The 230,686-nt window shown below is 56.2% G+C and carries 207 protein-coding genes and 1 pseudogene (2 of these 208 only partly in view); 35 read left to right on the top strand and 173 right to left on the bottom strand.

What is annotated here, in order from left to right; all coding sequences use genetic code 11:
* The 4 genes from PD282_RS06635 to PD282_RS06620 form a co-directional block, all read right to left on the bottom strand.
* Positions 1–183 carry the start of a type 2 periplasmic-binding domain-containing protein gene (locus PD282_RS06635; RefSeq protein ID WP_274649561.1) on the bottom strand. It extends 1,515 nt beyond the left edge of the window, so 183 of the gene's 1,698 nt are visible here — the first part of the coding sequence; it begins with the start codon at positions 181–183; the stop codon falls past the left edge of the window.
* A 114-nt stretch (positions 184–297) separates the two neighbouring features.
* Positions 298–1,725 (bottom strand): response regulator, encoded by a 1,428-nt coding sequence (locus PD282_RS06630; RefSeq protein ID WP_274649560.1) that lies wholly within the window; start codon positions 1,723–1,725, stop codon positions 298–300.
* A gap of 7 nt (positions 1,726–1,732) precedes the next feature.
* On the bottom strand, positions 1,733–3,433 hold the full coding sequence (locus PD282_RS06625) for a sensor histidine kinase (protein ID WP_274649559.1): 1,701 nt from the start codon (positions 3,431–3,433) through the stop codon (positions 1,733–1,735).
* 781 nt (positions 3,434–4,214) lie between these two features.
* Positions 4,215–5,618 carry a mercuric reductase gene (locus PD282_RS06620; RefSeq protein WP_274649558.1) on the bottom strand — a complete coding sequence of 468 codons (1,404 nt, stop codon included), beginning with the start codon at positions 5,616–5,618 and terminating at the stop codon, positions 4,215–4,217.
* Positions 5,619–5,825: 207 nt separating this feature from the next.
* Here PD282_RS06620 and PD282_RS06615 point away from each other — a divergent pair, with 207 nt between their 5' ends.
* On the top strand, positions 5,826–6,743 hold the full coding sequence (locus tag PD282_RS06615) for an AraC family transcriptional regulator (RefSeq protein ID WP_274649557.1): 918 nt from the start codon (positions 5,826–5,828) through the stop codon (positions 6,741–6,743).
* Here PD282_RS06615 and PD282_RS06610 read toward each other — a convergent pair.
* Positions 6,740–7,516, bottom strand: a complete 777-nt coding sequence (locus PD282_RS06610) for a sugar phosphate isomerase/epimerase family protein (protein ID WP_274649556.1) — start codon at positions 7,514–7,516, stop codon at positions 6,740–6,742. The genes PD282_RS06615 and PD282_RS06610 overlap by 4 nt on opposite strands.
* 289 nt (positions 7,517–7,805) lie before the next feature.
* Between PD282_RS06610 and PD282_RS06605 the strand changes: the two genes are divergently transcribed.
* Positions 7,806–8,819 (top strand): phosphatidylinositol-specific phospholipase C/glycerophosphodiester phosphodiesterase family protein, encoded by a 1,014-nt coding sequence (locus tag PD282_RS06605; protein WP_274649555.1) that lies wholly within the window; start codon positions 7,806–7,808, stop codon positions 8,817–8,819.
* A 175-nt stretch (positions 8,820–8,994) separates the two neighbouring features.
* Here the strand turns inward: PD282_RS06605 and PD282_RS06600 are convergent, their stop codons facing one another.
* The 6 genes from PD282_RS06600 to PD282_RS06575 form a co-directional block, all read right to left on the bottom strand.
* On the bottom strand, positions 8,995–11,307 hold the full coding sequence (locus tag PD282_RS06600) for a glycoside hydrolase family 3 N-terminal domain-containing protein (RefSeq protein ID WP_274649554.1): 2,313 nt from the start codon (positions 11,305–11,307) through the stop codon (positions 8,995–8,997).
* A 25-nt stretch (positions 11,308–11,332) separates the two neighbouring features.
* Positions 11,333–12,217, bottom strand: coding sequence for a carbohydrate ABC transporter permease (locus PD282_RS06595; protein ID WP_274649552.1), 885 nt, complete (start codon positions 12,215–12,217; stop codon positions 11,333–11,335).
* A 14-nt stretch (positions 12,218–12,231) separates the two neighbouring features.
* Positions 12,232–13,134 (bottom strand): ABC transporter permease, encoded by a 903-nt coding sequence (locus tag PD282_RS06590; RefSeq protein ID WP_420832275.1) that lies wholly within the window; start codon positions 13,132–13,134, stop codon positions 12,232–12,234.
* A gap of 79 nt (positions 13,135–13,213) precedes the next feature.
* Positions 13,214–14,911, bottom strand: a complete 1,698-nt coding sequence (locus PD282_RS06585; protein WP_274649551.1) for an extracellular solute-binding protein — start codon at positions 14,909–14,911, stop codon at positions 13,214–13,216.
* 99 nt (positions 14,912–15,010) lie between these two features.
* Entirely contained in the window at positions 15,011–16,675 is a 1,665-nt protein-coding gene (locus PD282_RS06580) for a response regulator (protein WP_274649550.1), read from the bottom strand.
* A complete protein-coding gene (locus tag PD282_RS06575; RefSeq protein ID WP_274649549.1) occupies positions 16,668–18,410 on the bottom strand; it encodes a sensor histidine kinase in 1,743 nt (580 codons plus the stop codon). Before PD282_RS06575 ends, PD282_RS06580 begins: the two co-directional genes overlap by 8 nt.
* A gap of 331 nt (positions 18,411–18,741) precedes the next feature.
* On the opposite strand from PD282_RS06575, the gene PD282_RS06570 reads away from it, so the two are divergent.
* Complete coding sequence (locus PD282_RS06570; protein WP_274649548.1) at positions 18,742–19,701, top strand: FTR1 family iron permease; 960 nt, start codon at positions 18,742–18,744, stop codon at positions 19,699–19,701.
* Positions 19,702–19,723: 22 nt separating this feature from the next.
* Here the strand turns inward: PD282_RS06570 and PD282_RS06565 are convergent, their stop codons facing one another.
* The 7 genes from PD282_RS06565 to PD282_RS06535 all read right to left on the bottom strand — a co-directional run bounded on the left by PD282_RS06565 (position 19,724) and on the right by PD282_RS06535 (position 27,732).
* Positions 19,724–20,890 (bottom strand): Gfo/Idh/MocA family protein, encoded by a 1,167-nt coding sequence (locus tag PD282_RS06565; protein ID WP_274649547.1) that lies wholly within the window; start codon positions 20,888–20,890, stop codon positions 19,724–19,726.
* A 21-nt stretch (positions 20,891–20,911) separates the two neighbouring features.
* Positions 20,912–21,808 carry a sugar phosphate isomerase/epimerase family protein gene (locus PD282_RS06560; RefSeq protein ID WP_274649546.1) on the bottom strand — a complete coding sequence of 299 codons (897 nt, stop codon included), beginning with the start codon at positions 21,806–21,808 and terminating at the stop codon, positions 20,912–20,914.
* Between the two features lie 200 nt (positions 21,809–22,008).
* Positions 22,009–22,998, bottom strand: a complete 990-nt coding sequence (locus PD282_RS06555; protein ID WP_274649545.1) for a Gfo/Idh/MocA family protein — start codon at positions 22,996–22,998, stop codon at positions 22,009–22,011.
* A 79-nt stretch (positions 22,999–23,077) separates the two neighbouring features.
* The gene (locus tag PD282_RS06550) at positions 23,078–23,947 is read right to left on the bottom strand and encodes a sugar phosphate isomerase/epimerase family protein (protein ID WP_274649544.1); all 870 of its coding nucleotides are present in this window, start codon (positions 23,945–23,947) and stop codon (positions 23,078–23,080) included.
* 316 nt (positions 23,948–24,263) lie between these two features.
* The gene (locus PD282_RS06545; protein WP_274649543.1) at positions 24,264–24,740 is read right to left on the bottom strand and encodes a YhjD family protein; all 477 of its coding nucleotides are present in this window, start codon (positions 24,738–24,740) and stop codon (positions 24,264–24,266) included.
* Positions 24,737–25,990 carry a DNA polymerase IV gene (locus PD282_RS06540; protein ID WP_274649542.1) on the bottom strand — a complete coding sequence of 418 codons (1,254 nt, stop codon included), beginning with the start codon at positions 25,988–25,990 and terminating at the stop codon, positions 24,737–24,739. The genes PD282_RS06545 and PD282_RS06540 overlap by 4 nt, the downstream gene beginning before the upstream one ends.
* A 281-nt stretch (positions 25,991–26,271) precedes the next feature.
* Complete coding sequence (locus PD282_RS06535; protein WP_274649541.1) at positions 26,272–27,732, bottom strand: sulfatase family protein; 1,461 nt, start codon at positions 27,730–27,732, stop codon at positions 26,272–26,274.
* Between the two features lie 230 nt (positions 27,733–27,962).
* On the opposite strand from PD282_RS06535, the gene PD282_RS06530 reads away from it, so the two are divergent.
* Positions 27,963–28,766 (top strand): helix-turn-helix domain-containing protein, encoded by an 804-nt coding sequence (locus tag PD282_RS06530; RefSeq protein WP_274649540.1) that lies wholly within the window; start codon positions 27,963–27,965, stop codon positions 28,764–28,766.
* A 101-nt stretch (positions 28,767–28,867) separates the two neighbouring features.
* Here the strand turns inward: PD282_RS06530 and PD282_RS06525 are convergent, their stop codons facing one another.
* From PD282_RS06525 to PD282_RS06470, 12 genes are all read right to left on the bottom strand, one after another.
* On the bottom strand, positions 28,868–29,683 hold the full coding sequence (locus tag PD282_RS06525; RefSeq protein WP_274649539.1) for a CPBP family intramembrane glutamic endopeptidase: 816 nt from the start codon (positions 29,681–29,683) through the stop codon (positions 28,868–28,870).
* A 134-nt stretch (positions 29,684–29,817) separates the two neighbouring features.
* Positions 29,818–30,150 (bottom strand): GNAT family N-acetyltransferase, encoded by a 333-nt coding sequence (locus PD282_RS06520; protein WP_274649538.1) that lies wholly within the window; start codon positions 30,148–30,150, stop codon positions 29,818–29,820.
* Positions 30,151–30,301: 151 nt separating this feature from the next.
* A complete protein-coding gene (locus PD282_RS06515; protein WP_274649537.1) occupies positions 30,302–31,318 on the bottom strand; it encodes a Gfo/Idh/MocA family protein in 1,017 nt (338 codons plus the stop codon).
* 103 nt (positions 31,319–31,421) lie between these two features.
* Positions 31,422–31,961 (bottom strand): cyclase family protein, encoded by a 540-nt coding sequence (locus PD282_RS06510; RefSeq protein WP_274649536.1) that lies wholly within the window; start codon positions 31,959–31,961, stop codon positions 31,422–31,424.
* Positions 31,962–32,051: 90 nt separating this feature from the next.
* The gene (locus PD282_RS06505; protein ID WP_274649535.1) at positions 32,052–32,495 is read right to left on the bottom strand and encodes a hypothetical protein; all 444 of its coding nucleotides are present in this window, start codon (positions 32,493–32,495) and stop codon (positions 32,052–32,054) included.
* Positions 32,496–32,604: 109 nt separating this feature from the next.
* Positions 32,605–33,144: a VanZ family protein gene (locus PD282_RS06500; protein WP_274649534.1), complete on the bottom strand. Its 540-nt coding sequence runs from the start codon at positions 33,142–33,144 to the stop codon at positions 32,605–32,607.
* Positions 33,145–33,416: 272 nt separating this feature from the next.
* Positions 33,417–34,382, bottom strand: coding sequence for a phage baseplate protein (locus tag PD282_RS06495; protein ID WP_274649533.1), 966 nt, complete (start codon positions 34,380–34,382; stop codon positions 33,417–33,419).
* Positions 34,383–34,660: 278 nt separating this feature from the next.
* Positions 34,661–35,047: a hypothetical protein gene (locus PD282_RS06490; protein ID WP_274649532.1), complete on the bottom strand. Its 387-nt coding sequence runs from the start codon at positions 35,045–35,047 to the stop codon at positions 34,661–34,663.
* 49 nt (positions 35,048–35,096) lie between these two features.
* Positions 35,097–35,729, bottom strand: a complete 633-nt coding sequence (locus PD282_RS06485) for a TetR/AcrR family transcriptional regulator (protein WP_274649531.1) — start codon at positions 35,727–35,729, stop codon at positions 35,097–35,099.
* 198 nt (positions 35,730–35,927) lie between these two features.
* Positions 35,928–37,370, bottom strand: coding sequence for an aldehyde dehydrogenase family protein (locus PD282_RS06480; protein ID WP_274649530.1), 1,443 nt, complete (start codon positions 37,368–37,370; stop codon positions 35,928–35,930).
* A 109-nt stretch (positions 37,371–37,479) separates the two neighbouring features.
* Positions 37,480–39,078: an acetolactate synthase large subunit gene (locus PD282_RS06475; RefSeq protein ID WP_274649529.1), complete on the bottom strand. Its 1,599-nt coding sequence runs from the start codon at positions 39,076–39,078 to the stop codon at positions 37,480–37,482.
* A gap of 153 nt (positions 39,079–39,231) precedes the next feature.
* Positions 39,232–40,851, bottom strand: a complete 1,620-nt coding sequence (locus PD282_RS06470) for an FMN-binding glutamate synthase family protein (protein ID WP_274649528.1) — start codon at positions 40,849–40,851, stop codon at positions 39,232–39,234.
* 334 nt (positions 40,852–41,185) lie between these two features.
* On the opposite strand from PD282_RS06470, the gene PD282_RS06465 reads away from it, so the two are divergent.
* Complete coding sequence (locus PD282_RS06465; RefSeq protein ID WP_274649527.1) at positions 41,186–42,280, top strand: GerAB/ArcD/ProY family transporter; 1,095 nt, start codon at positions 41,186–41,188, stop codon at positions 42,278–42,280.
* A 45-nt stretch (positions 42,281–42,325) separates the two neighbouring features.
* Here the strand turns inward: PD282_RS06465 and PD282_RS06460 are convergent, their stop codons facing one another.
* The 29 genes and pseudogenes from PD282_RS06460 to PD282_RS06325 form a co-directional block, all read right to left on the bottom strand.
* Positions 42,326–42,556 (bottom strand): hypothetical protein, encoded by a 231-nt coding sequence (locus PD282_RS06460; RefSeq protein WP_274649526.1) that lies wholly within the window; start codon positions 42,554–42,556, stop codon positions 42,326–42,328.
* On the bottom strand, positions 42,553–43,728 hold the full coding sequence (locus PD282_RS06455) for a Ger(x)C family spore germination protein (protein WP_274649525.1): 1,176 nt from the start codon (positions 43,726–43,728) through the stop codon (positions 42,553–42,555). Before PD282_RS06455 ends, PD282_RS06460 begins: the two co-directional genes overlap by 4 nt.
* Positions 43,729–43,770: 42 nt before the next feature.
* On the bottom strand, positions 43,771–45,345 hold the full coding sequence (locus PD282_RS06450) for a spore germination protein (protein ID WP_274649524.1): 1,575 nt from the start codon (positions 45,343–45,345) through the stop codon (positions 43,771–43,773).
* A gap of 205 nt (positions 45,346–45,550) precedes the next feature.
* On the bottom strand, positions 45,551–46,807 hold the full coding sequence (locus tag PD282_RS06445; protein WP_274649523.1) for a beta/alpha barrel domain-containing protein: 1,257 nt from the start codon (positions 46,805–46,807) through the stop codon (positions 45,551–45,553).
* A gap of 34 nt (positions 46,808–46,841) precedes the next feature.
* Positions 46,842–48,290 (bottom strand): response regulator transcription factor, encoded by a 1,449-nt coding sequence (locus tag PD282_RS06440; protein WP_274649522.1) that lies wholly within the window; start codon positions 48,288–48,290, stop codon positions 46,842–46,844.
* Positions 48,291–48,303: 13 nt separating this feature from the next.
* Positions 48,304–49,593, bottom strand: a complete 1,290-nt coding sequence (locus tag PD282_RS06435; RefSeq protein WP_274649521.1) for a hypothetical protein — start codon at positions 49,591–49,593, stop codon at positions 48,304–48,306.
* Positions 49,594–49,613: 20 nt separating this feature from the next.
* Positions 49,614–51,155: an extracellular solute-binding protein gene (locus tag PD282_RS06430; protein WP_274649520.1), complete on the bottom strand. Its 1,542-nt coding sequence runs from the start codon at positions 51,153–51,155 to the stop codon at positions 49,614–49,616.
* Between the two features lie 39 nt (positions 51,156–51,194).
* Positions 51,195–52,064, bottom strand: a complete 870-nt coding sequence (locus PD282_RS06425) for a carbohydrate ABC transporter permease (protein WP_274649519.1) — start codon at positions 52,062–52,064, stop codon at positions 51,195–51,197.
* Between the two features lie 34 nt (positions 52,065–52,098).
* A complete protein-coding gene (locus PD282_RS06420) occupies positions 52,099–53,055 on the bottom strand; it encodes an ABC transporter permease (protein WP_274649518.1) in 957 nt (318 codons plus the stop codon).
* A gap of 76 nt (positions 53,056–53,131) precedes the next feature.
* Complete coding sequence (locus PD282_RS06415) at positions 53,132–54,955, bottom strand: sensor histidine kinase (protein ID WP_274649517.1); 1,824 nt, start codon at positions 54,953–54,955, stop codon at positions 53,132–53,134.
* A gap of 396 nt (positions 54,956–55,351) precedes the next feature.
* Positions 55,352–55,990 (bottom strand): MBL fold metallo-hydrolase, encoded by a 639-nt coding sequence (locus PD282_RS06410; RefSeq protein ID WP_274649516.1) that lies wholly within the window; start codon positions 55,988–55,990, stop codon positions 55,352–55,354.
* Positions 55,991–56,099: 109 nt separating this feature from the next.
* Positions 56,100–57,371, bottom strand: coding sequence for an MFS transporter (locus tag PD282_RS06405; protein ID WP_274649515.1), 1,272 nt, complete (start codon positions 57,369–57,371; stop codon positions 56,100–56,102).
* A gap of 126 nt (positions 57,372–57,497) precedes the next feature.
* A complete protein-coding gene (locus tag PD282_RS06400) occupies positions 57,498–58,475 on the bottom strand; it encodes a Gfo/Idh/MocA family protein (RefSeq protein ID WP_274649514.1) in 978 nt (325 codons plus the stop codon).
* Between the two features lie 83 nt (positions 58,476–58,558).
* Positions 58,559–59,458, bottom strand: a complete 900-nt coding sequence (locus tag PD282_RS06395) for an aldo/keto reductase (protein ID WP_274649513.1) — start codon at positions 59,456–59,458, stop codon at positions 58,559–58,561.
* Between the two features lie 59 nt (positions 59,459–59,517).
* Positions 59,518–60,438 (bottom strand): dihydrodipicolinate synthase family protein, encoded by a 921-nt coding sequence (locus PD282_RS06390; RefSeq protein ID WP_274649512.1) that lies wholly within the window; start codon positions 60,436–60,438, stop codon positions 59,518–59,520.
* 121 nt (positions 60,439–60,559) lie between these two features.
* Positions 60,560–62,506, bottom strand: a complete 1,947-nt coding sequence (locus PD282_RS06385) for an SUMF1/EgtB/PvdO family nonheme iron enzyme (RefSeq protein ID WP_274649510.1) — start codon at positions 62,504–62,506, stop codon at positions 60,560–60,562.
* A gap of 77 nt (positions 62,507–62,583) precedes the next feature.
* Entirely contained in the window at positions 62,584–63,546 is a 963-nt protein-coding gene (locus PD282_RS06380) for a sialidase family protein (protein WP_274649509.1), read from the bottom strand.
* 45 nt (positions 63,547–63,591) lie between these two features.
* The gene (locus PD282_RS06375) at positions 63,592–65,172 is read right to left on the bottom strand and encodes an extracellular solute-binding protein (protein ID WP_274649508.1); all 1,581 of its coding nucleotides are present in this window, start codon (positions 65,170–65,172) and stop codon (positions 63,592–63,594) included.
* A 64-nt stretch (positions 65,173–65,236) separates the two neighbouring features.
* Positions 65,237–66,109 (bottom strand): carbohydrate ABC transporter permease, encoded by an 873-nt coding sequence (locus PD282_RS06370; protein WP_274649507.1) that lies wholly within the window; start codon positions 66,107–66,109, stop codon positions 65,237–65,239.
* Positions 66,110–66,121: 12 nt separating this feature from the next.
* Positions 66,122–67,075, bottom strand: a complete 954-nt coding sequence (locus PD282_RS06365; protein ID WP_274649506.1) for an ABC transporter permease — start codon at positions 67,073–67,075, stop codon at positions 66,122–66,124.
* A 118-nt stretch (positions 67,076–67,193) separates the two neighbouring features.
* Positions 67,194–69,533: a helix-turn-helix domain-containing protein gene (locus PD282_RS06360; protein ID WP_274649505.1), complete on the bottom strand. Its 2,340-nt coding sequence runs from the start codon at positions 69,531–69,533 to the stop codon at positions 67,194–67,196.
* 863 nt (positions 69,534–70,396) lie between these two features.
* Positions 70,397–71,689, bottom strand: a complete 1,293-nt coding sequence (locus PD282_RS06355) for a glycoside hydrolase family 140 protein (protein WP_274649504.1) — start codon at positions 71,687–71,689, stop codon at positions 70,397–70,399.
* A gap of 156 nt (positions 71,690–71,845) precedes the next feature.
* Positions 71,846–72,532 (bottom strand): YdcF family protein, encoded by a 687-nt coding sequence (locus PD282_RS06350; protein WP_274649503.1) that lies wholly within the window; start codon positions 72,530–72,532, stop codon positions 71,846–71,848.
* A 94-nt stretch (positions 72,533–72,626) separates the two neighbouring features.
* Positions 72,627–73,004: a copper amine oxidase N-terminal domain-containing protein gene (locus PD282_RS06345; RefSeq protein ID WP_274655069.1), complete on the bottom strand. Its 378-nt coding sequence runs from the start codon at positions 73,002–73,004 to the stop codon at positions 72,627–72,629.
* 331 nt (positions 73,005–73,335) lie between these two features.
* Complete coding sequence (locus tag PD282_RS27340; protein WP_338045248.1) at positions 73,336–73,542, bottom strand: FAD-dependent oxidoreductase; 207 nt, start codon at positions 73,540–73,542, stop codon at positions 73,336–73,338.
* Positions 73,543–73,673: 131 nt separating this feature from the next.
* Positions 73,674–73,901: pseudogene (locus PD282_RS27335) on the bottom strand (FAD-dependent oxidoreductase); the annotation flags it as partial.
* Positions 73,902–74,627: 726 nt separating this feature from the next.
* Complete coding sequence (locus PD282_RS06335) at positions 74,628–75,710, bottom strand: GerAB/ArcD/ProY family transporter (protein ID WP_274649502.1); 1,083 nt, start codon at positions 75,708–75,710, stop codon at positions 74,628–74,630.
* Positions 75,711–75,754: 44 nt separating this feature from the next.
* Positions 75,755–76,906, bottom strand: a complete 1,152-nt coding sequence (locus tag PD282_RS06330; protein WP_274649501.1) for a Ger(x)C family spore germination protein — start codon at positions 76,904–76,906, stop codon at positions 75,755–75,757.
* On the bottom strand, positions 76,903–78,354 hold the full coding sequence (locus tag PD282_RS06325; RefSeq protein ID WP_274649500.1) for a spore germination protein: 1,452 nt from the start codon (positions 78,352–78,354) through the stop codon (positions 76,903–76,905). Before PD282_RS06325 ends, PD282_RS06330 begins: the two co-directional genes overlap by 4 nt.
* A gap of 279 nt (positions 78,355–78,633) precedes the next feature.
* Here PD282_RS06325 and PD282_RS06320 point away from each other — a divergent pair, with 279 nt between their 5' ends.
* Positions 78,634–79,632, top strand: coding sequence for a ketoacyl-ACP synthase III (locus tag PD282_RS06320; protein WP_274649499.1), 999 nt, complete (start codon positions 78,634–78,636; stop codon positions 79,630–79,632).
* Positions 79,633–79,745: 113 nt separating this feature from the next.
* On the opposite strand, the gene PD282_RS06315 is transcribed toward PD282_RS06320, so the two are convergent.
* Complete coding sequence (locus PD282_RS06315; protein WP_274649498.1) at positions 79,746–80,867, bottom strand: DegT/DnrJ/EryC1/StrS family aminotransferase; 1,122 nt, start codon at positions 80,865–80,867, stop codon at positions 79,746–79,748.
* A gap of 306 nt (positions 80,868–81,173) precedes the next feature.
* Between PD282_RS06315 and PD282_RS06310 the strand changes: the two genes are divergently transcribed.
* Both PD282_RS06310 and PD282_RS06305 read left to right on the top strand, forming a co-directional pair.
* Positions 81,174–82,136, top strand: a complete 963-nt coding sequence (locus tag PD282_RS06310; protein WP_274649497.1) for an NAD-dependent epimerase/dehydratase family protein — start codon at positions 81,174–81,176, stop codon at positions 82,134–82,136.
* Positions 82,133–83,500 carry a UDP-glucose dehydrogenase family protein gene (locus PD282_RS06305; RefSeq protein ID WP_274649496.1) on the top strand — a complete coding sequence of 456 codons (1,368 nt, stop codon included), beginning with the start codon at positions 82,133–82,135 and terminating at the stop codon, positions 83,498–83,500. Before PD282_RS06310 ends, PD282_RS06305 begins: the two co-directional genes overlap by 4 nt.
* 46 nt (positions 83,501–83,546) lie before the next feature.
* Here the strand turns inward: PD282_RS06305 and PD282_RS06300 are convergent, their stop codons facing one another.
* The 7 genes from PD282_RS06300 to PD282_RS06270 are packed head-to-tail and all read right to left on the bottom strand — an operon-like array spanning position 83,547 to position 89,381.
* Complete coding sequence (locus PD282_RS06300) at positions 83,547–84,503, bottom strand: glycosyltransferase (protein WP_274655067.1); 957 nt, start codon at positions 84,501–84,503, stop codon at positions 83,547–83,549.
* Positions 84,503–85,033, bottom strand: coding sequence for a hypothetical protein (locus tag PD282_RS06295; protein WP_274649495.1), 531 nt, complete (start codon positions 85,031–85,033; stop codon positions 84,503–84,505). Before PD282_RS06295 ends, PD282_RS06300 begins: the two co-directional genes overlap by 1 nt.
* Before the next feature lie 53 nt (positions 85,034–85,086).
* Positions 85,087–86,295: a glycosyltransferase family 2 protein gene (locus tag PD282_RS06290; RefSeq protein WP_274649494.1), complete on the bottom strand. Its 1,209-nt coding sequence runs from the start codon at positions 86,293–86,295 to the stop codon at positions 85,087–85,089.
* Positions 86,295–87,065: a methyltransferase, TIGR04325 family gene (locus tag PD282_RS06285; protein ID WP_274649493.1), complete on the bottom strand. Its 771-nt coding sequence runs from the start codon at positions 87,063–87,065 to the stop codon at positions 86,295–86,297. Before PD282_RS06285 ends, PD282_RS06290 begins: the two co-directional genes overlap by 1 nt.
* A 24-nt stretch (positions 87,066–87,089) precedes the next feature.
* A complete protein-coding gene (locus PD282_RS06280) occupies positions 87,090–88,166 on the bottom strand; it encodes a glycosyltransferase family 4 protein (RefSeq protein WP_274649492.1) in 1,077 nt (358 codons plus the stop codon).
* Complete coding sequence (locus PD282_RS06275; protein WP_274649488.1) at positions 88,163–88,918, bottom strand: class I SAM-dependent DNA methyltransferase; 756 nt, start codon at positions 88,916–88,918, stop codon at positions 88,163–88,165. The genes PD282_RS06280 and PD282_RS06275 overlap by 4 nt, the downstream gene beginning before the upstream one ends.
* A gap of 25 nt (positions 88,919–88,943) precedes the next feature.
* Positions 88,944–89,381 (bottom strand): cupin domain-containing protein, encoded by a 438-nt coding sequence (locus PD282_RS06270; RefSeq protein WP_274649487.1) that lies wholly within the window; start codon positions 89,379–89,381, stop codon positions 88,944–88,946.
* Positions 89,382–89,557: 176 nt separating this feature from the next.
* On the opposite strand from PD282_RS06270, the gene PD282_RS06265 reads away from it, so the two are divergent.
* Entirely contained in the window at positions 89,558–90,043 is a 486-nt protein-coding gene (locus PD282_RS06265; protein WP_274649486.1) for a DUF4214 domain-containing protein, read from the top strand.
* A gap of 100 nt (positions 90,044–90,143) precedes the next feature.
* Here the strand turns inward: PD282_RS06265 and PD282_RS06260 are convergent, their stop codons facing one another.
* On the bottom strand, positions 90,144–90,914 hold the full coding sequence (locus tag PD282_RS06260) for a class I SAM-dependent methyltransferase (RefSeq protein WP_274649485.1): 771 nt from the start codon (positions 90,912–90,914) through the stop codon (positions 90,144–90,146).
* Between the two features lie 13 nt (positions 90,915–90,927).
* Positions 90,928–91,656: a class I SAM-dependent methyltransferase gene (locus PD282_RS06255; protein WP_274649484.1), complete on the bottom strand. Its 729-nt coding sequence runs from the start codon at positions 91,654–91,656 to the stop codon at positions 90,928–90,930.
* A gap of 224 nt (positions 91,657–91,880) precedes the next feature.
* Here PD282_RS06255 and PD282_RS06250 point away from each other — a divergent pair, with 224 nt between their 5' ends.
* Positions 91,881–93,107, top strand: a complete 1,227-nt coding sequence (locus PD282_RS06250; RefSeq protein WP_274649483.1) for a glycosyltransferase — start codon at positions 91,881–91,883, stop codon at positions 93,105–93,107.
* Between the two features lie 14 nt (positions 93,108–93,121).
* A complete protein-coding gene (locus PD282_RS06245) occupies positions 93,122–93,817 on the top strand; it encodes an FkbM family methyltransferase (protein ID WP_274649482.1) in 696 nt (231 codons plus the stop codon).
* 60 nt (positions 93,818–93,877) lie between these two features.
* On the opposite strand, the gene PD282_RS06240 is transcribed toward PD282_RS06245, so the two are convergent.
* The 5 genes from PD282_RS06240 to PD282_RS06220 are packed head-to-tail and all read right to left on the bottom strand — an operon-like array spanning position 93,878 to position 97,947.
* Positions 93,878–94,690, bottom strand: coding sequence for a class I SAM-dependent methyltransferase (locus PD282_RS06240; protein WP_274649481.1), 813 nt, complete (start codon positions 94,688–94,690; stop codon positions 93,878–93,880).
* A 21-nt stretch (positions 94,691–94,711) separates the two neighbouring features.
* Positions 94,712–96,013 (bottom strand): glycosyltransferase family 61 protein, encoded by a 1,302-nt coding sequence (locus PD282_RS06235; protein ID WP_274649480.1) that lies wholly within the window; start codon positions 96,011–96,013, stop codon positions 94,712–94,714.
* Between the two features lie 26 nt (positions 96,014–96,039).
* Positions 96,040–96,252, bottom strand: coding sequence for a DUF4214 domain-containing protein (locus PD282_RS06230; RefSeq protein WP_274649479.1), 213 nt, complete (start codon positions 96,250–96,252; stop codon positions 96,040–96,042).
* A gap of 3 nt (positions 96,253–96,255) precedes the next feature.
* The gene (locus PD282_RS06225) at positions 96,256–97,095 is read right to left on the bottom strand and encodes a hypothetical protein (protein ID WP_274649478.1); all 840 of its coding nucleotides are present in this window, start codon (positions 97,093–97,095) and stop codon (positions 96,256–96,258) included.
* Positions 97,096–97,113: 18 nt separating this feature from the next.
* The gene (locus PD282_RS06220) at positions 97,114–97,947 is read right to left on the bottom strand and encodes a hypothetical protein (RefSeq protein WP_274649477.1); all 834 of its coding nucleotides are present in this window, start codon (positions 97,945–97,947) and stop codon (positions 97,114–97,116) included.
* Between the two features lie 127 nt (positions 97,948–98,074).
* Here PD282_RS06220 and PD282_RS06215 point away from each other — a divergent pair, with 127 nt between their 5' ends.
* On the top strand, positions 98,075–98,563 hold the full coding sequence (locus tag PD282_RS06215; RefSeq protein WP_274649476.1) for a DUF4214 domain-containing protein: 489 nt from the start codon (positions 98,075–98,077) through the stop codon (positions 98,561–98,563).
* A gap of 49 nt (positions 98,564–98,612) precedes the next feature.
* Here PD282_RS06215 and PD282_RS06210 read toward each other — a convergent pair whose 3' ends face one another.
* The 8 genes from PD282_RS06210 to PD282_RS06175 form a co-directional block, all read right to left on the bottom strand.
* On the bottom strand, positions 98,613–99,536 hold the full coding sequence (locus tag PD282_RS06210) for an NAD-dependent epimerase/dehydratase family protein (protein WP_274649475.1): 924 nt from the start codon (positions 99,534–99,536) through the stop codon (positions 98,613–98,615).
* A gap of 70 nt (positions 99,537–99,606) precedes the next feature.
* Positions 99,607–100,848: a glycosyltransferase family 4 protein gene (locus PD282_RS06205; protein ID WP_274649474.1), complete on the bottom strand. Its 1,242-nt coding sequence runs from the start codon at positions 100,846–100,848 to the stop codon at positions 99,607–99,609.
* 111 nt (positions 100,849–100,959) lie between these two features.
* Positions 100,960–101,910: a GDP-mannose 4,6-dehydratase gene (locus tag PD282_RS06200; protein WP_274649473.1), complete on the bottom strand. Its 951-nt coding sequence runs from the start codon at positions 101,908–101,910 to the stop codon at positions 100,960–100,962.
* Between the two features lie 57 nt (positions 101,911–101,967).
* On the bottom strand, positions 101,968–103,398 hold the full coding sequence (locus PD282_RS06195; RefSeq protein ID WP_274649472.1) for a glycosyltransferase family 2 protein: 1,431 nt from the start codon (positions 103,396–103,398) through the stop codon (positions 101,968–101,970).
* A 78-nt stretch (positions 103,399–103,476) separates the two neighbouring features.
* Positions 103,477–104,664, bottom strand: a complete 1,188-nt coding sequence (locus tag PD282_RS06190) for a glycosyltransferase (protein ID WP_274649471.1) — start codon at positions 104,662–104,664, stop codon at positions 103,477–103,479.
* Positions 104,665–104,988: 324 nt separating this feature from the next.
* On the bottom strand, positions 104,989–105,948 hold the full coding sequence (locus PD282_RS06185) for a GDP-L-fucose synthase family protein (protein WP_274649470.1): 960 nt from the start codon (positions 105,946–105,948) through the stop codon (positions 104,989–104,991).
* A 150-nt stretch (positions 105,949–106,098) separates the two neighbouring features.
* Complete coding sequence (locus PD282_RS06180; RefSeq protein ID WP_274649469.1) at positions 106,099–107,133, bottom strand: mannose-1-phosphate guanylyltransferase; 1,035 nt, start codon at positions 107,131–107,133, stop codon at positions 106,099–106,101.
* A 187-nt stretch (positions 107,134–107,320) separates the two neighbouring features.
* A complete protein-coding gene (locus PD282_RS06175) occupies positions 107,321–108,244 on the bottom strand; it encodes an NAD-dependent epimerase/dehydratase family protein (protein ID WP_274649468.1) in 924 nt (307 codons plus the stop codon).
* A 219-nt stretch (positions 108,245–108,463) separates the two neighbouring features.
* Here PD282_RS06175 and PD282_RS06170 point away from each other — a divergent pair, with 219 nt between their 5' ends.
* From PD282_RS06170 to PD282_RS06160, 3 genes are read left to right on the top strand one after another with little or no spacing between them, the layout of a single operon-like run.
* Positions 108,464–109,972 (top strand): spore germination protein, encoded by a 1,509-nt coding sequence (locus tag PD282_RS06170; protein WP_274649467.1) that lies wholly within the window; start codon positions 108,464–108,466, stop codon positions 109,970–109,972.
* A 25-nt stretch (positions 109,973–109,997) separates the two neighbouring features.
* Positions 109,998–111,164: a Ger(x)C family spore germination protein gene (locus PD282_RS06165; protein WP_274649466.1), complete on the top strand. Its 1,167-nt coding sequence runs from the start codon at positions 109,998–110,000 to the stop codon at positions 111,162–111,164.
* Positions 111,164–111,391 (top strand): hypothetical protein, encoded by a 228-nt coding sequence (locus tag PD282_RS06160; RefSeq protein WP_274649465.1) that lies wholly within the window; start codon positions 111,164–111,166, stop codon positions 111,389–111,391. Before PD282_RS06165 ends, PD282_RS06160 begins: the two co-directional genes overlap by 1 nt.
* Here the strand turns inward: PD282_RS06160 and PD282_RS06155 are convergent.
* From PD282_RS06155 to pyrH, 4 genes are all read right to left on the bottom strand, one after another.
* Positions 111,380–112,477 (bottom strand): GerAB/ArcD/ProY family transporter, encoded by a 1,098-nt coding sequence (locus tag PD282_RS06155; protein ID WP_274649464.1) that lies wholly within the window; start codon positions 112,475–112,477, stop codon positions 111,380–111,382. The genes PD282_RS06160 and PD282_RS06155 overlap by 12 nt on opposite strands.
* A 122-nt stretch (positions 112,478–112,599) precedes the next feature.
* Positions 112,600–113,724, bottom strand: a complete 1,125-nt coding sequence (locus PD282_RS06150; protein ID WP_274649463.1) for a CgeB family protein — start codon at positions 113,722–113,724, stop codon at positions 112,600–112,602.
* Between the two features lie 235 nt (positions 113,725–113,959).
* Entirely contained in the window at positions 113,960–114,487 is a 528-nt protein-coding gene (locus PD282_RS06145; protein ID WP_274649462.1) for a YkgB family protein, read from the bottom strand.
* 218 nt (positions 114,488–114,705) lie between these two features.
* Positions 114,706–115,446 (bottom strand): UMP kinase, encoded by a 741-nt coding sequence (gene pyrH / locus PD282_RS06140; protein WP_274649461.1) that lies wholly within the window; start codon positions 115,444–115,446, stop codon positions 114,706–114,708.
* 503 nt (positions 115,447–115,949) lie between these two features.
* Between pyrH and serC the strand changes: the two genes are divergently transcribed.
* The 3 genes from serC (at position 115,950) to thrS (ending at position 120,038) form a co-directional block, all read left to right on the top strand.
* Entirely contained in the window at positions 115,950–117,041 is a 1,092-nt protein-coding gene (gene serC, locus PD282_RS06135; RefSeq protein WP_274649460.1) for a 3-phosphoserine/phosphohydroxythreonine transaminase, read from the top strand.
* Between the two features lie 166 nt (positions 117,042–117,207).
* Entirely contained in the window at positions 117,208–117,735 is a 528-nt protein-coding gene (locus PD282_RS06130) for a DinB family protein (protein ID WP_274649459.1), read from the top strand.
* Between the two features lie 383 nt (positions 117,736–118,118).
* Positions 118,119–120,038 (top strand): threonine--tRNA ligase, encoded by a 1,920-nt coding sequence (gene thrS, locus PD282_RS06125; protein ID WP_274649458.1) that lies wholly within the window; start codon positions 118,119–118,121, stop codon positions 120,036–120,038.
* A 236-nt stretch (positions 120,039–120,274) separates the two neighbouring features.
* On the opposite strand, the gene PD282_RS06120 is transcribed toward thrS, so the two are convergent.
* Positions 120,275–121,114 carry a dienelactone hydrolase family protein gene (locus tag PD282_RS06120; RefSeq protein ID WP_274649457.1) on the bottom strand — a complete coding sequence of 280 codons (840 nt, stop codon included), beginning with the start codon at positions 121,112–121,114 and terminating at the stop codon, positions 120,275–120,277.
* A gap of 142 nt (positions 121,115–121,256) precedes the next feature.
* Positions 121,257–122,168, bottom strand: a complete 912-nt coding sequence (locus tag PD282_RS06115; RefSeq protein WP_274649456.1) for a LysR family transcriptional regulator — start codon at positions 122,166–122,168, stop codon at positions 121,257–121,259.
* Positions 122,169–122,280: 112 nt separating this feature from the next.
* Between PD282_RS06115 and PD282_RS06110 the strand changes: the two genes are divergently transcribed.
* On the top strand, positions 122,281–123,744 hold the full coding sequence (locus tag PD282_RS06110) for an adenylosuccinate synthase (protein ID WP_274649455.1): 1,464 nt from the start codon (positions 122,281–122,283) through the stop codon (positions 123,742–123,744).
* Here the strand turns inward: PD282_RS06110 and map are convergent.
* From map to PD282_RS06030, 16 genes are all read right to left on the bottom strand, one after another.
* Positions 123,676–124,422 (bottom strand): type I methionyl aminopeptidase, encoded by a 747-nt coding sequence (map, locus tag PD282_RS06105; protein WP_274649454.1) that lies wholly within the window; start codon positions 124,420–124,422, stop codon positions 123,676–123,678. The genes PD282_RS06110 and map overlap by 69 nt on opposite strands.
* 87 nt (positions 124,423–124,509) lie before the next feature.
* Entirely contained in the window at positions 124,510–125,193 is a 684-nt protein-coding gene (locus PD282_RS06100) for a GntR family transcriptional regulator (RefSeq protein WP_274649453.1), read from the bottom strand.
* A 461-nt stretch (positions 125,194–125,654) separates the two neighbouring features.
* Positions 125,655–125,885 (bottom strand): hypothetical protein, encoded by a 231-nt coding sequence (locus PD282_RS06095; RefSeq protein ID WP_274649452.1) that lies wholly within the window; start codon positions 125,883–125,885, stop codon positions 125,655–125,657.
* Positions 125,882–126,178: a hypothetical protein gene (locus PD282_RS06090; RefSeq protein ID WP_274649451.1), complete on the bottom strand. Its 297-nt coding sequence runs from the start codon at positions 126,176–126,178 to the stop codon at positions 125,882–125,884. Before PD282_RS06090 ends, PD282_RS06095 begins: the two co-directional genes overlap by 4 nt.
* Positions 126,175–126,510 (bottom strand): alpha-helical endospore appendage domain-containing protein, encoded by a 336-nt coding sequence (locus PD282_RS06085; protein WP_274649450.1) that lies wholly within the window; start codon positions 126,508–126,510, stop codon positions 126,175–126,177. Before PD282_RS06085 ends, PD282_RS06090 begins: the two co-directional genes overlap by 4 nt.
* Positions 126,511–126,530: 20 nt before the next feature.
* Positions 126,531–126,824, bottom strand: coding sequence for a nucleoside-diphosphate sugar epimerase (locus PD282_RS06080; RefSeq protein WP_274649449.1), 294 nt, complete (start codon positions 126,822–126,824; stop codon positions 126,531–126,533).
* A gap of 149 nt (positions 126,825–126,973) precedes the next feature.
* Positions 126,974–128,335, bottom strand: a complete 1,362-nt coding sequence (locus PD282_RS06075; RefSeq protein ID WP_274649448.1) for a glycosyltransferase family 2 protein — start codon at positions 128,333–128,335, stop codon at positions 126,974–126,976.
* A gap of 160 nt (positions 128,336–128,495) precedes the next feature.
* A complete protein-coding gene (locus tag PD282_RS06070; RefSeq protein WP_274649447.1) occupies positions 128,496–129,581 on the bottom strand; it encodes a GT-D fold domain-containing protein in 1,086 nt (361 codons plus the stop codon).
* Positions 129,578–130,300, bottom strand: coding sequence for a sugar phosphate nucleotidyltransferase (locus PD282_RS06065; RefSeq protein WP_274649446.1), 723 nt, complete (start codon positions 130,298–130,300; stop codon positions 129,578–129,580). Before PD282_RS06065 ends, PD282_RS06070 begins: the two co-directional genes overlap by 4 nt.
* A 33-nt stretch (positions 130,301–130,333) precedes the next feature.
* Positions 130,334–131,080, bottom strand: coding sequence for a glycosyltransferase family 2 protein (locus PD282_RS06060; RefSeq protein ID WP_274649445.1), 747 nt, complete (start codon positions 131,078–131,080; stop codon positions 130,334–130,336).
* Positions 131,077–132,405 (bottom strand): hypothetical protein, encoded by a 1,329-nt coding sequence (locus tag PD282_RS06055; protein WP_274649444.1) that lies wholly within the window; start codon positions 132,403–132,405, stop codon positions 131,077–131,079. The genes PD282_RS06060 and PD282_RS06055 overlap by 4 nt, the downstream gene beginning before the upstream one ends.
* Positions 132,406–132,427: 22 nt before the next feature.
* Positions 132,428–133,459 carry a glycosyltransferase family 2 protein gene (locus tag PD282_RS06050; RefSeq protein ID WP_338045164.1) on the bottom strand — a complete coding sequence of 344 codons (1,032 nt, stop codon included), beginning with the start codon at positions 133,457–133,459 and terminating at the stop codon, positions 132,428–132,430.
* 336 nt (positions 133,460–133,795) lie between these two features.
* Positions 133,796–140,416: a WIAG-tail domain gene (locus PD282_RS06045; RefSeq protein WP_274649443.1), complete on the bottom strand. Its 6,621-nt coding sequence runs from the start codon at positions 140,414–140,416 to the stop codon at positions 133,796–133,798.
* 155 nt (positions 140,417–140,571) lie between these two features.
* Positions 140,572–141,267, bottom strand: coding sequence for a hypothetical protein (locus PD282_RS06040; RefSeq protein ID WP_274649442.1), 696 nt, complete (start codon positions 141,265–141,267; stop codon positions 140,572–140,574).
* 468 nt (positions 141,268–141,735) lie between these two features.
* Entirely contained in the window at positions 141,736–142,188 is a 453-nt protein-coding gene (locus PD282_RS06035) for a hypothetical protein (RefSeq protein ID WP_274649441.1), read from the bottom strand.
* 246 nt (positions 142,189–142,434) lie between these two features.
* Positions 142,435–144,729, bottom strand: coding sequence for an O-antigen ligase family protein (locus PD282_RS06030; protein WP_274649440.1), 2,295 nt, complete (start codon positions 144,727–144,729; stop codon positions 142,435–142,437).
* Positions 144,730–144,966: 237 nt separating this feature from the next.
* Between PD282_RS06030 and PD282_RS06025 the strand changes: the two genes are divergently transcribed.
* A complete protein-coding gene (locus PD282_RS06025) occupies positions 144,967–145,680 on the top strand; it encodes an ABC transporter ATP-binding protein (protein WP_274649439.1) in 714 nt (237 codons plus the stop codon).
* Positions 145,677–146,918, top strand: coding sequence for an ABC transporter permease (locus tag PD282_RS06020; RefSeq protein WP_274649438.1), 1,242 nt, complete (start codon positions 145,677–145,679; stop codon positions 146,916–146,918). Before PD282_RS06025 ends, PD282_RS06020 begins: the two co-directional genes overlap by 4 nt.
* Before the next feature lie 222 nt (positions 146,919–147,140).
* Here the strand turns inward: PD282_RS06020 and PD282_RS06015 are convergent, their stop codons facing one another.
* From PD282_RS06015 to PD282_RS05990, 6 genes are all read right to left on the bottom strand, one after another.
* The gene (locus PD282_RS06015) at positions 147,141–147,851 is read right to left on the bottom strand and encodes a PilZ domain-containing protein (protein ID WP_274649437.1); all 711 of its coding nucleotides are present in this window, start codon (positions 147,849–147,851) and stop codon (positions 147,141–147,143) included.
* An 85-nt stretch (positions 147,852–147,936) separates the two neighbouring features.
* Entirely contained in the window at positions 147,937–149,592 is a 1,656-nt protein-coding gene (locus tag PD282_RS06010) for a histidine kinase N-terminal 7TM domain-containing diguanylate cyclase (protein ID WP_274649436.1), read from the bottom strand.
* A 116-nt stretch (positions 149,593–149,708) separates the two neighbouring features.
* Entirely contained in the window at positions 149,709–150,908 is a 1,200-nt protein-coding gene (locus PD282_RS06005) for a class I SAM-dependent methyltransferase (RefSeq protein WP_274649435.1), read from the bottom strand.
* A gap of 17 nt (positions 150,909–150,925) precedes the next feature.
* Complete coding sequence (locus tag PD282_RS06000) at positions 150,926–151,579, bottom strand: DUF6483 family protein (protein WP_274649434.1); 654 nt, start codon at positions 151,577–151,579, stop codon at positions 150,926–150,928.
* 64 nt (positions 151,580–151,643) lie between these two features.
* Positions 151,644–152,477, bottom strand: a complete 834-nt coding sequence (locus tag PD282_RS05995; RefSeq protein WP_274649433.1) for an alpha/beta fold hydrolase — start codon at positions 152,475–152,477, stop codon at positions 151,644–151,646.
* Positions 152,478–152,493: 16 nt separating this feature from the next.
* A complete protein-coding gene (locus PD282_RS05990; protein WP_274649432.1) occupies positions 152,494–153,078 on the bottom strand; it encodes a DUF1256 domain-containing protein in 585 nt (194 codons plus the stop codon).
* A 147-nt stretch (positions 153,079–153,225) separates the two neighbouring features.
* Here PD282_RS05990 and PD282_RS05985 point away from each other — a divergent pair, with 147 nt between their 5' ends.
* Positions 153,226–153,453 carry a DUF1128 domain-containing protein gene (locus PD282_RS05985; protein WP_274649431.1) on the top strand — a complete coding sequence of 76 codons (228 nt, stop codon included), beginning with the start codon at positions 153,226–153,228 and terminating at the stop codon, positions 153,451–153,453.
* A 111-nt stretch (positions 153,454–153,564) separates the two neighbouring features.
* Here the strand turns inward: PD282_RS05985 and PD282_RS05980 are convergent, their stop codons facing one another.
* The 4 genes from PD282_RS05980 to PD282_RS05965 all read right to left on the bottom strand — a co-directional run bounded on the left by PD282_RS05980 (position 153,565) and on the right by PD282_RS05965 (position 158,088).
* On the bottom strand, positions 153,565–154,038 hold the full coding sequence (locus PD282_RS05980) for a hypothetical protein (RefSeq protein ID WP_274649430.1): 474 nt from the start codon (positions 154,036–154,038) through the stop codon (positions 153,565–153,567).
* A gap of 255 nt (positions 154,039–154,293) precedes the next feature.
* Complete coding sequence (locus PD282_RS05975; RefSeq protein WP_274649429.1) at positions 154,294–155,874, bottom strand: UDP-glucose--hexose-1-phosphate uridylyltransferase; 1,581 nt, start codon at positions 155,872–155,874, stop codon at positions 154,294–154,296.
* Between the two features lie 12 nt (positions 155,875–155,886).
* The gene (gene galE, locus PD282_RS05970) at positions 155,887–156,876 is read right to left on the bottom strand and encodes a UDP-glucose 4-epimerase GalE (protein ID WP_274649428.1); all 990 of its coding nucleotides are present in this window, start codon (positions 156,874–156,876) and stop codon (positions 155,887–155,889) included.
* A gap of 36 nt (positions 156,877–156,912) precedes the next feature.
* A complete protein-coding gene (locus tag PD282_RS05965) occupies positions 156,913–158,088 on the bottom strand; it encodes a galactokinase (protein WP_274649427.1) in 1,176 nt (391 codons plus the stop codon).
* Positions 158,089–158,277: 189 nt separating this feature from the next.
* Here PD282_RS05965 and PD282_RS05960 point away from each other — a divergent pair, with 189 nt between their 5' ends.
* A complete protein-coding gene (locus PD282_RS05960) occupies positions 158,278–159,132 on the top strand; it encodes an AraC family transcriptional regulator (protein ID WP_274649426.1) in 855 nt (284 codons plus the stop codon).
* A 6-nt stretch (positions 159,133–159,138) separates the two neighbouring features.
* On the opposite strand, the gene PD282_RS05955 is transcribed toward PD282_RS05960, so the two are convergent.
* The 7 genes from PD282_RS05955 to PD282_RS05925 form a co-directional block, all read right to left on the bottom strand.
* The gene (locus PD282_RS05955) at positions 159,139–160,173 is read right to left on the bottom strand and encodes a potassium channel family protein (protein ID WP_274649425.1); all 1,035 of its coding nucleotides are present in this window, start codon (positions 160,171–160,173) and stop codon (positions 159,139–159,141) included.
* Between the two features lie 84 nt (positions 160,174–160,257).
* Positions 160,258–161,343, bottom strand: coding sequence for an AI-2E family transporter (locus PD282_RS05950; RefSeq protein WP_274649424.1), 1,086 nt, complete (start codon positions 161,341–161,343; stop codon positions 160,258–160,260).
* Between the two features lie 168 nt (positions 161,344–161,511).
* A complete protein-coding gene (locus tag PD282_RS05945; RefSeq protein WP_274649423.1) occupies positions 161,512–161,925 on the bottom strand; it encodes a YflT domain-containing protein in 414 nt (137 codons plus the stop codon).
* Between the two features lie 286 nt (positions 161,926–162,211).
* Positions 162,212–162,373, bottom strand: a complete 162-nt coding sequence (locus PD282_RS05940; RefSeq protein WP_274649422.1) for a DUF1328 domain-containing protein — start codon at positions 162,371–162,373, stop codon at positions 162,212–162,214.
* Between the two features lie 201 nt (positions 162,374–162,574).
* Positions 162,575–163,597, bottom strand: a complete 1,023-nt coding sequence (spoVAD, locus tag PD282_RS05935; protein ID WP_274649421.1) for a stage V sporulation protein AD — start codon at positions 163,595–163,597, stop codon at positions 162,575–162,577.
* 24 nt (positions 163,598–163,621) lie between these two features.
* Positions 163,622–164,095, bottom strand: a complete 474-nt coding sequence (gene spoVAC / locus PD282_RS05930) for a stage V sporulation protein AC (protein WP_274649420.1) — start codon at positions 164,093–164,095, stop codon at positions 163,622–163,624.
* A gap of 11 nt (positions 164,096–164,106) precedes the next feature.
* Positions 164,107–164,961 carry a DUF421 domain-containing protein gene (locus PD282_RS05925; protein ID WP_274649419.1) on the bottom strand — a complete coding sequence of 285 codons (855 nt, stop codon included), beginning with the start codon at positions 164,959–164,961 and terminating at the stop codon, positions 164,107–164,109.
* Between the two features lie 190 nt (positions 164,962–165,151).
* Between PD282_RS05925 and PD282_RS05920 the strand changes: the two genes are divergently transcribed.
* Positions 165,152–165,358 carry a DUF1657 domain-containing protein gene (locus PD282_RS05920; protein ID WP_274649418.1) on the top strand — a complete coding sequence of 69 codons (207 nt, stop codon included), beginning with the start codon at positions 165,152–165,154 and terminating at the stop codon, positions 165,356–165,358.
* Between the two features lie 140 nt (positions 165,359–165,498).
* On the opposite strand, the gene PD282_RS05915 is transcribed toward PD282_RS05920, so the two are convergent.
* Complete coding sequence (locus PD282_RS05915) at positions 165,499–166,614, bottom strand: asparaginase (RefSeq protein WP_274649417.1); 1,116 nt, start codon at positions 166,612–166,614, stop codon at positions 165,499–165,501.
* Between the two features lie 157 nt (positions 166,615–166,771).
* Between PD282_RS05915 and PD282_RS05910 the strand changes: the two genes are divergently transcribed.
* Together PD282_RS05910 and PD282_RS05905 are read left to right on the top strand one after the other, a co-directional pair.
* Positions 166,772–167,149, top strand: coding sequence for a YtxH domain-containing protein (locus tag PD282_RS05910; protein ID WP_274649416.1), 378 nt, complete (start codon positions 166,772–166,774; stop codon positions 167,147–167,149).
* The gene (locus PD282_RS05905; protein WP_274649415.1) at positions 167,106–167,333 is read left to right on the top strand and encodes a hypothetical protein; all 228 of its coding nucleotides are present in this window, start codon (positions 167,106–167,108) and stop codon (positions 167,331–167,333) included. Before PD282_RS05910 ends, PD282_RS05905 begins: the two co-directional genes overlap by 44 nt.
* A gap of 57 nt (positions 167,334–167,390) precedes the next feature.
* Here PD282_RS05905 and cls read toward each other — a convergent pair whose 3' ends face one another.
* From cls to PD282_RS05790, 23 genes are all read right to left on the bottom strand, one after another.
* Positions 167,391–168,818, bottom strand: a complete 1,428-nt coding sequence (gene cls, locus PD282_RS05900; RefSeq protein WP_274649414.1) for a cardiolipin synthase — start codon at positions 168,816–168,818, stop codon at positions 167,391–167,393.
* A gap of 152 nt (positions 168,819–168,970) precedes the next feature.
* On the bottom strand, positions 168,971–169,768 hold the full coding sequence (locus PD282_RS05895; RefSeq protein ID WP_274649413.1) for an ABC transporter permease: 798 nt from the start codon (positions 169,766–169,768) through the stop codon (positions 168,971–168,973).
* Entirely contained in the window at positions 169,761–170,687 is a 927-nt protein-coding gene (locus PD282_RS05890) for an ABC transporter ATP-binding protein (protein ID WP_274649412.1), read from the bottom strand. Before PD282_RS05890 ends, PD282_RS05895 begins: the two co-directional genes overlap by 8 nt.
* A gap of 186 nt (positions 170,688–170,873) precedes the next feature.
* Positions 170,874–171,164 (bottom strand): hypothetical protein, encoded by a 291-nt coding sequence (locus PD282_RS05885; RefSeq protein ID WP_274649411.1) that lies wholly within the window; start codon positions 171,162–171,164, stop codon positions 170,874–170,876.
* Positions 171,165–171,539: 375 nt separating this feature from the next.
* Positions 171,540–172,001 carry a hypothetical protein gene (locus PD282_RS05880; protein WP_274649410.1) on the bottom strand — a complete coding sequence of 154 codons (462 nt, stop codon included), beginning with the start codon at positions 171,999–172,001 and terminating at the stop codon, positions 171,540–171,542.
* Positions 172,002–172,070: 69 nt separating this feature from the next.
* A complete protein-coding gene (locus PD282_RS05875) occupies positions 172,071–172,559 on the bottom strand; it encodes a hypothetical protein (RefSeq protein WP_274649409.1) in 489 nt (162 codons plus the stop codon).
* 77 nt (positions 172,560–172,636) lie between these two features.
* On the bottom strand, positions 172,637–173,575 hold the full coding sequence (locus tag PD282_RS05870; protein WP_274649408.1) for an LCP family glycopolymer transferase: 939 nt from the start codon (positions 173,573–173,575) through the stop codon (positions 172,637–172,639).
* Between the two features lie 37 nt (positions 173,576–173,612).
* The gene (locus tag PD282_RS05865) at positions 173,613–173,774 is read right to left on the bottom strand and encodes a hypothetical protein (protein WP_274649407.1); all 162 of its coding nucleotides are present in this window, start codon (positions 173,772–173,774) and stop codon (positions 173,613–173,615) included.
* A 164-nt stretch (positions 173,775–173,938) separates the two neighbouring features.
* Positions 173,939–174,385 carry a lasso peptide biosynthesis B2 protein gene (locus tag PD282_RS05860; RefSeq protein ID WP_274649406.1) on the bottom strand — a complete coding sequence of 149 codons (447 nt, stop codon included), beginning with the start codon at positions 174,383–174,385 and terminating at the stop codon, positions 173,939–173,941.
* 136 nt (positions 174,386–174,521) lie between these two features.
* Positions 174,522–174,650: a paeninodin family lasso peptide gene (locus tag PD282_RS05855; protein WP_274649405.1), complete on the bottom strand. Its 129-nt coding sequence runs from the start codon at positions 174,648–174,650 to the stop codon at positions 174,522–174,524.
* Positions 174,651–174,710: 60 nt separating this feature from the next.
* A complete protein-coding gene (locus PD282_RS05850; RefSeq protein WP_274649404.1) occupies positions 174,711–176,678 on the bottom strand; it encodes an asparagine synthetase B family protein in 1,968 nt (655 codons plus the stop codon).
* Positions 176,679–176,799: 121 nt separating this feature from the next.
* Positions 176,800–178,011 (bottom strand): nucleotidyltransferase domain-containing protein, encoded by a 1,212-nt coding sequence (locus PD282_RS05845; RefSeq protein ID WP_274649403.1) that lies wholly within the window; start codon positions 178,009–178,011, stop codon positions 176,800–176,802.
* Positions 178,012–178,111: 100 nt separating this feature from the next.
* Positions 178,112–179,437: a UDP-glucose dehydrogenase family protein gene (locus PD282_RS05840; protein WP_274649402.1), complete on the bottom strand. Its 1,326-nt coding sequence runs from the start codon at positions 179,435–179,437 to the stop codon at positions 178,112–178,114.
* Positions 179,438–179,473: 36 nt separating this feature from the next.
* Entirely contained in the window at positions 179,474–179,986 is a 513-nt protein-coding gene (locus PD282_RS05835) for an acyltransferase (RefSeq protein WP_274649401.1), read from the bottom strand.
* A 1-nt stretch (position 179,987) separates the two neighbouring features.
* Positions 179,988–180,500 (bottom strand): PssE/Cps14G family polysaccharide biosynthesis glycosyltransferase, encoded by a 513-nt coding sequence (gene pssE, locus PD282_RS05830; protein WP_274649400.1) that lies wholly within the window; start codon positions 180,498–180,500, stop codon positions 179,988–179,990.
* Complete coding sequence (gene pssD / locus PD282_RS05825) at positions 180,497–180,973, bottom strand: PssD/Cps14F family polysaccharide biosynthesis glycosyltransferase (protein WP_274649399.1); 477 nt, start codon at positions 180,971–180,973, stop codon at positions 180,497–180,499. Before pssD ends, pssE begins: the two co-directional genes overlap by 4 nt.
* Positions 180,974–180,991: 18 nt before the next feature.
* Positions 180,992–182,071, bottom strand: coding sequence for a glycosyltransferase family 4 protein (locus PD282_RS05820; RefSeq protein WP_274649398.1), 1,080 nt, complete (start codon positions 182,069–182,071; stop codon positions 180,992–180,994).
* Positions 182,031–183,404 carry an O-antigen ligase family protein gene (locus PD282_RS05815; RefSeq protein ID WP_274649397.1) on the bottom strand — a complete coding sequence of 458 codons (1,374 nt, stop codon included), beginning with the start codon at positions 183,402–183,404 and terminating at the stop codon, positions 182,031–182,033. The genes PD282_RS05820 and PD282_RS05815 overlap by 41 nt, the downstream gene beginning before the upstream one ends.
* Positions 183,405–183,439: 35 nt before the next feature.
* A complete protein-coding gene (locus PD282_RS05810; protein ID WP_274649396.1) occupies positions 183,440–184,720 on the bottom strand; it encodes an oligosaccharide flippase family protein in 1,281 nt (426 codons plus the stop codon).
* Between the two features lie 70 nt (positions 184,721–184,790).
* Positions 184,791–185,483 carry a sugar transferase gene (locus PD282_RS05805; RefSeq protein ID WP_274649395.1) on the bottom strand — a complete coding sequence of 231 codons (693 nt, stop codon included), beginning with the start codon at positions 185,481–185,483 and terminating at the stop codon, positions 184,791–184,793.
* Positions 185,484–185,494: 11 nt separating this feature from the next.
* Positions 185,495–186,397, bottom strand: coding sequence for a UTP--glucose-1-phosphate uridylyltransferase GalU (gene galU / locus PD282_RS05800; protein ID WP_274649394.1), 903 nt, complete (start codon positions 186,395–186,397; stop codon positions 185,495–185,497).
* Positions 186,398–186,727: 330 nt separating this feature from the next.
* Positions 186,728–187,402, bottom strand: coding sequence for a CpsD/CapB family tyrosine-protein kinase (locus tag PD282_RS05795; RefSeq protein ID WP_274649393.1), 675 nt, complete (start codon positions 187,400–187,402; stop codon positions 186,728–186,730).
* Positions 187,383–188,123, bottom strand: coding sequence for a YveK family protein (locus tag PD282_RS05790; RefSeq protein ID WP_274649392.1), 741 nt, complete (start codon positions 188,121–188,123; stop codon positions 187,383–187,385). Before PD282_RS05790 ends, PD282_RS05795 begins: the two co-directional genes overlap by 20 nt.
* Positions 188,124–188,405: 282 nt before the next feature.
* Between PD282_RS05790 and PD282_RS05785 the strand changes: the two genes are divergently transcribed.
* On the top strand, positions 188,406–188,774 hold the full coding sequence (locus tag PD282_RS05785) for a helix-turn-helix domain-containing protein (protein WP_274649391.1): 369 nt from the start codon (positions 188,406–188,408) through the stop codon (positions 188,772–188,774).
* 317 nt (positions 188,775–189,091) lie between these two features.
* On the opposite strand, the gene PD282_RS05780 is transcribed toward PD282_RS05785, so the two are convergent.
* Together PD282_RS05780 and gltB are read right to left on the bottom strand one after the other, a co-directional pair.
* Positions 189,092–189,244 carry a hypothetical protein gene (locus PD282_RS05780; RefSeq protein WP_274649390.1) on the bottom strand — a complete coding sequence of 51 codons (153 nt, stop codon included), beginning with the start codon at positions 189,242–189,244 and terminating at the stop codon, positions 189,092–189,094.
* Between the two features lie 456 nt (positions 189,245–189,700).
* The gene (gltB, locus tag PD282_RS05775) at positions 189,701–194,305 is read right to left on the bottom strand and encodes a glutamate synthase large subunit (protein ID WP_274649389.1); all 4,605 of its coding nucleotides are present in this window, start codon (positions 194,303–194,305) and stop codon (positions 189,701–189,703) included.
* Positions 194,306–194,635: 330 nt separating this feature from the next.
* On the opposite strand from gltB, the gene PD282_RS05770 reads away from it, so the two are divergent.
* Positions 194,636–195,961, top strand: a complete 1,326-nt coding sequence (locus tag PD282_RS05770; RefSeq protein WP_274649388.1) for an SGNH/GDSL hydrolase family protein — start codon at positions 194,636–194,638, stop codon at positions 195,959–195,961.
* Positions 195,962–196,034: 73 nt separating this feature from the next.
* On the opposite strand, the gene PD282_RS05765 is transcribed toward PD282_RS05770, so the two are convergent.
* Both PD282_RS05765 and kapB read right to left on the bottom strand, forming a co-directional pair.
* Positions 196,035–196,571 (bottom strand): orotate phosphoribosyltransferase, encoded by a 537-nt coding sequence (locus tag PD282_RS05765; RefSeq protein WP_274649387.1) that lies wholly within the window; start codon positions 196,569–196,571, stop codon positions 196,035–196,037.
* A gap of 34 nt (positions 196,572–196,605) precedes the next feature.
* Entirely contained in the window at positions 196,606–196,995 is a 390-nt protein-coding gene (kapB, locus tag PD282_RS05760; RefSeq protein WP_274649386.1) for a kinase-associated lipoprotein KapB, read from the bottom strand.
* A gap of 203 nt (positions 196,996–197,198) precedes the next feature.
* On the opposite strand from kapB, the gene PD282_RS05755 reads away from it, so the two are divergent.
* Positions 197,199–198,317 carry an MGDG synthase family glycosyltransferase gene (locus PD282_RS05755; protein ID WP_274649385.1) on the top strand — a complete coding sequence of 373 codons (1,119 nt, stop codon included), beginning with the start codon at positions 197,199–197,201 and terminating at the stop codon, positions 198,315–198,317.
* An 87-nt stretch (positions 198,318–198,404) separates the two neighbouring features.
* On the top strand, positions 198,405–199,820 hold the full coding sequence (locus PD282_RS05750) for an NAD-dependent malic enzyme (RefSeq protein ID WP_274649384.1): 1,416 nt from the start codon (positions 198,405–198,407) through the stop codon (positions 199,818–199,820).
* Positions 199,821–200,372: 552 nt separating this feature from the next.
* Here the strand turns inward: PD282_RS05750 and PD282_RS05745 are convergent.
* The 17 genes from PD282_RS05745 to PD282_RS05665 all read right to left on the bottom strand — a co-directional run bounded on the left by PD282_RS05745 (position 200,373) and on the right by PD282_RS05665 (position 220,514).
* Positions 200,373–201,374, bottom strand: coding sequence for a C40 family peptidase (locus PD282_RS05745; RefSeq protein WP_274649383.1), 1,002 nt, complete (start codon positions 201,372–201,374; stop codon positions 200,373–200,375).
* Between the two features lie 445 nt (positions 201,375–201,819).
* The gene (locus PD282_RS05740; protein ID WP_274649382.1) at positions 201,820–203,823 is read right to left on the bottom strand and encodes a glycoside hydrolase family 15 protein; all 2,004 of its coding nucleotides are present in this window, start codon (positions 203,821–203,823) and stop codon (positions 201,820–201,822) included.
* Complete coding sequence (locus tag PD282_RS05735) at positions 203,808–204,062, bottom strand: hypothetical protein (protein WP_274649381.1); 255 nt, start codon at positions 204,060–204,062, stop codon at positions 203,808–203,810. The genes PD282_RS05740 and PD282_RS05735 overlap by 16 nt, the downstream gene beginning before the upstream one ends.
* 28 nt (positions 204,063–204,090) lie before the next feature.
* On the bottom strand, positions 204,091–206,493 hold the full coding sequence (locus tag PD282_RS05730; RefSeq protein WP_274649380.1) for a sugar phosphate nucleotidyltransferase: 2,403 nt from the start codon (positions 206,491–206,493) through the stop codon (positions 204,091–204,093).
* Complete coding sequence (locus PD282_RS05725) at positions 206,490–209,378, bottom strand: 1,4-alpha-glucan branching protein domain-containing protein (RefSeq protein WP_274649379.1); 2,889 nt, start codon at positions 209,376–209,378, stop codon at positions 206,490–206,492. The genes PD282_RS05730 and PD282_RS05725 overlap by 4 nt, the downstream gene beginning before the upstream one ends.
* Positions 209,290–209,886, bottom strand: a complete 597-nt coding sequence (locus tag PD282_RS05720; RefSeq protein WP_274649378.1) for a DUF4912 domain-containing protein — start codon at positions 209,884–209,886, stop codon at positions 209,290–209,292. Before PD282_RS05720 ends, PD282_RS05725 begins: the two co-directional genes overlap by 89 nt.
* 172 nt (positions 209,887–210,058) lie before the next feature.
* The gene (locus PD282_RS05715) at positions 210,059–211,009 is read right to left on the bottom strand and encodes a cation diffusion facilitator family transporter (RefSeq protein WP_274649377.1); all 951 of its coding nucleotides are present in this window, start codon (positions 211,007–211,009) and stop codon (positions 210,059–210,061) included.
* A 219-nt stretch (positions 211,010–211,228) separates the two neighbouring features.
* On the bottom strand, positions 211,229–211,753 hold the full coding sequence (locus tag PD282_RS05710; RefSeq protein WP_274649376.1) for a zinc ribbon domain-containing protein: 525 nt from the start codon (positions 211,751–211,753) through the stop codon (positions 211,229–211,231).
* A 158-nt stretch (positions 211,754–211,911) separates the two neighbouring features.
* Positions 211,912–213,438, bottom strand: coding sequence for a PAS domain-containing sensor histidine kinase (locus tag PD282_RS05705; protein WP_274649375.1), 1,527 nt, complete (start codon positions 213,436–213,438; stop codon positions 211,912–211,914).
* Positions 213,439–213,707: 269 nt separating this feature from the next.
* On the bottom strand, positions 213,708–213,953 hold the full coding sequence (locus tag PD282_RS05700) for an aspartyl-phosphate phosphatase Spo0E family protein (RefSeq protein ID WP_420832274.1): 246 nt from the start codon (positions 213,951–213,953) through the stop codon (positions 213,708–213,710).
* Positions 213,954–214,061: 108 nt separating this feature from the next.
* Positions 214,062–215,291 carry an aminotransferase class I/II-fold pyridoxal phosphate-dependent enzyme gene (locus PD282_RS05695; protein WP_274649374.1) on the bottom strand — a complete coding sequence of 410 codons (1,230 nt, stop codon included), beginning with the start codon at positions 215,289–215,291 and terminating at the stop codon, positions 214,062–214,064.
* A 13-nt stretch (positions 215,292–215,304) separates the two neighbouring features.
* Complete coding sequence (locus PD282_RS05690) at positions 215,305–215,796, bottom strand: Lrp/AsnC family transcriptional regulator (RefSeq protein WP_274649373.1); 492 nt, start codon at positions 215,794–215,796, stop codon at positions 215,305–215,307.
* A gap of 251 nt (positions 215,797–216,047) precedes the next feature.
* On the bottom strand, positions 216,048–217,229 hold the full coding sequence (locus PD282_RS05685) for an ATP-binding protein (protein ID WP_274649372.1): 1,182 nt from the start codon (positions 217,227–217,229) through the stop codon (positions 216,048–216,050).
* A gap of 207 nt (positions 217,230–217,436) precedes the next feature.
* Complete coding sequence (locus PD282_RS05680; RefSeq protein ID WP_274649371.1) at positions 217,437–218,102, bottom strand: DUF2642 domain-containing protein; 666 nt, start codon at positions 218,100–218,102, stop codon at positions 217,437–217,439.
* Between the two features lie 16 nt (positions 218,103–218,118).
* Positions 218,119–219,423, bottom strand: a complete 1,305-nt coding sequence (locus tag PD282_RS05675; RefSeq protein WP_274649370.1) for an ArsB/NhaD family transporter — start codon at positions 219,421–219,423, stop codon at positions 218,119–218,121.
* Positions 219,416–219,622, bottom strand: coding sequence for a hypothetical protein (locus PD282_RS05670; RefSeq protein WP_274649369.1), 207 nt, complete (start codon positions 219,620–219,622; stop codon positions 219,416–219,418). Before PD282_RS05670 ends, PD282_RS05675 begins: the two co-directional genes overlap by 8 nt.
* Before the next feature lie 76 nt (positions 219,623–219,698).
* Positions 219,699–220,514, bottom strand: coding sequence for a hypothetical protein (locus PD282_RS05665; protein ID WP_274649367.1), 816 nt, complete (start codon positions 220,512–220,514; stop codon positions 219,699–219,701).
* A gap of 295 nt (positions 220,515–220,809) precedes the next feature.
* On the opposite strand from PD282_RS05665, the gene PD282_RS05660 reads away from it, so the two are divergent.
* Positions 220,810–221,277: a hypothetical protein gene (locus PD282_RS05660; RefSeq protein WP_274649366.1), complete on the top strand. Its 468-nt coding sequence runs from the start codon at positions 220,810–220,812 to the stop codon at positions 221,275–221,277.
* A gap of 154 nt (positions 221,278–221,431) precedes the next feature.
* Positions 221,432–222,520: a CotH kinase family protein gene (locus PD282_RS05655; protein ID WP_274649364.1), complete on the top strand. Its 1,089-nt coding sequence runs from the start codon at positions 221,432–221,434 to the stop codon at positions 222,518–222,520.
* Between the two features lie 7 nt (positions 222,521–222,527).
* Here PD282_RS05655 and PD282_RS05650 read toward each other — a convergent pair whose 3' ends face one another.
* From PD282_RS05650 to PD282_RS05635, 4 genes are all read right to left on the bottom strand, one after another.
* Entirely contained in the window at positions 222,528–223,844 is a 1,317-nt protein-coding gene (locus PD282_RS05650) for an MFS transporter (protein WP_274649363.1), read from the bottom strand.
* 120 nt (positions 223,845–223,964) lie between these two features.
* Entirely contained in the window at positions 223,965–224,501 is a 537-nt protein-coding gene (locus tag PD282_RS05645) for a hypothetical protein (RefSeq protein ID WP_274649362.1), read from the bottom strand.
* A 139-nt stretch (positions 224,502–224,640) separates the two neighbouring features.
* Positions 224,641–225,060, bottom strand: a complete 420-nt coding sequence (locus PD282_RS05640) for a DUF350 domain-containing protein (protein WP_274649361.1) — start codon at positions 225,058–225,060, stop codon at positions 224,641–224,643.
* Positions 225,061–225,086: 26 nt separating this feature from the next.
* On the bottom strand, positions 225,087–227,447 hold the full coding sequence (locus PD282_RS05635; RefSeq protein ID WP_274649360.1) for an endonuclease MutS2: 2,361 nt from the start codon (positions 227,445–227,447) through the stop codon (positions 225,087–225,089).
* 247 nt (positions 227,448–227,694) lie between these two features.
* Here PD282_RS05635 and PD282_RS05630 point away from each other — a divergent pair, with 247 nt between their 5' ends.
* From PD282_RS05630 to PD282_RS05620, 3 genes are all read left to right on the top strand, one after another.
* Complete coding sequence (locus tag PD282_RS05630; RefSeq protein WP_274649359.1) at positions 227,695–228,054, top strand: phage holin family protein; 360 nt, start codon at positions 227,695–227,697, stop codon at positions 228,052–228,054.
* A 205-nt stretch (positions 228,055–228,259) separates the two neighbouring features.
* On the top strand, positions 228,260–228,643 hold the full coding sequence (locus tag PD282_RS05625; protein ID WP_274649358.1) for a cupredoxin domain-containing protein: 384 nt from the start codon (positions 228,260–228,262) through the stop codon (positions 228,641–228,643).
* Positions 228,644–228,794: 151 nt separating this feature from the next.
* The gene (locus tag PD282_RS05620) at positions 228,795–229,472 is read left to right on the top strand and encodes an SDR family NAD(P)-dependent oxidoreductase (RefSeq protein ID WP_274649357.1); all 678 of its coding nucleotides are present in this window, start codon (positions 228,795–228,797) and stop codon (positions 229,470–229,472) included.
* A gap of 145 nt (positions 229,473–229,617) precedes the next feature.
* Here PD282_RS05620 and PD282_RS05615 read toward each other — a convergent pair whose 3' ends face one another.
* The 3 genes in view from PD282_RS05615 to PD282_RS05605 are tightly spaced (at most 54 nt apart) and all read right to left on the bottom strand, a layout consistent with a single transcriptional unit that may run on beyond the window.
* Positions 229,618–230,088, bottom strand: coding sequence for a hypothetical protein (locus PD282_RS05615; protein ID WP_274649356.1), 471 nt, complete (start codon positions 230,086–230,088; stop codon positions 229,618–229,620).
* A gap of 54 nt (positions 230,089–230,142) precedes the next feature.
* Positions 230,143–230,598 (bottom strand): DUF3995 domain-containing protein, encoded by a 456-nt coding sequence (locus PD282_RS05610; protein ID WP_274649355.1) that lies wholly within the window; start codon positions 230,596–230,598, stop codon positions 230,143–230,145.
* Positions 230,595–230,686, bottom strand: the final stretch of a protein-coding gene (locus PD282_RS05605) for an ArsA family ATPase (protein ID WP_274649354.1). The gene runs 1,084 nt beyond the window's last position; the window shows 92 of its 1,176 coding nt (coding positions 1,085–1,176); its start codon lies off the right edge, out of view — the gene reads right to left on this strand; the stop codon is at positions 230,595–230,597. Before PD282_RS05605 ends, PD282_RS05610 begins: the two co-directional genes overlap by 4 nt.

The raw sequence follows: 230,686 nt of genomic DNA, 5'->3' as shown, positions 1-230,686 counted from the left end.
AATCGGCGGGTCGAACTTCTTGTACGGATCGGGCGCTTCGTCCGTCTGTTTCGCCTCCGTTTGATTCGCGGCTTGATCCTTCGCCGCCGTGTCCGGCGCATTCGTGCCGCCGTTGGAGCACGCCGCAGCCGTTGAAACCAAAACGGTTACACCCAGCAAAGCCAGCATCCTTCTTCTTTTCAACCTAACACCCCTCCTCGAAATTGGGTTTGCTTTTCCATTATAAAAATGACGGACGGGGGGACGGTAGAAGAATGTGTTTACATTCGGAAACGATCTTTACTTGTTGGCAGCGCTTTAATCCCGGTCCGGAGCACCGAAATCGAAGGACATCCGGTACTGCTGCGGAGAAATCCCGTACATTTTGCGGAATACTTTGGCAAAATAATTCGGATTGCGGTAGCCCGCCAGCTCCGCCACCTCGTAGACCTTCAGCTTCGGATCGGCAAGCCGTTTTTTCGCGCATTCCATCTTGCTTCGCTCGATATACCGGCTGAGCGGCTCGCCTGTCTGTCGATGGAAAATACGCGACAAATACGAAGGATTCAGATAAAACTTGCGGGCAAGCGAATCCAGGGACAGATCATGATTGAGATGATCGGTGATATAAGCCTGAACCCGGGAGACGACGTTATTCTCGCCGGCAGGCGGTGCGTGCATCGGATCTGCGCCTGCAGACGCTACGTCTGCGATTCGTTCGCCGTTCCGGAAGGTAACGTCCGGCATTCGTTCGCCGTCCCGGTCTTGATCGGCCGGGGTCCACCACGACTCCGGGCTGGCGCGGACCGTAAAAACCGTTTCGGGGCTCGGCATTTGCTGCATCCGAGCGGCCAAATAGTGGAAGCCCGCCGGCCACTGGCTCCAGGCCAGACGCTCCGACAGCGCGAACGATACATGGGCGCCGAGCACGCGGAGAATCGTATTTTGGGCTTCGCGCAGCGTTTTCTCCCATTGCAGCGATTTGACCTCGCTTGATTGCTTCTCCGCGCCGGGGCCTGCTTCTCCGCTTGCAATCACAAACGCCGTATAAGCGTCTCCGCTGCGGAACGAAGCGATGCCCGCATCTCCGCCGACCATTTCCGCGAACAGGTTGCCAGCCGCAAAATGGATTAGCGCCAGGTCTTCCTCCTTGAATCTCGCGTCCCAATCGTCAATGCGCAGCATCACCGTATCGACAAGCCCATCCGGACAAAAGGGCAGGTTGAACCCGGCCAACAGCCGTCCCAGCTCCTGCGGCTCAGCGGGAGCGCCATGGTTCAGCAGCTCATTGAAAAAGGCGGTTTGCGCGCCGCCGATTTCCTCCCGCGCCATGCCCTTCAACAGCTCCAGCGCCAGCGCCTGCTCCAGCTCCTCCTCCACCAGCGCAATCGCTTTGCGCACGCAGATGAGCAAATCCTCGTCCTCCACCGGCTTCAGCAAATAATCGAAGGCCCGGCTCTGCAAAGCGCGTTTGGCATAGTCGAAATCCGCGTAGCCGGTCAGGAAAATGACTTTCACCCGCTTCCACAGCTTGTACAGGTTATCCAGCAAATCGAGACCGGTCATGCCCGGCATCCGGATATCGGTCACCACGATATCGATCGGCATTTTGGCGCACAGCTCCAGCGCCGATTTGGCCGAGCCGGCGGTCGCCACATGGCCGAGCGGCAGATCGCTTGCGGCGAACAAGTCCGCCAGACCTTCGACAATATACGCTTCGTCGTCCACAATGAGCAGGTTATACATTCTCTTCTCACCTCCCGTTCGGCGGCCGATCCGGAATACCGAAGGATACGCTGGCCCCGAAGCCCGGGCCGTTCCGGATCGAAAGCCGGCAGTCCTCGCCATACCGGTAGCGAAGCCGCCAATTGATGTTCCACAGGCCGAAATGATCCGCCTCCATGTCCGGGTTGTCCAGCGCCCGCAGCAGCTCCGCCAGCTTCCCCGGCTCAAAGCCGGGACCGTCGTCTTCCACGACCGTACGGATTCCCCCGTTCACCCGGAAAATCCGGATCAAGATACGGGTAGGATCTTCCTTCCGCTCCAGGCCGTGGATGATCGCATTTTCGACAAGCGGCTGCAAAATCAACCCGGGAACCGGATAGGCAGCGACGTCTACATCGCACGCAATGTCGAAGTGAAGCTTGTCGCCGAAGCGGATCTTCTGGATCTCCAAATAAATCCGCGTATACTTGATTTCGTCGGCCAGCGCCGCGTCCCGGTCCGCATAGTAGGTCACAAACCGGAAATAATCGCCCAGATATTTGCACAAGCCCGCCACATTTTCCGTCTCGCCGGACTTGGCCATGCGGTAGCCGTTGTAAAAACAGTTATACAGAAAATGCGGGTTGATCTGCGACTGCAGATGCTTCAGCTGAGCCTGCTGGAACTGGATCTTCTTCTCCAGCACCTCGCGGATCAGGTTTTGCAGCTGCTCCGCCATCCGGTTGAACTGCTTGTACATATAGCCGAATTCATCGTCTTTGTCGAGCTTCAGCCGGCTGTTGTAATTGCCTTTCTCCACTTCCTTCATCGACTTGACGAGCAGCCGGACAGGCACCTGAATCTGCTTGTTGATGACGATCGAGAAAGCGAAAATAATGATCAGCGACAAAGCCGCCAATATCCAAAACAGCTTGCGGAGCAGGTAAAAGCGGCCCAGCAGATCCTTCTCCTTCGCATAGAAGCCGATGGTGAACAAGCCGTCCTCGGAGGGCGTTTCCTGGATCACATAGGAATGGCGCTCGATCAGCGCGGTGCCGGCGGCCGGCCGGTCCGCCCCCGGCTCGTCGATGAGGGCGATCGTCCTTTTCTCCTCGGCTGTCAGCAGCTCCTCCGCCATGAGCGCGTTTTTCTGGTTGTCCTTCAAAAAAATATGAAGCGCTTCGTTCCCCTGATGCTGCTTGAGCGAAGCCATAATTTTATCCTGCGACAGCTCGACGCCCAATACGAAATCGTTATCGCTGCTGCTGAAATAGACAACATCGTTCCCGTACAGCAGCCGGTTGCCGGGACTTGCCGCCATATCCCGGTAAATCGTTTTATACTTGTCGTCCATCTCGTTATAGCCATTCAGCACCGAGACGATTTCGCCGGCTTTGGGCAGCATCATGAACACATCGTCGATATAGCCGCTGGAAAAATAGAGCACTTTCAATTTGCTCATCAGCTCCTCGAAGGAGATGACGATCGGATAAGCGAATTCCTGATTGCGCTGGAGCGCGTATTCCTTCAAGTCCGAATCCATGCTGAGCGACACGAGCATCTGATTGACGTTGGAAAGTTCCTCTTCGTAGTAGTTGGTAAAAAAATAGAGCTCCTGCCGGATGGTTTGGCTCGTGGACTCGAGGACGCTTTTGGACCCGTACCAGGTCACGCCCAGGCAAATGCCGTACATCGGCGCGGCCACAAGCAGAAAACCGAGCAGGAGCTTGACGAACACGCTTTTTCTCATTTGCAGCCACCTGGAGTCAAAAGCCGCCGCTTGCTCCCCTGTCCTTGCCGGTCTGCGCTTCGCCGGTGTGCCGATTCGGGCAGCCTGCCGGGAGTCAAAAGCTGTCCCCTGCCCCCCTGTCCTGGCCGGTCTGCGCTTCGCCGGTGTGCCGATTCGGGCAGCCTGCCGGTACTTCGTGCCTCCCGTTTCCATGCATCGAGCCGCCCCGGCTCGCCGGCCGCGAATGGCCGGATCTCCGGTGCAGTCGCACCGGATGCAGAAGGCGTCACGGCATACAACATGTCGATCGGGTAAGCGTCTTGCATCTTGCTGTATTCCTCCTTTCGCGCTAAAGCGTTTTCATATTGCCGGTATCCGTTACGGCCGATGACCGTTTGGACCCCGGCGGCAAATCTGCTTTCATTTTAATGACATCTGACATTTTTGTACAAGAACAAGAGGTCAAAGCGTGAAGTGGGGCTATTCGGGGATAAAGCCTGGATGGATCTCAATCCAACGGCAGAACGCTCAGGCGCGGAAGGACATTTCGGGTGTCTCGTCCGGCTGCTCTAAGGGCGGAGGAGGAGCCGCGGACGGACGGTACGACTTGCAGATACGCAAACAAAGACGGGATTTGCGCAGCCGCGCAAATCCCGTCAGCAAGAAACGTTTTCTTAAATGACCGCGTGTCCACTGCCGTGTTTTGTCCGGGCGGCAGCCGCCTGATACCGCTTGTATCTCCCATAATCAAACGCAGCCATTCAGACTGGTCCCGTTACATTATAAAAAATTTCATTCTTATCTATGTTGCGGACCGGGACGGGACGTTCGCCAGAAGAGGGCCGATTCCTTCGGCGTATGTCAGATGCGCAATTACCGCATCGCGAAGCTTCGGATACGGGAGCTCCGCCAGCATCGCCGTTTGGACGGCGGCCATGATTTCTCCGCCTTCGGAACCGATCATCGTGAAGCCGAGAATCCGGTCGTCGCTCTCGCTGACCAGAACCTTCATAAAGCCCTGCGTTTCGTCCGTAGCCTCTGAACGCAGCACACTGCTCATCGGCAGTTTCGAGACGCGCACTTTGACGCCTTGGCGATTGGCTTCGCGTTCGCTTAGTCCCACGCGGGCAAGCGGCGGGTCGGTGAACATGCAGTACGGTACCAGCCGGTCGCGAGTGCTGCGGTTCCCGCCCGCAAGGTTGTCCCTGACGATTCGGAAATCGTCGACGGAGACATGGGTAAACATCGGGCTGCCGGCGCATTCCCCGATCGCCCAGACATCCGGAGCAGTCGTCTCGAGCCGCTCGTTAACGCGGATGAAGCCCCGTTCGTTAAGGTCAATGCCAGCCTGCTCAAGCCCGATACCGGCGGTATTGGGGACTCGGCCCGCGGCAACGAGAAGGTCGGTGCCTTCGATTGTCCGTTCGCCGGAATCCGTGCTTACGGTGACGCTGACTTTCTCGCCGGATTTACCTTGTACATGAACCGGTTTGGCTCCAAGCAGAATTTGAATCCCTTCACCGCTCAGTATCCGGTGGATTTCCGCCGCCGCATCGGGATCTTCCCGGCTCATCAGCTGCGCTCCGGGCTCGATGATCGTTACCCGGCTGCCGAAACGGCGATAGGCCTGGGCCATTTCGAGGCCGATATAACCGCCCCCGAGCACGATCAAATGTTCCGGCAAGTAGTCGAGCTCCAGCGCTTCGATGTGCGTGAGCGATCCGGCGGCCTCAAGTCCGGGAATATCCGGAACCGCCGCATGCGAACCGACATTGACGATAACCTGATCGCCCGTCAGCATGCGCGTTCCGCCGTCGTTCAGGCGCACTTCGATCGTTTTCGGTGCCGTAAATCGGCCGCTTCCCATGATGAGCTCCGCGCCGCTTTCTTTGTAAGCATTGACGTGAAAAGCGATTTCGCGATCGATCATCTCCTGCTTGCGCTGGCGTACCTTCTCCATATCGGTCGTGACGGAGCCGGCGATCATGGTCCCGAATCGAGCGGCGTTCCGCGTCAAATATGCGATTCTTGCGCTCCAAATTTCGTTCTTGCTGGGCAGGCAGGCGACGGCCGGGCAAGAGCCGCCGACCCATTTCCGCTCGACGACGGCCACGCTCCTTCCCGATTTCGCCAAATGCCAGGCCAGCAGCTTGCCGCCTTGGCCGCTGCCGAGGATCAACGTTTGAACATGCTCGGGTTTCGACATCGAAATCCTCCTTTAAATGTGTTCAAACCTATTATTCGCTAAGAAAGCAAAACATTACAGACCATTTCTGCCCGAAATTTGCCTAAAACTATCAATGTCTGAAGTTTACATCGTTTTGCGACATTTTCCATGCTAATATACCGTTAAAGAAAAATACCGCATAAAATGTCGAAGCCGGTCAATTTAAGAGGAAGGATGGACGAGACGTTGGAAATTAAGCTTCAGAAGGAACTGCAAAGCATAATTGCGTTAACGGAGAAAATAAGCCGCTCCGAGGGAAGAAGCCAAACCGTTATCCCCTTTCTTTCCATTTACCGGATCAGTCACCGCACCCGTCCCCTCCCGATTGTGCTGACGCCTGCATTATGTATGGTTCTTCAGGGAACAAAATATCTTCACATCGGCCAAAATACCGTTCATTATCAAGCGGGCAGCTACATCGCATCCTTGGTCGATATACCTGTATCCGCACAAATCGTTGATGTTACGAAGAAGCTGCCTTACATCGGATTGCGTATCCATTTTACGGCAAAGGAAATCGTCTCGGTGCTGCTGGAAACGGAAATCGACGTGAAACCGAAAGCGAACGACGGCGCCTTTATCGGGAGTGCCGATGCCGACCTTTTGGATATGCTGACCCGGCTGCTGAAGCTGACCGGCAAACCCAAAACGGCAGGCTATCTTTCCGAACTTATCAAGCGCGAAATCATTTATTATTTATTGTCTGGCGAATGCGGGCACCATTTTGTTCAGCAGGCGCTCATCTACCAAAAAATAGATCATATTGGCAGTATTATTGCATGGATCAAAGAAAATTATTACCGCTCTTTTACGGTCGAGGAGCTGGCAAAAACGAACAATATGAGCGTCTCGGCGCTGCATCGCAAGTTCAAAGCGATTACGTCAATGGGGCCGCTGCAGTATCAGAAACGGCTTCGCCTGCAGGAAGCAAGACGCCTTATGCTGAGCGGTTCCGTTAATGTTTCGTCTGCCGCCATGGAGGTCGGCTATGACAGCCCTTCGCAATTCAGCCGGGAATACCGGAGACTGTTTGGCCTCGCGCCGCTGCAAGATATGAAAGCGGTGCGGGAAAAATCGGCGGCAGACGAAGACGAGAACGGCTAGGCGATAATCGGCTTTAGCGCACGGGTCACGTATTCCCCGTTGGCGGCTGTAACCCGGTCCGGGTCCGCTTCGGCGGCGGCGGATTCCTCTTCGACCATAATCCACCCGTCGTAGTCCGTATCGCGTAAATAGCGCGTAATGGCTTTATGGTCGATGCATCCCTGTCCGAGCGCCGTCCAACTCCCGTCTTTGTCCATATCTTTGTAATGGACATGCCGGATGAGAGGACGATAGGCGCGGATGATTTCCCCAGCGTCCATTCCGCCTTTGGCAATATGCCCCGTATCCGGCGCGTAGCCGCAGTAACGGGGATCGAGTCCTTCCAGCAGGACGCCGTAATCGTCCCGGGTCCGGAAAATCGAGCCGGCCGGCGAATTTGGATGAACCGCGCAGACGATCCCCTGTTCGAACGCTCGGCGTCCGACGGCGTTAAAATTCGCGAGCGCGTTCGCCTGCCGCTCGGCCAGTCCGCTTCGGTCCGGGCCCGCATGCTGCACGAGCGTCAGCACCGTGCCGGGGAATTGCCGCAAATAGTTGATGACGCGGTCCGCCTCGGCATGTTCCTCGTCCGTCTCCTTTCCCAGCCGCCAGCCGAGCGACAGGCAGAGCGCACCCAGCTTCAGGCCTTCGCGGTCCAGCGCGTCACGCAGTGCCTCCGGATCGCGGCTGCGGCTGCCGAGCATGCACACTTCCGGTTCGATACCGGCTCCTCCGGCGCTGCGCGCCACACTTAGGATATGGTCCAGCCGGTCCCGGTACTTGTCGTAGGACATCTGCCACGTATACGTTTGAAACCCGAACGAAATCGTGATCGTATTCAGCCTCCTTGTTTGCTGCTTACGGGAGCGGAAATCCGGGATCCGTCACCGGCACGTCTCCGATCTTTAGCAGCCCTTATCGATGTTTCTTCCCTTCCAATTCGACATGTCCGGCTTCAGCTCCTTTGCTTATAGGGACTGGAATAAACGATCGCTTTCCAAGCTGGATAAATATACCAAACAATCCGGCACACGAAAAGCCATGATACGGTTTCAGTCTCCCGGTATCTGTCCAATGGTAAATATGAAAAAACGACTACCGACATTTCAGACGCCCAAAATGGTTCCGAACCGGCCGGTCATCCCGCTCGGTCTTCTGTTCCTGACGCTGCTTGCGTCTCCGCTCGTGCTGGTCCGGTCTCCTTCTCTATCCGGCCATAGCTTGGCGACGCCCGGCGAGCGGGTCGCCGCCGAGCTGCCGCCGGCGATCGAGAGCGCACCCTACGACTGGGTGCGCCGGTATCCGCTGATCGCCCATGCGCTGGGCGGAATCGGCGGCCATAACGGCACGAACAGCCTGGAAGGGCTGGAGCATGCGTACAACAGCGGGCACCGCGTTTTTGAAACGGATATTATCCCCGCCTCCGACGGACAGCTGGTGCTGCGGCACGACTGGGGCGGCGGCACGTACAAGGTGCTGGGACAGCGGCCGCCGAACGGCGGGCACGAACCGCTGACGCCAGCCCAGTTTAAAGCGCTGAAAATATGGGGGAAATACACCCCGATGACGTTCAAGGATTTGGCGGCATTCCTGTCCGATCATCCGGATGCGCTGGTCGTGACCGATACGAAGGAGCCCGATCCCGTCAAGGCCGCGGACATCTTCCGCGAAATCGTCGAAGAGGCGCGCGAGGTGAACCCGCAGGTGCTCCGCCAGCTCATCCCGCAGCTCTACAAGCCCGACAATTACGAAGCGGTCAACGGCGTTTTTCCGTTCCGGCAGTACATCTATACGCTCTACATGAACGAGGATTCCACTCGGCAGGTCGTCGATTTTGCAAGCGGGAAGGGGATCCGCGTCGTCGTCATGGATGAGGAGCATTATTCGCCGGAGCTGGTCGGAGCGCTTAAAGCGAAGGGGATCGATTCGTATATCAATACGCTTAACGATGTGAATACCATACAAGCGTACAGAAAGGCCGGCGTGAAGGGCGTCATGACGGATTTCGTCGAGCCGGGCGACTTGACGGGCAAACCGAAGACTGCCGCGCCCGGCGCATCTTCACAGGCGGCGGCGGCCGATTCGTCCAAACGGTGAATGCCGGAGGCCGGTTCGATTTGCGGACGACCGGAAGCGATTTTGTTAATGGTATGCGAAAAAGACCTCTGTCCTTCATAAAGCGAAGGACAGAAGCCTATCGTAACGGTTATTCGGCTCGCTGCGGCAGTCGATTACGGTTCAAGCCGCGATTATGGAAAACACGGACGGTTGGTTATTGATTCCCCGTCAAGATCAGCTCTGCAGTGCAGGCTCCGGCCAGACTGCCGCCTACCGTGAGCTGCACGCGTCCGGGCTCCGGGGTAAAAACCATGTCCCGGTTCCACAAGGCCAGTTGTTCCCAGCCGAGCTCGAGGACAATCGTCTTCGTCTCGCCGGGCTCCAGCATCGTCTTGCGAAAGCCTTTCAGCTCGGCGGCGGGTCGGGTTACGCTTGCCTCCAAATCCTTGATGTAGAGCTGCACGACCTCCGCCCCCGCCGTATCGCCGGTGTTGCGCACGTTCACCGATACCGCGACGCGCCGTCCGCTTTCGAGCTCTTGCAAGGAAATGGCAGCGGGTTCCAGCCTCAGTCCGTCAAATTCGAACGACGTATAGCTGAGCCCGTGACCGAACGGATACAGCGGCTCTCTCGTCTGGTCGATATAGCCCGGTCTGCCGGCATCCTTGGAATTGTAATAGACCGGCAGCTGTCCGGACGATCTGGGCAGCGAAACCGGCAGCTTGCCGCTCGGGTTGGTTTTCCCGAACAGCACGTCTCCGATCGCGAGACCGCCTTCCTGTCCGGGATACCAGGCGCACAGCAGCGCGCCGCAAAGCGGCTCGATATCCGTCAACGCATGCGGCCGCCCTTGAATCGCCACGCCTACGACCGGAATGCCCGCCGCAGATATCGCCTGCGCAAGCAGCCGCTGGGGCTCGCCGATCCTAAGGTCCGCCAAATCGACGCCTTCGCCGCAATCCATCTCGCCCGGCGAGCCTTCGCCGATGATGGCCGCGCCGTTCGTATCGAAGCGGATATCGAAGTTGCGAGCGCTGCTGCCTCCCAGGACGAGGACAATGACGTCCGCGTCCGCCGCCACGGACAGCGCTTCCTGAATCATCTCCGGCGTTCCGCTCCGGATGCCGCTTCCTGCGGCATACACGACCTCCGTGCCCGGAGGGGCCGCTCTGCGCACGCCTTCCAGTACGGTGACGCCTTTGCCGGGCGGCTGCGTCGACGTATAATCGCCGAGCTGGTTATAGATACTGTCCGCATTGGGGCCGATGACCGCGATTTTGCGATAGCGCGGGCCCAGCGGAAGCTGGCGGTCTTCGTTTTTGAGCAGGACGACGGACTCCCGCGCCGCCTGCAAATTATGAAGGCGGAACGCTTCGCTCCCCACCGCATGCGGAGCTGCGGATTCGTCCGTGTACGGCTTGTCGAACAGCCCGAGCTCGAACTTCAGGCGCAGGATGCGGCGGACGGCACGGTCGAGCTGCGCTTCGTCCGCCTTGCCGGCTTTTACCGCCGCTTCCAGCGTCGTAAAAGCTTTGTCCCACAGGCTCAGATCGATGCCTGCCGACAGGGCCAAAGCGGCCGCAGATTCATGGTCGCCCGTCATCTGTACCAGGCGGTCGACCGCCTGCCCGTCCGCCATCACTACGCCGTCGAACCCCCATTCCTCCCGCAGAATGCCGGTTAACAGCCGCTTGTTCGCATGGCACGGAATACCGTCGATCTCGTTATACGCCGCCATGCAGCCCCGAGCGCCCGCACGAACGCCGGCCAGCATGCCCGGCAGATGGATTTCGCGCAGCGCCCGTTCCCCGATCGCGGCCGGGGCCGCATTGCGCCCGCCCTCCGCAGCTCCCTGCGCGCAGAAATGCTTGAGCAGCGCCGCGATTTTGTCCGGACGCCGCAGCTCTTCCGGCGTATGCCCCTGCAAACCGCGCACGGCGGCTTCGGTCAGCCTGGCGGCGAGATACGGGTCCTCGCTGTAGCACTCCTCCGACCTTCCCCATCTGGGGTCGCGCAGCACGTCAAGGGTCGAAATCAGCCCGATATGCGCCCCGCGCGCCCGAATCTCGGCGGCAACGAAGCTGTATACCCGCTCCATCAGCTCCGGATTCCAGGTCGAGCCGATGCCGATGTTCGTCGGAATTAACGTCCCGTCCAGCGCCTGATGGCCGTGCGGGCATTCCTCCGAAAGCAGAACCGGAATGCCGAGACGCGTATGCTCGCGCACGTACCGCTGAATCCTATTGGCCGCTTTCGCGCTGTCCGCCGCAGGGATGCCGTTGCCGTACGTCACCGCCGACCAGGGATCGGCCCGGAACAGGCCGTAAAGCGCGCCCATCCCGTCACCGAAGGCGACCTCGCGCTTGAACGCCTCCGTCAGCTCGATCCCGTCCGGCGTCCGCCGGTATGCGTGCCAGCCGTACATGCGCTGGTTGACTTGTCCTACCTTCTCCTTCAGCGTCATCCGGCCAAGCAGATCCTCGGTTCGTTCCTCGGCCGTCAAATTAGAATTCCAATAAGCTTCCAAGGTTTCACTCCCCTTCGGACCCATCTTATTCCTTCACGCTTCCCAATACCAGTCCTTTGACGAAATACTTTTGCAGGAACGGGTAAACGAGCAGAATCGGCAGCGCCGTCATAAAAATTTGCGCCGCACGGCCGGTCCGGTCCGAGACGAAGCGCGCCGTTTCGGGGTCGTTCATCGTCAGGTTCTTTAAGGTTGCCGCATCGATCGTAATCGCCTGCAAATAGGTCGCCAGCGGATAATCGTTGGGATTCCGCATATAAAGCAGCCCGTCGAACCAGGAATTCCAGTGGCCGACCATCGTAAACAGCGTTACGGTCGCCAGCGAGGGCAACGAGATGGGCAAATAGATTTTAACGAGCGTCACCAGATGATTTGCGCCGTCCATCAGCGCGGACTCTTCCAGCTCCTTGGGCAGACCCCTGAAAAAATTAAGCATGAGGATAACATTGAATACATTGACGGCGCCGGGCAAAACGAGCGACCAGATCGTACCCAGAAGATGGGTCTGCTTGACAACGAGATAGGTCGGGATAAGCCCGCCGCTAAACAGGATCGTAAACACAAACAGCCAGGCATATGCCGTCCGCAGCGGGAACCGGTGGTTTTCCTTCGAAAGCGGATATGCGGTCAGGACGCAGATGATCATATTCACCAGCGTGCCCAGAATCAGCCGCTCGACCGAAACGCCGAACGCGGTGAAAAACTTGCCCTGCTGAATGACGATCTCGTACGATTTCAAATTAAAATCGATCGGTATGAACTTGACGCTTCCCGACAGTGCGGCGCCCGCCGAGCTGAAGGAAACGGCGAGCACATTGAGCAGCGGCAGGATGCACAAGACAGACATGGCGATCAGAAAGGTGTAGTTAAAGATCAAAAACGTTTTGCGCGACCATGAAAGTTTATACATTCTCGTTCACCCCCTTAGAAAATGCGGTAATTGGCCAGTCGGTAGGCCAGCCAGTACGATACGGAGATCAACAGGAACGAAACGGCCGATTTGAAGAGACCGATCGCTGTCGATACGCTGTACTGCGCGCTGACAATTCCGATGCGGTAAACGAGCGTATCCAAAATATCGCCGCTATCGTAGGTGATCGGATTGTACAGGTTAAACACCTGATCGAAGCCCGCGTTCAAGACGTTGCCGAGACTGAGCGTGCCCAGCAAAATCATGATCGGCACGATGCCGGGAAGCGTAATGTGCAGCGTTTGCTTCCAGCGCGAAGCGCCGTCGACGATGGCCGCTTCGTACAAGGAAGGGCTGATCGACGTGAGCGCCGCCAAATAAACGATCGTATTAAATCCGAATTCCTTCCATACATCGCTGACGATAAGCGTGAAGCGGAACCAATGATTATCTCCCAGAAAAAAAATGGGCTGCACGCCGAGATAGCCGAGCACATGATTGACGATCCCGTCGGAGGGCGAAAGAATGTCTTTTAAAATGCCCGCCAAAATGACCCACGACAGAAAATGAGGCAGGTACACAAGCGTCTGTACGCCCCGCTTAATGAACGATTTGCTGACTTCGTTCAGCATCAGCGCCACGATAATCGGCACCGCCAGGTTGCCGATGATTTTGAAAATCGCGATAATGAGCGTGTTTCGCATGACAAGCGGAAACTCCGGCATTTGAAACACATACTTGAAGTTGTCGAAGCCGACCCATGGCGAGTGGAAGAAGCCTTTGAACGCCGAAAACTTCTCGAACGCGATAATGATTCCGAACATCGGATAGTAGCTGTAGACGAGAACCAGAACCAGAGCGGGCAGGAGCATCACATGCAGCAAATAATCCCGCTTCAGGCTTTTCATCAGACGCATCAAGAAACCCTCCTGTCCGATAATATGAAATAAGCGTAAAAACGGGAGAAGCGGCACGCCGCCCCTCCCGTTTCATCCATTATTTATGTTGGGCTTTCCAATCGTTCACTTCCTGGGTAATTTGGTCCCCGCCAAGCTTCTTCCAATCGGCAACGAACTTGTCGAACTCGTCGATCGGGGCCGCGCCCATGATGATTTTCGTAAATTCCTGCTGCTCCAGCGTATCGAGCGACGCCTTCTTCGTCACCATCGTCGGTGTCGGCGCCCCGTAAAACTCGGAATTGAGCTGGTTGTTCAGGTCGTCCTTCTTAATAATGTCAAACGCGTCGTACTGCCGCTTTTGGCCCCAGCCTTTGACGATGTCTCCCGCCTCATAGGCTTTGATGTTCTTGACGATCGCCGCTTGCTCGGAATTCAGCTTGGAGACATCTCCGGAATCGAGCGCCGCATGAACCGCATCCAGGTTGTCCGGGATATCCTTCGTAACCGGCCACGACTGGACAAGCGGATATTTGAAATAGTCGATTTCCGGCGACGAGCCGGGCTTCGCGCCGAATTTCTCGTAATCTCCGGTCGCTCCCCACATTTTCTCCTGAAAATCGTTGAGCAGACGGATGATCGCTTCGGGATGCGCGTAGCCTTTCTTCACGACGACGTACTGGTCAACGGAAGGATTGACCGCTTGCACCACCGGCTGCTTGCCGTCGACCGAGACGATCGAATACGGCTTCATATTGTCGAGCTGCTGATTTTTCGAAATATTCATGGGCGAATACGAATTCCAGTTTGCGCCGTAGAACATACCCAGCTTGTTGTTGATGATGTCTTCGCCGAATTTCCCGGCGTCTTTAACGGACCATTCCTTATCGATGAGACCGTTCTTGTACATCTCCTGCAGCTTCGCAAGCCCCGTCTTGACCTCCGGCTGGATGCTGCCGTAGACGATTTTGCCGGTCGAATCTTTAATCCAGATATCCGGATAGGCATTGAAGGCCGCGAACCAGCCGCCGAGGTCTCCGGAGCTGCCGCCCGTCATCCCAAGCTGCGGACTTCCCAGCAGACCGAGTCCGAACGTATCCTTTTTGCCGTCTCCATCCGGGTCCTTGTTTACGAACGCATCCGCGATTTTGACCAGGTCGTCGATCGATTTGGGCGCGGACAAGCCCAGCTTTTTCATCCAATCGGACCGGATCCACAGGACATCGTTGTTCGTAATCGTGCCGTTGATGTGCGGAATGGCCAGCAGCTTCCCGTCGAAGGTGGCCGCGCTCATCGCAATTCCGCCGTCTCCGTTCATCAGCTTCTTTGTTAACGGCGTGGCTTCCTTGTTGAACACATCGGTCAAGTCTTCCAATTGGTCCGCATCGGCCAGCTGCTGCAGCTGTGCGGCGTTCACTTCGAACATATCCGGCAGGGTGTCGCCCGAAGCGATGACGACATTCATTTTATTGGTATAATCGTCGGTTGACGGAGCGGTCCAGTCATACGTCATTTTGATGCCGAGGTTATCCTCGAATTCTTTCGTCCAGACGTTATTGTTAATATCCTCGCCTTTATCGTAAATCCAGTCCGCCTGGACATTCCGTGCGGCGTGAATGGTAATCGGCGGGTTGTATTTGCCCGAGCTTCCGTCCGTCTGCGCGGATGACGACGCATTACTGCCGGAATCTCCGGTCGATGCGGACGTCCCGTTCTGCTTGTCCGACGAACATGCCGACAGGGCAAGCGTGCAGGCGGCAATAAAAGCGAGACAGGCAATTTTTCTGTTCGGTTTCAACATAGTTCCCCCTTGATTGAAATTAAGATCGGCCTCTCACAACCAATGTATCACTGCCGGCGCAGCGGGCTCTACTGTCCGTTTTATACACCGGCTATCCTATTTAAACCTTTTGGCGGCGTCCCGGTATTCCTGGGGGGTCACCCCCAAATGTTTTTTGAAGAACCGGTAAAAATAGGTTTCCGACAAAATGCCGATTTCCTTGGATACGTCCTGAATCCGGCAGTCGCTTTCCTCGAGCAGCTCTTTCGCCTTCTTCAGTCTGACTTCCGTAATATAGTCGGACAGTACCCGGTCCGTAATTTGCTTATACAATCGCGACAGGTAGTAAGGATGATGCCCGAACACTTCGCCAAGACGGGTGAGCGACAGGTCGCCTGCCAAATGGGCCGCGATATAAAGCTCGATTTGGGTCACGATGCTCTCTTCCTGATCCGTCCGCCGGCTCGATCTGGCGTCAAACACCGCTTCCGCAAGCCTGCCGAAATACGCGGTCCGCTCTTTCCAGGGCAGCACCGGCTCGAACCGGCTCAGCAGGCTGAGATCGACGGACCGGCTGATTTCCATATGAAGCTCGAACCGGTTGATCGCCGACAGAAAAATCGCCGCGAGCGACAGCGAGATTTCAAGCCGGACGCTTTCGGGGCGTAGGGCCGGCCCGTCACCGGACCGCATCAGCTCCTCGAGAAGCTCGAAGAAGTCGGCGCGTTCGCCGTTCTCCAAATGATGCTGCAGCTTGCGGACGGCTGCGGCAAACGATTGCGGCTGCAGCTCCGGCGGCAGTTCCTCCTCCGCCCGTTCCCGGCTGCGGGACTCCAGCACGATCGATTCGTTGCCCGCACCCAGGCCGAGATTAAGCAGCAGCTTCAACGATTCAAACTGCTCGGGAATCCGGTTCCAAGGGACGAAAGCATGTCCGACCGAGAAGGAGACGGCAATCTTGAGCAGCTCGCGGACCGCCCGCTGAACGTCAGCCAGCGTTTGCTGGACAAACCGCAGCGCATGCGCGCGTTTCTCCTCTTCGTCCTGCTGTCCGCCGCCCGCTCCGGACTGAATGAACATGACGACGCGCGACGGCTCATACGAAAACGAATACAGGCTGACGGCCGGCGCGAAAAATTCCTTTGCGATGTTCTGGATCGCAAAGATAAGCAAATTTCGGTCGTACGGCGCGAAGATGCCGCGCCAATCGTCCACGCGCCCGACGACGAGCAGCGCCGGCTCGCCGCCGGTCAGGCCGATCCCGAGCTCGCCGAACTGCTCGTCCCGGACGCGAGCGGAACCGGCGTCGCCCATGAGCAGGCCGTGCATAAACTCCCGCTGCAGCAGCGGAAGCGATGCCTGAAGCTGCTTGCGGGCGCTGGACAGGAGATGATCGAGGCGGTCGGTTTCTTCCAGCTCGGCGAGCACCTTCTCGACCGTCTCCGCAATAACCTCGTAGCCTTCCGTTTTTAAAATGTAATTGCTGGCTCCATTCTGGACGGCCTGCCTGACATAGACAAACTCGTCGTATCCGGATAGAAAGATAATCTTGCAGCGAGGCCATCGCTTTCGCACTTCCTCCTGCAGCTCCAAGCCGCTCATCCGCGGCATGCGGATATCGGAGAGCACGACGTCGAATTTCGTCTGCTCCAGGAGACGGATCGCTTCCATGCCCGAATGCGCGCCGAACACTTCCAGGTCCAAACCGTCCATTTCCGTAAAAAATTCGACCAGACCGTCGACGATGATTTCCTCATTATCGACAATAAGCAGTTTATACATCGTGTTCCTCCTCCGGAAGCGGAATCGTCATGGAGACGGCGAGACCGCCAAGTGCGCCCCGCTTTACCTTAAGACCGTATTCGCTGCCGAATTTCAGCTGAAGCCGGCGGTGTACGTTGAATATTCCCGTCCATTCGTTTTTGTCCTGTGCCGCGCGGAGCTCGGCCGACAGCTTATCAATGACCGCGTCTTCGAGCCCGTCTCCGTCGTCTTCAATCACGACCTCAAGCCGGTTATCGCCGGCATGCGCTTCGACCAGCAGCGTCCCCCGCCCGTCCTTGCCTTCGAGCCCGTGAAGATAAGCATTCTCGATCAGGGGCTGAAGAATGAGCCGCGGCACGACCAGCTCCGACGAAGCGGCCGGAAAACCGCGCCAGATCACTTCAATGCTAGGAAACCGGACCGACTGAATGCCGGCATAAGCCTTCGCATGCTGAATTTCCTGATCCAGCCGAATCTCGTCCTCGCCGTTTCGCGTGATAAAGCGGAAATAATTGCCCATATGCTTGACGAGCTCCTCCGCATGCGAAAGCCGCTGCTGTTTGATCAGCGTCAGTAAAATAAAGAGGCTGTTATACAGAAAATGAGGGTTGATTTGCGACTGCAGCTGCTTCATCTCCGAGCGCTGCGAACGAAGCTTCTGCTCGAACACCTCGTCGATCAGCGTTTGAATTCGGCTCACCATCGTATTGAACTGATGGTAGACATCCTGAAATTCATCGCGGGAACGGTGATGCAGCCGGAGTGTCAGGTTGCCTTCTCCGACCTTGCGCAGCGCGCCGACCAGGCGTCTCATCGGCTGATGAATGAGCCGGAAAATCCAGTACGAAAACAGCAGCACGACGCCTAAAGACAGCAGCACGAGAATCCAGTACCAGGTCCGGTACCGGTTCAGCACCCCCGTCGCCTCCTTCTCGGGAACGTAATGAACCAGCGTCAAGCCGAGCATGGACGAGCGCTCGTAGTAAAGCAGATACTGCTCATTCTCCAGCTTCATGCGCTGTTGTCCCGACTGCGGGCCGGCGGCCGACGTGTTTCGCAGAAAGTCCATAATATCCGTCAGGATGGCATGCTCCTGTTTGCCGCTCACGGTCCAGTTTTCCTTTTCGTTAATCAAAATCGTATCCGACGCCGCGTTGTTCGCCATTTGCGCCAACGATTTTTTCAGCAGCGGCAGCGACAGCTCCACTTCGAGCGCAAAGTCCATATTGTTTCCCGGCGCCGGATACACCATCCCCAGAAAAAGCCGTCCGTTCCAATACGTAAGCGGAGAAGCGGAATGCTGGGCATGATGGACAATCTCGTCCAGCTCTTCCTTGGGGATCGTGTCCTCTCCAAGTCCGCCGGACAAAATGGTATGACCGAGCTTCGGAAAATAAATTTTGATTTCCTGAATATAGGGGCTGGAGCTTTTCAAAATGGACAGCTTATTTTCGATCCGGCGGATCGTTTCCACCCGCTCGTAATCGTCCATCGATTCCGGGATGACCCCCGCTTTCTTGAAATCGTCGTCGCTGCTTATATATTCGCGCTCCAGCTGCATGATCCGTTCAATTTCGGTTTCCAGCGCGCTGAGATAAAAATGGACGTTGGAGGCGCTTGACGCCAGCAGCTCGTTGCGGACGATTCGTTCACCCGATACGTTCATAAACAGGCTGAGCGCGTCGATGGGGATAATGACGATCAAAAAGGTGATGACCAGCTTGGGGAAAATGGTCAATTTAACTGGCTTCAATGCCGTTCACCGCTCCTCTCTCAAGACCGGACCGCAGCTGTTGTGGGATGACTTGCGGCTCTAGAGACGTTACCCGGCTTCGGCTAATGGACGCACGGCGCAGGATGTCGAGGTCTTCTGTGTAAATTATACGCTCTCCTTTCAGCCCGTAAAGCGGGAGAAAGAGAGATTCCGTCCTGTCCATAAAAAAACGCTCTCATAATAGTAGCATTTTTACGCATTGTAGTTCATTTGTAACCTATTGCCATAAATTCCGAACTGCCTTATAATCGTTTTTGGTGATAATGATTTTCATTATCGAATATAATCGGAATAGCGAGGGGCAGGCCTTATGAAGTTCATCCGTCTTAAACAGGTGATGTTTGGCGTATTCACTCTGCTGATCGTCGGCGTTTTTGTGTGGCAAGGAATGACGGCGAACGGCAATCCGGACCCGAGCGCAAGCAATTTAACGCCTGGGGCCGCCATCTTAAACACAGCCATCCTTGTTTTTCGCGAGGGGCTTGAGGCAATCCTCGTATTATCGGCTATCACGGCGGGACTTGTCCGGAGCAAGAAAGAATCCTGGAAGCCGATATTCGTCGGTTCGGGCTTGTCGCTTCTTTTAACCTTTGTCACTTGGTTTGTCGTCGTCGGGATGATTTCGCTCTTGGGAAACACCACATCGGAGCTCAATATTCAGGCCGGCACGGGCCTGCTTGCCAATATCGTCCTGCTCATCATCATGAACTGGTTTTTTCATAAGCTCTATTGGACGGGATGGATTTCTTTGCATAACAGAAAGCGCCGCCAAATTACGGATGCGCCCGCCGACAATGCTCCGGCTTCCTATTGGAGTCTTGTGGTTGTCGGACTAACGTCCGTATACCGGGAAGGATTCGAGGTTGTACTGTTTCTTCAGAACCTGCGCCTGCAGGCGGGGAATCGAGTCATTGTGCTCGGTTCGTTAATCGGCTTGTGCTTGACCGGCATCGTGGGCTTATTGACGTTTGCGGCACACAAAAAGCTCCCGTACAAAAAAATGCTGGTCGTAACGGGAGCGCTGCTTGTCGTCGTGCTGTTAGTGATGACCGGCGAAACCGCTCAAGAAATGCAGCTGGCCGGCTGGATTCCCACGACGGACCTGCATCTGAACATTCCCGCCTGGATGGGGCTTTGGCTGTCCGCTTTCCCTACAGCCGAAACCTTAAGCGCTCAAGCGCTCGCCTTCGTTCTCGTCGTGGGCTCGTATGTGTCCTTGCAATACATCCGCGTCTGGAAACCGAAATTGGCGGAAAAAGTCAGTTCATAACGCCCGTTCGCGGCTGCTTTGTCTATCGAACCTCCGAAACGGATACCCATCGCCCTGTCTCGGCGGATTTCTGCACCGCTTCAAGCACCGTTTGATTGATGAGGCCGTCCTCGAAATTCGGCGCCGGACTTTGGCCGCTGACGATGCCGTTCATCAGCTCCGCGACCAGGTTGATGAATGTATGCTCATAGCCGATAATATGGGCGGGCGGCCAATACGCTCCGGCATAAGGATGAACCTCCTCCTGGCAGTTAATGGAGCGGAAGCCCTGCATGCCGGCTTGATCGTCAGCGGAATACAATTGCAGGGTGTTCATCTGCTCCATATCCCAGCGGATCGACCCCTTCGTGCCGTTGATCTCGAAACGGTTCCCGTTGCGGTTGCCGCCGGCAAAACGCGTCGCTTCAAAGACGCCGACGGCCCCGTTTTCGAAGCGGGCCATAAAAATGGATGCATCGTCTACATCGACCTTCCCCATCGCTTCTCCCTTGACGTCGGCGCTCAAGCCGCCGCTCATTTCTCCGACCGGACGTTCTTTGACGAACGTCTCCATCATGCCGTTCACTTCCTTAAACTCGCCTACCAGAAAACGGGCAAGGTCGAGCGAATGGGAGGACAGATCCCCAAGCGCGCCGGAACCGCAAACTTCTTTTTTCAAGCGCCATACGAGCGGGAAGCTCGGGTCCATAATCCAGTCCTGCAGGTAATTCGCCCGAATGTGAAGGATTTTGCCGAGTTTTCCTTCATCAATCAGCTTCTTCGCATATTGAACGGCGGGAACAAACCGGTAGTTATGGCAAATCATATGAACGACCCCGGCTTTATTGACCGCCTCCAGCATTCGTTTTGCTTCTTCGGTGTTCATCGCCAGCGGTTTCTCGCAAAGAATATGTTTGCCCGCCTCAGCCGCGGCAACGGCAATTTCCGCATGGGCATTGTTGGGGGCGCCGATATCGATCAAATCGATATCGTCCCGTTCGATCAGCTTGCGCCAATCGGTTTCGCAGGATGCCCAGCCCAGTTTCTGCGCCGCCGCCTTCAAAGCTCCTTCGTCGCGTCCGCAAATCGCCTGCATCACCGGAACTCCGTCGCCGTCAAAGTAGAAAGGAACGTCCCGGTATGCATGGGAATGGGCCTTGCCCATGAATTTATAGCCGATCATACCAACCCGGATTTGTTTTTTGCCCATTGTCCTGTGCCCTCCTAACTCCTAAGTCAAATAGGCAGCCATTTTCTTTCGGACGAAGACGACGGAGCGGCGAAGCTCGTCCAACCCGTTCACCCCGTCTTCAATCGAAATCCAGCCGCGGAAATTCACGGAGCGAAGTTCGGTAAATATGCGGTCGTAATCGTTTAATCCGCTTCCGATGACGCCGTGAAGCAGCGCGGACGAGTACCCCGCCGAATCATGCCGGTCCAGATGCTCCAGGCTGTACCCCGGCTTGATATGCCTGTCGCTCGCGTGCATCGTAACGACTCTGTGCTTCACCCGCTCCAGCAGGGCGAGCGGATCTTCCCCCGCCACGATGGCATTGGACGGATCGTAATTGACGCCGAACCAGGGCGAATCGATCTGGCCGATGATCTCCAGAAACACCTCCGACTGCTGGGCGAATTCGGGAGCCGTCCAATATCCGTCCTTATAATGATTTTCCATGACCAAATAAACGTGGTGCTCCGCGGCGAAGGGCAGCAGCCGGCGTATCGCGTCTACGGTCCAGCGGACGCCATCCTCGCGCGGAACCTCCGCCCTTCTTTGCCCGGACAACACCCGGCAGCTGCGAAAGGAGTCCGGTCCGAGAACGCTCATCGCCCAAATCAGCCGTTTCATGTGCTCGACTTCATTGTCGCGAAACTGCGGATCGGGGTGGGTGAAATCCGGCGAGGAGCACATCATCGGAATTTGCAGCCCTTGCCGTTTGGCAGCAGCTTTTATCGTAAGCAGGGTAGGCTCCGTCAGATCGCGTAAAAATCTCGGGTACATCTCCAGGCCATCCGCTCCGAGCGTTCCCGCCATCTCGATCCATGCCAACAGACTCATCGTGCCGTCCGACAATTCATTCATGAACCCTTTTGGAAATACCGCCAGGCTAGCCTTGGAAAGCATGTTCATCTCCAGCCTCCTTAAGCCTCGGATTGCGAAGCTGTTTTCCCCCGCGCAAGCACTAGCCCCGTACATTGTAAACGCTTCCGATCGACATTGGGCGAAAGGATGGCGAAAAGCTACCCTTTCGATGGTCAAAAAGACTGCCATTCGGCAGCCTTTTTGTAATTTTGCGCATTCCTCTTTGACTTTTCAGCTATAGCCTATAAACGGATAACCTGACTGCCGTTCGCCGCGCTCTTCCAGGCCGCCTCCGTCAAACGCGCGATTCTTAAGCCGCAGCTGGACGGAGCCGCCGCTTCGCTTACCCTGCCGAGGATGAGGTCGACGAAATCGCGGTTCGGATCGCTTGAAGCCGGAAGCTCGTCCGTAACTTCGGTAATATTTCGCTGCCCTTCCTTGGCGACATAGATCGTATTGTTGCGGTACAAAACGGTTCCCTTATCGCCGTGAATAGACACATCCTCGTGCCATCCGATGCTGGCGCTGCCGACCACGTTGAACGTCGCGATTGCGCCTCCCTGGAAGCGCACGGTGACAGCCGAATCGATATCGACCTGCGTACCGCGGTTGTCGATGGCAGCCGTCACGCTTTCCGGTTCGAGCCCGGATACCCAAAGCACGACGTCAAGAAGATGGCTGCCGGAGTCATTCAACTGGCCGCCGCAGGACAGCGCGGGATTCTGCCTCCAGCTGCCGGTCGTACCCTTCAGCCAGCTTTGCGCCTGATAGGCGCAAATATAATTGATTTCGCCCAGTTCACCGCTGCGGATCAGGTCGCGAATATACATATACGGACCCATCAGGTGACGCTGGTAGGCAACGGCGAGATGCTTGTTCACGCTTGCGGCATGGGCAATGATGCGTTCCGCATTTTCCGAGCCGTCAACGAACGGCTTTTCCATCAGGACGTGCAGGCCGCCGCTCAAGCAGGCCATCCCCTGTTCAAAATGCATGCTGTGCGGCGAGACGATGACGGCGGCATCGGCGTTTGCCTGCGAAATCGCCTCACGATAGTCCGTATAAACCGGCACGTCCCCCAATTCCGGGAATCGTTCCTTCACTTGACCGACCGCCGCGGCGGAAGGATCCGCCAGCGCTGCGATTTCGGCTTCGGGCACCTGGAGCAGCCTTCTGATATGCTCTCTCCCCATGCCGCCGACGCCGATCATTAAGAAACGAACCTTGTCCATGTCATCTACCTCCATAATATAGAGATGTAAAGGTTTACACAACGCCCGCTATTCATCCGTACTTTCAGTAGTTCGCTTGTTATTTGAAATACAGCTGCAAATGCTGCGCCGCTTTCATAATGCCTTCCCGTTCTTTCTCCAGCGTACCCCAGAAGCGGTGATCCTCGAGCTCGATGCAGACCGCGCCTTGATAACCGAGCCGATCCAGTCTCACGGCGACTTTACTCCACTCCACCGCGCCGTGTCCGGGAATCGTATACCGCCACGAGCCTTCGGAAAACCCGTATTTCGCGCCGAAGGTAGCGGGCAATACGCCGAATTCATATAAATCGTCGTTCAGTATTTCCGTATCCTTGCCGTGGCAGTGGTTGACACGTTCGCCGAACTCCGTTAAAGCTCTTAAATAATCGATCCCGAGCCGCACCAAATGGGAGGGATCGTAATTGAGGCCGAAATGCTTGGAAGGAATCGCTTCAAACATCGCCCGCCACATCTCCGGCGTACAGCCGATGGTCGGATAATGCGGTGCCGGCCCCGGCCAGCCCTCGATCGCGATGTAAACGCCTTGGGCTTCGGCGTGACGAACCAGCTCCGGGAACGTGTCTTTCCAGATGGCGAAGCTCTCCTGACGGGGCGCCGTGCGATCCTCGGGCACAAGACACATGAACATCACCTTTGCGCCAAGCGCAGCCATGTCGGTCATCTGCTGCTTGACCGCTTCCGCAGCCGCTTCCCGGCGGGCGTCGTCTTTGCTGAGCAGCGCGGCGGTTTGCACCGCATCGACGGAGCCGATTCCGATGCCCGCAGCGTCGCATGCTTGTTTGACTTCCGGATTCAGCCTATGGACGTCAAGCACGTCCAAGCCGATCTCAGCGGCCCATGCAGCCGTTTGTTCCAGTCCTTCGGCATTGATTTTCGGCGGGATACGCATTCCAATTTGAACGTTCATCCTGTTCTCTCCCTCGGTTCGATATGTTTGCGTCCGGCATTCAAGCTCGTTCGGTAACCCATAAAAACCGCCGGAGCAGCATGATGAAGCACCGGGCACCAAAAAAGGCCGCCGGCCCTAACAGAATATGGGTCGATGCCAAGCACATCCCCATTGTAACCATTTCGCTTTGCAGCTTGTAAGGAGGAGATTTTTGTTTTTCGTGTATTATTTTTGGTTATTCCTAAAATCCGGGAATAAAAATAACGACGGGGAACTGGAGAAGATCTTTTTCACCGGACCATGACCGTAAAAATAATCGGAGCCTAATCCCGGATTAACGGTTGGATTTCAGCTTCAGCCGCGCCACCAGCTCCTTGGTATAGGCGGTCAAACGAGTGCTGATTTCGGACCGCATGACATCGCGCGTCATGCCGAAGCGTTCTTCATAACCGCGGAAATAACAGCGGTGATACACGACCATATCGGCCTGTTCCTCGGCAATGACGCGAATATTCCGTTTCTTCAGCTCGCCGCGCAGCCGGTAATGGTCCTCCGCAATCATCGTTAAAATTCGAGTGCCGGCGGCCAGATAAAGGCTTTTGAGCACGTTTGCGGAATACTCGATGTCATTCAAGCTCCGCTGCACGATCTTTTCAAGGTGAGGCAGCAGGATATAGTCGCGGACCATGACCCACTCCTCGGTGGTCATCATTTTTTTGTCGGTGCCGGCCTGCTTCCGGTCGTACTGTTCCGCGTGCTCGGTAAGCAGCATTTTCGATTTCCAGCGTTCGTTCCCGTCCAGCTTGCTCATTTATAATGACCTCCGATCTGTTCCGCCCTCTCCCGCGCCACGGCGGCCTCCAGCAACGAAGACGCCCGCATAATCGCGGTACTGCCGAACCGGCGTTTAATATCGTCAATGGCACGCTCTTTGCTGTAAATGCGCGCGCGGTCCTCGAATAAAGTCAACTGAAAGACGTTGTCATCGGAGAGCTGCGATAAGGTGACGCTGAGGTGGCTGATCGGCATACCGCTCCAATGCGTCACAAACAGTTTAAGAGCGGCGGCCGCGACCTCATGCGTCAATGACGTAGGCTGCGGCAGGGTCAGCTGCCGGCCGAAACCGCCCGACCGCTCCCCGTCCGTTTCGCCGGCGCCCACCGATACGACACGCCCCTGATAGCCGTACCGGCGCGCCCGCTGGCATACCTCAATGACCAGCTCGAGCAGCACGACCTCGATATCCGGGAGCCGCGTATATAACCGCCACCGCAGCGTTTTGCCATGGCTGATGTTTTTGATTTGGGATCGTATACCGGTCACGACCGGACTCGGATCGATGCCCCGTGCGGTCTGCCAGTAATAGCCGGCCTGAATGTCGCTCTGGCGCCCCATCCGACGCCGCATAAGCGTTTTAAAATCGCCGAAATCAAGCCGCGCAATGTCGCCGATCGTGTTGATCCCCATCCGCTTAAAGTGACGCGTCATTCGATTGGCCACCATAAACATTTGATGGATCGGCAGCGGCCACAAATCCGTTGCGATATTGTCCTCATTCAGCTCGAATATTCCATCCGGTCTTTTCTTCGCGAAGTTGTCCGTGGCCATTTTGGCGAGGATCTTCGTCGGCCCGATGCCTACGCGCGACCATATTCCCGTCGAAAGCAGCACCCGTTCCTGGATCTGGCGCGCGATTTCGTACGGCGAGCCAAAATATTTAACCGAGCCGGTTACATCGAGAAACTGCTCGTCGATCGAATAAGGTTCGACCAGGTCGGTAAACGAAGAGAAAATTTCGCTGATAAAAAGCGACAAGGTGATATACGTCTGCATCCGCGGCCTGACGACCACGAGCTCCGGACATTTGCCAAGCGCTTCGCCTACGCGGGATGCCGTCGTGACGCCGCGGGACTTGGCGATTGGACACGCGGCAAGTATAATGCCGCCCTTCCGCTCCGGATCGCCGACCGCCACCGGCTGATCGCGCAAATCCGGCCGCGCCGCTTTTTCCGCCGACGCATAAAACGACTGGCCGTCGACGAGAAATATCGTTCGTTCCATTTCCGATCACCCCCGCACGAACGTTCGTTCGTAATTATTATATGACGAGAACCGGTGTTCGTATACAGGTAATAATCAGGAAATTGATAAAAATTTTATCCGCGGGCCGGGTTACTCGGGGGATGCTTGATCGACAAAGAAGTTCCGGTTCCTTTCAGGGGACCCGGAACAAGAAAAAAACCTTGGCCCGGGACGTTCATCCGCTACGGGTCAAGGTTTCTCTAAGGTCGATCTGAAGCTATACTACGAGCCGGGGGCCGCCGCAAAATTGCGGTTCCGTTTCACCGGGGTTCCCGCGGGTGCCTCCTCCTCAATTCTTCGACATATTGTTCTCTGCCGGTCTCGGCAAGCCGGGCCGCATATTCGCGAAGATGCCCTTTTGCGTGATACGGCCCGCCTTCCCGCATCACCGTCCAAAGCGGGTCGACGTCGAAATCCATCGACATCATCATGTCGTCGTGCCACTCCGTCAGCCGATAGACGGCTTCTCTGCACAGATCCGGCCGCTGGGCGGCCAGGTTATGCTGCTCATGTCCGTCCTGTTTAATATCGAACAGCATCTCTTTATCGAATAAATGGTAGCCGTCGTGGTACGTGCGGATATACAGCCAATCGCCAAAGCGGACGCTTCGCTGGCAGACATGGGCGCACTGCGAAATGACGAGACTGTCCCGTCCCGTATCCTCCCCCGACAGGATGGAGGCCGCATAGCTCCGGCCGTCCCAGCTCGGGGCCGCCTGCCGGCCCATCAGCTCCGCCATCGTCGGCGGCAAATCCAGATGGTAATGAAGACCGGAATCGACCGTTCCGGACGTAAGGCCCGGCCAGCGAATAATCATCGGAATCCGGCATGTCCCCTGATCGGCGGTTCCATGCTCGCCGTAGATGCCGAGCTCCCCCATATTCTCGCCGTGGTCGGCCGTCACGATAATGACGGTATCGTCGAGAATGCCTTTCTTTTGCAAGCCGTCCAAAATCATGCCGATATTGTCATCCATATGGCGCACGCCGCAATCGTAGCCGTCCACCATGCGGCGAAGATCGCCCCCGTCCTTCAGCTCGCCGAGAAAGCGGGGATATTCCGGCCAATCCCGGTTATTATACATATTGATCTCGCGGGCGCTGTGCGGCCCTACCATCTCCCGGTGCCGCTCAAATACCTCGTCCGTGAGCCAGGCAGGAAGCGGTTCATTCTCGAACGGGTTGCCGAATGAATCCGGTGCGCGGTAAGGCGTATGCGGGTCCCAATAATTCACGTACAGCATCCAATTGTCCTGCCCGCCATTGCGGTCCAGCCAGTCCAGCACAACCGGCGTCACTTCTTCGGCCGATTCCATGCCCGCTTTGCCCGTATTGTAAATCTCATTGAAGCCGGCGTAAAAAGTCCAGGCCGTGTGCCGTTCGCCGAACGGACTGACAAGCGCGGTTTTCATCCCCGCCTTGCGGAATAAAGCCGGAAAGCTTTCCCCAGCCAGCCTGCTCTGAAACTCGCGCGATTCTCCTTCGTGACGGACATCCGCAGCCGTGCCGCCGTGTCCGACAACCCCGTTATGAATCCCAAACCTGCCCGTCATGAGTGCCGTTCGGGACGGAAAGCACGGCGCATCGGACGTATAATAATTGTCGAAGCGCATGCCTTCGGAGGCAATCCGGTCAATATTGGGCGAAGTATTTCGATGGTAGCCGTAACAGCCAAGGTGATCGGGTCTGGTGGAATCCAGGTCCAGCAGCAATACGCGCATCATTCATGCTCCTTTTCGTTCGTGTTAGGTTTTTGACGCGATCCGGCAGGCCGAACGGGACACCTCCTGTCCGCGCCATGTAAGTTCAGTATAGGAGCCCGGGTATTTCTTTGTCGATGTACAGAACGGATAATTGATGTACGATTCAACGCAAACTTGTCATGGGATTGTTTATCGCGGCAAGCTTTTTCGCTATAATTAAGAACAAAAGTTATGATTTCGGGGGAATTATGCTAGCCATCCGTTCTGTACATTTTGACGATTTTATCCCCAATTGGCGAACACAGTCGGAGGTCATCGAATACAACGTGCTTGTGCTGGTAACGCAGGGCAGCCTCACTTACCGGATCGACGGCAGGGAATGGACCGGAGAACAGGGAGATTTGATTTTCATTCCGCAGGGTACCCGAAGGGCCGGAGATAATCACTTGTCGGGTCCGCATCAAAAATATTCCGTTCTGTTCCGCTGCTGCCCGGACGCCGCGGCATCCATCCCCTTCCTCAAGGAAAAAGAGTTCATCCGCTTCAAGCCCCGGAAACCGCAGTACCTGCAGCGCCGATTCGAGCGGCTGTACGAGGAAATGCGCGAAGGGGAAATGTACCGGTCCTTTGTCTGTCCCGGCATTTTTCAGGAGCTGATCGGTCTTGTCGCGAGAGATCTGGAAAAGCCCGAGCCGGCGCCGATGAAGACGAAATACGCCGAAATTATCAAACGCTATCTGCTCGACCATTACCGCGAACAGGTCGAAATTCATGAATTGGCGCGTTTAATCCACCGTTCGCCCAATTACACGACGGCCGTATTCCGCGAGGTTACCGGTCTGTCTCCGATCAAATACATGCATCAGCTTCGCATATCGGAAGCCTGCAGCCTGCTGCTCAATTCCGATATGACGGTTTCCAGCATTGCCGGCTACCTGGGCTATTACGATACGTCTTACTTTTACCGGATATTCAAAAAGTATACTTCCATGTCGCCGACAGACTTTATGACCCGCGGCAGCGGGCAGGATGCCCCGCATCTGTTCGGCTGATCGGCAAAAATCAGGGAGGCCATAGTGGGCCTCCCTGATTCGTTATCGTATCGCCGTAACGGTTTCGTGTCTTATTTGCGAGCATGCAAGCAATCGAAGCTTTACGAAATTCCCTTGCCGAGCGGCAGCCTTATTCCGTGCCGGGCACGAACCGTATGAAGGATTAACGTGCCTGCGGCCGCGATTGTAAAAGCCAAAGCCAAAGTCATCATCGCATAAGCATCGCCGCTCTCTTCCTTAAACCACAGCAGCATGCCCAAATTGATCAACGTATGCATAGCCGCCGCCGTCGTCAGCTTGTATCCCCTTGGTCCGCGCAGCAATTCGCCGAGAATAACCGAGATCGAGACCGTGAACAGGAGAAAGGCGCCGGCAAACAGCCAGCCTTCGGCAAAAACGCCGATATGCCACACTCCCCACATAAGGCCGACGATTACGGAAGAGGCAAGCACGCGGAAACGGGTTTGCAAAACAGGCTGCAGGAACATACGCCAGCCGATTTCTTCACCGACCGCTCCGATGAATTGGGCAGCGACGATAAGCCAGAACGGATAAGACAAACTGGAAGGCGCCGTATAATCGATTGTACGGGAGGAGAGGCGATACCAGACGAGAGCGATGACGAATACCGCGAGAACAATCAGAATCGCTTCAACCAAGCGACGAGAACCTGCGTGCGGGGAAGCGCCGCCGGCTTTGGATGATGACGGATGAAGGTTCCGCGATTGCAGGATAACCGCCAGTACCGTGAACACGGCAATCGCCGGGCCGAATTGCGTCAGCTGGATGACCACCTCCGGGATACCGGTTGCAGGCTGCACGCTCCCCAGGATGAGCGAAACGACGGAGGCTAGAACATAATACACGATGATAATAAGCCATAATTGACGCTTTGCAAGCTTCGCAGACTGCAGCATTTTGAACGTCCGCCTTTTTTAGGTAATTTAACCACCTTTATCTTATCGGATGTGGACGCCATTTAAACTAGTCTGCAGGCTAAAATCCGGCCAGCCCAAAGTCCAGTGCATTCACAGGCCGGAGGTCTGAAAAATCATAGGGTTGCAAATCCTTGCCCCCAAAACGGCCGGCCCACCCAGTAGGCCAGCTCGGCACGTTTATGCTTTTTGGATACTCCCATGCTCATCGTTCCAATCAATGAATCATCTTCTTTTTTGATCATCGCAAACGCATAGCTGTCGCCTTTTTCAGAGGATTGACGAATATGCTCGATCCATTGCTCCGCTATCCCATCTTCATAGGGATATGGAATGGCCAGCATTGTGCGTGCTACTTCTTCGTTTCCGGCTAATCGTTGAACCATTTTGGCATCGGACTGCTCAAAAAAACGAAGCCTTAACCGGGTGGTTTCAAATTGAAGACTCATGTACGATCCTCCATTCTGACTTCCATCCCCGGGAAGGGGGAAATCTAGTGAAAATGAGCGCATTCGTGAGAAAAGAATGGCTGCCCGGCCTAGTCATTTGCCGCCGTCTCCCCCGAACGCTTGAGCGAATAAAATACAACGGAGACGCCGTTTAGGCGCCTCCTTCAAAAGGTTCGATGGCCACCCGTCTCTGTTCGCGCGCGGATGCAAGGCATGCCTCGACGACTCGTACGGTTCGTACGCCGTCCCAAGGGCTGACCGGCTCCGGCTCTCCGCGAAGCACCGCCCGCGCAAACCGGTTCAGCAGCAGCATCTGCTGGTTACCGCGCTCGAACGGCTCCGTCCGCAGCTCGCCCCGCACCGTGACCTGAATGTCGGGGCTTAAATCGCCGCGCAGCGAAAATGCCGACGGCAGCCGGATCGTGCCGTGCGTGCCCCGAATTTCCAGCGTATTGGCGAAGTCCGCCCATAAGCCGCATTGGAAGGTCAATGCCACGTGATCGGGAAATTCGACGATTCCTGAGGCCATCATATCGACGTTACCATGCTCCGGCGAAAAAAACGCCTGCGCCGCCGCGGCCACCGGCTCCGCTTCCAGCACATAGCGGGCCGCGCTGAACAAGTACACGCCGATGTCGTACAAACTGCCGCCTCCCATATCCTGACGGAAGCGGATATCATGCTCCATGGCGGAACGATCGGACGTAAAAACCCCGTGAACGGCCCTGACCGTGCCAATCTCGCCGGAACGGATTATTTCCTTCAGCCGGTCGTAGCGCGGATGGCAGCGGTACATCACGTTTTCCTGAAAGTGAACGCCGAGCTGCTCGCAGGCCTCGACCATCTGTACCGCATGGCGCTCCGACACCGCCATCGGCTTTTCGACCAGTACGTGTTTGCCTGCCCGAGCGGCGCGGATCGTCCATTCCCGGTGCATATGATTGGGAAGCGGAATATAGACCGCATCGATGTTCGGGTCGGCAAGCAGTTCCATATAGCTGCCGTAGGCGTCCGGTATGCCGTGAGCGTCCGCAAACGCGCGGGCTTTAGCTGCATCACGGCTTGCAGCAGCGGTAATTTCCTGGATGTCCGAGGCTCGGACAGATGGTATAAATGCCTTTGCGGCGATTTGAGCGCACCCCAAAATTCCCCAACGCAGCTTCTTCATAGCTCTCCTCCATCCGGATGATCCCTTGGAATAATAGCGGTTTGAGCAGACCCGTTAAAAACATCCCCTACCATTGTAACCGTTCCGGCATGATGCGTTCACTCTATTTTCCAGCCGATTCAGCCTCCGCCACCGCAACGGCCCGGACCGGCGACCCGTCGCCACCCGCGATGCGCAAAGGAAATCCGTAAAACATAAAATTGGTATTAACGGGAAGACGATCCAAGCCCTGCAGCCCCGTATAGGTCACAATATTGATCCCCAACAACGACCGCTCCAGTTCTTCCGACAGCTCACCGCCGACGAACGGCGGCCGCAGCGCAGCCAGCCGGTCAAAGCATTCCAACCCGGCAGCTTCGGTGAAAAACAGCCCCCGGCATTCGGGCCAAGCAGGGTCATCGATCCGTACGGCGCGCGATTTTCCGAAAAATCGTTCCAACGGCAGTTCGTCCAATGTCGCCGCTCCCGGATGCATGTGCGAAGGCGCGTCCACGTGGGTTCCCGTATGACTCCCCATTGATAGCTCCCGCAATTCCCACGTCTGACGCTCGTAGGTATGCGCTACCTTGACTTTCACCTCCGGATCGCCGGGATAAACGGGCATTCCATCCGCAATCGGGAACGACAAATCGATCACGATCACTCGGGCACCTTCTCTCGATTGAATGTGAAGGATCGGCTGTACCGCTCCAGCTTACCTTACTCGGTCGTTATTTCGCAGTGGGCGCAAAGGTCAATCCGGCGGAGGAGGGTCCTCTGCCGCATCGATGAGCGTCCATTTTACCCCTGAAAGAACGTTAATGAACCCAATATAAAACGGAGCGATCATATCTAAACCTAATACATACAATCCAATGCCCGGCAGGGGTTTTTCAGCGGGGTTCGTAATTGGAAACAGGAAAACAAAAAGCTTGATGAAGAGGATATAGTAAGGCAGCCAGGTTATGGATAAGACGTATTTGAGTTTTCGGCTTCCCAGTTTCCGCTTGGTCAGAAGATACCCCAATATTGAAGATAGGATATAGATGAAGATAACGGCAAGATCCAAGTCCTTATTGATCTGACTCCAACCTGTAATTCTGCCCAAACGATAGGTATTGAGCGGTATTTCAGTCTGCAAAAATAAAGTGAGCGCATATAAAATACTAAGGTTATTTACGGCTAACCATGCTCTCATTCCCATCCTCTCCTGCTAAGCATTCAGACTGAGCACTCCTACTACATTTTACCAAAAAAATACGATTGAAATATCCCATTACCATTCCTGTAAAGGGACATTTTCTTAATCAGTGAGAAAGGTATTTAGCGGGCTTTCGCTTCCGCTGAAAAAGACTTTTCGTCATGCAGTAAGCGATTATTATGCCGAAGCTATTCAAAATAACGTCATCAATATCGACCGCTCTCATGCCCAGATGAATGAAATGCATCAACAACTGCATGGATTCAATAACGACCGGAATTATCACAGCGTAAACGGCTATGTTCATTTTGGGTAAGACCCTGAGATTAAAATAATAGTAAAAACCAAACGGCATGCAAACGATTAGATTCCCCGCAATATTTATAATAGCCGTGCCGGAAGGGATTTCTTGGACGTATTCTAGGATCGTTTTAAATGGGATCAAATTATATAAAATATAGTCGGTCTGAGCGGTATAGTAAATCCAAACCATAAATACTACTGAAGAGGTGTAGAGAACAAAAGATAGATGGAGAACTTCTCGAGCCCACCTGATTTTAAACACTTTCATTAAACAAATTCTAACCATAAAGTAAATCAGCGTTATGGGTACTGCAAATGAAAGCATATCTATTACCAATCTCATATTTAGATCTCCTCTGACCGATTGCAGATTGAAACGCCATTTGCCCTTGAAGGCCACCCCATAAAAATCCCTAATCGTTCCAATATTTAGACGATCATCTAACCGATTTTGTTTGCGTTATGTTTCCCGAGTCTAGCAAAAAATCGGCGCGGCCATACGGATATTTATAGGTCAAAAAAGAAAGAGAACCCGTGCCTGAGCAATGTGCTCAAAGGTTCTCCTTCGACTTCCGTATGGGACAAATCCGACCTAATTCGCTTGTGATGACCGATTTAAAATAGGCTGTCGGGAATATAATAAATTTTTTGCGTATTTTTTTTATTATCGGGGTCTGTCACGATGTTGAAGTATACGTTGCCGTTTTTGGTCTGGACACCTTCGATTTCATGGGATCCCACATTTGTAACCTTCACCAAGGTTTTGTATTTGCCGGTATTGGACATCATCGCAATTTGCGGCGTTTCCCCTGCCGCGCCGCCTGACGTATAGATTGACGTTTTCCCGAGCATATCCGCACCCTGGAAAGACCCGTTCGGCCGGACGATATCGCCGCCGGACTGTGTGAAGCTGGCCACGCAGGCGCTTACCGCCGCTGCACTGTCCATACGCACCTGTTTATTGCTGTCAAGAAGCCGGTTTAATTTAACCGTATCGTAAATGGACCACGTCACGGTTCCCTCCGCCGTTTGGACGCGGAAAAACGTGTAGGTGCTGTTGCCGCCTCCGTCAACCCGGTACGTCTTGCCCAATCTCTTACCGGTTCGATCGGCATAATTCATGTAGGTAAACCGGTGAAGATCCGTATAATTACACGTAGCTCCGGCCGAGTATTGAAGTCTGGCGACTTGGAGCGACCAGTCATAGGATGTGGAAGGGTCCGCTTTCGAGCTGAAATATAAATAATTAATCCCTTTGTAGGTATACATATCCAGCGTTTGACCGTGGCCGGCCTTCGTAATGGTCATTTCATCCACGTAGGTAGCATCCTTCCCTTTCATGAGCAATCTGGACAGGTAAATCGTTCCCCCGGACCGCTGCGTGACGTATACATATTTGGATGCAATATACGCTTTCTGCACGGCGAGGTTATGATGAAGACCTTTGAGATTATATGCGAGTGCTGCCGATGCGCTTACGGTTCTCTGGGGAGCTGCCGCAAATGCGGGTAAACCGGACAGCCCAGCGATAACAATAGCGAGAACCATGGCCGAAAAAAATTTGGATCGAATGTTATACATGCTTTCGATACCTCCTTCAAAATGGATCCTGATCGCGTTAATTTTATAAGGGTTGGGATGAATTGGAAACCCCTTTTTATTATCCGATATTCGGCTCCTCCTTTGAATAGTCTCTAAGGACTTTACTACCCGTTCACAGCGAAACTTCAAACAAAAAATGACCCGCCCAGCACCGTCGGCAGTGCTGCAGCCGGTTTTTTCGCGTTTTTTTTGGCGGGCGAACAAGTCTTCACGCGGATCTATAAAACGAAAAAAATCCGCCGCGGCGGATTTTTTTGTTAGCCTTTATATTCGATCCGATTCCGTTCACCGGAGAAACGGGGATAAAAAGAACGTCCGAGCATAAGACCGCTGATGGCGAAAACGATCGACAGGTAAATTCCGCTTTCAGAGGTCGCTAATTGGGACGGAATCAAGAGATTTAAAATGACTTTGATTACGATCAAGACGATGATGATTCCCGTCACACCGAAGGTCATTTTGCCGGAACCGATCTTTCCCCGTTCCTTTTGCCTAATGACCCACCCTTGCAGTAATCCTGCGAAGATGCCAAGCACGATTCCGGAAAGCAGCAGCAGCCATTCCAATATCCCGATCCCGTTTAGGGTAATAGCCCAAACCGCCCCGGCAATCAGCAAAATCGCCCCGATCAGAAACAATTTCATACCATTTCACTTCCTTCGCTACTTGGTTTGCCTTTGGACGGCGAATAAGCTAAACCTTTCGAACGGCCAGGCCGAATAAGGTAACCAGTTCCTTGGCATATTGTTCGAGGTCGAGGTCAAGATCGGCGGCTAATTGGAAGCCGACCCCGTCGATTGCAGAACGAATGGTCATGGCCATCACGCGGGCCGAAAAATCGGAAAATTCGCGGAAATCGCCTTCTTTTGCGCCTTGTAGGAGCAATCCCGTAAGATAATCCACTATGACATCCGTTTTAATCATATCAAAACGGTGTTTCCCTTCTTCCGTTCTGGCACTGCTCACAATTTCGGTTACCGCGACAATTTGCTTCGGATGTGTGCGCATAAAGGCCAAGTTGGACTCGATATACGCTCGCAGTTTACCTGCGGCTGAGGTCTCCGCTTCCAAATACGATTTCATAAAGGAAGCGCCGGCAGCGTAGACATCCGTGACGATCTGCTCAATGATTTCATCTTTACTGGAAAAGTGGTAGGAAATGACTCCTTTGCTAATCCCCGCTTGTTTCGCGATTTGCGCTAAAGACGTTTGCGCATACCCCATGGCGGCGATGACCTCAATCGCACACGCATTAATTTGGGAGCGGCGGGCAGCTTCAATGAATGAATAGTTTTTTTGTCCGTCTGGATTATTATCTTTACTCATGTTTTAAATTTAGTACGATTGTACAAAAAAGTCAATCCCGCCGGATCAATTTTTGACCGCCCTTGTTCAGCAGCCGTGAGAACGGTCGTGACGGAAATGCCCGTGCAGGATAAATAAAAACAGAGCCCGCAAACCGCGTGGCTCTGTTATACAGGTGCTTAATTATCCGAACGAGCATCAAGAAGTGGCTAAAAGCGCCTATTCGTAAAAACCCGTACGGAAGGCGACCAGCTTCAGCTCCATCATTTCCTCCATCGCGTACTTGACCCCTTCCCGGCCGACGCCGCTCTCCTTCAGGCCGCCGTAAGGCATATGGTCGACGCGGTAGGTCGGAATTTCGTTAATGAGCACGCCGCCGGCGCGAATGTTCTTCGCGGCCTTAAGCGCATGCTCCAGGTCCTTGGTGAAGGCGCCGGCGTTCAGGCCGAATTTGGAGTCGTTCGCCAGCCCGATCGCTTCATCCCATGTCCGGAACGGCTTGACCGACACGACGGGCCCGAACGCTTCCTCGCAGTTCAGCTCGGCCTCGTCCGGAACGCCGGTCATTACCGTCGGATGCATGATGCTGCCCTCGAATGTGCCGCCGCAGCGAACGGCCGCGCCGCCTTCCGCCGCCCGCTCGACCCAGGACCTCAGCCGCTTGGCCGCCTGCTCGTTGATCAGCGCGGAAATGTCGGTGTCCTCCGACAGCGGATCGCCGATCCGCAAGCTTTCGGCTTTGCGTACGAGCCGGTTCGTGAACTCCTCGTATGCATCCTCATGTACATAGATGCGCTGAATCGAGATGCATACCTGCCCGTTGTACGAGAAAGCCCCCGCCGCCGCCGCGTCGGCGATCCGGTCCAGCTCTTCGCCGTCGAAGCCGCGGTCGATCAGCAGCGGCGAGTTCGAGCCGAGCTCCAGCGTCACCGTCCGCAGGCCGGCCTGGGCGCGGATGATTTTGCCGACTGCCGGACTGCCGGTGAACGTCACGAACGCCACCTTCTCGTGCGTCGTAAGCGTCTCGCTCAGCTCCTTCCCGCCGCCGGGTATGATGTTCAGCACGCCGTCCGGCAGCCCCGCCTCCTTGAAGACGCCGGCCAGGAACAGCGCCGACAGCGGCGTCTTCTCCGCCGGCTTCAGCACGATCGCGTTGCCCGCCGCCACCGCCGGGCCGACCTTGTGCGCCACCAAATTAAACGGAAAATTAAACGGCGTAATCGCCGTCACGACGCCCTTCGGCTGGCGGATGACATAGGCGGTATGATGGTCCCCATGCGGCACCGCGTCCATCGGCACGACTTCGCCGGAGATGGTTTTGGCCGCCTCCGCCGCCAGCGTGTACGTCTGCACCGTCCGCTGGATCTCGCCGCGCGCCGCCTTGATCGGCTTCGCCGCTTCCTCCGCGATGAGGCGCGCCGCTTCCTCGGCCCGCTCCTCGATGATGCGCGCGACCCGGTACAGCACGCCGGCCCGCTGATGGATCGGCGCTTCCCGGAACGTCCGGAACGCCTCCGCCGCCGACTCGATCGCCTCCGCGGCCTGCTCCGGCGACGCGTAGCCGATATCCGCCAGCTTCTCCCCGGTATGCGGATTCAGCAGCGGCTCCAGCCGGCTGCCCTCCACCCATTTGCCGCCAATCCAAAGCTTCGTTTGTTTCATGCTCGTTCCCTCCCGATGAAAATGATCCTCTTGCGCCAACATCAGCATACGGGACGCTCGCGGCCGTCCTCCATGCCCGCCCTTGGCCGGCTCCGCCTCCGGCAGGCTGTCAGCCGGCCGGCTCCGCAGGCGGCCGCTTCAGCGCGACCTCCAGTACGTTCAACTCTCCGCTGTCCACCGCTTCCCGCAGCGCGGCTTCGAATGCCTCCGGCGTCTCAACCCGCCGATAGGCGGCGCCGAAGCTGCGGGCGAGCAGCTCGAAGTCCGGGTTCGAGAACGCGATCTCCGTTACCGCGAGCCCGGCGTCGCGCTGATGCTTCTCGATCAGGCTGTAACGGCCGTCCGTAAAAAGGACGACCGTGAAGCCGGCGCCGAGCCTTCTCGCGGTTTCGAGCTCCTGAACGTTCATCAGAAATCCGCCGTCGCCGGAGACGACGACGACCGGTGACCCCGGCTCGGCCAGCCGGGAAGCAACCGCGCCCGGCAAGGAAGCGCCCATCGAGGCAAGCCCGTTGTAGATGATCGTCCGCCCCGGCTCCTTCGGCTGGTACCAGCGCGACACCCAAACCTTATGCAGGCCGACGTCGGAGATGACGATCGTCTCCTTCGGCAGCGTCTCGCTCAGCGTCCGCATTACCTTGCGCGGCAGCTCTTCCTGCGGGTGCGGGACCGATGACAGCTCCTCCAGCCGCAGCTTCTGCACCCGGTCGTGCGCCTTGGGATTCGGGCGCCGCTTCACGCAGTCCGACAGCGCGGACAGCGTATCGGACAGATCGCCCACCAGGTCGAGCGCGACCGGAAAATGCGCGTCCGTCTCCGCCTGGATCGAGTGGACGTTCAGCACCTGCCGCGACCCGTCCGCGTTCCAGACGACCGGATCGTATTCCACGAGGTCGAAGCCGACGGCGACGATCAAATCGGCTTCATGCAAGGGCCGCAGCCCTTCCGGATACGGACGGCCGCCGACCGTGAACAGATTACGCGGATGCTCGAAGGGCAGAAGACCTTTGGCCATGAACGTGTTGACGAGCGGCAGGTTGGACATGTCCACCAATTTGCGCAGCTCGTTCCACGCACGGCCGCGAATGACGCCGTTGCCCGCGAGAATGATCGGCCGCCGCGCGGCCGCGATCAGGCCCGCGGCCGCCTGCAGCGAATCGGCGCCCGGCACCGCCCGCGCCTGCTTGCCGATCGGCAGCGGGGCGCCCGGCGCGTCGTCCTTGGCAACGTCCTCGGGCAGCTGCAGATGAACGGCGCCGGCGCTTTCGGCCGTGGCCAGATCGAACGCCTTGCGCACGATTTCCGGAATCGTCCGGGCGTCGAGTATTTGCCGGTCGTACTTGGTGATTCCCTCGAACAGCTGAATCGTATCGACGTTCTGATGCGATTCCTTATGCAGGCGCGTCCGCTCCGCCTGGCCGGTGATCGCGATGAGCGGCGAACGGTCGAGATGCGCGTTCGCCACGCCCGTCACAAGATTCGACGCGCCGGGCCCGAGCGTCGCCAGGCAGACGCCGGGCTTCCCGGTCAGCCGGCCGTAAACGTCGGCCATGAACGCCGCCCCCTGCTCGTGGCGGGTCAGCACGAACCGGATGGACGAGCGCGAGAGCGAATCCATGACGTCGATATTTTCTTCCCCGGGAATGCCGAATATATATTCGACCCCTTCCGCCTCCAGACATTTCACCAGCAGATCGCTCGCTTTCATGCCATTCCTCCTCGATTGTACGGTATTAGCTTGCTGTATAACAGCATATCCAATCGACCGGCCAACGTTTCGCCTAACTTGTCCGGCAGAAAGAGCCGCCTATCGCAAGCTCCGCAGGTGGCCCGGCCCCGAGCTTGGCGTCTGCGGCCGGGTTTATCCGGCGTCGTGCACGCCGCCGGTATGCCCGTTCCCCCGTCCGCGTCCGGCTTCCGTCTCCGGATGCGGGAACAGCTCGCTTGCGCGGGCCGTCCGTCCGAGCTCGTTCTTGAACACGACGTGCTCGCGCGCGAATTGTCTCGGGCTGTCGAGCCCGCAGGCCGCCGCCAGCGCGAACAGCCCCGCGCGCATCTGGAGTACATAGTTCATGATGCGCCACTGCTTCTCCTCCGGCACGAGCGCGGCCATATGCTTCGGATCGGTCGTCGCCACGCCCGAGGGGCATTTGTTCGTATGGCACTGCATCGCCATAATGCAGCCGCCCGCCATCATGAAGCCGCGCGCCGAATTGACCGCGTCAGCTCCGAGCGCGAGGGCGATCGCCGCCTTGTCGGGCGTGATCAGCTTGCCGGAGGCGAAGATACGGATCCGGTCTCGCGCCCCGTGCCGGCGTGCCGCGTCGTCCAGCGCGATCAACGCCGGATAGAGCGGCATGCCCATGGAATCGGCCATCGCCTTGAACGTTGCGCCTGAGCCGCCCTCGCTGCCGTCGACGGTAATGAAGTCCGGGTAAATGTCCAGCTTGGCCATCGACCGGAAGAACGGATCCAGCTCGTCCGGCGCGCCGACGACGATTTTGATGCCGACCGGCTTGCCGCCCTCGTCCTGCAGCCGCTTCACGAAGCGGAACGTCTCGTCGGGGCCGTGCAGAAAAGGGAAGCGGTTCGGCGAATTGACCGTCTGGCCCTCCGGCACCTTGCGGATGGAGGCGATTTTCGCGTTCACCTTGACGCCTTCGAGATGGCCGCCGCGGATTTTCGCCCCTTGCGCGAACTTCAGCTCGAACGCCTTGATATGGGGCTCCCCCGCCTTCTCCCGAAACGCCTCCCAGGAGAAGCGGCCCTCGTCGTCCCGATAGCCGAACAGCCCCGGTCCGATCTGGGCCACGATGTCGGCTCCCGAGGCGAGATGCTCCGGGGCGACGCCGCCTTCGCCGGTGTTGATCCACGAGCCGCCGGCCATGCGGGCGCCGCTGCCGACGGCTTCGATATAATGCTCGCCTACCGCGCCGTACGAGGTCGCGGAAGCGCCGAACATCCCTTTGAGCCGCCATGGCTCCCTTCTCTCCGGACCGACGACGACCTCGTCCTCGTCCGCGTACAGCCAGCGGTCCGCCGCGTCCGGCTCGAGCTTCTCGTCCCGCGAGAACAGTCCTTCATCGCGGATGACGTATTTTTTCGACTTGGCCTTGCGGTCGTTATCGACCTTCAACTCCTCGTTTAATTTTGGGTACAGACCGTTGGCGAGATAGAAGCCGGGCTCCTCGAAGTCGCGCTTCGAGCCGAAGCCGATCAGGTCGGACCGGTATTTCGCGGCGAAGATGACGCCCGTATATTCGTCGCGCGAGAACGGCTGCCCCTGATTGTCCCCGTCGAACCAATATTGCCGGAATTCGGGTCCGAGCTTTTCCAGCAGATAGCGGATCCACCCCATGTACGGATGGGCGCGAATAACAGAATGCTGCGGCTTCTTGGAAGCCGCGTACAAGTAGATGAACAGGGCGGCGGGAGGCAAAATAAACAGCGACAGCAAAATGATAATAATGGCCAGTTCCATGTTCCGGTCGTTCTCCTCCTTCACGGTCGGGATGGTTGACGCTTCGCCTTTCGCCCGGATCGCCTAACGCAGGCTGCCCCGGCTCTTGGACAAGAACCGGGGCAGCTTCGTAAACCTTGGACGTATGGCGAGCCGGGCGCCTTCGTTTCATTCCTGCAGCCGGCGAAGCTCCTCTGTCTTCTGTTTAACCCTAATGTTCCTCCATGAATCCGCAAACGGGAATACCTGGATTACCGGTCTTCACGACTATGTGCACCATGCGGAGAAGTGTGGGAATGGGTATGAATGCAAATTTTAAAGGAAAAAATAGTTAAATGTCCGGAGGGAGGTAAATATGAAGAGTCCCGAAAAAATCACAGGAACGCAGCTTGGTTTATTGCTTTTCTCTACTGTAGGTGCCACTTTAATATTAATCGTTCCAGGCATAATGGTGGCATTTGCTAAGCAGGATGCCTGGATGTCGGTGTTTCCTGCCGCATTAACCGGATTATTAAGCATTTGGGTAATGACGACACTCGCTCAACGTTATCCGGGTTTGACGATCACGCAATACGGTTCCAAAATCATCGGGAAATGGCTCGGTATATTTTTGGGTTTTTATTACTGCCATTATTTGATTGCGCTTATATCTCAGTCATTAAACCAACATATCCAGTTTATTAGTTTGGTCCTATTGCCGAAAAGCCCATCGCTCGTCATAATCCTGACGTTGATGTGCCTTTGCGGACTGACTGTTTATGCGGGAATTGAGGTCATCGGAAGATGTAATGAGCTGCTAACATCTCTCATTGTTGTTTTATTAATTGCTCTCTGTATCCTGGCGATTAAGGAATCGGATCCGGGACAACTTAAGCCATTGCTAGGGGAAGGAATACAACCGATCTTACAAGGAGCTGTCGGTCCATCCCCTTGGATGAGTCAATTCTTCTTTTTGGGATGGCTTCTGCCGGTTTTAAATCAACCGGAAAAGGCGCGTAAGATATCGCTCATCTCGCTTCTCGGCCTTGTGCTTCTTATTTTTATCATTGATTTGATGACGATTATGGTCTTCGGTCCGTTAACGGATAAACTGAATTTTTCCTTTTTAAGTGTTATTCAGTATGTTGGGATCGAGGGGTCCTTCGAACGTCTGGAAGCAATCGCTGTTTCGATGTGGATGATGGCCATATTTATAAAAATATCCGTGTTATTATTTATGCTCTGTCTAAATGTAAGCCATCTTTTCAACATTCCGAATTATAGAGGAATCGTTACGCCGCTTACACTTTTGTGTGTCATCGGATGGGCTTGTGTTTACACAAATTCTACGGAACTTCAAAATGAACTTACTTTCCAGTTTCCGGTTGCAGGTAATTTTATCCAAATTGTTATTCCATTACTACTTTTGACAATTGACACCTTAAAAAGAATTGGGAATAAGTCGCCTTAGATTTCAAGCTCATATTGGCAGTGAGCTGGTCTGGAACTTTATTGGTCACTTCTTTAAAATCATTTTACCGATAGGGATGAAAATATCGTAGGGGCCAAGCACCAGACTTGATAAATCAACCCCAGCAATTAACAGGGAGCCGGCAACAGCAGACAATCCCATTAAACCGCCGTATACGACAGCAACTTTAGTTTGTTGCTTTCTCACAAGGGATTTCATGTTAACAAAAGTCCATACAACCAGCACAAGTACAAATCCCCCTATCTGTACAATCATTTCTTGATCTCCTTTTCATTCAAATGCAGAGGTCTGTTTCCCATCCCGGATCCCCGTAACTGCAGGTTTACCGTTATGGAGACGTCAGCTTCGGCAAATATATGATCCCATTGCTCTTGCACCGTTTTCCATTGTTTGGGCTGATTCCGGTAAATTTCCCGGCCGAAGCCCAGAATATCGGCCTGGTATCGCTTTTGGACCTGGGTTAGTAAATCTTGGACTTGGCTCTTAACCGATTTCTCCAGTGCCTTTTGCACCCGTTCAAAATTATTTGGCTGTCTGATATCGAGAGGCGTATTATTTTCGACAAGCATTCCCTCCCCTTGTAACTGAAGATGGATTTTGACCTTTTTACCGCTTAGCTGGGGAGTAATCCTGCGTTTTGCATGGGTGATGATCATACTTACATTTCCGTAACCTTTCGGCATATCTGCATAAATCATGGCAGCTTTCATCTTGTTAGTCACCCAAAGAAATCCGTTTGTTTCTTTTTCACTCAGAAAACCGACTAATTTAAAATTTTTGAAGATTGCCACTCCCGCCAGCCGAAATAATTTACGATTGTTTTCTTTCATATCTCCCGATGGTCTCTCCGGTTCGATGACCCCCATGACCGGATAAATCCCCTCGCTGGACGACGCGATGAAAAAATCCCGCAGCGTCACCGCCAATTCACTCTTAAAGCTTTCCATTTCCTTTACGGCTTCGATTGGCACATGTTCAAACGGGTACTGAATTTGCAAAATGTTACGCGCTTCGTCCCCCTTTACAACCATCATATAGGTTTTTAACCGATTACGCGGATCGTGTGAGAAGTAATCGAGCATATCCTTTATCCCGCGTTTAGCGACCGCTTCGCTTATAAAAAAAACACTGCGATGAGCGGTAAATAACCTGCGCGAACTTTTTTTCTGCATCGCAACGAGCGCTTGATTTATATTTTTTCCATGACCGGTTAGGACAAAAAACCTGTCTTGCGCGTTCCCTCCGCTAGGACTACCCTGGCCGGAAGCAGGAAGTGCGACTTGGACGGAGCCTACAAGGTTACCATCATCCGTTAAGTCGATTGCCGAGCCTGAAATAAACGCAATATCATTGATTTCTCTACGGTCCCAACAACCGCTTATGATCAACAGTATGGAAAGCAGACCGATACATAGGATCGCCTTCATGCCGGATCTCCTCCTTTTTTTCCCTTGATCACAAACTAGCCCCTAGCTGTTTTCGGGCGGACTTGGTTTCTGGCCTTGCAGTGCACGAATCGGATTGTTGGAGCCTGTGCTTGGAGGACGTCGGGTTTTGGCCCAAATAGGCGCGCGAATCAATGTATCCATCAGTTCTTTAAACGTTAACGGGACAACTGGCGTAAAATAAGGGACACCGAAAGAGCGAAGGGTCATGATATGCACCAAGATGCCCAAGGCCCCTAGTCCGATCCCATACAGACCCAGAGTGCCTGCCAAGAATAACATGGGAAAGCGCAGCAGCCGGATTCCGTTTGCAAAACTATACCTTGGGATCGTGAACGCCGCAATTCCGGTGATCGATACGATAATGACGACCGGAGCCGAGATAATTCCCGCCTGCACAGCCGCCTGGCCGATAACGAGCGCCCCTACAATGCTTATCGCTTGTCCGATTTGTCTTGGCAAACGAATTCCCGCTTCCCGCAGCGCTTCAAATGTAATTTCCATTAATAAGGCTTCGATAACGGCCGGAAAGGGAACCGGTTCCCTGGCAGAGATGATACTCAAGACCAGATTCGTCGGAATCATTTCCTGATGAAAGGTCGTAACGGCAACATACAGGGGAGGAGCAAATACCGCTATGATGATGAAAATAAACCGAATCCACCGAACAAAAGTTGCGATGGGCCAACGCATATAGAAATCCTCGCTCGCCTGCATCCCCGCCCAAAATGTCATCGGAACGATCAGCGCGAAGGGGGAAGTGTCGGTGATCAGGGCTACTTTACCTTCCAACAATTCTGCGGCTACGACATCCGGACGCTCCGTGCTTTGTACTTGCGGAAAGGGGGAGAACGGAAAATCCTCAATAAATTCCTCGATATAATTGGATTCGAGAATCCCATCGATTTGAATTTTGTTGATCCTCTCTCGAACTTCATCGACTAAAGAATCTGTAGCAATGCCTTTCATATAGGTCATGATGACTTGGGTTTGAGACACTTCTCCAACCGTAAAGGATTCCATTTTGAGCTTGGAGGTTTTCAGCCTTCGGCGTATTAAACTTATATTCGTTGAGATATTTTCAATAAATCCGTCCCTGGGACCTCGAATGACGGATTCGGAGGAGGGCTCCTCCAAGCTCCGTTTTGCGAAACCGTTAACCATAACGGTCATCGCCTTGTTATCCCCATTTTCTAAAACGGCGGCATGACCATTCAGCACATTTCGAACGATTTCAACGACTTCCGAGGTCGTATGACTCACTCCGACAGAGATCGTTCGATCATCCAATACTTCTACTTCGTCAACGGGCAGCTCATGTTGATCTGTACCTTTCGCTATCAACGGTTTAAGGACATGGTCGTCGACCAGCTGCTCATCCACCAAATTTTCAATGTAAATCACAAGCCATTGAAGCTTCCCGGCCACGACAATTTTGCGGTATACGATATCCGAACAGTTTTGAAAGATGTTTTTTAATAAGTCCTCATTTTGTCCGATGTCGTTAGAAAGACTGCTGTTGCCGTAATCGTCATTATTCAGATGAAATTCAGGTATTGTATCCGATTTCTTGTACAACCCTTTACCAAACCTTTTCACCGCTAGTCCCCCCCTGATACGGCTTGCCTTTCATGTAATTTTTCCCTTTTTCGAAAAGGATATTCGCATTCTTTTCCTGCCAGGGAATCTATTCATGGGCGTTCCATGCCCTTTCGAATTCCCGTAAAATAAGGAATTCCAACAAAAAAAGCCGCTAATTCCCAGCGGCTTCGCTGCAGCGGCAATCCGTCGCAGCTAATCGTTTTTATCGGAGCTTAATTTCGCATTCGGCCATCCCCGCTTTGATCGCTTCCAGTCTTTCAATCGTTGCGCCATCGTAAAAGCCGTATGCCAGCCCGTCGGCTCCGCCCAGGGCAACCGTTCGTATCCCTTTGCGGATCAAATCCGGCGTTGCCTTGGCGCGGGGGGCGATGCTGTCGATAATGATCTTCTCTTCGCCTACCTGTCTCCTGACATTGGCAAGCCACTTGCCTTTGTTCAGCACCCGTTCTTCATCGCCGGTCTGTTCGGCATAGTCCATAATCCGGATCGAATCCACATATTTGCCGATCTGCGTCAGATCCTGTCCGATGAATTCGGCTTCCGGCCAGCACGTGTTGAAGCGGAAATCCACCTTCGGATTGGCGGCGTGGATCGCCTCCGACAATTCCTTGAAATAGCGGGTGATCGAATTGCATCGGAATTTAAGCCATTCGTACAGCTCCGGGCTCTCCAGCAGGAGCATGACCGCCGACGAATTTCCGCGCTGCAGCAGCAGCCAGTCTTCATTCGCTTCCAGGGTCGCTCGTTTCATGATATCCGCATGATGCCTGACCGTCGTCCGGATCCGGTCCCAGTCCAGCCCCGCCTTGCGGGCTTCCCGTTCGCAGTTTGTACAGAAGCAGCCCCCCAGCGTGACGCCCAGAAAGGGATGCAGGCCAAGCTGGCCCTGATTGAACAGAAAGGAGCAGGTCTGGATCATATCGAGATCGTAATGGGTGACGAGATCGGTTGCGATGGCGCACATATACGCTCTGGCAACGGGGCTGTTCCAGCAAAGCTGCTGATTCGAGAAATAGCCATGGCCCGGCGGATTACCGTAAATGTCGCGCTGGATGCAGTCCGAAAATTCCCCCATGCCGCGGACGGAATCGAGAGGCGTATGGGAGATTTCCGCTCCGGGACTCATCCCCCGTTTACGAAGCGCTTTCGTGAAAATCTCCAGCCAGTCCGTCCCTCGAAGGAATTCTCGTTCGCTGGGCAAAGGCTTGATTCTGGAATTGCGGTAGGATTCCGGGTGAATGGTGAAATAGCTCCTGCTGTCTTCGGCCAGATAACGCTTGCGGACCGGATTGTGATGATAATAGTTATCGTGAAGCGGACGTTTTTCATGATGCATGACGGCCAGCATGTAGGCCGCGTTGTTGCCCGCATGGTTTTGCAGATGATCTAAGATGGTTTCAATCCCCTCATCGTGGATATCCCAGGGATAAATGCCGGTGGTCAACTCTTTCCAATACATATTCATTCCCTCCAACGGCCGATGCCTGGATGCGCTAAGGGCACGATTTCGCTGTAAATTGGTACGGTGTGATGCCGTAAAATTTTTTAAATGTTTTGCAGAAATAGTAGTAATCCTGATACCCTGTCATGCAGCTGACCCTGTCGACCGAATATTTTCCGGACTTCATCAGCTCTGCAGCCGACTCCATCCGCAGCTTGGTGACATAATAGCGAAATGTATAACCTGTCGCTTTCCTGAACAATTCGCTGCAATAGCTCATGTTCAGGTAGTATTTATCCGCCAGCTCGCTCAAGGAAAGCTCTTTGTCGTAATTCTGGTTCACATGCTCAAGCAGGGCGATAAATTTGTCATTGTAGGCCGGCTGCCGGGCCGGCTCTTCAATGGGACTGCATACCTTCTGAATGACGGCCTTCATCGCGCGGCACATCGAGGCCAAGCTCCCAAAGCGGTTGACCAGCTCTTCATAGTCCAGAAAGTCGGCTTCGGCTCCGGAGGAACGGCATTTCAACCTCCTGCCGACCAGGATGGCGAACCGGTTCCACAAGTAGACGGCATGATAGATTCCGAGATTTTCCTTCTGAAAAAGATCCGGGATGGTGCTTAATACCGAGCAAATTTCCGCATCGTTGTTCACCCATAGTAATTTTTCCGTCTTCCTGAGGAGGTTCTCCAGTCCGGCGCTGCCGGCTGCGGTGAAGATGACGGCTCCGGTTTTTCCGCCGAGAAAGGTTTGGAGCGCCGCCATGCTTGCCTCCCGAATCAGCCTTCCCAGATGCTCGATCCCAGCCGCGACGCCGCTGCATCCAGCCAGGACTCCGCGCTTCCGGGACCAGCCGTCCAGAATCGGGAAGATCTCCTGATCTTCCGGCGGCTTGTCGCCGTTCAAAAGCAGCAGCGTTCGAGTATCGCCGGCCGGGATGGCATGATGATGGAGGGACGGAAATAACGACGCGAATTGTTCGCTTCCCCAGGAGCCGCTCCCTGTGAGCATGAGAACCCGCCAATAGTCGCCAATCGGCACGAAGCCCCTTGTCTTCAGCATCTCGAGCGGATTGCCGGAAACGGGCGACAGTTCCCTCCATATATTCACGCTTTCAGCCTGCTTCCGGTCCAGGTGCTGCTTCAGCTTTTGCAGCAGCAGCCGGGCCTCCTCCGGATCGACAGGCTTCAGCTGGTAGTCGAATGCGCCGCGGCGCAGCGCTTCCTGCGCGTATTCAAATTCGGCAAAGCCGCTTACAATAACAATCTCGCTCTCGATTCCAGCCTGCCTCGTCTTGTTCAGCAGTTCGATACCCGACATTTCAGGCATTCGGATATCGGTGAAGACGACATCGGGCTTGGTCCTGCAGATGAGATCGAATGCTTCCGAGGCGTCGGTCGCCTGAGCGGTCACGGTAAACCCCAATCTTTCCCAGTCAACCAGTTTTCGCATGCCTTCCAGGCACCAGATCTCGTCGTCAACTAAGAGTACGCGATACATAGGCCTCCCCCGCTTATGCTCTGATTTCGATTCCCGCCTCCATCATTCCTTGCTTCACCGCATCCAGCAGCTCGAAGGTCGCCCCGTCGTAATGCCCGAGCGACAGCCCGTCGACGCCGAGCGTGCTCAACACTTTGATGCTTTCCCGCACCAGCTCCGGGGTCGCATTGGGTCTTGGCGCAAAAGCGGCGATCAAGTCCTTGTCATAGCCAATGCCGCGCCTGATCTTGAGAATGGTATTTCGCTTTCGTTTGAAATGATCCGGTGCTCCGTACTGCTCGCTGTAGTCGGAATCCCGTACCGAATCCAGGCTGTCTTTCACCGAAGCAAAGTCCAGTCCGGCAAGCTCGGGATATTTCAAATAATTGTTGTAGCGGAAATCGACGTTTTTGTTGGCCGACTTGATCGAGGCGTTAATTTCGGTAAACAGCCCGGCGATGGACTTCATGCGGAACTCCAGAAATTGATACAGGGACGGATATTCCAGCAGCAGCCCCGTTTCCAGCAAATCGCTGCCCATCAGCACATGGGCGTCCATGACCGCATCGAGATTGTTGTAGGCGCTCGCATGGACCAGACGCTCCAGTCCTTTAAGGTCGCTGACGATCTTATCCCAATCGTAGCCCATATTCATCGCTTTCGTCCGGCAATGGCCGCAGAAGCAGCCGCCCTTCAGGACGCCGAGCAGGGCGCCGACCTTGTACTCCGGGTCGTTTTCCATGAACCAGGGGGCTTTGACGGGCTCGCCGGTCGCGAACAGCATCATGCAGGTCTGAATAAAATCAATGTCGTGATTCTTGACCGTGTCATAGAAGATCGCTTTCATGTAGGTCTTGACATGGTCGTTGTTGCAGCAGAAATGGCGCTCGATGATTTCGCCGTGTATATTTTTTTGCAGGACATCGGGAAATTCGGATTTCGCTTTCTCGCAATCGTAGAAGGTATGGGAAATTTCGGCTCCGGTTTTCAGGTTATGCTTTCGTCCATAAGCGGTGAGCTCGTCAAGCCAGTCTTTCTTCTGCAAAAATTCCCTCGCAGAGTACAGCGGCTTCAGCGGCGTATCCGTAAAGCTGCTCTCCTCCATGCGGTAATAAATGCGGCTGTCCTCGGGCAGGTAAAACTTTCGTTTCGGATTATGAGGGTAGAACAAACTCGTAAGCGGCCGTTTCTCTTTATGCATGATGCCGACCAGATAAACGCTGTTCACAAGGCTGTGCTCCATCACATTATTCACGCAGGTCTCGACACCTTCGTCGGCGAGATCCCACGGGTAGAGGCTGGATGCCACTTCTTTAATATACATCTCGCATTTCTCCTGTCCCTTTAGTTTTGGCTCGGGAAAAATTGATTGTAGCTGGTGGCGAATTCCGCAAAGGACCGGATGACATCGGGGTCTTTCAGCAGCTTTTGCTGGTACGCTTTGAACTCATCCATGGATATCGCCCCCGAGATCGCTTTCGCTTCCATGGAATCAAACTCGTCCTGTACCCTGGACCATGCATTACTCCACGAATCGGACTGCAGCACATTGAACAATTCCACTTTGGCGTCGATATTATAGAGCGCCTTCATCTCTTCCCTGGTTTGAAGATTGTAGGACATCGGGGCCAGCGGGCTGTCGACCTTGGCGAATTCGGCAGTGGAGAAAATAAACGGCGCGTTGAACGAGCTGTTGACTTCCTTCTTGCCGAGGTCCGTCAGCTTGGGGAAGCCGTCCTCCATCGTGTAATCCACGCCTTCGATGCCGAAATTAACGAAGTTGTAGTATTTCTCATCCGTCATCGCGTTGAAGAACTGCAAAATCCGCTTCATTTTCGCCTCGTCCACTTTCTTGGAGATCGCCATACCCCCGAAGTAGCCCAGATCGTAGATGTGCGCATATCCCTTGGGTCCTTTCAGATAAGGGATCAGCGTCAGCTTAGCCCCCGGCTGCGTCTTCTGCAGCTCCTGCTCCATATCGTATTTATGCCACGCGTTCTTGACAAAGGCGGCCGAGCGGCCGGTCGTGAACATCTCCTGCTGCTGCGTGCCGTTAATGAGGGCAAATTCCTTGGGGATCGCTCCGTCCGCATAAAGGTCTCTCATGTACTGGACGTAATCCGCATAATTGGAGGTGAGATTCATAGGAATGATGCCGCCGCTGCTGTCCCGGACAGGATCTCTCGTGCCGAAAGCGGCCGCAAAGTAACCGGGAACCGGAACCATGCCGATCGTATCGATCTTCCCGTTGCCGTCCGGATCACTGTGTGCGATGACCTTCATGACATGCTCAAATTCGTCGAGTGTCGTGGGTACTTTCAAATGCAGCTTGTCGAGCCAGTCCTGCCGGATAAACAAGGCGGAGTCGAGATTTCCGCGGGTCCGCGGGATGAAATAGTTCTCCCCGTTCACCTTGCTTAATACCCAGGCATTCTGGTTGGTATATTTCTTGAAGTTCGGGTACTTGCTGAAGTCGCCCAGTTCCTTCGTCAAATCCCAGAAAGCCCCGGCCTTAACCGCTTTTAATATACTTGGCGCCGTGATGCTGGTGACCTGCATAATATCGGGCAAGTCGCCCGACGCCAGAACGAGGTCCAGCTTCTGCTGGTAATTGTCCGCCGGCACCCAGTCCACCGAGTAATCGACGTTAAACTCCTTCTCCATGCTCTTCCAGAAATCGCTGTCCTTGGCAGGCGCCTGCTGGTAGAGATTGGCCATTCCTTTGAGAACGAGCGGTTTCTCCTGCTTGCCGTTCTCCGCTGCCGCGCCCTGCCCGTTCGTTTCCTTGACTTCCGAGGAGCCGGGCGTATTCGCCGGCGTCTGGCTGCAGGCCGAAGCCAATACGGACAGCGCCAGCAGCACGCTTGCCCAGTAACTTTTTCTCATGCCTCTTCCCCCTTCTGAACATTAGGTGTAACCCTTGGCTCAGCCCTTGATGGAACCGAGCATAACGCCTTTGATGAAATACCGCTGAACAAAAGGATATACGGCCATAATCGGAAGCATAGCCAGTACGACCGTGGCCATTCGCACCGTCTCGGACGGGAGATTCAGCATATCCACCGAACCCGTTGTACCTGCACCGCTTGTCGAAGCGTCGACCAAGATCGATTTCACGTACAGCTGCAGGGTGCTCTTCCCGGAATCGGTGAGATAGATCAGCGCGCTGAAGTACGTATTCCAATGCCCGACCGCGAAGAACAGCGTAAGGGTAGCAATGGAAGCCTTGGAGAGCGGAAGAATGATGCGAAAAAACGTCCCGATCTCCGTACATCCGTCGATTTTGGCGGAGTCCTCAAGCTCATCCGGCAGCGCGTCGATGAAGCTTTTGGCCACGATCAGACTCCATGAATTCGTCAACACCGGGAGAATCAGCGCCCAGAGACTGTTCATTAAACCGAGATCCTTGACCAGCAGGTAATTCGGAATAATCCCCGCGTTAAACAGGAGCGAGAAAATAATGATGCCCATGAACAAGTTCCGGTGCGGCATCTCCTTCTTGGTCACCGCATAAGCCATCGTGTAGGTGAACGCAATATTGAGCGCCGTTCCCGTTACGGTGACGAACAGCGTGTTTTCCGCCGAACGGATGAAATTCCACGTCGAGAGAATATACGAGTAGGAGGCAAACGACCATTTTTCGGGAATCAGGTACAATTTGAACGGCACATAGACGGAAGGGTCGGTTAAGGACACGCTGACGATATAAAAGAAGGGCGCAATACAGATCAACGAGATCAGGCCGGTTACCAAATAGATGGCGATATCCGCGGCCGACGTTTTTTGGGAGTGCATATCACCTCTGCTCCTTACGCCTCGATAGTTTCATTTAATAGATACCGGTGTGCCCCATTTTTTTGACAAAACGGTTGGACAAGACGACCATGACGAGCCCGGCGAAACTCTTGAAAATGCCGACCGTCACCGCGACGCTGAAGTTCCCTTGATTAATCCCCTGATTATACGAATACGTATCGAAAACCTCGGCAACATCCCTTACGAACGGATTGCTCATCAGCAGCACCTGCTCGAAGCCCACATCCATGACCTGACCGAGTCGCAGAATAAAAAGCACGATAATGGTAGGCAGTATCGATGGAATGGTAATGTACAGCAGCTTCTGCATGCGGGTAGCCCCGTCCATGGTCGCCGCTTCGTACTGAGAAGGATCGATCTGCGTGATCGCCGCCAGGAACAGAATCGTCCCCCATCCGACCTCCTTCCAGGTATTCTGGGCCAGCAGCACCCACCAGAACAATTTCGGGTTGGAGAGGAAGGCTGCAGGCTCCCCGCCGGCATGCACAATAAACTTGTTGACCAGCCCTACGTCCGAGCTGAGCATGAAGAAGGTGATCCCCGTAATGACGACCCACGATAGAAAATGAGGCATATAGATAATCGTTTGATTCAGCCGTTTAAACGTATTCGAACGAATTTCGTTGATGAGCAGCGCAAGCAGGATGGGAGCCGGAAAATAAAAAACGAGATTCATCAGGCTGATGACCAGCGTATTGCGAAGCATGATATAAAAATAGGCGCTGGTAAAAAATTGCTCAAAATAGTGAAATCCCACCCACGGACTGCCCCATATCCCTCGAAAGGGACTGAAATCTTTAAACGCGATGAGCAGTCCCCACATCGGAGCGATTTTAAATAGAAGAAAATACAGAAGTCCCGGCATGACCAATAAGTAGACGTACCGATATTTCACATACATCCCTTTTCGCTTCTCCCATTGCCGTTTAAAGCCGGGCTTCGCGCCGTTCACGCTGCCTGTTTGGCTCATTTCCCTTCATCACCTCCTTTCCTTCATCCGCTTGTTGAAATCGCTTTATTCCTAATCTAGTCGGGCCGGCGCGGATTTAAGATGGACGGTTTTCGGGAGTTTCGGACGAATTTTGGTGTTCGCCCGCATAAGGCAGCTCGATAATCACTTTGGTTCCTTGCTGCTCCATGCTGCTGATCGAAAGTCCATATGAACGGCCATAAAGCAGTTTAATCCGCCTGTCGATGTTCACGATGCCCAAGCCTCTCTTCTTCGTTCCTCCGGGTTCGTCCTCCAGAGGATCACCTGCGGCCAAGCTGTTTCTGATCTCCGCCAGCACTTCCGCGCTCATGCCTTTCCCGTCGTCTTCGATCGTAAACCGTATGGTGCTGCTGCCGGCCGTATATCCTCCAATAATCAGCGTTCCCGCTCCCTTCTTCTGCTCGAGACCGTGGAACACGGCATTTTCCACAAGCGGCTGCAAAATCATTTTCGGAATCAAGCCGTCCATGATCTTTTCCTCGATCTCATATCGGATGACAAACCGGTTTCTCTGCCGGATTTGAATGATTTTGATGTATTCTTTGATGCATCCGATCTCGTCGCCCACCTTCACATCGTTGTTTTCCTTGATGCTGTATCTGAAAATTTTCGCCATGGCGGTCGCAATCTCGGAAATCTCAGGAACTCCCCGGGTTAAAGCAATACCTCTGATACAGTCCAGCGTGTTATACAAAAAATGCGGGTTGACCTGACTTTGGAAAGCGGAGAACTGCGCACGCTTCTTGGCCAGCTCCGCCTTGTACAGCTTTTCTTGGGAGGCGACCACGGCGCCCGTCATGGCATCGATATTATCCAGCATTTTGTTCAATGCTCTCGCCAGCAGGCTGATTTCGTTGGCTTTATTCAGGACGAGCCGCTGGCTGCTGTAGTTTTGACCGATCGAATTCATAAATCGGGCCATCTTGATGATTGGCGTGGCAAGGCTTCTATAAATGGCAAATCCGAAGGCCGTCAGGACGGCAACGATGACAATGCCCATGAGGAAAGCAAACTGCTTCAGTGCGAACAAATCTTTATCGATCTCGACATTCGGAATAATTCCGATCACACGCCAGTTCAGATCACGGATCGACCTTTGATAGACGAGGGAATGTTCACTGCTGCTGAACCCTCCCGACAGACTTGCCGTCTTCTTGGCGGTCAGCGCTGCCCGGATCAGCTTCTTGTCCTTTTCCTCGAAATGCTTACGATTCGAAGCCACAATATTGCCCCCGGTATCGGCAATGATAAAGAGCGAATTGTAATTGGACTGCAGGCTGGAGATGGTACTGATGAAACTGTCCGCGTTGTAAATGACAACGGTAAAAAACGGAACGCCCGTTATCAAGGAGCTGAACGATTTGGTTACGCACACATAAAACACCCTGCCATGCTCAGGGTCGTCCAGCACATAATGAGTAGGCTGGTCCATCCGGATTTCACCGTTCAGGTAGCGTCTCTTTATTTCGCTCAGCACCCAGAAATCCTCACTGCGATAGGCGCCGATATTAATCATATCGAGGTCGGTAATCAGAATGTCGCTGATGCTTCTGTTCGAGAGCATAATGGACTCGATCATCAGCTCCATGTTATTCCTGAACCTCAGCAGCTCATCGATCCGCTGGGTATTGATAAATTGGTTGGTTATATGGTTATAGGAGGTAATCGTCGCAATATTGTCAATGTCGGTCGTGAATGAAACCGCTTTCGTAACAAGCTGGTTTGAGGCGTCTTTTAGAAATTCCGAATAGTTCCGCCGGTTTATCGAGCCGAACCAGCTTAGAGATATGGTCTGAAGCAAAATAATGATACTGATCGAAAGGCCGATTAAAATCAAAAGCTGAGATTTTAACTTGAGATGGTTTACTTTTCCCAGCATTCGCCGAGTCCCCTCCCTGTCACAGGCTGTCCAGAAAAAGAGCTCCCGGCCTTTAAAAATCCCGGGAACATCCAGACAAATCGCCATCGCGGATACCAGTCGGAGTGACAAAAGCCGATGTAAAATGGTGTTTGCAGGGCTCCCCTTTGTCTGCTCCCCTTTGTATAGGTATCCAAATTAAATTTAATTATGACAAGTTGGATTTCTCAAAACGATGATGCCTTACGCTAGTTTGGGTGGGATGTAAAAAAAGATCCGTCAGCGACGGATCTCGAGGATCAAGCTAATAAAACAATCGGGCCCATATTACGCTTCAAGGCGATATTTAAGTGATAATCTAATCAAGCCGTTAAACTTAACGCGGCTGCCGATCCAGGCCGGCAGCCGCGTCTTGTTCTATGCCCTTTGCTGCAAGAAGTAGTTGTCATGTCCAGGTACCACAATATCCGCGCATTTTTTAATCAATTGAATGGACTTAACTGCTGATTCAGGGTCAACCGTATTAAAGTAATATTGATCGGTTTCAAAAAAGTCCTGGGTCATCGCAGCATCCGCCGCAATCACTACTTGTCTGCCTTTAGAAGTAAATAACAGGGAAGTATGGCCTGATGTATGACCTGGAGTTGCCAGCAATTGAATGCCGGGAGCAATACAGCCGCCGACAGGCTCGATCCGATCCAGGATTTTACGTTCCGGACTGTCTTGTGAGACGAGCTGATTCCAATCCTCTACTTCGTTAGCAGCCATTAACCAATGAGCATGCGGGAATGCTTCGATACCATATCGGTGATCCCCATGAAAGTGTGTCAGGAATACTGTTCCAATATCTTCCACGTGAAGACCTGTTCGTTGATTTACGACTTTATCCATGTCCTCAGGCGGACAACCGGGATCTACAAGGATTATTTGTCCTTCCGTTTGAATCAAAGTACATGTACATCGTGGAGACCTATACGCTTGTTGTTCCGATTCGCCCCAGAACTTATTTCGGCTAAGATGTCCAATGGTTAAAATGTCCCACTTGATAGATGCCATAAATTCACCTCACCTCTTGTACCTATGATGGAATCGTAATTTTGGGCGCGTGCCTCCCTTCTATGAACCGTCGGGGCAGCAAAGAGTCACGTCCAATCTATCCGTTAACTTACGTCTCAGGTACTGCTTCTTTTATACCAAACCAATAGCAGGCAACCTGGATGAATAACAATAAACTTCCCAATAGCAGCGGAACAACAAAGCTGCCCGTCATCTGAATTAATAATCCGGTTACGAATGGACCAACGCCCGATCCCATAAACCCTCCCCAATTCCAGATTCCGCCTATGGAACCAACCCTGGATACGGGAGAAACCGTTTGAATGGTGGTCCATGAATTGGTTGAAGAAAATGAACCAAAGAAACCGCCGATCGTAAAGCATATAATCGAAACGGTTACGCTCCCGCTTAAAACAGCCGGAATAATCATGAGAGCATTAATGAGACTGCCGCCAACTAAACCAATTTTACAGGACGTAATTCGATCCAGGCCCCGGGCCATAAAGAAGTTAGGCGAACGCCCCCCCAAAATAGCTCCTAAAAATCCGGCCAGGTAAGGCAGAGAAGCAAGAACTCCTGTCTCCGCGATCGAAACCTTGCGGCTGATTTCCAGATAGCCGGGCAGCCACCCTAATAAGGTAAATCCCCAGTACCCTCCAAAAAAGGAGCCAATAGCTAAAAATAGCGGGGTGCGATGGCGAAAAATTTTCAGCCATTCACTAAAGCTGATTTTGGCCGTTTCCTTCATCGGTGTAATCGTACCGGCAAATGAAGGTCGCTCACGATAATAAGTATACCAGATAACTGCCAGCACCACTCCGACAGCTCCGATTGTGATGAACATGGCGCGCCAGCCCCAAGCCAGCATCACAGGTGTTAACAGCAACGGGGCCAACGCAGGGCCTAAAGATGAAGTGGAATTCCAAATCCCCGTGGGTACATGCTGCTCTCTCTCGGTAAACCAAAGCTTATTGGCCCTGGCAGCGGACATATAAGCCGGCGATTCCGTAATTCCCAACGAAATCCTTAATCCAAAAAATTGGCCGACAGTACTTACAGCACCCATTGCCCCGGCTGATACCGACCAAAGCACAGCCGCAATCGACAGCAATACACGCGAACCCCAGCGGTCAACCAGTGCCCCTGCAAGCAGCAAGCTAAATGCATAAGGCCAAGCAAAAATGGAGACTAACGCCCCAAACGCGGTAGGACTCATATGAAACTCTTCCCGGATAAACGGCGTGGCCACGGACAGAGCCCCGCGATCCATATAATCGACGGTCAATAAGAGCGAAATGATGATCGTAGAAATCCATGCCCGTTTTAACCGCCCCCTTTCCGGATCGATTGTTCCGGCATCCAATACTGAATTCGTTTTCATTGTACTCCTCCTCGTCATCTTGTTAAGCGATAACAGTCGGTCCCTATGAAACGCAATTCGGAAATCGTATCATAATAGATCTCATGGGTTGCGCGGTTAATGTCCATTCTGGCCAACCATCCATTTTCATGATGATTGTACTAGTTGATTTAATTTTTCTACCAGCTCGATTGTCTTCGCCGTATCTTCCATTTCTAACGATGGCTTCTTCCCGGATTCCATACACGACACGAAATGCTCGAACATATTTTCGAATCCGTAAAAAGTGAAATTGTTCAATTGCGCAAAGTTTTGTGTCCACATCAGCGTGTCCCCGTCATCGGACATGTCCATGGCGGCTATGGACTCGCGTATGGGAGCCGGCCGGAAATATTGCAGCGATCTGATGTTATCGACAATCACATTGCGCCGGTCGCCGGTCACTTCCACCCTCTCCATGGGATATTCCCCGCTCTGGAGCGAGCTGGTCTGTATGACGCCGATGCAGCCTTGCGCTGAACGAAACGATATGTTGTATCCGACCCGATTGTAATCAACGTATATGCGTTCCGCATGCAGGAGCTCAAGTTCCCCGACCAGGTACCTTGCCAAGTCCAAGTGATGAATCGTATGATTCCAAATAAAGCTGTTTTCGGATTCGTATGCCGAAGCATGGTACTTCGCCAGGTACATGGTTGAGGCCCCAAATTCCTTCTTTTCCAATATCCGCTTCGCCATCACGTAAGAAGGGGTATACCGCCTGTTAAGCCTCGCCATTACAAAGCGGTTCGTTGTTTTCTGAATTTCCGCCAGTTCCGCGGCCTGCCGTGAGCTTAAACAGACCGGTCTTTCAGAAAAAACGTGGGCTCCTGACAGAAGGCATTGTTTGGCAATCTCGAACTGCTCCCCATAAGCGGGAAAGGAAATGACCAGATCCGGCTTTTCCCGCTCCAGCATGAACATATAGTCATCATAAACTGCCGGACAACGATATCGTGCAGAGAAATTTTCCGTATTTTGGGGACTGTCACAAATAGCAGCGAGAGTCAGCGGAAATTTTTTCGTACAATCGTATAGGAAGTCGTAGACGAAACTCGAGCATCCGATGATGCATAATTTTAACATGGGAATCCTCCTTAAAGAGACCGGATGCATTATTCCTTGACGGCGATTCGACATGGGCACAAACGTCAATCATGAAACCTTCCTTACGCCAATCCATTCCGTTTGTCGTCGGATTCGTAAATTTTTGCCGTCAACCTCGGAAGATCGGCAATATCGAAGTCCGGAGTGAATTCATCGAGAAACCGTATGTTTCGTTCGACCTCCTCCGGCCATCTCGCCCCTATATTCAGCATATGAATACGCGAATCCGATAGCAAAAATTTTAAGCATAACCGATAAATATCCTCCGTCTCCAGCAAGCGAGGCGCCAAGTGTTCCAGCAATCTCTGGAATATACCGGAAGTCATAGGTCTCATGACGGCAACGCCGAGATTTTTCTCCTTCGCCCGGTCGAGAAACCGGAGTGCCGCATTTTGATAAATTAAATTGTAATTGATTTGTGCGATATCAAACAGATTCGTGTCAATCAATTCTAAAATAGAACAGGCGTCCTCTGTTGTGAGTCCCAAAAACTTAACCTTCCCTTGTTCCCGCAGCAAATGAAGCGCCTCCATAGGACCTGCACTCAATACGTCTCGAGTATCTTTGTGCGAATAAATACCGCCGTGAAGCTGTATCACGTCGACATAATCAGTCTTGAGCCTCCGGAGACTTTCTTCCACGCCTCGTATAACGCCCTCTTTACCAATTTCAGCCCACGAAGTCGTCCAGGTTACTTTCGTTGCAAGGATGACTTTCTCCCGTTTGCCCTGAAGAGCTTCGCCGATGATACTCTCGCTATGTCCTTGGCCGTAACTGGGTGCCGTGTCAACATAATTGATTCCGGCATCCAACGCGGCGTGAACGACGCGTATCGCGTCTTTTCTGCCTTGCGGGCTGTAAGGGTCCCAACCCTGCGCCTTATTCACCCCGGCGAAAGGATATCCTCCCACTGCGATGCGGCTGACACTCAGCCCTGTTTTTCCGAAAATCGTATATTTCATGGTCCAAACCTCCTCGATGTAGGATAAATATGTTCAACTTTTATAAATAGACCTGTGTATCAGGCGCCGAAGCATGCCTTGATGTAAGACGTGATAGCCTGCAGCTGCAGCATTTCCGTCTGCTGGAGCTCGGGCAGCGGCTCGGACCCTCTCGAGCGGCACACCGTTGTGATCGGCAGTCCGCACAGCTGCATGTAATACTTGGCGTTGGCGGGATACAGCTTCAGCTCCGCATAGGAGGCCATGGTCAGAAATCCCTGCATGACTCCGGCCTGAACCGGCGTATTCCGCCATTCCTTGAGCAGCCACGTATACAGCTCCGGATGGAAATTGGCCATAATGCCGCTGAAGCCCGCCGCCCCAAGCTGCAGCGATTCCAGCAGGGTCGCGGTATTGGCGTTGAACAGCTTCAGCTTCGTGCCCCGGACCGCCGCGAGCTTGGCGCGGATTTGGTCGATGCTGCAGCACGTATCCTTCAGAAACCAGAACCGTCCCGTATCGGCGCACCACTTGAGCAGCTCCGGCGAAAGCAGCCGTTTATACGGGAAGGGACATTCATAAATGCCGAACGCGATGTCCGGCACGCTCTCGAGCAGATGCTCGGCATTTCGCCGCCAGACCGAATCATCCTCATTCTCCGCCGCCAAACGGTTGCTGACCAGCACGAACGCTTCGATCCCCGTCGCGGCGATCCGGCGGATTTCCTCGAGCTGATCCTCCATGCGCTCGGAGATATGCCCCGATGCGATAACCGGAACTCTTCCGGCCGCTTTCTCGACCACGAAACGGGCCAGCTCGACCCGCTCCTCCAACGCGAGGTAAAACATCTCGCTGGATTGGCAGACCGCGAACAATCCGTTGACCCCTCCGGCAATATACCATTCAATCATCCGCTCCAAGGCCGGATAGTCAATGCTCCCCGATAAGGTGAAGGGCGTCAGCATCGTCGGCCAGTTTCCGATTGCGATGTCAGGTTTCACTCGGTCCAATCCTCTCATTTTTGTATTTTGTCGTATGCCCGAAACAGCCGCACAGCCCGAGAGTCGGACTCGTGCCCGCAGCGGACAGTCCGTCTACCCGTTAGATAAACAAGCCGGCGCCTCATTTCCATGGAGTGAACGTCATCTCCTCCTCACTTGGCGGGGGCGTCATGAGCCATTTCAGGTTGAATGTATAATGTAAGGCGCTGCTGAACAGATGGATCAGTCCGTTTCTCGTTTGAATGACCGAAAAATAACCCTTCGGCTCGGCGTTCTTGGCGCTTAGCATAAAACGTCCTGTCCAGGCTTGCCCGTCCCATACCTGCCCCGGCCCGTCGTCGGTGATCAGGCGCCGATACGGCCAGCTTTCACCATTATCCATGGATAAGAATCCCATCATGCCTTTGACGCGACGAGAGCGTCCGGCTGCATCGATGATATCCATGCCCGACGTGAAGGTGGCCAGAAACAGCGGCCCCTCCCGCAGGCGAATGAGCGCCGCCCGCTGTCCGCTCAGCAGCGGATCGAACTCCGTGGCCTCGTACGTCCATGTCCTCCCCTTGTCCGAACTGAGGCTCTTCGGCATTTTGCCGCCGATATTGTCCCCGCGGCCGAAAGCGATGAAGCGTCCGTCCTCAAGCTCTGCCGCCGGTGCATGGATGCCGGCAATCGTGCCGCCCGCATCGCGCCAAGTAACGCCGCCGTTAGCGCTGACCCATAGCGCCGTCCCGCCGTCTGAGCCAGTGACGGCATCACAGGACAGGACGATTTCGCCATCCTTCGTCTTGAACACCGAAGAGAGCGGCATCGTGCGCCGGCCATGCTCCGGACCAATAATCGCGCCCTTCGACCAGGTCGCCCCGTTATCCCGGGACGTTCGCATGACGAGCGCGATATTCCCCCAGGTGCCGGCCGCCCCCAATCCGCAGAAATGATAAATCACGTCCGTCGCCTCGTCCCAAAACAACGCCGCACCTGACATGTTGCGGTCCGGAGCATCCCAGACGACGCAGGGATCGTCCCACTCCGCCGCGCCATAACGCAGCCGGCTGCCGGCGATCAGCATTTCCCGGCCCGCTTCGGAGGTAGTCGAATACCAGACGGCGATCAAATCGCCATTCGGGGTTTCCGTCACGTCTCCAACATGGTTGTGGATATAGAGCGGCCCTTTCTTGCCGGGCACGACCTTGGCATAGCGGCGGGGACCGAGAAAGTACGGCTGTTCCGAATCCGGTCCTTGGTTCACATCCGGCGGAACGTGCTGCAGTACATTCCGCTGCCACTGCGGCGGCGAGGGCGTAGGAAGCGGATTCGTCGCCGGACGATCGCCCAGCACGACACGGAACCCGATCAGCCAGTGCTTATCTTCCGGAATCGTGCCTAGCCGGTTGGCGGATCGAAGGTAATACGGCCAAGTCTGATGACTCCCGCCGCGGGTCACTTTAAAATCGCCATCCGCGCGCCCGACAGGATCCTCCTGCGTCTCCGCCTCAAATGGCCCGTACCAGTCCCCTACCCACTCCTCGACATTGCCGTGCAGATCGTAGAGGCCCCATGCGTTAGGCGGATAGCACCCGACCGTCAGCGGTACGATTTCTCCCCCGCCGCGCGAACGGTCGGGATCGGGAAACCAGCTTTCCCGCTGGTTCTTATGCTGGGAGCGGGGGAACACGTCCCCCATGGAATAGGCGGTCTCCGAACCCGCCCGGGCCGCGTATTCCCATTCCGCCTCGGTCGGAAGCCGGTAAGGCAGGCCTTCCTTCTTCGTGAGCCATTCGCAGAACGCTTGCGCTTCATGCCAGCTGACGAAGATGACCGCTTCTTCATTGTCCCTGGAGAAGCCCAACTTGCCCCGAAGTTTGCGATGGCCGGGGTCGAACTGCTCATACTGTGCATTCGTCACCTCGTAAGCCGCCATATGAAACGATTGGCTGATGCGTACGGCGTGCACCGGCCGCTCGTCCGGGTCCCCGTTCTCGCTTCCCATCCGAAACGTTCCCGCTTGCACGCGGCGCATGACCATACCGATGGTATTGATGTATTCCTCGGCATCACGCGAGAAGCGCATAAGCTTCCCCCTTTCCGGACCAAGTAAAGTCCCTTTCTACCGGACGGACTTATCTACCACCTTCTACCGACCTTGAATTACCGCCCCAAATCAATTCGCCAATAAACAATCCGCTCGCGGCGCCACGTGTAGGTGAGGTGCAGCGTGCCGCCATCCGCGATGATCGCGGGGTACGAGTACTCGCCCGGCTCATCCTCCAGCACCAGCACCTCTCGCCAGGTGCGCCCTCCGTCCTCCGACTGCTGCAGCACGAGCGGCGTCCGTGCCGCCCAGTCGCCCCGGACCGGATTCATCACCAGATACAAACGGCCGTCGCCCGCCGCGGCGAGGTCGATCCCGCTGTTGTTGTTCGGCAGGTCGATCGCGTGCGCCTCCGTCCAGCTCTCCCCGTTATCCGCGGAGCCGCTGCGGTAGACGAAGCCTTCCGTGCTGCGGAGCAGCATGTGCACGCCGGCCGCGTCTTCCCACAGCGTGGGCTGGATGATTCCTTTGCCTTTCAACTGCCCGCGGTCCAGCGGGACGGCGCGCTCCCGCCATGTACGGCCGCCATCGTCGGAGATGTCCACGAAAGCATCCCAATCCGTCTTCGTTTCGAGCGAGGCCGGCGCGAGCCAGCGCCCGCTCCGGAGCACGATCGGCTTGTTGCGGACCGGGCCGCGGCCGCCGATATCTCCGGGCACCAGCTCGGCGGGCTCGCTCCACGTATGCCCGCCGTCCTTCGACACGATGTAGCGGGTAAACCATTCCGGAATTTCATGGCCGACCTTGTAAAAGAGCCAAATATGGCCGGTATCCGGCGCCTGGAACAGCACCGGATTCCAGTGGGCGATATCCGCTTCGTCGGCAGCGACCGCCGGGGCCGACCAGCTGCCCTCCCGGCTACGACGCGACAGCCAAATGGCGACGTCCGGGTTTTTCTCCCGCGTGCCGGCAAAATATGCCGTCAGCACCTCTCCGTCCGACAGCGCGAGCACCGTGGACGCGTGGCACTGCTTAAACGGCTTTTCATCGGCAAATACGAATTCTTTTTTGGTTTCCATAGCGTCTCCTTTATCACGAATGAATTGGATGTTCCCGCAAACAGATCAATTGGATGTTCTCGCAAGGGCATCGTTATAAATCTTCTCTATATCTTCGGCGCCGGCCGCCTTCACTTCCTTCATGAAGGCATCGAATTCGGTCAGCGGCCGCGTGCCGAGCACGAATTTATCGATGTTCTGCTCCACAATCGTATCCACCTTGGTGCGCAGCTGCTTCAGCTGATCGCGTTCCTCATCCGTAAACGAAGGCTCCAGCACCTGCGCTTGAATGAGCCCCTCCTTCATCTCCTGACCCACAAAATCCGACCAGCGCTTCAAGTCCGGCGGCGAGACCGCCAGCTGGGGATCGTCGTTCGTGTACACGTCGAACGTCAGCAGCCCGGTTCCGAGCGCGGACTGCATGGCTCGGAAAGGGTCCTGCTTATCCTTGAACTGATCGATGACGGACGGGTTGATGACCGGCTTTCCGTCTTTCGTTGTATAGTGCGTGCCCTCGATGCCGAAATTCGTGACCCGGGCGCCTTCGTCGCTGTACATCCAATCGAACAGCTTCATCACCGCTTCCGGATTTTTCACCTTGGCGCTGACGGCGAACATGTCCTCGGGATGCCCGTAGATATACGCGTAGCTGCGCTTCTTGCCGTCTGGCGCGGTCAGCACCGGCACCATATCGAACTTCTGGTTCGGATCCTTCTGCTGCAGAACGTTATTGAAGTTGACGGTGAACGAGTAGTTGTCGTAGAAAAACAGCGATTTGCCCGAGCTCAGGTTTTCCTGCCACTGCTGCAGCGTGGCGTTGGTGAAGTTGGGGTCGAGCAGCTTATCCGCATACAGCTTGTGCAGATACTCAAGCGCCGCTTTGTATTCGGGATGCGCGGGACCGTACAGATACTTCTTCTGATCCGGCTCGTAGTAGATCGTATGGCCCGACCCGAAAGCATACTCCAGAAAGCTCAGGTTGGAGTCGGTGCCGTTCCGCATCGTCCAGGGGTAGCTGTCCGGATACGCCGCCTTCATTTTCTTGAGCACGTCGTACAGCTCGTCGAAGGTGGTCGGTATATTCAGGTTCAGTTTCTTCAGCACGTCCGTGCGGATCATCGGCAGCTGGCCGAGATTGAACTGATTTTGGGCTAGGGTCGGAAAGCCGTAAAGCTTGCCGTCCATCATAAGCTTTTGAGTCTCGGGCTGCTCCTCGAGCCGCTTCTTGAAGTTGGGCATCTGATCCAGATACTTGGTGACATCCAGGAAAATTCCCGTCTTCGCAAAATTCTCCAGATCGGTGCGCGACACGCTGAGGACATCGGGGATGTTGTTGGTGGTGATTAACGTCTTCTTCTTGGCGTCGTAATCACTTCCCGGTACGGACTGCAGATCGATCTTCACACCGGTCTGCTTCTCGATCTCCTTCATGACGGGCGAATCCTGGACCAAAGGCTGCGCCGGATGCTCTCCCCTCATCACGGTAATCTCCACCGTTTTCCTGCCGCTCGACGCATTGCCGCCGGCACTGCCTGCGTCATCGCCCGACTTGCCCGCTCCGCCGCTGCAGCCGGCCAGGCCGACCGATGCGGTCAACATCAACGCAACCATCAGCGAACAGCTTTTTGCTCCCAGTCTCTTTCTCATGTTACCCCTCCATTGCCCTGTATTGTTTCTCACAGCCGCCGCACGGGACGGCCAAGCCGAAAACCTAGCCCTTGAGGGAGCCGACCATGGCGCCCTTCACGAAATACTTTTGGAGGAACGGATAGACGAGCAGAATCGGCAGCACCGCCACAATCACGACGCCGTACTTAATGTTGTTTGCGATCACCAGCGTGCCGAGATCCCCGCCCAAGGCATTGGACTGCTGGGCCATATCGCCCTCCACGACAATATTGCGCAGAATGATCTGCAGCGGGTACCAGGCCTTGTCATTCAGGTAAATCAGCGCCGGGAAGAAGCTGTTCCAATGCCAAACCGCGTAAAACAGCACCATCGTCGCCATGATCGGCAGCGACAGCGGCAGCACCACCCGGAGGAAAACCTTCCCGTCATGCGCCCCGTCCATATACGCGGATTCATGCAGCTCGCCCGGAATGCTCTGGAAGAACGTCCGCATCATCACCATGTACCAGACGTTGATAGCCGGCGGCAGCACGATCGCCCAGATCGTATTCATCATGCCGATCGAATTGACGACCAGGTAGCGGGGAATGAGCCCGCCGTCGAAAAACATCGTGAAGACGATCAGCAGCGTGAACAGATTGCGCCCGTAGAACGTTTTTCGCGACAGCGGGTAGGCGCACAACGCCGTCAGGAGCAGATTGATCGTCGTGCCGACGGCAGTATACAGAAACGTGTTCGCGTACGCGCGCACGATCGACGGATCGGCGAAAATAATTTGGTAGGCCTTGAAATTGACGCCCTTCGGAAACCAGCCGATACTGCCGCGCATCACCTCATTGCCGTCGCTGATGGAGACGATCGCCATGTAATAGAGCGGGTACAGCGTTACGACGATCGCGGCCAGCATGATCAGGACATTGAACAACGTAAAGGCATCGAATTTTTTGCCCGGCATCGCTTCGCCTCCTTACCATAAACTGGTGTCGCTGACTTTGCGGGCGACCTGGTTGGCGAGGACAACCAGCACGAAGGCCAGGACCGATTGGAAAATGCTGACCGCTGTGGCGTAGCTCAGGTCCGCATCGAGCAGCCCCCTACGGTAGACATAGGTCTGGATCACGTCCGCCGTCTCGTACGTGGAGCCCGTGTAAAGCAGCAAAATCTTCTCGAAGCCGACCGACATGATGTGGCCCAGGTTCAGCAGCAGCAAAATAATGATGACCGGCGCCATCCCGGGCAGTGTCACGCTCCACATCTGCCGCAGGCGCCCGGCCCCGTCCATGCGGGCCGCTTCGTAGAGCTGCGGGTCGATAGCGGTCAGCGCGGCCAAATAGATGATCGTGCCCCATCCGGTTCCCTGCCAGATCTCCGAGCCGACATAGATCGTCCGAAACCATCCCGCTTCATTCAGGAACTGGATCTTCTGACCGCCGAAGAACTGGATGAGCTGATTGAACAGGCCGTCAATCGAAAGGAAGTTCACCAGCATGCCGGCCACGACGACCGTGGACAGGAAGTGCGGCAGATAGGTGACCGATTGCACGAATCGTTTGAACAGCGACAGCCTCAGCTCGTTGAGCAGCAGGGCAAAGATAACCGGGGCCGGAAAGGAAAACAGGATCGTGTACACGCTGAGCAGCAGCGTATTGCGCACCAGCTTCCAGAAATAAGGGTCGGTCATGAACTCGCGGAAAAATTTCAGCCCTACCCAATCACTGTGAAAGAAGCCCTGCACGACGTTATAATCCTCAAAGGCGATCAGATTGCCGAACATCGGGACATAATGAAAGACGATAAAATACAGAGCCGGCAGCGCAAACATGGCATACAAATAACTGTTGCGAGCCAGGGCCAGCATGACTTTCCTTCTGCGGATCCCCTTCTGCGGCTGAACGGCCGATTCCAAGACGGGCAGGCTCATGGGCATTCCTCCTTGGTCACAGCATAACCGGGTCCTGCCGGCAGCGAAATAATCAAAATCCCCTTCGATGTCTCACCTTTCCGCCCGGGGATTCCATGTTTCATTTATCCGCTTTGTCTCAATTCGCCTTCTCATCGGGCTCAGCGGCCAGCCGTTTCCGGTAATCGTGCGGCGACACGCCTTCGCTCTTCTTGAACAGGCGAAAAAAGGTCGCCCGGCTGGGGATGCCGACGCATTCCCCGATTTCGGATATTTTTAGATCGGTCTCGACCAGCATCGCTTTCGCTTCCCGGATGCGCACCTCGCTGAGGTAATCCGTCAGATTCGTGCCCGTCTTCTCCTTGAAGATCTTGGACACGTACTTCGCGGTGACGCCCATTTCCGCGGCGATTTGTTCCAGGTACAGGTCCTTGCGGTAGTTCTCATGGATATAGGCCAGAATGGCCGGAACAAGCGGGCTGCCGGATGCTTCCTCCTTCGGCGCTGTGCGCCGAATAATTTCATGGAAATAATCATGCAGCAGCTGCAGCCGCGCCTCGAATTCGAACGGCGCCTCCATGCCGCGGCAGAGCTTGTCCCATTCCTCTTCGCTGAGCAGCTGCCCCGCATGCTGCCGCTGCTCGGCCAGAAACTTGTTGCCGGTATAAAACAGTTCCGTCAGCAGAATGCCCATATAGCGGAGGGACACGCCTTTCTGCCGGTTGACCTCGACAATCTCCGTGACGGTCCTGTGCAGCAGCTCCGGATCTCCCACCTTCAGGCAGTTAATCACCCTCCGCTCGTCCGCTAGAAAATAGTAATAGTGGTTCTCCATTTTCAGCTCAGCCGAATCGATGACCGCCAAGCTGCTGTCCGTCGGACGATGGGCGATGGCTGTCATCGCCTCGTTATAAGATTGGAATAACTCCTCCAGCCGACGCTTCGCCCCGCCAATCCCGATATACAGCCGGCAGTACTGCAAATCATAATCGAAGGTACGGAGGATGGTATCGAGCGCCCGCCGCAGCTTCTCGCGGTCCTGCGGGTCGCGGATGCTGCAGACCCCGATAAACAACAAATGCCGATACTCCATCAAGTAAGCCGGCAGCTCCTGGCGGAGGAGCACCCACAGCACCTTTTTCACCTGCTTCAGCATGACCAGCCTGTCCCCATCCGGAATGTCCTGAACGAAAGGTTCATTGAATTGAAGCTGGATAGCCACGCACTGGTACGGGCCGTCCGTGAACCCAAGCTCCTGCAGGGCGTCGTGCAGCGCAGTCTTGTCCTCCGGATTCTGGCCTGCAATTAGGGCTGTAAGCAGTTGATCCACATAGTCCAGGGAGTAGCGGGTCAGCCTAAGCTGGTTCTCCAGCAGCCTGCGGATGCCGGTGCCGATCAGTTCAAACTCGTTATGCGACGCCGACTCGGGTAACGGATCCTGCTGGAGCAGAATGTCGCGGATGTTTCGGATCGGGTGGTAAAGTCTTCGGCTGAAAAGGAGGGAGAACGCCACGCCGATGACCAGCAGGATCACGCAGAGCCAAACCGTCATGCTGAGAATGCCGGTGGCCTGCTTCTTGTATTCGAATGCGGGAATGAAGAAAAAGTACTGCCAGCCGTACGTCGCGGAAACCGAGCGGGTTACGAGATAGGACACGCCGCCGATCGTCATATCCGCGAATTTGACATGCGGATTAGCAAACCGTCCCCGAATGGCGCGAAGCTGCTTGGGGTCGTCCGTAAACGTCTCCCCGGGACCGGAGACTATCGGCTCCCCTTTCGGGTCCAGCACCAGAGACCAGGCGCTGTCGTACACGTTGTTGGTGTTCAGCGTCTGGAGAATAGCTCTGGCGGAAATGTCAGCCACCACGGCCGTTTTGCGGCCGTTCAGATACTGCACGGTGACAAGCGGGATGACCGTCATTTTATTGGTGTAGAACGTCTTCTCTACTGGGGAGGGAGCGAGCACGTCGAACGGCTGTCCCGTACGGCGCAGCGAATCCCAAAAAGAGAGCGGATACTGATCGAAGCGGTTGAACTTCTCAAAGAAATCATGGAACGTCTCGACGCCATCACTGCGGTAGATCTGCTGATCGTCCAAATAAACAAACAGCTCGTCTATGAACGAGCTGCCGATGGCGCGGTAGAATGAGAGCTGTTGAATGATGGAGGCGGTCTGTTCCCGCTGGCGATCCGTCAACAAATCGACCGGCCGCAAATTCTGCTGCACGATATGGCTCTGCAGGAAATCGGTCTCCGACGTCTCCGCGATATGCAGGAACGTGTCGATCGATTTGGCGGAGAAATTCAGGTTGCTCGCGGCCTTCTCCTCCAGCTCTTTCTTCTGGATGTGAATGTTCTGAACGTACACGATCACGCCGACGATAATGATCGGCAGCAGCAGCGACAAGAAACATAGCAGCATGCGGATATAGAGTTTGTTGACTTGGAACCGGGCGAGTCGTGATCGTAGTTTCATATTGCACCTCCAACTTATTGAATTAATCTTGACGAGTGAGTTTGAATTGATAGTACGGGGCGAGGTTGTTTGCAGGTGAAGCTCGACCCGGTAAACGCTTACATAAATAAAGTCGCTACGACAAATTATCCTCAATATCCTTAACCTGCCTGTAAGACCATTAAATCTTTTTTCACCTCGACATGCTCGTATCTGATACCCTATTCAACAGCATCACTGTACAACCCTGTTCGTTACTTCAGCTAGCGGAGGGAAAAGGGATCCGACAGACTGCGCGGCAGCCGGCGATTTCGCCCAGCACCCAGAAATCCTCACTGCGATAGGCGCCAATATTAATCATATCGAGGTCGGTAATCAGAATGTCGCTGATGCTTCTGTTTCAGAGCATAATAGACTCGATCATCAGTTCCATGTTATTCCTGAACCTCAGCGGCTCATCGATCCGCTGGGGTGTTGATAAATTGTCCCCTACCTGTCACAGGCTGTCCAGACAAAAAAGCTCCCGGCCTTTTAAAATCCCAGTAACATAATGACAAATCGCCATCGTGGATACCAGTCGGAGTGACAAGAGTCGATGTAAATGGGTGTTTGCCGGGCTCCCCTTTGTCTGCTTCCTTTTGTATAGGTATCCAAATTAAATTTAATTATGACAGGATGGATTTTTCGAAACGATGCCGCTCTACGCTAGTTTGGGTGTAATGTAAAAAAGATCCGTCCGTGACGGATCTCGAGATTCAAGTCAAAAAAAACGAACATAAGTACCATTTGAATACCGCTGCTCCACGGGTAAATTCGACCCGACCCTCGCCCTTCTCGATCCCGCCGGTTTCATAGCCGGTGCAGCATATAATGCAAAGCTCCCGCTAACCGATTCCATCCAATACGAGCACCCAATCGCCGTCCCGGCCGCTGGTCGGGGGCACGAATTCGGCTATGCCGCTGTTCGGGCGCTCGCCCGCATCCCGCCACTGGCCGGTGCGCGGGTCAAACCAGGACGCCTTGACCGTCGTTCCGCGGATAATGCCCATCGCGACTTTGAACGGAATGCCGTTCGGCGAATAAATCATGGCGTAGCGTTCGCCCCGCGTCGCGGCCATATAGTTCGCACCGGGCAGGTTGTCGGCGATGAGGCTCTGGTCGGGAACCCGCTCCAGGAACGGCCGCGATTCCATCAGATCGCGCATATGCCGCATTTGCGCGGCGCCCGGCCGCTCGATCGCGTCGCGCCAAGTCATGATGAAATATGCCCCAGGCTCGGTGGTCATCGACCAGACCGAATGATGGCCGTACGTATGCCCGAACGCGCCGGCAAATAAGGCGTAATAGGCACCGCGCCGGACGTCCGCCGCGTCGAAATAACCGTTCTCCGCTTTGAAATTGATCGGGTGGTCCTCGTAGCACGGCTCCGCGTCGAGCGTCGGTTTCACCGGCTGCCGCGCGTAGTCCTCGCCGACCTTCTTGTAGTTCGTCCGGATCCATTCGTGATGGCCGGACTGAATCATGTTGAAATCGATCCAATCCTCGCGGTGCAGCGGAAGCGAAGAGGATTGGCCGCCCGGCGGATGGAACGTGATTAAATGGCTGCCGCCGTCGCCCTCCCGCAGCCCTTCGGCAAGCGCGCGGTTGACCGCAAAATGCTCCATCGTATGCAGCGGCCGGTCGCCGCCGAGCACCCAAACGATGTTCGGGCGGTCTTTGTACCGGTCCCCGAGCCACCGGCCGTAGACGCGCGCATTGTCCGCGTTGAACACGACCGGACCCTTGCCCCACAACAAATTGTATTTGTCCCCCCATGTCGGCAGCAAAGCGACATAGAGGCCAAGAGCGGCCGCCCGGTCGACGATATAATCGACGTGGTTCCAGTAATGATCGTTCCCTTCCGTATCCGGAAGCGTCGGGTCGTACTGCCCGGAGGCGTTCATCTTCAGCGGGCGCCGCCCGTAGGCGTTGTCCGTCGTCAGTCCCTCCATCTCGGCAAGCGCCACGGCTTGAATAACCGAAAACCGGCGCTCAGCCCGGTTGCGGAGGTACAGGTCCGCCTCCTCCCGGTTCAGCTTGTGAAACAGCTCCCATGCCGTGTCGCCGAGCCAGAAAAAAAGCGTGCCGTCTTCGTGTACGAGAAACCGTTTATTTTCACTTATTTTCAGTCGCTGCATCGTTTCCTCCGCCTTTCGTATCGTATGATTGAGCTTAAGCCGCCCGCTGGATACCACGACTCCGCAATCGGATGATGTAAGATTCATGCCGATTCCGCATCCAGGCGTCTCGTTCGTTCTCTTTACGATGCGAATGCACCGTCAACGGCAAGCGCTTCAAAGCCGGTACAGCGCCTGCGCGCTTCGGAACAGCACCCATTCCTGCTCTTCGCCGGTCAATCCGCACGTCTCACTATCTAACTCCACATCGTCGTCTACGAAATATTTCCCTCTCACACCGTCGATGACCTTATACAGTTCAGCTTTGACCCTGATAACTTCCTCCTCATCCTGCCACCAGTTGTTAGCTTGCCCTACAACTCGATCATCAGGGCACCACATATATTGATACCACGGCGGCATAAATGTTTTTAACATAAGAAGGCATCTACGCATGTGCCCGGGCGAACTGACTAACAACAAACGTTTAATGTTTTCTAAGCCTATTGCACGATCAAGAACGGTGAGTGAACACAGTATATTTTCTTTCGTGTGATTAGACTGTGTTTCAATTAAAATGGATTCATTAGGCACGCCCAGTCTTCTTCCCTCGCCCTGCAGGACAATTGCTTCCGGCGGTTTTTTTTGTCCAAATTTATCCCCGCCGGTAAACAAAATATAAGGGGCTCGACCTTTCTTAAACAATTCAACCGCCTTTACCGCTCTTGATAGATACGATCCGCCAAAAACAAATATGCATTCTCCATTCGCAGTTCCGTCATCGGTGTACTGACCATCGCCAAACACTACTTTGGTAATTTGATCTATGGTTAATTCTGCTGGATTCATCTTTGAAGTAAGCATGGAAATAACCCCCAATGTAACGTGCCAGTTCACATTGTTGCCTTAAGGATTTGTATCGCTGATTGTCGTCAAAAAACCGTTCTTCCCGGCCGTATCAATAATCTGGTAGATCGATTGAAAGGCAGAATAGGTAAACGAATACCAAGCGAAGCGGAACCATGATGCGATTATTCTTGATATAGGGTGCTGCGTCGAGCAGCACGGGTTTACCATTCTTCATCGCTGTATTGCTCTTCAATTTTAAGCTTACCAGCAGATCGTTTTTTTCGAGTGTAGCTTCCGAACCCGACCAGTTAACCTTGGCTCCCAAATTTTCACTGATCAAACGCAACGGCACCATCGTTCGATTGTTCTTTATTTCGGGCGTCACATTGGAGGCAATCGTCTTTCCTTCAATTTTTATTTGCACATCTGCAGCGTATGCAGGTGAAGAAATAGATAAAATTAATGCAGCGAAAATTCCTGTGAGCACCTTTTTCAAAATATTTCATTCCTTTCTTGGCAATCTTTAGCGGACTAATACTAGGACGCTAACTTTGAAGTAATGTTGCGCAATCCTGCCAGTTTGTTGAGCAAAAAATGGAGCAATTGAACCGCGGCAGTCGTCTCCGTGAGAGCTCAGTAAGGCTTAGAGGTGACCGGTGCATCTATGCCGCGGTCCTAAAACGCAACGAAAAAGCCGTTTCCCGAGGGATGGGAAGCGGCTTCTTTGTCGGTGGTACCCGGCATCCTTCTTGGTCTCATTCGTCTCCGTCCCGGACCTTTTTGGCCTGGATGAATGATTTGAGCGGATCTATCATTGGCTAAGATAAAACAGCCCCGCCTCGAACGAGCGCCTCCTGCAGCGCCGATACGCCCAGCTCCTGCGGAGAGCGTCCCGCGGCGGCTGCTATCGCGGCTGCGGTTCCCGCCGCCTGCCCGGTCGCCATGCAGCCCGGGGTGAGGCGGGTCGTCGCAAAAGCCTCGTAGCATGTCGAGATGCAGCGGCCGCCGGCCAGCAAATTATCGATTTTTCTCGGCAGCAGCGTGCCGTATGGGATATCGTAGGCGCCGTCGCCTGCGATCCGGCCCCCGTCACGCCTTTACTCTTCGGATCGTGGATGTCGATCGGATAGCCGCTGCGTGCGATCGCTTCCGCCGACCGCCGGCCTTCCGTCACATCCTCGATTTGCAGCGTGACTTGACCGTCCATCCGCCGCGTTTCGCGGATACCGATTTGCGCTCCGACCTGGGAAATGGACGCCCGCTCGAATCCCGGGAGCTTGCGTTTCATAAAGTCGGCAACCATCAGCACCTGCCGCCGCCCGATTTCTTCCGCCTCCGTCAAATGCTCCACGTTCGTGCCGTCCAGCCCCTGCAAGCGGGTCATATTCACCAGCACCTCGTCCTCCTCCGGACCGGTAAAGAACAGCACCTGGTCGCGGTTGAATCGGCAGCCCGGCCTCTTTCCAATGCTTGTAGAAGCCCTGCACCGCGGACAACGGCAGGTTCGGCAGCTCGGCGATCGGCGTCTTGCGGTAAAATTCGTCCGGATGCTCCAACATATACCGCTTCACGGCAGCGGGATCAACGCCGCGCATCCGGAACTTCATCGTCATCGGCTGCGTCAGCCGGTCCGCTTCCCGCCCCTGCAGGACGGGCGCTCCGGACAAAATTCTCATTGCGAGCCCCCCGTCCGTGATGATAGATAGCCACAACTAATCAATTATAGCATGGAAGACGTTTTAGAAAGCGGTCTGATTCTCGTCAATTTCTGGATCAATCTTCTTGTTTCAGCCATAATCGGACCGATGAATGGGGTTATAAAATGAATAGGGCGGAGAGCCGTATAATCAAGCCCTCCGCCTTAAATGATTTTGTTTGAGTTCAATACTGTCGGATGTCGAAGCATGCCTTGAGCCACGTATACAGCTCCGGATGAAAGTTGGCCATAATGCCGCTGAAGCCCGCCCCCCAAGCTGCAGCGATTCCAGCAGGGTCGCGGTGTTGGCGTTGAACGCTTCCGCTTCGTGCCCCGGACCGCCGCGAGCTTGGCACGGATGGTCGATGCTGCAGCATGTCAGGTTTCATTGAAACGGAGTCAAAAATCCATCATTCAAGTGGCAACCGATTTCCTTCTGAATAACGTAACGATCCAAAGCAGAAGAGGAATCGCAATCCCGCAGATGGGAAAAACGACGTACAGCCCAAAATTGTAATAAGCCTCAAATCCCGTTTCGTCCGGAATCAGGAGCGCCATCGCATAAATCGCCGGCGCGCTGAACCACATGAATTTTCGCCAGCTTTTCGCCTTGAACCATTGGGCCGATTCGTGACTCGCGACGAACAATAATAACGATAATTGGGCCGATACGCCGAAGATCCAAATAAACATAAAAAAGATGTCCATATTTTGGATAAAGTCCAGAATATCGACGGTTCTTACGTATAAAAAGTAAGGATATCTGATTTTGGCCGCTAAATTCGGACCGAAGACCATAAGCACCATTAAAGTAGCGGCAAGAGCGAGGACAATGGTAATGCCTACGCCGATCAAGGAACTGGAAAGCGCTTTGCGGGGATTCCGCATAAATGCGACGACGACCAGCAAGGTATAAGGTCCCGGGAGCCAAATGGCGGGACCCAGCGATCCTTTCACGATGCTGATCCATCCGGTATCGGAAAAGACGGGCAGCAAATAGTGCCCTTTCGCATGGCCCGCATTTAAAACGAAACTGATGACCAACGTAATAATAATGACGGGTCCCACGATTTGACATAAACGTCCGATTCCCGTTATGCCTGCGGTAGAAGTCAAATAGATCATCAAGCCCATTATGATCAGCATCATGATCCACAGGGGCGTCCTGTCGATCAGAATCGGCTGCAAAAAGCCGGTGAAATCACGAAGTATAACGGTGCAGAACGAATACCAGGCCGCGAGGTACGGAAGGACGACTATTCGCCCGAACCATTTGCCCAGCAGCGCCCTGCTGAATTGGGTCAACGTTTGGCCGGGATTCAGCATGCTCAAGTGAACGGTAAACAAAGTCAAAGCCGCGCCTATGACACCCGCCGCCAGCATCGAAATCCACGTGTCTTGTTGAGATATGGCGATTGCCGGCGAAATTCGAACCCCGATTATCGCACAAACTTCCGTTACGATTATCCAAACCAATTGCGCGCTTGACAGCTTCATAGTAGCTCCCGCCCCTTTTCGATGTTAGGCCATGCGAATCCGGATCAAGGCATGAGCTTGACCGAAGAGCCGGTTTCTCCGGGATCCTTGCCATAAAGCTTCACGTCGACCGAAACGTCCAGCTTCGGGAACGTCTTGTTCCAATTTCGCTTCAAGGTTTTCCACCGGTGGGGATATTGCCAATGTACATGTTCTCCGAACCCGAAGATATCCGTTTTGTACTGCTTTTGAACTTTTTCGATCATCTGCTGCACCGATTCCCGGGCGACTCGCCCCAGTTCATCTTGAATGATGCGAAGATCCGCCCGTTTGGTCGGATTCAAACTCGTATTGTTCTCGACGACGGTTCCTTTGCCAGTGAGTCGAACGTGGATGCGGATTCGGTCGCCCACCGTCTCCGCACGAATACGGCTGCCCAATGATTTAAGGTTGAGGGTAACATTGCCTTTCCCTTCAGGGACGAAAGAAGTAATTTCAAAACCGGTTTGCCTGTTCGTGATCCAATTGGCATACGAAGACTCCTCTATATTCAGGAATCCCGCCAATTTCAGGCCATCGTCTTTGTTCATGGCCGCCATTCCGGCAAACACGATTTGGTTGGAGGCCGTCAGGCTGAACGCCGGCAGAACGGGCTGCAGGCCTTCGCTTAATACATCGGACAAAAAATCATGAAAATAAAACGGCTTCAAACCCAGGGCCGCTTGTCCATTCGTGAGCGACTCGGCCGCTAGCGGCTCGAAAACCGGCTTTGCGGAAAGGAGGTTTTTTCCTTGGACGCCTTTCGCGATAAAGATCCTTGAACGAAGCTCCGATTGCGGGTTGCGGATAAATTCGTCGAGCAAATCTCCGATTCCATGCTCCGCCAGACGCTGCCCGACAAGAATGACTCTGCGATGCCCGACAAACAGCCTGCGGGATAGCTGCACCTGCAAATTCGGAGCCGTATCGAATAAGTTCTTCCCGGTCGCGCTTACGACGCGGAAGCTTTTCTTCATCGATCCGCCCCCGCTGTCTTGTCCGCTTTCGAGACCGGAAGGAATTGCGATTTGATTACTGACCTCTAAACGTCCGTCTTTCGTTAAATCCATCGCCCCTCCTATAACGAAGGCGACTTGATTCGGCTCCTTCTGATTCCAGCAGCCGGTTGCGAACGGCACGATAAGGAGCAGCGCGAAACAAGAGCCTATTTTCTTCAAGAGGGGGCCTCCTCGTCGTTAAATTCGGTATGTGCGACAAGCTTTCGCGGCGGCCGAATGAATATGCCCTTCAGCTTGCGGCTGTTTTGCGGAGCCACCGGGGCTAAATAAGGCATACCGAACGGAGCCAGATGAACGAGATGAATTAAGATGGCCATCAATCCAGTCCCCAATCCAAAAAGGCCGAAGGTTCCGGACAGGATCAATAAAGGAAATCTTAACATGCGCAGCGGAAACGCAAATCGAAAGTTCGGGATGATGAACGACGAGATTCCGGCGGCCGATACGACAATGACGATAGGCGCGGATATAAGGCCGGCACGGACGGCCGCTTCCCCGAGCACCAATGCCCCGACGATGCTGACGAGAGGGCCGATCTGCTTCGGCAGGCGGATCCCCGCCTCCCGCAAGCCTTCGAACATAACCTCCATCATCATAACTTCGATCACCGTCGGAAACGGAGCCATCTCCCGCAGACTCGCGACCGTCATCATCAGCTTAAGAGGTATCATCTCCAAGTGATAATTCGTTAACGCAATGTAAACGGAAGGGAACAAAAGCGAGAATAACGCAAACAGATACCGAATCCATCGAATCATGGAGACGAACAAGAAGCGTTCGTAATTATCATCGGGAGCCTGAAGGCCGTCCCAGAATGTCATCGGAACGACAAGCGCGCATGAGCTTCCATTGATTAATATCGCCACTTTTCCGTCCAGCAGCCCGGTCGCCACAATATCCGGACGCTCCGTATTAATCATTTGCGGAAAAGGAGAAAGATGCGTATCTTCGATGGATTCTTCGATATAGCCGGATTCAAGAATGCCGTCGATCCGAATCCGCTTGATTCGCTTACGGACTTCATTCAAAACGGGCGTCGATACGACATCCTCGAGATAGGCAATGACGATATCGGTTCGGGTAATTTTACCGACGGTAATGGATTCGAATTTCAGCTTCGACGTCGCCAGTATTCTGCGCAGCAAGGTCGTATTCGTCCGGAGCAGCTCCGTAAACCCTTCCTTGGACCCGCGGATGGTCGCCTCGTTAAAAGGCTCTTCGATGGCCCGGGTCTTGTACTTCGCGACATCGGCAAGAAGCGCATTATTTTCCCCTTCGGCCAGTATGGCGACGTTCCCCTTCAAGATATGGTCGACGATATCATCGACGGCGGAAAGCTTCTTGGTCGACATAACGGGAACGCGCTCCTGTTCGAACCATTGAGCGACGCCGTCGATCGCTCCGAAACCTTGGGGGAGACCATCGTACAGGAACGGTTTGAGAACGTTCGTAACAATCGTATCCGCATCGATCATTCCGTCGACGAAGACAAATAAAAGGCTGGTTTGCCCTTGAATACGAAGCTCGCGAAAAATAACGTCGGAACAGTTTTGAAACCTGTTCCGTAAAATTTGCTCGTTTTCAACGATGCTAATGCCGACTTTCATGCGGTTTCTCTTCTTTCGAGCGTAAGTTAGCTTGTAGTATTTTAGCCATTGCAGGGAAAAAAATACTTTACAGACGAAATCCTGCCGAGCGTGTAACGATGTAGAGATGCATCATTACGCATCTTATCGAATAGAGGTTTTACTGAAACAAAACCTACAGCTTATTTTGAAACCCTTACAGCTCATGCTGAAAAATCACGATTTGACAGCCCCCCTCCAATCGGTTACATTGGTATTAGTACCAGATACTAATACCTGGCCATTAGGGAGCGGATGAACATGAAAGCGGCGGAGTTTCAATCTTCGGCGGTAATAACGGCGTTTGGGGCGTATGTACCGGATCAGGTGCTTGGCAACGACGACCTTGAGCGCATGGTCGAGACCAATCATGAGTGGATCGTACAGCGGACCGGCATAACGGAACGGCGGATCGCATCCGATGAGCAGTTTTGCAGCGACATGATTTTCGGTGCCGTGCGCGACCTGGTATCGCGTTATGATGCGCGGCTGGACGACGTCGATTTCGTGCTCGTCGCAACGACGACGCCCGATACGCTGTTCCCGAGCATGGCCTCGCGGGTACAGGCCGAATTCGGCATCGGCTCCTGCGGCGCCGTCGATCTGCAAGCCGCCTGCGCGGGCTTCGTCTACGGGCTGCAGCTCGCAAACGGGCTGATTTTATCGGGGATTTACCGCAAAATTTTGGTGATCGGCGCGGAGACCTTGTCCAAAATTACGGACTATACGGACCGCGCGACCTGCATCCTGTTCGGCGACGGCGCCGGCGCGGTGCTGCTGGAGCGCAGCGAGGACGGACAGGGAAGCCTGCTCGGCGCTTATTCCCATACGACCGGCAGCGGCGGCCATCATGTGTACTGCTCTCATCTTTCCGGTTCGATCGGCAGCGTGCCGATGCAGACAAGCGGCAAAATCGTGCAAAACGGCCGGGAGGTGTACCGCTGGGCGGTGACCCAGGTGCCGAAAGGCATTGCGGAGCTGCTCGACGGCTGCGGCCTCGGGGTGGATGACATCGATTGGTTCGTGCCGCACAGCGCCAACATGCGCATCGTCGAGTCGATCTGCGAGAAATCCGGCATTCCGCTCGATAAGGCGCTGACGAGCATGGCCGATTACGGCAACACGTCGGCCGCTTCGATTCCACTCGCGATCGACATCGCCTTGAAGGCCGGCAAGCTCCGCAAAGACGACGTCCTGCTGCTGTACGGCTTCGGCGGAGGGTTGACGGAAGCCGCTCTGCTGCTGCGCTGGACGCTGTAATCCAAGGTTGTCCCCATAAATTTCGCAGCAGCGGCGCTGCAAGCCGTAAAATCGGAGAGCTTAACATGAACATCGGCTGATCGGGATCCGCCCGTTCAGCCGATTCATCACTTTTATGCCCTGATCGCGCTTCTCAGCGTCTCCGCCACCCGAATTCGCTGCTCGGCGGTTAACGCCATTCCGCTCGGAATATAAAATCCCCTCCGGGCCAGTCGTTCCGCGACGGGGTAGGATTCTCCCCGGAACAATCCCGCACGGACAAAAACGGGCTGCTCGTGCATGGGCCAAAAAAACGGGCGGGTCGCAATGCCTTCATCCACCAGCCTGGCCTGCAGCTCCGGAGCGTCCAGATTCGCCTCTTCATGCAGGACGATCCCATAAACCCAATACACGTTATCGGCATACGGCGCGGACGTTAACGGCAGCTGAAGCTCCGGCAAATCGGACAGCAGCTCCGTATAATGCCGGCCGATCTCCCTTTTTCGTTCCGTTAATTCCGAAAGACGCTCGATCTGTGCCAGACCGATCGCCGCCTGGAGGTTGGTCATCCGGAAATTGAAGCCCAGCTCGTCGTGAACATACCGGCGGTTCGGCACAAAAAATAAATTTCGCAGGAGCGAGCAGCGCTCCGCCAGGGCATCGTCATCGGTCAGCACCATGCCCCCTTCCCCCGTTGTCACATGCTTGTTGGCGTAGAAGCTGAACGTGCTGATATCGCCAAAGCTGCCGCAGGGCCGATCTTTATAATACTGCCCGATCATCTCCGAAGCATCCTCGATGACCTTCAGTCCGTATCGCCCGGCGATCTCGAGCACCGGATCGACATCTGTAGGCAGACCGTAGATATGGACAATCATCACGGCTTTCGTCCTTGGCGTAATTTTGCTTTCCAGCTGCGCGGCATCCATATTCCACGTGACGGGGTCGCTGTCCACGAGCACCGGAACGCAGCCGCGGCGGACAATGGCCAGTACGCAGGAAATGATCGTAAAACTGGGCACAAGCACTTCGCTTCCGGGAGGAAGATCGAGAGCGGCAACAGCCAGCTCCAGAGCGGCCGTACCGTTACAAACGGCCACGCCATGCTTTCTGTTCGCGTAATCGGCCATCGACGCCTCGAATTTGCGGACAAACGGACCTTCCGATGAAATCCAGCCCGATTCGATGCATTCCGTTACGTACTTTTTTTCATTTCCGTTCAATAAAGGCTCATTTACCGGGATCGGCGGCTTCATGGCTTTCCCCCTCGATTCCCTAATCTTTCCGCAAATGAAGACATTCAACTTAAGGTATGCGCCAGGGCCGGGAAAGGACATGGACGGCGAACCAACCCCGTTAAAATGTGCATACGGCCCCCAATCATTCAACCATGCGAAACGGCAGACGAAACATATATATGTAAGGTGACGGTCTCTCCATTTTCGACCGGGAAAAAATGAACGGATGAACGGATATGGACCTAGGTAACGATACAAGCGGGATCCGCTGCCGGTTCATAAAATGAGAATACTTAGGTCATAACCAAGGAGGCCGCATTTTCGATGAAAAGAATTCTCGTCACGGGCGCAGCGGGATTCTTAGGCTCGCATTTGACCAAGGAGCTGCTCCAGCGCGGGCATCATCTGACCGGGATCGATAATCTCTCCTCGGGAAAAATGGAGCATATCAACGAGCTGCTGGGCAGCGACCGCTTTCGTTTTATCGAATATGACGTCAGCGATCCGGGCGTGCTTCAGCTTCCCGGGCTTTCTGAGGTGGAAGAAATTTACCATATGGCCTCTCCCGCTTCTCCGAAGTTTTATCAAGCCGCGCCATTCGAAACGATCGCCGCGAACACGATCGGCACAAAAAATATGCTCGAGCTCGCCCGGCTTAACCGGTCCGCGATGGTTTTCTGCAGCACGAGCGAAGCATACGGCGACCCGGAAATCAGTCCGCAAACCGAGGAATACCGGGGGAATGTCAATACATGGGGTCCGAGAGGCTGCTACGACGAAGCCAAGCGGCTCGGGGAAGTATTTTGCTACGAATATTGGTGCCGGTATCAGACCAGGGTCAAAGTCGCCCGCATCTTCAACACGTACTCGGCCGGACTGCGAAATGACGACGGCCGCGTCATCTCCAATTTTGTCACCCAGGCTTTGTCGGGCAGCGACATTACGGTATACGGAGACGGCTCGCAAAAGCGCTCGTTCTGCTACGTCGACGATACGGTCAGCGCGCTGATCCTGATGATGGAGACGGATCAGGCGACCGGACGGATCATCAATATCGGGAACCCGGAAGAGCGTACGGTGCTCGAGCTTGCCTGGCTCGTTCAGCAAATGACGGAAACGGACAGTCCGATCACCTTCCACCCGCTTCCGCAGGATGACCCGAAGCACCGCCGGCCGTCCATTGAGAAAGCGAAAACCCTATTAGGCTGGGAGCCCGCCGTTTCCTTGGAAGAAGGGCTGAGGCGGACGATACACGGCTACCGGTCTCGGGGAGCGGATCGGCCATGAAGGTCGTTTGTATCGGCTCGGGCTACGTCGGAACGGTAACCGCCGCCACCTTCGCGAAAATCGGCCATTCCACAACCGTCATCGATATCGACCCGAACAAGGCGGATCTGATCAACGCCGGGAAGTCCCCCATTTTCGAGCCCGGCTTGGAAGAGCTTCTCCAGCAGCTTGCCGGCCGCCTGCTGACCGCGACGACCTCGTTCCAGCCCGTTCGTGAAGCCGATGCCGTGTTTATTTGCGTGGGCACTCCGTCCATGACGAACGGCTCGGCGGATTTGCAGTATGTGAAGAAAGCCGCGGAAAGCATCGGCAGGCACCTGCATCCCGAACGGTTTACCGTCATCGTCAACAAATCCACCGTCCCCGTCGGCACAGCGGACCTCGTTGCGTCGATTATCGAAGATTCGTCCGGGCTGCGGGCCGAGGAGCAATTTGCCGTCGTCAGCAACCCCGAGTTTCTGAGGGAAGGCTTTGCGGTACAGGATGTCTTTTTCCCCGACCGGATCGTTGTGGGAGCCGCCGGCGCTCAGGCTAGAAGCAGGCTCAAAGCATTGTACCGGACCATTGCGGAACGAAGCGGATATAAAGAAATGTGGAAGGATTCTCCCTTCGCGGCGATGCTCCGGTCCGCCAACCCCCTTTATTTGGAGACCGATCCGAAAAGCGCGGAAATGATCAAATACGCCTCGAACGCCTTCCTTGCCGTCAAAATCAGCTACATCAACGAAATGGCGCAGCTCTGCGAAGCGCTGGGAGCGAACGTGCTGGATGTGGCCCAAGGGATGGGTGCGGATTCGCGAATCGGCGGGAAATTCCTGCAGGTGTCCAGCGGGTGGAGCGGCAGCTGCCTGCCGAAGGATACGGCGGAAATATTGGCCGCGAGCCGGCTGTACGGCTGCAAGCTGTCGGTTATCGAAGCGGCCGTGGAAGCGAACCGGGGCATGCTGTCCTACTGCGCCGGGAAGCTGCAGCGGACTCTCCGTACGTTAAACGGCAAGCGAATCGGGATATTGGGATTGACATTCAAGCCGGATACCGACGACGTCCGCGAGACCCAGGCATTGTCCATCATCCAGAAGCTGCTGGAGCTTGGCGCTTCGATCTCGGCGTACGATCCGAAAGGAATGGAGATGTTTCGGAAGCTTCATCCCGATCTGCCGGTCCGTTACTGCAGCCGCGCGGAGGATACGGCCGTTCACGCCGATGCGCTCGTCTTGATCACGCATTGGAAGGAGTTTCGGAGCCTGGACTGGAAAGCGATCGGCCGGGAGATGCGGAATCCTTATATACTGGATACGCGCAACGATTTGAACGGCCCGGAGCTGCGTTCGCTCGGCTTCCGGTATGAAGGAATCGGGATTTAAGCGGAAAGCCCGCATCTACTATGCCATAGATGCGGGCTTTCGTGCGCTATAAATAGCTTTTTCGGGTAATATGCTCGTATAACGATGGCTCGGCGAGCACCCTGCACGTTTGTTTCAGGACCTGGTAAGCCCAGTGGCGCCGAATGGTTCGATAATAGTCGGGATTGATTTTCCCTTGGCTATCCGTATCGACGTACGCCAGCCTTTCGGAAGCGAGCAGCACCAGGTGCGAAGCGGCGTCGCTTTTACTCATGGACCGGAACGCCTCATAGACGTCTTCCACCGCCCAACGCTCATACCGGTCCACGAAATAGGCCAGCGATATCCGGGAAGCATCGATATGATGATATACGACCGCGTCCGGCAAATAGACGGCGTCCCATCCGAGTCTCCTTCCCTCGTCCATCATCCCGGATTCTCCGGTTCCCGCCAAATGCTTGAATTTGGCGGGAAAAGTATCCGGGAAGCTTCCGCCGACCTCCAAAGCCAGCTGGCGCCGGATGGCAAAGTTGCAGCCGAACACGTAGCCGTCCGTCATGACCAGCCGCTCTTCTCCATAATTCAGATAAGCGAAGCATGCATGCAGGTCCGCGGTGCCGTAATCAAATACCCACGGCTCGGGCTCCCTGCCCCATATCGGCACGATTTTGCCCCCTGCAATTCCGGTTGACGGATGCGTCTCGAATTCGCGAAACAGGCCGGAGAGCCACGCGGGGTCCGCGATGATATCATCGTCCCCGAAGACGACAATTTCTCCCTGTGCCTCGGTAATCCCCCGGTTTCGCGCATAATGAAGACCTTGTCTTGGTTCCCTTATATAGCGCCACCTGCATGGTGCGGATCTCATCGCAGTCTGGACGGCCTGTTTCGTTCCGTCGGTGCTGTTATTATCGATGATCAGGATTTCAACCCTGCTGCGGTCCAGCGTCTGGTTAACAAACGATTTCAGCGCCTTCGAAACGTATGCTGCCCGGTTGAAGGTTGGAACGATCAGGGAAAGCATCACATGAACATTCCCTGTCGATTGAGCGATTCCAGCGCTGCGAGCAGATCGTCCAGCGCATGCTCGTCGTCGATTCGAACGAGCGATTCGTAAAAAGGATGACGTTTCTCGTGTGCAGGGTCGTCCAGCGTAATGACATGGTACCGGCTTAAAGGAAACCACCTGCCGTATTTCACCGCAATGGCGTTCCGAATATGCTCATGCAGCCACAAAGAGGCGGCAAGCTGTTCATCGTTCCAATCGCCGCCGGTCTCTTCGTATTGGATCGATACGCTGTATAAAGCCGGATGAACCTCACGATTTTCCTCGATGACGTGAGCCGACGTTCTCGCAAAAAGAGGCTCCGGGTAAGCCGCGCGCTCGATATCGATGAATTGGAGGATGGCGCCGGATTTTAAAATCTTGAAATGCGCAGCCGGCGGCCCTTTGCCGCCGTGCGCCTTGAAATGGTTGGCGATCACAAACGGAACCCGGCCCTTTCGGCCGGAGGATCCGCGATTCAGGTTTTCCATTCGAGTGATCCGCGTCATCGGTCTCCCTCCCTTTCGGTTTACATCGTCCGTGTCCGTCACGAGAGCGCATGTCAATGCAGAGGACGGAACATCGCGTATACGTCATACTCCCTGGCAGAAAGCGGAATAATGTCGCCTACCATAAAGCTGAGCGGCCGGCTGTCATCATTCAATCCGTATTCCAGGGGAACGTACGAGGTTTCGGACACCAGCTGGATCTCGCATTCCGCCTTGCCGCATCCGGCCGGAATTTCCAACGAGAATTCCCCCGGTCCCGCCGTATAACGCTCCAACAGAAGCTTTCCGTTCAGAAGCACCGATAGATGCAGAGGTTCGTCCTGCCCCACATACGCGGGCATTAGATGCGTTCCCCTTACAATAACCGTATGCAGCGGCGCGGAAGTCTCCGACCGGACAACGAACCGGAAGCGCGGCGGAGCCCAGCCGTCTTCATATTGATTCGAGTAAACGACATACGGGGACGAGCCCGATATCGCGGATTCCTTTATTTTTTGCATCAGCCATGGGATGCCTTTATTCCAATGGCTGCCGATAAACTCCATCAGCCAATAGTCGGAGACCGAGCCGTAATATTTCAAGCTGGTTTGAAACGCCTCGTAAATGCCCCGGTCCAGCCAATCCTTTACATTTTTGCTGTCGGCATGCAGCCTTGCATTCGCAAGCGGGTCTTCGATATCGCCGACCGGGTACTGTTTGGCGATTCGAATCCATAAATCGTAATCCATGCAAAAATATAATTGCTCGTCGATTCCGCCCAGCTTCTCGATCACCGGTTTCCGAAAAAAAGCAGCCGGCTGGCAGATCGTATTGATATGGTACAGCCGCTTCGGATCGAAGGACTCCACCGGGTAAAAATTGATGACTTCGCTATGTTCGTCGATATAATAAGCTCTGCCGTATACCATCGCCCACTCCGGATGCTTCTGCAGCGCGCTCACCGCCTTCGAGACCGCCCCGGGCAAATACGTATCGTCGGAGTTGAGCCATCCGATCAAGCTTCCTTTCGCCATCCCGAAGCCTTTGTTGAGCGCGTGCGATTGCCCCCGGTCGGGCTCCGATATGAACCGGAACCGGCCGTCCGATGCGGCGTACTGCTGCAGCAGCTCCAGCGTCCCGTCCGTAGACCCGCCGTCGATGACAAGATGCTCGAGATGAGGATAATCCTGCGTCAAGACGCTTTGGATCGTTTCCTGAATAAAGGCGGCTTGATTAAAGGACGGCGTAATGACGCTGACGAGCGGCGGCTGTCGCCCGGCCATCAGGTTTTTTTCCTTTTCGGCGCAGCCGGGATTTTCCGGAGAAGGAATCCTTTGGCCTGGGCCACGAGCCCGTCCTCGAGCGGGTAAGATTCGAAAGAATCGAAATCGTCCATGACCTCGTACTTTTCGCCAACGACGGACAGGAACCGCTCCAGACTCAGCAGCCAAACCGGCGTGATCGATTCATGGATGTACGGGGGGATCACATATAAAGTGAGCCTGTCTTCAGCCGGGAGAAAAGGCGTCCGGTCGATGATGATGTAGTCGAAGCCGCTGTCCATCAATTTGTACAAATAAGCGTACGGATCGTCAAGCGCCAGCAGCACGCCGGACAGGATAGCGGTGTGGGGACGCCCGGCGGCCACGCATTCGTCGATCGAATAATAAAACTTCAAAATCTCGTCTTGGATGTATTTTCTGCCGCAGGCTACATAATGCTCCTGCTCGACAATGTTCCATTTGATTTCGTTCAAATGCTTCAGAAAGCCCCTGCACTGGAAATAGGAAGACCCCAGCGATCCGCCCAAGTCCAACACGTTCAATTTATTGCCGTGTTCCGTCGCGATCATCAGCAGATAGGCCAGAAGCGGATAGGAATGCTGGATTTTGTCGAAAAGGACGGAATCCCGTTCAAACGCGGCTTCGCCGGATTTGACTTTTAACGTGGCTTCTTTGACTTTCTCCAAAAAGTAATCCGGATCCCCGGCATAATACTGCATCGCCTCGGACCAAGACGAAAAGCTGCCGAAAAGACCGTGCTCCCGATCCATGGGCTCTCTCCTCCTTGTTTCCGCTCAGGACGTTAATTGAGCGATAATGTCCTGCAGCCGCTGATTAAACTGCTTCTTCCCCCAATCGGCCGCCCGCTGTTTTCCTTTTCGAATCAAGTCCTTGCACAGCCCGTCGTCCGTCCAGAGACGCCTTACGCATTTTGCAATCTCCGTCACCGAATTCGGGTCAAACAGCAAGGCCGCATCGCCGGTCTGTTCCGGCATTCCGTAAATTTTGGATACCGCCACCGGACAACCCAAAACGAATGCTTCCAAAGGAGGAATGTTCGTCGGTCCGAAGAAGGTCGGCATTACCAATGCGCGCGCCCGCTTATACAACTCGGGCATATAACGATCGGGAACATAGCCCAGAAAATGAACCCGGTTCTCCAGCCGAAATTGTTCGACTGACTGCCACAGCTCCTCGAGTCCGTTCTTTTCCAGTCCCGCAAAAACAAGATGAATGTCGGGCAGGTCGCGGGACAACAAGGCGACTGCCTCAATCAGGCGCAGATGGTTTTTATGCTTCCAAAAATGGCCGGGATAAAAAATAAATCGCTTCGGAAGCCGGAATTTCCGGTCGAAGTCGCCGGGTGAAGGATGGTGGATGTATTGCGGCGGAATGTATGGCAGCACATAAATGTTTTCCAGCGGATAACCGTACGATTCGTGAACATGCTTGCGGCCGGTCGCCGAATCGACCAATATTCCCGCGCTCCATTTGCAAATATTGCGATAAATCTCTTCTCTCAGGTCGTACTGCTCGCCTTCGGACACCTCGGGAAATTCGCTCTCGTACCGGTGCATCAAATCGTGCACGGCGGTCAGTACGGGCACCTTCTTCTGAAAATCCCAGCCCTCTTGCGCCGGAAAAACCCATAAGTCGCAGGACGGAAACGGCTCCTGCCACCAGCTCAAATCGATGATTTCCATGCCGGAATAAGGCTCAAGGTACTTGCGCCAGACCGGATCGACATACGCGATAACCGGTGTATAGCGCGCTGCCGGAAGGCTCGCAATGGCATCAAGCATATTCAGGCTGTATTGAAACGTCCCTCCGAAGTTCGGGTCGCTGCTGAGGAGCAAGCCGATCCGCTTCATCGTTTCCGACCTATATACAGAACGCTCCAGGTACGTTCCCCCGGGTCGCGGCCCGTCATAAATTCGCAGCAGCTTTCCAGTTCCATGCCGGACCGGTCCAGCATCATTTCGATCTCGGGCGTAAACAGGTACCGCATGCGGTGCGTTTCTTTCCATTCGTCCATGTGCCCGCTTTTCTTGTCGTGCAGCAGAACCTGATAGTTGACCTCGACCGTATTGCGATTGACCGACATGACCGGCTCCGCGAGCCGGATGACGCGGGATTCCTCGTCCTCCCACCGCTTGACCCGGACCGCGGGACGATCCGTTAGCACCGCCGGTCCATACCAGCTGTCGAAGATAAACAATCCGCCCTCTTCAAGATGCGCCGATGCGTTTTGGAACGCCTCAAGCAAATCCTCATTCCGGTTCAAGTAATTGACGACATGAAACAGCGAGAAGACAACGTCGAAACGTTCGTCCAGCCGGACGGTGCGCATATCGCCACGGATGAAACGAAGGCTGCTCCCGTCTTCCCTTTGTTTCGCTATGGAAAGCATATCCCCGCTCTGCTCGATGCCGCAAACCGAATACCCCTGCGCGGCGAGCAATGCCGCATGCTTCCCGGTTCCGCTGCCCATCTCAAGCAATCGCCCGGCCCCCGGCCGGCTGCTTTGAATGATGCGGTCGATATAGCCGGCTTCCGTTTCATAGTCTTTGTCTTTATAAAGCAAATCGTAGTAGCGGGAATAGGAAGGTCCAAAAACGGTCATCGTCGCTGCGCTCCTTTTCCGTTCATCACGTTTTATTCTTCAAAATGACTTGATCCGCATCAATGCCCGTAAACCGGGTTTTATCTTGATCCGCCGCGTACGGCCCCTGCTTCACCTCAATCATTTCCACCTCATCCAGCACCTCGAAACCATGGCCGCCGAATGCCAGCAGAATCGTGTCCCCCGCCTCCAGCACGCAGCTTTCGAAATAACGCTGCGAATCGTCGTAAAAATCGACGCGCAGCCTGCCTTTCTTGATGAACAGCACTTCTTGCGTGTAATGCACCTCGCGCTCGACGAGATTATGAATATGTGGTTGAATCGTTTTGCCCGCAGGGTGCTTCATAAAGGCAAGCTGCTGCGAAAAGTGGGACGGCGTTACGAAATGCACGCCATTCTCGGAAAAATGCCGCGATACGATAATGGCGTACAGCTTCGCCTGATGGACGACTTGTTGAAGCATGGCATCGGATGCCTCCTTATTCTTTACTTATACCGTATGCGGCTCGGGAAATGGTGGACATAGACTCGATCATCAATTGCATGCGTTTTACGGCAAAATCGCGGATGATGTCCAAACCGTTCGGAAGAATCGCCATATACTTACTCATAGAAGCACGACGATCGGAGGGGCAGCCAGTGAAAGTGATCCAGCTTCTGCACCAGGCCAATCAGTTGAACGATGAACCGTTTGTTTGCAGCTTGTACGCTCAGCTGTTAAATCGGGCCGCTGACAAATCGGAAATCGCCGCGCAGGCGGCTTATTTGCGCTCGGGCATGCCCAGAACGGAATTGATCATCGGTATCCTGAACAGCGACGAAGCGATTCAAATCTACGCCGCCCCCTCCTTCTCCGAAGAACGCCAGCCGACGGTAGCGGACAAAATGAGCCGGCTTCTCGCAATGAACCATGAAGATATGGTCCACAATTTTTATACCGAATTATTGTGCCGTTATCCGGATGCACACGGTTATCCGGCATTTCTTAGACTGTTGAATGAAGGCCATTCTCCGTTATCGCTTGTCAACCTTATTCTAAGATCCGATGAATGGAACGTATTATTTCATGCGGACCGCTATTATTTCGCGCGAAAAATACTGGCCGAATTTTACAGCCGGCTGTAACAAGCAGAAGCGGCCGACGCCGTCTTGCGGCGGCGGGACAAACAAAGAAGGACCCCTGACCTAAAGGAGATAGATCCAAGTCCTTCCCGTTTGCGAATGGTTACGTATCCGTTCGTTTCTTCGAGGCGAATACGACCGAATTATATTGAAAGTATTCAATAGGTTTCTTTTGAAGATAGTCCGAATATGTGCGGTCCGCGTTCGTAATCTCGTCAATCGAATGAAAGCAATGCAGATCGAAACGCGTCGTCGTCATTCCGTATGCATCCGCAATCGAGTCGATGTCGTCCCCCCAGTCCGTATGGACCAATGCGCCTTCCTCGCGGAGCGGATCGCCGTGATATACACGCGGAAGCCCGGCCCGGCTTAAGCTGCTTCGTCCTTCGTGGACCGGCACCGTAAACACATGATAGCCTCCCGGCTTCAACACCCGGTGAATTTCACGGAATGCCTTGTCGGGACGGGCAATATGCTCGAAGACGTCCTGCGAAATGACGAGATCGAATTGATTGTCTGCGAAGGACAGGTTCTGAAAATCGTTGCATAGGATGCCGTCTTTGTATTCGCCGGGCTTTATGCCGTCAAAATACTCAAAGCACGTATAGCCCTGCAGCCCGTGCAAAACCTCGTGAATCGGCCCGTCGGACTGCGATTCCAGGATCGCGATTCCATGCAGGCTGCCGACGCTTTCCGCGAGCGGCCGGTCTTGACGGCTGAAAATTCCGCTTATGATTCTAGCCGTATCGGAGTATCGGATACTCGCGGTACAATACTGGCAGTTGGCTTCCCGGAGCAGGGTCGCGCCCGGCACGATCACGAAGCTGGCGAGCTCGCCGCAGACGTAACATTCTTCGCAGCAAATGATCTCCACAGGGTAAGCCTCCTCATCCGTAATCGGCTACGTACTGCGAATGGCCGAACGTAAAATGCATCTCCCGCACGCTGCCACTCTCCGCATCCGAGCATACGGCAATAAAATAAGAGGCCGATTCCGGATCCGTATTCCCCTGATCAAACGGGATATGCCTCGCAGAGGCTTGTGGCGTTAAGCCCTTAATGGCAATCCCTTGCATATATCCCTGAAAAAACACGTTCACATGAACAAAATAAGCCTTCAAAAACCGGAGAAACTCGTCGTAATAAAACTCCGTCACATGAAACGGATTGGTGTAGCCGTACGGATCCGTATACACTCTTTTATTCGGGGTCGATACGATAAACAGGCCGTCCCGCTTCAATACCCGCTTGATTTGCTCCATATAGACAATGACGTCGGGCACATGCTCGATCACTTCAAACGAAACGGCAAGATCGAATTTCGCATGGGCGAACGTCAGGTTCGAGCAATCCATTTGCATAAATTTCAAATTCGGCCGGGCATACCTCTCCTTTGCGTACGCGATCGCTTCATCCGATAGATCGATTCCCGTTATATGACCCGCAGCGTGTGCCAGTTCAAAAGTGCCGTACCCCGCCCCGCAACCCAGATCGATCGCATGATGCTGGGGCTTCGTGAGCTGCTTCGCAAAATAATACCGGGAGATATGCTCGTGGAATAAATCGGGCGTCACCTTTCCGGGAACGACTCTTTCCCCCGTAAATTCCAAATCCAATGGCGATTCCCCCCATCCTGATTTCCCGCGGCCGATCCCGCAGCCGGGAGTCCGGCTTCGTCCATGGGATCAGAATATGCATCGACGGAAAGCGAGGTGTAGGTTACCTATAGGCATACAGCCGGACTTTGGACAAAAATAGGTGGGTGACTGTTTCATGCGATTTGCCGGCATTCATACGATATACGAAAGAGCGTTTCGTCAGCGTTTTAGGGGGGAATCCTTTGGTTCACGACAACCGGATCAATGAACGCCTGCACGCGGTCATGAAAGGCGCGTCCGGCATGGCTGCCGCAGTCCCAAACGAAACCGTCGATGTTATTATCCCGATCTACAATTCTTTCGATTATGTCAAGCGGTGCATCGAGGCCGTACTTCGAAACTCGGAATCTCCCTATCATCTCTATCTCATCAACGACTGCAGTACGGATCCGAGAATGAAGCCGTATTTGGACCGTTTGCACCGGCACGCGAAATCCGAGCATTTAACGAAGCTGGTCGTCATCCACAATGAACATAATTATGGATTTGTGAAAAATGCAAACCTGGGCATGGGAATGTCATTCAATCACGCGATTTTGCTCAATTCCGATACGGTCGTCCCCAAAAATTGGATCGGCCGTTTAATCAGCCCGATACTGCTCGATCCCGGGATCGCTTCCGTATCGCCGTTTTCCAACAATGCCTGGATCTGCTCGTTTCCTTCAATTTCAAACGAGGGGCATGAGCTGCCGGAGCAGATGTCCGTCGATGAAGTGGACGCTATTTTTCGATTGTATGGTTCCGGCGAGGCGATCGAGCTGCCGACAGCCATCGGTTTTTGCATGGCGATGAACCGGAACGTGATCGACCGGATCGGCGTGTTTGACGACGAGACCTACGGAAAAGGGTACTGCGAAGAAGGCGACTGGTGTTTCCGGGCCAAAACGGCGGGCTATAAAAATGTGCTGATCCCCAATTTGTACGTCTATCATAAGCTCGGCGCAAGCTTTGACTTGCACTCGGAAAAGAGCCGAGACGAGCGGATTGAAGAAAACGTGGTCAAATGGGCCAACCGGTATCCGGAGCTGTTTGCCGGCATTCAAGTTTTTTTGGACGATGATCCGATCCGGCCGATCCGGAGCGTGCTCAGAAGCGCGGTCGAAGCCCGCCGCCCCCCTCGGAGGAAAGGCCTTTTGGTTTTCGTCCCCGAAGCGGAAAACACCGATCGCGCTGCGTACCCATACGGAACCGAGAATCGAATGTATACGATGCGGATGGAGAGAGGCGGCCTTCAATTGACCGATCCCTATGTCGAGGGCGGGCTGGACTACTTGCTTTCGCCTGATGATCTTGGCCGGGCGGAATGCAGAGCCCTTATGCGGCTGTTTAATATTCATGCGATACGAGTGTCGAAATCGATACGCGACGATGCCGTGCTGGAGGCGATCCGGCACCTGTTCGCGGTGTGAAAGAAGGCGGAGAGATGATTCATCAAACGCTGGACGGATATTACTGCGAACCGGAGCAATTCCATCAATTCAGAATGGAGATTTTAAGCAGCGGCGGCATTACGGCCTTTTTGGACTGCGGCGCAAATACCGGCGCATTCGCCAACTATATCCGGCATTCCGGATACGGCGGGACCATGATTTCCTTCGAGCCCGCATCCGCCGAATTCGCCCAGTTATCTCATCTTGCCTCGCGCGATCCGAACTGGGTGTGCCGCCAGGTCGCGCTTGGCGCCGAAGAAGGCGTCGCCCGTTTTTATTTGGCCGGCAATTCGGAAAGCAGCTCCCTGCTCCCCATGCTTGACCGGCATTTGGCCAGCGCTCCCGAATCGCAGTATACGGGAACCGAAATCGTACGCGTCAAGCGGCTCGATACGGTTTGCGCCGGACTACTGCCGGGAGAGCAGAGCATTTATTTGAAACTGGACGTCCAAGGGAATGAAATGGCCGTCATGAGAGGCGCCCGCCGCATTTTGGAACGGACAACGGCCATCGAAATCGAGCTCGCGTTCGCTCAACTGTATGAAGGCCAGATGCTTTACGACGAGATGATCGCCTGCTTGAAGCAACTGGGCTTCACCTTATTTTGTTATGAAAGCAACTTTACCGATCCCGGCACGGGGGAAGTGCTGGAGGTGAACGGGATCTTTTTGCGAGGCCTGTCCGGATGAACGCCCCTCTATTGAAGCGAGCCCTTGGATGAAATTTCGTTCATCCAAGGGCTCGCGCTATTAACCGCCGAATACTTCCGGGCTCGTTAACATTCGGGCGATCCATTCCGTCAATTCGGCTCCGGCGAGCGTTTGAAGCCCGGCAGCCTTTTCCTGCTCCGCCGGCTCGCGATTCAGCGCCTCCAAGTAGAAAAGACGTATAAAATGCTCCCGATCCAGGATGGACAGCTGCATCAGATGCCGCAGCCGGTCCGCAATCGTAATGTCCGAAGGGTGCATTTTTTTGACGACGCAGTTGCTTTCCCAGATCGACCGGATCATATAGCCCGGCGGAAGCTCGAACACCAGCCGAGTCGGTCCGGGCCATGCGGGCACATCGTCGAACACAATGTAGCCATTGTCCGCGACGAGCGGGCTCCAATGTTCGAAATCGGCTTTGACCGCTTCGTAATCATGGCAGGCGTCAATGAATAACAGCCCGATCGGCAAATCCGGTTGGAAATTTCGAGCCGTCTGGACCGTATCGCCGACGATCGGATGGACCAGGTGCAGAACACCCGCTTTTCCGAGATTATCCTTAAACTCTTCAAACAGCTGGTTCTCTTCGTAGCCGACCAGCAGCTCCGCATGTCCGGGCTCGGTCTCGGTTCCTCTCCACGTATCGACCGCGAATACGGTGCCCTCGCCGCGATCCAGAATCCCGTGCGCCAGCCATAAGGTAGACCGGCCCTTCCAGGAACCCAGCTCCGCTACAATGCCGGTCGGAGCGTGAAAGCGTGCCAGCTCGTATAATCGCATGCCCGCTTTGTCCGATACCCAGCCTTGAATGGAAGCGGTCATTTGCTCAATCTCCGCGAAACGATCGTGCAGCATCGTCATTGCTCCTCTCCATCTCTATAGGATCGCATGGTACTGCAGTTCAACGTTCAACCGCCCGATATCGACATCCATATCGCCCGGCCGGCAGGGCCGGTCCGGATGCGAAGGATGCTCCTCGCCGACGATACCGCGGTGAACCAGGCCGACTTTTTGGCAAAGCGCCAGGTAGCACGGGTTGACGCTGCCCGGATGGTACAGCTCGACGATTTTCGTGCCCGGCCGGCAAAACACCAGATTGGCCAGACCCGCTCCGTGAGGAGCGACAACGGCTTCCGCATCTGCAAAAACGGCGATTTGCTCCGCGACGCTCATCGTTTCCAGCGTCAACGGCTGGAATCCGAACCTCTGCAGGTGCTCGATCACTTCGTGCTCGTTCAGGATCCGCCGATTCTCCGCAAGCGAGCGGCTGATGTAGATGCGGCGGCTCTGAACATGTGCCGGCCTTCGTCCTTTCGTCAGCATTGCCTGCCGAAGCAGCACGCAGGCAAGTTTCGGCATATGGCCGGAAAAACCGGCCATTGAAGGGACGACGAGCCTTCTCGCTTTCAGGTGCAGGTGCTCGCCGCACTCGATCAGCTGTTCCTCGGAGATCCCGAACATCTCCAGTGTCTCCTGTTGAAAGGCATGCCCGCCCGCCCGATTGACGACGTATCGGTCCACCTGCAGTCCGCTCTGCCGCATCATTTCAATGCGGGGAAGCACATCGAACATCCAGTGGTAATAATTGTAGCTCCCCGGCGATGTCAGAACGCCGACGGTCTCTCTCGTGGACGCCGCCTCCAGATAGCTCCATTCCGAAAAAACGGAGTGGTATTGAGGCTCGGCCGGCTTGTTGAATTCGATTCCCACATCCCACAGCAGCATATTGTCGGGAGAAATGACGCTCCCTGACGGACCGGCCACCCGGCCTTCGGGAACCACGGCCACGAACTGCTGCGGAGGCATTCCGGGGTCGAACAAAAACGGTAGACCCGGCTGATCAAACGAGATCGCGCTGTCGTCCGACGGGAGCGGCATATACACCGCACCCGAGTTCGGAAATTGGGCACGGAAAGTATGAAACCATTCCAGAGTCGACCAATAAGCGCCTTTCGGAGCGTCCGTATTCCGCAGCACGTTGTGCAGTGCGGATTCCTCGCTTTGCAGCAGCTCCGCGACCAGCGTCAGCTTCGGCGTGCCGAAGTCCAGCATATTGGCGCAGTAGTCAAATTCCGCCGCATGAGGCTCTCTTGACAGAAGCTCCTTATACAGTTCGGTTATAAACTCGTATCCATCCAAGTTTACGAGCCGCTGCAGCGCCCGGGCGATGGTCACCATGGACCTCTCCTTTCCATTCGCTGGGGTTAGTAAGGCAGGTGATACAAGTAGTCCGCCTCCGCGCCGAGCATAATCCCGAGTACGATGTTAATTCTCGGCACACCGGCATGCAGCAGCTCCAGGTGGCCGCTCAGCGCTTCCGGTTCCGGCTCCCGGTTCAGAAACTGCTTGAACGCCTCGATAACGAATTCGTCGTCTTCCAGCTGGAACAGCCGCTGCAGTTTATGTGAAATCGACATCCCTCAATCTCCCCCTTGGAGCCATAAGCCCGATTCATAATCAAGATAAAGGATCCCGTCCGTTGAATCCGGGATAAAGTATTGAACGAGCGGTTCCATGTACATTTTCGCCGTCCCCTGGAAATGCAGCAGACCTAAACGGACCCAGCGTTTTGTTTGGGCGTGTCTGCCATGCGGAACCCCGTTTTTCAAATAAACCTTTTTCTTTCCGTCCGCCTCTTCCAGCTCTTCCGGGATATTAATATTGATGCAAATAAACGAGGAGCGGGCTTCTTCGGCAAGCATCCCCGCTTCCTCGGGAAACAAATACCGGAAGTATTCCAGAAGAACCATGTCGGATATGCCGGTATAATACGGGAGCGTCTGATGAAAATCCAGTACCTGCCCATAAGACGCCTCGTTCTCGTAGCACTCCATGATAAAATCGCAAAAATGCGCCAATGCGCTTAAATCCCGAAAACGGTAATGATTGAACACAATATCCGATTTCAGCGGCTTCCTTTCTTTCTCGCCCATATAGAGCAGAATATCCGAATCCAGGTACCAGCATTTCCGCAATCCGCTGTGAATCATAAAATCCTTTAACATAAAAAAGCGTTCGAAACAAAACCATTCGTATTCGACGGGATTCGGGCTGTCATGCCTGTATCTTCCGGCAAAACCGGACCGGCCCGCAAATTGCTCCAAAGGAATGAAATGGACATCGCCGATCACATCCGTCCAGCTGTCGTCATCGCCGATCACGTAAACCTCCGCATCCGGATTGGTTGCTTTCGCCTGCATCAGGCTGTATACCAGAAATTCGCAGCTCCCGTAATGAATGAACACGATCGGAATGGACAATTCGGGCACCTCCTGCGGCTAAACCGGCTGCCAGAGCGCGGATGCATAATCGAAATAATAGACATCTTGATGGCGATAGTGAAAATTATGGAGAAAAAACGGCTCCATGTACATTTTGTCGGCCCCTTGAAAATGAAAGGAATTCATTCGGACCCACGCTCCGGACGGCATATGCTTGCAGTACAAATTGCCGTCGATGCGGTACACTTTTTTCCGGTCGTAGATCGTTTCGAAATCTTCCGCAATATTAATGTTGCCGCAGAAATAAGCGCGGTCGATGCGGCTTGCCAGCATGTGCATCTCATTCGGGAAAATCGTGTTGTAGTAATCCATCAGCACCATATCGGAAATACCCGGGCACCCCGTAGAGGGAAGAAAATGCTCGATACGTTCAAACAAAGCGCGCTCGCTGTAATGATCGAGGATCATCGAGCAGAATTGCCGGAGCGTATCCAGATTGTTCATGCCGCGGTGATTGAAAATAATGTCGCATTCCTGAAAATTCCGCTCGCTGACGTCCATAAACAGCAGCACGTCGGAATCCTGGCAGCAGCAGTGCATCAGCTCATTTCGGGCCATGAAGTTGCGCAGAATGAACAGCCGCTGAATGCAGAACGCTTCGAAGGCCGGCGAATTCGGCCCGATATGCTGATACAGCGAGGCAAACAGCCCGACATCCTCGTCGTAATCCGAAATCATGGCGTGTTCGACGTAAGAGCTGTTATATTTACGGTTCGCCTCGTCGCCGATCAGAAATACTTTGCAGTGCGGATTCGATAGTTTGGCTTGAAGCAGCGCGTATTTCAAGTAAAAGCTGTCTCCCTGGTGAATAAACACGATCGGAATGGACATGTTTGTCTGACCTCCTTTTAACCCGCGTCTTGCGAAAGCGCCGCTAATATGCCCAAACCAATTAAGGCCGGTAACATATGCTTTATTAACTCACCTTCACTTATGAAGCCGACAGGAGGGAAAAAGGATGAGAATTGCCCAGCTTCTGCACCGGGCGTACCAATACAACCCGGACGATTTCGTGAAAGAAATGTTCAAGACGGCGCTTAACCGTGAAGCGAGTGCGCAGGATGTGCAGGATCATCTGCAATTGATGGCATCCGGCGTTACCAAGAACGATGTGATCATCGGGATCTTAAACAGCGCCGAAGCCTCCATGATCATGCAAGGGCCGCTTTCGCTTCCGCCGGACGCTCAGGAAACCGTAATCGGCAAGCTGCAGCGGCTCATGGCCCTGCCGCCGGACCATTACGTCCACCACTTATACGTTGAGGTGCTGTGCAGAGCGCCTGACCAGGAAGGATTCGAGGGCCACGTCATGCGCCTGCAGCAGGGAGAATCGAAAATCGTCTTGCTGACCAATTTCCTTCAATCCGACGAGTGGCTTGAGCTGATTCAATCGGATCGCAATTTTATTGCGAGAAAAATTCTCCATCACTTCTTAAGCACGCTATAAAACGGCGCCGGGGCTGTCCCGCCAGAAGAGGCGGGACGGCTTCTTGTATTCACGGACTGATGCGGCTGCGAAAATAGTCCAGCGTTTCTTTCAAGCCGTCCTCCAAATCATAGGCCGGCTTCCAGCCCAAAACCCGCCGCGCCGCCGTATTGTCCAGCCTGCTGAATTCGATATCCCCCTCGCGGGGCGGCAAATAACGCGGAACGACAGGTGTACCGTTCAGCGATGCCATCAAGGCGAACAGCTCGTTAATGCTCGTTCGCTCGTTTCTTCCGATATTCAGCACATGGCTGCCGGTGTCCGCCAAAGCCAGCACATTAGCTTTCGCGACGTCCTTGACATAGACGAAATCGCGGACCTGGTTTCCGGTCCCGTAAATCGCCGGCGCCTCTCCGCCGATTAAGCGCTCGGCAAAAATCGAGACGACTCCCCCTTCGCCCCCGGAGGACTGCCGCGGGCCGTAAACGTTCGCATATCGTAAGATCGTATACGAAAGGCCGCACAGCTCGCCGAAAAGCTTCATATAATGTTCCGGGACATTTTTGGACAACCCGTAAAAGGAGAGCGGGTGGACAGACACCGATTCCTCGATGCTTACGTCTCCCGGATCTCCGTAAACGGCGCAGGACGATGCGTATACGAGTTTTTTGACCGCGAATGTCCGGCAGCAGGCCAGAACGTTAACGGATCCCAATATGTTGCTGCGCGCGTCCGCATAAGGGTTTCGAATCGACTCGGGCACTTTCACCTGCGCCGCCTGGTGAATGACCGAATCGAATCGCTCGCGCCTAAACACGTCTTCGAGCCCGGACGAGGAGACATCGATTTCATGCAGCCGGACACCGGAAGGCACATTGGCCCGCCGGCCCGTGCTGAAATTATCGATCACGACGGGCTCATGTCCCTCGGCCGTCAGCAGCTCTACGATATGAGAGCCGATAAATCCGGCCCCGCCCGTTACCGCCACTTTCATTTTCGATCCTCTCCCGTACTCCGTAAATCGTTCGCTGCAGCGGAAGCGGGCTGCCGAAGCGGCAGCCCTTCTATAACAGGCCGAGCCGCAGCAGCCGCTGCTTCATCATTTCGCCTACGACCTGCGGCGAATATTCGCTGCGGATCGTCCTCTGGCCCGCCTCCGCGATTTGCCTGCGGTATTCGGGCTCCCGGACAAGCTTGAGCATGTAGCCCGCGGCATGCCTGACGTCGGGATTCGCCCAGAACTGGTGCGCTTTGTAGGGACCGTAGTTGCCGCCCACTTGGACGATGCCGTAGCTGACGGGGCATGAATTGGTGCTGTTCATGAAATCCGTATTGCCGGACCAGTCCGTCCCGATGACCGGCTTGCCCAGATACATCGCTTCCGCGAGGCCGAGGCCGAAGCCTTCGGACCTGTGCAGCGACACGAAGCAGTCGGTACAATTCGTCAAGGCATTGACGACGCGTTTCGGGAGGATGCTGGAAATCAAATAAATATTGTCGTAGCCTTCCTTCAGCTGCCGCAGCACTTCCGCATCGTTCGGATGAATGTTGGGATTGTTCAGCTTCAGCACGAGTCCGACGGAAGGATCGTTTCGTTCGAAGGCCATTTTGAATGCTTCGATGACAGCTTGAGGATTTTTTCGTTCGCGAAAGCTTTGAGTGTCGTACATCGAAAAGAACAGGAAGCGATCGTCGGGAAGACCAAACGAAGCCCGGTTATATTCGGGAGCGACGTTTACCTCGATGCCATGAGGAATTTTGACGACGGGAACCGTCGCTTTTTTGGAAATGCTGTCGAGTACGAAGTTGGTCGGGACCCAAACCTCGTTCACGAGCCAGAACTGGGCGGCGGAATCCTCCGGGAAATCCGGAAGCTCCCAGTGCCAATAGCCGATCCGGTACCGGTTCGGAGCCATAAAAACATTTTCGCCGAAGAAACGCCGGGCTCCTCGCATATTGTCGGCGTTCAAATGGTACAGATTGATGCTGTACCTGGCCTCGTTCATCTCTTTGTGCCGCCATGTCAGATCGTCCATCCGGTGGTTCGTTTCCGTATAATTCAAAATGCCGAACGGAATGCCGGTCGTCTCCAACGACCGGGCGGCCAAACGGCCGGACTCGCCGATTCCCATTTCCGCCCGCGTAAATCCGAATAGATTGATCCCCTTGGTTACCTGCGGGGACGCTGCGTGTGCGCCGCCCTTTTTCTTTCCTTTACCTCGGACCCTGCGCACGATCACCCGTATTTTCTTTCCTTTTACGATCTTCGTCTTTTTGATGATGATGATTTTTTTCTTGACTTTCATTCGTTTGCGAGACCTGCTTTTCGGTAAGGCCGCGCGTATTTTCCGTCTTCTGACGGACTTTCTTCTGGAGGGTTTTACTGCCAGTTTGGCCATGGTTTACACTCCCATCTGTCAAACACGCGCTCTCCAATAGTTCAGAAGATCCTCCATCGTCTGCTCGAACGGAATTTCCGGCTTCCAGCCTGTCTGCTGATGGAATTTCTGGTAGTCCCCGAGAAGAATTTCCACGTCGGACGGTCTCAGCCGGCTCGGATCCGTTTTGACCTCGATCTCGACTTGGCTGTAGGACAGAAGCAAATCAAGCATTTCCTTGATCGTCACGCAAAATCCGGAGGCAATATTGTAGGATACGCCCGGCTCGCCTTTTTCCAGTGCCAGCCAGTAGGCTTTGACTACATCGCGGACGTCGGTAAAGTCCCTTTTGGCGCTCAGATTGCCCACGTACAAGACCGGAGGCTGCAGCCCTTTCTCGATTTGCGCGATTTGCTTGGAGAAGTTGGACGTGACGAAGTTTTCGCCACGCCGGGGGCCGGTATGATTGAACGTACGGGTGATGACGGCATGAAGCCCGTAGCTTTGATGGTATTGGTACCCCAAATAATCCTGCGCGACTTTACTGACGGCGTACGGGCTGAGCGGCCGGAGCGGGTTCGTTTCTTTGATCGGGACTTCGTGGGGCTCGACGTGGCCGTATTCCTCGCTTGAGCAGGCGACCTGGATTTTGCAGTCCAAATCCAGCTTCCTGACCGCTTCGAAGATGTTGATTTGGCCCGAAATATTGTTGGAGATCGTATCCATCGGCGAATTCCACGACGTGGGCACGAAGCTTTGCGCCGCAAGATGGAAGATCAAATCCGGCTTCGCGCTTTTGATCAAATTTTCGACCGAGAACGGATCCCGCAGCTCGCATTCCACCAGGTTCAGATCCTTCGTCAGATGGCGGATATGATCCATCCGGCTTCGATGGCGCGTCGTGCCGAAAACCTCCACGTTGTTCCCGAGCAGATATTCCGCCATATGACTGCCGACAAAACCGGAAATACCGGTAACCAGTGCTTTCATTGTTTTCCTCCCGTGACGTTTGGATTTGTTTTCGCTCTTCCTTGGGACTTCTGCCGCCTAAGCCCGGTCAAAATGCAGCAGCCAGCTCGGGATATGGGAAGGATTGGCTTTATATGCGCTGTAAAAGTCGTATTCCTTCGGCGTGAGCGGAATAACCCGGACTCCTGCAAACCCCAGCGTTCGATCGTCGGAAGACAGGCCGCGTTCCGCAGGACAAAATCGTTCTTCAAGACGGAGCTCGACGGAAATCGTCTCCCGGTCGCTGTGTACGGGAATTTCCAATACGAACGAATCCGGCGGTACCTCATAAGCTTGAACCGGGCTGCCGTTGACGAATGCGGTGAAATGCAGCCGGTCAAAATACGAAGCCGCGCCGCGGCCTTCGATCAGCAGGGTATGGACCGGTTTGCCGGTGCCGGCCGGTCGGAGCGTCAATTCGGCACTAGGCGGCCACCACGAATCTTCGTATTGATTGACGGCCGCGACCGCCGGAGAATCGCCGAACACGCGATGGGCGTTGAACTGCTCGAGCAGCCAAAGGGCGCCTTTGGGCCAATGGTGATGGGCGTACTCGGCCACCCATTTGTTCGCGATTCGGCCATAATTGTTCAGGCTTAAGCGGAACACTTCGGGAAGTCCCGTTTCGGTCCAAATCGTGACGGTTTTGCTTTCTTTATGCAGTCTCGAATTGGCCAGCCGCTCTTGGACGAATCCCATCGGACGATGCTTCGAAAGTCTGATCCATAAATCGTAGTCCATGCAAAACCTGAACGATTCGTCCCATCCCCCCGCCTGCAGGACGGCGTCTTTCCTTAGAAAAGCAGCCGGCTGGCAAATAAAGCACTCCTCGGGCAGAAGACCGGGATCGAACGGTTTCGTCGGGTAAGGATACAGGACGGCCCCCGCTTCATCGATATAATCCGCATGGCCGTAAACGCCCGCCCAATTCGGGTGATCGGACAGCGCCCGTACCGCCCGATTGACCGCTCCCGGACGATACGTATCGTCCGAGTTCAACCAGCCGAGGAGCGTCCCTCCGGCCATCGAGATGCCCTTGTTCAGCGCATGTGCCTGCCCGCGGTCCGGTTCGGATATGAACCGAAACCTCTCCGCCCCTAGCCGCTCGTAGCTTTTCAGGATATCCACGGTTCCATCCGTGGAGCCTCCGTCTACGACAATAAGCTCGAGCCGGGGATAGTTCTGGCCGATGACGCTGTCGATCGACTGCCGGATATAGGTTGCCTGATTGTAGGACGGCATGATGACGCTGACCAAAGGGAGGCTCGCGGCGGAATGCCGCTGCGAGGAGCGGCGGGCCGCAAGCCGCCTGCGGCCAAGCCGCTTCCGCCCCAGCGTTCGTTTGCGCCGCGGACCGGGCCGGATGAGCCTTCGCGTACCTGATTTTTTAGCCGTTCTTTTCGCCGCTCCCCTGCGCTTCAACCGATTGGCGGAAGGTTTCGTCCGGACTTTCGCCTTCAAACGGTTCATCCATCGCCTCCCCTTTCGTTAAGCTTCGGTTGTTCCCGCCTTCCGCTTGCCGTAAGCCGGCCGCCGGTTCGGGATTGCCTAAAGACCCCGTTGAACCGTTTGATAAAACCGATATTCCTCGGCCGTAAGCGCAGTTATATCCTCCGCAACGAATCCGAGATCCCGGAAATCGGAGGTGCCGAGCTGCTCCGCCGGATTGAATCGCTCATGCGTATGAAGCTCCACGTTGCAATAAACAAGGCTGCAGCGAATGGGAATCTCGATGACGAAGGAATCGCCCGCCGCCTCATAGCTCCCGACCTGGAATCCGTTGACGCGAGCGGTAAAATGCAGTTTTTTGAACCTCGAAAGGAAATCGTGACTGCCTTTAATCCGCAGAACGTGTACGGGGTCGGCCGGGTCCATTTGGAGCGTAATGTTCGCGTGGTACGGCAGCCAGTTATCCGGGTACCGGTCGCTGCTCAAAATAATGGCGGACGGCTTGAAAATACCATGGGCCTTCAATTGTTCGAACAGCCTTGAAACCTCGTTGGACTTGTAGCATTCCGCATATTCCGCAGCCCATTTCCAGGCGACGGTACCGTAGTTTTTCCGCGACAGCCGGAAGACTTCGCTAAGCCCCTTCTCTTTCCAAAGCCTCTTCGCATTCTCGTCGTCGTATAGGCGCGTCGTCGCCAAACATTGCTGGATGTACCCGACCGGGAACGATTTTGAAATCCGGATCCATAAATCGTAATTTGCGCACAGCTCCAGCGATTCGTCGGCCTTTCCGGCGGCGATAGCCGCTTCTTTATGAAAGAAAACGGCTGGCTGGCACAGAAAGCAGTCCTCCATGAGGGCATCCGGATCAAACGGGCGCGTCGGATAAGGAGCGGTCAAATCGCCGCGCTCGTTCCGATAACAGGCTCCGCCGTACAGCATCGCCCAGCTCCGGTTGGCCTCCAAAGCCTGGACGGCTGTGCGGACCGCGCCCGGGAGATAGCGGTCTCCGGGGTTTAACCAGCCGAGCAGACCGCCTTCGGCCAAGGAAATCCCTTGATTGAAGGCCGCCGTCCGCGTCAATCCCCGCTCGCGCACGATTCGCAGCCGTTTCCCTCCGTAGCGGTCAAGCGCCGTCAGCAAGTCCGGATTCCCGTGCACGGAGCAATCAACGGCGAGCAGCTCAATCCATGGGTAATCCTGGGTTAATATACTATCTATCGTTTCCGCTATTTCGCTGACGTCTTCGTGTACCGGTACGATAACGGTCAGGTATGGATCGCCCATCGCTTCTCTCCCCTCCCGATGAAGTGGCCCTCCTCCATATCCTTTTCCATTTAAGTTACCCTATGATTATGCCCGGTCGGCCGCTATAGTCGGATGAACCAATTTGGTAACGATCACCCACAATTCCAACGAATGCCCTGTCGGATTGAACCGGGCAAACCGGCGGGAAAAGCCGATCGCGGGCTTTAGCCCTTTGCAAGCGGCTACTGGAGAAGGAGAGGGGGAAGCGGCAGCTGGAGCAGCGACAGCGGGTGAAGCGGCAAATAGCCCTCAGCTTGTGGTCAAGGTGAGGGCTATCGGACGATTGCCGCCGCAGGAGCGGCTTCAATTCGGATTGTTTCGACGGGCGGAAGCACGGTGCTCCTTATACCAGTCGATCGTTTGTTTTAAACCTTGCCTAATATTCGTTTCGGCTTCGAAGCCGAAATATTGTTTGGCGAGCCGGACATCGAGACATCTTCGGGGCTGTCCGTTCGGCTTCGACGTATCCCACACGATCCGGCCTTCATATCCGGTCAATCGGGCGATCGATTCGGCGAGCTCTTTAATGGATACCTCCTGCCCGGAGCCGATGTTGACGGGCTCTTCGCCGTCGTACCGCTCCGCAGCGAGCAGGATGCCTTTCGCCGCATCCCCGGCATAAATAAACTCTCTGGTCGCGCTCCCGTCTCCCCACAGCGTGATCGATTCCTCTCCCCGCTCGCCGGCCTCGACGCATTTACGGATAATGGCCGGGATGACATGGGACGACTCCAAATCGAAATTATCGCCGGGTCCGAACAAATTGACGGGCAGCAAATAGATGGAGTTGAAGCCGTACTGCTTCCGGTAAGCCTGGGACTGGACAAGCATCATTTTTTTGGCCAGCCCGTACGGCGCGTTCGTCTCCTCCGGGTATCCGTCCCACAGGCTGGATTCCTGAAAGGGAACCGGAGTGAACTTCGGATAGCAGCAAACCGTTCCGATGCAGACGAATTTTTCAACCCCGAATAAACGGGCATGCTCGATGAGATGAGCGCCCATCACCAGATTGTCGTAAAAAAATTTACCCGGATTCCGCTGATTTTCCCCGATCCCGCCGACGACGGCGGCCAGGTGAATGATGACATCGGGACGGAAAGCTTCGAGCATGGCGTCGATATCCGCTTCATGGCGCAGGTCATACTCCCTGCTTCGCGGGACGAAGACGCTGCCGCAGCCCCGGGATTGCAGCTGGCTCACGACATACTGCCCGAGAAATCCCGACCCGCCCGTCACGACGATCCGTTTATCCGCTAAATTCAACGAGGTTTCCTCCCTCTGTAAAGGAATGCTTTTCGCTTATCCATCGTGAAGCGGCCGCGTTTTTTTTGCCTGATTGGGCAGGTATCCTTATCCGCGTACAACCAATGAGGAATAGATTAATGGAAGGATGAGACCTTCCGGCTGCGGCGTTCAAGGAGATTGCCGGTCGCCGCGCTTGTCGGCTATCCATTGAACCGCATGCTTGATGTGCTGTTCCGCGGATTTGTGGCAGACCAGAACGCCTTCGTCGGTGGAGACGACGATCAGATTTTCCGCCCCGATCACAACGACGTTTCGTTTTTCGGCATGAATGATGCAATTCCGGATGTCTTCCCCATAGACATCGCCCCTGATCACGTTTCCTTGGTCATCCGCGGGAAATATCCTTTCGAGCGACCGCCAGCTGCCAACGTCGTCCCAATGGAACGAAATCGGGATCATCAGCAGCTTTTCCACCTTTTCAATAATGGCGTAGTCGACGGATATTTTATGGAGGCTTGCGTATGTGTCCCGAAGCTGCTCTTCGGGGACGTCGACCGCCTGCCAAATTTCGGGGCGGTATAGCTTCATATAAGATGCGATGGTGGACGGTCTCCACACAAAAATACCGCTGTTCCAATAGACGTTCGGCTGCCGGATCAGCGCCTCCGCTTTGGTCTTGGTCGGTTTCTCGATAAAGGAAACGACGGGCTGCAGTCCGCTCATGCCGTATTCGGTCCGAATGTAGCCGTACCCCGTTTCGGGCCGGGTCGGCACAATGCCGAGCGTCACGACGACGCCTTCGCTGCGTGCCGCCTGTTCCGCCGTCAGCAGGACGTCGTGCAGGTCGGCTTCGTCCGCCATATATTGGTCCGAAGGGACCGTCACCAGAACCTCGTCGAGATGCCGGCAGAGAAAGTAGTGCGCCATCAAGGCAACGCAGGGACCGGTATCTCTCTGCGCCGGCTCGATGATCAAACGATCGCTTTCCAGCTCCGGCAGCTGTTTCCTGACGGCAGCCGCGTAGCCCGAACAGGTCAATACATAAACGTCTTCCGGCTCTAAATATTTTCTATACCGACGATAAGACTGCTGAAGCATCGTCTCATCGGACGAGACCAGGTTCAAGAACTGTTTCGGTTTGGAATCCGTGCTTTTCGGCCAAAATCGGGCGCCCTTCCCTCCTGCCATAATGACGACTTTCAATCCAATCCCCTCCTGCCTTCATGTAGCATATGACGAAAGCGTGCCGGGGGCGTGGACACCTACACAACAGGCGCAGTTTCTTGATTAGTATCTGGTACTAAATTTCGGTACAAAGGAGGAACGGATAGACTCGGAGACGGTGAAGGGCGGACACCCGCGCCGGGCCGCGGCGTCCTGCATGCCGTTATTACGGCCCGGCGCCGCCGAACGAGGCGGAGTAGACAGCCCGCAGCCCGTCGGGAAACCGGACGGCCGGGCTCCATCCGAGCACGGCGGCCGCTTTGTCCGCCGGCAGCACGCTCCGTGCCGGATCGGCCGGACGCTTGTCCGCATAACGAATCGCGAGCGGCCGGCTGTGCAGGACGGCAAGCTCGCGCGCCACGAACCCGACGGACCACGATTCGCCGGTGCCGATATGGATGATTTCGCCGCTGCCTTTTTCGGCCGACGCCAGGCAGGCCCGCACGACGTCCTCCACGTGGACGAAATCGCGCTCCTGGCTGCCGTCGCCGTAAATGGTGAGCGGCCGGCCGGTCCGGATGTTGTCGAGAAACACCGCGACGACGCCCCCTTCGCCTCTCGGACGCTGGCCCGGCCCGTATACGTTCGCGAAACGGAGAATCGTGAACGGAATGCCCTGCATGCGCGAATGCCACTGGGTATATTTCTCCGCCGTTCTTTTCGCGAGCCCGTAAGGGGTTGCCGGCGACAACGGCGTTTTTTCGTTCGGGGCGGCATACGGCGCAGTTCCGAAAACGGCAGCCGTTGAGGCCAGAATCAGCTTCGCCGGCTTTGCCTTCCGGCAGCCCTCGAGCACTTTCAGCGTACCGACAATATTGGTCGTCTGATCGGCGGCAATGAACGGACCGCCTCGGTCTTCGTCGACTCGCGACGCAAAATGGTACACGACCTCCGGACGCTCGTCCGCAAGCAGACGCGTGAATTCCGGGTCGGTCACGCTCATGCAAATAAACCGCGCCGCGCTCGGCACGTCTTCCATGGCGCCAGCCGACAAATCGTCGACGATGACCGTCTCCCAGCCGGCCTTCGCAAGCGCCGACGCCAAGCGGGAGCCGATGAACCCCGCTCCTCCCGTAATGACCGCTTTCATCTTTCGGCTGCACCTCCCCTTTTTTACAATCTATGAAAACGAAGCGTTCGACGATTGGACAAAGCTGCGAAAGCAGGCCGCCGGCAGGCGAAAATGGCCGGATGCCGGCGTTCGTCTCCCTTGGAACGAGCTGGGCCGTTTTTCGTAAACTATCCGCAGAATACAAGTGACGGAATTTGGAAAAATAACTTCATCCGCACAAGGTCTGAGGTGACGATCGTGAAAAAGGGCAGAAACCGGGATACGTTCCAATTCGAAGAGGAAGACCGCGGGGAGCTGGTCCCCGATCTCGAATTTAACGAAGCCCATCTAAAATCAATCTTTCGAAACTGCTCCGACGTCGTCTTTCGCCGAATCCGGGTCGGCGGGAACGTGCAGTGGATCGTTGTCTATATTTCGTCGCTGGTCGATAAAAAAATGCTCGACGAGCATGTCCTGAACCCGATGATCGCTCATCGTTCCGCCAAGGATGCAAGCCTGAGCGGCGGGATCGAAGCGCTTGACGACCTGCTCATTTCGATCGGCGAAATTTCGCTCGTCGGCCGCATTTCCGAGCTCGTGCGCTACGTGCTGAACGGCAACGCCGTCATTCTGGCGGCGGGCGAGCGGCGGGCGATGGCCGTTTCGGTCAGCGGCAAAGCGCAGCGCAGCCTGGAGGAGCCTTCCTCCGAGCCGGTCATCCGCGGGCCGAGAGACGGATTTATCGAGAACAATTCGACCAATATCGGGCTCATCCGCAGCAGGCTGAAAACGTCCCGGCTCAAAATCGAAACGTTTACCGTCGGCGATCTGACCCAAACCGAGGTTGCCCTGACCTATATCGACGGCGTTGCCGACGCCTCGGTTGTGGAAGAGGTCCGCAGGCGGATCCGAAAGATTCGCATCGACGGCATTCTCGACTCGAACAATATCGAGGAATTTATCGAAGACGATGCCTATTCCCCGTTCCCGCAAATCCAGAGCACGGAGCGGCCGGACGTCATCGCGGCCGGACTGCTCGGGGGCAATGTCGCGCTGCTGGTCGATTCGACGCCCTTCGTGCTCCTGCTGCCAATGACCTTCTGGGCCGGTTTGCAGGCAAGCGAGGATTACAATGTCCGGTGGCCGATCGCCACCTTCGTCCGGTGGATCCGGCTCATTTTTCTGATCATCGCGATATTCGCCCCGCCCCTGTACGTGGCCATTACCACCTATCATCAGGAGATGATTCCGACCAGCCTGCTGCTGAGCATTGCGGGCTCCAGGGAGCCGGTTCCCTTCCCGGCGCTGATCGAAGCGCTGCTGATGGAAATCATTTTCGAAGCGCTGCGCGAAGCCGGAATCCGGCTGCCCAAGCAGATCGGTCAAGCGATCAGCATCGTCGGAGCGCTCGTTATCGGCCAGGCGGCCGTGCAGGCGGGCATCATTTCGGCCCCGGTCGTCATTATCGTTTCGATTACGGGGATCGCCTCGTTTACGATTCCGCGCTACAGCTTTGCCAACGGCGTCCGGCTGCTGCGGTTCCCGATCCTGTTCCTGGCGGGAACGCTCGGGCTGTACGGCATCGCGCTCGGGTTCCTGGGCATTTTGCTGCACGTCTGCTCCCTGCGTTCGTTCGGGGTTCCTTATTTCGCCCCGGCAGCCCCGATCTCGGTGCGGAATTTGAAGGACATTCTGGTCCGCGTTCCGGTGTGGAACAAAAGCCGCCGCCCGCCTTCCGCGGAATCCGGGGGGCAGGGAGCAAAGTAAACAGCGGAAGAAAGGAGGAAGCGTCATGGCCAGACCGTTCTTATGCATGATTCTGATTGCCGCTTTAGTGCTCACAACCGGCTGCTGGGACCGGACGGAAGTCAACGATCTTGCGATCGTTATGGGCACCGCGCTCGATGTGACGAAGAAGGGAGAAGTCAAGGGCACCGTCCAGATTGCGCTCCCCCAGCAGGCGGGGACGTCGGACGGGAGCGGGCGGAAAGAAAAGTTTTTCGTTTTGAGCGCTGCCGGGCAGAACAATATGGAAGCGATCCAGCGGCTGCAAAATAAATTATCCCGGCGGCTGTTCACGTCGCACCGCAGCGTGATTTTCATCAGCGAACGGCTGGCCAGGCGCGGACTCGGCGACATCCTCGACATTTTTACCCACGATCCCCACAACCGCCTGAGAACGTTTATTATGGTCGTCAGGGGCGGTGATCCGGAGAAAATCGTGGAGGTTCAGTATCCTTTCGAAGAAGCTCCAACCGAGGCCGTGAAAGAAATGGAGATCCTGGGCGACCATTTGTCGGTTACGCTGCGGGATTTCTTTATCGCATCGTCAAGCGAAGGCGGGAATCCGGTAGCGGCCGCCATAACGCCCGAAATCTCTTCAGGGAAAAGCAAAAAAGACCTTTTTCGTTTTTCGGGCGCGGCCGTTTTCAAGGAGCTCAAATTGGCCGGATTTTTGAACGAGAAGGAGACGGACGGACTGCTCTGGATTACCGGCCGCAAGAAGCAAGGCCGCATTGTCGCCGCCCTTCCGAAAGGGTACGGAAGCATCGGCATGGTCCTAGTCACCGCCAGCAGCAAAATTACGTCCGAGGTTAACGGAGACAAGGTCAAGTTCCACATCCGGCTGAGGGGAAATGGAGACCTGCTGGAGAATAATTCGCCGCTTGATATTACCCGAATGCCGAATCTTAAAATGGCGGAGAAAGCGCTGGAGGATACGGTCGCAAAGCAAGCGAAGGAATGTTTGTACAAGATCCAGAAGGAGTATAAATCGGATGTCGCTGGGTTCGGGGGCGTCCTGTTCCGAAACCATCCCCGCAAATGGAAACAAATCCAGAAGAAATGGGACAAGCTGTTTCCCGAAGCGGAAATATCGGTTTCGGTCAAGCTGAATTTGCGTGAAACCGGGGTATCGGGCCCGCCGCTGCAATTAAAGGAAAAGGAGATTGTCAAATAATGCTGCAAATCGGAGGTTATATCGTGCTGCTTGCCGTCTGGTCGTATGTCCGGGTCCATTCCCTTGCAGCCAGCCGGCAGCACCCGGCGGCCTTCCTGTACGGCGTATTGATGCTCATCAGCCTCGTCGTCGGCTCCCTGCTGATCGCCAAGGTGAAGGTGCCGAGCTTCAATGCGCCGGCCGAAGCCGTTTTCAAACAGCTCGGCAGGTCGCTGCTAAAGAAGTGAGCCGCTTGCTTTTCGCTTGATCGCATCGGCGGCAAGGAGAACCGCAGGCAGCAGATTTTGCGTCACGATCGCCCATAAGGGGTAGGTGAACGTTTCAAACTGCTGGTAATCCGACTTCGTCGTGAATGACCAGACCGCGCCGACAAGCGCGAGCAGCGCGAGCGGAGCGACAATGTCCCGGTAATTGCGAATGCCGAATACATGGGACAAGCAAAGGGACAGCATAAACAGGCCGACCGAGACCTTTACGAAAATGCCGAAAACCCAGATCGCAACGGCAATGGCCTCCAGCCGTTCGAAGGAGCCCTGAATCCCGATATATTGAATGAGCGACAGAAACGAATACGTCAGCTTTCCCGTAATCGGGCCGAAGATCATGACCGTGAGCAAATTGACCGTTACGATCAGCGTTACGATGCCGAACAGCGCAATCATGCCGGCCCTGCGCGCTTTCTGGCGCTGCTTCAGAAACGGGATCAGCCAGCCGAGCAGAAACACCTGATTGATATTGGCCGACACGGGAAAGGACCCCTGCAGCACCGGAACGATCCCTTCACCAAGCACGGGCATCAAATGCTTGATATCCGTATCTTGAAGCGCGAGAACAAAGAGCGGCAAAAGAAACATGATAATGAGCACCGTCAGAAAGCTGTTGCATCTCCCGATCACTTCGATTCCCGCATAAACGGCGAGCGCGCTGAGCACGACGATCGTCAGCCCCCCGACTATGGTCGGCGTCCGCGGCAGCAGGAACGTATTGAGAAAACGCGAATGCTCGTTAATGACGACCGTGACAAGCGAATACCAGTAATAGAAAAAATAAAGGCTCAGCGCTTTTCCGAGCCATTTGCCTACGATTTTTTCGGTGTATTCCAGAATCGTCAGCCCGGGATAGCGATTCGATAGCGCCGTCATGACCCAAATGTTGGTCACGCCGAGCAGGGCGCCGGGAAACACCGATATCCAGGCGTTCTGCTTGGCGAATGCGGCCATGATGCCCGGAGCGGGAATGACCAGCGCGGGAAACACAAAGGAAAACAGCAGCATGCCAAGCTGGGTGCCGGTAATCCGTTCGGTTACTTTCATTCGGCTCTCCTCGTCTGCGGAAGATGACTTTGTTCCTAGGTTTTCCGTAATTTTGGAAGTCCATACCATTCCGCAGACACCGAATTCGGTGCCGGTACCTGCCGCCGTTGTCCAAGTAAATGCTACCTGTCCGGAAATAATATGGAGAGCATCGTGCGGAGCCGATGATCATACGTGTGTTCCCGCATCGTGCGGGCCATACCCTGCATGGCGATCCGCCTGCGCTCCTCCTCATGGGTTAAATAATATTCGATTTTCTCGACCATATCCGAAGGGGAGGAGTACGTGACGATTTCCGACCCGGGCTTATAGAAAGACGCCAGATCGTCCCGGATATCGGTAAGCTGCAGTGCGGCGCAGGCCGAGACTTCGAACGTTCTCGGGTTGGGGGACACCGCCGTAATGCCTGCGCTGTTGCTGTTAAAGGTATCGTCCTCGGGCGCCCGGTGCATGTTAATGACGATTTTCGCGCCGCTGTACATGCCCGCCGTTTCCCGGGGTCCCATCCAGCGGCCGAGCGCGATTTTGCCCTTCAGCCGGTTGTACCGCTTCAGCCTCTCCCACCAAATGCCCGAAATGTGCGTATCGCGGGATGCCAAATAATCCGTAATTTGATCGAAAAATTCAACCCTCCGCCAAAAGGCCGAGCCGATGAAGAGGATGTCGTGACGCTTGTTGAGCTCCGGATTGCGCGGCCGAAATTCGTCCTGGTAAACGCCGAGCGGCAAATAATGGACGCTTTCGCACCCCAGGCGGCGGTAAAATTCGACACAGTTCAGCTCCAGCGTAAAAACATCGTCGTAATGCAGGGCAAGCTTAGCCGTCATATCCGTATAGTAAGGATCGTCCGTGAACCAGACGGCGATCCGGATGCCCGCCCTGCGGACCTCGTCCGCCTTCGCCGTATCGAACTGGAGTCCGTCAAGCACGATGACGACGTCCGGCCGGATCCGGGCCGCGATTTCGCCGACGGGCTGACCCGCGTCGGTAACGGTCAATTGGCCGACATTTCTGCGCAGTGTAGCGGCAATCGCCTCGTCCAGCGGCGCATACGGGTAGCCTTTGCCCGTTGCGACAAACAGTACGTGTACGGGCTTGATTCCGATCTGAACGGCCGTCCGCTTCAACACCGATTCGCACTGCCCGAACCAATAGCCGTGGTCGAAGCCGAGCCGGTAGCCCGACTTCCGGTCGCGCGCTATACGCGGCCGCGGCGCAGGGTACCGTTTACGCGATGATGCTCTCACCTGCCTCGCTCCTCCTTTAATGGCATCCTATCTGTCCATCATGTATATGCGGATGTACGGCCGGGCTCTTGGTCTCTTGTCCGCCGCGCTTCAAAAACGGGCTATTATCCCGCAAGGCTGACCCCGCTGCCAATTCCGGTGCAGAATGGCCGCATGCCAAAACCCCCGGCCTGCCGTTACGGCAAGACAGGGGGCTTTGGCGTACGCCTCCGGAAACTCCCGGCGCCCGGAAGCGTCAATTGAACGGATTCATGCCGCCGTTTGGAGCGGCAGCTTCGGAATTGCGCCGAATACCGGCGATACGGGCCGAATGGATCGACTCGCCCAACGCATACACGGATGCGAACAGCAGCACGAGATCCTTCAGCAGAAATTGGCCCGGAGAAGCCGAAATCGCCGGAAATCCCAGGCTCGGCTCAATGACGCCCGGCGTCGAGAACATGAAGCTTAACGTGGTGAGAAACAGAATGATGGAAAGCCCCGCCCCGACGGCCGACAGCCTGGAGGACACAAAGCGACCGAGCAAAAGCAGACCGACCAGGATTTCCAGTACGCCGAGGAGCGATGAGAACGTGCGGACGGAAAATACGTCGTAAAGCCACCCGAGCAGCGGACTGTTGCTGACGAGCGGCTCTATGCCTCCCGCCTCGTAGGCCGTGAATTTCATGCCGCCGATCCAGATGTAAACGATCGCCAGCGCGGCAAACAATCCTTTCGCACCGATCGCTTCGATTTTTTGCCCGGCACCCGTTTCCGATTTCATCTTAATTCCCTCCTTTAAATGTCGGAATTTACGCGGCATCCGAAGCGGCACCCGGCCGCTCGCCGCCCGGGCGATAAGCCCGGCTCCTGGAATCCATCATAAACAAAAACTATTTTCAAATCTTAACGAAACTATTAACTAAACCTTACATTCGATGGAATGGGTGAAAATGTACGGGATGCCCGAAACGGAATGTCGATTCGGGCTGAGCGGCGCAGTCACTCTTCCGCATACGCCAGCACCGAATCGCGGCTCACCAGCGTGCCGGCATCCTTTCCTTCGACGATTTCCCTCATCGCGCCCTGCCGGTCGAAGTTGAACACATGGATCGGCAAATGATAATCCCGGGCCAGAATAAAAGCGGACTGGTCCATGACCGTCAGCCCGCGCGCCAGTACGTCGTCGTAGTGGAGCGATTTGAATTTACGCGCGTCGCGCCGGTGCTTCGGATCGTGCTCGAACACCCCGTCGACGCCCTGCTTGGCGACCAGGAGCGCGTCGCATTTCACCTCGATCGCCCGCTGCGCGGACGGATAGTCCGTCGTGACGTAAGGCTGTCCGTTGCCGCCGGCGAAAATAACGATGTAGCCCTTTTCCAGGTGGTGAATGGCCCGCAGCCGGATGTACGGCTCCGCTACCGAAGCGAGCGGAATCGCGGTCATGACGCGCACCTCGCGCGAGGAGCGGGCTTTCAGCACGCCGCGCAGCATCAGGCTGTTGACGACCGTGGCCAGCGTTCCGATATTGTCCGCCTCTGCCCGCTCGATGCCCCAGCTCTCCGCCATATTGCCGCGAAAAATATTGCCTCCCCCGATGACGACCGCAACTTCGGCCCCAAGCTCGGCCACCGAAATAATTTCGCTTGCGATATGGTTCAGCCGTTCCGGGTCGAAGCCGTACGATTCGCCGCCGGCGACCGCGCCGCCGCTCAGCTTGATCAGGATCCGTTTGTACCGCATGTCCGCTGCGCCTCCCTTAAAAATAAATAACGCCAAAGCATCAACATGCTTCGGCGTCCGAATGACGGGGCGAATGGGAAGCAGCGAGAAACAACGCGAAACGCTCGCAGCGCTGTCTCATCTTCCCACTCCCCTTCCTTTTCGTTCTCAATGGTATAGTATATCCGAGTTCCCCGTCTTGCGCACCTCTCATTTCCGCGAAATATTCGCGAAAAATGGATTGACGCCGCCTCCGGCGCGTCCTATAATCAGGATCAATAACAAGAATACGGAAAACATGCCGATGAAGAGTATCCGACTCGGAGGCGTTTTCGCCAAGAACGTCAGGCACGCCGTTGTCATCAGGCACGCCGTTCTAAGTTAACCGGGCCCGCCCGTTACCGCGGAACCAAGAGGGGGAATGGCTGCGAGACGTTCCCCGAATTTGGGTGGCACCGCGAGCAGCGCTCCTCGTCCCAATACGAGAAGCGCTGTTTTTATTTTACCGATCGGGAGGAGAACGTATGAACGAAAGACGGTACAACTTCAATCCGGGGCCGGCGGCGCTGCCGCTTCCGGTGCTGGAGCATGCCAAAGAAACGCTTGTCGAGCTGCAGGCCGGAGGCGGCATGTCGATTATGGAAATGTCGCACCGCGGCGCGGTGGTGGAGGAGCTTGCCGCGGAAACGCAGCGGCTGCTGCTCGAGGCGGCCGGACTCGGCGCCGATTACCGCGCGCTCTTTATGGGCGGCGGCGCGAGCGCGCAGTTCGCGTTGGCGGCGCTCAATTTTTTGCCGCCGGAGAAGACGGCGGATTACGTGCTCTCCGGCAGCTTTGCGGAGAAAGCGTGGAGCGAGGCGGGTTATCTCGGTCGCACCCGGATCGCGGCCAGCACGAAGCCTGACGGCTGGCGCTCCGTTCCGGACATGCGGGGTCTTGCCGTTCCCGGTGATTCGGCCTATGTGCATATGACGACGAACAATACGATCGAGGGCACACGCTTTGACGAGTTCCCGGATACCGGCGATGTGCCGCTCATCGCCGACATGACGAGCGACCTGCTCGGCCGGCGGCTCGACTGCAGCCGGTTCTCGCTCATTTATGCCGGTGCGCAAAAGAACCTGGGACCCGCCGGAATTACGGCCGTAATCATACGCGAGGAGCTTCTCGAACGGGCGTCCAAGAGCATTCCGCTCATTTGGCGGTACGAGACGTTTGCGCAGAACGGATCGCTGTACAACACGCCCCCCGTTCATGCGCTGTACATGATGCGCCTGGTGCTCGATTGGACGGCCGCGCAGGGCGGAGCAGCCGCAATGGAGAAGCTGAATCGCGCCAAAGCGAAGCTCGTGTACGACGCGATCGACCGGAGCGGCGGATTTTACACCGGCTTCGCACGCAAATCGGACCGCTCGGATATGAACATCACATGGCGCATGGCGAGCGAAGAGCTGGAGCGCCGGTTCGTCCGGGAATCGGAGTGCGCAGGGTTCGAGGGACTGGCGGGCCACCGCAGCGTCGGCGGCCTGCGGGCATCGGCCTATAACGCCGTTCCGCTCGAGGCATGCAGGGCGCTGGCCGATTTTATGGACGATTTTCGGCGCCGGAACGGATGACGAGCCCGGGCGGGAGTCGTTCAAGACATAACGACTCTAAGCAGATTTGTCTTGCCAAGCGCAGCGTTTAGGATGGTGAAAATATTCAGGCACTCGTGTACCGCAAATTGGCTTCCGGAGGAGAGCGATTTGCGGTATTTCAGGCCGCTGAAGGAGGAGCATCGCAATGGAATTACGTCCGCAGGCGGGCGCATACGCCCCTTATTTGGAACGGTATATTTCGCTTGTGCCCGAGGGCAGTCTGACCGCGATTTTGGAAACGCAGCGGTCCGCCATGCTTGCGCTGCTGGAGCCGGTCACGGAGGAGCAGGCCGGTTTCTGCTACGCCGAAGGAAAATGGAGCGTCAAGGACGTGCTCGGGCACGTGACCGACAACGAGCGGATCTGGGCGTACCGGCTGCTGCGCGCGGCCCGCGGGGACGGCTATTCGTACCCGGGCTACGAGCAGGACGATTACGTCCGGACGGCTCGGTTCGACCGTCTGCCGTTCAAGGACCTGCTGGAGGAGTTCGCCATGGTCCGGCGTTCCACGATTTTGCTGCTGAAGGGGCTTCCGGACGAAGCTTGGGCCCGGAAAGGCTGGATGTACGGCGAGCCGCTGTCCGCGCTTGCCGCCGCGTGCGTCATCGCCGGTCACGAACGGCACCACTGGAACGTGCTGAAGGAACGGTATTTTCCGCTTCCGCCCTCTTGACTTCTACAACATTCCCGCGCTATAATCTTGAACCAATACCATAAAATGGCGAGTACCAAAGATACGATTCCGCCGCCGGACTGCCCAGAGAGAGGAGTCTCGGCTGCAAGCTCCTTCAGCTCCCGGGGCGGAATTACCCCTTTGCAGCCGTTTCGTTGAACCCTCCTCCGGCACGAGCCGGTGCGAGGAAGTAAGCGGAAACGATTCATCCCCGTTACCGGATTCGCAAACGAGGACCTCCGCACGCCGGCCGGCATTTCGCACGGGCGCCGCTGCCGGGGGTCGAACGAGGGTGGAACCACGAGCCGAACGCACTCGTCCCTTCAGGGCGACAAGTGCGTTTTTTTGCGTTCAAATCCATCTTGCAATCGGAGGTATCGGCCATGTCAAAGCAGATTCGAATTACGCTGCCAAACGGGGATGTAAAGGAGTTCACGCGCGGAACGACGGGCGCGGATATCGCCGAAGCGATCGGAACGGGACTCGCGCGAAGCGCCGTCGCCTGCAAAATCGACGGGCGCCTCACAGACCTGAGCCGGCCGATCGAGGCGGACGCTGCCGTCGAAATCGTGGCGGAAGGCAGTGCCGAGGGGCTTCAGGTGTACAGGCACAGCACGGCGCATCTGATGGCGCAGGCGATCCGGAGGCTGTACGGAGAGACGGCCGTCAAGCTCGGCGTCGGCCCGGTTATCGAAGACGGCTTCTACTACGACATCGATGTGGAGAAGCCGCTCTCGGAATCCGATCTCGCATCGATCGAGCGGGAAATGGAGGCTGCCGTCGCCGAGGATTTGCGGATCGTCAGGCGCGAGGTCGGCCGCGAGGAAGCGCTTCGGACGTTCGAACGGCTGCAGGACCCGCTGAAGCTCGAGCTCATTCGCGGCCTGCCGGAGGATGCCGTCATTTCCCTCTACGAGCAGGGCGAATTCGTCGACCTGTGCCGCGGGCCGCATGTGCCGTCGACGGGACGGCTCAGGGCATTCAAGCTGTTGAGCGTCGCGGGCGCTTACTGGCGCGGGGATGCAAGCAACAAGATGCTGCAGCGCATCTATGGCACGGCGTTCCCGAAGCCAAGCATGCTGGAAGAGCATCTGCGCCTGCTGGAGGAAGCGCGGAAGCGCGATCACCGCAAGCTCGGCCGGGAACTGGAGCTGTTTATGTTTTCCGAGGAAGCGCCGGGCATGCCGTTTTATTTGCCCAAGGGAACGGTCGTCCGCTCGGAGCTGGAGCAGTTCTCCCGCGGACTTCAGCTCCTGAACGGCTACGAAGAGGTGCGGACGCCGCTCATCATGAACCAGAGGCTGTGGGAGGAATCGGGCCACTGGGATCATTACAGCGAAAATATGTACTTCACCGAAGCGGACAACGCCCGCCATGCGCTGAAGCCGATGAACTGCCCCGGCCATATGCTTATTTACCGCAGCCGCCTCCGTTCTTATCGCGAGCTTCCGCTTCGCATCGCCGAATTCGGCCAGGTGCACCGGCACGAGTTTTCCGGCGCTTTGAACGGCATGATGCGGGTCCGCACGTTTTGCCAGGACGACGCGCACCTGTTCGTCCGTCCCGACCAGATTGAGGACGAAATCGGGCGGGTGATGGAGCTGATCGACCGGATTTACGGCGTATTCGGCTTCGACTATACGGTCGAGCTGTCGACGCGGCCCGCGGATTATATGGGCGAGCTTGCGGTTTGGGAGGAAGCCGAGAACGCGCTGCGCCGCGTGCTGGAGAGGAGCGGCACCGCATACCGGCTCAATGAAGGCGACGGCGCCTTTTACGGACCGAAGATCGATTATCATATCCGCGACGCCTTGAAGCGAAGCTGGCAGTGCGCAACGATTCAGCTCGATTTTCAAATGCCGGAGAAGTTCGGGCTGTCGTACATCGGCGAGGATAACCGCAAGCATCGCCCGGTCGTCATACACCGCGCCGTATACGGCTCGATCGACCGGTTCGTCGGCATTCTGACCGAGCATTACGCGGGCGCGTTCCCGCTCTGGCTCGCCCCGGTGCAGGCGAAGCTGCTTCCGGTATCGCAGCCGCAGAACGAGTACGCCGAGGACGTCGAGCGGCAGCTGCTGCAGGCCGGCATCCGCTGCGAAATCGACGGCAGCGGCGAGAAGCTCGGCTACAAAATACGCCAGGCCCGGCTAGAGAAAGTGCCGTACATGCTGATTCTCGGCGAAAACGAACGAAGCGCGGGAACGGTGTCCGTGCGGGGACGCGGCGAAGGCGATATCGGTGCCGTTAAGCTGCATGAACTGATTGCCAGGCTGAAGGGTGAAATGGAATCGCGGACTTAAGGCGGAGCGGTGCCGCTTCCGGATGCGCATCCGTAATCGCGCAAGCCGCTTGTGATCCGCCGCTAGCTTGCGGGTGCGCACGTAATCGCGGAAAGCCTGCGGCGCGACGCCTCCGGAGAATAAGCATCCATCCGCGTATTCGCAAAAAAACCGCCCAATGAGGCGCCGACAGCGGCACTTCATTGGGCGGTCTTTTCACACACGGGATTTTCAATGCAGCCGGGCGTCTACGCTGCTTAAACCACGGCCGGCTCGCCGGCCGTCAGCGTCCGCTGCAGGAACGCGAGCGTCCGGGTGAAGGCGTCGCGGGACGCGGCCATCTGGAACGAGGGGCGCGTATCGTTGAAGAAGGCGTGCTGCGCGCCGTCATAAATGCGGTATTCAAACGTTTTGCCGGCCGCGCGCAGCGCTTCGGCGAACGCGGGGACCTCGTCCGTGATCCGTTTGTCCAGTTCGCCGTAAAGCCCGAGCACCGGACAGCCGATCTCCGGGATCAGATCCGCGGACGGCGCGCTCCCGTAGAAAATGACCGCGCCGCTCAGCTTGGGATCCCTCGCCGCCAGCATGCCGGACAGCGCGCCTCCCATGCAGAAGCCGACGGATGCGACGCCGCAGCCCCGGCTGTGCTCGAAGCCGTCCCGCAGCCAGGCCGAAGCCGCCATGATTTGCTGGATATAGCCCGGCATCCGTCCCCCATGGTTAAACAGCTCGCCGAGCGTCTCAGCGATGGCCCTGCCTTTTGCTTCCGGGAGAGCGGCGAGCGCGCTTTTCTGCTGCTCCGCGTCGCGCCAGTGTGCCGGCGGAATCGAATTCAGAAATTGCTTTGCTTCCTTGACCCGATCCTCCGCAAGGACATCCGCCACTTCGCGGTTTCCGGCAAACAAATCGGGCGCGAACGCCACGTACCCCGCCTGTGCGATCCGCCTCGTCACATCCCGGATATGCTCGTCCACGCCCCAAATTTCCTGCAGCACGATAACGGCCGGCAGCGGCTCCTTTACATGATCCGGTCTTGCCAGGTACCCCCGGTATTTCCCATCGTCGCCATAATGCACCCAATCCGCCAAAAGGCTCATCGTCGTTCATCTCCTTTAAGGAATGTATTTCAGAACTAAAAAGACGCGGCACCGGCCGACGTCTCAGCTGCATCCCATGATGTCGTTTTTCCGATTGCGCAGGTAGGAATATTTTCATGATAGCACCGTCCGGAACGGCTCGTCAATCGTCCCCTCCGTCTTGTCCGGCCGGCGCGAGCAGCCGGCGGATGAACCGTTCCGCCGCCGCGGGCAGCGGCGCGCCGCGCAGCGTGGCGATCCCGACGCTCCGAGGCGGCAGGGGGGGCTCCAGCTTCACCTCGAACAGCTCTCCGCGGGCGAGCTCCTCCCCGATAAAATCCCGGACGACGCAGGCGATGCCAAAGCCGGAGCGGGCGAATTCCACGAGCAGATCGATGCTGCCCAGCTCGATTTCCGGCCTCGCGTCAACGCCGTGCGCCGCCGCGAACGCGTCGAAGGCGGCTCGTGTGCTGCTGCCGCGTTCGAGCAAAATGAGCAGCAGGCCGCCGGTCAGACCGGCCGGCGTCAGACCGGTTTCGGCAAGGTGCCTGTAGGCGGCGCCGGCGGCCAGGCAGTCCTGCAGCGTGACCGCCTCCACGATATCCGCCCGCTTGTCCGCCAGCGGCAGGTTGACGATGCCGAGATCGATTTCGCCTTTCCCGAGCAGCTCCATCGTTTCGAGCGACGTCCGGTTCGTGACCCGGAATTTAACGTTCGGATACCGCTCGTGAAAAGCTTTCATATGCGGCAGCAGGTAATGCCTGCACAGCGTATCGCCGGCGCCGATGCGGATTTCGCCGGCCAGCAGGTCGCGCATCTCCGCGATTTTCCGCTCGCCGCTGCGGATCAGGCGGAACGCCGCCTCGATATGGCCGTACAGCTCCGCTCCTTCCGGCGTCAGCCGCACCCCTTTGGACGTCCGGACGAACAGCGGCCCGCCGAGGCGGTTCTCGAGCTGTCTGACCGCGTGCGTCACAGCCGGCTGCGTGACGAACAGCTCCGCCGCCGCACCGGTCAGGCTCCCTGTCTTGGCGGCATAATAGAACGCCCGGTACCATTCGATGTTTTCGACCATAACCATTAACTCCTTTTATGACAAATATTAATAAGATTCATTTTATTTATGACTATCGTTTCATTATAATCGGTTTCGAAAGCCATGATCAATCAAGGGAGTGATCGGATCGATGAGCGTAACGGCTGTTGTAGGTGCGGGCTGGGGCGATGAAGGCAAGGGCAAAATGACCGACGCGCTGGCGGCGGTAGCGGACATGGTCGTCCGGTTTCAGGGCGGAAGCAATGCGGGGCATACGATTTTGAACGAATGGGGAAAATTCGGGCTGCGTCTCCTGCCGTCCGGCGTCTTCCGGCAGGGCGTCGTGAACGTGATCGGGCCGGCGGTCGCGCTGAACCCGGACGATCTCTTCCGCGAGCTGGACGGGCTTGCGGAACGCGGCGTTCCCGCGCCCGACCTGCGTATCTCCGAACGGGCTCAAATCGTCCTGCCGTACCATAAGCTTCTCGACGCCCTGGAGGAGGAGCGGCTCGGCGCGCGCCGATTCGGTTCGACACGGTCGGGTATCGCGCCCTTCTATGCGGACAAGGCGCTGAAAATCGGGGTTCAGGCCGCCGATTTGATGCGACCCGGCCGGCTCGAAGAGAGGCTGCAGGCGGCGCTCAAAAGCAAAAACCTGCTGCTGCACCATCTGTACGGGGAGAAAACGCTGGACGCTGCACGAATCGCGGCGGAGCTGCATGCGAAGGCGCAGCGGCTCGCGCCTTATCTGGGCGACACGACGACGCTGCTGAACGAGGCGCTGAAGGCGGGGAAGCGCGTGCTCGCCGAAGGGCAGCTCGGCGCGCTGCGCGACGTCGATCACGGCATCTTCCCGTTCACGACGTCCGTATCGACGCTTGCGGGATATGCCGCCGCCGGGGCCGGCGTGCCGCCGCAGGCGATTACGCGCATCGTCGCGGTGACCAAGGCGTATACGAGCGCCGTCGGCGAAGGGCCGCTCGTCGCGGAGCTGACGGGCCGGGAGGCCGACGAGCTGCGCCGGCGAGGCGGCGACGCAGGCGAATTCGGCGTCGTAACCGGCCGTCCGCGGCGAGTCGGCTGGTTCGATGCGGTGGCGGCAGCCTACGGCTGTTTGCTGCAGGGCGCGACCGAGGTCGCGCTGACCAATCTGGACGTCCTCGGGTATTTGGCGGACATCCCGGTATGCACGGCCTACCGCATCGGCGGACAAGAAACGGACCGCTTCCCGGCCCCCGCCCTGCTTGAGGCGGCTTCGCCCGTCTGGAAGCGGCTTTCCGGCTGGAAAACGGATATTTCCGGCATCCGGCGTTACGGCGAGCTGCCGGCGAACGCCAGGCGCTACGTCGATTTCATCGAGGAGCGGATCGGAGTACCCGTCCGCTGGATTTCCATCGGGCCGAGGCGCGAGCAGCTGATCGACAGCTGGCTTAGGCTAGCCGCTTTCGAGCCGGTACGCCGCAGATGCGCCGCGCGCCACACGCCGCTTGGCGGGCCGCCGCTCCCGGGACGTCTCGCGGCCCAGGAGCGCCGCCGGCGGCGCGCGTTACTGCTCCGTCAAGATGACCGGGCCGTCCGCCGTGATGGCGATGGTATGCTCGAACTGCGCGGATAACGAACCGTCGGCCGTCCGGCAGGTCCAGCCGTCGGCGTCGATTGTCATATGAGGGCTCCCGGCGTTGATCATCGGCTCGATCGTGATGACCATGCCTTCCTTCAGCCGGACGCCTTTGCCGGGCGTTCCGACGTGCGCAAAGTTCGGCTCCTCATGCAGCTCGCGCCCGACGCCGTGGCCGAGCAAATCGCGCACGACGGAGAAGCCGTTTAGCTGCGCATGGGTCTGCACCTCGTGCATGACATCGCCGAGCCGCGCGCCGGCAACGGCTTTCCCGATGCCGATATACAGGCACTCCTTCGTCACGTCCATCAGCTTCCGCGCTTCTTCGGATATGCCGCCGACCGCGTAGCACCACGCGGAATCGCCGATCCATCCGTCCAGCTCCGCGACGATGTCGATCTTGACGATGTCGCCCTCTTTCAGCGGCGCGCGGCTTGGAAAACCGTGGGCGATGACGTCGTTGACGGAGGCGCAGGTGGCGTACGGATAGCCTTTGTAACCCTTCGTATACGCGCCGGCGCCCCGCTCCTCAAGAAACCGGTCCGCAAATTCCTCAATCTCCATCGTAGATATGCCGGGCCGGATCATACGGGCGATTTCGCGGTGGAACTCCGCCACGATTTGCCCGGCTTTGCGCAAGTGCTCGATTTCGTCCCGCGTCTTCAGTGTGATCATCGTTTGAATCTCCTTTCCCGGATGCTCGCTGCCCGTTCAAGCCGGCAAAAAGGCGTGCAGCCGTGTGCGAAACCGGCTTGTCCGGCGTCAGCGTCTGAAATAAGCCGGGTATTTCAATTTCAGTTCTTCCTTCTCGTCTTCAACGCGGCTCAAATGCGCGCGCAGCACCCGTTCCGCCTCGTCCGGCCGGTTGCCTCTGATCGCATCCGCGATCTCCTGATGCTGGGCCACGATCAGCTGCCAGGCGTAGTTGTCGGCCAGGCGAAGCAGCCGGAGCCGGTTGTAATGGGTGTTCATCTGCTGCAGCAGCAGCCAGGTGCGCGGACGGCCGCAGGCGTTGATCATCGTGCGGTGAAAATCTTCGTCGAGGTCGAACAGCCGGGCGAAATTGCCTTCCTGCACGCACAGCTCCTGCATCGCGATCAAATTTTGCAGCTCCAGCAGCTGCTCCGCATTCAGCTTGCCGCACGCCTCGCGGACGACCGCCGCCTCCAGCGTCTCCCGGATGAACCGCGACTCCTCGACGTGCCCCAGATCGATGGGCGAGATAAACGAGCCTTTCTGCGGGATCGTTTCGATCAGCCCCTCCTGCGCCAGCTGCACCAGCGCCTCGCGGATCGGCGTCCGGCTCACCTGCAGCATTTCCATAATTTCCTTCTCGGATATAAAACGGCCCGGCTCGAGTTTCAGCTCCATGATCTGCTTTTTCAGCGTATCGCGTACGTAATCCCTCATCGTGCCCTTGACATAGCGACCTTCTTCAATCGTCAACGCCTCAACACTCCCTGCCCTCGGTTCGGAACTTCCTCATGTAATCATAACAAATAAAACTTCGGCGGGAGAAGCCTTCAAGCCGATCATTTTCAAAAAGCGGCTGCACATCTTGTGCGACAAGGAAAAGATTTTGCCGGAAAACGGTGCATATTCAGTTTACCCGGCTGGCGAACGCGCCAAACCGGCAAACGAACAGGGAGGACGCGAAGTCTGTTCGCCATGCTGGCGACGAGCGGTAAATTCCGGTTCTATGGGCGAGTACAAGCTGGGAACGGCGGCCATCGCAAACCAAGCAGCCGGCTCCATGAAGGAGCCGCCCGCTTTCCTGAGCCGGCTGCTGCGTAAGCCTGCCGCTTTCCTGAGCTGGCCGCCCCCGTTACGGCTGCTGTTCGTAAGCGATTTGATGGCCGTCCTCGAACCCTTTGGCAAAGCCGGCGTTAAAGCCTTCGTTATACGCCTTATAAAACGAAGCCGAGCGCCCCTTTACGGCCGGGCGCCGTCTGATCCCCGCGGCGCGCTTCCGTCTGCGGGGCGCCGCTGCCCTGCCCCGCAGCGCAGGGCGCCGGCGCCTCGCGGACGGCTTTGCCGCTGCGCTCCGAAGCGTCCGTCCTCCGGCGCGTTTGCGCGCCGAAGCCGAACGCCGTCTCGCGTGTGGTGCATGCCCCTTCATGTGTCGTTCCTCCCGTCACTTCTGGCGATGCTTATGCCGGCCCGATGGCGCGGAAACCGCTTCGTGCAGCCACGGCCGTGCCGGCCTTCCGCACTTCGGCCGGCGGAGCTTGACGCCGACGGCCGATTCCGCCATCGTCAGCTGCATGGCGGTCAAGGAGCGGATATTTTCGCGAATCGATTTGGCCATGCCGGGCGAATGCCCGGAAACGTCGGCGACGCTGTCCAGAATGCGCGCGATCGCCCGCTGGCTGTTCGCAATCGAACGGAGCAGCTCGATTCGCGCCTCCCATTCTTTTACAAGCAGACTCATTCCGATCGATCTCCCGAGTCATAGCCGCCGTTCAGCAGACCGCCGATGCCTCCCCCGTCCTGATCCTGCCGCAGCGCCGCCTTCAGCACGTTCGCCATCCCCTGGTTCAGCCGGGTCAATCCGTCGATCACCTCGACGAGCTGCTCGTGAACAAGCAGGGTTTCTTTCAAGTGCTCTTCCTGCTCCTCAAAGGCTTCCGGCGTCATATGATTGCACAGCCAGCTGCGAACCTTCTCCGCCTCGATCGCCTTCGCTTCCAAAATAATCGCGATATTCCCCTGCATTTTAGCGGAGGCATCCAGTATGCGCGAATATGCCGTTTCCCGAACCATGGCTTATCCCTTCCTCCGCACTATTCCTCTTCATTATCGCCGTCAAGCTCTTTCATGACGGAGCCGATGGTCGTCGCCATCGATTCCTGAAGCTCGGCGATCGTGTTTAAATAGGCAACCACGCTTTTCGTCACTGCCCCGGAACTTTGCAGCAGTCCGTCCATGCCGCCGAAATCGGGATGCCGGTCCGGCAGCGCGTGCACCATATGCGCCATCCGCACCGCAACATGCCGCTCCGATTCCAGCACGCGAACCATATGTTGGTGAGATTGGGAAATATGCTCGATCAGCTCCGTCACCGTATGCTGTTGCATGCCGCTGTCCCTCCTGTTCCTTTACCAGAATATGCTCGCGGGAAGCGTGTGATACTGCCGGGATAAGCCGTTCGCGGCATCAAAACGTCAAGCGTTCGAGCGGCCTGCCATGCTGCATCGCCGGACTGCTTCTCACCCTTGACGGCCCGTTACAGCCGCTCTCCTACGATTGCGGGCGCTATGACCGGCAGGCCTTCCGGGAGCATACCGATCTGCTCTGCCGTCAACGGTACCTGCGGCTTATGCTGAAGTCCCCACCGTTCCAGCGCGTTCCTGCTGGCAATGCGCCTCCGCGTGCCTTTTTCAAGGACGTAATGGATATTGTCCGGCCCGGTCACCATATAACCGTCCCCCATATTCCCGGTCCCGCCGTGCCAGCGCGCATGCGCCTCTTCCGCGGCGATCGTCTCGGCGACCGGCCATCTCCGCATGTCCGTTTGCGATATACGGACGACCGGGATGTTCGCCTCGCCCGCGATCGGCCGTCTCGTGCCGCTTTCGATCCAGTAAGCCGTATTCGTTGTTCCTTTGACGGCGATGCCTTCCGGGAAAAAAGACGTTTCGCTGAGCGCCGGAGGCTGACCGATGCTTTCGACACCGCCCGGCAGGCGGATCATTTCTTTGACCATATGGACCAGCGAATGCGGATTGCCCCACTTTTCCTGGTAAAACTGCTGGTTGCGCTGGTTCACTTCAGCCAAGTGACTCCCAAGCGCCCTTATGCTGATGCTGCCGTAATGATGAATGAACGTATCGCCGGCAATGACAAGCGAACGGCCCTGCAGCCGGACGCGGATATTGTAATCGTCGTCCTCGAAATTGCCAAGCGCGAAGCCTTCGTCAAAATAACCGGTTTGCTCCCACAATTCCCGGCGGAACAAGAGGCAGACGCCTGCCAGCCGGTCGATTCGCTTCCATTTGGAGCTGTCGGAAACGTTATGCTTCGCGGCAAAAGCCTGCATATCTTCGATTTTGGTATAAGGCACTTGGATTTGCTGATCGCCGCTGATGTAATTGGTCACCGGTCCGACCATGCCGATCGCCGGATCGCTCGACAGGCACAGCAGCAGATTGTCGAGCCAGCGTGCGGTGACGACCGTATCGTTGTTGAGCACCAGCATCGTCGTTCCTTTGGCCATCATCAGCCCGACATTCACGGCGCCGGAGAAGCCCCGGTTCGTCTCGAGAATCCGGTAGCGCACCTTGCCGCCGGCGCGGCGCAAATAATCGGCCGTCCCGTCCTTCGAGGCGTTATCGACCACGATGATTTCATAAGCGGGCCCGGTATACCGGTTAATGCTGTCGATGCACTGCCTCAAATAATGGACCTGATTATAGCTTGGAATAATGATACTCGTGCCGTTGAAACGCGTGCCGTAGCTTTCGGAGCCGGAGCGCAGCCCTTCCTGGTAACCGGCCTGGAAGCCGGCGCGAAATCCGGACGGACTGACGGCTGCCGGCCGGGCAGCCCGCCGTTTGACGCGGCGAACCGCAGGCTTCTTCCGTTTCATCGCTCTCCCCCTCCTATGTTCGCATTCGATTCCCGAAAGCCGCCGATCGGATAAAATGCTCCCTCGTCCGATGGGTGCGAGGCTCGGCGTCACATGACGGTGGTCAACCACATGCGTTCGGATAAAACGTGCCGCCGTCCAATTGCGGAAAGGCTCGGCGTCAATGGAGCAGCGAAATCTCGCCTTTGACGATCGTATCCGCCATATGGCCGAAATCGAGCGCCGTCTTTCCTCTTTCCGCCGCAATACGCCAGCAAATGACGACGGCGGGTATGCCCGCGGATACGAGTGCCAGATCGAACGGGGCATTACGCGCTTCGCGCATCACCCGGTCGATATCCGGAAAGCCCCGCACGGGGCTGATGACGCCGGATATGGCACAGCCTGCATCCGTCAGCACGCGCGCGAGCTGAGGCGCGGCATTGCCGATAAGAAGCAGGCGCCTGCCCCTCAGCAGCGGCATGAGCAGTCCGGCCTGATACAGGCTGTAGTTGATCGTCGAGACCGTCATGCGAAGCGAGCCCGGATCGATGCCGTGACCGCGCAGCGCCGGATAAAGCAGCGGCTGAAAATGCTTCTTCCTGGACTGCGGCACGCCGACGATCTGCGAGTGCCGGATCGCCTGCGCCAGCTGATCCCGCGCGGCCAGATCGGGCGGCACGACGCCGGCATACGGCAGAAAGCGCCCTTCCCGCTCAATGGTCGCGGCATCGTAAACGACGCCTTGCGCCAGCGCGAGCAGCTCCCCGTCGCCAAGCCGGACGACCGAGCAGGGCCGTTCTTCGGCGATGGCGCTGTTCATTTCCGCGAAAACGCCGTTTACGTCCAGCAGCGGATAACATTGCGGCAGGTACGCCTGAACGCCGGCGGCGACGATCTGCCCGAGGCTTACCTCCGGGAGCAGCAGATTCGGGGGCAAACACTGCTCCAGCAGCATTTCTCCCCCTTCATATTTACCGAGCTCGTATGCGGATTGGAGTTCTTCAGGGCCGTGTCCGCCCCTCGGCTCCTTTTTCGCCGTTTTCCGGGCAGGGCCGGTGATCCGGAGCTTCCGGCCGGCGCGGGGCCATTTGCGCGCCGAGCGTTTGACGCGGGAGCCGCTTCCCGCGCGGGCCCGTCTTTTGCGGGCAGGCCGTGCGGATCCCGTCTTGACGGCGGCGATAACCGCTTTTGCCCGATCCGCTCGCCCGGTAAATGCCGGCGCTGACGAGGCGGAAACCGGCTTGTCGTTTCCCCGTCCGTTCATGGCGCTCCCTCCATCATCCTTGCCGACGCTTCCTGCAGCGATTCGAACGTTCCCGCATCGATCAACCAGCCCTCCATCGTCCGGTGCGCAAGCAGTCCGGCGGAGGCATACGCGTTGTTGACGTCGGTAATTTCCAGCTCGCCCCGTTTGGACGGCTCCTGCCGTGCGATGAGACGGAATACCGTTTCGTCGAACAGATAAATGCCGGTTACGCAGAAATCCGTCTGCGGCTGCGGCGGCTTTTCCTCGATCCGCTCGATCCGTCCGTCAGGGCCGAAGACGGGGACGCCGTAACGGTGCGGATCCGGTACCCGCTTCAGCAGCACCATCGCCCCTTCCGGCTGCTTCTCGAATGCTGCGAGATGACCGGCCAGCGGCTCCTCGAACAAATTGTCGCCGAGCAGGACGATAAATTTTCGCTCGCCGCCGACAAAAGACTCCGCCAGCTCCAGCGCCTGCGCGATTCCGCCTGCGTCCTCCTGGATGCGGTAGGTGAGCAGGACGCCGAATTCGCGCCCGCTTCCGAGAAATTCCGCAAACATGCCCGCCGCTTCCTTGCTGGTCACGATCAGGATATCGGTAATTCCCGCTTCCTTCAGCTTCTCCAGGCTGTAGCTAATCATGGGAAGCCTGCCGACAGGCAGAAGATGCTTATTCAGGATTCTGGTTAACGGCAGCAGCCTCGTGCCGGTGCCGCCGGCCAAGATCACAGCTTTCACTTGAACACACTCCTCTTCGCCGCAATCGGCCCTCTACATGAAAGTCGACGGATCGATCCGCCATTTTTCGATAAACCGCCGCCGGTTCGTCTTCACCAGCCGCTGCAGCTGGCCCGGATCGGACCGTTTGAAGCTGACGCTTCCTTCATGGTGAACGAGAACATCCGGACACATAAGCAGGCCAAAGCCGCTCATCCGGGCCCGCAGGCAGTAATCGTCATCCTCGTAATGGCCCGGGGAAAACCGTTCGTCCAGATCGCCGATCCGCTCGTACAGCTCCCGTTTGAACAGCATGCAAAATCCGATCAGCCGCTGCACCTGCACCGGAGCGAGATCGGGTCGTCCCCTCCGCTCCGCCGCGATGCGCTGAAAATCGGCCATGTCCGCAAATGAAACGTCGATCTGCTGCCTGCCGCTGCAGTAGTTGGTGACCGGCCCGGCGATGCCGGCATCCGGAATGCCGGTCAAGGCGGCCGTCAGGCCCGACAGCCACCCCGGCATGACCGTGACATCGTTGTTCAGCAGCAGCAGACCGTCGCCGCGGGCGTACCGCAGGCCGACATTGCAGGCGGCCGGAAATCCGGTGTTGCGAGGCAGCGACAGCAGATGCACCCGCTCGCCGGCGCACCATTCGTCCGTTCCGTCAGTTGAGCCGTTGTCAACAACGATCAGCTCGTACGGGGTCTCTGTCTCATCGGTATGCTGCCGAACCGCTTCGACCGTCCGCTTTACCAGCTCCAGCGCATTATAGGTCGGTATAATAATGCTCGTCAGCTTCATTGTCCGCCGCCTCCCGCGGCGATCCGCCGCCTGACTTTGTCCCGGAGCGCAAGCCTACCTCCCTGAATCGCCATAGCCGCCCTTAAGGCGGCGATATGGTCGCCGATTTCCCGCGCCGCCGCGGCCGCCGTGCTTTGCCGTCCGGTCCGGATGTACCGGACCGGACACCGGGCAAGCTTCAGCCTGAGCGCAAGCGCAGACTGATGAGCCATCGCCGGAACGGACATCGAATCCCGTCCCACGGCGGCCATCGCTTTCCCCGACCAGGCGCACGGCAGCGCGGAGGCTGAATTCGCCTGCAGTTCAGGACGTCCCAGCGACAGGTTGACGAAAGCTTTGACCCGCGAGACGTTATCCCAGCTGTTGAACGTGCCGAGCGACGCCGTCCGGTCGGCCAGCGCAATGTCCGCGCCGCCATTCACCGCCGCCAGAAACGGCGCAAGCTCTTCCGCGGCGAAGCGCGCCCCGCCATCCGCAAACAGCACGATATCCGTCTGCGTCAGCCTCGCTCCGACCGCGCGCCCCTCGTTCGGCCCAAGCGGCTGCGCCGCATGGACGACCGTAACGCCGGGCACCGAGCGGGCGGCCTGGAAGGCCGCCGTACCGGAGGTCTCCTCCAGCACGACAAAAACGTCCTGCAGCGGCAGCCGCATCATTTCCCGGAGCGCGCCGGGATCAAGATCCGAGCTGCACGTGACAACGGCCGAAGCCGTTTTGCCGACCGCGACCGGCAGCCAGCCGGGACTCGGGATATGCAGCGCTTCGGCATAGCCGTTTGCGTAAGCACGCCCCGCCTGAAGCGCGGCACCGGAAGCGGCGGACATCCGGAGACGGCCCGCATGCTGCGTCCAGCCCCGGTTCATGGCAAGCTTCCAGGACGCCGGATCGGCCGGAGGCGTCCCGTTCTTCAGCATCTCCGCCGCATCGCGACGCCCCATCGCGTAAAAGGCCGGGCTCTTCCCGGCCGGCAGCGCGCGCCCGGATCCGCGAAGCCGCCGGGCGCCCGGCGCCGGCCGGCGCGTGAATTTCCGTCCGGCGGATCTAGCCGCCGACGGACGCCGCTTCCGGCCGGCATTACCCGCCGCCGGCCGATAGGTTCTCCGGGCCGCAGCCCGTGCGGCCGGACGGGCGGCCTTACGCGTGCTGCCGCCGGAAGCGGTCCGGACGGCCGCATTCGCAGAAGTACCCCGGGCAGCAGGCCGGGTACCCGTGCCGATGCCGCTGATGACCGCGACCCGGGCGATTGGCTCTTTGCCGGCCCTTGCCGCCGTCCGGACAGTACGACCGGCGGCTTTGCCCGGCATTATTTTCGTTCTTGTCCGCATGAACTCACCTCGCCGTTCCCGATTATCGCCCGTCATTCCGCATTCCTCCGCGCCCGTCCGTTTGTCCGTTCAGCCAATCGATCGCTTCCAAATGATCGCCGACGATCAGTACTTCCAACGGGTTGGTGCGCTCCCGGCGAAGCCTCGGCAGGTTCAGCCTGCCGACGTTCACTCTCCTCACCGGATGGACGCGCAGCCCGAAATGAACCGCCTTGGCATGGGCAAGCGGAGGCACGGACAGCGCTTCCGCCCCGATCGCGTCCAGCGCGCGGCGGCTGATCGCATGCGGAACGGCCGTCATCGAGGTGCCCATTAAATCCGGCCGCCTCAGCATCGCATTCAGGGCATGCTTGGCGAGGACGACGTTGTGAACGATCTTTTTGGCTGTCGGCCCGGAATAATTATTCAAGGCGACGTCGATACCGTCCATGCGGACGCGATCGACGAACGTTTGAAGCACGGAAGCCGGAAGCAGCATGTCGCCGTCGATAAACAGCAGCACATCGCCGCGCGCCGCGGCTGCGCCGACGCTGCGGCCGACGTCATGACCGAGCGGCGCGGAAAACTCGATGACGCGCGCGCCGTGCTTTCTTGCGATCGCCGCCGAGCCGTCGGTCGAACCGTTCGCGACGACGATCACTTCTGCGCTCGGCCCGATTTTCCGGCTTTCGCGCACGATACGGCCGATCAGGCGCCGCTCGTTCATGACCGGAATAATGACGGATACCGCTGGCGAATCCGTCCCGGACCGTTCGTCCTCCATCCTTTCCGTTCCAGCCCTTTCAAGCTGTTCCGGCAGTCCAAAGCCGCCGGCCGAAGAGACCGGCCTCCCCGCCCTCCCGGCACCGGCAGCCGGCCTCCTGAATAACGTGCGGCGACTCGACTTGCGCGCGGAAATCCGGGAAGGCACGCGGGCTGCCCTTGCACCGGAGCCCTTCCTCCGGTTTCGGCCTCCCGAAGTGCCCGCCCCGGACCGCCCGATGCCGGGGCGGCCGCTTAACCGGGCGGAGGAACCGCGCCGGTTCGGCCGGCTGCCGCCAACAGGTTTGCGCATCGTGATCACCTCTTGTTCCGGAATGAGATCGTATGCTTGACATTTTCTATCCATTGTATGGACACGTAGAACGAAGCGTAACGGCAGATGTACGTCAAGGCCATCGCCTTCCCGAACCGCGCGTATCCGGGAACGGGCGCACGCCGGCAAGGCAAACGGGCCATACTCGCCGGAAAGACAAGCAGACGGAAAGGGGAACCGAAGAACGGAATGGAAAAAGCCTTCATCGACAGGAGCGTAAAGGGGATGCAAAAAGGAGTGCTTGTCCGTGATGCGTGAAAAAAAGAAAGGCCCCCTCTCCGGGAGCCTTGACAGTTGTGCGATGGATCAGTCTGTTCAGCGGATGCCGATGGCAATCCAGTTGAACAGCCCTTTCGGTTCGGGACTGATCCGCGTACGGACGATCGTCACCTGAACCGCCTCCCTCGATTTCGTCTTTACGACGGCGAAGCAGGAGGGCTGATCCGTCGTCGCGACGAAGACGTAGTTATCGCCGGCGAACGGCTCTTCGAACTCGACGGTAATATCCGTCTGTTCGCCTTGAGCGGTAAAGTCGTACGGCGCCAATCCGAACTGCTGGAATGCGCCGGTATTTCGCCCTGTCGTACCGATCGGCGTAAAGTCCAGCTTTGCGCCGCTGACGGTGCCGTCCTGCAGCCGAGACCCGTCAACCGGCTCGTTTTGAAGCTCAGAGGCGACTCCGTCGGCGAGGTGCTCCGCCACGATGGCGCCGGGCGCAATTTTCGCCCCGGTCACGGCTCCGTCGGCAAGCTGCACCGACGTGAGGCAGCTTTCCGCAAGCCGCAGCCCTGTCAGAAGCCCCGGCGCCAGCTTTTCTGCCGTAATCGCGCCGTCACTCAGCGCTTCCGCGCCCACTGCACCTGCGGCCAGCTTCGAGCTTGTTACTGCTCCGTCGCTGAGTGCTTCTTCGCTTACTGCACCTGCGGCCAGCTTCGCGCTGGTTACTGCTCCGTCGCTCAGCGCTTCTTCGCTTACTGCGCCTGCGGCCAGCTTCGTGCTGGTTACTGCTCCGTCGCTCAGCGCTTCTTCGCTCACTGCGCCTGCGGCCAGCTTCGCGCTGGTTACTGCTCCGTCGCTCAGCGCTTCTTCGCTCACTGCGCCTGCGGCCAGCTTCGCGCTGGTTACTGCTCCGTCGCTCAGCGCTTTTTCGCTCACTGCGCCTGCGGCAAGTTTCGCACTCGTTACCGCCCCGTCGCTCAGCGTTTCTTCGCTTACCGCGCCTGCGGCAAGCTTCGCGCTCGTCACCGCGCCGTCGCTCAGCGCTTCCGTGCTCACTGAGCCTTCGGCCAGTTTCGCGCTCGTTACTGCCCCGTCGCTCAGCGTTTCCGTGCTCACTGCGCCTTCGGCCAGCTTCGCGCTCGTCACCGACCCGTCGCTCAGCGCTTCCGTGCTCACCGCGCCTTCGGCCAGCTTCGCGCTCGTTACCGAACCGTCGCTCAGCGCTTCCGTGCTCACTGCGCCTTCAGCCAGCTTCGTGCTCGTTACTGAGCCGTCGCTCAGCGCTTCCGTGCTCACTGCACCTTCAGCCAACTTCGCGCTCGTTACCGACCCGTCGCTCAGCACTTCTCCGCTTATTGCACCTGCAGCCAGCTTCGCACCGGTTACTGCGCCGTCGCTCAGCGCTTCCGTGCTCACTGCGCCTTCGGCCAGCTTCGCGCTCGTCACCGACTCGTCGCTCAGCGCTTCCGCACTTACCGCGCCAAACGCCAACTTCGCGCTCGTTACCGACCCGTCACTCAGCGCTTCCGCGCTTACCGCGCCAAACGCCAGCTTCGCGCTCGTTATCGACCCGTCGCTCAGCGCTTCCGCGCTTACCGCGCCAAACGCCAGCTTCGCGCTCGTTACCGACCCGTCACTCAGCGCTTCTTCGCTTACTGCGCCTGCGGCCAACTTCGCGCTCGTTACCGACCCGTCACTCAGCGCTTCTTCGCTTACTGCGCCTGCGGCCAACTTCGCGCTCGTTACCGACCCGTCACTCAGCGCTTCCGCGCTTACCGCGCCAAACGCCAGCTTCGCGCTCGTTATCGACCCGTCGCTCAGCGCTTCCGCGCTTACCGCGCCAAACGCCAGCTTCGCGCTCGTTATCGACCCGTCGCTCAGCGCTTCCGCGCTTACCGCGCCAAACGCCAGCTTCGCGCTCGTTACCGACCCGTCACTCAGCGCTTCTTCGCTTACTGCGCCTGCGGCCAACTTCGCGCTCGTTACCGACCCGTCGCTCAGCGCTTCTTCACTCACTGCACCTTCGGCCAGCTTCGCGCTCGTTACTGACCCATCACTCAGAACTTCTCCGCTTATTGCACCTACGGCCAGCTTCGCACCGGTTACTGCGCCGTCGCTCAGTGCTTCCGTGCTCACTGCGCCTTCGGCCAGTTTCGCGCTCGTTACCGCGCCATCGCTCAGCGCTTCTTCGCTTACCGCGCCTGCGGCCAGCTTCGCGCTCGTTACCGACCCGTCACTCAGCGCTTCTTCGCTTACCGCGCCAAACGCCAGCTTCGCGCTCGTTACCGACCCGTCGCCCAGCGCTTCTTCGCTTACCGCGCCAAACGCCAGCTTCGCGCTCGTTACCGACCCGTCGCTCAGCGCTTCTTCGCTTACCGCGCCGTCCGCCAGCTTCGCGCTCGTTACCGACCCGTCGCCCAGCGCTTCTTCGCTCACTGCGCCTGCGGCCAGTTTCGCGCTCGTTACTGACCCATCACTCAGCACTTCTCCGCTTATTGCGCCTACGGCCAGCTTCGCACCGGTTACAGCGCCGTCGCTCAGTGCTTCCGTGCTCACTGCGCCTTCGGCCAGTTTCGCGCTCGTTACCGCGCCATCGCTCAGCGCTTCTTCGCTTACCACGCCTGCGGCCAGCTTCGTGCTTGTTACCGCCCCGTCACTCAGCGCTTCTTCGCTTACCGCGCCAAACGCCAGCTTCGCGCTCGTTACCGACCCGTCGCCCAGCGCTTCTTCGCTTACCGCGCCAACCGCCAGCTTCGCGCTCGTTACCAACCCGTCGCTCAGCGCTTCTTCACTAACAGCACCAGCGGCCAGCTTCGCGCTCGTCACCGCACCGTCGCTCAGCGCTTCTTCGCTCACTGCGCCGGCCGCCAGCTTCGCGCTCGTTACCGACCCGTCGCTCAGCGCTTCTTCACTCACTGCGCCAGCGGCCAGCTTTGCACTTGTCACTGCCCCGTGGCTCAGCGCTTCTTCGCTTACTGCGCCTGCAGCCAGTTTCGTGCTCGTTACCGCGCCGTCGCTCAGCGCTCTGGTGCTCACCGCACCTGCCGCCAGCTTCGCGCTCGTTACTGCGCCGTCACCCAGCGCTTCCGTACTCACTGCACCGGCCGCCAGCTTCGCGCTCGTTACCGCGCCGTGGCTAAGCGCTACCTCGTCTACGGAGCCTGCAGCCAGCTTATCGGCCGTTACCGCGCCTTGGCTCAGCGCTTCCGATCCGACGGAGCTGGCCGCCAGCTTCTCGGCCGTCACCACGCCATCCCGCAGCGCTTCTTCGCTTACCGCGCCGGCGGCCAGCTTCCCGGCCGTCACCGCGCCGTACCTCAGCGCTTCCGGGCCTACGGCGCCGGCCGCCAGCTTCGGCGACGTGACCGCGCCATCGCTCAGCGCTTCTTCAATGACGGCGCCTGCGGCCAGCTTCTCGGCCGTCACCGCGCCGTCCGCCAGCGCCGTTTCGCCGACCGCGCCGTCCGCCAGCTTCGTGCTCGTCACCGTTCCTCCCGCCAGCGCTTCGGTACTGACCGCACCTGCCGCCAGCTTCGCGCCGGTTACCGATCCGTCCGCCAGCTCATCTCTGCCGACCGCGCCTGGCGCCAGCTTCGCGCTCGTCACCGACCCGTTCGCCAGTGCTTCCGCGCCGACCGCACCTGCAGCCAGCTTCGCGCCGGTTACCGACTCGTTCGCCAGTGCTTCCGCGCCGACCGCACCCGCAGCCAGCTTTTCGCTTGATACCGCGCCGCCGGCCATCTTCTCGCCGGTCACCGCGCCGTCGAGCAGCTGCTCCGTTCCCACGCCTCCGGGCGCAAGCTGTGCCGCTCCGATCGACCCGGGCTTGATTTTCTCGCCTGTCAGACTCCCGTCCGGCGCTTTATCGAACAAGAACAATTCGCCGGCCAAATGCGCTTGCGAAATCGAGCCTTTGCGGATGTGATAGCCCTGAATGGCCTCTGCTTTCATATGCTTGCCGGCAATCGTCTCTAGCGCGATATGCTCACCGCTGACCGCGAGCGGCGATATTTTGGCGCCGGTCACCGAACCGTCCGCCAGCTGGGCGGAGCCGACCGACGCATCCGACAAGTGCTTTTGCAAAATGCTTCCTTCGCGCAGCTGCGCGCTGCCCACCGAGTCGGCTGCCAGATGCTCCGCGCTGACGGCAAAGTTCGCGAGATGCTCCCGGTCAACCGCGCCGGCCTGAATCGTTCCCGGGCCGACCGCTCCAATCTGTAAATGAGCTGTGCCGACGCTGCCTTCGGCGAGCTTCTCCGAAGTAACCGAGCCGGCGTTCAAATGGAGGTCCCGCACGCTGCCCTGCGCAAGGTGCACGCCCAGAACCGACTGCTCCGCCAAATGCTTGCTGCCGACGGCTTCGGCGGCCAGATGAACCCCCGTTACCGCCCCTTCCGCCAGATTATAGCCGGATATGGCCCCGCCTGCGATGCTGTCCGACCGAATCGCTCCCGATGCCAAATGGTGCGCTTCGACCGAACCGTCGGCGAGATGTCTCGATTCGACGGCGTCGATGGCCAGATGCTCCGCTCCGACCGATTTCGGGGCCAGCTGCTCGCCGGTTACCGCATGCTTCGCCAGCTTTGCTTTCGTGACGCTTCCGTCCGCCAGCTTGCCGGTCGTAATCGCCCAGTCGGTCAATTTGTCCGTCGACACGCTTTCCGGCGAAAGCTTGAGCGAATTGACGGCATGATCAGCCAAATGGTGCGAGAAAACGGCTCCGGGTGCGAGGTGCGCCTCGTTGACGGCGCCGAACGTGAGATGCTCCGCCTTGACCGAGCCTTCCCGCAGCGCTTCCGCGTCGACGGAATCCGGCGCCAGATGGTGCTGCTCGACCGCGCCGGGCTGAAGATGCTGCTTGCCGACGGCTTCGGCCGAGACGGCCTCCGCCGTTACCGATCCGGCAGCCAGGTGGAAAGCGCGGACAGCTTCGGGCTGTATAATATCGGAGCTGACCGATTCATTGGCCAGATGGCGCAGCCCGACGGCCTTTTTGGCGATCTGGGCGGAGCCGACGCTGCCGCCCGCCAGCTTCGCCGCCGTAACCGCTCCATCCGCCAGCTGCTCGGTACCGACCGAGGCGGCCACGATATGCGCCTGCTCGACCGCGCCTTTGGCCAGCTTCTGCGTCGTAACGGAACCGTCGGCCAGCTTCGCGGTCCGCACGCTCCCGTCCGCGAGCTGCTTGGTGCCGACCGCCTTCTCGGCGAGATGGGACTCGTTCACGCTGCCGCCGGCGATTTTCTCGGCCGTAACGCTTTGCGGCGCGATGTGCCGGGTAAATACCGCCTCGTCCGCCAGCTTGGCGCCGATGATGCTTTGGTCGGCGATTTTCGAGGAGGTTACCGCATGGTCGACCAGCTTGATTGTGGAGACCGACTGGTCGGCCAGCTTCGGCGACGTGACCGCCGAATCGATTAAATGCGCCGGGCCAATCTCATTGTTCGCGATGTGCGCGCCGTTTACGGCCCCTTCCTGCAGCTGCGGCGAGCCGACCGCGCCGGCCGCGATCGCTTCGGATTTGACGGCCGCGGACCGCAGCTCTCTTGCTCCGACCGCTCCTTCGGCCAGATGCTCGGCGTCGACCGCGCCCGGGGCCAAATGCTTTCCCGTCAGTGCGCCGGCCGCAACGTGCTCCGCAAGCAGCAGTCCGGGCTTCAAATGGAAGGAATCGACCGCGCCCAGCGCGATTTTCTCGGAAGTCACCGCCTGGTCGCGAAGCTTCGAACGCGTCACGGCGCCGTCCGCCAGCTTCGAGGTATGAATGGCGTCGTTAGCGATATGCTCCGACCGGATCGTCCCGCTTCGCAGCTTATTGCCCGTGACGGCTTGATCCTCCAGCAGATCCGTCGTAATGACGAAAGGCTTCAAATGCTTCGCTTCGATGGAGCCCTCGGCCAGTTTGTCGGCGCTGATCGTGCGGTCCGCCAGCTTCACCGACGACACGCTGCCGTCGCGGAGCTTCTCGCCCGTAATCGAGCGGTCGCGGATTTTCGAGCCGGAAATCGCATTCTTGGCCAGGTGGTCGCTCGTGATCGATTCGGATGCGATTTTCGATGCACCGACCGCACCGTCGGCGATTTTGATGCTTTCCACGGCAAAATCGGCAATGGACTGCGTCGCGACCGCTCCCTGCCGGATCCGGGAAGTATCGACCGCCCCCGGCGCGATTTTTTCCGCCGTGATCGCCTCATCCGCGATATCGTCGGTATAAACGAACGGAACCGGCGCGTCCGGAAGCTTCCGTTCTTCCGCCAGCTCAGCCCTGGTCTCCGGATCGTATTTCAGCGTTTCCCGGATATCCGGCTCCGGTTCCGCCGCGTCTTCGGCTTCAACGATGGCAGGCGGTTCGCTCTCCGGCTGCAACGCCTTTTCCCTGGGAGCCGTTTCCACTTCGGGATCTGATTCAAGCCCGGGCGGAAGCTCCGCTGCGGTCTCCGTTTCCGGCTGCTGCTGCTGCTCGTAAAAGGCGGACAGAGGCGTCTCCGCCTCCGGAACGGCCGCCGCGGCTGCCGGCTGAAGCGAGATAGCCTCCTCTTTGACGGGTGCTTCGGGAGCCGTGCTTATCTGAACCGTTTTCGTTTCGGCGGCTCGAGCGGCGACGCGTTTTTTATGCTGCAGCTCGTCAATCCACTTCAACTCCGAAGCGTTCGGATTGTCTACATAGTATAACGGCTTGCGCCCTCTGGGCCTCTTGCTTTTTTTGCTGTTCGCCATAGCCCTCTCCTTCTTCAACCTGAAATGTCATAAGCATCATATGCATTTACCTATGGGCAGGTCACATGAAGAATAGGGAAAAGGCGGTAAAAAGGAAGCGGGCGCCGCTGGCGAACAGCCGGCGGGACCGGCAGTCCGGAAGGCGGACGCCCATTTTAGGCAAACGGCACCCGGATCGACTGAACGCCTTTCGACAGCGTGGCCATAAACAGCTCCGGTCCGCACCAATCGATGTCCGTAACCGGCACCCCCGGCTTGACCGATTGCAGCGTAAGCCGATCGGCGAGTCGGCTGATCCGAAAAAGTCCGCGGTCGGAGCAGACGTAGATTCGCCCGCGGCAGCTGGCGACGGTATAGATGAACAGACCCGGAAAACGCACGGTGCCGAAGCCGCCCCGCCCGTCGCTGGCGACGAGTTCGCCACGGTCTCCCGAACCGTAAAGCGTGTCGCCGCCCGCCGCCAGCGAAGTCACGGCGCATGGGAGCGGATATGAGGCCCACCGGTCCAGCAGCCGGTCGTACAAGCCGATGCCCCGCTCAAGACCGGCGTACAAAAACTGCGGCGAAAACAAAAAATCGTAAACGGCGGCATTTGGAAAAGCCGCCTCCTTCCAGCTCCCGTCCGACCCGAAGAAGAGGCCGGCCTGCGTCGCTGCGAATGCGATTTTCCATTCTTCCTTATACTGGTAGCATGGCCGGCCGTCATCCTGACGCACCCATTTGCCGGCATCCAGCTTATACAGCCCGCGGCTCGTGCAGGCGTACGCGGTTCCCTCCAGCTGCTGCAGACGGTTTACGACCGTTCCTGCAGGCAGACCGTCCGACAGCGGCGACCAGCCGCCGCGCGGCATTTTCCGAAATACCCCTTTTCCCGGTGAAGCGGCTATTAAAGTACGGTCCCCAAAAACCTTGAGCGCGGTAAAATCAAGCGGTTGCGTCTGCCGGCCCGGACCACGGTCAGGTATCATCAATCGCGGTTCAACTCCCTGATTTGAACTCGGCGGGCGCCGCGTGCGGCGGTATGTAAATCGGCAGAATAAAGCGCCCCGCTGATTTTATTTTAATTGATAATGATTATCATCGTCAATTAGTCGGAGGGGAGCTTAAACAGCATTTTGAGTTTCGATCGGATTGGAGCTGAAGGAGAAACGGTCGTATTCTTTGCCATTCGAGGGACGCAGGCTCGTTCAAAAATGCGGCGGACGCTCACGGCTGCCGTGAGCGTCCGCCTTTTACGGGAAAAGTCCGGCTTTTGCCGGCGCACAGCCGATGAAGCTCGTCCGCCCGGCAGTTTATAAGGCGGCATGGCAGCCCGCCGGTTAACCGATAACGGCGAAAGCTTCGATGCCCGCCGGAAGTGTGCGCTGACGGAATATCTGACCGTTATTGGAGAAAATCGTCAGCCGGTAGCTGACGTCCGTTAACGTGCCGATGTTTCGGAAGACAGCCACGCCGAAGTTATCGAAGCGCGCTCTTGCGACAACCTGACCGTTCCGGCTCAGCTGCGCGAAGAAGCCGTCGCTCGTATTAAACGGAACGCCGTTGTTCTGCACCCAAACGATCGTCAGCGCCCTGAGCAGCGGACGGGACCCCGTTCCGGAGCCGGTTCCGGTTTCCGCTCCGGCCGTCTCGCTGCCTCTGCTTGGCTTGGTGCCTGCACCAGCCGTGCTCGTGTCGTTCCGGGTGCGCACGTACAGTTTTTTTACCTCGCGGAGGCTGATCGCTTTTCCTTTGCTGGAAGCACCGCGCCGCGGTTTCACTGATTTTGCCATTGGTATTCACTCCTTCCGACCTGTGATGCTTCAGCTTATGCGGCCGGAAAGAAGTTGGATTGGACAATCCTCATGATCGCGCGGCATTTATTTTGATCCGGGCGGGGCAGACGTTTCGCGGCGATGCCGGGCGGCAGCCGTTTCGCGGCGATGTCGGCGCACGTGCGTGACTCTCGCGGCACGGTGAGTCCTCGCACGTGCATGTCCGCTCGCGGCAAAGCAGTGGCTGCCGCTTGTGGCACGGCATCACGGCGCGGCGGTCATGAGCAGATCTTCCAGCAGCCGCCTGCTCTCCGCCGCAGCCGACTTCGCCGCGGCCGTGACGGCAAAGCCGCGGCTGCCCGCATCCGTGCGCGAGCGCTCGGCCGCGTAAGCCGCGTAAAACTCGACCGCGGCCAAGGCGGCCGAAGCTGCCTCGCGCAAACGGCCGGCGGCTCGCAGGTCCCCCGCGAGCCGCGTCATGGCGACAACCGCCGCGGTTTGACCCGCGCGGTTAAACCTGTCGTACCGCAGCGCGAGGCGAAAGCCCGCCTCCGCCTGCGGTACGTCCCTGCGCTCGGCATACAGCCGGCCGAGCGCCAGCAGCAGCGGCACGGACTGCGGCTCATACCGCAGTCCGGCCGCAAGCAGCGCCGCCTGCTCCGGCGGCGGCGCCAGCGGCGCAAGCTCGAGGCGAATCCGTGTCCAATACGGATTCGCCTCGAGCGCCGCGCGCAGCGCGGCCTCCCGCGCAGCGCCGGAGGACGCCGCGGCCGCCTCGCGGTGCCGCGCGGCAAGCTCGAACCGCCAGCCGTATACCGCGCCGGCGGCAAAAATGGCGCATGCCGCGAGCGCAGCCGTTACGCGCGCCGCAGCGGCAAGCTTTTGCAGCCGCCCGGATCCGGCTCCGGCTTTCGCGGCTGCGCAGCCGCCCGGCGGCGGATCGCCCCCGCTTCGCTCGCTCGAGGGCGGGCTTGGCGCCAGTCCAAGTCGCGGCAAAGCTTCCGCCGCCGCTGCATCGACCGCTTCCGAAGCTCGCTCCGCCGCCACTGCATCGATCGCTTCCACCGCTCGCTCCGCTCCTAGCCGCCATTCGCCGTACAGACCGATCCAGGCGTACAGCAGCAGCCAGAAAGAACCGAACGCCATGTCAAAGTCGATGGCGGCATGCAGCAGCAGAACCCCTGCGGGCAGCAGCCCGGCCGGGTCGCTGCGCCAGACTTTTCTCAGCAGCAGCGCCGTCGTCGCCAGAAAAACGAACAGGCCCGCAGCGCCCAAATCGAGCAGCAGCTCCATATAGCCGCTGTGAACTTCGTTTCCGACGTAGGGCTGCGACTGCACCTGCGTGAACAGCATCCGCCAGGTGTCGCCGCCGCGGCCGAGTAGCGGCGCTTCCCCGACCAGCCGCAGCGCATCCGCATACATCCGCCCCCGCGAGGCCGCCGTTTGGAAATGTCCGGCAAGCCGGCCGTGCACAGCCGGCGGCAGCAGGGCGGCCAGCGCGGCCGCGCCCGCGAACAGCACGCCCCATGCGGCGAGGGCACCGCATCTGCCGCCGGACCACAGGCGCACGGTCCGGATGAGCAGCAGCCCCCCCGCGGATGCGGCGGTGATCAGCACCAACAGCACCGTGCCTGCGAAATCGGCCCCCGCCGAGCCATTCCCGTCTCCATACACCGATACGGTCCGCCAACCGCCGCCGAAAACAGCCCTGTACGCCAGCCCGGCGCACGCGAACGTCCACCCGCTGCCGAGCAGCCAGCGCACGCGGCCGTTCCCTTTCATCAGCGCCAGGCCCGCCGTCCAGCAGACCGCGGCTGCCAGCCAGGCGCCCCGCGACTCCGTCAGCAGCAGAACCAGCGCCCATGGCACTGTCTGCGCCGCCGCAGCCGCCGATATCGCAAATCGCGGGCCGGAACGGGCCAGAAGCGCCAACTGCCACAGCAAAAAAGCCCCCGCAGCCGCCCCCAGGAAATTCGGATCCTGGACAAAGCCGCCCAGCCTCGCGCCGACGGCGGAAAGACGGACATCTCCGGTCATCAGCACGAACCCGGGAAACGCGAACCACCCAAGCCAGCCCGCCAGCGATGCCCAAACCGTAAATGCCCCGGCCGCCTGCAGGGCAGCCATTAGCCTGATCCGGCCTCCTTTAAAGCCGGACCAAATCGCAACCGCCGCCAAAAACGCGCCGTAAGCCGTCCATCGGAGCGCCTGGCTGGCGGTGCCGTGAACGGAAGCCGGATGCCGCAGCAGCGCCAGGCCGTACATCGCCGCCATCGCGAGCGGCCCGTACGCCGCGGCGGGCAGCGCGAACGCCGCAGCGGCAGCAGCGGTCCGCCCCCGGTTCCAAACCCGGCGCAGTGCGGAAGCGCCGGACGCCGGACGCGTTTCCCGCCGCCGCAGTTCATGCCAAACCGCGCACGTCCAGGCGGCCGCGAAGCCGGCAATGAGCATCCATACCCACGGATAAAACATCGCATCGAAGAACAGGCCGTTCCGGCAGACCGAGACGATCAGCACCGCCGCCGTCGCCGCAGCGACCATTCCGAGAACAGCAGCCATTCGCATCACCCGTTTCCTCGCCGCCCTATGATCGTTTCCTGCTGCAGCCTGAGCGGCCTTTTCCTACAGCTATGGACAAAACAGGCGGGCGTCATACGGCATTCCCAGCACTTTTCCAGCTGCCCGCAAACTTTTTTCGCCCCCGGCTCGTTATGAGCACAGAAACGCAGACAGCGGACAGCCGAAACGGATAAAGCCGAGACTCCCGCTGCCTGCTAAAGACAAGGAGGGGTTGTGATGATTGAACTGCAACGAATCGAGCATTCGTTCAAGCTCGGGCGAAAAGGCGGCGAACGCCTCGTCCCCGTGCTGCGTGGCATCGATATGAACGTGTACGAGGGCGAAATCGTGACGCTGATCGGGCGCAGCGGCTCGGGCAAATCGACGCTGCTGCATATCATAGCCGGCTTTCTGCATCCGACTGCGGGCCAAATCCGCATTGCGGGGCAGGATACGACCGGCTTCAGCGAAGGCCAGTGGGCTGATTTCCGCCGGCGGCACCTTGGGGTTGTGTTTCAAAACTTCCAGCTGATCCCCAGCATGACCGCATTTCAGAACATTGAGCTGCCGCTTGTACTGCAGGGTGTCCCGGAGGGCGAGCGGCGCAAGCGGACGATGGAGCTGCTGGAGCGCCTCGGCATGGCCGAATACGCCGAGCATTATCCGAGCGAGCTGTCCGGCGGGCAGCAGCAGCGAACGGGCATTGCCCGCGCGCTCGTCCTGAACCCGCCGCTCCTGCTGGCGGATGAACCGACCGGAAGCCTGGACAGCGACAACGAGTCGCAGTTCCTGCAGCTGCTCCAGTCGCTGAACCGGGAGCACGGCATTACGCTGCTTGTGATTACGCATGACGATAAAGTGGCCGCGATCGGCAACCGCACGATCCGCATCGAGGACGGCAGGCTTCCGGATGCCGCGGACAGCCGCAGGATGGAGGCGGCGCAGCGATGAAAACGAGCGATAAAATCCGGTTCGTCCGGCAAAACATGTACAAAAACAAATCGCGGCTGTTCATGACGATATTGGCGACGGCGATGGGCTGTTCGTTTCTGATGATGATTGCGTCCGTCGCCTTCGGCCTGCAGAAAAGCTACGTCGACGATACGCTGAAGGACCAGTCGCTGACGCAAATCCAGATTCACGGGAAGTCGGAAGGCAGCGATTTCGCCCCGGTTACCCCATCCGACATCGAAGCCTTTAAAAAGCTCGAGCACGTCAGCGCGGTTACCGCACAAATCCCGATTTCCGGCAAATCGAGTCTGGAGGGCTATTTGGAGGACACGCAGGTCCTCATGACCGATTTCGAGCAGGAAGCGAAGTCCGGACTCAAGCTGTCGCAGGGCCGGATGCCCGCATCCGCCGGCGAAACGATTGTCGGCTACAACTTCGCGGAGCACCTGATGAAGGATGGGAAAACGGCGTACAGCGGCAGTCCGCTCGGCCGAACGATTTCGCTGAATGCCATCGGCTACGACCCGTCCGGCAAGGAGCTTCAGCTCGGCACCTATACGCTTACGGTCGTCGGCATCCTGGAGAAGCCGGCGAAGGAATGGCTGCAAAGCACGGAGGTGTATGTGTCCGACTCGCTCGAGAACAAGCTCTTCCCGGATAAAAGCAAGGAACCGCAGCCTGCGGTGAACGTTTACGCGGACAGCGCGGACCATACGGCGGAGCTGTCCAAAAAGCTCCGCGCCGGTCATTATTCCATCTATTCGGTCGCGGATTCGATCCGGCAGATGAATACGATCTTTCTTGTGCTGAAAATCGGCCTTGTGTTCGTCGGCACCATCGCCGTGCTGATCGCATCGATCGGCATCTACAACACGATGACGATGGCCGTCACCGAGCGCTCGCAGGATATCGGCATCATGAAAGCGGTCGGTACGCATCCCCGAACGATCCGCAGCATTTTTCTGCTGGAAAGCTTCGGCATCGGCGTCTTCGGCTCCGTCATCGGCGCGGCGGTCGCTTACGCGCTCAGCACGGCGGCCAATTCCATTCTGCCGTCCGTTATCGCCGCCGCGACGGAGGACAGGCCGCCGGATGACTTCGTCTTCTCGTACATCCCGCTGTCGCTCACGCTCGTGAGCGTCGGCATCAGCCTCGGCGTCGCCGTGCTGTCCGGCATGCGCCCCGCGGCGCGAGCGACGCGGATCGATGTGCTGCGGGCGCTGCGCCGCGATCTATAAGCCGGGAAGTAACGGCAGGCGCCGTCCTCTGGCGGCGGTGCAAGCTTTTAGATCAATAGAGAACGTAACGCGAAAATTTGATACGCAAAAACAGGCTCCTCCGAACCGCTTACGGTTCGGCCGGAGCCTGTTCCTCTTGAACCGATGAAACGCCCGCCGGAGAACGGCAGCGCCTTTTTTCCATTCCGGTCCGCCTCAAAACCCGTCAGCAGGAACGTGCTGCTAATTGCCTTTGGCCGTTTTCTGCTGCTTCGCCCGGTAGTAGATGGCAATTTGCTCGCGCAGCAGGAAAGCCCGGAGCGATCGCTGCCGGACATCATCCAGCTCCATATACCTCGCGCCGAAGTAGCACGGCTCCGCATCGTTGTCCTTGCGCACGATTTCGAGCCGGCACTGCAGTCCGCCGCCGATCTCGATCGTGGCGTCGATGATATCGTCCCGCTGCAGCTCCGGACAGCCGGTTGCCACAAAGCCGATCCCGCTTAAGCTGATATTGACGACCGAAATGTCCACCGTTTCCGACGATTCGATTTGTTCGAGTCCGTCCTTCGTCCGGACGACACGGTTCAGCTTGCGCTCAAACGAACCGCCGAGCAGCACCTCCACGCGCGGCGACTCCCGCTTTTCCTCCAGTCCGGCAAGCGCGCGCGGCGGAAAAATGACCGCCAGCGAGTTTTCCGCTTTCGCGATGACGGTCGATTCCAGCCGGTGGATGCCGACGGGGGAGTAGATCGTCAGGCTGACCGGGTCCCCGAGCTCGAACGACTTGTATTCCGACATCTCGATTTCCATCAAGTCTCCCTCGACGTGGGCAAGAATACCGGTCGATACATACGCTTCCTTTTCCACGACCGTGCGGCTGTGAATCAGCGACTTGACCTGAAATTTTGCATCGGCGCCGTCGTAGCTATCCTTCGCGAACGTTGAAATCATCGTGGTTCCTCCTCCAAACAAAATGAAAAAGCGCCGTCCCCTCACATTTGCACACGCCGGCGCGGGCAGCTTCGCAAAATCGATGTCAATCCATATGTACGACCCGGTTGCGGCCGTTGTCCTTCGCCCGGTATAACGCCGCATCGGCCCGGGCGAACAGCCCGCGCAAATACGCCTTCGGGTCTTCGGCGGCCGCGTTCGGCACCGGATCGACGGCAAGCACGCCCATGCTGATCGTGACGGACAAAAACCGGTTGTCCCCCGCTTCGATCCGGTTGCTTTCCACCGCCTTGCGGACGCGCTGCGCCAGCATTTCGGCCTGCATGCCGTCCGTATGCGGCAAATACACGGTGAATTCTTCGCCGCCGTAACGGGCCAAAATATCCGACCCCCGCAGCGTTCTGCGCACAATACCGGCCGTTTCCCTGATCACTTCGTCGCCGGCCAAATGGCCGAATGTGTCGTTGACCTTTTTGAACAAATCGATATCGAACAGAAAGATGGCGAACGGGGCTTGCAGCCGGATATTCGTTACAACCTCCTGCTCCAACAGCTGCATCAAATATCTCCGGTTGTAGCAGCCGGTCAGGCTGTCGGTAATCGCCATGTGCTCCAGCTTCCGGTTGGCTTGAAACAGCTCGTCCTGCATATACATGAGCGCTCTGTTCCGTTCCTGCAGCGCTTCGTTGTGCCGCTTCGACTCGTTGATCAGCCGGCGCAGCTCGGTAATGTCCTGCAGCGTGATGACGCGGCCCGCCGCCTGCTTGCGCACCATAATCGGCGCCGCCTGAAGCGAAAAGTAGAACCGCGAGCCCCCGTACGTTACGGCCACCTCCAGCTGTGCCCGTTCCGGCGGATCCATGCGATAAGCCGCCAGAAACGAAGCGGGGTCTCCTTCGGGCCGGACGGATTCGAGCAGCCGTTCTATATTCAGCCGATGTCCCGCTTTGACGCCGAGGCGCTGCAGCGCCGTCCGGTTCATCTCGACGATCCGGTCCCGCTTGTCCAGCACGACGACGCCCGCGGACATCGTATCGAATACGTCCTGCTGGGCGATTTTGACGATATCGAACATCCTATATCGCTGCAGCGAAAAAACGAATAAAATGTCCGATATCAAAATGCCAAACGACGTAAATCCGGGGATGATCGGCAGCCACCTTGCAAGTACGACGTTGAACACGATATCGAGCAGGGCGAAAAACGCCAGCACGAACATCCCCGTGATCGCCTTGCCGATATGCGGCCGGTTATGCACGGAGCGGTCCGACCGGTAGGCAAGCCACAGCAGCCGGAACGATTCGAGAAAATAAGCTCCGAGCATCGCCACCATCAGCCAAAAAGCGGGGCCGTACCGGCGCTCGACGTACGAGCCGCCTTCGGCGGTCATAAAGATGCCGGCCGGATTCCACAACAGCAGCATGACGACGGCGAGCGACGGAAGCAGCAGCCTTAGCAGCGTTTTGCGCGTCAGCAGGTAGGTTTCGTCGGTTAAAAACTTCGTAAACAGGAGCCAGCCGAAGCCCAGCATGGACAGTCCGGCGAAAGAAACGTTTATGTATAAGTGCTGAAAAACCGGGTTGGTTGTCGTATGGACGGCAAACTGGCCGAGCGGCCAGAGCATCATAAAGAAATGAAAGAGCAGATAGACTTTATGAAGAATCGTAATCGTGTTGGTGACGAATACATAGATGAATAAAGCAAGCAGAATGAGAAAAAAGCCTAGGTCGAGCCATGTCATAAGTCCCAAAACCTTTCAGTCCAAGGATGAAATTTTACCTGGGACCATCTCTATTCTCTCTCATTCTATCATAGAACCCATTTGTTCGACAATGCGCCGAAAGCGCTTAAAAGGCTTTATTTGACGGTATTTTTCGACCGGCTCGCGATATTTTCCAAGCGGCCGGAGAGCGCCTTCTCCAAATAGGGCGAAAGTTGCAGACTGTCTCTGAACCGCTCATATTCCATCCATTTTCCGAGCGCATCGCCGCCGCTTCCCTTAACCGCCCGGATGAGGATGTTTTTCGGCGTATGCTCCGGATCGATAAACTCCAGCATTTGCACGCCGTAGCCAAGAACGCCGAGCAGCTGCGCGCGCACGGCGTCGGTCGCCAGGGCGGCAAAGCGCTCCTTCAGCAGCCCGTGGGCGAGCAGCGGCTGCAGCGTATCGCTCTTTACCTGACGGAACAGCTCGTGCTGGCAGCAGGGAACGGACAAAATGACCGAAGCGCCCCATTCCACCGCTTTCGCGAGCGCGGCGTCCGTTGCCGTGTCGCAGGCGTGCAGCGTCACGACCATATCGACGCGAAAATCCCCTTTAAATTGCGCGATGTCGCCCGTCTGAAAGCGCAGCTTGTCGTAGCCGAGCTTCGAGGCCAGCCCGGAGCAGAAGGCGATGACGTCCTCCTTCAGATCGAGGCCGACAATCCGGATGTTCAGGCCATGCTGAACGGCCAGAAAATGGTACAGGGCGAACGTCAAATACGATTTGCCGCATCCGAAATCGACGATGCCGATTTCCTTGTCCGCCGGCAGCTCGGACAGCACGTCCGCGACCATTTCGAGGAACCGGTTGATTTGTCTGTATTTGTCCTGTTTTTTGGCGGCGACGCGCCCGTCCGGCGTCATAATGCCGAGCTCGACAAGAAAAGGCGCGGCTTCGCCCTCTTGAAGGATCCGCCGCTTCTGCCGGTTATGCTGAAGCGAAGCAGCGTCCGGCTTGGCCGTAGGCGGTCTTCGCAGCACGGCTGCTTTGCCCTTTTTGCTCAGCAGCACCTGCACGTCCGCCTCGGTTGTTTTAAACAGCGCCTGCCGGTAATGTCCCTGCAGCCACTCCGCCATCCGGTCCGCCGCCTCGCGCTGCGGGACGTTCTCATGCGTCACCTTGTCCGGCCGGTGGTATTCGAACTGGTAGTGCAGCCCGCCCTTCAGCTCAACCAGGCGCACCGCCATTTTGCCGGGAAAGCCGCCCTCCTTGCTGCGCGGCTGGCTGAAGGTCGCCTGTCTCAACGTCCCCTGCTCCACCCATGCCCGCAAATCCGCCTGCCATTGTTCCATCGTTTCGCTTTCAGCTCCTATGCCTGCTTTTGTTTCGATATCCGTTCCAGCCCGTCCTGCACTTCTTCCTTCGGAAGTCCGCCGGCCGCAAGCGATTCTTCGGGCAGCAGCAGCAGCCGGCTGTAAAAATCGGCGGCTTCCTCCGGCTCCGCCGCGCCGTCCTCCAGCAGCTCAAACAGGACATTCTCCGCCTGATCGTACCGCCCTTCCAGCTCGTGCCATTCGAGCATCAGCCGCTTGGTCTGCTCCGGCAGCTCATAGTCGGCAAGCTTCAGGCGCTGCTCCTCCGCTTCTTCGGACGGGGTCCGCAGCATCGGAGGGGCATCCAGTATGGCCAATCTCATAAATAATTGGAACGCTTTGAGCCGAACCGGAAACTCCAGCTCGGGCCGGTTCATTTCGGCGTGAATGTCCGCCTCTTCCTTCAGCAGCAGGGATATGGCATGAAGATTCGCCGTCTCGACCACGCCGTTCGTCGTCATGATTCGCACGAGATCCTCATCGGACAGCGACCGGATCAACACGCCGTTCAGCCTGAAGCGCTTGTTCAGCTCCTCGTCGATGAGCTGCAGCGCCTCCTCCTGCTTCTGCTGCCTGCGCAGCCCCATCACTTGCCCGACGGCCTCGGTCATCTGCCCGATCAGCCGCATGAAATAATCTCTTTGGAACATAACCGTTCCTCCCTCCCGGTCCCGAAGCCGGAAAATCCGTATTCTCCCGCTTCCTCCCGATGCGTCAGACCTGACGCACGAATGCGTCCAGCTTCTCGAACAGCTCGGCCGGCGCTTCGATCATGCTCATATGGCCGCTGCTTTCGAGCAGCGCCCGGGTAACCCCCGGCCCATCGGCGGTAAACACCTTCTCCGGCGGAATGAGGCCGTCCTCCGCCCCCGCCAGAAGCAGCCTCGGGACGGCGAGCCCTTCCAGCACCGCCCTCCGGTCGGGCCGCTCCTTCATGCCGAGCGCCGTCGCCGCCGCGCCCGCTTGCGTCGTTTCATAGCCCGCCTCGATCATCCGCCGCACCTGATCTCCCATCGATTCGCGGTGCGCCGGCGCAAACAGCTTGGGCACGAGCCCTTCCACGAACGGACGGATGCCGCCCGTACGAATCGTTTCCGCCGCTTTATCCCGGCCCAGCTTCGCTTCGTCCGAATCTGGCATCGCCGTCGAATGGACGAGCGCAAGCGCGCGCAGCTTCTCCGGATACCGCTCGGCAAAGGCAAGCGAAACGTATCCGCCGAGGGAGTGGCCGAATAGATAAGCCCCCCCGATTTCCAGCTCCTGCAGCAGCAGCCCCAGATCGTCCGCAAAGTCGTCCATCCGGTATACCGCTTCATCCGGCGCTGAGCTGCCTCCGTGTCCGCGCAGATCGGGCGCGATCACGCGGCCGAGGCTTTCCGCCATCGGCGCGATGCGCTCCCAATAAACGGAGCTCCCGCAAAAGCCGTGCAGCAGGACGATCGCCTCGTCCGGCGCCAGCAGCCCGCCCTTGCTTCCCGAGTCGTAAAAAGCCGTTTCCATTCCGTTTGTAAGCCGGATTTTGCGATTTGACAGCGACATCGTGTTCATCGTCACATTCATCCCTTCATCGGTAAAATGACCGCAGATCGTTTCCGGCAGCCGCCGTATGTCCCCAAGCCGCGCAAAACGCATCGGCGGCTTCGCGGGCCATTCCCATCACCTCGTGCAGGGAGGCGCGCTGCAGCGTGTAATACGGCTTGGCGGACAGCGGGCCGACGATCGCCGCCACGCTGTAATCGCCTACGGGCGGGAGCGTCCCGCCGGTAGCCCGCGCCGGATAGAGCGGGCCGGCGGCAACGCTGTACCGTCCTGCGGGATCGGGCCTGCCCAAGCACGCGTCGAAAGCGACGACCGCCACCCCTTCGGGCAGTCCGCGCAGCGCCCCTTCGTACCGCTCCGAATCGCAGGGCCTCTCCAGCGTCCCGACGACGATAGGCCATCCCGCCGCGCGCAGCAGCGTGCCGGTAAGCGGACCGAACGCGTCTCCGGTCGACCGGTCGGTGCCGATGCAGAACGCGGCGACCCCGGACGGATCAGGATGACGGGCGGCGATCGATTCGAAAAAAACGCGAAGCCCCTCGATGCCGGTTCTGACGCCGCTTCTCCGCCCCGGATCCGCAGGTGTCCGCCCCTTCGGCCGAATTCCCATGATGCCAGCTCTCCCTTGACTTGACTCCTTGCTACGATTTTACCTAATTCGACCGCCTTCTTCAAACGCCGCCGGTGGCGCCGCCGGTCCGGTCGTGTTACAATACTAGGCAATTGGTGAAAGGGACGGAAGGGAGGAAGATGAAACGTGCGGGATTTGCAGGAAGCGTCGCAGGAAAACATTGAATATATGATCGAAGCGATTAAAACAAAGCTGCGGATGGCGACGGCCGCCGCGATGCAGGCCTCTCATTTCAGCATGGACCGTTACGAGGATATCCGGGATCTGTATGAGGTAGTGGCCGGCAAGGAAAAGTTCAGCATCAGCGAGGTCGAGGCGCTCGTTTCCGAGCTGGGCCGGCTTCGCGGCAAATAATCGAATCAAGCGGATACGAATATACAAATAAGAACTAGGTTCGACAATAATTAACAATAATACACCCGAATCGAAACTCTTCGATTCGGGTGTATTTGCACGGATGAACGCCTATTCCTCCGCGTTCGAATCTTCCTCGCCGGCAGGCTCGGGCTGCGGCGCCGCCGCCGAGATGGACAGTCTGACATTCACCGACTTATTCTCGCCCTTCAGGAAATGGGCGAGCCGCTCGAGCTTGTCCGCCAGCTCCGGACCGCTCAGCGTCACGTTCAGCTCGTAGCCGAACTGGTCGGCCGGGGCGGTGCGCTCACGCGCGCTCAAGGGTCCCGCGGACGGGGCGTACCCCTCGTCTCCCGAGCGCGAGCCGAGCAGCTGCTCGGGGAAAAATTTATCCGATTTATTCACGACCCGCTCGTAAATGCGAAGCTTCTTCAGCAGCATATAATATTGCGCGGAATGCTTGAACCCCCACGCCTCGCGAATGTCCTTAAGCGTATAGTCCGTTTTCCATTGTTTCAGCTTCTCCACTTGATCGTCTGCCGGCAGTCCCAGGAAGTCATCAAGCGGCATAATAGGCAAAGGCACTATAAATCCCCCATTCAAAATTGGTTTCGTATTACTTTTCTACACAACAGCTTATTTTCCTTTCAAAATTATAAAAATATCCCATATTTATCATTAAAAAATTTTTTTATTTGAATAAACCGTGAAAATCGTCATCGGCACGGACACGGAAAAGGCGCTTTGCCTCGCAGGGAGGAAAGCGCCTTTGTGCCGGCGAGCCGGCCGGCTGTGCGGCAGGGCGGCCAAGTCCGGCTGCCTGTTCGCCAATCGGCATGTTTACGGCCGGGGAACGAGGCCGAGCGACTGCAGGAACCGTTCGAAAGCCGCACGGCCTTCGGGCGTCCTTTTGTATACGCCGGCATCCTGCAGCACCGCCAGAAATTTGCGGCCGACCTCGTCGTTCAGCACAGCCGCCGCTTTGTCCGCGCCCAGGCCGGTGCCATATACGCCGATCAGCTCTTCGATCCAATCGGCATGAATGCCGAGCGGACCGCTGCGCAGCCGGTCGCGGTCAACGGCCTCCGCGCCGGTCAGCAGCCCCGCGATTTGCTCGAGCTCCGCCTTAAGGCGGCCCGGCAGCACGGCGAGCCCCATCACCTCGATCAGGCCGATGTTTTCCTTTTTGATATGATGCAAATTCCGGTGCGGATGAAAAATGCCGTCCGGGTGCTCTTCGCTCGTCCGGTTGTTGCGAAGGACGAGATCAAGCTCGTATTCGCCGTTCTCGCGAAGGCGGGCGATCGGCGTAATCGTATTGTGCGGCGTCCGCAGGCCGTCCTTCTCCGTAAACGCGAGCACGTCCGCGTCCGGGTCGCTGTATACTCGCCAGGCGTCCAACATGCGGCAAGCCGCCAGCCGAACCGTTTCCTTGTTCCTGCCGTTGATGCGGATGACCGACATCGGCCAGGAGACGATGCCGAAGCGGAGGCCCGGCGTCGACAAATCGGCAAATTCGGCTTCGACCTGCGCGGTTTCCATCGGAAACGTATGGCGGCCGGCCTGGAAATGGTCGTGATTCAGAATTGAGCCGCCGACGATCGGCAGATCGGCGTTCGAGCCGATAAAATAATGCGGGAAGCGGCCGATAAAATCGAGCAGTCGCGCGAACGTATCGTGCGTGATGCGCATCGGCACATGCCTGCCGTTAAACACGATGCTGTGCTCGTTGTAATAAACGTACGGCGAATACTGAAAATACCACTGCTCGCCCTGCAGCATCAGCGGGATGACCCGAAGATTCTGTCTTGCCGGATGGCCGGCATGTCCGGCATATCCGACGTTGTCGACGCAGAGCAGGCATTTCGGATAGCTGCCCGGCGCCAGCGTTTTCAGCAGCGCGATCTCCCTCGGGTCCTTCTCCGGCTTCGACAGATTGATCGTCATCTCCAGCCTGCCGTATTCGGTCGACTGCTCCCAATAAACGTTTTTGCGGATACGGTCCATCCGGATATAATTCGAATCGACGCTCATCCGGTAAAAGTCGTCCGTCGCTTGAACGATGCCCGCCGTCTGCGCCGTCCGTTCGAACCGCGCCGCCGTTTCCGAAGGACGCGGCATCAGGAGGCCCATGATGCGGGCGTCGAGCAGGTCGCGGAACGTCGTCGTATCGTCCGGAATCAGTCCGATCCGCGCGCCGTAATCGAGCAGCGGTTCAAGCAGCTCCGCCGGGGAGTCCAGTTCCTCGCTCAAGGCGGCGCCTTCGTACGGCTCGTCGAAGTTGAACAGATCAAGCAGCGCATTGCGCGCGGCATAGACGTCGAGCGGTTCGATCATGCCGCGCTGCAGGGCAAACCGCACCAGCCGTTCGATCTGCAGGAGCGCCTCGGCGGCGCCCGGTTGTTGAGAAGTTGTGCTCATCGCAAAAACTCCTTACTTGTCGTTGTAGCCGCGCGGGTTTGCCTTGTGCCAGGCCCAGGCGCTGCCGATGATGTCCTCCAGCTTATTGCGCGTCGGATTCCAGCCGAGCTCGTCGCGCGCGCGCTTGGAGGAAGCGACCAGCACGGCCGGATCGCCGGCGCGGCGGCTTTCGACGACCGCCGGAATATCCTTGCCCGTCACGGCGCGCGCGATCCCGATCACCTGCTTCACCGAAAAGCCCTGGCCGTTGCCGAGATTATAGACGGCGCTGCCGCCGCCTTTGCGCAGCCGCTCGACCGCGAGCACGTGCGCGTCGGCCAAATCGCTCACATGGATGTAGTCGCGGATGCAGGTGCCGTCCTCGGTCGGATAATCGTCGCCGAAGACCGAAATGTGCGGCCGCTGGCCGAGCGCCGTCTGCAGCACGAGCGGAACGAGATGCGTCTCCGGGCTGTGATCCTCGCCGATTTTGCCGCTTTCGTGCGCGCCTGCCGCATTAAAATAACGCAGCGACACGAATTTGATGCCGTGCGCGACATCGAACCATTTCATCATCTTTTCCATGGCGAGCTTCGTTTCGCCGTAGGCGTTCGTCGGCAGCGTCCGGTCGAGCTCGTCGATCGGCACGCTCTCGGGCTCGCCGTACGTCGCCGCCGTCGAAGAGAAGACGATTTTGTTCACGCCGTACTTGTTCATTTTCTCCAGCAGGCAGAGGGTGCCGTAAACATTATTGTGATAATATTTTCCCGGATCCTTCATGCTCTCGCCCACAAGCGAGTTCGCGGCAAAATGAATGACGGCGTCGATTGCGTTCCCGCCGAATACTTGATCCAGAAAGTCCCCGTCTCGCAGGTCGCCGACGTACAGCTTGCCGCCGAGCACTGCGTCTTTATGGCCTTGCTGCAGATTGTCGGCGACGACGACGTCCTCGCCCCGTTCCAGCAGCGCCGCAACCGCATGCGAGCCGATGTAGCCCGCTCCACCCGTTACCAATACAGCCATGATTCTCTCTCCCTCCGGTTGTTTATCGAGCTTTCGTCAAGCCAGCTTTTCGACGCCGTTGCCGATCTCGCACACGTAGAAGCCGGCGGCAAGTCCCGTCGCTTCCGCGTAGCTGCGGCCGACCTCTTCCTTGAACCGTTCGATGCTGTCCTCGTGCACCAGCGACACGGTGCAGCCGCCGAAGCCCGCGCCGGTCATGCGGGAGCCGAGCACGCCAGGCACCTTGCGCGCGGCATCGACCATCGCATCCAGCTCGGCGCCGGTCACCTCGTACAGGTCGCGCAGCGAATCGTGCGAGCCGTTCATCAGCTTGCCGAACGACGCCAGATCGCCCGCTTCGAGCACCTTCATCGACTGCAGCACGCGATCGATCTCTTCGACCACATGGCGGGCGCGCTTGCGGACCGTCTCGTCCGTGATCAGATGCGCATGTTCGTTGAACTGTTCAACTGTCAGCTGCCCGAGGAGCGTCAGCTCAGGGAATACGGCCTGCAAGTCGCGCACGGCCCGCTCGCACTCGCTCCGGCGCTCGTTATATTTTGAATCGACGAGACCGCGGCGCTTGTTCGTATTGCCGATGACCAGCTTGAAGCTGCCGGACGCGAACGGCACGAGCTTGTATTCGAGCGTATCGCACATCAGCAGAATCGCATGGTCCTTCCGGCCGTTCGCCACCGCGAACTGGTCCATGATGCCGCATTGGACGCCGTTGAACTCGTTCTCGGATTTTTGCGCCAGCAGCGCGATCTCAACGGTATCGGTCGGATACCCGCCCATCGAAAGCAGCGCAAACGCCGTTACAACCTCGATCGAAGCGGAGGAGGAAAGGCCCGAAGCGTTCGGAATTTCCCCGTGGAAAAGCAGGTCGAAGCCGGTTTCGAATGTCCGGCCGCGCTGCTGCAGTTCGTTCACGATCCCTTTCGGATAGTTCATCCAGCCGTCCTTCTCGTCGTATACGATCGGCGAAATCGGCAGATGCTTGTGCTCGCCGGGAAAATTCGTAGACGAGAGACCGAGCAGATTATCGCTGCGGCGCCGAATCAGAAGGGTCGTGCCGAACGTGAGCGCGGCCGGGAAAACGTAGCCGCCGTTATAATCCGTATGCTCGCCGATCAGGTTGACCCTGCCCGGCGCATGAAACGCGCTTATCGCTTCCGGCGATTCGCCGTAAAGGGTAAGAAATTGTTCGGTAAGCTGCTGAATATCAGCCATTGTCACACCACTTTCCCTGAAATGTTATTGAATTGTGCCGTTAACATCAGTATAGACCAGCGGCGGCCGCAGCGAAATGGCGCGAAGTGAGTACGTCATGGAGAAAAGTGACTTTTTATGAGGACGGCGCGGGGATATGGTACAATGATCCTGCAACTTCCCATGGATGAAAATCGGAGGCGGAGCTTGATGGAACGGCCCTTCAGCTACTCGGTCATCTCGAATCCCGTGCCGAATGAGCATGGCGATTTATATGTCCTTTTTTCGGGAGAAAGCCAGACGAAGCCCGGCCACCGGATCGGGCCCAAGGTGTACGACTTCTATTTAATGCATCACGTGCTGTCCGGCTCCGGTACGTTCACCTGCGCCGGCTCGCGTTATGAGCTGCGCGCCGGGCAGACGTTTCTGATCGAACCCGAGCAGCTGATCGGCTATGCCTCGGACGAGGACGACCCGTGGCGCTACCGGTGGATCGCGTTCGAAGGCCGGCAGGCGGCCGCGCTCGCCGCGTTCGCCGGCTTGTCCTCGGAGAACCCGGTACTCGACACCGGGGACAATCCGCGCATCGGCGCGCTGTTCCGCAGCGTGGAGCGGGTGCTGAGGCTCGGCGGGCCTGCGGCTCATCTGCGGTCGACCGGCTACCTGCAGCTGCTGCTGGCCGAGCTCGGCTCCGCCCGTCCCGAGCCCGGCGAAGCGCCTCCCGCCGGCAGCGATGTCGAGGCGGTCGTCCGGCAGGCGATCCGCTTTTTATCCACGCAGTACGCAGAGCCGATCTCGATGGAAATGATGGCGGATACGCTCGGCTACAACCGCGCTTATCTCTCGCGCGTGTTCAAACGGCGCACCGGGCAGACGCCGGTGGCGTTCCTGCTGAAGCTGCGCATCGACAAGGCGCGCCAGCTGCTGCGGGAGCGTCCGGAGCTGACGGTAGAGCAGATTGCCGCCTCGGCCGGCTTCCGGGATGCGCTCTATTTCTCCAAGCAGTTCCGCCGCTTCTACGGCCGGTCGCCAAGCGCCTACCGCGAGGAAATGCGGCGCTTGTAACGCGCACTACGGCAATTTCTGCAGCTTCTCGAACGTCTCCCTCGTACAGATGACGAACAGCCGGGCGTCATGCGGAATGGGCTCGTCCATCCGCTTGTTGATGCCAAGGTCGCTGCCGTTCGAAATCAGCGTCGCGCCCTGCTTCAGCAGCTCGTCGAAGGCGTCGCCGAACGTGGCCCAGCGCGGCTGCCGCTCAATCTCGAACAAATCGTCCCCGTCGCCCCGGGACAGCAGCTGCGACAAAATGCGGGACGTGCCGGGATTAAACGCCGAGCGGACCGCCATATGGGAGACCGCCTCCGTACCGATGATGAAATCGTCGATTTTGATGTGCCGGAAACTCGGCAGGTTCACTTCGTCTTTGATTTCAACCACGGTGTGCACCTGCTTGTACTCGCGTTCCACCGCCGCCGCCACCAGCAGCGACTTGCCGTCGATGAACGACGGATCGCGGACGATCGCATTGTGATGCGTCAGGTCGTCGGCAAAAATAAAGACGGCTCGCGCCGCCCCCAAATTCGCCATGTCGAGCGTTTCGGAGCGCACCGGATTGCCGCGGATATAATGCATGCGGATATGCTGGAACGGCGCTTTGTCCATCATATCGATCAGCACGATTTCCGCCGTTTGGTCCGTGTTCATGATTTCCCGTACGGCAATCTCGGCATGCGTGCTCCAGTTGATGATGACGAAATGCTTTTCCCCCATAAACCTCACTTTGCCTTCCTCCATTCTCCGCTCGTACACGAGCATCGCATCGACGATTTTGCTGATGGTCAGCGACAGCAGGCCGATTCCGAAAATATAGAGCACCATCCCGAGACATTTGCCGGGTACCGTATGCGGGTAATAGTCGCCGAAGCCGACCGTCGTCACCGTGGTCATCACCCACCACAGTCCGTTAAAATAGCTGCCGAACGTATCCGGCTCGAGCGCGTACGCCGCGCCGGCTCCGCACAGCATCACCAGGACGACCGCGCCGTAAGTCAGCACATTGTTCATCCGGATGAGGCGAAGCAGCAGATTGGCAAATATAATCACGGTTTCCCCTCCCTTTCCGGCGGTGACGGCATGGAAAACATTTCATTATTGTACCCCGAGGTCCGGTTCCATACGCAGGTCCCGCTATTCGACGAGCTCCTCCACCTTTTCGGCAAGAAACAGGCGGTACAGCCGTACGATGACGATTTTCGCGACCATGTAGAGGGGAATGGCCAAAATAACGCCGAGAATGCCGGCAATATCCGCCGCGACAAGCAGCAGCAGAATCGTCGTGAGCGGATGAATGTCGAGCCGCCTGCCGTATACGTGGGGCGACAGCAGATTGCTCTCGATTTGCTGGGCGATAACGACGACGAGCAGCACCCACAGCACCATCGCCGGCGAATCGATGAAGGCGACGATCACGCACGGAATCGCTCCGAGAATCGGGCCGATATAGGGAATGATGTTGAGCAGCGTCGCGATCAGCGCGATCAGAAGCGAATACGGGAGGCCGATGATGAGAAACCCGATGTACATCATGACGCCGAGCAGGAACGTAATGATCATCCTCCCGACGATAAATCCGCTGAGCGCGGAATCGATGTCCTCCAGCACCTCGCGGCCGTCCTTCCGGTACCGCTTCGGGACGAGATGAAGGATCGCCCGGGGAATCGCGCCGCCGTCCTTCAGCATGTAGTAGCAAATGATCGGCGCGGTAGCCACGACGATGACAAAGTTCGTCACAGCCGAAATGACATTCGATATGTAGCTCGACGCCGTATTGACCGCATCGGTCAGCAGCTCCGACAGCTTCGCGATCATCTCCGTTCCGCCGAAGCCCAGCATGGAGGCGAGCCGGGTATGCTGCAGCCGGGCGAACCGCTCGTTAAAGCCTTCGACCAGCGCCGGCGTTCCGTTCGCGAAATTGTCGATCTGCTGCTGCAGCGTCGGCCAGACGACGACCACGAATAGAGCGGCCACAACGGCGAAAGCCAGATAGACGATCAGGATCGCAGCCGTTTTGGGCAGACGCTGGCGCCTCAAATAGCGAACGATCGGCCGCAGTAAATAATAGAAAAATCCGGCCAGCATAAACGGGACGATGAGGATGTTCAGCACTTTGTCGAGCGGCCGGAACAGAAAGCTATCCTTGGCAATCAGATAGATGATGAGCAGCAGGGCGATTGCGCCGAGGCAAATGCGAAAAAAGCGGCTCATTGGCGGCATAGGTCGTTCTCCTTTTCGCTTCAGCGGCGTCCGCTTCGGCATTCTTCCCTTTACAAGGACGTCGGCTTCGCGGCTTGCTCCGAATGCGGATGTGAAATCAAAGTAGACCGTTCGATCGAACGGCCTACCAGATGCATATGTGAGCCCGGGGGCGAAAATGTGCGGCGATTACAGATAATACGGCGGGTAATAGACGATCGCCGGATCGTACTCCCCGTTCTCGTAAGGCGTTCCGCCCCAGGCGATGACGACGATTTTATCCCGGTCCAGCTCGCGCTCCAGCTTCTCCGCGACGTCGTCCGCGATGCCGACCGATCGCATCTTCGCCCTCAGCTCGTCCCCTTTGGAACGGAAAATGTTGGCGATCGCCGTGCCGATCCCTTCCTCGAATACGCCGATTCGCCCGGTATCCGTTTCTTCGGCAAGCCGCTTCGTCCGCTCGTCTTCGTGCGTCAGCACAAACAGGCGGTCGTCGCTGTACCCGAGCTGACGGTAACGCTCCAGCTGCTCGCGCGCTTCTCCAAGGGTGTTCACCGTGTGCACGTTCGTCAAGCGGACGTCTTTGATTTCATTGATTCCCATATTGATCGCCTCCTAAGCATTTTTTGAAAAAAATGCAGCTCGTAAGCACAGCTAAGCATTTTTGGAAAAATGCTACTTCGTAAGCATCCACTAAGCATTTTTCTAGAAAAATGTGGCTTCGCAAACACGATTTTTTGGAAAAATGCAGCTTCGTAAGCATACGCTTAGCATTTTTTGAAAAAAATGCAGCTCGTAAGCACAGCTAAGCATTTTTGGAAAAATGCAGCTTCGTAAGCATACGCTTTGTTTTTTCGAAGAAAAAGCTTCCGCTAAGCATCAGTCAGCGTCAAGCTCTTCGTCTTCCGAAAATAAGCGAGACGACGAACAGAATGAGGAAAACGACAAACAGAATTTTGGCGATTCCCGCCGCCGTGGCGGCCAGCGAAAAGAACCCGAGTATTCCGGCAACAACAGCAACGAGAAAGAATAACAGAGCCCATCCCAGCATGAAACATCACCTTTCTTTCGATTGGTTTTTTTGCGGATCCGCGTGTACTGCTCTGTCTTATGCAGGTAATAAACCAATCGCGGACGGGCTGAAACGTGCCCGCCGATTTTCCGGCCGAAAAAAAATCCCGCCCACTGCCGGGCGAGAGAAATAAAAAAAGCGCCGGTCCGGGAGGTTGGTCCCGTTTCCGGCGCTGCTGCGTTACTGGGATGCGGCTTCGGCGCTTTCGATCGCCACCGCATGGGCGATGCAGGGGATGCTCTCCCCCTGCTGGAAGGATAGAGGCGAGAGCAGCGCGCCGGTGGCGACCACCAGCATCCGCTTCAGCTCTCCCCTTCGCATCCGGTTCAGCAGGTGGCCGTACGTCACGACGGCCGAGCAGCCGCAGCCGCTGGCGCCGGCCTGCACCTTCTGCTTCCCGTAATCGTAAATCATCATGCCGCAGTCCGCATACTGTGTCTTGTCCATCGGAATGCCGTGCTTCACGAACAAATCGTTCGCAATCGCATAACCGACCTTGGAGAGGTCGCCGGTGACGATCAAATCGTAATGCTCCGGGCCGATCTGCAGGTCGCGGAAGTGCGCCTCGATCGTATCGACCGCCGCCGGCGCCATCGCGGCCCCCATATTGAACGGGTCGGTGATGCCCATGTCGACGACGCGCCCGATCGTCGCCGACGCGACGACCGGCCCGCTCCCGTGCGCGGCTACGACGGCCGCTCCCGCGCCGGTTACGGTAAACTGGGCGGTCGGCGGCTTCTGCGAGCCGTATTCGGTCGGGTAGCGGAACTGCTTCTCGACGCTGGCGTTGTGGCTGCAGGTGCCGGCAAGCGCGAATTTGGCGCCGCCGCCGTTCACGATAAACGCGGCCAGCGCGAGCCCTTCCATCGACGTCGAGCAGGCCCCGAAGATGCCGAGATACGGAATGGTCAGCGTCCGCGCGGCAAAGCTGCTGCTGATGATCTGGTTCATCAGGTCGCCGCCGATATAGAACTGCACCTGTTCCTGCGTGAGGCCGGCGTTCTCGATCGCCAGCTTGGCCGCTTCCTCGAACAGCTTTTTCTCCGCCTTCTCCCAGCTGTCCTCCCCGAGCGACAGGTCGCCGTGAATGATCGAGAAATCCTCGGCCAGCGGGCCCTGCCCTTCAAAAGGGCCGACGACGGTTGCCGTCGCTTTGATGACGGGCCTGCGCTCGAATATCCAGCTTTGATGACCCTTTAGCATCGCTTGTCGCCTCCACCCTGTTTGCTAAAAGCTGACCTTGAACACCCAATGCAAAATACCGATAATAAACGCCGCCACGGCTCCGTAAACGATGACCGCCCCGGCGAGCTTGAACATTTGTCCGCCCACGCCCAGAACAAGCCCTTCGCTGCGGTACTCGATCGCCGTAGAAGCCATGGAATTGGCGAAGCCCGTCACCGGAACGGCCGAGCCGGCGCCTGCCCATTGGGCCAGCTTGTCGTACACCCCGAGGCATGTGAGGATGACGGACAAAATGATCATGACCGCGACGGTCGGCTTCGACGCGTTGTCGTCGTTAAAGCCGCCCCAGCGGATAAAGGCGTCCGATACCGCCTGACCGACGATGCAGATCAGCCCTCCGACCAAGAAGGCGCGGGCGCAGTTGGCCAGCACGGGCCGCTTCGGCTCGCGGCTTTTGGACAGCAGGTCGTACTGCTGCTGAACGGGAGTCATTTTTTTCTTTTTGTTGTTCGCCATGGCGCTTCCTCCTATCGGTGCAAATAAGGTGTCACGTCATCGATGACCCGCTCCAGCTTGATCCAGCAGTCTTCGTACATCGACTTGGCGCTCTGGTCCTTCGTTGAAAGGCCGAACATTTCGATGTCGGCGGCGCATTTTTTCAGCTGGGCAAGCAGCACGGCTTTCACTTGCGGCTCGGCGACCTTGATTTGGTCGTCGAACAAATCGACGTAAAGCTGGCCGTATGTATCCACCTGCCCGAGCACGACGTTATCGGCGCTGACGCCGGCTTTCTCCAGCTCCGTCATGAGCCAATCCCGGCTGAGCCCCCTCGTCGCAAGCGGCTCGTCCATAATTTTGCCGTCCATGATGACCGCCTGCGGCTCCTGCTCGGGACCGACCTGTACGCCCAAATGATACGCCGTCAGCGGCTGGTGCTTCTTTTGCAGCAGTACGTTGATGTCGCCGTTCGCTTCCATGACCGCGAACTCGACGTCCGCAGCCCGGAAAATGTTCTTTTTCCGCAGCTGCTGAAGCAGCTCGTCCGTCGTGATCCGTTCTTTTTTCATGTTGTCTTCCAAAATTTTGCCTTCCTTGATGAGCACCCGCGGCTTGCCGTCGATCAAATCCCGCGCCTTCTTGCTCTTAAGCTGCGCGAATTCGATGCCGAGCGAAACGAGCGCCCAGACGACCATGGAGACGAGCCCCAGATACCATTCCGTTTCGAGCGAGATGTAGGCGGCCAAATTGCCGATCGTAATCCCGGTGATATACTCGAAAAACGACAAATGGGAAACCTGTCGCTTGCCCATTACTTTGGTCATCAGGAATAGCGCAATGACCGCACCAAAGGTTTGAATCGCGATTCTGGACCAATCCGGCAACCGAAAGCACCTCCGCTTCGCTTGTTCCTTCCGCAACATTACGCCTTCATTATTTGCCGCGGCGCCCATGGATAGTAAAGTGAAATTATGGAATTTAGATCGGAGTTTCCCAAGAATAGGAGGCCGACAGCCAGGGGAATTTATGGTTTGTGGTTTTTCATCACCAGACCGACGAGGGAGGAACAACAACGTGACCATCGCCACACAAGTAAAAACATGCCTCGCTTCGCTGAAAAGCGCGCAGGCGAACCTCGAGCAGTTCGCGCTCGGCACGCAAAACCAGGAAGCAAAGACATTGTTTACGAACTGCGCCCAGCAAACGGAGCAGATCGTGCAGCAGGTCGAATCGCGCGTGCAGCAGCTGGAAAACGAGGAGCCGCAATACAAAGGCTTCTAGCCCGCCCTGAAAAATCAGACCGCCCCGTGCGCGAACCAGGTTCGCGTTCCGGGGCGGTCTTCGTTTCACAGCGGTTACTTTGAGAGCCAAAATCCATGGCGCCTTCCCTGCCGGTGCTTAAGGCGAGCGCCGGCATTCGGTCAGGGCGACTCCAGCCGGAAAACCGGCTCCGTCCGCCCGACCGTTTGCCCCGCGTCGTTGCGGATCGACGGCGGGAATTGCTCGCGGATGCGGCGGACGAGCTCCCCGCCGCAGCCCAGCTGCCCGAGCGCCGCGCAGACCGCTTCGGGCCAGGCGGTTTCGCCGCCGTCCGCCAGCTTGAGCGCGACGGCGAGCCGTTCCCTGCGCAGGGCGAAGACGAAGACGCCCTGCGCGCCGCTTTTGGCGACGATGTTCCCGTCGCCGAGCATGACGCTCGCCAGCCGCCCGGGTCCTTCGACCAGGGCTGGGTGGCGGTTCATCGCCGCGGCGATGCGTTCCGCCGAGGCGCGGACGGCGTCGTCCGCCCATTCGGCAGGCCGGGCGGACAGCCGCGCGTAGACGAGCGCGAGCCGCCGCAGCGGCAGCGCGAAGACGGGCAGGCCGCAGCCGTCGACGGCGAGCCCGACCGCCTCCGGCGGCATGCCCGCGATGTCCGCGACCAGCCGCAGCAGCTCGCGCTGAAGCGGATGGTCCGGCCGCGTATACGTTTCGAGCGGCCATCCGCGCAGCCTGCACAGCGCAAGCATGCCGATATGCTTGCCCGCGCAAACGTGGTACAGCTTGCGCGGCCCGCCGCCGCTTCGCAGCAGCTCATGCCTGGCCCGCTCCCCGGACGGCAGCGCCGGGCCGAACGCCAGCTGCTCCTCGCGGACGCCGGTTTGCCACAGCATGCGCTCCAGCACCGCCAAATGCTCCGGCCCGCCCTGATGCGAGGCGCACATCATCGCCAGCGCCGCCTCATCAAGGCCATACGCCTCGAGGACGCCGCCGAGCACCGCAGGCAGCGCCTGCACCGGCTTTGCCGTCGAACGCATAAACGTCCAGACGCCGGCATCGCCCGCGAAGCGCAGCAGCTCGCCGTCCGCCGAAACGACGGCGGCATGTCCGGCATGCACATTTTCCGTACGGCCGCCCCTGGTCGTTCTCACCAACGGAACGCCAAGCACGCGCCCCGATTCGTCCGCTTCGTTTCCTTCGTTCATCGAATTGTGCTCCATCATCGGTTCCTGGTCCATCATCGAATTGTGATCCATCTTCGGTTCCCGCTCCTTCATCGGATCCTGCCTCCTCCCCCTTCATCCCGTACCTTAGCCTATTCGCTGAATCGGGGTTTCGTTTCAATACCGGTTCTCCCGGTTATAAGTAACCATACAGCGACGGCTGTCCTGTAGGCGCCGCCGCTTCCCATTTGACAGAAGAGGAGTGATCAACATGGAAAAAATGAATAATGGTCAAGCAAGCGGGCGTAGTATGGTGAAGGGAATACTCATCGGCAGCGCCGTCGGCGCGGCGGCTGCCATGCTGATGACTCCAAAATCCGGAAAAGAAATGCGGGAGACGATCCGCTGCAAAACCACCGAATGGTCGTCGGCCGCCCGCGACAGGGCGTCCGCAATCGCATCTTCGGCCATGGGCAAAGTATCCGAAGTGAGCGACCGCGTCGGCGATTTGAGCCGGACGGCCGTAAACAAGGCGGCTTCGGCAGCGGAACAAACGGCGCATTTGCTGAATTCCAAGCATCGCGAAGAGGAAGGAGCGACCATGCATGAGCAAGCAAACGGAAGTTCAGACGAACGGACCCGGGCCTGATCAGCCGCGTCAGCCGTCCTCCGGCCAGGCCGGGCGCAAATCTTCGCCGATCGAGGAAGCGCGCAACGGCCATATGGTACAGGACGAGCAGGATATGAGGCGGCTCGGCAACGATATGAAAGGGATGAAAACAAACAGCCAGCTCCAGGAAGGCGGCTGGATTCCGGACCCGATTCAAGAATGAGGCTTCATCGACCAGGGAGGGGGAAACCCCTCTTTTTTTGCTGTGCTCCATGCTTCACTATAACAGCGGCGACAGCATCCGGGCGGCGGCCTCATAGGCCTTTTGCCGGCGGGAGCGTTTCCTGAACGTGTGCAGATCGAGTTCGTCGCTGTTGAGCAGATCCTGCCGGAAATCCGCTTCGAGCCGCCGGATCGCCGGTTCGCTGAGCAGCAGGGCGTTCAGCTCGAAATTACTGTAGAAGCTGCGCATGTCCATATTCGCCGTGCCCACGCTCGCGAGCAGATCGTCGACGATCATTACCTTTGCATGTATGAAGCCGCTTCGGTATCGGTAAATCCGGACGCCTGCCGCGAGCATCTCCTCCACGTACGACAGCGAGGCGTAGAGCACGATCTTCGTATCCGCTACGCCGGGCAAAATGATCCGCACATCCACCCCGCTGAGCGCCGCCGTCCGCAGCCCCATCAGCACGCTCGGATCGGGAATGAAATACGGCGTCGTGATATAAAGGCGGATTTTCGCCGCCGATACCGCGGCAAACACATATTCGAGCGTCCGATCGTCCGCCGTATCCGGCCCGCTGGCGACGATTTGCACCCGTTCGCGTCCGGCGCACCCGTGCACGGGCATATATTTGGAAGCCTCCAGCCTTTCCCCCGCGGTAAACCGCCAGTCCTTCAAAAAGACGTTTTGCAGAAAATAGACGGCGTCTCCCTCCAGCTGCAGATGGGTATCGCGCCAAAAGCCGAGCTTCGGATCGGCTCCCAAATACTCGTCCCCGATATTGATGCCGCCGACAAAGCCGATCCGCCCGTCAACGATCACGTTTTTGCGATGATTCCGGTAGTTCATCCGCTTCTCGAAAAAGGCGATTTTCGGCGCCAGGAAGCACTGCGTCCGCACGCCCGCGTCCCGGAGCTCGTCGATATAGCTTTGAGCGAGCCCCACGCTGCCCAGCCCGTCGTAAATAACCCGAACCTCGACGCCCTCCTTCGCCTTGCGAATTAGCGCGTCCTTGAACCGCTGCCCGATTTCGTCGGCGCGAATCGTATAATATTCCACGTGAATGTGGTGCCGCGCCGAGGCAATCGCATCGAAAATCGCCGCAAACGCCGCTTCCGCGTTCGTCAGCACCTTCGTTTCGTTACGGCACGTTGCCGGCGAAGCCGCGAAGCTCTGCAGCAGTCCGAACAGCCGCTCCTGATGCTCGAACCGGTCACCGTTCACGTCGGATAGGCTGCTGACCGGCTTGCACCGGCTCAGCGCGGCATGGCTCAGTTCGCGGCTGCCGGCGGCGCGTTCCGTGAAGCTCCGTTTCGCCTTGTACTCCCGGGCCAAATAATAATAAAGGAAAAAACCGAGCGGCGGACATGCGAACAGGACCAGCAGCCAGGCGACGGCTTTGGCAGGCCTTCTGAATTCGGCGGCGAGCACGGCCGCGATTTGTACGACAAATACGGCCAGCGCCAGCAGAGCCCAGATCATGCCCGTCCCTCCCCCATATGGTCCGAAATGTCTATAGCTTTGACCCCGGCCGCTTCCGGTATACGTGGAGGGCGCCTCGTCCGGAAGCGCTCAAAAGACGAAAAAGAACGCCGCGTCCATAAAGACGGGGCGTCTTTCAGCCATTCCCACCATTATCCCGCGACGTCGCGCTTGTTAAAGATGATCCAGGTAATCGCGACGAAGACGATATAATAAACCGCCAGCACGCCGAGCGAGAAGCCGATCGTCATGCCTTCCTTGACCGGGCTGTTCGTCAAATACTGGGCCAGATTCATGTGCAGGAACAGCACGTAATCGACCCATTTTTTGTGCAGCAGCGTCAACAGGCCCGTGATCGTGCTCCCGCCGAGGAGCAGGAACAGCGACAGCCCGATCGCCAGCCCTCCGCTGCGGAACACGGTGGAGAGCATAAACGACAGCGTCACGGTGACGATCAGCGCCACGAACTGATCGATATAATAAATCAGCATGAAAGCCAGCGGCGTCATGTCCCGGTCGACGTGCAGCACCCGCTGCACGACGTCGGCGCTTCCGTCGTAGCCGAACAGCGCGATGTTGACGAAGAGCGACAGTACGAACAGCAGCGCGGCCATGATCAGCGCGAACAGCAGGAGACTGATATATTTCGAGAGCAAAATTTTCGAGCGGCTCCACGGCCGGATGAGCAGCAGCTTGATCGTCCCGCTGGAAAACTCGCCCGCCACGCTGTCGGCGGAGACGACAACGGTGAAGATCGTGACGATGGAGAACAGGACGGCCGAGTTGATCTGCATCATGTTCCAGTTGTTGGCGTCCCCCCCGCCGATCAGCTTCGCCCCGATATCGATGGCGAGCAGGATCGCCACCAGAATGCCGAACATGATCCATGTGCGTAAACGGCGGTAAATTTTCATATTTTCGTTGCGGATCAGCAGCATGAAATTAGACAATCGTCTCGCCCCCCGTCATTTCGAGGAATTGGTCTTCCAGCGACTTGCTGACCGTGCGGATGCCGTAAACGTTCAGCCCCGCGCGCACCAGCTCGGCATTGATCCGGGCTACCGTCTCGCGGCCGGCTTCGACCGATACCGCCCCGTCCGCCAGCGCCGCCCCGTATTCGGCCAGCAGCCGAACGGCCTCCTGCGCGTTGTCGACCTCGAAAACGACCCGGCTCACAGCGACTGCCGCCGCTCCCTCGCTGCGAATGCTTCGCACGTCGATCAGCCGTCCGGTCTGAATGATCGCCACGCGGTCGCACATGAGCTCCATCTCGCTGAGCAGATGGCTGGAGACGAATACGGTGATGCGTTCCTCTTTGGCCAGCTGCCGCAAATAATCGCGCAGCTCGCGGATGCCGGCCGGGTCGAGTCCGTTCGTCGGCTCATCCAGAATGAGCAGCGACGGCTTGTGCAAAATCGCCTGCGCCACGCCAAGCCGCTGGCGCATGCCGAGCGAATACGTCTTCACCTTCTCGTGGATGCGCGCCTTCAGCCCGACAAGCTCGACCACTTCCTCGATCCGCCCGCGGGTAACGCCCGGCACCATGCGCGAATAGTGGAGCAGGTTCTGGTAGCCGGTCAAATATTTGTACATTTCCGGGTTTTCGACAATGGCCCCCACATGTCGTATCGCGTTCTCGAAATCCGTCCGGATGCTGCTGCCCCGGATCACGACATCGCCTTCCGTCAGCGACATCAGCCCGACCATCATGCGGATCGTCGTCGTTTTCCCGGAGCCGTTCGGCCCGAGGAAGCCGAATACTTCGCCTTCCGAAAGCTCAAGCGACAGCTTGTCGATAATCGTTCTGCCGCCGATTCGTTTCGTTACCTGGCTTAATTGGACAATTGATTCGGAAGCTAGATTATCCACCCAAGAACCTCCCGTTTTATCCTGGCGAAAGCCCTTCTTGCGGCCTCGCATGCTTTTCATTATACGGAAACGCGAAAAAGGATGGAAGTTTCTTAAACAAAATTTAAAGGGCCCGCCGGCGCGTCAGCTGCAGGGAGCTTTCGCGGCGGCGGGCCATGGCGGTTCTTCGGCGGCCGTCAGGCCGGTTTATAGAGCGGCAATAAGCGGATACGGGGCTTCGGACGGTTTCGTCAGCGGATCATCGAACAGGTCCGAGTCGGGAGCCACAGGCAGCCGGGGCATTTTTCCTTCCTGCCGATTGTCCGGCAGCTCCGGCGTTTCCGCCGAGGCGGCGAGTTCTTCGCTTGCGGCGCACCGTTTGCAGCAGCCAAGCGGGTATACGATTTTATAAAAGCCGGTACGAAAAACAATCGCCGCCACTTCCCGATCCAGAATATAGCCGCAGCAAATACAGCAAAAACACTCCTTGTCCTCCAAGAATGACCACTCCTTTTTCCAACATGTTTCTACTTTATGTATCATATTCGACTTTTATGTTACATATTGTATCTTTATATCCTAACAATATGACATTGCCTGATAGGTGTCAAGTAAAATATGCGAAATTTGTCGTGTATGCGCTTTCATTTCTTCATAAAAAAAGACATTCAAACTTTCTCCGAAAAAAAACTCCGTTCAGCCAGACACATCCTCCCTAAAATCGTATTCGCAAGCTTTTGAGCCTGCCGTCTGTTCTATAACTCCCTTCTTGTAATTTGCATCCGTCCTCGGTACTTCCCCGGAGGCAGTAAGTTATTCCTACGTGCCCTACTCACTCGGCTTCCGGATTGCCTGGTTCGCTGCCGCTGCGCCTCATCCCCGCCGGTCCATCCTCGCTTCCGAACTCCCTCCGGCGGCAGCCATGCTGCGGTACATCTCGTGTACGCGCCGAGCGCCCGGATGTGCAAGCCGCAAATGCTCATACAGCGCCTGCGCAATCGAGCGCCGCATGCCGCGATCCGGCAGCAGCTCGCAGCCGTATACATACAGATGGTCTTCCTTGCGCCGCCAAATGATATGCCCGAGAACCCCCAGCTCCCATTCGCCGATCATGACAACAGCTCGAAGCGTATAATCGGTATTCACCGGAAAACGCAGATGCGTCATGAATTGCAGGCAGGTAGGGCCCATGCTACGCAGCAGCACCGGCGTCTCCTTGGAAGGCGCTGCGCCGCCCGGGGCGTGTGCGATGGATATTTTCGCTTGAACGCTCTCATGTATACCTATGCGGACATTGCGACGGATCGCTTTATCGCGAAGTGCGTTCACATCCATTGTCCTCCAACTCCTCTCCGTTATGGCTTACGCATTTCCTCATACCACCATTGCAGCAAGTTAGACAGCTTAGCCAGTCCCCTCATACGACCACAGCAGCTTCCATGCGCCGTCGTCTTTGGCCAGATAACAGGGCTGAACCAGCTCGAAATCGCCATAAGGGGTATGAAAATGCTGCGTCACTACGATTTCGTACACGTCATTGATTTCGGGCTCATCGCTGCTTATCCGCCATGCGGACAGATGCTTCGGTCTGCCCGCTTTGAAATCGAACGTCTTGACGCCAAAATCCTGCATCATGATGTGTGCCCGTTTCTGAATGTAGGACGCCTTTTCGAATTTCTGCTGCATTAGCGGGTGGAACAGCTCCCACGCGCTGCCGAAATCGCCGGACTGCTCATCCCGATAAAACTGCTCCACGGTGTGCATCGCCCCGGAGCCTCCGCCCGCCGCCGCAAGCGTCATGCCGCCTCGCCAAACCAGCCAGACGGCGATAAGCAGTGCAAGCGCAGCCGTCCACAACCGGAGCGGCCGCCTGCCCCGCCTTCTATGCGGCATGAAAAAGCCCCCTTCTCCTAAAGCTATTCCAACTTTATGAGCGGGGGGCTTATTTTAGACCGCCTGTCTGACAAACCTTACTGCATCTGATTTTTGAGCAGATTATGAATCCGGCTCCGCTCGGCGTCGCTTACGATGTAATACCAGATGCCGCCGATCGTCTGCCCTTTCCCTTGAATTTCCACTGTGTCGATGCTGCCGATTGCCGGACGGTAGTCGGTAAGGAATTGCTTCATCTCGTCGAAGGTGATGTTTGTCTTCACACTGTCCCCGACCTCGCTCAGCATCGAATCGATCTTGGTCACGTTCGTCAGGTTCATCGCGTGCTTCATCACTTCTTCTAAAATGTCGCGCTGCCTCGCATTCCGGCCCAAGTCGCCTCGCGGATCGTCGTAGCGCATCCGCGAATAGAGCAGCGCCTCATCACCGTTCAAGGTCAAATGCCCCTTTGCAAACGTGTGCTGCTCATAATTGAACGCAAAGGGGTTATCCACCTCGACGCCGCCGATCAGATCGATAAGGCGGGCGAAGCCTTCCATATTCACTTTGATGTAATAATCGACCGGATAATCAAGAAACCGCTCGATGGTCTGAATCGACATGTTGACGCCGCCGAACGCGTACGCATGATTGATTTTGTCCACCGTGCCGTGTCCGACGATGTCCGTCCGCGTATCGCGCGGAATATTAAACATGAGAATCGATTTTTTCGCCGGATTCACGGCCATCAGGATGATCGTATCGGAGCGGCCGGTATCGTGCGGGCGCTGATCGACGCCAAGCGCAAGCACCGTAAACGGCTTCAGCCGGTCAGGCGTCTTCGCTTCGGTGTCCACCCGTTTCTGCACATCCGGATCCTTGCTGACATACACCGGTTTGGCGGGCGCCTCGTATATCTTGGCTGCCGTATGCTTGGCAGAGTTATAAAGGTAATACAAATAGCCGCAGGCTGCCAATATCAAGACCCCGGCAGCGATCCCGGACCAGGCGAGTACCCTTTTGACACGACGGTTCATAGCCGCCCTTCTTTCATTAATGAATTCACCCTGGCGTTCACGATTCCGCCTGCTTCCCGCTCCTGTCCGCCGGCCGCTCCGCCCCCGCCGCTTCATGATCAGCCGCTTCATCCGGCTTCAGCTTCCCGGCGTCGATTCCAAGCGAAGCCATAATGGCCCGAATGTCCAGCTCCTGCTTGCGCTGTTCCCCGCTGCTCATCGATTCACCCCATTTCCTAACGCATTCACGACGGCGGTGCAGCTGTTCCAACAAGTCCTTTATAGTCTCTTATATGCTTCCGCCAGGCATTATAATTCCAGCCATGCAGAAGCGCGGTTGTTCATCTCCCCCGATTGTTTTCGTTAATCAAATGATCGGATTGGTCAACCCGCTGCATTGCCGAATTTCCCAACGACCGTAAATTTCCTCATTTCCTCAAAGCCGGTCAAATAAATATTCCCGCTGCGCAGCCAGGCGTGGGCGATCATTTTGCCGTCCGCATCCCTGGCCGTCCCCAAATAAAGCGTACTCTCAATGCCGCGGCGATCCAGCATTTTCATCGCGGCAATCGCCATGACCAGGCATTGGCTTTCCCACCAGGTATGCCGGCTCATGGTTCGGACGGCACGGGAGATCCGTTTGATCGTATCTTCCGCAGGCGTATTGCGAGCGAATGAAGTTTCCTGCATCGGACGGCCAAGCCCCGGCGCCACTTTGGCAAATGGCAGCGCTTTTAGCACTCGGGCCCAGCCCAAATAAAAAAAAGCCTCGGTATATAACCGCAGCTCTCGTGGATGCAAAGCAAACGCTTTTTTAATTAGTCTGAACAAGGGTCATTACCCTCTCCGCTTGAAAATGGATCTTTATCTATGTCAAACGCCAGTTGGAAGCCTCTCACTCCAAATGGTCGTCTAAAGGTTGGAAAAAGCCCCTTACACACTTGCGCGTATAAGGGTGGGTCGAATTTTAGCTGTGATGAACGACTTCGTCTACATCGTTTTGTACCGCGTCGGGAATCATCGTTCCCGGGCCTGCCATCGTCAGGTTGACGTCGAGTACTTCCATTTGTGGCGCTTCCCAAACTTTTTTGGACATCTGTTTTCACCTCCTTGCAGAATAACCGAGTTATATAGACAAGGCACAAGGCCTCGACTATCAGGAGTAAGAGCCGGATCGAAGCGGTGCCGGAACCGGCGGCAGCGAACGCAGTTTATGTAGAAAACGGTGAACGGCCAATCCCCGCATTAACAACTGGAGATCCGGTACAAGAGCAAGCCCGGGCCGGGGATGGCGATCCACTTTATGAAATGAAGCTTTAATTTGCGGAATATTCAGATATTCATTCGCGGCATCGTTTTTGCACAGCGCATCGATATCTTCGGCGATCCGCTTCAAATCCTTCAGCAGCCCGTACACCCAAGCCTCGCCATGAATACCGCAAACACGCGGGTTTAACCGGACCGTATCCGGCAAATCACCTTTCATCGCTCTCCGAAGCAAAGCCCCGTTCATGCCATGCTGCACAAATTGCTCCAGTGGAAGAGCAAGACAAAACCGGATCAACCTTACATCCAGGAACGGATCCCTTTCCATTACGCCGTAACGGAGAGAAAGTTTCGTGCGTCTCGTCCCCTGCATGCTGGAAAAAGTCATGCTCTCCAACAGCCGGGCTCGTCCTTCCAACGTGAAGGCTGTACCACCGCCGATGTCGGCATCAAAATGGCGAAGCAGTTCCCTTACATGCATGCTCCGGGCAAAATCCGGATGAATCAAGATCGGTTCCCCGGCGTATGCAGCGTTTCCGGTTCTCCGCGAAAAAGCAGACCTGCCAATCATGGAGAGCAGTCGTGTACGCCCGAGCTTCGTGCTGCGGCTGTATGGACCCAGCTCCCGATAAAGCCTCATCCATCGAAACCTTTTCAACAAATACGCATAATAGTCGACCGGCGATCCCCAGGAAACCGACTGTTTGCCTCCGAAGCCGGTAAGCAGTATACCGATATCCCATTCGGCTGCCTGCTTATGAATATCTTTTGTCCAAAAGGAGTTATCCACGAATTTATAGGGCATTTCCAATATATCGAGCCACTCGTCCATGTCGGACAACGGACTATTTTCCGGGAAATATAGATTGTGATCGGAGGTACCGCCAATGTGCCGGACCATTTGCTTGATCAAAGACCGCTCATCGTTAACCGGGTCACTAACTGTCCTATGGGCAGCATCGCCCGGCGGGACATAGCTGAACGTGTGCAGCGGTTTATGCTCTTTTTGTAATTCCTTTGCCGAGAGACCGGCGACGGAGCCCGAATGAAGCCCGCCACTTAACGCGGCACCGACTGCCTTATGCGTTCGCAGCCTCGATCGGACCGCCTGCGCAAATACCTCCCGAAACGCCTCCTCATAGGATTCGTTCGTCTTGAACTGGGGGATCTGCGCCGGCCGGAGCTTTTCGTATTGCAGCGTACTCCAGAAGCCGTTCATTAAAGTGAAAGAATAAGCAGGAGGCAGCTGCCCAATTCCGTTATAAGCGGTACTGAAGGGATCCGCCGACTCGTATTCGGCCGGAAGCGCCAGAAATTCGGCCAGCCAAGTCTCATTGATCGAAACATGCCGATCATTCAGAGTGAGGAGCGGTTCAATCGTGGTCGCAAACGAGAATCGGCTGCCGTTCTGATGATAATACAGCGTCCGGTTTCCGATAGGATCGCGCGCGCCAAACAGCAGCCTTCTTTTCCTGTCCCAGACCACGAACGCGTAATCACCGATTAAATATTGCGGAGCGTCTATCAACCACTTGCGATAAGCCAGCAAAATAAGCTCGCTGTCCGGCATATTACGGCGTTGGCGTTCGACCTGCAGCCGTTCAAACAGCTCCTCCCGGTTATCAATGACCGCATCCGCCGTAATGACCAGCCCCAGCTCTTTATCCTCGTAAGGCAGCTTCTCACCGAGAGACTCCGGCGTCACCCGCTTCACACCACATCCCAAAAAGACCGAATCCCCCCGCCAGCCGCTGAGCTCATCCGTTTGATACATCTGCAAAGCATGCATCAGCCTGCCGCAATCCTCATGGGATACAGGATCGGAATCATAATTGTGAATGCCTGCTATGACGCTCATGTTGGCCTCCGGGGAATGTTCTACTAAGAAGAATTTTCGATACATTATGTTTAATATTATATCATATGTTACATATTGTATCAATTTGTTTAGATTAATTTTATTGTTTCAAATTAAACTATTAACCAACACTTGCTCTTTTTTGTCGGTCCTTTTTTGCACTTATACTTGAACGCGATTTTGATAGCCGCCAGAACCATAATAAAGGACGAAGCGGAAAGTAAAGGAAATGTAACGGTTTCGGAAGTGTGAGGATTTGAACATCTCTTATGTTTGGATACAATAGGTTTAATAAGAACATCCATCTTTTTGAAGAGGGAAGTAATAAAAACGAATAATATTTAAAAAAAGGGACCAATTTTTTTGGAAGATCTGTGAATACGATCATATCTTTTATAAAAATTAATGCCTTTTTAGCTAAGTTTAGTGATAATTTATTCTTGGTTAAACCTTCCAGGTCATTAGGAATAGCCGTTTTAAATAATTGTGAAGCTAATATTATGGCTTGCCCTACAACTGTTAGACAATTATATTTTTTCAATAACGGCAAGCCAATACTCCAATCTATTCCGTTTCGAATCATAAAATCAATGTCAACTAACCAACGTAATCTAAACCATCCGTGTCTTGCTCCATGCAGAATTAAAAATAAAAATAAGTCCTCGTTTCCTAATAAATAAATTGAAGAAGATATTGATAAAGGACTTAATCTCTTCCGTTCCCATAATTCCTTAAATTCTGGTTCGTTTCTGTCACCTGGGTTAAGTTTCCAGTGAAGTTCTATTTCAATGCATTTCTCAGAATTAATATAAGAAATATGATTACCTTTTTGTTTAAAAGATGTATTATTCACTTCTGTTTTGTAGCCAAGCTCTTGAAGTAATAATCCTGCCATTTCTATTTTTTCAGTAGGGACGAGGATATCCAGATCTTTTGATGTTCTAAACGACACATCACCGTACAGTGCTTTTGCTAAAACTGGACCTTTCAATACTATTAAACAAATATTATTATTTTTAAATGATTCACAGATCCTCTCCATTTCTGCACTTAAGTGAAGCATTTGTAATGTATTTTTTCGGAAATCCGAATAAATTGATTTTGCAATTTCAATCGGAATTATTTTTTTATCAATTTTGTTAATATTTTTTGCAACCAATGGAAAGACCCTATGATGTCTAGTTAATTGCAGAAACTTTCCCCAATCAATGTTATTAATGTCTTTTCTCACATGTGAAAATGATTCTGAATCATTGTCTAATCCAATAAGAGCAAGTAGCAGTTTCAATTCATTAGGGAAAGAACCCATATCAAGCGATATTTCGCTACTCATCAATAAGCTCCTTTGAAATTCATCTCAATAATCTTATTGAGATATATTGCATATTAAATTAGTCACTGCTACCGGAATTTATATAAAATATTCTATTTTATTACAAAACTTCTTCAGATTTAATATTTTGAAACACAGGTCTACCAACTGGGTAATAAGCAAGTCCGGTTTTACGGATTTGATCAAAACTGAAGACATTTCTACCATCAATCAGTATTGGTCGAGCTAATGCTTTTTCGACTTGAATAAGATCTACTTCTACAAATTCATTCCATTCTGTCAGCAAACATAATGCCTCGCTCTCATGTGCAACTTCCATTGCTGTTTCGCACCAAGTAATCGCAGGATGATTAAATATTTGTCGGAAACATTCCATAGCAATCGGGTCATAAACCTTCACATGCGACCCTAACTCTATAAGCTTTTCGATAATTTCTAATGCTGGAGCCTCACGAACATCGTCCGTTTCAGGTTTAAATGAAAGCCCCCAAATTCCTATTGTCTTTCCGTATACATTATCCAATGCTTGAAACAGTTTATCGAGCACTCCTAATCGCTGATTTCGATTCACTTCAACTACTGCTTTTAGTAGTTTAAAATCGTATTCAACGTTACCAGCAATTTGTATGAGCGCTTTTGTATCTTTAGGAAAACATGAACCACCATAACCAATTCCTGCACGAAGGAAAGATGTGCCAATACGTCGGTCTAATCCCATGCCTTTTGCTACTTCAATCACATCTGCTCCAACTTTTTCGCAAATATTCGCAACTTCATTAATAAATGAGATTTTTGTAGCGAGGAATGCATTTGAAGCATATTTTATCATTTCTGCGCTTCTCCTATCGGTTATAATAATTTCATTACATAAAGCACTGTGTAGTTCGATTAATAATTTCTTAGCAGCCAAACTATCTGTTCCAATGATAATACGATCAGGGTTGAATGAATCCTTTATGGCCGTTCCTTCGCGTAGAAATTCTGGAAGTGAAGCAACATCAAATTTCCCCTTATAATAAGTGGACACGATTTTTTGTACCCGCTCATTCGTGCCGACTGGAACTGTACTTTTCACACAAATCACTTTATAGCCATTCATTGCCTTACTGATTTCCATAGCCGCAGTTTCGATGTACTGTAAGTCCGCTTCACCGTTGGAAAGTGACGGTGTACCAACAGCAATAATTATGATTTCTGATTCAGAAACCGCTTTTTTAATATCTGTCGTAAACTTCAGCTTATTATTCTTAGTGTTCTTAATTATTAATTGTTGTAAGCCTGGTTCATAAATGGGTACCTCTCCATTACACAACTTTTCAATCTTACCGGTATCTTTATCAACACAATATACGTTATTTCCTAGTTCTGAGTAACAAACACCGGATACTAAGCCAACGTATCCGGATCCAATGACTGAAATATTCAATTCATTCAACTCCTAAAATAAAAAGTCGGTAACAGCTTATTCATCAAAGGCAAATCCAACTTTAAGATCCTTGCAAATTCTTTCAATCTGATCTTTCGTCTTGTTTTTCCAATAAGTATCATATACAGGTGATGAGTCCATTAATACTTTATTTTTATTTATATAATCACTTGTTTTTCCAATGATTTTTGCTGGAGTCCCTGCAACTACACAATCATCAGGAATGTTTTTTGATACAACACTTCCAGCTGCAACTATTACATCATTACCTATTTGAACGTTTGGTAATATGATGCTTCCGTATCCTATAAATACTCTGTCACCAATAATTACTCTTCCAATTTTAGTTTTACCCAATACTAATTTTGTTGTTGCATCATGAGCTAATATCGTGCTGTTTGAAATGGTTACATCATCACCTATTCTTATAAGAAAACAATGGCTGTAATCAATTTTAGTATTATATATTTTTAAGTTTTTCCCTACTTCCAAGCCTCTTCTTTTTAATCTCCATAAAAAAAATTTTTTCACCAGCATTTTTAAACCCATTTTACTCACCAACCCTTGATAGGTTAACCTGCATTTTTATCTGATGAATATACCCCTCAATCGCACTTAATAGCAGAGACTGTTCAGATTCATACTCTTTATACTTTTTCGTTTTTGATAAATTAATCTTTTCAGCCAATTGAGTTATATCATCTACAATTTCTATAAATCCAAGTTCGTAAAACATTTGAGCAATCTCAATTTGGTGATCATCTACATGTTCTTCAAACTCTTTTCGTCTTGGTACAACAATTACTTTTTTTTTGTTTTTTAATCCTAGAATAATCGAACTTGTACCAGCATGGGTAATAATCATATTCGCTTCTTTAATTAACTGTTCCATTTCAGAGATCTCTATTAAGTCCCTCGTTTTAAAGTTTTTTGCAAAGTAATTTGAATAACCCGCTTGTGCAATAATTTCCTCCGTTATTTTTCCTTGATCAATTAATTTATCCAATTCTTCAAATAATCGATTTAATTGAAATTTTTGAGTACCTACTGTGACAAGAATCAATATATTTTCCCCCTATATTCTGCTTTAGGGTAAAATTTCAATAATTCTTCCCATTGTACGTAAAACTTATCTGAAATCCTATAAATTAATTGACCAGTCAGTGTTGGAGATTTTATCTTAGCAAAACTTTCAATAAACATAATTTTTTTTCTAAATAATTTACCCAAAAAACAAAATGGAATTACTGCTCCTGCCCCAGTAGAAATAATAATATCTGGTTGTTCTTTAACAAAAAAATATATTGATTTTATTACATTCAAAAATAAAATTAATACAATCAATATATTTTTTCTTTCTTGTTGAACTAGAAAATAAGTTTTACAACTATCCCTCAAATTTTCTACAGTTTTATTTTTTTCAGTAATTAAAATATATCTATATTGTTTAACGACCGGAATTATTTCCTTCATCTGAGCTAAATGACCACCCGTTGAGCAAATCAAACAGATCTTTAGATCTTTATTTTTTTTCACTTGTCGTCACCCATTTGTTCAAAATAATGAAATAAACTTTTCCTTAATTCTTTCGCGGTTATATTCTAAGGAAGTACTAAGTGCATTTGCTTTCATTTCTAAAATCTTTTCTGTCGAGAAATTTAAATATGTACAAATCATTTCCTTTAATTCATTTACATCACCTGGTGTAAACAACAAACCATTCTCATTATGCTTTATATAACTTCTCAACCCTCCAATATCACTTCCGATAACCGGTGTTGCACAAGCCATAGATTCTAAACCTACAAGTCCTAAACTTTCCCCTTTTCGTCGAGTAGGAAAAACTAACGCATAAATAATATTGTAAATAAGTCTCAATTTTTCATGAGGTAGTGTATCAAATAAAACAACCTCATTTTGTAAATTATATTTTTTAATTTGATTTTTAAGTTCTAAATAAAATTTACCATTACCTACAATTATTAATTTAACATCACTATACCCCCCATTTCCTTTAAGAGAACAAAATGATTTCAACAAATCATCCCATCCCTTTTCAAAATCTATACGTCCAACATATCCGAGGTATCTATTATTTTCATTTAATCCCAATTCACTTAAAGAACAACTTTGCGGTTTGAAAATTTCACTGTCAATACCGCCTGAAGGTGATATTTCAATTCTATTTTTCAAATCATACTTCTCAATAACCAAATTTCTAAAGTAATCCGATGGCACTATTACTAAAGTTGAAATTTGCAAAAGTCTTTTCACCAATATTTGCAATTTCTCTTGTATAGCCGTCTCTGGAACAACGTCGCTTCCATGAACGTTTATAACTATACGCATTTTTCTTTTTATTAATTTTGAAATCAGTACGGGCAATGCATTGTGTGAAGCATAGTGAATATAGGCATAATCATAATTATAAAAAATAAGTTTAATCGTCACTTTTAAATAATGAATTATATAATCAATTAATTTTGCAAATTTACCAGATGATTTATAAATTACTGTTTTATCAATAACGAAGCCTTTTTCCTGTAACATATCCAGCGTTTTTTTAACAAATATCCCGTATGATGGATATTTTTTATTTGGATACATATTTGAAATTAAAAGAATTTTTCTCAATATAATTCACCTTTTCGTTATCAGTCGCTATTAATGAACTACTAGCTGCTTTATTTTTTATTGAATCGTTGACATTTCTATTCGAGATCAGAAAGCAACAAGTTATTGCCAAGAAACTTCCGGATAAAGCAGAAAACATAACATGTCCGCCAAAAAAACTATAAATTGCGACTATGATATAACTAAAATAAGCAGAAAAATAATGAACCCCATGCTTGGATAATGATTTAAAAAATAGCGCAATAAAATACCCATAAAAAATAATTGAACCGATTATTCCATAACTAAAAAAGAAATCAAAAAAATCCATTTCAACAATTAAATATGGCCTTCCGAAAACTTTTCCTGTAGTATTCATGTGCTCATAATATCCTTGCCCAAAAAGTAACTTTAATGGCGTAATTTTTTCAGTAAATGCTGTAATCGCAGCTTTAAGAAAAACATCCCTTCCTGTTAGAAGAAATGTTCCAACATTATTATCCATTTGAACATCTGTTTTAAAGAAATAATTGAACCTCTCGACGGTTTGCATAACTTCGTTTTGAAAATAGGTTGTTAATAAATAAGTGACAGAAATAATAACAAGAACACTTATTGATATTATCTTTAAATTATTTGAAAAATTATTCTTTATTAAATTCCTAAATATATATACAAATAAAATAATTACCGAAAACACTATACTTGATTTTGATCCTATAAGTAAAAGGGTAATCAACAACAATAAAATTAATATGCCATAATACATGCTTTTTTTTTGATCATTTAGAATTGCTGATAACTTTTCAAATGCAAATACCAATAAAACTAGTAATACAATATTTAGATCATTATTTGCATTATAAAATGCCTTATAACCTGATCCATCTCCATAAACATTTGTCCCCGAATCAAGTAATTTAGGTATAATTATACTTAAAGGGAACAGTAAAAAATTAATTTTCATAACCTTCATAAGTTGTTTTCCAGATATTAATCCTTTTTTCTCCAATGCTCGGTAAGCTTCAATAATAACAACTACGAGAAGTGGCCGAAAACCTTCTTGTATATCTGTGAGCAGACCACTTAAAGAACCGTGATTAAAAAAATAACCCAATTCACATATGTTAAGATAAAGAATAAAAAAGAGAACAAAATAAACTCGCTTTTTTTCATGAAATTTTAAAATAAAACTAAACATAATAATAAAAATAAAAACTCGAAATATTTGTCCAATAGAAATATTACCACTGAACTTTTCTATATATATTCCATTTATGGAATCAACAAGTACAATTATTGAGAATAAAAATACAAATATCTTTGCGTAATTATTTTTTTCGGCTTTTACCATTCAGGTATTACCTCTTTTTTAAATAAATTAATTACTCAAACTGAATAGTTGTAACCAGTCTGTTTTCTAGTTCTGACCAATTGATAAATTAACGATGCCCATAATGAGCACATAAGCAGAAAATCAGTTGCAATACTAGAATATATAGCCCCATATAATGAAAACGCATTTATTAACCACAAATTTATTAATACATTGAATATAGCCGCAGCAACTTGAATACCGCTTCGAATTGCTTGATACCCTGCCCCTGTCAATGTATCTGCTGCAAAATAATGCATTGTTTTCAATAACGGCAATACAGCCAACCACTCAACAACTTCTACAGATTGCTTGTAATCCTGACCTAAAATATATGGAATAAATGGAGCCAGTGCATATAGAACAACCCAAGTAAACAATGAATAACTTACTGCAAAAGGGATAACTCTTTTGGCAAAATTGAAACTTCCTTTTATCCCAGAAGTACCGTATTGAAAAAATTTAGGGTAGGTTGCATTTAGCAGTGATCGAACTGGTGTAAACGAAAAATCTATTACCCGGTAAGCTGCAGAATATATACCAGATACAGATAATCCCGAGTATATTGTTAGCATCGCTTTATCCAAATCATTATAAATATTTTGCGATGAAAAGCTTATTGAAAAATAAAAACCCTCAATTAAATCTGAAAATAACAAATTTTTGTTAAAAATTGGTCTCCCCCATTTTATATATACAAGGAAAACAGCTATGCTTGAACAAATAATGATCGTTAAAAGATATAACCACCCCCACATATATAATGTTATAGCATCTTTAGAGAAATAAAGGATAACCGCAAATACGAGTCTTGAGATGCTAATTAGAAAAGATAAATGAGCAGTCCATTTTAATTCTTGAAGTGCCTGAAATGCTGAACTACAAACATCCAATATCCTCGCAAAAAATATATCCGCTAGCCCCACTAAAAGTACAAGTGATAATGGAACTGACTTTGGAAGAAAGCATTCTGCTAAAATTAAAGCCAATATTATTAAAACGACTGAAGAAATTATTGTTTTAATAATTGCTATACACCAGTATTTCTGAAATCGTGATTTATCCCTAGAAATATTTTTAATAAGAATGTTACTTGCACCCAGACCTGAAAAAGGAGCTAATATCGCAACCAGAGACACTGCACCCATAAATGCTCCAAAGTTTTCTGCTCCAAGTGAGCGAGCGACAATTACAAAATAAACTCCTTGCATTATTACTCGAGAAAAGTTACCATAAATCATCCAAAATGTATTTTTTGTCAATCTATTTAATTTTATCTTTTTGGTTACGAACATTCTGAACTCCTTTTATGGACTGGTCAGTTGTACTATCCATTTTCTATTAAAACTAAGGGAACCTACGCTGCTAATAAGCATTTTTAGATCCAAGTAACACTTTAAAAGTTTTAAAAATAATCTTCAGATCAAATAAAATATTTCGTAGCCGAATGTATTTCAAATCAAGTTCAACCATTTCATTGAAACTCAAATCATTCCGGCCACTAACTTGCCATAAACCAGTGCAACCTGGTTTAACCTTAAGTCTCAGTTTGTGATAACTCGTGTAATCAGCAACTTCTCGTGGAAGTGGAGGTCTGGGTCCTACAATAGTCATGTCGCCTAAAATTACGTTCCACAATTGTGGTAATTCATCAATGCTTGTCTTCCTTATGAACTTACCTACTTTAGTAATTCGCGGGTCATTTTTAATTTTAAACATTGCACCGCTAATTTCATTTCGACTCAATAATCCATCTAACATTCCTTCCGCATTAGAGACCATTGAACGAAATTTATACATTTTAAATGTTTTTTCATCTTTACCAACTCGAATTTGGCTAAAAAATACAGGACCATGTGGATCTTCAAGTTTAATTAATATCGCGACAACAAAAAATATGGGAGAAAAAAGCATGATTCCAATACAAGCGCCAACTATATCCATCGCTCTTTTTATCATAAGGTAAAATCTAAAACTTCTACTTTTATTAATATTTTGAAACGAGTAGAAAACCGCTGTTTCTAAAGAAGCTTCAAGATCGTTCCTCTGGGCCGTCATTTAAAACACTCCTAGCGATCGATAATAATTTTATTTATCATCTCACGTTCTAATATATCTTCTAGAGCCAACAATAATGGTGATCGAAGATCATTATTCTGAAGTGCAAAATCCAGCAAGGTAGTAATAAAGCCTAGCTTTTCTCCAACATCATAACGTTTACCGTCGAAGTTATATGCAAAAACCCCCTGTAGTTCGTTTAATTTCTGAATAGCATCAGTTAATTGAACTTCTCCTCCAGCACCTACCTCTTGTTGTTCCAAAAATTTAAAGATATCGGGAGTTAGTATGTATCTCCCCATAATAGCTAAATTTGATGGAGCAGTCCCTAACTTGGGCTTTTCAACGAATCGATTAACTTGAACCAATTTGCTGTTGTACTTATCTTCTTTAGGATCAACAATACCATACCGGTCTGTTTGTTCAATTGAGACTGTCTGGACTCCAATGACGGATCGTTCTGTTTGTTCATATTGCTTGATAAGCTGCCTTGTACATGGAACGTCTGCAACTACAATATCGTCTCCGAGAAGGACGGCAAAGGGCTCGTTTCCAATAAATTTTCTAGCACACCATACAGCATGGCCAAGCCCTTTAGGTTCTTTTTGTCTTATGTAGTGAATGTCTACACTGGAGGTCTTTTGAACCTCACTTAATAGTTCATGTTTTCCTTTTTCCAATAAACTATGTTCCAACTCAAACGCACTATCAAAATGATCTTCAATCGCCCGTTTCCCTTTACCCGTCACGATAATGATATCTTCGATTCCCGAGGCGATCGCTTCCTCAACGATGTACTGAATGGTCGGTTTGTCTACGATGGGGAGCATTTCCTTCGGCATCGCTTTTGTAGCGGGGAGAAATCTTGTCCCGAGTCCGGCAGCAGGTATGATTGCTTTTCTAACCTTCATCAACGCCTATCACCCTATCCTTTACGATCTCTATTTGGCAAATCGAATGAACTAAAAATACGAGCTTTGCCATCCAGTTCCCTAGAAAGCATAGCTCGTATTTCTAGATAGGGGCATCAAACCCGTCCTCACATCACACCCTCGACAATCATGTCTAAGGCCGCCTGACCCACAGCGTGACCGAGTGCCTACAATGATAGAGGTACAGTAGACATTACCTAATCGTCAGGAAGAACCGGCCGGCGCCGCCTTGTGGCAGCCGAACTAGCCTCCTCGTTTGACCTAAAACGAAAGTAAGGCAAACAGCGAACCTATCCTATAGATGGAAACGGGTTACCGGCTGAAAACCGTCTTTCTGGCATTGCTTTTCCCTTTGATGTCGTTAAACACCACACCAAGGATCCGGGAATTCACCCGTTCCAGATTCGCCTTGGTTTTGGTTACCAGTTCTTTATCCGTCATGCCGGCAGCAACAACCAGGATCACGCCGTCGCAAAGAGCACTGACGACCAAGCTATCTGTCACTCCCATGACCGGAGAGGTGTCCATTAGTATTAAATCGTAGTGCTCTTTTAAAGTATCCATCAGCATGCCCATTCGTTGATGACTGAGAAGCTCCGACGGGTTTGGCGGAATCGGGCCGGAAGTCAGCAGCGATAAATTCTCCACTTCCGTATCTTTAATCGTTTCCTGCCACTTGGACTGATTGGTCAGGATGGTCGTTAATCCCAATTGATTTTGTAACGAAAAGAGGTCATGCAGGACCGGTGTTCGCAAGTCGCTGTCAACCAGCAGCACCTTCTTGCCTTCATGCGCATAAGCCACGGCCAAATTGCTGATGGTCGTCGTTTTGCCTTCCCCTCTCTGCGCCGATGCAACCATGATCACCTGCATGGTCGTTTCAAACGAGGAAAATTGGATATTTGTTCGAAGGGTGCGGTAAGCTTCCGAGATCGGCGACTTGGGATGATGAAGGGTAATTAAATCGCTATTGATTGAGCGTCGCATATGTACTATCTCCTACTTGTCGATTTGGTGAAACGGGGGATTGACTGCGTGCACGTTTATCCTGCTTCTTCATCCTGGCGACGACCGCCAAGGTAGGCAATCCAAGCACTTCTTCAAGCTCAATTTCGGATTTGAACGTATTGTCCAAATAATCGAGCAGGAAGACGAGCCCGATGGCCAGCATTAAGGAGGCGATAAATCCAATCACGATGTTCAAGACCGGACTTTCGTTCAGCGGAGCTCCCTGCTCATCCAAGGCAGCCTCATTCAAAATCGTGACGTTGTTGACCTTCATGATGGAAGGAATTTGTTCTTTAAATATTTGGGCAATCGCATTGATAGATTTTGCCGCCCTCGTGTAAGAAGTGTCGACATACGATAAATCCATAACTTGTGAGTTATTAGCAGTTGAGACCGAAATTCGGGATGCACTTACGTTCAGATCGGGAAATTTCGCCGAGACTTTATTCAGGATAGCAGCCGAGGTGATGATTTCCTTATACGAATTGATCATCATGATGCTGGCCTGCACAACCTGCACGCTGGGTACATTATTGTCTCCTTGCGTCGCTTGATTGACGATCAGCTTGGCATTCGCCTGGTAAAGCGGAGTGGTCAGAAAGAAGCTTTTAACTGCCGTGGCGGCACATACGACGATAACAATTGCTGCAATCAGCCAAATCCGTTTGCGTACAATTTTCAAATACTGTTTTAATTCCACAATTCGTTCCTCCAATTACAAAAATATTACATTCAACAAAAAATAAATATGTTCGCATCCTGCAACAACGGCATGAATAAAAATCTATTGTTCGGAAAAAATGATGAATACCTTATTTTTGCTACATTATGTATTTCTCATATTTCTAACTTTACGATACATATTGTAACATGTCAATATGTATTCACATAAATTTTCATTAAATGCGACGTTTTGTTTCATTCCATGCAATTGCACACAATTCGTATTAATATGGAGATATCGTGACATAGGAGGAGTATTATGGACATTGGTGGCCGAATCTCGAAATTAAGGGAGGATCGGGGGTGGACTCAGGAACAGACGGCTGCATCGCTCGGCATCTCGCGCGCTGCCTTGTCGCATTATGAGAAAAACCGCAGGGAACCGGATACGGAGACACTGTCCAAGTTTGCGGATCTGTTTCATGTTTCCGTTGACTACCTGGTCGGGCGCACGAATGTTCCGCATGTTACGCTCGATGAACCGATCCGCCAATTTGTGGATCAGCTGGAGCTTTCCGATGAAGAGCTGCTGAAAAAATTTGATTTGACCATAGATGGCCATAAACTGACCGCCGAGGAGGCCAAGCGTTTTATTGCTTTCGTACGTGCGGAGCGAATGATGAAATGATGCATTTCGTATCCTTCGCAACAAAACCATAATGCGACATTTTGCCGCATTATGGTTTTATTGTTTTCGGTCCATTAAGCTCGCGAACAAAATGGAGCAAATCTGTCGTAAGCCTCGTCGGATCGATGCCCAGCTGCTCCAAAGCTTTGAATACGTCGAGCCGAATGGGAGTATGTACCGGAACCGCTTGTTTCGGGGAACGGTTTTCGAGCATTCAAAAATACACCTATTCAAATTTATAGATCTTGGCCAAGCTTGCTTGCTTCTCTATTCATCTATACAGCAGCTTCTCCTTAAATAGAACAGACGCCGATCGTTTACTTCTCTTGATGCACCTCTGAGTCAAACAAGTGATCGATGATCGGGTCCGACTGGGCTTGCCATTTCGCAATATCGATTCCCGTTTGTAAGGCAAGCGTTCGAATATCGATCGTCATTTGAAGGTCGGACTTTTCATCCTTTGGCGTCATGTATGACTCTCTCCTTTATCATTCTTATCTATGGGATATTCTCTCTCATCGGATAATACTTATTATACTCAGATTGTTTTACAATTGTTGTCGAAGAATGAGGGACATAAGTCATATTCTTTTTGTTATTTTGTCGAATTTATTAAAATTTAGCTCAAGAAATGGATTTCTGTTAAATTATATATGTGATTATCTAACATTTATCTTACAAAATTTATATGAAATGAAAACGTAAGCAAAATATTAGGATCAATGAAAAAGGGGCAGCGGCACTGTTCATAGCGGTGTAACCGAATTCTCTCATTTGAGCTGTAAGGAATGCGGGGGAAGCTCAACATCGATGACGACATTCCAAGATCAACGACCGTGGTAAAAGGCAGGGTGTATGGGAGAAAAGAGTTATCCATAAAAAAATAGCCCGGGCTTCCATTCAGGAAGCCCGGGCTATTTTCGTTCTTAGTTGCCGCCGACGCGGGCGAGCTCTTTCATGTTCGCTTCGAATGCGGCCAGGAGCGCCGCATCGCCGGTAAGACCGGTTTGCTCGATTTTCTCGATTTGTTCCATCATCCGCTTGTAGTCCTTCGGAATGACCTTCACGAATTTCGCGTTTGACCGGTCCCAGTCGGAGAGCAGGCGGTCGCCGACGCTGCTGCCCGTGTACTGAACGTGCCGCTGAACCATACCGTGCAGCTCGGCGAGCTCCTTCGCTTCCTCCACACGCTCGAGGAGCACCATCTCCAAATTGCAGTGCTTGTAGAAGTCGCCGGTCTCGTCATACACATACGCGATGCCGCCGGACATTCCTGCCGCAAAGTTGCGGCCTGTCAGGCCGAGAATGACGACGCGTCCGCCCGTCATATATTCACAGCCGTGATCACCGACGCCTTCAACGACAACGTTGACGCCGGAGTTCCGCACGGCGAAGCGCTCGCCCGCAATCCCGCGAATATAGGCTTCGCCGCTCGTCGCACCGTAGAATGCGGTGTTGCCGATAATAATATTTTCTTCGGCTTTAAACGTCGACTTCGGCGAAGGAGCGATAATAATTTTGCCTCCCGACAAGCCTTTGCCGACATAGTCGTTCGAGTCGCCTTCAAGCGAAAGCGTAATGCCCTTCGGCACGAACGCCCCGAAGCTTTGTCCGGCGGAGCCGATGAAGCGGAACGAGATCGTATCCTCCGGCAGCCCTTGCGCGCCATATTTGCGGGTGACCTCGCTGCCGACGATCGTGCCGACAACGCGGTTCGTATTGTTAATCGGCAGCGTCGCCCTGACCTGCTCGCCGCTCTCGATCGCCGGCTGTGCCAGCGGGAGCAGCTTCTGCATATCAAGCGACTGCTCGAGGCCGTGATTCTGATTCTTGACGCAGTAGCGAGCGGCATCCTGCGGCAGCTCCGGCAGGTGGAGCAGCGGCGTCAGGTCGATGCCTTTCAGCTTGTAATGATCGATCAGCGTTTTTGTCTTCAGGCGATCGACGCGTCCGACCATCTCGTTAATGGTCCGGAAGCCGAGCTGGGCCATGATTTCGCGAAACTCCTGAGCCACAAACCGCATATAGTTGACCATATGCGACGGGTCGCCCATAAATTTCTTGCGCAGCTCCGGATTTTGCGTCGCGACGCCGACCGGACACGTATCCAGGTGGCACACGCGCATCATGACGCAGCCGAGCACGATGAGCGGCGCGGTCGAGAAGCCGAATTCCTCGGCTCCGAGCAGCGCCGCAATCGCCAAGTCGCGGCCGTTCATAATTTTGCCGTCCGTCTCGACGACGACGCGGTCGCGCAGATTGTTGAGCATCAGCGTCTGGTGTGTCTCCGCAAGACCCAGCTCCCACGGCATGCCCGCGTGACGGATCGAAGCGAGCGGCGATGCGCCGGTTCCGCCGTCGTACCCGGAGACGAGGATGACGTCCGCACGGCCTTTCGCCACACCGGCCGCAATCGTGCCGACCCCAACCTCGGACACGAGCTTGACGTTAATACGTGCGCGGGGGTTGGCGTTCTTCAGATCGTGGATCAGCTCCGCCAAATCCTCGATCGAATAAATATCGTGGTGCGGCGGAGGCGAGATCAGTCCGACGCCCGGCGTCGAGCCGCGAACCTCGGCAACCCACGGGTACACCTTGCGTCCCGGAAGCTGCCCGCCTTCGCCCGGCTTGGCGCCCTGTGCCATTTTGATTTGAATTTCGTCGGCATTGACCAAGTAATTGCTCGTGACGCCAAAGCGTCCCGAAGCGACCTGCTTGATCGCGCTGCGGCGGGAATCGCCATTGGAGTCGGGGATGAAACGCGCCGGATCTTCCCCGCCCTCGCCCGTATTCGATTTGCCGCCGAGGCGGTTCATCGCGATCGCAAGCGATTCGTGCGCTTCCCTGGAAATGGAACCGTACGACATCGCGCCGGTTTTGAACCGTTTCACGATCGAATCGACGGACTCCACCTCTTCGATCGGCACCGGCACGGCACTGAAATTAAAATCGAGCAGCGAGCGAAGCGTCAGATGCTTCCGGTCCTCGCCCTGCACCAGCTCGGAAAATTTCTTGTACAGCTCATAATTGTTCGTGCGGGAAGCCATCTGCAGTGTATGGATCGTCTGCGGGTTGAACAGATGCTCCTCGCCGTCCTTGCGCCATTGGTAGTCCCCGCCGGAATCGAGCTCCTTCACGCGGCCTTCCTGCTCCGCAAAGGCGCGGTTATGATGCTTCAGCGTCTCTTCGGCGATAACGTCGAGGCCGATTCCGCCGATCCGGGTTTCCGTCCAGGTGAAATATTCGTCCACGACTTCTTTCTTCAGGCCCACCGCTTCGAAAATTTGCGCGCCGCGGTACGACTGAATCGTCGAGATGCCCATTTTGGACAAAATTTTCACAACGCCTTTGGTGGCGGCTTTGATGAAATTTTTGACCGCTTTCTCGTGCTTGAGCCCTCTGAGCAGCCCCTGCCGGATCATGTCGTCCAGCGTCTCGAACGCGAGATACGGGTTTACGGCGCTGACGCCATAGCCGAGCAGCAGTGCAAAATGATGCACCTCGCGCGGCTCGCCCGACTCGAGCAGAATGCTTACCTTCGTGCGCGTGCCTTCGCGGATCAAATGATGATGCAGCGCGGATACGGCCAGCAGCGCCGGAATGGCGGCGTTCTCGCCGTCGACGCCGCGGTCGGACAGAATCAATATGTTATGGCCGCGGGCGATGACCCGATCGGCCGCTTCGCACAATTGCTTCAGCGCCGCCCGCAGTCCCGCTTCGCCTTCGGAGGCGGTGAACAGGATCGGCAGCGTAATCGACTTGAAGCCCGGGCGGCGAACATGGCGCAGCTTCGCGAACTCCTCGTTCGAAAGCACTGGCGAGTCAAGCCGGATATGACGGCAGCTCTCCGGCTCCGGGTTCAGCAGGTTGCGCTCGGGACCGATCGTCGTTCCCGTCGCCGTGATGATTTCCTCGCGGATCGCATCGATCGGCGGGTTCGTCACCTGCGCGAACATCTGCTTAAAATAGTTGTACAGCCGCTGCGGACGGCCCGACAGCACCGCAAGCGGCGCATCGTAGCCCATCGAAGCGATCGGCTCGACGCCGCTGCCCGCCATCGGCTCGATTACTTTGCGCAAATCCTCGAACGTATAGCCGAACGCCTGCTGGCGCTGCTGGACCGTATCGTGATCCGGCTCCGGCAGTTCCGGCGCATCCGGCAGATCGTACAGATCGACCAAATGCTCGTCAAGCCACTCGCGGTACGGATGCTCCGACGCGACCTTGGCCTTCACTTCCTCGTCGGAAACGATCCGGCCTTCCTTCGTATCGACAAGCAGCATCCTTCCCGGGCGAAGACGGTCCTTGTACAGGATGTTCTCGGGATCGACGTGCACGGTGCCGGCTTCGGAGCCGAGAATGATCAGATCGTCCTTCGTCACGTAGTAGCGTGCCGGACGAAGCCCGTTCCGGTCGAGAATGGCGCCGATTTGGGTGCCGTCCGTGAACGCCATCGCTGCAGGTCCGTCCCATGGCTCCATCAGACAGCTGTGATATTCGTAGAACGCTTTTTTCTCTTCGCTCATGCTCTCGTGGTTGGACCACGGTTCCGGCACCATCATCATCGCTGCGTGAGGCAGCGAGCGGCCCGCCAGATACAGAAACTCGATCGTATTGTCGAACATCGCCGTGTCCGAGCCGTCAGGATTGATGATCGGCTTGATTTTCTCCATATCCTCGCCGAACAGCTCGCTTGCGAACAGCGTTTGGCGCGCATGCATCCAGTTGACGTTGCCGCGCAGCGTATTGATCTCGCCGTTGTGAATCATATATCGGTACGGATGCGCGCGTTCCCAGCTCGGGAACGTGTTCGTCGAAAAACGGGAGTGAACGAGCGCGATCGCCGTCTCCATCGACTCGTCGCTTAGATCGAGATAGAACGAACGCACCTGCTCCGTCGTCAGCATTCCTTTATATACAAGCTTCTTGCTCGAAAGGCTGGAGAAATAAAAGCTGTCCCCGCCCTCGGCGCCGGAGTAGCGAATGCCGTGCTCCGCCCGCTTGCGGATGACATACAGCTTCCGCTCGAAAGCCAGTTCGTCCGTCAGCCCGGCATTCCTGCCGATAAACACCTGCCGCACGAACGGCATCGCGGCTTTGGCGGTTTGGCCGAGCTTCTCGTCGTTCGTCGGAACCGTACGCCAGCCGAGCAGCGTCTGCCCTTCCTCGCGAATGATCGTTTCGAGCTCGCGCTCGTGCTTGCCGCGGACCGTCTCGTCCTGGGACAAGAACAGCATGCCGACCGCATACTCCCCGCTCTCCGACAGCGAAATGCCGAGACTCTTCAGCTCGCGGGCAAAAAAGGCGTGCGGAATTTGAATCATAATGCCCGCGCCGTCGCCCGAGTTCGGCTCGCTGCCTTGGCCGCCGCGATGTTCCATATTCTCGAGCACCGTCAGCGCCTGGCGGATGATCGTATGCGATTTTCTCCCCTTGATGTTTGCCACAAAGCCCATGCCGCAGGCGTCTTTCTCATACTGCGGATCGTACAGGCCTTGCTTCGGCGGCAATCCCAAACGATTCTCTTTCATTTCGTGCAACCTTTCCATGAGAAGATTTTTGAGTAAACGGGTTTCGGGTTCCGGTTCCGGCTTCATTTTCCAGCTGTCATGGCTTAAAATGATGAATGCATGCCGCTTCCCGTCCCGGAAAAAAAGAGCCGTCCGCACGTCGGCGCACGCCTCGGAGACGGCCAGCAACCGCATCAACAGCGGAGAATGCGCAATTTCTATATTATATTATTTTATCATCACCCCATAACGATATCAATTTAATATTTTTATGGTCGTGATAAGAGTTGTTTGTGTTCCAAGCCTTGGGGGTACTCGTATTATCACTATATCAAAAGGATGTGTTCCAAGTTGACTAGTAACTTTAGGAAGACGCGGATCGCCGCGGCGCTGCTGGCGGGATCGCTGGCTGCGGGAACGCTGCTCGCCGGCGCGGCCGCCGCCGAAGGAGCGTTGCCGCCCGTGCGGACGCCTTATGCGGCGGCGGCCAAATCGGAGCCGGACTTTGCCGGCACCCGCATCGTCGCAGTGGGCGATTCGGTCACCGTCGGCTACGAATACGGCGTCACGGACCGGTCGGCCATCTACGGCTACGTCGACCGGCTCTACGAGCAGGCGCTGTACCGCGGACGCGCGGAGCTGCAAAATTTCGGCGTGCTCGGGCTGACGACGGCGGGCCTGCAGCGCTGGCTGGAAGCGGCGGTGAAGGGGACGCCGATTACCGGGGAAGAGGCTCAGCCGGGCATCTCAGACTATCCGCAGGCAGCGGAAACGATCGCGCAGAGCGCCGGGCTCCGCCAAGCGCTGGAGCAGGCCGATCTCGTCGTCATGACGATCGGCGGCAACGACTTCCTGCCCTTATTTGATGAAATCAAAACGAAGCAGGTGACCGGAGACGAGCTCAAGACGGACATAACCAGCATGCTGGACAGCTATAAGACGGCGCTCGAAGCGTCGCTTCGGTCGATTCTCGCCATCAATCCGCAGGCGGAAATCGTTTTTTCGGACCAATATTTGCCGGTGCCAGATCCGTCGACAAACCGGCTGATCAAAGTCGTAACCGCAGACCAGTACGCAGCGCTGCTGGACGGCATGAATCGTCTGCGCGGGATTGTCGAAGCGGTCGGCCAACAATTTCAGGCGCAGGGAAGCAGCGTGCGGACGGTCGATATCAGCGAGCCTTTTCTCGGCCATGAACTGATGTATACGAGTATCGTTAGAGGCAGGGGAGACGTTCATCCGTCGGACGACGGCTACGAGAAGATCGCCGAAGCGTTCGCCGGCGGCATATGGGGGAGCTACCGCCAGCCTGCGACGCTTGCCGGCGATGCGCCGCTGCGGCTGATCGTTCGCGGCCAAGCGCCCGCGGGCTCCAAGCCGGCGCTGAAAGCGGGCACGACCTATTTGCCCATTCGCAGTCTGGCCGAAGCGCTCGGCGCGTCGCTTAGCTGGGACAACAAGACCAAAACGGCCGTGTTCAAAGCGAACGGGCAAAGCTCCGCCTTCGTCATCGGGTCCAAAACGATGAAAATCGACGGGCAAAACGAACCGCTGGAAACACCGGCTTACATCGACAAGGCGACCTCCTCCGCTTATTTGCCGCTGGCCGCGCTGTCCAGAGGGCTAGGCTTCCAGGTCGTCTACCGCCAAAAGATCAAGACCGTTTTCGTCAATTGAACGCCTCCGCCGCGGGCGGCAGGCAGCGGCGGAGACGGACCTATCCGCTAAGGACGGGTCCGTCTTGATGCGCTTACGGACTCGCGGCCGCTTCGAGAAGCTCCTCCATCGTATACAGGGCGTGCAGGCGCAGGCCGTGTTCGGCCAAGGCGCGCCGGCCTTCCGGGCTGCGTTCGATGACGCAGACGACATCCTCGACGATCGCGCCCGCTTCGCGCAGCGCGGCGGCCCGCCGGACCACCTGCGCGCCGGACGTGACGACGCTGACGACGACGACGGCTCGTTTGCCGCTTACATCCGTCCCTTCGACGATTTTACACGCGCCGACGGTTTCCGCCTGCTTGCGCACGAAAGCAGCCGGAAGATTCGTCTCCATCGCCAGGGCGGTCACGATCGGGATCCCGCTCAATTCGAGCCCGGCCAGCACGTCGGTGCCGACCGGAACCCTCGTCGACAGCTCCCACGTTACCGCCCCGAGCAGGCGGGGATCGGCAGCGAACGAGTACTTATCGTAATCGGCCTCCTGCGCTTGTGCCGAACGATTCGTAACCCCGGCCGTCAGGCGCGCCGCGCCGCAAAGGTCTTTCGCGAGCAGAATCCGGTCTCTCATTCCTTCATCCCCTCTCCAGCCTATCGCTTAGCCGTTAACGGTAATCTTGCTCCAGCTGCTCCAAATTCGCAATTCCGCGCTCCGCCCAGCGCTTCAGCCTGTCCAGCTCCGCTTTCTGCTTGGCCAGCGCCGCCCGGAGCGACTCCTGATATGCCGGCACTTCGCCTTCGTACGGCCGGATATCGGCAGCCGGCACGTAGGTTTTCTCCGTCAGCCCGAGCGCCCGCCGCTCGTGGAACATCGGCACGTCCGGGTCGTACGGACGATGCAGATCGCCCTGCACCGGATGCTTCAGCACCGCCAGCACCTTCAACAGCCCCCGGGAGCCGCTCCATTCCATCAATTCGCCGACGTACTCACCCGTTTTATAACCGAACGCCGCGAGCCCGCCCGGAGCGGGAACGCCATTCTCGCCGCTGCGCATCTTTTTCGCCCTCCGTTTCGTCTAGTTGGATAGTCTGCACCCGAAGGCCCGCCTTCGTTCTAAAAGCGGGACCTTTTTTCCAACCTCGCTGATTCTCGGACTTTATCATAAATTAAGGCTTCGCTGATGCGCAAGACTCAATTCCGATCTTGTCTTGCCCCCGCCGGCGTCGTAATATGAGAATAGGAAAAGTAGGTGAGAAGATGCGCAAGAAAAGGGTGCTTCTGCTCTCTGAAGGTTTCGGTTCCGGTCATACCCAGGCCGCATATGCGCTGGCATTCGGGCTTCGCGAGCTTAATCCGAACATTCAGACGCGCGTAATCGAGCTGGGCAAATTCCTGAATCCGGTCATCGGGCCTTTAATTATGAACGCATACCGCAAAACCGTCAGCAAACAGCCCAAGCTAGTCGGAAAGCTCTATCACCGGCAGTACAAGAAATCGATGAACCGCTTTACGCAGCTCGCGCTTCACCGCATCTTTTATACGCATACCTTGAAAGTATTCGATCAGCTGAAGCCGGATTTGATCGTCTGCACGCATCCGGGTCCGAACGCCGTCGTCTCGCGCCTGAAGCGGCTTGGCCTCGTCGATATCCCTCTTTACACGCTGATCACCGATTACGACGCACACGGCACGTGGACCAGCTCGGAAGTCAACAAATATTTGGTCTCCACCCCGCTCGTCAAACGAAAGCTCACCGACCGCGGCATTCCGGCGAGCCGGATCGAGGTGACCGGCATCCCGGTCCATCCGGATTTTTGGCATACGCACGACAAATCGGAAATTCAGGCGAAATTCGGCTTGAAACCGATACCGACAGTTCTTATTATGGGCGGAGGATGGGGCATTATGTACAGCGACGATATTCTCGAGTATATGACTCGCTGGCGCGACCGCATTCAGCTGATTTACTGCGTCGGCAACAACGACAAAGCGCGCGAGCGCATGCTGGCCGACCCGGCTTTTCAGCACCCGAACATTCAAGTGCTCGGTTTCACGAAGGAAGTCAGCAAGCTGATGGACGTGTCCGACCTGCTCATCACGAAGCCCGGCGGGATGACCTGTACCGAGGGCTTAAGCAAGGGCATTCCCATGCTCTTCTATGAACCGATTCCCGGTCAGGAGGAAGTGAACTGCGAATATTTCGTGGAGTACGGGTTCGGCGAAATGCTGACCTCGACGGAATTGGTCGACAAATGGTTTTCCATGATTTTGGAGCCGTACACCTCCGTCCAATACAGAAGAACGCTGCTTGTCAAACGCAATCAGCAGTATAACCCGATGCAATGCTCCCGCGCCGTCCTGCAGTTGATGCAATGACGGTTTTTTTATCCCTGTTCGGCGTATATTTCTGCATAGACCGCTCCATTCCGGGGTAAATGTAAGGTAATCGAGGAGGAGAAAAACATGGCAAGCACGCCGCTGGACGGAAAGACAGTTATTATACGGCTGGAGCTCGATACGAAACGGGCCCATTTCGGAGGCGCAGCCACCGCGATCGAACAGGCGGGCGGCGATATCATCGCCATCGACGTGATCCAGACGGGCCGGGACAAAACAGTGCGCGATTTGACGGTCAAAATCACTGAGAGCATGGCGACCGAGCGGATCTCCAAGGCGCTGGAGGCGCTGCCCGGCCTCCGGCTGGTCAACGTATCCGACCGGACGTTCCTGCTCCACCTGGGCGGGAAAATCACGGTTCAGCCGAAAACGCCGATCCAAAACCGCGACGACCTCTCCCGCGTGTACACGCCGGAGGTCGCACGGGTCTGCACCGCCATTCATGAGGATCAGTCAAAAGCGTTCACCCTAACGGTCAAACGCAATACGGTCGCGGTCGTATCCGACGGCAGCGCCGTGCTCGGTCTCGGCAACATCGGCCCGTACGCCGCGATGCCGGTCATGGAAGGCAAAGCGATGCTGTTTAAGCAGTTCGCCGATGTCGACGCGTTCCCGATCTGCCTCGATACGCAGGATACGGAAGCGATCATCGCGGCGGTGAAAGCGATCGCTCCGGGTTTCGGCGGCATCAACCTTGAGGATATTTCCGCTCCCCGGTGCTTTGAGATCGAGCGGCGCCTGCGCGAGGAGCTGGATATTCCCGTTTTTCACGACGACCAGCACGGCACCGCGGTCGTGCTGTATGCCGGGCTGCTGAATGCGCTGCGGCTGACCGGGCGTACGATCGATTCGGCCCGAATCGTCGTCTGCGGCATCGGCGCGGCCGGCACGGCCTGCACGAAAATGCTGCTGGCCGGCGGCGCGAAGCACATTATCGGCGTCGAACGGCAGGGGATTCTGACCCGCGACACGCATTATCCGAGCGGCATGTGGCAGTGGTATGCCGAGCATACGAACGACGAGCGGCGAAGCGGCGGCTTGGCGGAAGCGCTGGCGGGAGCGGACGTGTTCATCGGCCTGTCCGCCGGCGGCATTCTCACCCGCGAGCATATCCTGTCGATGAACCGGGACCCGATCGTGTTCGCGATGGCCAATCCGGAGCCGGAAATCCGGCCCGAAATCGCAGAGGACCTCGTCGCCGTGTTTGCGACCGGGCGCTCGGATTATCCGAACCAGATCAACAACGTGCTCTGCTTCCCCGGCATTTTCCGCGGCGCGCTCGACTGCCGGGCCAGCGAAATCAACGAGCCGATGAAGCTGGCGGCCGCCGAAGCAATCGCCTCCGTCATCGGCGAGGGCGAGCTCAGCCCGCTCTATATTATCCCGAGCGTCTTCAATCAGCGCATCGTCGAGGAGGTTCGCCGCCGGGTCGTGCAGGCGGCGATTGCGAGCGGTGCGGCTCGAAGGCAGCCGAGGGAGTAGGGGGCTTGCGCCCCCTGGGACCCCCGGAGGATCCGAGGGCTGCGCCCTCCGGACTCCCCCTGTGAGGGCTGCGCCCTCTGGACTCCCGACTTTGAGGGCTGCGCCCTCTAACTGCCTTAATACGTTAAATGCGCCCCCTAAATCCCCCGGGGGGACCCCGAGGGCTCCGGCCCTCTGGACACCCGGATATGGGCGTACCTGCGACGCGGCCGTCGTTGATGCGGCTGCCAGCTTGGCTCGCTTGTCGTCCGCTTTCGCGGACACGCTTTACGTTGGCGTTCTTCCGCTGCGATTTTCCGGGAATATGGAGGGCTGCGCCCTCTGGCTGCCTTAATCCCCAGATTTCTGGACGACCGAGGCGCAGCTGTCGTTCGTGCGGCTGCCTGCTTGGCCCTCTGGGCCTCATCATATAGGAGAAACAAAGAAGCGGCCGAACAGATATCCTGAACGAGCCGCTTCTTTGTTTTGATCTGCAAGTATAGAAAATTGAGCTAAGCGATGGGGCCAGTGGACAAAGCGTTTACAGTCTCCGCATGTGCCGCCGTTTTTCGGTTATAATGCGCTGCCGCCGAACAGGAAGCGGTATTCCCAATGCTTGCCGGCGATCGAGTCCGTGCGGACGCCGCCTGACTTTTTGGAATACGTTTGCAGCACTTTACCGTCGCCCAAATAAAGCGCGACGTGCGAAATTCGGGCATTCGCTTTATAGGAAGGTCCGTAATTCGACGGGCTCGTCCCTTTGTAATCCCCGAAGAACATCAGGTCGCCGCGCTTCAGCTGGTGCCAGTCGGTGACGACCGGTCCTTTACTTTTCACATACGCGCCCTGCTGGCGGGAATCGGGCGGAAGGATAACGTTCGCCCCTTCGCGAAAAATGGTTTCGATCAGATCCGAGCAGTCGAACGTGGTGGTCGTATTGCGGTTCGACCCGTATTCATACGGCGTGCCCAAGTACTTCATCCCGTCGGCGATGATCGCCTCTACCGCCGCGGATCCGGATGCCGGATGGCCGCCGGACGAGCTCCCGCCGGAAGGCGCAGAGCCGGCGTTTGTATGTATATATTGCGTATCGCTGCTTACATACCCGGTCGTGCCGCCAGCATCCCGCACCTGGAACCACCAGGCGTTCGGCTGGCCGATCACCTGTACCCGCTCACCCCGCTGCAAATAGCGGATACGGGACGCATCGGTCGATGGGCCGGTCCGGAACGAGACGGAAGCGATGATATCCGCGTTGGCGGCGAACGACGAGCCTGCACCGGCCGAGCCTCCGGCGTTTGCTGCGATATATTTGCTCAGGGACGAAACGTAACCGACGCTGCCCCCGCTGTCTCTAGCCTTGTACCAATAGGAATTGACCGTATCGAGAATCGTTACATCGTCGCCTTTATGCAAATATTTGATCACGTCCGACGACGTTGAAGGACCGGTCCGAAAGCTGACCGTCGCCCGAATTTCGCCGGATGAAGGGCCGGATGAGGCCGCGGCTGCGACGGGAAGCGTAAGCGGCGCTGCAATGGCCGCCGCCAGAAACAAGGTGGATATTTTTTTCATGCTGTTCTACCTCCATCTGAAGTTGTCGTCATATGGGGTCCGAGGGTGTCATTGGCTGAATGTTAAATGACGCTTACGTTAAGCGCAGTCGATTTTCGCTCCTTGCGGTTGGCATCCGGCTCCTTCCATGCAAAGATTGGAACGATATCCATGTTCTATTGTACGAGCCCCCCATCACGGTACCTATCGACCTCTTGTCCCAATTGAAATCCGAACTTTAGGCAATTTGTACCTTTGTAAACGCTTCCATTTAAAATAGTAAAAAAAGGCATCCATGGAAGGATGCTAAATGAAATGTTGATTGCTATCAGCAATTTATCGCTCTTTATATTTCCAATTTTATTGTCCCAAAAACAGGAAATATGGACTAACCCCGGGCATGGAAGAGATTGTAATCGGTAATTGTTTCCAATTGTCGATTTTATGAACTAATTTTCCTATGGAGTTATTTACTGGAAGATACTGAATCCGGAACGGTGGATCCCGCCTTCAATTGCGCCATTTTATCCATATAATTGACGCAGGTTGAAATATAGGCGGCATGCGACCAGGTAAGAGGAGCGACGGACAGCGTTTTGCCGGTGAACGGGTCGACCTGCTCCGAAACGATGCCGGTCGGCAGCGCATGCTTCACGACCCATTCAATCGCCTCGCGCGGCTTCTTCAGATCTTCCACCGTTTTGGCGGCAAACACCTGCCATTCGGCCACCCACAGCGTGCAAATCGGCCACGGATTGCCCGGTATACGCGAGACATCCTTCGACCGCTGAAAATAATAGTCGTTGTAATAGCGCGCGATGCCTCCGATATCGGTCTTGACCGACAAGCCCTGCTCGATCGCGCGCATCGTACTGGCCGCCCGCGGATCGTCCGCCGGCAGGACGCCGAAAGCGATCAGGCCGTATACGCTGCTCTCCAGCGTCATGTCCTTTTCCCATTTATCCCCCTGCTTGTACAGCCCGCGGATAAATCGGTTTTGCTGCTCGTCCCACAAATGGGTCAAAATCGCCTGCTTCACCTCTTCGGCCACGTTCTTGAAACGGTCGCCCCGCTCGTCGTCGCCGAACAAATAGCAGAAATTCGAGGCCGCCGCCAGCCCGGCCTGAACGGCCGCAACGGAATACGTGAAGATGCCGTACCGTTCCTCCCACAAATCGTAGCTTGGAGAAGGAAGCTTCAGCTCCTCATCGATGAAGCGGCTTAAAAAATGGCCCGCCTTGCGGATCAGCGGTTTGTAGAGCGACTGGGCGAATTCGAGATCGCCGCTGCTTTTGTACAGCTGCCAGAACGCCGCCAGCACCAGCCCCGTCTCGTCGACCTGAATGGGCAGCTGCGCTTTGCCGTGCGCGATAAACGGATGCCAGCTCGAGCCGACCGTGCCGTCCGGGTTGTATTTATGGTGCAGATAGCCTTCCGGCGACAGGGCATCCGCGCAAAACCGGAAAAATTCTTTGACCATGTCCCAATAGCCCGCCATCGAAACGGCCGATGCGATCATGGCGCCGTCCCGCGGCCAGACGTAGCTGTAATGGTCCCGGTTGAACTGCATGATGTCCGAATCGTTAGCAGCGGTGATGGCCCCCCTGACGTCCGTTTGCGTTCGCACGACCAGCAGGCTCAGCTTGTACAGGCGGATCGCCTCTTCGGTCAAATCGCCAAAATCTTTTTGGACTTTGTTCACCCAGTGCTTCCAATAAATATGAACCCGCATCATCAGCTTTTCGGGATCGTTTTCGCGGACGTACGCGTCGAGCGTCTTCACGTCGAGCATGTTTTTGCCGATCGTCATCCAGTAATGCATTTTGCGGCTCGCCGAGCCCGGCACGCGCAGCCGGAATCCGACGACGCTGTCGACCGAGCCCTGCGCGATCGGATTGCAGGAGAGCTTGCCGTCCTCGGCGTCGACCCAGGTGCCTTTCGCATGATTGAACCGTTTGACCCCGGTCGAATATTCGTGTACGCCGCTGTCGCCATCGCCGGTACTGCCGTTGAACATGAAGTAATACTGCCGTTTGTAATGAACCATACTGTTGTTTTCCGGTACGAAAGCGGCGGTGTCGCCGACCTCATTTTCCGATATGCTGAGATCCTGGTGGAAAAAGAGCCGCACCTCGCGCTCTTCTCCGCGTTCGTTGAACACCTCGACGCTGCGCAGAAATACGGGATCGCGCTGATGCACGCACCCCAGAATGACAAGCCGGATCCCGGTTTCCCGGTGACGAGCCTCCGTTCGTGTGAGCATCGATGAATCCTCGTAGCGGTTTGCGATTTCCCAGGACGCATCGTCCAGCCACAGAAACCGGTTATCGACCCAAATTCCCAGGCGGCAGTACTGCCCGCTGACATGGTTGTACTCCCCGACGTACGGATAATAAATATCGCGAACGAACGCGTGCTCGTCAAGATTGACGAGCAGCTTTCCGTTCCCGACGACTAGTGGTCTGGCCATGCGGCATCTCCTAACTGAACCGGGGCTTCGGCGTCGCTTTGGGCCACGTGGCCTTTTTGCTGCGCCACTTTCATCAGGGCGTCGTAACGGTTCGGCGATTCGAGCGCCGATTCGAAATCGGATTTTTTGACGGAAGGACAGGCGACCACTTCCCCTGTATGGTAATACAGGTGCAGCGTCCTTTCACGCTCGTTGTACGAGCAATACGCAATTTGCTTCGATTCTACCGGTACCAGCATCGTAAACCGCCTCCTCGTTGTTGAAGCTTTAATTCAGTACCCGCTTCACGTCGGATACATAGCGCCCCAGCAGGTCGGCTGCCGTCTCCGCGCTGACGCTCTCGGCGATAATGCGCAGCGTCGGCGCATCCGCATCGGGCCATATCCATATGGTACCCTGTTCCTCGGAAATCTTGAGTCCGTCGGTCATTTCCACCGGACCGGCGGCGGCTGCGAGACCGTCCGCCATTTGGCGCAGCGCCGATCCTTTGATCTCCCACGGGCAGGCGACAGCCGCATGCCGCCGGTACGGCTTCGCAATCGGAGCCAGCATCTGCTCCGGCGCAAGACCCGTCGCCGCCATATGCCGCATCACGCCGGCAGCGGCGTAAATCCCGCTCGTGAGCGGGTGAAACAGCGGGTCCCCGCCCGCCGCGAGCAGCTCCCGTGGCGTCCGTTTGGCGCGGACGACCCGCCCGCCGAGCCCTTCGGCGATGCTGTCCGCGGCGGCCGGCGCATACACCGGCAGGCCGAGGACGACGCCCGGGCGGCGGTGGAACGCTGCCAGCAGCGCGGCCAGCAGCAGCTCTTCGCCGCCGAGCGGGGCGCCGTCCGCGCCGAGCGCCGTCCATTCGCGGCCGCCGTTATCAAGCGCGATGTGCAGATCCGCCTCCGTCCGGGCGAGCGCCGTCAGGTCGTACGCCGGCCCGCTCCGCACGATCTCGTCCGCGCCCGGACGAAGAAGCGCTTCGGCGTTGGCATAAACCCACTCGTCGGCGGCGATGGCAAGCCGCCCGAGCCGGGCGTGACCGTCCCAGCCGACCGCCTCGCCGAAACGGCGCGCGTACGCCTCCAGTATCGCCCCGCCGTCCGCCGGAATCAGACGGCCCGCGGCGTCCGGACGCGGCCTTCGGAAATCGTCGTGCCGCAGCGCCTGTTCGATTTTCCGTTCCGCCGCCTTGTCGATCGGCAGGCCGGAGCGGTCGCTGCATTCGATGCGGATCAGGCCGGAATCGGCGAGCGGCGTATACAACACGTGCAGGGCGCCGACCAGCCCGGCCTCCGGCACATGCGCGCGCAGCGCTTCCGCCGGTACGGCGCCGCAATCGATGCAGTCGATGCCGACGGACCGGAGGGCGGGGATCAGCGCATCTTTCAGAAGGGAAGCGAATTCATGCTGCGAGGCGCCGACCAGGATACCGCTTCCGGGGGACAGCTGGGAGCCGAACGCGGCGCCGAACCGGGAGACGAACTCGGGCGTCATTTCGACGCCGGCCGCGCCTTCCGCCCCCCATTCCCCGAACAGACGGGCGGGAGCCGTCTCGCCCCAGACGAGCGTACCGGTTACGTGCGCTTCATCCTGCACCCGCTTCTTCGGCCACAGCTTGACATGGCTGCGGACCGCCGCCTTCCGGCCGATGACGCAGTGGCTGCCGACGACGGATTCGGGCTCGCAGCGGGCCCCGGCCATCAGGCTGGTGTGATTGCAGAGCAGCGAGCCGTCCAGCTCCGCGCCGCGCCCGATGCGGGCTTCGCGCCACAGGATGGAGCGGCCGACGACGGACCCGCCTTCAATGCGCGAGGAAGCGCCGACGATCGCGTAAGGTCCGATAACCGCTCCATCGCCGACGTGCGCCTCCGGGCCGATGTAAGCCGGGCCGACGATCCGGCTTGCCGGATGGATCGAAGCGCCGGCGGCGGCGAACACGCCCGGGGCGATCGGCTGGCCGTCCAGCTCGAGCCGCACCTTCCCGTCCAGCATGTCAAACTGGGTCGTTTTGTACTGCTCGATGCTGCCGATATCCGACCAATACCGGTCCGTCACATAGCCGTACAGCGGAGCGCCGGCCGTCAGCAGCCGGGGGAACAGCTCTTTGCTGAAATCGTAGGCGGCGCCTTCGGGAATCAGCTCGAGCAGCTCGGGCTCCAGAATATAAATGCCGGTGTTGACCGTATCGCTGAACACCTCCGACCAGTCGGGCTTCTCGAGGAAACGGGTGATTTTGCCGTCCGGCTCCGTTAACACGACGCCGAATTCCACCGGCATGCTCGCTCGCGACAGCACCATCGTCGCTGCCGCTTCGCGCTCCTCATGAAACCGCCGGGCCTCGGTCAGATCGATATCGGTCAGCGCATCGCCGCTGATTACGATGAACCGCTCATCGAGGAAGGAAGCGGCGTTCCGGACGCTGCCCGCCGTGCCGAGCGGCTCCGTCTCGTCGAAGTAAACGAGCCGCACGCCGTAATCCGCGCCGTCGCCGAAATATCCGGCTATCGCCTCCGGCAAGTACTGCGTCGTCACGGCGATTTCCTTTATACCGTGTTTACGCAGCAATTCGATAATATATGCCATACAAGGTTTATTTAAAAGCGGAACCATCGGCTTCGGAAGATCGCATGTAAGCGGCCGAAGCCTCGTGCCCTTGCCTCCGGCCATGATGACCGCCTTCATAGGCGAGCCTCCTCCTTTCCCGCGCCCGCTTTGCCGATCTCCGTCTCGTACACCGCGGCCGTCCGGGCGGCCAGCTTCTCCCAGCCGAATTCCCCGGTCGTTTTGCGATAAGCTTCCTCCGCCATCGCCGTACCTTTAGCCGGCGCGAGCAGCTGTTCCGTCACATGCCAGGCGAGCGAATCGACATGGCCGGGAAGCGCCTTGTAGCCGTCCTCGCCGTGCCGCACCAGGTCGGCAAGCCCGCCGGTGTCGGACACCACGAGCGGACGGCGGAACTGCATCGCCTCAAGCGCGACAAGGCCGAACGGCTCATACAGGCTCGGGATCACGACGACGTCGGCTCTCGCCAGCCAGGCCGCTTTCTCGGCTTCGTCCACAAAGCCCAGAAACCGGACGCGGTCCCCGTACACGGCCGCCTGCTGCCGCAGCGTATGCTCCATCGGGCCCGAGCCGGCGATATAGATCACGGCATCCGGCACAAGGCGGAAAATGTGCGGCGCGGCCTGCAGCAGCACATGAACGCCCTTCTCGTAAACGAGCCGGCCGATAAAAAACACGACCCGGCCGTCAACCTGCTTCGCCGGAACATGCCCCGCATACGGGGACAAGGCGATGCCGTTCGGCACCAGCACAATCTTATCGGGAGGCAGCCCGAAGCACCTGCGGACCTCCTCCGCCATCGTGCGGCTGCAGACGATCACCTTCGCCGCTTCGTACGTCAGGCTCCATTCGATATTGTGAATGCGGTGATGAAGCTCGGTATGAAGCGCCCCGCCGTTGCGCCCCCATTCGGTCGCGTGAATCGTGGCCACCAGCGGAATGCCGTAGCTGTGTTTGATTTCGCGCGCCGCATAATAAACCATCCAGTCGTGCGCATGCAGCACGTCGACCCGCCCGCCCGCTTCGATCCACTGCACGAGATGATCCGTCATCGCCAGGTTCATTTCGAACATCCAGTGAATGAAATCGGTGTCGCCCGAGACGAGTATCGGCACCCGGTGCACATACACGCCGTCCGCCTTTTCGAAGTAGGGCGCTCCGAAATGCGAAGTCGTCACGACATGGACCGCCTCGCCCCGGGAAGCCAGCTCTCTCGCGAGCTCGCATACCGCCTTGGACAGGCCGCCGACGTTCTTCGGCGGATATTCCCAGGCCAGCATGACCACATTGCGCTTGCCCTTCGTTTCGGCCAGCACCCGTTCCCAGGCGTGCGCCGACAGCAGCCGGACGGGCGAAAGCGGCTGGATGGCGATATAATCTGCGAACGAAAGGAGCGGGAAACAGTTGTCCTGTTGTTCCAATTCCTGAATATAAACCGGATCGAGCTCGTCCCGCTCGACGGCGTCGCACAGCCGGTGAAACGCCAGCAGGTGCTTTTTCGTGCGGGCAGCCGCATAGTCCGTTACCGTGCCGGCGTCCATAATGAACGCCCAGTCGCTGCTTTGCGCCAGCATCAGCTCGCGCGCCGCCTGGTTCAGCGCGCGGCGCGTCAGGCCGCGCAGCACCCGCTCCCCGGCCAAATCGGCATGCGCGGTCGCAAGGCCGATCATCCGCTCCTCGGCCTCGTGCAGATGGCGGTAAACCCAGTCGTTCGCGCCCTGCAGCCACACTTCCGCCGACGCGTTCCGGCCCCAGCTCGAATCGCGCAGTCTGCCGGTGTCCGACAGCGGGTACCGGTCCAAATATTCGGACGGCGTTATCATCTGCAGCTGATGCTGATCGTAAAACAGCTTCCGGCACAGCTCCTCGATCCAGAGCGGCCCTTCGTACCACCAGTGCCCGAACAGCTCCGCATCGTACGGCGACAGCATGAGCGGAATCCGGTCGAGGTACGCATGCGCCCGCTCGGCCTGAGCCGTCCGGCTGGCGATGAAATGATCGGCCTGCATGGCCGCTTTCCGCGCGGCCCAATCGGGGTTATAAGGCTCCTTATGATTGCCTTTGGACGTGATCCGGTAATATTTGATGCCCGTGTTCACCCGCTCGTTCGTCGGAAGGACGTACGGCTGGATATAGCGCCATGCCGCTTCCGATTCCCAGCCCAAATCCCAGCCGATGTCGCGGTAATATTCCCGGTAGTCGAAATCGCCGGGATAACCCTCCTGCGAGCTCCATACCTGCTTCGACGACTGCGGGTCGCGCGGGAACGCCGAGACGCCGTAAGGCGTGATGAGCGGAGCGTACAGCTCGCGGTTGGCTCTGGGCGTCGCATGCTCCACGGCCGCCGAATCGCAGATGAAATATTCGATGCCGTACTGCTTCAGCACGCGGTCGATGCCGATGGCATACGCGCACTCCGGAAGCCATATCCCGCGCGGGCGGCGTCCGAAATGGCGCTCGTAATCGGCGGCTCCCGTCGCGATCTGCGCTTTTACCGCCTCCTCCGTTTTGATCAGCGGCAGGAAAGCATGGGTGGCGGCGCACGTCATAATTTCGATTTTGCCCGCATCCTGCAGCGCTTTAAAGCGGGGAATGAGCTGCATGTCCGAAGCAAGATACATCGACCTCAGCTCGCAGAACCGCCTCTCGTACATGCGGGCGAGCGGCTCCAGGGCGGCATCGCCTGCCAGACGTTCGGTCTCGCTTCCGGCGAGGCGGATCAGCTTGTCCAGGTGGGAAAGGAAACGGCGCTGCATAAGCGGATCCTCGAGCAGCGACAACAGCGTCGGCGTCATCGACAGCGTGATCCGGTAATCCACGCCTTCGGCCGCCAGCCGCTCCATCATCCCGAGAAGCGGCAAATACGTCTCGAGCATCGCCTCGTAAAACCACCGCTCCTCCATGTAATCGTCGCGATCATGATGGCGGATATAAGGCAGATGCATGTGAAGCGCCAGGGTAAAATACCCTTTGCAGACCGGCCTCGGCCTCACTTTGTTCATCATCCAGGCTGATGCCCCCTTTCCGAATTTGCGCAAGGGTCGAAATATTTTCGAACAGATGCGGCGCGATCCGTTCCCCATACGGGCTGGAAGCCGGCCAGGCGGCGATGACCGGTTCCCCGAATGCCGGCGGCGTGTCGCGCGGCGTCGCGGCAAAGTTGGACCTGAGGAGCGGCACGAACTGCCGGTTCCAGGTGTAGGTGCCGAAATCGACCGTATACGTCGCAGCGGCGTGAACGCCGAGTATGTACCAGCTATTCGCCTCCGGCGTCGTCTCGATATCGAAATAGCCGTTGCTGTTGCCGCCGTTGAAATAAACGCCCGTCACGTCGTATATCCGCAGCACCTTGGGCAGTACATGCCAGTCGCACCCGAAGTGCTGCGCGGCCAGCCATCTTTTCCGGTTCCCGATTTCCCAGTAAACGAACAGCGTATGCGGGTCCCGTACAAGGAGCTGCAGCAGATCTTTCTCATAGCGGTCCGGCAGCTCGCCGGCGTTATTCCATCGCACCTGTGGATCTGCCTCCTCGATTCGTTGCTTTTCGATTGCTTGAACAAAATTAGGATGGCTCGAATGGAAATACAGTATGCAGGGGAAGGAGAAGCCGCCAAAAAAAAGAAAGCCGGCGCCCCTTCCGGGACGCCGGCCGACGGCCAAGCGAGGAAATTATGAACAAATGGTTTTACGAGCGCAGCTCGTCGCCTGCCAGCAGGCCGGCTTCGCCCTGATCCAGCGGTTCGACGTGAACGTGAACGCTCATAATATTGTGCTTGCGCTCCATGCGCCGCTCGATTTCGTCGCAGATGCGGTGGCTTTCCAGCAGCGTCAGCTCCGGGTCGACCTGGACGACGACGTCGACCAGCACATTGCTGCCGTGCACGCGCGCTTTGATGTCCTTGATCGACCGCACGCCTTTCGTCCGTTCGATCGTGCCGCGCAGCGTATGCAGCTCCTCCTCGTTGAAGCCGTCCGTGAGCGCATGCGTCGCGCTGTAAAAGATATCCCACGCCGTCTTGCAGATGATGCCGCCGACCGCCAGCGCGGCGACGGGATCGAGCCAGGGCAGGCCGAGCTGCGACCCGATGATGCCGACGGCGGCGCCGGCGCTCACGAGCGCATCGGACAAATTGTCCTTGGCCGCCGCCATAAGCGCATGGTTATGAATCCGTTTCGCGAGCCGGCGGTTATACAAATAAACAAGCAGCATGCAGCCGCCCGCCGCCAGCGCCACCCAGGCCGAGAGCCAATCCGGCGCCGTGCGGTGATCCGCAAACAGCGATTTAACGGAGCTGATGAGCACCTGGATGCCGACCGTCGCCATAATGAAGGATGCGATCAGGGCAGCGATCGTCTCCGCCCGGAAATGGCCGTATGCATGGTCCTCGTCCGGCGGCTTCTGCGAGATGCGCAGGCCGATCAGCACGGCGGTCGAAGCGATAATGTCGGTCAAGTTATTGAAGCCGTCGGCGATCAGCGCCTGCGAGGCAAAGCCGTAGCCAGCCGCAAGCTTCGCACCGGACAGCACAATGTAGGCGGCAATGCTGACCCAAGCCCCTTTTTCCCCTTGTTTGATATCTTGGTATTGGCTTTCCAGGTCGGGCACCTCCGTCTTCGCGCCTAGCGAGTTGCTCATGTATCGTCAACCTATCATACCCGACGGGCATTGAGTGGGTCTAGAGAAACAGTGTTGGCAGGGGCTCCGTTTTATGCCGCGGCGCAACTTGTTTGGCGCGCGCTAACTTGTCCCCGGCGCATTCCAAGCATTCCCGTTCCTGTTAAAAATGAAACGCGGGCAAACTCAAAAGCCTCCGCGGGAAGCCGGAGGCTTGGCTTGTTATCGATTTGTTCCGAATTAAAGCGCGCGATTCGAACCGTCGTCCGGCATGTCCGGCGCCTCGGGCGCATCGTGGCCGGAGGAGAGCGTATTGCCGCAGGTCAGGCAGAACTTGGCGTTCAGCTCGTTCTCCGTCAGGCAGTGGCTGCAGATGACGCGGATTTCGCCGACCGTCGTCTCCGGCTTCGGTTCCTCAGCAAGCTGCGCGCCGCAATCGGGACAGAAACGCGCGTCGAGGGGGACCACCTTGCCGCAGGTGCAGCTTTTTTCGTAGCGGATATTTTTGATCCGCTCTTCGAGCATCCGCAGATCCGCGACGATATAATCCAGCTGCTCGCAGCAGGCCGCGACCTCCTGCTCGGAATCGGCGATGCTGCCGGCCAGCTTCGCCCGGTACACGGCCTCCCCGATCTGGTGATACAATTTGTCCATATCCTTCTCTTTGCCGGACATTTGCGCTTTCAGCTTCGTAATTTCGACCGTCTGCTGCGCCTTCTTGGCCGCTTCCGAGGCGCCCTGCTTCACTTTATTGAAAAAGGACATGCGAATCGACTCCTTCGTTAACAGAACTTCGAATGCTGTATCCATTTTACCATAAAGTGAGTTCGGGGTCATGCGGACCGGCGCGCAAATCCGACAAAAATAGAGCCTGTTCGCTATTTTCGAAAGGGACTATCGATTGCCGAGAGCGAGTCTCGATTTTATTCCCGGGAAACGTCCAGAGCGGGCAGCCCGACCCGGGCCGTCGTTCCTCGTCCCAGCTCGCTTTCGAATTCGAGCCGGCCGTGGTGGTGGTCGACGATTTTGCCGCTGATCGTAAGCCCCAGTCCCGTCCCCTTCGCCTTCGTCGAATAAAACGGCTGGCCGAGATTGTCCAGCTTCTCCGGCGGGATGCCGTCTCCGCTGTCGCGCACGGTCGTCCAGACGAGCCCGTCGTCCCCGAGCTCCGTCCGGATGCGGATCCCGCCGCCGTTCTTCATCGCTTCGATTGCGTTCTGGAGCAGGTTGATAAATACCTGCTTAAGCGCGTTTTTTATGCCGCTGACATGCCAGGGGCCGCCGGCCAAATCAAGCTCGATCTGGATATCGTTCATGATCGCCTGGGCTTCAAGCAGCATGACGACGTCGCGCAGGACATCGTCCAGACACGTTCGCGCAAATTCCGACGGCTGCGGCTTGGCCAGAATGAGCAGCTCGCTCACGATTTGTTCGATCCGTTCGAGCTCGGCCAGCATAATCGCGATATAATCGCGCTTGTTATTTTCCTTCATCAGCTTCGTGAAGCCTTTCAGCGACGTCAGCGGATTGCGGATCTCATGCGCGATGCCGGCCGCCAGCTGACCGATGGCCGAGAGCATCTCCGATTTGCGGAGCATCTCCTCCGTCTGCTTGCGCTCCGTAATGTTCTCGGACAGCTTCATGAAGCTGCGGATGCCGCCCTTCCGTCTAATCGGCTGCAGCTTCGCCTTTTCCCAATACACCCCGCCGTTCTTCAAAAAGCCGGGTACTTCGCATTCCCACGTTTCGCCGGCCTTCAAGCGGCTCCATATGTCGTCGAACGACAAGTCGGCCGCTTTCCAGTCGTATAGCTCGGACAGCTTCTTCCCCGCGATTTCATCGGAGCTGCAGCCGGTCGTCTCGTAATATTTTCGGTTGGCGAAAATCACTTCGCCTTCGGCGTTGCAAATCTGGACCATGCTGGGGCTCCGCTCCATCGCATACGTCAATTGCAGCATTTCGGCCGCCGCCTGAAGCTCCTCGCCCGCGCCGGGATTCGCGAGTTCCGCCGGTTCGAACTGAACGAGCGTGCAGGCCGCATACTGCCGGTTGACGGATGACAACGGCTTGACGACGAGCTGCATCGATCTCAGCCCGTCCGGCAGACGGTCCATCCCGTCAAGCGTCCGCACGACGCGAGGCTGGCCGGATCTCAGCTCCTGAACGACGGCCGAAATCGCATCCGCCAGCTGCGGCTCGAGCACCTGGCGGATGTTCCGGCCGAACTGGCCGTCGGCCGGCGCCAGCAGCTCCTGCGCGCCTCCTGTCAAATGGCAAATGTCAAGCCGTTCGTTCAGCACGATGGCCGGGGCCAAGTGCTCACTGATCAAAATCCGGTAAAGCTCGGCCGTTTTTCCGTTCTCCTCCAACTCATGCGGATTGGGAAGTCCAATCAACCGGACCTCTCGCTTTGGCGTAACCAGATTGCGATCCGAGGTCTCTTCACTCATGGAGTACCACCATCTTCCAACAACAAATTAAGTCCACACAGAGCTTTTAAACCATTACACCCGGCGCTTAAACATGAAACCGGAAACAATTTCCTAATTTGGGCCAGCGAAAAAAACGACGCCATCCTCCTTAACGGGTGAAGCAAAGGTTTGCCTTGAAAAATGTCATGCCGGTTCTTTCCGGGGACAAAACGAAAAGCCCTCTTCCGGTCCGGCCGGGGTAACGGCCGAAAAGTCCCGGAATAAGGGCAACACACGGTCTGAAGCGGCTACTGCGTCATCTTGGAGCGCCAACGCAGAAAACGCATATATTCATTAATTTTCACATCCAGTTTTCGGCTCAAATCGATGACGAGATCCGAATTGAAGGACGCTTCTTCGAGGTATGACTGTTCCATCTTAATCCGCAGCGCGTAGATTTCATCTTCCAATACACGCATGGACAAAGATAGCTGTTTAGCTGATACGGCATCCGGTTCCTCTTGCAGCGCAAGCTCTACATCCGCATCAGCCACCGCTATCCCTCCTTGTCGTCATGCCTCGAAAGTGACCCGTGCTGTACGAACATAATATAAAGATTTCTTAAATTATAGCAAACAATAACAGTTCTGAATATATTTTTTTCAATCTCCTTTAAGTTTCCGAACAAATTGGCCGATCCGTTCAATCGCCTCGTTCAGCTGGCTGACGGAGGTTGCATACGAACAGCGCAGGTGGCCTTCCCCTCCGAGGCCGAACACGTCGCCGGGAACCGCCGCAACGCTGTGCTCCTGCAGCAGCCGGGTAGCGAACTGCTCGGAGCTGAGGCCCGTCGACTTGATCGACGGGAAGGCATAGAACGCCCCCCGCGGCTCATGGCATTCCAGCCCGATATCGCGGAAACCGCGCACGACCAGCCTGCGCCGCTGATTGTAGGACTCGATCATCCGGTCCTTCTCCTCCAGCCCGTTGCGAAGCGCCTCGAGCGCCGCCACCTGTCCCATAATCGGAGCGCACAAGACGGTATACTGATGGATTTTCAGCATGGCCGAAATAATATCCGGATGTCCGCACGCATACCCCATCCGCCAGCCCGTCATCGCGAACGCCTTCGAGAACCCGCTGACGAGAATGGTGCGGTCCTTCATGCCCGGCATCGAGGCGAAGCTGACATGCCGCGAGCCGTACGTCAGCTCCGCGTAAATTTCATCGGAAATGACGATGAGATCGTTCTCCTCGACCACCTTCGCGATCGGCAGCCAATCCTCGTAGGTCATGATGCCGCCCGTCGGGTTGCTCGGATAACAAAGCACCAGCACCTTCGAGCGCGGCGTCAGCGCCGCCTTCAGCGAATCGGCCTGCAGCTTGAACTCGTCCTTGGCGAACGTTTCCACGCCGACCGGAACGCCGCCGCTCAGCTGCGTAATCGGCGAATACGTAATATAACACGGCTCGGGCACGAGGATTTCATCGCCGGGCGAAATAAGCGCGCGCAGCGCAAGATCGATCGCCTCGCTGCCGCCGACCGTCACGATGACCTCCTTGGCCGGATCATAGCTGACTTCGAACTGTGTATCTAAATAATGTGCGATTTCCTCCCGCAGCTCCGGTACTCCGGCGTTCGACGTATACTGCGTTTTCCCCGTCTCCAGCGAATAAACGCATGCTTCGCGGACATGCCACGGGGTGACGAAATCCGGCTCGCCGACGCCGAGCGTAATGATGTCCTTGCGGCCGCTGGCCAAATCGAAAAACCGCCGGATTCCCGAAGGGGCAATGGAGCGCGCCACCGGCGAGAGGAAATCGGCCATCGAATCCCGCCGCGGTTTCCGGGCCGGAGCTTCCGTTATACGTTTCTCTTCGTCCTTAATCATCGCCCTTCACCCCTCACGGCGAGACAGGAAGACGATGGTCGTCTTCGTGCTCTTCGAAAATAATGCCGTCCTGCTTGTATTTCTTCAGAATAAAGAACGTTTTGGTCGAAAGCACCGCGTCGATCGGGGACAGCTTGTTGGAGACGAACGAAGCGACGTCTTTCAGCGTCGGACCCTGCACCTCGACCAGCAGGTCGTAGGCTCCTGACATGAGATAAACCGATTTTACTTCCGGGTATAAATAAATCCGTTCCGCGATGCCTTCGAATCCGCGGCCGCGTTCCGGCGTAATCTGCACCTCGATCAGCGCCGTCACCTTCTCCTCGTCCAGCTTGCTCCAGTTGGTGACGGTCGCGTATTTGACGATGACGTGATCCTGCTCCATTTCCGCGATCGCCTGCTTTACGTCCGCCGCCGCCGCGTCCAGCATCGTCGCGATCGTTTCCGCGCTGTAACGCGCGTCCTCTTTGAGCAGTTCCAAAATTTTTGTCTTCAGTTCAGTCATCGTCAAAGCCCTCCTTGGTATCGTCTTTCAGCCGGACGCTCCCGGCGGCCGAGAGGCCGGGCATACGCCCGGCTTCAGCTATAATGACTATATTACAACGAATCCAGGCTTCCTGCCAAGCGAATCGCAGCAGGCGCCGCCAGGCGTCCGGCATCGAGCACCAAACAAAAAACCGTTCAACTGCGGCGACAGGCGCCGCTCTGTGAACGGTCATGTATTGCTCGGGCAAAAGCCCCCTTGAAGGGACGGGTTTATTTGGCGGGGAGCTCGATATAGAAGGTCGTTCCTTTGCCCAGCTCGCTTTCGACGTTGACGTGCCCGCCGTGCTCGTGAATCGTCGTAAACACCTGGGTCAGTCCCATGCCGGTGCCCTCCGTCTTCGTGGAGAAGAACGGAGTGCCGAGCATGCGGATCTGATCCTTCGGAATGCCGACGCCCGAGTCCTGTATTTTCACATGGATGGTGCCGTTCCGGAAATAATGCTCGACGACGAGCTCGCCTTTTCCTTCGATGGCTTCCACCGCATTTTTGATCAAATTAAAAAACGCTTTTAAAATCAGATTTTTCTTGCCGACGATTTCCTTGTCCGTATGCTGGAACAGCTTCGTGACGGTGACGTTGTACAGCTTCTCCTGGAACAAAAAAATAAGCGAATCAAGCTCCGAGCACAAATTGATCGTTACGTTGTTCTCGTTGTCGAAATCGGGCTTGGCCACCTGCAGCAAATTGTTCAGCGTCTTGATCGCGTTGTCGAGCTCCTCGACGATGATCGGAAAATACGCATGATTCAGTTCTTTCTGCAGCAGCTGGAAAAACCCTTTCACGGTGGTCAGCGGGTTTCGGACTTCATGGGCGATGCCTGCCGCCATTTGGCCGATGGAGGACAGCTTCTCCAGGTTCGCCAGCCGGCCTTCCGCATTTTTTCGGTTCGTAATGTCGCGTACCCGGATTTGCGCCAGGCGGTTGTCATCCAGCACATACGGCGCGGCCATCACTTCGACGTCGATCAGCTCGCCGTCCGCCTTGAACATCTTTTGCTCAAGGCAATCGGTTACCTCTCCGCCGTAAGCCAATTCCACCGATTCGCGAAACACGCCGTGATAATCCGGATGCAAAAAGCGGGTGAAGCTCTCGCCGATAATCTGGTCGGGATATTGGAGTCCGAGCAGGTCAAAGGCGGCCTTGTTCACATAGACGACTTTAAATTGATGAAGGACGAAAATGGTATCCAACGAGTATTTGATCAATTGGGCAAAATCCAGCTCCGAATTCCCAAAACTTTTCAATAGCTTCCACTCCCGCTTGTCCCGTTCAAACAAATTACGCCGCTTTAATTCCGCTTCAATCATCCGGATAAACTGAAGATCGATCCCTCCTTCGATGCTTTTGAAATAAATCACCCATAACTCCTGATCGCTTACTTTGTCAAGCATACCTGTTCACCGTACTTTATGTCGATAAATGCCGATATCCGTGCCAATTGTTTCCCTCACAGCCAGCTACCGTAAACGTTACCACAACTCCACCTATTTATAAAGTTAGGATTTGGCTAATCCGAATGGACATTTCCCGGACAAACGTGCGGTGCAGCGAAAAAAGCCGCCTCCGCCGATAACACGGGGGAAGCGGCCTTTGACGCCTTACGGAAGATGCACCGTTTTAACGTGGTCGAAATGGAGGTAAACCGAATTGCCGCCGGCCGTCGAAAGCTCGATCAGGCTTTGGTCGATACTTTTGAGCACGCCGATTTTGTTCGGATTCTCGCCCAGGTCGAGGATGACGAATTCGCCGATCAGCTTCCGCAGCTGCTGGTCAAACGTGCGCGCAAGCGTAATCGGGGAAGGCTTCAGCGGAAACTGCTCGGGGGTCAGCGTATACGGTGTCACGTTCGGATTGTAAGGAATCAAATATTTCAAATGCTGCAGCGAAACGACGACGGAATGATAGACGGGCGAATAAAAGACGAAAAAATCGTTCATGACACTCGTTAAATAGCCGTGGATGGACTGGTTCCCGGTAATATAGAGCTCCGAAAACATGCCTTTGGCGTTCATCAAAATTTTCCGGTATGAAATCTGATCGTTTGGGCTTTCGAAAGGCGTCTCCGGCACGTCGAACTCCTGGATGTCGCCGGTCGACAGGCGAAGCTGCTGCAAATGAATGAGCGGCACATACAGAAATTGGCTGCCGTTGTGCAGGACGAGAATATCCTGCCCGATATCGATGAGCTTTCCTTTAATCGGGAGTGACTTTCCTGAAATATCCAGTTCCACATAGCGGTCCAGCAATGGATGACGGTTTCTCATACGCCCCTGCCTCCTTTCATCCGATAATTTGCGTCCAGGCATACAACATGATCAGGCCGGCCAGCAAGCCTGCCGGAACGGATACCGCCGCCGCCTTCATATACGCCGCCCACGAAAGCTTGATCTTATAACGGCGCAGCGCGGCAAACCAAATCAGAATGGCGAGCGAGCCGAGCGGGGTCATCAGACCGCCGATGTTGCCGCCCATCATGCGGGCCGCAAACAGCAGCTGCGAGGCCGGATCCGCCCCTGCGCCCGCCGGCGCCGACGCTCCGATCAGGAGTACCGGAAGCTCGTTTGCGATGGCCGACATCGCCGCCAGCAATCCGCCTGCGGCCAGCGCGGCGGAGAAATCGCCCAAGGCGGCCGCCTGCGCAAGCCCGCGGGCGAGCAAACGAAGGACGCCGGTCCGCTGCAATTCATCCGCAATCAAGGTAGCACCGAACGCAAACAAAGGAATATGCCAGGGGATTCCGGCCGTATAGAAACGCAAGCCGGAGCTTGCTTTCGTCATGGCGGGAACGATCAGCGCAAGCGCGCCCGCCAGCGCAAACCACCATGCCGGCACCCCGTAGCCGGAGCTGATATAGAATCCGGCCCGCGCGGTGACGACAACGAACAGGCACAGCCGGAACAAGCGCCAATTAACGGCAAGGGTATCATCGTCCGGCGTAAGCGGAGCCTGCGCCGCAATCCGGCGCGGCAGCCACCCCCGGTACAAGACGTAAAGCAGACCGGCGACCGCAAATACCGCCGCGGCGGCGGGAATCATCGTCAGCTCCGAATAATCGTTCAACTGCCGGCCTGTCATTTCGAGCACGATCAGATTCGTGATGCCGGCAGCGCCTGCCGGGGCGCCGGCCGCTGCGCCGATGAGCGCGCCGCTGATCAAATACGGCTGCAGCTGACGGTCGCTCAGCTCGAGCATTCGGCCGATCTGCAGAATGACCGGCATTGCTGCCAGCACGCTGACGTAGGTACTGAAAAACAGCGTCGTCAAAAAGCAGAACAAGGCGATTAGCCAATACAGGCGCAGCCCGGACCCGCGGCTGAACTCGACGATATTCCCGGCGGCATAACGGAACATCCCGAGACTCTCGAGCGCGGCCGCCATCAGAAAGGCCGACAAGACGATAACGGCCGGCCCTGCCAGCTGCTGCAGGTTTGCGCCGGTTCCGCCGAGCGGAGCCGCGGCTAAAAAGAAAGCGGCGAGCGGAAAGGCGGGCCACAAAGGAGCCCTTCCTCCCGGCCGCCGCAGGAGCAGGACAGCCGCAGCCGCAACGGCAAACGCGGCGGCTGCGAGCGTGATTGTATCATCCATTCCGTTTCGCCCCGCTCCGCATCGGCAGCTCGAACGCCTGGGTTCCGGGTTCGGGCGGCGCTGCGGATGCGAGCGCGGCCGCTTTTGTCTCGGCGGTATCGTTCCAGACGTCCGCAAGGGCGGATTTGCGTTTCTTTTCCGGTGCAAGCAGCAGAAATAACGGGATGCCGAGCAGCAGGACGGCCAAAGTGATCAGCATGCGATGGACTCCCCCTTAGCGGCGGAAGACGGACGGCGGTGCCGGCAACCTTGGGCCGGCTCCTGCCGCTCCGTCATTACTTTTTGCCAAGACGGCGGGAGAATGCCGAACGCTTCGTTTTTTTGGACGTCTCGCCGCGCGCACTCGCTTTGCTGCTCTTTCCTTTGTTGCCGGAGCTGCCGTGCGATCCGCCGCTTTTCGATCCGTCGCTTTTCGATCCGCCGCTTTTCGAACCGCCGCCGGAGTTGTCGCCCTTCGAGCCTTTCGATCCTCGGCTTCCTTGGCTGCCGTTACTGGCGTATTTGCCGGAATGCTTGATCGTTCTGATGTGCTGAAGCGGAATGCGAACGAATTCGTTATTGACGATCAGTAGCAGCGAATCGCCGCCGACCTCGGCGATGAAGCCGTCCATACGTTCGGGCCCGCCCCAGTTGATTTGAGCAAACTGTTTGACCAGCTTGTGCAGAACGCCTTCGAAGCTGTCGGCCATAATATAATGATGCGATTGTTTGCGGCCGCGGCTTTTCTTCTTTTCTACCTGCGTAATGCTTTTGACATGATAGGAATTGATGTAAACCGTTCCGTTCGACGTCGACAAGACGGTATATCCTTTGTGCACGGCAACCAGCCGCCCTTGCACGGAATCCGGACCGCCGCGGTTTATTTTCACCAGCGTGCCGACAAGCGCGTCCAAATAGTCTTTTTTTCCGCCGCGGCTGCCTTGGGTTCCGCGGGTGCCCCGCGTCGGCTTTTTCGCGTCGTGCGACTTGTGCCCCGGCGACGCCATTCCCGGCGAAGTCATTTCCGGCGCGGTTTCGGCTCCGCCGAAGTAACCGTACGGATGTCCGCCGCCGCCCCATGCAGCTTTGACTCGTTTTTCCCCGATGGTCATGAACAAATCCCTCCAGAACGTAATAGAATGACGACTCGACTCCATTCGAAGCGCCGCTTGCGCTTCCGCTGCCTGCTAATAGCGTTTCCTTCTTATATGCTGCGGCATCATCCCTCCATTGATTGTCCCCGTGAAATCTATCATGGGGGACAATTTGTAATATATTTATATGTATCCCATAGCCACGCGGTACTAGATTGATATCTATTTTTAAGAGATTAAGCGAGCGCCCGGCGCAATTAATAGATTTACGACATAGCTTGTATTATCAAAACACGAGGGAGGAATAACGAGAATGGCGAAAACGAAAAAAGGGTTTGCGCTGGGCGGCGACCATAAAGACGACAAAAAAGACCGCAAATCCGGCGGCTCGAAAGGGTCCCGCGGCGATCACAAGTCGGACGGCTCGAAAGGGTCCCGCGGCGATCACAAGTCGGACGGCTCGAAAGGATCCCGCGGCGACCACAAGTCCGGCGGCTCGAAAGGGTCCCGCGGCGACCACAAGTCCGGCGGCTCGAAAGGATCCCGCGGCGACCACAAGTCCGGCGGTTCGAAAGGGTCCCGCGGCGATCACAAGTCCGGCGGCTCGAAAGGGTCCCGCGGCGATCACAAGTCCGGCGGCTCGAAAGGGTCCCGCGGCGATCACAAGTCCGGCGGCTCGAAAGGGTCCCGCGGCGATCACAAGTCCGGCGGCTCGAAAGGGTCCCGCGGCGATCACAAGTCCGGCGGCCGCAAGTCGGGCGGCAGCAAAGGCGGCAAATAAGACGGATTCCGCCAGCCGCCTGCTCCTGACCGATGAATAGAGAGATAAAGCCGTCCCTGCTGTGACATTTCCCTCCGGAAAGGCATAGTGTAAATAAACGAAAGCCTATCGCGATGCGATAGGCTTTTTATTATGGAGGTAAGGGGATGTCACCATGTCCGACCTGAGTGCGCCGGTCCGCAAAATCACGATCGACCCGGACGATTTGCGGCAGCTGCAGTCGAATGTCTGGAGCCGGCAGTTCGTTCCGGTAAAGCTCGAAATGGACGGCCGGACGTTCGACGCGCAGATCCGGTACCGCGGCGGCCATACGCGCAATTACCCGAAAAAATCGTACGAGGTGCTGGTGGAAGGCAAGCTGACGCTGCACTGGAACGCCGAATCCGACGACCCCTCGATGATCCGCAACGCCCTGTCGTTCCGTTTTTTCGAGATGATCGGCGTTCCGTCCCCAACCGCGCAGCACTTCTGGCTGGAATGGAACGGCCAGCAGCACGGCGTTTATTTGGAACTGGAATCGGTCGATGCGACCTTTTTCAAAAAACGCGGGATTCAGGCCCATTCATTGATTTATGCCGTCAACGACAATGCAACGTTCGGCCTGATCGACCGGGACACGAAGCTGCGCAAGGAATCGTTGTTTTCCGGCTACCGGCTGATGATGGGCGAATCGTCCGCGGAAACCCGGCTCGTACGCTTCATCCGCCGGATCAACCGTCCGGCGAACCGGTCGCTTCGGTTATATTTGCGAAAAAAGCTGGACGTTTCCCAATATTTGCAGTGGCTGGCCGGCGCCGTCTTGACCGGCAATTACGACGGCTTCGACCAGAATTACGCGCTGTATGAACATTTGCCATCCAAACGGCTTCGCATGATTCCATGGGATTATGAAGGCACATGGGGAAGAAACTGCTACGGGAAATTGTGCGGCAGCGATCTCGTCCCGATTCAGGGGCATAACAAGCTGACGCGGAAGGTGCTCGCCTACCGGAGCAACCGGGTCGCCTACCGCAGGCTGCTGCGGAAGCTGCTGGCCGGTCCGTTCTCGGTCGAGCAAATCGCCCCGGAAATCGATACCATTTACGCGGCGCTGGCCCCCGCAATTCGCGACGACTTTACCCGGAAGTGGCCGTTCTCCGCCTTTCAGGAGGAACCGGATCAAATTAAACAATATATCGCCGAGCGGCGGGAGATCGTTCGAAGGGAGCTTCGGCGCTGGGCAAAAGCGGACGCGGCGAAATAAGCCCGCCTCATTTCGCCCGCTCCGGCCCCCCGGCCAGAATGCCGACAAAGGGATGGATCAGCCACCAGGCTGCGATCGGCGAAGCGCCAACGACCAGCATCAGCCAGGGAATGGCCTGCGGGGACGAATCTGCCAGCGGCAGCACGAGCAGAAACGCGCCGATGCCGATCAGCCTGCCGACCGTCAGCGCCGCTTCGCGAAGAACGACAAACTCCTCGCGCCTGCTGGCGCTTTCCTCGTCTTTGCCGATCAGATCAAAAACGGCCGACGTCATCGGGATGATGTAGAACGGCATGAACAGGGCGACGCCGAGGCCGAACAAGAGCAGCGTCATAAAGCGGATCGGCCAGAACAGCGGGATAATAACGGCCGTAATCGCCAGCGCGCCGACCAGCATCGCCGTTTTGCGCCGCTTCATCGTCAGCAGCTTGCCGATAATCCAGAAGCTGACGAGCGAGACGAGCGACGTAATAAGCGAGAAGTTGCCGAGCTTCTGCTCGTTGCCTGTCGCGATGTAGACGAGCAGGCCGATTAAAAACATGAAGACGCCTTCCCGGACGCCCTGCGCCGCGATCGCCGGACTGACCCTTCGCCATGGATTTCCCGGCTTCCGGATTTGCCGGATGCCGTAGCTCCAGTCGTAATGTCCCCCGGTCTTTCTTTTCTTCAGCCAGAAGCTTAGAACGGCCGCAATGGCGAAAATGATAACCGATATCGTAAAAATGATCGTATAGCCCCGCTGCCCTTTGAACGTCGTAATGAGCAGTCCCGATACCCAGGGAGCGACGATACCGGCGCCCGATCCGAGAAAGCCGGCCACGCCGTTGAACCGGTCGCGGTTGCCCGGCTCCGTTATTTCGAAATAAACGACATTGTAGGCCAGCCAGAAAAAGCCGAGCGCCAGCCCGTTCAGCATGCCGAGCGGCACGGCGTAAATCGCGGCCGCCCGGCCGAGCAGCAGCACGGTGAAATAGAAAACCCCCGACAGCGCGACGCCGAGCCGGAGGCTGTTCATTTTGTTGTGCTCCTTCACCCATTTGCCGGCAAACCAGAACGTCAGCCCGCTGACCGCATATTGACTCAAATTAAACCAGCCGATCAAAGCGAACGAATGGCTGACCTTCCATATATATACCGGCACGAACGTGCCCGACAGCGCGCCCGCCACGCCCATGAGCGCCTGTACGACGAGCAGCAGCACCGCTTGTCCGCCGAGCGTCGTATCGCTTAAATTGCGTTCGCCGCCAAGCGTTTCCGTCCGCAGCTTGCGCCGCTGCATCGAATGATACCAGTGCGATTGTACCGAATGCTTGCCTTGCTCCAAGGCGATTCCCTCCTGCCTGCCGTGCGTTGGCTTTATCCTTGACGTAAGGTTCCCCCAAAGCGGCGGCGGCATGCCGGAGCGGCAAAATTACCAATATTTACTTCGGCACGGAAGCCGGCGTCAATCGAGATCGAGCTCTTCGGTGGCCTTGGAAAGAAGCCGGACAAGCCGTTCCCGCTCCGGATAGGCGAGCTTGCTTTCCGTATGAAAGCAGGCCGGGCAGACGTACCAGACGACCCGGAACGGTGCCGTTACGACCGGCTCGCCGAGCGCGGCCGTCGTCCGCGGCGCAAACCGGCTTTCCTCGACCGTTTGCAGCCCCGCCTCAAGCATAAATTCGCGGCAGACCGGGCATTCGGGCGCTTCGTCCTGCTCTTCGATGATGCGGCTCGCTACCTCCTCGAAAACGAACTGGCTGCGGTGGAACGAACGCAGGTCGGCAAAGTCGCCTTCGCCGTGTTCGTCCGTTTCCTCCGCGTCCGTCCTCTCTTCTTCCTCCTCTTCGTCCTCGTCCAGATCGATGCCGTCGATGCCGAGTTGGACGGTCCGGTAGCCGGACAGTTCATTTTCGCAGTGCGGACAATTTTTTTCGGGCCCGATTTCCTCGTCCCAGACGATTTCCGTCTGGCACCAAGGGCAAATGACATGCTCTTCCATCGATGTTCCCTTCTTTCCCGTTAATGAAGCAGATAAAAGACGCCGAGCACGATAAACAGCGCCGCAAGCGCAAACAGCGTTCCCCACAAATATTTCATGTTCGCTTAAAACCTCTCTCGTTCCACTAGGTTTCCGGCGGTCAGGAAATCGTCGCGCCGATGACGTAAGACAGCGAGACGGAGATGATCATCGCGATCAAACCGACCGCCCGGTTGCCGCGCTGAATTTCCTCGTCGATCCGGAACACCGGCGTCAGAAACTCGAACAGGAAATAGGCGGCGAGCAGCACCGCATAACCGAAGGCCGACCAGACGATGCTGTGATAAATCGTATCGTTCGCTTCAATGGAGAAGCGGAACAGGTTGCAGATGCCGAATATTTTGCCGCCGGTCGCCATCGCCACCGCCAGATTGCCTTTGCGAATTTCCTGCCAGCATTGATACCGGGTGACCAGCTCGAAAATAAAAAGAAATACGAGCAGCGCCAGCACCGTCACCGAAACGTACGAGAGCGACGCCAAATACGGATTGCCGAGCATTTTATCGACTTCGGTGTCCATTCCCGTTCCCCTCCCCGGTTAAAAAGCTACTTCAGCTCCGCAACGGTGACCCCGGTTCCGCCTTCGCCGTAATTGCCGAGCCGGTAGCTTTTCACATGCTTGTGGCGGCGCAGAAATTCGCTGATTCCCGTCCGCAGTACGCCCGTGCCTTTACCGTGGATAATGTAAACCTGCCCGAGGCCCGACAGGAACGATTCGTCCAGAAACCGGTCCACCTCGACGATCGCTTCTTCGACGTTCGCTCCGCGCAAATCGAGCTCCATCCGCACGTTTTCGTCCCGCGTGCGCTTCAGGCTCGCCGCCTGCTTCGGCTGCTGCTGCTTCGCCGCCTCCGGACGCTTCACGAGCTCCAGGTCGCCGAGCTCCACCTTCATCTTCAGGATGCCCATCTGCACGACGGCGCCGCCGCCGCTCAGCTCCACGACATGTCCGCGCTGTCCCAGGCTGTGCACCATCACCTCGTCGCCGGCTTCGATGCGCTGCGGTTTCGCCGCCGGTTTTTTCGCTCCCGACGCCTTCCGCTCCGGGGCAGCCTCGTCCAGCCGCCGCCGCGCTTCGATCAGCTTATGCTCCTTGACCGAAGCGCCCTCCTCCATCGCCAGCCGGCGCAAATCGGCGATCACTTGCTCCGCCTCCCGCCTTGCCTTGGCGACGGCCTCGCGCGCATCTTCCCGCGCCTTCTCCAGCATGCGTTCCTTCTGCTCGTCGAACTTCCGCCGCTCCGCTTCGAAGCGGGCCCGCTGCGCTTCCAGCTCCCGGCGCAGCGCCTCGGCCGTCTGACGCTCCGCTTCGGCGCCGATCCGGTCCTCCTCGAGCGAGGCGATCATATTCTCGACGCGCATATCCTCTTCGCTCACTTCGCCGCGGGCATGATCGATGATCGTGCGGCTGAGCCCCAGCCGCTCCGCGATGGCGAACGCGTTGCTTCGCCCGGGCACGCCCACAAGCAGCCGGTACGTCGGGCTCAGCGTCTGGACGTCAAATTCCATGCTGGCGTTCACGACGCCTTTGCGGTTATAAGCGTACGCTTTCAGCTCGCTGTAATGGGTCGTGGCCACGATGCGGCAGCCGAGACGGTGAATATGCTCCAGAATGGCAATCGCGAGCGCCGAGCCTTCCGCCGGATCGGTGCCGGCGCCCAATTCGTCAAGCAGCACAAGGCTTTTGGCTGTCATTGTATTCAAAATCCGGATAATATTCGTCAAATGGCTCGAGAACGTGCTCAAATTTTGCTCGATGCTCTGCTCGTCTCCGATATCCGCGTATATCGCGTCGAAAACGCACAGCTGGCTCCCGTCGTCCGCCGGCACGAACAGGCCGGACATCGCCATCAGGCTGAGCAGCCCGATCGTCTTGAGCGTCACGGTTTTGCCGCCGGTGTTCGGACCCGTTACGATAATGGCCGTATTCTGGTTGCCGAGCTCCACGTCGAGCGGCACGACCTTGTCGTCCGCGATAAGCGGATGGCGGCCGCGGCGCAGCTTAATGAAGCCGCGATCGTTCATCCTTGGCAGCGATGCCCGCATTTGGTGGGCCAGGCGCCCTTTCGCGAAAGCGAAATCCAGCTCGGTGAGCAGCTCCAGATCGGTCAGCAAATCGTCTGCGTATTCGGCTGTCAGCGCCGTCAGCTTCTGCAAAATTTTCTCGATTTCCCTCGTTTCGGCCGCCCGCAGCTCGCGCAGCTTATTGTTCATGGCTACGATCGCTTCCGGCTCGATGAACAGCGTCGCCCCGGAGCCCGATTGGTCGTGGACGATGCCGCCGAAATGGGAGCGATATTCCTGTTTAACCGGGATGACATAACGGTCGCCCCGGATCGTTACAATGGCGTCCTGCAGCATTTTTTGCACAGAGGAAGACCGGATCATCTGCTCGAGCCGTTCGCGGATGCGCCCTTCGCCGCCGCGAATTTCGCGGCGCACCGCCGCCAGTTCGGGGCTCGCGCCGTCCATCACGGCCGCCTGCTCGTCGATGCAGGCAAAAATCGCATCCTCAAGCGGCTTCGGCTCCGTCAGCTGCCCGGCGATCGAAGCGAGCAAAGGCACCGGGTCGTCCTCATGCAGCTGCAAAATATGCCGCTTCACCCGGCGGGAGCCGCGCGACGTCTCGGCAATTTGCAGCAGCTCCGCGGGATTCAGCATGCCGCCGATGCGGGAGCGGTGCAGCTGCGGTTTGATGTCCGCCACGCCGCGGAACGGGGCGTTCCCCTTCAGCCGGTCGGCTTTGTACGCCTCGTCCGTCGCCTGAAGGCCGCGTTTCACCTCGTCCAGGCCGACGTGCGGCCGGATCGCTTCCGCAGCCTCCTTGCCAAGCGAAGTGGCGGCGTGCTGCATTAATAGATATGCAATTTTCGCATATTCCAATGTGTGTAAAATCTTGGCGTCCACGCGCAAGCACAACCCCTCTCGTTCCTTATTATAATCGAAGCTGACAGTGTATGCCATGACGTAAGCTGGCATGCATGACCTGAGCGGGCCGGGCAACAATAAATGATGCATCCCTTAAAACAGCTTCGGCAGGAGATCGGCGGACGGTGTCCGGCCTATTCGCACCGGGCTGCCGGCATCTGCTGCAGAAGCGCGTTTTCCGCTCCCGCGGATGCCGTTTCAGGAAAACTCCGAGGAGGTTTTTGAAATGCAATTTTTGGGACATGTGGTACGGTTCATCATATCGGCGATCGTGCTGATGATCGTCGGGTATATCGTGCCCCAGTTCAGCGTCGGAGGATTTTGGAGCGCGCTGTTCCTTGCTCTCGTCATCGCCGCGCTCGGCTGGATCATCGAAGGCATCTTCGGCAAACGGGTGACGCCGTTCGGACGCGGCATCGTCGGCTTTCTCGCCAGCGCGGCCGTGATCTGGATCGCCCAATTTATCGTCGGCAATGTCGAGGTCACCTGGCTCGGCGCCATTTTGGCCGCTCTCGTTATCGGGATTATCGATTTGTTCATCCCCGTCAGCACGCCTTACGAAGCCGGCCGGGAAAAACACCGCTAAGCCATGCGGAGCAGGCGAAAACCGGGCTCGGATCATCCGACGCCCGGTTTTCGCGCTTCAGGGAAGCGGTCCGCCGTTCAACAAATGTTCAACAACCCTTCATCGGTCCGACACTGCCATTTTACCGGGTGAAAGGTATACTGGTATATGGAAGGAATGGTTATAACCAAACGATGCCGGCCATATTGAAGGGAGTCGTATAGAAATGAAAAAGAACATGACCATTATTGCAGCACTGGCTGTCGCCGCCTTTGCGCTGGCCGCCTGCGGAGCGGACAAATCCGGGACGTCGCCCGCGAGCGGCGTGCAGAACACGGGAGTCGCCGCCGCCGACGAGGTCGATATCAAGGCGTCAAACTGGACGTACGACCAGCCGGTATATCACGTCAAGAAAGGCGTGGCCACCAAGCTGACGCTGACGTCCGAAAGCGGCGTTCACGGCGTGGCGATCGACGAGTTGAACGTCAAGCTCGAAAGCGGCGGCTCACAGGTCATTACGGTAAACGATGCCGGCACGTACGAGATCCATTGCAACGTGATTTGCGGCACCGGTCATGCGGATATGAAAGCGAAGCTGGTCGTCGAATAACCGGCTGACAACCGTGCTCCTAGGAATGATGGTCAGCTTCACATAACCGCGGGTGATGGTTTAAATAAGAAAACGTGATGGCGCAGCCCCTTCTCCGCCGGCCGTCGGTTTGTTACGATGGACTCAGACTCAATCGGAAGGGGCGGTTCGGATGGGTATGCTGAGCGGCAGAACGGCGATCATCAGCGGCGCGGGAACGGGGCTCGGACGGGCGGCGGCGGTCGTTTTCGCCGGAGAAGGGGCGGTTGTCGCCCTGGTCGGAAGGCGCAGAACGAAGCTGGAAGAAACGGCGGCGATGATCGCGCAGCACGGAATGGGGAGCGCGCTCGTCGTTCCGGCCGACGTGTCCGACGAGAGGCAGGTCGGGCTCGCGGTGGAAACGGTTATGGCGGCAACCGGAAGGATCGATATTCTGGTGAATAACGCCGCCGTGTTCGAGCCGGGACGAGTGGCGGAAATGACGGAAGCGGAATGGACGTTACAGCTGGCCGTCAATCTGACGGGCCCGTTTTTGCTGACGAAGGCAGTGATCCCGGCCATGCGGAAGGCGCGTTACGGCCGCATCGTCAACATTACGTCCGGCCTTGCCGGGAACGGCGCTGGCGGCTATGCGGCATACAGCGCCAGCAAAGCCGGACTCGAATCGCTCACTCGCACCGTCGCCGACGAAGAAAGCGGCAGCGGCATTATCGCCAATCTGTTTAATCCCGGCACGATCCGCTCGGAAATGCATGCGACGGGCAAGGATCCGCGGCTGGTTGCCCCGGATCTGCTGAAGCTGGCGGCGGTGCCGCCCGGCGGGCCGAGCGGCACGCTCGTTTCGCACTAGGTCGGCCGGAGCAATAAAGCGGAATCAAAACAAAACGCCGGGGAGGAAGCTGCGGCTTCTTCCCCGGCGTTTTCTCAATCCATCCCGGTGAGTCTTGGACTTGTCGGGATCCCGCGGCGGCCGCTCTCGCTGCTCGCGTTTCCCTTTATAAGCTCGATATCCGGGCTCCACGAACAGGAAGCGAACCGCCGGCCTTGAGGCTGTCCCGCCGGAACATTATGCCGAGCACAGCCCCGTACACCGCATGCGCGAACAAATTGACCGCGACGGCCTTGAAACCCGAGTCGAGCATTAAGATGCCCGCAGGCCCCATCGGCTCAAATAGGAAGCCGTCAATGATTAACCAGACGAACAGTACGGCAAATATCATGCCCGATTTATAGCCTTTGGGGCGGACGAAGCGCGCATACAGCGCGGAAAATGCAATTCCCCCGATCAGATCGATCACATAGCCGACCAAATAAATCAGGAATGGAGAGGTGAGCGCGACCGACTTTCCGTTTGCGTAAGGCACATCAATCCCATGATGAACAACCAGATTGGACACCCGGTAGAAAATCTCCATTACGGCCGTGGCCGCGATCCCGTTTTTGACGACTTTTCCCCATTGGAACATGCCATTCATCCTCCCGTGTCGGTTTGCATCCTTTTTCTACGAAATCGTAGTAAATTATGAATAAAAAGCGGCTATCGCGGCTGCGAAGAGCAGCAGGCAAGCGGGCATGTAGACGATAAGATTGAGCCTGTAGTACAGCCTGCTCTTGGATTTTACCAGACCGAGAGCCCTGATGATGCCCGCCAGCCCGAGCATCAGGAATCCGGCCGTAATCGCCAGGACAGCCAGCTCGAGGAGCCAGGAAGGGAGGTACGCCCCGGGCATTTCGATAAGATGAAGCCTGACCAGGACGGCCAGAGCGCCGAGAAAGAGCATACAGGCAAGAGGAACCAGCGTCGCCGGTTTGAACAGCCGCGTTTTGTTGCTGTTGAGGACCGCCTGACTTAGGGCGAGCCGATCCGATGCGGGCCAAATGCAGCCCGTTGCCCAGTATACATGCAGCAGGCCGTCCAGAACGAGAACAGCCGCGATTAGTATTCCTGCGATTTCTTTCAAATGTTCGTCCATCATACGCTTCTCCCTCCAAAACGGATGGTTAGCTTTTGTTCCGAAAAACGCGCCCCTACGATGGGCCGCCCCTGCAGGGAGCGCGGCAGAA

It is taken from the genome of Paenibacillus humicola (genome assembly GCF_028826105.1).
GTDB classification, from domain to species: Bacteria; Bacillota; Bacilli; order Paenibacillales; family Paenibacillaceae; genus Paenibacillus_Z; species Paenibacillus_Z humicola.
Note: the sequence above shows the minus strand (reverse complement) of the source record. Positions and strands in the feature narration are given on the sequence as shown.

Coding starts and splice junctions, on each gene's coding strand:
- PD282_RS06630 (WP_274649560.1), bottom strand. CDS start 1,725: ATGTATAACCTGCTCATTGTGGACGACGAAGCGTATATTGTCGAAGGT.
- PD282_RS06625 (WP_274649559.1), bottom strand. CDS start 3,433: ATGAGAAAAAGCGTGTTCGTCAAGCTCCTGCTCGGTTTTCTGCTTGTG.
- PD282_RS06620 (WP_274649558.1), bottom strand. CDS start 5,618: ATGTCGAAACCCGAGCATGTTCAAACGTTGATCCTCGGCAGCGGCCAA.
- PD282_RS06610 (WP_274649556.1), bottom strand. CDS start 7,516: ATGTCCTACGACAAGTACCGGGACCGGCTGGACCATATCCTAAGTGTG.
- PD282_RS06605 (WP_274649555.1), top strand. CDS start 7,806: ATGAAAAAACGACTACCGACATTTCAGACGCCCAAAATGGTTCCGAAC.
- PD282_RS06595 (WP_274649552.1), bottom strand. CDS start 12,217: ATGTATAAACTTTCATGGTCGCGCAAAACGTTTTTGATCTTTAACTAC.
- PD282_RS06590 (WP_420832275.1), bottom strand. CDS start 13,134: ATGCGTCTGATGAAAAGCCTGAAGCGGGATTATTTGCTGCATGTGATG.
- PD282_RS06580 (WP_274649550.1), bottom strand. CDS start 16,675: ATGTATAAACTGCTTATTGTCGATAATGAGGAAATCATCGTCGACGGT.
- PD282_RS06570 (WP_274649548.1), top strand. CDS start 18,742: ATGAAGTTCATCCGTCTTAAACAGGTGATGTTTGGCGTATTCACTCTG.
- PD282_RS06565 (WP_274649547.1), bottom strand. CDS start 20,890: ATGGGCAAAAAACAAATCCGGGTTGGTATGATCGGCTATAAATTCATG.
- PD282_RS06560 (WP_274649546.1), bottom strand. CDS start 21,808: ATGCTTTCCAAGGCTAGCCTGGCGGTATTTCCAAAAGGGTTCATGAAT.
- PD282_RS06555 (WP_274649545.1), bottom strand. CDS start 22,998: ATGGACAAGGTTCGTTTCTTAATGATCGGCGTCGGCGGCATGGGGAGA.
- PD282_RS06550 (WP_274649544.1), bottom strand. CDS start 23,947: ATGAACGTTCAAATTGGAATGCGTATCCCGCCGAAAATCAATGCCGAA.
- PD282_RS06545 (WP_274649543.1), bottom strand. CDS start 24,740: ATGAGCAAGCTGGACGGGAACGAACGCTGGAAATCGAAAATGCTGCTT.
- PD282_RS06540 (WP_274649542.1), bottom strand. CDS start 25,990: ATGGAACGAACGATATTTCTCGTCGACGGCCAGTCGTTTTATGCGTCG.
- PD282_RS06535 (WP_274649541.1), bottom strand. CDS start 27,732: ATGCGCGTATTGCTGCTGGACCTGGATTCCACCAGACCCGATCACCTT.
- PD282_RS06530 (WP_274649540.1), top strand. CDS start 27,963: ATGCTAGCCATCCGTTCTGTACATTTTGACGATTTTATCCCCAATTGG.
- PD282_RS06525 (WP_274649539.1), bottom strand. CDS start 29,683: ATGCTGCAGTCTGCGAAGCTTGCAAAGCGTCAATTATGGCTTATTATC.
- PD282_RS06520 (WP_274649538.1), bottom strand. CDS start 30,150: ATGAGTCTTCAATTTGAAACCACCCGGTTAAGGCTTCGTTTTTTTGAG.
- PD282_RS06515 (WP_274649537.1), bottom strand. CDS start 31,318: ATGAAGAAGCTGCGTTGGGGAATTTTGGGGTGCGCTCAAATCGCCGCA.
- PD282_RS06505 (WP_274649535.1), bottom strand. CDS start 32,495: ATGAGAGCATGGTTAGCCGTAAATAACCTTAGTATTTTATATGCGCTC.
- PD282_RS06500 (WP_274649534.1), bottom strand. CDS start 33,144: ATGAGATTGGTAATAGATATGCTTTCATTTGCAGTACCCATAACGCTG.
- PD282_RS06495 (WP_274649533.1), bottom strand. CDS start 34,382: ATGTATAACATTCGATCCAAATTTTTTTCGGCCATGGTTCTCGCTATT.
- PD282_RS06490 (WP_274649532.1), bottom strand. CDS start 35,047: ATGAAATTGTTTCTGATCGGGGCGATTTTGCTGATTGCCGGGGCGGTT.
- PD282_RS06485 (WP_274649531.1), bottom strand. CDS start 35,729: ATGAGTAAAGATAATAATCCAGACGGACAAAAAAACTATTCATTCATT.
- PD282_RS06480 (WP_274649530.1), bottom strand. CDS start 37,370: ATGAAACAAACGAAGCTTTGGATTGGCGGCAAATGGGTGGAGGGCAGC.
- PD282_RS06475 (WP_274649529.1), bottom strand. CDS start 39,078: ATGAAAGCGAGCGATCTGCTGGTGAAATGTCTGGAGGCGGAAGGGGTC.
- PD282_RS06470 (WP_274649528.1), bottom strand. CDS start 40,851: ATGGAACTGGCCATTATTATCATTTTGCTGTCGCTGTTTATTTTGCCT.
- PD282_RS06465 (WP_274649527.1), top strand. CDS start 41,186: ATGAAGAGTCCCGAAAAAATCACAGGAACGCAGCTTGGTTTATTGCTT.
- PD282_RS06460 (WP_274649526.1), bottom strand. CDS start 42,556: ATGATTGTACAGATAGGGGGATTTGTACTTGTGCTGGTTGTATGGACT.
- PD282_RS06455 (WP_274649525.1), bottom strand. CDS start 43,728: ATGAAGGCGATCCTATGTATCGGTCTGCTTTCCATACTGTTGATCATA.
- PD282_RS06445 (WP_274649523.1), bottom strand. CDS start 46,807: ATGTATTGGAAAGAGTTGACCACCGGCATTTATCCCTGGGATATCCAC.
- PD282_RS06440 (WP_274649522.1), bottom strand. CDS start 48,290: ATGTATCGCGTACTCTTAGTTGACGACGAGATCTGGTGCCTGGAAGGC.
- PD282_RS06435 (WP_274649521.1), bottom strand. CDS start 49,593: ATGTATATTAAAGAAGTGGCATCCAGCCTCTACCCGTGGGATCTCGCC.
- PD282_RS06430 (WP_274649520.1), bottom strand. CDS start 51,155: ATGAGAAAAAGTTACTGGGCAAGCGTGCTGCTGGCGCTGTCCGTATTG.
- PD282_RS06425 (WP_274649519.1), bottom strand. CDS start 52,064: ATGCACTCCCAAAAAACGTCGGCCGCGGATATCGCCATCTATTTGGTA.
- PD282_RS06420 (WP_274649518.1), bottom strand. CDS start 53,055: ATGAGCCAAACAGGCAGCGTGAACGGCGCGAAGCCCGGCTTTAAACGG.
- PD282_RS06415 (WP_274649517.1), bottom strand. CDS start 54,955: ATGCTGGGAAAAGTAAACCATCTCAAGTTAAAATCTCAGCTTTTGATT.
- PD282_RS06410 (WP_274649516.1), bottom strand. CDS start 55,990: ATGGCATCTATCAAGTGGGACATTTTAACCATTGGACATCTTAGCCGA.
- PD282_RS06405 (WP_274649515.1), bottom strand. CDS start 57,371: ATGAAAACGAATTCAGTATTGGATGCCGGAACAATCGATCCGGAAAGG.
- PD282_RS06400 (WP_274649514.1), bottom strand. CDS start 58,475: ATGTTAAAATTATGCATCATCGGATGCTCGAGTTTCGTCTACGACTTC.
- PD282_RS06395 (WP_274649513.1), bottom strand. CDS start 59,458: ATGAAATATACGATTTTCGGAAAAACAGGGCTGAGTGTCAGCCGCATC.
- PD282_RS06385 (WP_274649510.1), bottom strand. CDS start 62,506: ATGCGCTTCTCGCGTGATGCCGAGGAATACATCAATACCATCGGTATG.
- PD282_RS06380 (WP_274649509.1), bottom strand. CDS start 63,546: ATGGAAACCAAAAAAGAATTCGTATTTGCCGATGAAAAGCCGTTTAAG.
- PD282_RS06375 (WP_274649508.1), bottom strand. CDS start 65,172: ATGAGAAAGAGACTGGGAGCAAAAAGCTGTTCGCTGATGGTTGCGTTG.
- PD282_RS06370 (WP_274649507.1), bottom strand. CDS start 66,109: ATGCCGGGCAAAAAATTCGATGCCTTTACGTTGTTCAATGTCCTGATC.
- PD282_RS06365 (WP_274649506.1), bottom strand. CDS start 67,075: ATGAGCCTGCCCGTCTTGGAATCGGCCGTTCAGCCGCAGAAGGGGATC.
- PD282_RS06360 (WP_274649505.1), bottom strand. CDS start 69,533: ATGAAACTACGATCACGACTCGCCCGGTTCCAAGTCAACAAACTCTAT.
- PD282_RS06355 (WP_274649504.1), bottom strand. CDS start 71,689: ATGCAGCGACTGAAAATAAGTGAAAATAAACGGTTTCTCGTACACGAA.
- PD282_RS06350 (WP_274649503.1), bottom strand. CDS start 72,532: ATGCTTACTTCAAAGATGAATCCAGCAGAATTAACCATAGATCAAATT.
- PD282_RS06335 (WP_274649502.1), bottom strand. CDS start 75,710: ATGAAGCTGTCAAGCGCGCAATTGGTTTGGATAATCGTAACGGAAGTT.
- PD282_RS06325 (WP_274649500.1), bottom strand. CDS start 78,354: ATGAAAGTCGGCATTAGCATCGTTGAAAACGAGCAAATTTTACGGAAC.
- PD282_RS06320 (WP_274649499.1), top strand. CDS start 78,634: ATGAAAGCGGCGGAGTTTCAATCTTCGGCGGTAATAACGGCGTTTGGG.
- PD282_RS06315 (WP_274649498.1), bottom strand. CDS start 80,867: ATGAAGCCGCCGATCCCGGTAAATGAGCCTTTATTGAACGGAAATGAA.
- PD282_RS06310 (WP_274649497.1), top strand. CDS start 81,174: ATGAAAAGAATTCTCGTCACGGGCGCAGCGGGATTCTTAGGCTCGCAT.
- PD282_RS06305 (WP_274649496.1), top strand. CDS start 82,133: ATGAAGGTCGTTTGTATCGGCTCGGGCTACGTCGGAACGGTAACCGCC.
- PD282_RS06300 (WP_274655067.1), bottom strand. CDS start 84,503: ATGCTTTCCCTGATCGTTCCAACCTTCAACCGGGCAGCATACGTTTCG.
- PD282_RS06295 (WP_274649495.1), bottom strand. CDS start 85,033: ATGACGCGGATCACTCGAATGGAAAACCTGAATCGCGGATCCTCCGGC.
- PD282_RS06290 (WP_274649494.1), bottom strand. CDS start 86,295: ATGGCCGGGCGACAGCCGCCGCTCGTCAGCGTCATTACGCCGTCCTTT.
- PD282_RS06285 (WP_274649493.1), bottom strand. CDS start 87,065: ATGGATCGGGAGCACGGTCTTTTCGGCAGCTTTTCGTCTTGGTCCGAG.
- PD282_RS06280 (WP_274649492.1), bottom strand. CDS start 88,166: ATGAAGCGGATCGGCTTGCTCCTCAGCAGCGACCCGAACTTCGGAGGG.
- PD282_RS06275 (WP_274649488.1), bottom strand. CDS start 88,918: ATGACCGTTTTTGGACCTTCCTATTCCCGCTACTACGATTTGCTTTAT.
- PD282_RS06270 (WP_274649487.1), bottom strand. CDS start 89,381: ATGCTTCAACAAGTCGTCCATCAGGCGAAGCTGTACGCCATTATCGTA.
- PD282_RS06245 (WP_274649482.1), top strand. CDS start 93,122: ATGATTCATCAAACGCTGGACGGATATTACTGCGAACCGGAGCAATTC.
- PD282_RS06240 (WP_274649481.1), bottom strand. CDS start 94,690: ATGCTGCACGATCGTTTCGCGGAGATTGAGCAAATGACCGCTTCCATT.
- PD282_RS06235 (WP_274649480.1), bottom strand. CDS start 96,013: ATGGTGACCATCGCCCGGGCGCTGCAGCGGCTCGTAAACTTGGATGGA.
- PD282_RS06230 (WP_274649479.1), bottom strand. CDS start 96,252: ATGTCGATTTCACATAAACTGCAGCGGCTGTTCCAGCTGGAAGACGAC.
- PD282_RS06220 (WP_274649477.1), bottom strand. CDS start 97,947: ATGTCCATTCCGATCGTGTTTATTCACCAGGGAGACAGCTTTTACTTG.
- PD282_RS06215 (WP_274649476.1), top strand. CDS start 98,075: ATGAGAATTGCCCAGCTTCTGCACCGGGCGTACCAATACAACCCGGAC.
- PD282_RS06210 (WP_274649475.1), bottom strand. CDS start 99,536: ATGAAAGTGGCGGTAACGGGCGGGGCCGGATTTATCGGCTCTCATATC.
- PD282_RS06205 (WP_274649474.1), bottom strand. CDS start 100,848: ATGAAAGTCAAGAAAAAAATCATCATCATCAAAAAGACGAAGATCGTA.
- PD282_RS06200 (WP_274649473.1), bottom strand. CDS start 101,910: ATGAAAGCACTGGTTACCGGTATTTCCGGTTTTGTCGGCAGTCATATG.
- PD282_RS06195 (WP_274649472.1), bottom strand. CDS start 103,398: ATGAACCGTTTGAAGGCGAAAGTCCGGACGAAACCTTCCGCCAATCGG.
- PD282_RS06190 (WP_274649471.1), bottom strand. CDS start 104,664: ATGGGCGATCCATACCTGACCGTTATCGTACCGGTACACGAAGACGTC.
- PD282_RS06175 (WP_274649468.1), bottom strand. CDS start 108,244: ATGAAAGCGGTCATTACGGGAGGAGCGGGGTTCATCGGCTCCCGCTTG.
- PD282_RS06165 (WP_274649466.1), top strand. CDS start 109,998: ATGGCCAGACCGTTCTTATGCATGATTCTGATTGCCGCTTTAGTGCTC.
- PD282_RS06160 (WP_274649465.1), top strand. CDS start 111,164: ATGCTGCAAATCGGAGGTTATATCGTGCTGCTTGCCGTCTGGTCGTAT.
- PD282_RS06155 (WP_274649464.1), bottom strand. CDS start 112,477: ATGAAAGTAACCGAACGGATTACCGGCACCCAGCTTGGCATGCTGCTG.
- PD282_RS06145 (WP_274649462.1), bottom strand. CDS start 114,487: ATGAAATCGGAAACGGGTGCCGGGCAAAAAATCGAAGCGATCGGTGCG.
- pyrH (WP_274649461.1), bottom strand. CDS start 115,446: ATGCGGTACAAACGGATCCTGATCAAGCTGAGCGGCGGCGCGGTCGCC.
- serC (WP_274649460.1), top strand. CDS start 115,950: ATGAACGAAAGACGGTACAACTTCAATCCGGGGCCGGCGGCGCTGCCG.
- PD282_RS06130 (WP_274649459.1), top strand. CDS start 117,208: ATGGAATTACGTCCGCAGGCGGGCGCATACGCCCCTTATTTGGAACGG.
- thrS (WP_274649458.1), top strand. CDS start 118,119: ATGTCAAAGCAGATTCGAATTACGCTGCCAAACGGGGATGTAAAGGAG.
- PD282_RS06120 (WP_274649457.1), bottom strand. CDS start 121,114: ATGAGCCTTTTGGCGGATTGGGTGCATTATGGCGACGATGGGAAATAC.
- PD282_RS06115 (WP_274649456.1), bottom strand. CDS start 122,168: ATGGTCGAAAACATCGAATGGTACCGGGCGTTCTATTATGCCGCCAAG.
- PD282_RS06110 (WP_274649455.1), top strand. CDS start 122,281: ATGAGCGTAACGGCTGTTGTAGGTGCGGGCTGGGGCGATGAAGGCAAG.
- map (WP_274649454.1), bottom strand. CDS start 124,422: ATGATCACACTGAAGACGCGGGACGAAATCGAGCACTTGCGCAAAGCC.
- PD282_RS06090 (WP_274649451.1), bottom strand. CDS start 126,178: ATGAGTCTGCTTGTAAAAGAATGGGAGGCGCGAATCGAGCTGCTCCGT.
- PD282_RS06085 (WP_274649450.1), bottom strand. CDS start 126,510: ATGGTTCGGGAAACGGCATATTCGCGCATACTGGATGCCTCCGCTAAA.
- PD282_RS06080 (WP_274649449.1), bottom strand. CDS start 126,824: ATGCAACAGCATACGGTGACGGAGCTGATCGAGCATATTTCCCAATCT.
- PD282_RS06075 (WP_274649448.1), bottom strand. CDS start 128,335: ATGAAACGGAAGAAGCCTGCGGTTCGCCGCGTCAAACGGCGGGCTGCC.
- PD282_RS06070 (WP_274649447.1), bottom strand. CDS start 129,581: ATGAACGGACGGGGAAACGACAAGCCGGTTTCCGCCTCGTCAGCGCCG.
- PD282_RS06060 (WP_274649445.1), bottom strand. CDS start 131,080: ATGAAGCTGACGAGCATTATTATACCGACCTATAATGCGCTGGAGCTG.
- PD282_RS06055 (WP_274649444.1), bottom strand. CDS start 132,405: ATGCGGACAAGAACGAAAATAATGCCGGGCAAAGCCGCCGGTCGTACT.
- PD282_RS06050 (WP_338045164.1), bottom strand. CDS start 133,459: ATGCGCAAACCTGTTGGCGGCAGCCGGCCGAACCGGCGCGGTTCCTCC.
- PD282_RS06045 (WP_274649443.1), bottom strand. CDS start 140,416: ATGGCGAACAGCAAAAAAAGCAAGAGGCCCAGAGGGCGCAAGCCGTTA.
- PD282_RS06040 (WP_274649442.1), bottom strand. CDS start 141,267: ATGCCGCGCGGCGGCTGGTCGCCGCTGTCGGACGGTCTGCCTGCAGGA.
- PD282_RS06035 (WP_274649441.1), bottom strand. CDS start 142,188: ATGGCAAAATCAGTGAAACCGCGGCGCGGTGCTTCCAGCAAAGGAAAA.
- PD282_RS06030 (WP_274649440.1), bottom strand. CDS start 144,729: ATGGCTGCTGTTCTCGGAATGGTCGCTGCGGCGACGGCGGCGGTGCTG.
- PD282_RS06025 (WP_274649439.1), top strand. CDS start 144,967: ATGATTGAACTGCAACGAATCGAGCATTCGTTCAAGCTCGGGCGAAAA.
- PD282_RS06020 (WP_274649438.1), top strand. CDS start 145,677: ATGAAAACGAGCGATAAAATCCGGTTCGTCCGGCAAAACATGTACAAA.
- PD282_RS06015 (WP_274649437.1), bottom strand. CDS start 147,851: ATGATTTCAACGTTCGCGAAGGATAGCTACGACGGCGCCGATGCAAAA.
- PD282_RS06010 (WP_274649436.1), bottom strand. CDS start 149,592: ATGACATGGCTCGACCTAGGCTTTTTTCTCATTCTGCTTGCTTTATTC.
- PD282_RS06005 (WP_274649435.1), bottom strand. CDS start 150,908: ATGGAACAATGGCAGGCGGATTTGCGGGCATGGGTGGAGCAGGGGACG.
- PD282_RS06000 (WP_274649434.1), bottom strand. CDS start 151,579: ATGTTCCAAAGAGATTATTTCATGCGGCTGATCGGGCAGATGACCGAG.
- PD282_RS05995 (WP_274649433.1), bottom strand. CDS start 152,477: ATGAACACGATGTCGCTGTCAAATCGCAAAATCCGGCTTACAAACGGA.
- PD282_RS05990 (WP_274649432.1), bottom strand. CDS start 153,078: ATGGGAATTCGGCCGAAGGGGCGGACACCTGCGGATCCGGGGCGGAGA.
- PD282_RS05975 (WP_274649429.1), bottom strand. CDS start 155,874: ATGAGCACAACTTCTCAACAACCGGGCGCCGCCGAGGCGCTCCTGCAG.
- galE (WP_274649428.1), bottom strand. CDS start 156,876: ATGGCTGTATTGGTAACGGGTGGAGCGGGCTACATCGGCTCGCATGCG.
- PD282_RS05965 (WP_274649427.1), bottom strand. CDS start 158,088: ATGGCTGATATTCAGCAGCTTACCGAACAATTTCTTACCCTTTACGGC.
- PD282_RS05960 (WP_274649426.1), top strand. CDS start 158,278: ATGGAACGGCCCTTCAGCTACTCGGTCATCTCGAATCCCGTGCCGAAT.
- PD282_RS05950 (WP_274649424.1), bottom strand. CDS start 161,343: ATGCCGCCAATGAGCCGCTTTTTTCGCATTTGCCTCGGCGCAATCGCC.
- PD282_RS05945 (WP_274649423.1), bottom strand. CDS start 161,925: ATGGGAATCAATGAAATCAAAGACGTCCGCTTGACGAACGTGCACACG.
- PD282_RS05940 (WP_274649422.1), bottom strand. CDS start 162,373: ATGCTGGGATGGGCTCTGTTATTCTTTCTCGTTGCTGTTGTTGCCGGA.
- spoVAD (WP_274649421.1), bottom strand. CDS start 163,597: ATGCTAAAGGGTCATCAAAGCTGGATATTCGAGCGCAGGCCCGTCATC.
- spoVAC (WP_274649420.1), bottom strand. CDS start 164,095: ATGGCGAACAACAAAAAGAAAAAAATGACTCCCGTTCAGCAGCAGTAC.
- PD282_RS05915 (WP_274649417.1), bottom strand. CDS start 166,614: ATGAAGGAGCGGGAACCGAAGATGGATCACAATTCGATGATGGACCAG.
- PD282_RS05910 (WP_274649416.1), top strand. CDS start 166,772: ATGGAAAAAATGAATAATGGTCAAGCAAGCGGGCGTAGTATGGTGAAG.
- PD282_RS05905 (WP_274649415.1), top strand. CDS start 167,106: ATGAGCAAGCAAACGGAAGTTCAGACGAACGGACCCGGGCCTGATCAG.
- cls (WP_274649414.1), bottom strand. CDS start 168,818: ATGATCTGGGCTCTGCTGGCGCTGGCCGTATTTGTCGTACAAATCGCG.
- PD282_RS05880 (WP_274649410.1), bottom strand. CDS start 172,001: ATGGATGTGAACGCACTTCGCGATAAAGCGATCCGTCGCAATGTCCGC.
- PD282_RS05875 (WP_274649409.1), bottom strand. CDS start 172,559: ATGCCGCATAGAAGGCGGGGCAGGCGGCCGCTCCGGTTGTGGACGGCT.
- PD282_RS05870 (WP_274649408.1), bottom strand. CDS start 173,575: ATGAACCGTCGTGTCAAAAGGGTACTCGCCTGGTCCGGGATCGCTGCC.
- PD282_RS05865 (WP_274649407.1), bottom strand. CDS start 173,774: ATGAGCAGCGGGGAACAGCGCAAGCAGGAGCTGGACATTCGGGCCATT.
- PD282_RS05855 (WP_274649405.1), bottom strand. CDS start 174,650: ATGTCCAAAAAAGTTTGGGAAGCGCCACAAATGGAAGTACTCGACGTC.
- PD282_RS05850 (WP_274649404.1), bottom strand. CDS start 176,678: ATGAGCGTCATAGCAGGCATTCACAATTATGATTCCGATCCTGTATCC.
- PD282_RS05845 (WP_274649403.1), bottom strand. CDS start 178,011: ATGAGTAGCGAAATATCGCTTGATATGGGTTCTTTCCCTAATGAATTG.
- PD282_RS05835 (WP_274649401.1), bottom strand. CDS start 179,986: ATGGGTTTAAAAATGCTGGTGAAAAAATTTTTTTTATGGAGATTAAAA.
- PD282_RS05815 (WP_274649397.1), bottom strand. CDS start 183,404: ATGGTAAAAGCCGAAAAAAATAATTACGCAAAGATATTTGTATTTTTA.
- PD282_RS05810 (WP_274649396.1), bottom strand. CDS start 184,720: ATGTTCGTAACCAAAAAGATAAAATTAAATAGATTGACAAAAAATACA.
- PD282_RS05805 (WP_274649395.1), bottom strand. CDS start 185,483: ATGACGGCCCAGAGGAACGATCTTGAAGCTTCTTTAGAAACAGCGGTT.
- PD282_RS05795 (WP_274649393.1), bottom strand. CDS start 187,402: ATGCGACGCTCAATCAATAGCGATTTAATTACCCTTCATCATCCCAAG.
- PD282_RS05785 (WP_274649391.1), top strand. CDS start 188,406: ATGGACATTGGTGGCCGAATCTCGAAATTAAGGGAGGATCGGGGGTGG.
- PD282_RS05780 (WP_274649390.1), bottom strand. CDS start 189,244: ATGACGCCAAAGGATGAAAAGTCCGACCTTCAAATGACGATCGATATT.
- gltB (WP_274649389.1), bottom strand. CDS start 194,305: ATGAAAGAGAATCGTTTGGGATTGCCGCCGAAGCAAGGCCTGTACGAT.
- PD282_RS05765 (WP_274649387.1), bottom strand. CDS start 196,571: ATGAGAGACCGGATTCTGCTCGCGAAAGACCTTTGCGGCGCGGCGCGC.
- kapB (WP_274649386.1), bottom strand. CDS start 196,995: ATGCGCAGCGGCGAGAATGGCGTTCCCGCTCCGGGCGGGCTCGCGGCG.
- PD282_RS05755 (WP_274649385.1), top strand. CDS start 197,199: ATGCGCAAGAAAAGGGTGCTTCTGCTCTCTGAAGGTTTCGGTTCCGGT.
- PD282_RS05750 (WP_274649384.1), top strand. CDS start 198,405: ATGGCAAGCACGCCGCTGGACGGAAAGACAGTTATTATACGGCTGGAG.
- PD282_RS05745 (WP_274649383.1), bottom strand. CDS start 201,374: ATGAAAAAAATATCCACCTTGTTTCTGGCGGCGGCCATTGCAGCGCCG.
- PD282_RS05740 (WP_274649382.1), bottom strand. CDS start 203,823: ATGGCCAGACCACTAGTCGTCGGGAACGGAAAGCTGCTCGTCAATCTT.
- PD282_RS05735 (WP_274649381.1), bottom strand. CDS start 204,062: ATGCTGGTACCGGTAGAATCGAAGCAAATTGCGTATTGCTCGTACAAC.
- PD282_RS05730 (WP_274649380.1), bottom strand. CDS start 206,493: ATGAAGGCGGTCATCATGGCCGGAGGCAAGGGCACGAGGCTTCGGCCG.
- PD282_RS05725 (WP_274649379.1), bottom strand. CDS start 209,378: ATGATGAACAAAGTGAGGCCGAGGCCGGTCTGCAAAGGGTATTTTACC.
- PD282_RS05715 (WP_274649377.1), bottom strand. CDS start 211,009: ATGAGCAACTCGCTAGGCGCGAAGACGGAGGTGCCCGACCTGGAAAGC.
- PD282_RS05710 (WP_274649376.1), bottom strand. CDS start 211,753: ATGTCCTTTTTCAATAAAGTGAAGCAGGGCGCCTCGGAAGCGGCCAAG.
- PD282_RS05705 (WP_274649375.1), bottom strand. CDS start 213,438: ATGAGTGAAGAGACCTCGGATCGCAATCTGGTTACGCCAAAGCGAGAG.
- PD282_RS05695 (WP_274649374.1), bottom strand. CDS start 215,291: ATGATTAAGGACGAAGAGAAACGTATAACGGAAGCTCCGGCCCGGAAA.
- PD282_RS05690 (WP_274649373.1), bottom strand. CDS start 215,796: ATGACTGAACTGAAGACAAAAATTTTGGAACTGCTCAAAGAGGACGCG.
- PD282_RS05685 (WP_274649372.1), bottom strand. CDS start 217,229: ATGCTTGACAAAGTAAGCGATCAGGAGTTATGGGTGATTTATTTCAAA.
- PD282_RS05680 (WP_274649371.1), bottom strand. CDS start 218,102: ATGAGAAACCGTCATCCATTGCTGGACCGCTATGTGGAACTGGATATT.
- PD282_RS05675 (WP_274649370.1), bottom strand. CDS start 219,423: ATGGATGATACAATCACGCTCGCAGCCGCCGCGTTTGCCGTTGCGGCT.
- PD282_RS05670 (WP_274649369.1), bottom strand. CDS start 219,622: ATGCTGATCACTTTGGCCGTCCTGCTGCTCGGCATCCCGTTATTTCTG.
- PD282_RS05665 (WP_274649367.1), bottom strand. CDS start 220,514: ATGACCATCGGGGAAAAACGAGTCAAAGCTGCATGGGGCGGCGGCGGA.
- PD282_RS05660 (WP_274649366.1), top strand. CDS start 220,810: ATGGCGAAAACGAAAAAAGGGTTTGCGCTGGGCGGCGACCATAAAGAC.
- PD282_RS05655 (WP_274649364.1), top strand. CDS start 221,432: ATGTCCGACCTGAGTGCGCCGGTCCGCAAAATCACGATCGACCCGGAC.
- PD282_RS05645 (WP_274649362.1), bottom strand. CDS start 224,501: ATGGAAGAGCATGTCATTTGCCCTTGGTGCCAGACGGAAATCGTCTGG.
- PD282_RS05640 (WP_274649361.1), bottom strand. CDS start 225,060: ATGGACACCGAAGTCGATAAAATGCTCGGCAATCCGTATTTGGCGTCG.
- PD282_RS05630 (WP_274649359.1), top strand. CDS start 227,695: ATGCAATTTTTGGGACATGTGGTACGGTTCATCATATCGGCGATCGTG.
- PD282_RS05625 (WP_274649358.1), top strand. CDS start 228,260: ATGAAAAAGAACATGACCATTATTGCAGCACTGGCTGTCGCCGCCTTT.
- PD282_RS05620 (WP_274649357.1), top strand. CDS start 228,795: ATGGGTATGCTGAGCGGCAGAACGGCGATCATCAGCGGCGCGGGAACG.
- PD282_RS05615 (WP_274649356.1), bottom strand. CDS start 230,088: ATGTTCCAATGGGGAAAAGTCGTCAAAAACGGGATCGCGGCCACGGCC.
- PD282_RS05610 (WP_274649355.1), bottom strand. CDS start 230,598: ATGATGGACGAACATTTGAAAGAAATCGCAGGAATACTAATCGCGGCT.